General features: G+C 68.1%; 219 protein-coding genes and 6 pseudogenes (2 of these 225 running past the window's edge). 116 read left to right on the top strand and 109 right to left on the bottom strand.

The window, feature by feature from the left end; genetic code table 11:
* Positions 1-202, bottom strand: partial view of a carbon-nitrogen hydrolase family protein gene (locus tag ACZ6DT_RS12175; RefSeq protein ID WP_465592662.1) — the 5' portion only. It extends 599 nt beyond the left edge of the window; the window shows 202 of its 801 coding nt (coding positions 1-202); its start codon is at positions 200-202; its stop codon lies off the left edge, out of view.
* Positions 203-305: 103 nt separating this feature from the next.
* Here ACZ6DT_RS12175 and ACZ6DT_RS12170 point away from each other — a divergent pair, with 103 nt between their 5' ends.
* Complete coding sequence (locus ACZ6DT_RS12170; RefSeq protein WP_465592659.1) at positions 306-965, top strand: GntR family transcriptional regulator; 660 nt, start codon at positions 306-308, stop codon at positions 963-965.
* Positions 966-970: 5 nt separating this feature from the next.
* A complete protein-coding gene (locus ACZ6DT_RS12165; RefSeq protein ID WP_465592656.1) occupies positions 971-1,282 on the top strand; it encodes a sporulation protein in 312 nt (103 codons plus the stop codon).
* Here the strand turns inward: ACZ6DT_RS12165 and ACZ6DT_RS12160 are convergent.
* A pseudogene (locus tag ACZ6DT_RS12160) lies at positions 1,245-1,845 on the bottom strand (TetR/AcrR family transcriptional regulator). The gene ACZ6DT_RS12165 and the pseudogene ACZ6DT_RS12160 overlap by 38 nt on opposite strands.
* Between ACZ6DT_RS12160 and ACZ6DT_RS12155 the strand changes: the two are divergent.
* On the top strand, positions 1,759-1,971 hold the full coding sequence (locus ACZ6DT_RS12155; RefSeq protein WP_465592653.1) for a hypothetical protein: 213 nt from the start codon (positions 1,759-1,761) through the stop codon (positions 1,969-1,971). The pseudogene ACZ6DT_RS12160 and the gene ACZ6DT_RS12155 overlap by 87 nt on opposite strands.
* A 9-nt stretch (positions 1,972-1,980) precedes the next feature.
* Complete coding sequence (gene ligD, locus ACZ6DT_RS12150) at positions 1,981-2,916, top strand: non-homologous end-joining DNA ligase (protein WP_465592650.1); 936 nt, start codon at positions 1,981-1,983, stop codon at positions 2,914-2,916.
* 170 nt (positions 2,917-3,086) lie between these two features.
* On the opposite strand, the gene ACZ6DT_RS12145 is transcribed toward ligD, so the two are convergent.
* On the bottom strand, positions 3,087-5,471 hold the full coding sequence (locus tag ACZ6DT_RS12145; protein WP_465592647.1) for an ATP-binding cassette domain-containing protein: 2,385 nt from the start codon (positions 5,469-5,471) through the stop codon (positions 3,087-3,089).
* A gap of 154 nt (positions 5,472-5,625) precedes the next feature.
* Positions 5,626-6,129: an Lrp/AsnC family transcriptional regulator gene (locus tag ACZ6DT_RS12140; protein WP_125781852.1), complete on the bottom strand. Its 504-nt coding sequence runs from the start codon at positions 6,127-6,129 to the stop codon at positions 5,626-5,628.
* A gap of 93 nt (positions 6,130-6,222) precedes the next feature.
* On the opposite strand from ACZ6DT_RS12140, the gene ACZ6DT_RS12135 reads away from it, so the two are divergent.
* From ACZ6DT_RS12135 to pspAB, 6 genes are all read left to right on the top strand, one after another.
* Positions 6,223-7,407: an MFS transporter gene (locus tag ACZ6DT_RS12135; RefSeq protein WP_465592643.1), complete on the top strand. Its 1,185-nt coding sequence runs from the start codon at positions 6,223-6,225 to the stop codon at positions 7,405-7,407.
* A 139-nt stretch (positions 7,408-7,546) separates the two neighbouring features.
* Positions 7,547-7,735, top strand: coding sequence for a hypothetical protein (locus ACZ6DT_RS12130; RefSeq protein WP_400945524.1), 189 nt, complete (start codon positions 7,547-7,549; stop codon positions 7,733-7,735).
* A 45-nt stretch (positions 7,736-7,780) separates the two neighbouring features.
* The gene (locus tag ACZ6DT_RS12125; protein WP_465592640.1) at positions 7,781-8,923 is read left to right on the top strand and encodes a type III PLP-dependent enzyme; all 1,143 of its coding nucleotides are present in this window, start codon (positions 7,781-7,783) and stop codon (positions 8,921-8,923) included.
* Positions 8,913-9,284: an adenosylmethionine decarboxylase gene (speD, locus tag ACZ6DT_RS12120; protein WP_465592637.1), complete on the top strand. Its 372-nt coding sequence runs from the start codon at positions 8,913-8,915 to the stop codon at positions 9,282-9,284. Before ACZ6DT_RS12125 ends, speD begins: the two co-directional genes overlap by 11 nt.
* Positions 9,284-10,144, top strand: coding sequence for a spermidine synthase (locus tag ACZ6DT_RS12115; protein ID WP_465592634.1), 861 nt, complete (start codon positions 9,284-9,286; stop codon positions 10,142-10,144). The genes speD and ACZ6DT_RS12115 overlap by 1 nt, the downstream gene beginning before the upstream one ends.
* A gap of 273 nt (positions 10,145-10,417) precedes the next feature.
* Complete coding sequence (gene pspAB / locus ACZ6DT_RS12110) at positions 10,418-10,975, top strand: PspA-associated protein PspAB (RefSeq protein ID WP_465592631.1); 558 nt, start codon at positions 10,418-10,420, stop codon at positions 10,973-10,975.
* Positions 10,976-10,987: 12 nt separating this feature from the next.
* On the opposite strand, the gene ACZ6DT_RS12105 is transcribed toward pspAB, so the two are convergent.
* The gene (locus ACZ6DT_RS12105; protein ID WP_465592628.1) at positions 10,988-11,242 is read right to left on the bottom strand and encodes a hypothetical protein; all 255 of its coding nucleotides are present in this window, start codon (positions 11,240-11,242) and stop codon (positions 10,988-10,990) included.
* A 253-nt stretch (positions 11,243-11,495) separates the two neighbouring features.
* On the opposite strand from ACZ6DT_RS12105, the gene ACZ6DT_RS12100 reads away from it, so the two are divergent.
* Both ACZ6DT_RS12100 and ACZ6DT_RS12095 read left to right on the top strand, forming a co-directional pair.
* Positions 11,496-12,176 (top strand): response regulator, encoded by a 681-nt coding sequence (locus ACZ6DT_RS12100; RefSeq protein WP_465592625.1) that lies wholly within the window; start codon positions 11,496-11,498, stop codon positions 12,174-12,176.
* A gap of 32 nt (positions 12,177-12,208) precedes the next feature.
* Entirely contained in the window at positions 12,209-13,273 is a 1,065-nt protein-coding gene (locus ACZ6DT_RS12095) for a PAS domain-containing sensor histidine kinase (protein WP_465593002.1), read from the top strand.
* A 301-nt stretch (positions 13,274-13,574) separates the two neighbouring features.
* On the opposite strand, the gene ACZ6DT_RS12090 is transcribed toward ACZ6DT_RS12095, so the two are convergent.
* Together ACZ6DT_RS12090 and ACZ6DT_RS12085 are read right to left on the bottom strand one after the other, a co-directional pair.
* Positions 13,575-13,949, bottom strand: a complete 375-nt coding sequence (locus tag ACZ6DT_RS12090; RefSeq protein WP_465592999.1) for a response regulator — start codon at positions 13,947-13,949, stop codon at positions 13,575-13,577.
* Between the two features lie 101 nt (positions 13,950-14,050).
* Positions 14,051-14,356, bottom strand: a complete 306-nt coding sequence (locus ACZ6DT_RS12085) for an ANTAR domain-containing protein (RefSeq protein ID WP_465592622.1) — start codon at positions 14,354-14,356, stop codon at positions 14,051-14,053.
* A 189-nt stretch (positions 14,357-14,545) separates the two neighbouring features.
* Here ACZ6DT_RS12085 and ACZ6DT_RS12080 point away from each other — a divergent pair, with 189 nt between their 5' ends.
* Positions 14,546-15,178, top strand: coding sequence for a response regulator (locus ACZ6DT_RS12080; RefSeq protein WP_465592619.1), 633 nt, complete (start codon positions 14,546-14,548; stop codon positions 15,176-15,178).
* A gap of 15 nt (positions 15,179-15,193) precedes the next feature.
* Here ACZ6DT_RS12080 and ACZ6DT_RS12075 read toward each other — a convergent pair whose 3' ends face one another.
* The gene (locus tag ACZ6DT_RS12075) at positions 15,194-16,171 is read right to left on the bottom strand and encodes an Acg family FMN-binding oxidoreductase (RefSeq protein WP_465592616.1); all 978 of its coding nucleotides are present in this window, start codon (positions 16,169-16,171) and stop codon (positions 15,194-15,196) included.
* 130 nt (positions 16,172-16,301) lie between these two features.
* Between ACZ6DT_RS12075 and ACZ6DT_RS12070 the strand changes: the two genes are divergently transcribed.
* Entirely contained in the window at positions 16,302-18,017 is a 1,716-nt protein-coding gene (locus ACZ6DT_RS12070; protein ID WP_465592613.1) for a GAF domain-containing sensor histidine kinase, read from the top strand.
* A 6-nt stretch (positions 18,018-18,023) separates the two neighbouring features.
* On the opposite strand, the gene ACZ6DT_RS12065 is transcribed toward ACZ6DT_RS12070, so the two are convergent.
* A complete protein-coding gene (locus tag ACZ6DT_RS12065) occupies positions 18,024-18,299 on the bottom strand; it encodes a dsRBD fold-containing protein (protein ID WP_465592610.1) in 276 nt (91 codons plus the stop codon).
* Between the two features lie 180 nt (positions 18,300-18,479).
* Here ACZ6DT_RS12065 and ACZ6DT_RS12060 point away from each other — a divergent pair, with 180 nt between their 5' ends.
* The 5 genes from ACZ6DT_RS12060 to ACZ6DT_RS12040 all read left to right on the top strand — a co-directional run bounded on the left by ACZ6DT_RS12060 (position 18,480) and on the right by ACZ6DT_RS12040 (position 22,458).
* Positions 18,480-19,436 (top strand): Acg family FMN-binding oxidoreductase, encoded by a 957-nt coding sequence (locus ACZ6DT_RS12060; protein WP_465592607.1) that lies wholly within the window; start codon positions 18,480-18,482, stop codon positions 19,434-19,436.
* 477 nt (positions 19,437-19,913) lie between these two features.
* Positions 19,914-20,264 (top strand): hypothetical protein, encoded by a 351-nt coding sequence (locus ACZ6DT_RS12055; protein WP_465592604.1) that lies wholly within the window; start codon positions 19,914-19,916, stop codon positions 20,262-20,264.
* A 632-nt stretch (positions 20,265-20,896) separates the two neighbouring features.
* Positions 20,897-21,646 carry a DddA-like double-stranded DNA deaminase toxin gene (locus ACZ6DT_RS12050; RefSeq protein WP_465592601.1) on the top strand — a complete coding sequence of 250 codons (750 nt, stop codon included), beginning with the start codon at positions 20,897-20,899 and terminating at the stop codon, positions 21,644-21,646.
* Positions 21,640-22,062: an Imm1 family immunity protein gene (locus ACZ6DT_RS12045; protein WP_465592598.1), complete on the top strand. Its 423-nt coding sequence runs from the start codon at positions 21,640-21,642 to the stop codon at positions 22,060-22,062. Before ACZ6DT_RS12050 ends, ACZ6DT_RS12045 begins: the two co-directional genes overlap by 7 nt.
* 111 nt (positions 22,063-22,173) lie before the next feature.
* Positions 22,174-22,458 carry a hypothetical protein gene (locus ACZ6DT_RS12040; RefSeq protein ID WP_465592595.1) on the top strand — a complete coding sequence of 95 codons (285 nt, stop codon included), beginning with the start codon at positions 22,174-22,176 and terminating at the stop codon, positions 22,456-22,458.
* Between the two features lie 167 nt (positions 22,459-22,625).
* Here the strand turns inward: ACZ6DT_RS12040 and ACZ6DT_RS12035 are convergent, their stop codons facing one another.
* The 3 genes from ACZ6DT_RS12035 to ACZ6DT_RS12025 form a co-directional block, all read right to left on the bottom strand.
* Positions 22,626-23,615, bottom strand: coding sequence for an alpha/beta fold hydrolase (locus tag ACZ6DT_RS12035; protein ID WP_465592592.1), 990 nt, complete (start codon positions 23,613-23,615; stop codon positions 22,626-22,628).
* Positions 23,616-23,693: 78 nt separating this feature from the next.
* The gene (locus tag ACZ6DT_RS12030) at positions 23,694-24,671 is read right to left on the bottom strand and encodes a GlxA family transcriptional regulator (RefSeq protein WP_465592589.1); all 978 of its coding nucleotides are present in this window, start codon (positions 24,669-24,671) and stop codon (positions 23,694-23,696) included.
* A gap of 230 nt (positions 24,672-24,901) precedes the next feature.
* The gene (locus ACZ6DT_RS12025) at positions 24,902-26,971 is read right to left on the bottom strand and encodes an AMP-binding protein (protein WP_465592586.1); all 2,070 of its coding nucleotides are present in this window, start codon (positions 26,969-26,971) and stop codon (positions 24,902-24,904) included.
* A gap of 255 nt (positions 26,972-27,226) precedes the next feature.
* Here ACZ6DT_RS12025 and ACZ6DT_RS12020 point away from each other — a divergent pair, with 255 nt between their 5' ends.
* On the top strand, positions 27,227-27,967 hold the full coding sequence (locus ACZ6DT_RS12020; RefSeq protein ID WP_465592583.1) for a flavin reductase family protein: 741 nt from the start codon (positions 27,227-27,229) through the stop codon (positions 27,965-27,967).
* Here the strand turns inward: ACZ6DT_RS12020 and ACZ6DT_RS12015 are convergent.
* Positions 27,916-29,016: a P-loop NTPase fold protein gene (locus tag ACZ6DT_RS12015; protein WP_465592580.1), complete on the bottom strand. Its 1,101-nt coding sequence runs from the start codon at positions 29,014-29,016 to the stop codon at positions 27,916-27,918. The genes ACZ6DT_RS12020 and ACZ6DT_RS12015 overlap by 52 nt on opposite strands.
* Positions 29,004-30,152 carry a P-loop NTPase fold protein gene (locus tag ACZ6DT_RS12010; RefSeq protein WP_465592577.1) on the bottom strand — a complete coding sequence of 383 codons (1,149 nt, stop codon included), beginning with the start codon at positions 30,150-30,152 and terminating at the stop codon, positions 29,004-29,006. Before ACZ6DT_RS12010 ends, ACZ6DT_RS12015 begins: the two co-directional genes overlap by 13 nt.
* Positions 30,153-30,259: 107 nt before the next feature.
* Here ACZ6DT_RS12010 and ACZ6DT_RS12005 point away from each other — a divergent pair, with 107 nt between their 5' ends.
* Positions 30,260-31,510 (top strand): MFS transporter, encoded by a 1,251-nt coding sequence (locus ACZ6DT_RS12005; protein ID WP_465592574.1) that lies wholly within the window; start codon positions 30,260-30,262, stop codon positions 31,508-31,510.
* On the opposite strand, the gene folE is transcribed toward ACZ6DT_RS12005, so the two are convergent.
* The gene (gene folE, locus ACZ6DT_RS12000) at positions 31,500-32,096 is read right to left on the bottom strand and encodes a GTP cyclohydrolase I FolE (RefSeq protein WP_465592571.1); all 597 of its coding nucleotides are present in this window, start codon (positions 32,094-32,096) and stop codon (positions 31,500-31,502) included. The two genes, ACZ6DT_RS12005 and folE, sit on opposite strands and share 11 nt — an antisense overlap.
* Before the next feature lie 134 nt (positions 32,097-32,230).
* On the opposite strand from folE, the gene ACZ6DT_RS11995 reads away from it, so the two are divergent.
* The gene (locus ACZ6DT_RS11995; protein WP_465592996.1) at positions 32,231-32,947 is read left to right on the top strand and encodes a helix-turn-helix transcriptional regulator; all 717 of its coding nucleotides are present in this window, start codon (positions 32,231-32,233) and stop codon (positions 32,945-32,947) included.
* Positions 32,948-32,952: 5 nt separating this feature from the next.
* On the opposite strand, the gene ACZ6DT_RS11990 is transcribed toward ACZ6DT_RS11995, so the two are convergent.
* Both ACZ6DT_RS11990 and ACZ6DT_RS11985 read right to left on the bottom strand, forming a co-directional pair.
* Positions 32,953-33,405, bottom strand: a complete 453-nt coding sequence (locus ACZ6DT_RS11990; RefSeq protein WP_465592568.1) for a carboxymuconolactone decarboxylase family protein — start codon at positions 33,403-33,405, stop codon at positions 32,953-32,955.
* 150 nt (positions 33,406-33,555) lie between these two features.
* On the bottom strand, positions 33,556-34,938 hold the full coding sequence (locus tag ACZ6DT_RS11985) for a cytochrome P450 (protein ID WP_465592565.1): 1,383 nt from the start codon (positions 34,936-34,938) through the stop codon (positions 33,556-33,558).
* A gap of 91 nt (positions 34,939-35,029) precedes the next feature.
* Between ACZ6DT_RS11985 and ACZ6DT_RS11980 the strand changes: the two genes are divergently transcribed.
* Complete coding sequence (locus tag ACZ6DT_RS11980; protein ID WP_465592562.1) at positions 35,030-35,626, top strand: TetR/AcrR family transcriptional regulator; 597 nt, start codon at positions 35,030-35,032, stop codon at positions 35,624-35,626.
* On the opposite strand, the gene ACZ6DT_RS11975 is transcribed toward ACZ6DT_RS11980, so the two are convergent.
* Both ACZ6DT_RS11975 and ACZ6DT_RS11970 read right to left on the bottom strand, forming a co-directional pair.
* A complete protein-coding gene (locus tag ACZ6DT_RS11975) occupies positions 35,544-36,338 on the bottom strand; it encodes a glycosyltransferase (protein ID WP_465592559.1) in 795 nt (264 codons plus the stop codon). The genes ACZ6DT_RS11980 and ACZ6DT_RS11975 overlap by 83 nt on opposite strands.
* Positions 36,339-36,340: 2 nt before the next feature.
* Entirely contained in the window at positions 36,341-36,970 is a 630-nt protein-coding gene (locus tag ACZ6DT_RS11970) for a class I SAM-dependent DNA methyltransferase (protein WP_465592556.1), read from the bottom strand.
* A gap of 142 nt (positions 36,971-37,112) precedes the next feature.
* Here ACZ6DT_RS11970 and ACZ6DT_RS11965 point away from each other — a divergent pair, with 142 nt between their 5' ends.
* The gene (locus tag ACZ6DT_RS11965) at positions 37,113-37,457 is read left to right on the top strand and encodes an MmcQ/YjbR family DNA-binding protein (protein WP_465592553.1); all 345 of its coding nucleotides are present in this window, start codon (positions 37,113-37,115) and stop codon (positions 37,455-37,457) included.
* 1,293 nt (positions 37,458-38,750) lie between these two features.
* Positions 38,751-39,118, top strand: a pseudogene (locus ACZ6DT_RS11960) (VOC family protein).
* Between the two features lie 207 nt (positions 39,119-39,325).
* Here ACZ6DT_RS11960 and abc-f read toward each other — a convergent pair.
* Entirely contained in the window at positions 39,326-40,945 is a 1,620-nt protein-coding gene (gene abc-f, locus ACZ6DT_RS11955; RefSeq protein ID WP_465592550.1) for a ribosomal protection-like ABC-F family protein, read from the bottom strand.
* A 207-nt stretch (positions 40,946-41,152) separates the two neighbouring features.
* On the opposite strand from abc-f, the gene ACZ6DT_RS11950 reads away from it, so the two are divergent.
* A complete protein-coding gene (locus ACZ6DT_RS11950) occupies positions 41,153-41,398 on the top strand; it encodes a hypothetical protein (protein ID WP_465592547.1) in 246 nt (81 codons plus the stop codon).
* Positions 41,399-41,573: 175 nt separating this feature from the next.
* Here the strand turns inward: ACZ6DT_RS11950 and ACZ6DT_RS11945 are convergent, their stop codons facing one another.
* The 4 genes from ACZ6DT_RS11945 to ACZ6DT_RS11930 are packed head-to-tail and all read right to left on the bottom strand — an operon-like array spanning position 41,574 to position 46,128.
* Positions 41,574-42,983: a GH1 family beta-glucosidase gene (locus ACZ6DT_RS11945; protein ID WP_465592544.1), complete on the bottom strand. Its 1,410-nt coding sequence runs from the start codon at positions 42,981-42,983 to the stop codon at positions 41,574-41,576.
* Positions 42,980-43,837 carry a carbohydrate ABC transporter permease gene (locus ACZ6DT_RS11940; RefSeq protein ID WP_465592541.1) on the bottom strand — a complete coding sequence of 286 codons (858 nt, stop codon included), beginning with the start codon at positions 43,835-43,837 and terminating at the stop codon, positions 42,980-42,982. The genes ACZ6DT_RS11945 and ACZ6DT_RS11940 overlap by 4 nt, the downstream gene beginning before the upstream one ends.
* Entirely contained in the window at positions 43,834-44,823 is a 990-nt protein-coding gene (locus ACZ6DT_RS11935; RefSeq protein ID WP_465592538.1) for a carbohydrate ABC transporter permease, read from the bottom strand. The genes ACZ6DT_RS11940 and ACZ6DT_RS11935 overlap by 4 nt, the downstream gene beginning before the upstream one ends.
* 3 nt (positions 44,824-44,826) lie before the next feature.
* Positions 44,827-46,128 (bottom strand): ABC transporter substrate-binding protein, encoded by a 1,302-nt coding sequence (locus tag ACZ6DT_RS11930; RefSeq protein ID WP_465592535.1) that lies wholly within the window; start codon positions 46,126-46,128, stop codon positions 44,827-44,829.
* A 181-nt stretch (positions 46,129-46,309) separates the two neighbouring features.
* Here ACZ6DT_RS11930 and ACZ6DT_RS11925 point away from each other — a divergent pair, with 181 nt between their 5' ends.
* From ACZ6DT_RS11925 to ACZ6DT_RS11915, 3 genes are all read left to right on the top strand, one after another.
* Complete coding sequence (locus ACZ6DT_RS11925) at positions 46,310-47,356, top strand: LacI family DNA-binding transcriptional regulator (RefSeq protein WP_465592532.1); 1,047 nt, start codon at positions 46,310-46,312, stop codon at positions 47,354-47,356.
* 193 nt (positions 47,357-47,549) lie between these two features.
* Positions 47,550-51,299, top strand: coding sequence for a glycoside hydrolase family 2 TIM barrel-domain containing protein (locus ACZ6DT_RS11920; protein ID WP_465592529.1), 3,750 nt, complete (start codon positions 47,550-47,552; stop codon positions 51,297-51,299).
* Between the two features lie 515 nt (positions 51,300-51,814).
* Entirely contained in the window at positions 51,815-52,219 is a 405-nt protein-coding gene (locus ACZ6DT_RS11915; RefSeq protein ID WP_465592526.1) for a hypothetical protein, read from the top strand.
* Here the strand turns inward: ACZ6DT_RS11915 and ACZ6DT_RS11910 are convergent.
* Positions 52,197-52,751, bottom strand: a complete 555-nt coding sequence (locus tag ACZ6DT_RS11910) for a hypothetical protein (protein ID WP_465592523.1) — start codon at positions 52,749-52,751, stop codon at positions 52,197-52,199. The genes ACZ6DT_RS11915 and ACZ6DT_RS11910 overlap by 23 nt on opposite strands.
* Before the next feature lie 53 nt (positions 52,752-52,804).
* Between ACZ6DT_RS11910 and ACZ6DT_RS11905 the strand changes: the two genes are divergently transcribed.
* Complete coding sequence (locus ACZ6DT_RS11905) at positions 52,805-54,151, top strand: MFS transporter (protein ID WP_465592520.1); 1,347 nt, start codon at positions 52,805-52,807, stop codon at positions 54,149-54,151.
* Positions 54,152-54,226: 75 nt separating this feature from the next.
* On the opposite strand, the gene ACZ6DT_RS11900 is transcribed toward ACZ6DT_RS11905, so the two are convergent.
* From ACZ6DT_RS11900 to ACZ6DT_RS11875, 6 genes are read right to left on the bottom strand one after another with little or no spacing between them, the layout of a single operon-like run.
* Entirely contained in the window at positions 54,227-54,994 is a 768-nt protein-coding gene (locus tag ACZ6DT_RS11900; protein WP_465592517.1) for an HpcH/HpaI aldolase family protein, read from the bottom strand.
* Entirely contained in the window at positions 54,979-55,764 is a 786-nt protein-coding gene (gene hpaH / locus ACZ6DT_RS11895; RefSeq protein ID WP_465592514.1) for a 2-oxo-hept-4-ene-1,7-dioate hydratase, read from the bottom strand. The genes ACZ6DT_RS11900 and hpaH overlap by 16 nt, the downstream gene beginning before the upstream one ends.
* Before the next feature lie 10 nt (positions 55,765-55,774).
* Positions 55,775-56,869, bottom strand: coding sequence for a 3,4-dihydroxyphenylacetate 2,3-dioxygenase (hpaD, locus tag ACZ6DT_RS11890; protein WP_465592511.1), 1,095 nt, complete (start codon positions 56,867-56,869; stop codon positions 55,775-55,777).
* A gap of 30 nt (positions 56,870-56,899) precedes the next feature.
* Positions 56,900-58,405: a 5-carboxymethyl-2-hydroxymuconate semialdehyde dehydrogenase gene (gene hpaE / locus ACZ6DT_RS11885; protein WP_465592508.1), complete on the bottom strand. Its 1,506-nt coding sequence runs from the start codon at positions 58,403-58,405 to the stop codon at positions 56,900-56,902.
* A 13-nt stretch (positions 58,406-58,418) separates the two neighbouring features.
* Positions 58,419-59,090 (bottom strand): GntR family transcriptional regulator, encoded by a 672-nt coding sequence (locus tag ACZ6DT_RS11880; RefSeq protein WP_465592505.1) that lies wholly within the window; start codon positions 59,088-59,090, stop codon positions 58,419-58,421.
* Positions 59,072-60,556, bottom strand: coding sequence for a fumarylacetoacetate hydrolase family protein (locus tag ACZ6DT_RS11875; protein ID WP_465592502.1), 1,485 nt, complete (start codon positions 60,554-60,556; stop codon positions 59,072-59,074). The genes ACZ6DT_RS11880 and ACZ6DT_RS11875 overlap by 19 nt, the downstream gene beginning before the upstream one ends.
* A gap of 151 nt (positions 60,557-60,707) precedes the next feature.
* On the opposite strand from ACZ6DT_RS11875, the gene ACZ6DT_RS11870 reads away from it, so the two are divergent.
* Positions 60,708-62,081: an MFS transporter gene (locus ACZ6DT_RS11870; RefSeq protein WP_465592499.1), complete on the top strand. Its 1,374-nt coding sequence runs from the start codon at positions 60,708-60,710 to the stop codon at positions 62,079-62,081.
* Positions 62,082-62,098: 17 nt separating this feature from the next.
* Here the strand turns inward: ACZ6DT_RS11870 and ACZ6DT_RS11865 are convergent, their stop codons facing one another.
* The gene (locus ACZ6DT_RS11865) at positions 62,099-62,788 is read right to left on the bottom strand and encodes an IclR family transcriptional regulator (RefSeq protein WP_465592496.1); all 690 of its coding nucleotides are present in this window, start codon (positions 62,786-62,788) and stop codon (positions 62,099-62,101) included.
* Positions 62,789-62,847: 59 nt separating this feature from the next.
* Here ACZ6DT_RS11865 and ACZ6DT_RS11860 point away from each other — a divergent pair, with 59 nt between their 5' ends.
* Positions 62,848-63,396: a flavin reductase family protein gene (locus ACZ6DT_RS11860; protein ID WP_465592493.1), complete on the top strand. Its 549-nt coding sequence runs from the start codon at positions 62,848-62,850 to the stop codon at positions 63,394-63,396.
* Positions 63,397-63,427: 31 nt separating this feature from the next.
* Complete coding sequence (hpaB, locus tag ACZ6DT_RS11855; protein ID WP_465592491.1) at positions 63,428-64,885, top strand: 4-hydroxyphenylacetate 3-monooxygenase, oxygenase component; 1,458 nt, start codon at positions 63,428-63,430, stop codon at positions 64,883-64,885.
* Between the two features lie 114 nt (positions 64,886-64,999).
* Here hpaB and ACZ6DT_RS11850 read toward each other — a convergent pair whose 3' ends face one another.
* Positions 65,000-65,479 carry a DUF4383 domain-containing protein gene (locus ACZ6DT_RS11850; RefSeq protein ID WP_465592488.1) on the bottom strand — a complete coding sequence of 160 codons (480 nt, stop codon included), beginning with the start codon at positions 65,477-65,479 and terminating at the stop codon, positions 65,000-65,002.
* Positions 65,480-65,597: 118 nt separating this feature from the next.
* On the opposite strand from ACZ6DT_RS11850, the gene ACZ6DT_RS11845 reads away from it, so the two are divergent.
* Positions 65,598-66,353 carry a ZIP family metal transporter gene (locus ACZ6DT_RS11845; protein ID WP_465592485.1) on the top strand — a complete coding sequence of 252 codons (756 nt, stop codon included), beginning with the start codon at positions 65,598-65,600 and terminating at the stop codon, positions 66,351-66,353.
* Here the strand turns inward: ACZ6DT_RS11845 and ACZ6DT_RS11840 are convergent, their stop codons facing one another.
* The 4 genes from ACZ6DT_RS11840 to ACZ6DT_RS11825 all read right to left on the bottom strand — a co-directional run bounded on the left by ACZ6DT_RS11840 (position 66,354) and on the right by ACZ6DT_RS11825 (position 68,248).
* The gene (locus ACZ6DT_RS11840; RefSeq protein WP_465592482.1) at positions 66,354-66,527 is read right to left on the bottom strand and encodes a hypothetical protein; all 174 of its coding nucleotides are present in this window, start codon (positions 66,525-66,527) and stop codon (positions 66,354-66,356) included. It lies immediately after the preceding gene.
* On the bottom strand, positions 66,524-66,901 hold the full coding sequence (locus ACZ6DT_RS11835) for a hypothetical protein (RefSeq protein WP_465592479.1): 378 nt from the start codon (positions 66,899-66,901) through the stop codon (positions 66,524-66,526). The genes ACZ6DT_RS11840 and ACZ6DT_RS11835 overlap by 4 nt, the downstream gene beginning before the upstream one ends.
* The gene (locus ACZ6DT_RS11830) at positions 66,898-67,146 is read right to left on the bottom strand and encodes a hypothetical protein (protein WP_465592476.1); all 249 of its coding nucleotides are present in this window, start codon (positions 67,144-67,146) and stop codon (positions 66,898-66,900) included. Before ACZ6DT_RS11830 ends, ACZ6DT_RS11835 begins: the two co-directional genes overlap by 4 nt.
* A gap of 91 nt (positions 67,147-67,237) precedes the next feature.
* Positions 67,238-68,248, bottom strand: coding sequence for an SdiA-regulated/phytase-like domain-containing protein (locus tag ACZ6DT_RS11825; RefSeq protein WP_465592473.1), 1,011 nt, complete (start codon positions 68,246-68,248; stop codon positions 67,238-67,240).
* Positions 68,249-68,440: 192 nt separating this feature from the next.
* On the opposite strand from ACZ6DT_RS11825, the gene ACZ6DT_RS11820 reads away from it, so the two are divergent.
* The 4 genes and pseudogenes from ACZ6DT_RS11820 to ACZ6DT_RS11805 all read left to right on the top strand — a co-directional run bounded on the left by ACZ6DT_RS11820 (position 68,441) and on the right by ACZ6DT_RS11805 (position 71,220).
* Entirely contained in the window at positions 68,441-69,841 is a 1,401-nt protein-coding gene (locus ACZ6DT_RS11820; protein ID WP_465592470.1) for a fatty acid desaturase, read from the top strand.
* A gap of 166 nt (positions 69,842-70,007) precedes the next feature.
* Positions 70,008-70,136: pseudogene (locus ACZ6DT_RS11815) on the top strand (oxidoreductase C-terminal domain-containing protein); the annotation flags it as partial.
* A 39-nt stretch (positions 70,137-70,175) separates the two neighbouring features.
* Positions 70,176-70,793 (top strand): TetR/AcrR family transcriptional regulator, encoded by a 618-nt coding sequence (locus tag ACZ6DT_RS11810; RefSeq protein WP_465592467.1) that lies wholly within the window; start codon positions 70,176-70,178, stop codon positions 70,791-70,793.
* A gap of 124 nt (positions 70,794-70,917) precedes the next feature.
* Positions 70,918-71,220 (top strand): DUF1905 domain-containing protein, encoded by a 303-nt coding sequence (locus ACZ6DT_RS11805; RefSeq protein WP_465592464.1) that lies wholly within the window; start codon positions 70,918-70,920, stop codon positions 71,218-71,220.
* 53 nt (positions 71,221-71,273) lie between these two features.
* Here the strand turns inward: ACZ6DT_RS11805 and ACZ6DT_RS11800 are convergent, their stop codons facing one another.
* Positions 71,274-73,304, bottom strand: a complete 2,031-nt coding sequence (locus tag ACZ6DT_RS11800) for an MMPL family transporter (protein ID WP_465592461.1) — start codon at positions 73,302-73,304, stop codon at positions 71,274-71,276.
* Positions 73,305-73,410: 106 nt separating this feature from the next.
* Between ACZ6DT_RS11800 and ACZ6DT_RS11795 the strand changes: the two genes are divergently transcribed.
* On the top strand, positions 73,411-73,884 hold the full coding sequence (locus ACZ6DT_RS11795; protein ID WP_465592458.1) for a MarR family winged helix-turn-helix transcriptional regulator: 474 nt from the start codon (positions 73,411-73,413) through the stop codon (positions 73,882-73,884).
* Between the two features lie 50 nt (positions 73,885-73,934).
* Positions 73,935-75,401 (top strand): SDR family oxidoreductase, encoded by a 1,467-nt coding sequence (locus ACZ6DT_RS11790; RefSeq protein ID WP_465592455.1) that lies wholly within the window; start codon positions 73,935-73,937, stop codon positions 75,399-75,401.
* 190 nt (positions 75,402-75,591) lie between these two features.
* Here ACZ6DT_RS11790 and ACZ6DT_RS11785 read toward each other — a convergent pair whose 3' ends face one another.
* A complete protein-coding gene (locus ACZ6DT_RS11785; protein ID WP_465592452.1) occupies positions 75,592-76,194 on the bottom strand; it encodes a hypothetical protein in 603 nt (200 codons plus the stop codon).
* Between the two features lie 92 nt (positions 76,195-76,286).
* Here ACZ6DT_RS11785 and ACZ6DT_RS11780 point away from each other — a divergent pair, with 92 nt between their 5' ends.
* From ACZ6DT_RS11780 to ACZ6DT_RS11770, 3 genes are read left to right on the top strand one after another with little or no spacing between them, the layout of a single operon-like run.
* A complete protein-coding gene (locus ACZ6DT_RS11780) occupies positions 76,287-76,964 on the top strand; it encodes a response regulator transcription factor (protein WP_465592449.1) in 678 nt (225 codons plus the stop codon).
* Entirely contained in the window at positions 76,957-78,351 is a 1,395-nt protein-coding gene (locus tag ACZ6DT_RS11775; RefSeq protein WP_465592446.1) for a sensor histidine kinase, read from the top strand. The genes ACZ6DT_RS11780 and ACZ6DT_RS11775 overlap by 8 nt, the downstream gene beginning before the upstream one ends.
* 57 nt (positions 78,352-78,408) lie before the next feature.
* Complete coding sequence (locus tag ACZ6DT_RS11770) at positions 78,409-79,536, top strand: acyltransferase family protein (protein ID WP_465592443.1); 1,128 nt, start codon at positions 78,409-78,411, stop codon at positions 79,534-79,536.
* 12 nt (positions 79,537-79,548) lie between these two features.
* Here ACZ6DT_RS11770 and ACZ6DT_RS11765 read toward each other — a convergent pair whose 3' ends face one another.
* The gene (locus ACZ6DT_RS11765; RefSeq protein WP_465592440.1) at positions 79,549-80,997 is read right to left on the bottom strand and encodes a DHA2 family efflux MFS transporter permease subunit; all 1,449 of its coding nucleotides are present in this window, start codon (positions 80,995-80,997) and stop codon (positions 79,549-79,551) included.
* Positions 80,998-81,284: 287 nt separating this feature from the next.
* On the opposite strand from ACZ6DT_RS11765, the gene ACZ6DT_RS11760 reads away from it, so the two are divergent.
* Entirely contained in the window at positions 81,285-82,058 is a 774-nt protein-coding gene (locus tag ACZ6DT_RS11760; RefSeq protein ID WP_465592993.1) for a maleylpyruvate isomerase N-terminal domain-containing protein, read from the top strand.
* Positions 82,059-82,190: 132 nt separating this feature from the next.
* On the opposite strand, the gene ACZ6DT_RS11755 is transcribed toward ACZ6DT_RS11760, so the two are convergent.
* From ACZ6DT_RS11755 to ACZ6DT_RS11745, 3 genes are read right to left on the bottom strand one after another with little or no spacing between them, the layout of a single operon-like run.
* Positions 82,191-82,670: a hypothetical protein gene (locus tag ACZ6DT_RS11755; RefSeq protein ID WP_465592437.1), complete on the bottom strand. Its 480-nt coding sequence runs from the start codon at positions 82,668-82,670 to the stop codon at positions 82,191-82,193.
* Complete coding sequence (locus ACZ6DT_RS11750) at positions 82,667-82,915, bottom strand: hypothetical protein (RefSeq protein WP_465592434.1); 249 nt, start codon at positions 82,913-82,915, stop codon at positions 82,667-82,669. Before ACZ6DT_RS11750 ends, ACZ6DT_RS11755 begins: the two co-directional genes overlap by 4 nt.
* Positions 82,916-82,973: 58 nt before the next feature.
* On the bottom strand, positions 82,974-83,366 hold the full coding sequence (locus ACZ6DT_RS11745) for a winged helix-turn-helix transcriptional regulator (protein WP_465592431.1): 393 nt from the start codon (positions 83,364-83,366) through the stop codon (positions 82,974-82,976).
* Between the two features lie 94 nt (positions 83,367-83,460).
* Here ACZ6DT_RS11745 and ACZ6DT_RS11740 point away from each other — a divergent pair, with 94 nt between their 5' ends.
* Positions 83,461-83,868, top strand: a complete 408-nt coding sequence (locus tag ACZ6DT_RS11740) for a RidA family protein (protein ID WP_465592428.1) — start codon at positions 83,461-83,463, stop codon at positions 83,866-83,868.
* Positions 83,869-83,871: 3 nt separating this feature from the next.
* Here the strand turns inward: ACZ6DT_RS11740 and ACZ6DT_RS11735 are convergent, their stop codons facing one another.
* Together ACZ6DT_RS11735 and ACZ6DT_RS11730 are read right to left on the bottom strand one after the other, a co-directional pair.
* Positions 83,872-84,351 (bottom strand): cupin domain-containing protein, encoded by a 480-nt coding sequence (locus ACZ6DT_RS11735; protein WP_465592425.1) that lies wholly within the window; start codon positions 84,349-84,351, stop codon positions 83,872-83,874.
* 198 nt (positions 84,352-84,549) lie between these two features.
* Positions 84,550-84,981, bottom strand: a complete 432-nt coding sequence (locus tag ACZ6DT_RS11730; RefSeq protein ID WP_465592422.1) for a VOC family protein — start codon at positions 84,979-84,981, stop codon at positions 84,550-84,552.
* A 100-nt stretch (positions 84,982-85,081) separates the two neighbouring features.
* Here ACZ6DT_RS11730 and ACZ6DT_RS11725 point away from each other — a divergent pair, with 100 nt between their 5' ends.
* From ACZ6DT_RS11725 to ACZ6DT_RS11650, 16 genes are all read left to right on the top strand, one after another.
* Positions 85,082-85,738 (top strand): GntR family transcriptional regulator, encoded by a 657-nt coding sequence (locus tag ACZ6DT_RS11725; protein WP_465592419.1) that lies wholly within the window; start codon positions 85,082-85,084, stop codon positions 85,736-85,738.
* Positions 85,739-86,222: 484 nt separating this feature from the next.
* Positions 86,223-86,609 carry a family 1 glycosylhydrolase gene (locus ACZ6DT_RS11720; protein ID WP_465592416.1) on the top strand — a complete coding sequence of 129 codons (387 nt, stop codon included), beginning with the start codon at positions 86,223-86,225 and terminating at the stop codon, positions 86,607-86,609.
* Between the two features lie 523 nt (positions 86,610-87,132).
* Entirely contained in the window at positions 87,133-88,608 is a 1,476-nt protein-coding gene (locus ACZ6DT_RS11715) for an amidohydrolase family protein (protein ID WP_465592413.1), read from the top strand.
* Positions 88,605-89,747: a M20 family metallopeptidase gene (locus ACZ6DT_RS11710; RefSeq protein WP_465592410.1), complete on the top strand. Its 1,143-nt coding sequence runs from the start codon at positions 88,605-88,607 to the stop codon at positions 89,745-89,747. Before ACZ6DT_RS11715 ends, ACZ6DT_RS11710 begins: the two co-directional genes overlap by 4 nt.
* Positions 89,748-89,778: 31 nt before the next feature.
* On the top strand, positions 89,779-90,663 hold the full coding sequence (locus ACZ6DT_RS11705) for a GNAT family N-acetyltransferase (RefSeq protein ID WP_465592407.1): 885 nt from the start codon (positions 89,779-89,781) through the stop codon (positions 90,661-90,663).
* Complete coding sequence (gene menC, locus ACZ6DT_RS11700; protein WP_465592405.1) at positions 90,660-91,766, top strand: o-succinylbenzoate synthase; 1,107 nt, start codon at positions 90,660-90,662, stop codon at positions 91,764-91,766. Before ACZ6DT_RS11705 ends, menC begins: the two co-directional genes overlap by 4 nt.
* 76 nt (positions 91,767-91,842) lie before the next feature.
* Positions 91,843-93,513, top strand: coding sequence for a PucR family transcriptional regulator (locus ACZ6DT_RS11695; RefSeq protein WP_465592402.1), 1,671 nt, complete (start codon positions 91,843-91,845; stop codon positions 93,511-93,513).
* Between the two features lie 141 nt (positions 93,514-93,654).
* A complete protein-coding gene (locus tag ACZ6DT_RS11690) occupies positions 93,655-94,923 on the top strand; it encodes an MFS transporter (protein ID WP_465592399.1) in 1,269 nt (422 codons plus the stop codon).
* Between the two features lie 395 nt (positions 94,924-95,318).
* A complete protein-coding gene (locus ACZ6DT_RS11685) occupies positions 95,319-96,230 on the top strand; it encodes a serine hydrolase (protein WP_465592396.1) in 912 nt (303 codons plus the stop codon).
* Between the two features lie 121 nt (positions 96,231-96,351).
* Positions 96,352-97,740: a serine hydrolase domain-containing protein gene (locus ACZ6DT_RS11680; RefSeq protein WP_465592393.1), complete on the top strand. Its 1,389-nt coding sequence runs from the start codon at positions 96,352-96,354 to the stop codon at positions 97,738-97,740.
* Positions 97,737-98,624, top strand: a complete 888-nt coding sequence (locus tag ACZ6DT_RS11675; RefSeq protein WP_465592390.1) for a serine hydrolase — start codon at positions 97,737-97,739, stop codon at positions 98,622-98,624. The genes ACZ6DT_RS11680 and ACZ6DT_RS11675 overlap by 4 nt, the downstream gene beginning before the upstream one ends.
* Positions 98,625-98,649: 25 nt before the next feature.
* A complete protein-coding gene (locus ACZ6DT_RS11670; RefSeq protein ID WP_465592387.1) occupies positions 98,650-100,248 on the top strand; it encodes an ABC transporter substrate-binding protein in 1,599 nt (532 codons plus the stop codon).
* A complete protein-coding gene (locus ACZ6DT_RS11665) occupies positions 100,248-101,228 on the top strand; it encodes an ABC transporter permease (RefSeq protein WP_465592385.1) in 981 nt (326 codons plus the stop codon). The genes ACZ6DT_RS11670 and ACZ6DT_RS11665 overlap by 1 nt, the downstream gene beginning before the upstream one ends.
* A 1-nt stretch (position 101,229) precedes the next feature.
* Positions 101,230-103,128 carry a dipeptide/oligopeptide/nickel ABC transporter permease/ATP-binding protein gene (locus tag ACZ6DT_RS11660; RefSeq protein ID WP_465592382.1) on the top strand — a complete coding sequence of 633 codons (1,899 nt, stop codon included), beginning with the start codon at positions 101,230-101,232 and terminating at the stop codon, positions 103,126-103,128.
* Positions 103,125-104,117 (top strand): ABC transporter ATP-binding protein, encoded by a 993-nt coding sequence (locus ACZ6DT_RS11655; protein ID WP_465592379.1) that lies wholly within the window; start codon positions 103,125-103,127, stop codon positions 104,115-104,117. Before ACZ6DT_RS11660 ends, ACZ6DT_RS11655 begins: the two co-directional genes overlap by 4 nt.
* Entirely contained in the window at positions 104,114-107,452 is a 3,339-nt protein-coding gene (locus ACZ6DT_RS11650) for a serine hydrolase (protein ID WP_465592376.1), read from the top strand. The genes ACZ6DT_RS11655 and ACZ6DT_RS11650 overlap by 4 nt, the downstream gene beginning before the upstream one ends.
* Here the strand turns inward: ACZ6DT_RS11650 and ACZ6DT_RS11645 are convergent.
* The 3 genes from ACZ6DT_RS11645 to ACZ6DT_RS11635 all read right to left on the bottom strand — a co-directional run bounded on the left by ACZ6DT_RS11645 (position 107,421) and on the right by ACZ6DT_RS11635 (position 109,832).
* The gene (locus ACZ6DT_RS11645) at positions 107,421-107,615 is read right to left on the bottom strand and encodes a hypothetical protein (protein ID WP_465592373.1); all 195 of its coding nucleotides are present in this window, start codon (positions 107,613-107,615) and stop codon (positions 107,421-107,423) included. The genes ACZ6DT_RS11650 and ACZ6DT_RS11645 overlap by 32 nt on opposite strands.
* Before the next feature lie 382 nt (positions 107,616-107,997).
* Positions 107,998-108,645 (bottom strand): response regulator, encoded by a 648-nt coding sequence (locus ACZ6DT_RS11640; RefSeq protein ID WP_465592371.1) that lies wholly within the window; start codon positions 108,643-108,645, stop codon positions 107,998-108,000.
* Positions 108,633-109,832: a sensor histidine kinase gene (locus tag ACZ6DT_RS11635; RefSeq protein ID WP_465592369.1), complete on the bottom strand. Its 1,200-nt coding sequence runs from the start codon at positions 109,830-109,832 to the stop codon at positions 108,633-108,635. Before ACZ6DT_RS11635 ends, ACZ6DT_RS11640 begins: the two co-directional genes overlap by 13 nt.
* A 404-nt stretch (positions 109,833-110,236) precedes the next feature.
* Here ACZ6DT_RS11635 and ACZ6DT_RS11630 point away from each other — a divergent pair, with 404 nt between their 5' ends.
* Both ACZ6DT_RS11630 and ACZ6DT_RS11625 read left to right on the top strand, forming a co-directional pair.
* A complete protein-coding gene (locus ACZ6DT_RS11630; protein ID WP_465592366.1) occupies positions 110,237-110,977 on the top strand; it encodes an ABC transporter ATP-binding protein in 741 nt (246 codons plus the stop codon).
* Positions 110,978-110,981: 4 nt separating this feature from the next.
* Complete coding sequence (locus ACZ6DT_RS11625; protein WP_465592363.1) at positions 110,982-113,552, top strand: FtsX-like permease family protein; 2,571 nt, start codon at positions 110,982-110,984, stop codon at positions 113,550-113,552.
* Positions 113,553-113,568: 16 nt separating this feature from the next.
* Here ACZ6DT_RS11625 and ACZ6DT_RS11620 read toward each other — a convergent pair whose 3' ends face one another.
* Together ACZ6DT_RS11620 and ACZ6DT_RS11615 are read right to left on the bottom strand one after the other, a co-directional pair.
* Entirely contained in the window at positions 113,569-114,918 is a 1,350-nt protein-coding gene (locus tag ACZ6DT_RS11620) for a DUF2252 domain-containing protein (RefSeq protein ID WP_465592360.1), read from the bottom strand.
* A 51-nt stretch (positions 114,919-114,969) separates the two neighbouring features.
* Complete coding sequence (locus tag ACZ6DT_RS11615) at positions 114,970-115,827, bottom strand: DUF1206 domain-containing protein (RefSeq protein ID WP_465592357.1); 858 nt, start codon at positions 115,825-115,827, stop codon at positions 114,970-114,972.
* Positions 115,828-115,876: 49 nt separating this feature from the next.
* On the opposite strand from ACZ6DT_RS11615, the gene ACZ6DT_RS11610 reads away from it, so the two are divergent.
* Complete coding sequence (locus ACZ6DT_RS11610) at positions 115,877-116,230, top strand: antibiotic biosynthesis monooxygenase (protein ID WP_465592354.1); 354 nt, start codon at positions 115,877-115,879, stop codon at positions 116,228-116,230.
* Here ACZ6DT_RS11610 and ACZ6DT_RS11605 read toward each other — a convergent pair.
* From ACZ6DT_RS11605 to ACZ6DT_RS11585, 5 genes are all read right to left on the bottom strand, one after another.
* Positions 116,188-117,534 (bottom strand): DJ-1/PfpI family protein, encoded by a 1,347-nt coding sequence (locus tag ACZ6DT_RS11605; RefSeq protein WP_465592351.1) that lies wholly within the window; start codon positions 117,532-117,534, stop codon positions 116,188-116,190. The genes ACZ6DT_RS11610 and ACZ6DT_RS11605 overlap by 43 nt on opposite strands.
* 2 nt (positions 117,535-117,536) lie before the next feature.
* On the bottom strand, positions 117,537-117,935 hold the full coding sequence (locus ACZ6DT_RS11600; protein ID WP_465592348.1) for a hypothetical protein: 399 nt from the start codon (positions 117,933-117,935) through the stop codon (positions 117,537-117,539).
* A gap of 96 nt (positions 117,936-118,031) precedes the next feature.
* Complete coding sequence (locus tag ACZ6DT_RS11595) at positions 118,032-118,679, bottom strand: response regulator (protein WP_465592345.1); 648 nt, start codon at positions 118,677-118,679, stop codon at positions 118,032-118,034.
* On the bottom strand, positions 118,676-119,779 hold the full coding sequence (locus ACZ6DT_RS11590; RefSeq protein ID WP_465592342.1) for a sensor histidine kinase: 1,104 nt from the start codon (positions 119,777-119,779) through the stop codon (positions 118,676-118,678). Before ACZ6DT_RS11590 ends, ACZ6DT_RS11595 begins: the two co-directional genes overlap by 4 nt.
* Before the next feature lie 110 nt (positions 119,780-119,889).
* Positions 119,890-120,888, bottom strand: coding sequence for a LacI family DNA-binding transcriptional regulator (locus ACZ6DT_RS11585; RefSeq protein ID WP_465592339.1), 999 nt, complete (start codon positions 120,886-120,888; stop codon positions 119,890-119,892).
* A gap of 159 nt (positions 120,889-121,047) precedes the next feature.
* Here ACZ6DT_RS11585 and ACZ6DT_RS11580 point away from each other — a divergent pair, with 159 nt between their 5' ends.
* The 6 genes from ACZ6DT_RS11580 to ACZ6DT_RS11555 all read left to right on the top strand — a co-directional run bounded on the left by ACZ6DT_RS11580 (position 121,048) and on the right by ACZ6DT_RS11555 (position 129,406).
* A complete protein-coding gene (locus ACZ6DT_RS11580) occupies positions 121,048-122,115 on the top strand; it encodes an ABC transporter substrate-binding protein (protein WP_465592336.1) in 1,068 nt (355 codons plus the stop codon).
* Between the two features lie 2 nt (positions 122,116-122,117).
* Positions 122,118-123,593, top strand: a complete 1,476-nt coding sequence (locus tag ACZ6DT_RS11575) for a sugar ABC transporter ATP-binding protein (RefSeq protein ID WP_465592333.1) — start codon at positions 122,118-122,120, stop codon at positions 123,591-123,593.
* A 34-nt stretch (positions 123,594-123,627) separates the two neighbouring features.
* Entirely contained in the window at positions 123,628-124,584 is a 957-nt protein-coding gene (locus ACZ6DT_RS11570) for an ABC transporter permease (RefSeq protein ID WP_465592330.1), read from the top strand.
* Positions 124,581-125,573: an ABC transporter permease gene (locus tag ACZ6DT_RS11565; protein WP_465592327.1), complete on the top strand. Its 993-nt coding sequence runs from the start codon at positions 124,581-124,583 to the stop codon at positions 125,571-125,573. The genes ACZ6DT_RS11570 and ACZ6DT_RS11565 overlap by 4 nt, the downstream gene beginning before the upstream one ends.
* A 9-nt stretch (positions 125,574-125,582) precedes the next feature.
* Positions 125,583-128,306: an AbfB domain-containing protein gene (locus ACZ6DT_RS11560; RefSeq protein ID WP_465592324.1), complete on the top strand. Its 2,724-nt coding sequence runs from the start codon at positions 125,583-125,585 to the stop codon at positions 128,304-128,306.
* Between the two features lie 347 nt (positions 128,307-128,653).
* On the top strand, positions 128,654-129,406 hold the full coding sequence (locus tag ACZ6DT_RS11555) for a LysR family substrate-binding domain-containing protein (RefSeq protein ID WP_465592321.1): 753 nt from the start codon (positions 128,654-128,656) through the stop codon (positions 129,404-129,406).
* A 99-nt stretch (positions 129,407-129,505) separates the two neighbouring features.
* On the opposite strand, the gene ACZ6DT_RS11550 is transcribed toward ACZ6DT_RS11555, so the two are convergent.
* The 3 genes from ACZ6DT_RS11550 to ACZ6DT_RS11540 all read right to left on the bottom strand — a co-directional run bounded on the left by ACZ6DT_RS11550 (position 129,506) and on the right by ACZ6DT_RS11540 (position 131,641).
* Positions 129,506-129,856 (bottom strand): DUF5997 family protein, encoded by a 351-nt coding sequence (locus ACZ6DT_RS11550; RefSeq protein ID WP_465592990.1) that lies wholly within the window; start codon positions 129,854-129,856, stop codon positions 129,506-129,508.
* Positions 129,857-130,223: 367 nt separating this feature from the next.
* On the bottom strand, positions 130,224-131,249 hold the full coding sequence (locus tag ACZ6DT_RS11545) for a DUF1648 domain-containing protein (protein ID WP_465592318.1): 1,026 nt from the start codon (positions 131,247-131,249) through the stop codon (positions 130,224-130,226).
* A complete protein-coding gene (locus tag ACZ6DT_RS11540) occupies positions 131,246-131,641 on the bottom strand; it encodes a GntR family transcriptional regulator (RefSeq protein ID WP_465592315.1) in 396 nt (131 codons plus the stop codon). The genes ACZ6DT_RS11545 and ACZ6DT_RS11540 overlap by 4 nt, the downstream gene beginning before the upstream one ends.
* A gap of 80 nt (positions 131,642-131,721) precedes the next feature.
* Between ACZ6DT_RS11540 and ACZ6DT_RS11535 the strand changes: the two genes are divergently transcribed.
* Positions 131,722-132,075 carry a hypothetical protein gene (locus ACZ6DT_RS11535; RefSeq protein ID WP_465592313.1) on the top strand — a complete coding sequence of 118 codons (354 nt, stop codon included), beginning with the start codon at positions 131,722-131,724 and terminating at the stop codon, positions 132,073-132,075.
* Here the strand turns inward: ACZ6DT_RS11535 and ACZ6DT_RS11530 are convergent.
* The gene (locus ACZ6DT_RS11530; protein ID WP_465592312.1) at positions 132,072-132,566 is read right to left on the bottom strand and encodes a hypothetical protein; all 495 of its coding nucleotides are present in this window, start codon (positions 132,564-132,566) and stop codon (positions 132,072-132,074) included. The two genes, ACZ6DT_RS11535 and ACZ6DT_RS11530, sit on opposite strands and share 4 nt — an antisense overlap.
* A 224-nt stretch (positions 132,567-132,790) precedes the next feature.
* On the opposite strand from ACZ6DT_RS11530, the gene ACZ6DT_RS11525 reads away from it, so the two are divergent.
* On the top strand, positions 132,791-133,927 hold the full coding sequence (locus tag ACZ6DT_RS11525; protein WP_465592309.1) for a serine hydrolase domain-containing protein: 1,137 nt from the start codon (positions 132,791-132,793) through the stop codon (positions 133,925-133,927).
* A 207-nt stretch (positions 133,928-134,134) separates the two neighbouring features.
* Here ACZ6DT_RS11525 and ACZ6DT_RS11520 read toward each other — a convergent pair whose 3' ends face one another.
* The 6 genes from ACZ6DT_RS11520 to pdhA all read right to left on the bottom strand — a co-directional run bounded on the left by ACZ6DT_RS11520 (position 134,135) and on the right by pdhA (position 139,914).
* The gene (locus ACZ6DT_RS11520) at positions 134,135-134,917 is read right to left on the bottom strand and encodes a PE-PPE domain-containing protein (RefSeq protein WP_465592306.1); all 783 of its coding nucleotides are present in this window, start codon (positions 134,915-134,917) and stop codon (positions 134,135-134,137) included.
* A gap of 71 nt (positions 134,918-134,988) precedes the next feature.
* Positions 134,989-135,267, bottom strand: a complete 279-nt coding sequence (locus ACZ6DT_RS11515; RefSeq protein WP_465592303.1) for a VOC family protein — start codon at positions 135,265-135,267, stop codon at positions 134,989-134,991.
* A 25-nt stretch (positions 135,268-135,292) separates the two neighbouring features.
* Complete coding sequence (locus tag ACZ6DT_RS11510; protein WP_465592300.1) at positions 135,293-136,561, bottom strand: MFS transporter; 1,269 nt, start codon at positions 136,559-136,561, stop codon at positions 135,293-135,295.
* Between the two features lie 80 nt (positions 136,562-136,641).
* Positions 136,642-137,835 (bottom strand): dihydrolipoamide acetyltransferase family protein, encoded by a 1,194-nt coding sequence (locus ACZ6DT_RS11505; protein WP_465592297.1) that lies wholly within the window; start codon positions 137,833-137,835, stop codon positions 136,642-136,644.
* On the bottom strand, positions 137,828-138,826 hold the full coding sequence (locus ACZ6DT_RS11500; protein WP_465592294.1) for an alpha-ketoacid dehydrogenase subunit beta: 999 nt from the start codon (positions 138,824-138,826) through the stop codon (positions 137,828-137,830). Before ACZ6DT_RS11500 ends, ACZ6DT_RS11505 begins: the two co-directional genes overlap by 8 nt.
* Positions 138,826-139,914, bottom strand: a complete 1,089-nt coding sequence (gene pdhA / locus ACZ6DT_RS11495; protein WP_465592291.1) for a pyruvate dehydrogenase (acetyl-transferring) E1 component subunit alpha — start codon at positions 139,912-139,914, stop codon at positions 138,826-138,828. Before pdhA ends, ACZ6DT_RS11500 begins: the two co-directional genes overlap by 1 nt.
* Positions 139,915-140,049: 135 nt before the next feature.
* Here pdhA and ACZ6DT_RS11490 point away from each other — a divergent pair, with 135 nt between their 5' ends.
* Complete coding sequence (locus ACZ6DT_RS11490) at positions 140,050-140,529, top strand: Lrp/AsnC family transcriptional regulator (RefSeq protein WP_465592288.1); 480 nt, start codon at positions 140,050-140,052, stop codon at positions 140,527-140,529.
* 399 nt (positions 140,530-140,928) lie between these two features.
* Complete coding sequence (locus tag ACZ6DT_RS11485; protein ID WP_465592285.1) at positions 140,929-141,390, top strand: hypothetical protein; 462 nt, start codon at positions 140,929-140,931, stop codon at positions 141,388-141,390.
* Here ACZ6DT_RS11485 and ACZ6DT_RS11480 read toward each other — a convergent pair.
* The gene (locus ACZ6DT_RS11480) at positions 141,347-142,522 is read right to left on the bottom strand and encodes an ROK family transcriptional regulator (protein WP_465592282.1); all 1,176 of its coding nucleotides are present in this window, start codon (positions 142,520-142,522) and stop codon (positions 141,347-141,349) included. The genes ACZ6DT_RS11485 and ACZ6DT_RS11480 overlap by 44 nt on opposite strands.
* A 95-nt stretch (positions 142,523-142,617) precedes the next feature.
* On the opposite strand from ACZ6DT_RS11480, the gene xylA reads away from it, so the two are divergent.
* Both xylA and ACZ6DT_RS11470 read left to right on the top strand, forming a co-directional pair.
* Positions 142,618-143,787, top strand: a complete 1,170-nt coding sequence (gene xylA, locus ACZ6DT_RS11475) for a xylose isomerase (protein ID WP_465592279.1) — start codon at positions 142,618-142,620, stop codon at positions 143,785-143,787.
* An 861-nt stretch (positions 143,788-144,648) separates the two neighbouring features.
* Positions 144,649-145,974: a hypothetical protein gene (locus ACZ6DT_RS11470; RefSeq protein ID WP_465592276.1), complete on the top strand. Its 1,326-nt coding sequence runs from the start codon at positions 144,649-144,651 to the stop codon at positions 145,972-145,974.
* 217 nt (positions 145,975-146,191) lie between these two features.
* Here the strand turns inward: ACZ6DT_RS11470 and ACZ6DT_RS11465 are convergent, their stop codons facing one another.
* On the bottom strand, positions 146,192-146,980 hold the full coding sequence (locus ACZ6DT_RS11465; protein WP_465592273.1) for a nuclease-related domain-containing protein: 789 nt from the start codon (positions 146,978-146,980) through the stop codon (positions 146,192-146,194).
* 20 nt (positions 146,981-147,000) lie between these two features.
* Positions 147,001-147,144, bottom strand: coding sequence for a hypothetical protein (locus tag ACZ6DT_RS11460; protein WP_465592270.1), 144 nt, complete (start codon positions 147,142-147,144; stop codon positions 147,001-147,003).
* Here ACZ6DT_RS11460 and ACZ6DT_RS11455 point away from each other — a divergent pair.
* Both ACZ6DT_RS11455 and ACZ6DT_RS11450 read left to right on the top strand, forming a co-directional pair.
* On the top strand, positions 147,134-147,391 hold the full coding sequence (locus tag ACZ6DT_RS11455; RefSeq protein WP_465592267.1) for a hypothetical protein: 258 nt from the start codon (positions 147,134-147,136) through the stop codon (positions 147,389-147,391). The genes ACZ6DT_RS11460 and ACZ6DT_RS11455 overlap by 11 nt on opposite strands.
* 263 nt (positions 147,392-147,654) lie before the next feature.
* The gene (locus tag ACZ6DT_RS11450) at positions 147,655-148,104 is read left to right on the top strand and encodes a histone-like nucleoid-structuring protein Lsr2 (protein ID WP_465592264.1); all 450 of its coding nucleotides are present in this window, start codon (positions 147,655-147,657) and stop codon (positions 148,102-148,104) included.
* A gap of 51 nt (positions 148,105-148,155) precedes the next feature.
* Here ACZ6DT_RS11450 and ACZ6DT_RS11445 read toward each other — a convergent pair whose 3' ends face one another.
* Both ACZ6DT_RS11445 and ACZ6DT_RS11440 read right to left on the bottom strand, forming a co-directional pair.
* Positions 148,156-148,506, bottom strand: coding sequence for a hypothetical protein (locus ACZ6DT_RS11445; RefSeq protein ID WP_465592261.1), 351 nt, complete (start codon positions 148,504-148,506; stop codon positions 148,156-148,158).
* Between the two features lie 17 nt (positions 148,507-148,523).
* Complete coding sequence (locus ACZ6DT_RS11440) at positions 148,524-149,279, bottom strand: thioesterase II family protein (RefSeq protein ID WP_465592258.1); 756 nt, start codon at positions 149,277-149,279, stop codon at positions 148,524-148,526.
* Between the two features lie 160 nt (positions 149,280-149,439).
* On the opposite strand from ACZ6DT_RS11440, the gene ACZ6DT_RS11435 reads away from it, so the two are divergent.
* Positions 149,440-149,817: a hypothetical protein gene (locus ACZ6DT_RS11435; protein WP_465592255.1), complete on the top strand. Its 378-nt coding sequence runs from the start codon at positions 149,440-149,442 to the stop codon at positions 149,815-149,817.
* On the opposite strand, the gene ACZ6DT_RS11430 is transcribed toward ACZ6DT_RS11435, so the two are convergent.
* A complete protein-coding gene (locus ACZ6DT_RS11430; protein ID WP_465592252.1) occupies positions 149,814-150,677 on the bottom strand; it encodes an alpha/beta fold hydrolase in 864 nt (287 codons plus the stop codon). The two genes, ACZ6DT_RS11435 and ACZ6DT_RS11430, sit on opposite strands and share 4 nt — an antisense overlap.
* 58 nt (positions 150,678-150,735) lie before the next feature.
* Between ACZ6DT_RS11430 and ACZ6DT_RS11425 the strand changes: the two genes are divergently transcribed.
* Both ACZ6DT_RS11425 and ACZ6DT_RS11420 read left to right on the top strand, forming a co-directional pair.
* The gene (locus ACZ6DT_RS11425) at positions 150,736-151,572 is read left to right on the top strand and encodes a helix-turn-helix domain-containing protein (RefSeq protein WP_465592249.1); all 837 of its coding nucleotides are present in this window, start codon (positions 150,736-150,738) and stop codon (positions 151,570-151,572) included.
* Positions 151,573-151,581: 9 nt separating this feature from the next.
* Positions 151,582-152,439 (top strand): fructosamine kinase family protein, encoded by an 858-nt coding sequence (locus tag ACZ6DT_RS11420; protein WP_465592246.1) that lies wholly within the window; start codon positions 151,582-151,584, stop codon positions 152,437-152,439.
* A gap of 170 nt (positions 152,440-152,609) precedes the next feature.
* Here the strand turns inward: ACZ6DT_RS11420 and ACZ6DT_RS11415 are convergent, their stop codons facing one another.
* Together ACZ6DT_RS11415 and ACZ6DT_RS11410 are read right to left on the bottom strand one after the other, a co-directional pair.
* Positions 152,610-152,873: an amphi-Trp domain-containing protein gene (locus tag ACZ6DT_RS11415; protein WP_465592243.1), complete on the bottom strand. Its 264-nt coding sequence runs from the start codon at positions 152,871-152,873 to the stop codon at positions 152,610-152,612.
* Positions 152,874-152,954: 81 nt separating this feature from the next.
* Positions 152,955-153,551: a formylglycine-generating enzyme family protein gene (locus ACZ6DT_RS11410; protein ID WP_465592240.1), complete on the bottom strand. Its 597-nt coding sequence runs from the start codon at positions 153,549-153,551 to the stop codon at positions 152,955-152,957.
* Positions 153,552-153,603: 52 nt separating this feature from the next.
* Here ACZ6DT_RS11410 and ACZ6DT_RS11405 point away from each other — a divergent pair, with 52 nt between their 5' ends.
* A complete protein-coding gene (locus tag ACZ6DT_RS11405) occupies positions 153,604-154,239 on the top strand; it encodes a GNAT family N-acetyltransferase (protein WP_465592237.1) in 636 nt (211 codons plus the stop codon).
* Here the strand turns inward: ACZ6DT_RS11405 and ACZ6DT_RS11400 are convergent.
* Positions 154,172-155,317 carry a Cmx/CmrA family chloramphenicol efflux MFS transporter gene (locus tag ACZ6DT_RS11400; RefSeq protein ID WP_465592234.1) on the bottom strand — a complete coding sequence of 382 codons (1,146 nt, stop codon included), beginning with the start codon at positions 155,315-155,317 and terminating at the stop codon, positions 154,172-154,174. The genes ACZ6DT_RS11405 and ACZ6DT_RS11400 overlap by 68 nt on opposite strands.
* Before the next feature lie 380 nt (positions 155,318-155,697).
* Here ACZ6DT_RS11400 and ACZ6DT_RS11395 point away from each other — a divergent pair, with 380 nt between their 5' ends.
* Entirely contained in the window at positions 155,698-156,777 is a 1,080-nt protein-coding gene (locus ACZ6DT_RS11395) for an NAD(P)H-dependent amine dehydrogenase family protein (RefSeq protein ID WP_465592231.1), read from the top strand.
* Positions 156,774-157,253 (top strand): carboxymuconolactone decarboxylase family protein, encoded by a 480-nt coding sequence (locus ACZ6DT_RS11390; protein ID WP_465592228.1) that lies wholly within the window; start codon positions 156,774-156,776, stop codon positions 157,251-157,253. The genes ACZ6DT_RS11395 and ACZ6DT_RS11390 overlap by 4 nt, the downstream gene beginning before the upstream one ends.
* Before the next feature lie 279 nt (positions 157,254-157,532).
* Here the strand turns inward: ACZ6DT_RS11390 and ACZ6DT_RS11385 are convergent, their stop codons facing one another.
* Positions 157,533-159,074 (bottom strand): GMC oxidoreductase, encoded by a 1,542-nt coding sequence (locus tag ACZ6DT_RS11385; RefSeq protein ID WP_465592225.1) that lies wholly within the window; start codon positions 159,072-159,074, stop codon positions 157,533-157,535.
* Positions 159,075-159,293: 219 nt separating this feature from the next.
* Here ACZ6DT_RS11385 and ACZ6DT_RS11380 point away from each other — a divergent pair, with 219 nt between their 5' ends.
* The 3 genes from ACZ6DT_RS11380 to ACZ6DT_RS11370 all read left to right on the top strand — a co-directional run bounded on the left by ACZ6DT_RS11380 (position 159,294) and on the right by ACZ6DT_RS11370 (position 163,540).
* A complete protein-coding gene (locus tag ACZ6DT_RS11380) occupies positions 159,294-159,659 on the top strand; it encodes an RNA-binding S4 domain-containing protein (RefSeq protein WP_465592222.1) in 366 nt (121 codons plus the stop codon).
* Positions 159,660-159,785: 126 nt separating this feature from the next.
* Complete coding sequence (locus tag ACZ6DT_RS11375) at positions 159,786-162,104, top strand: cellulose binding domain-containing protein (protein ID WP_465592219.1); 2,319 nt, start codon at positions 159,786-159,788, stop codon at positions 162,102-162,104.
* On the top strand, positions 162,101-163,540 hold the full coding sequence (locus ACZ6DT_RS11370) for a cellulose binding domain-containing protein (RefSeq protein ID WP_465592216.1): 1,440 nt from the start codon (positions 162,101-162,103) through the stop codon (positions 163,538-163,540). The genes ACZ6DT_RS11375 and ACZ6DT_RS11370 overlap by 4 nt, the downstream gene beginning before the upstream one ends.
* Positions 163,541-163,584: 44 nt before the next feature.
* Here the strand turns inward: ACZ6DT_RS11370 and ACZ6DT_RS11365 are convergent, their stop codons facing one another.
* A complete protein-coding gene (locus tag ACZ6DT_RS11365; protein ID WP_465592987.1) occupies positions 163,585-164,325 on the bottom strand; it encodes a class I SAM-dependent methyltransferase in 741 nt (246 codons plus the stop codon).
* A gap of 113 nt (positions 164,326-164,438) precedes the next feature.
* Between ACZ6DT_RS11365 and ACZ6DT_RS11360 the strand changes: the two genes are divergently transcribed.
* Positions 164,439-165,011, top strand: a complete 573-nt coding sequence (locus ACZ6DT_RS11360; protein WP_465592214.1) for a TetR/AcrR family transcriptional regulator — start codon at positions 164,439-164,441, stop codon at positions 165,009-165,011.
* A gap of 114 nt (positions 165,012-165,125) precedes the next feature.
* On the opposite strand, the gene ACZ6DT_RS11355 is transcribed toward ACZ6DT_RS11360, so the two are convergent.
* The 3 genes from ACZ6DT_RS11355 to ACZ6DT_RS11345 all read right to left on the bottom strand — a co-directional run bounded on the left by ACZ6DT_RS11355 (position 165,126) and on the right by ACZ6DT_RS11345 (position 167,531).
* Entirely contained in the window at positions 165,126-165,959 is an 834-nt protein-coding gene (locus ACZ6DT_RS11355; protein ID WP_465592211.1) for a bifunctional 5,10-methylenetetrahydrofolate dehydrogenase/5,10-methenyltetrahydrofolate cyclohydrolase, read from the bottom strand.
* Positions 165,956-166,579, bottom strand: coding sequence for a cyclodeaminase/cyclohydrolase family protein (locus ACZ6DT_RS11350; RefSeq protein WP_465592208.1), 624 nt, complete (start codon positions 166,577-166,579; stop codon positions 165,956-165,958). Before ACZ6DT_RS11350 ends, ACZ6DT_RS11355 begins: the two co-directional genes overlap by 4 nt.
* A gap of 121 nt (positions 166,580-166,700) precedes the next feature.
* Positions 166,701-167,531, bottom strand: a complete 831-nt coding sequence (locus tag ACZ6DT_RS11345; RefSeq protein ID WP_465592205.1) for a peptidoglycan-binding protein — start codon at positions 167,529-167,531, stop codon at positions 166,701-166,703.
* A 181-nt stretch (positions 167,532-167,712) separates the two neighbouring features.
* Here ACZ6DT_RS11345 and ACZ6DT_RS11340 point away from each other — a divergent pair, with 181 nt between their 5' ends.
* From ACZ6DT_RS11340 to ACZ6DT_RS11330, 3 genes are all read left to right on the top strand, one after another.
* Positions 167,713-168,000, top strand: a complete 288-nt coding sequence (locus ACZ6DT_RS11340) for a hypothetical protein (RefSeq protein ID WP_465593008.1) — start codon at positions 167,713-167,715, stop codon at positions 167,998-168,000.
* A gap of 264 nt (positions 168,001-168,264) precedes the next feature.
* A complete protein-coding gene (locus ACZ6DT_RS11335) occupies positions 168,265-168,636 on the top strand; it encodes a hypothetical protein (RefSeq protein WP_465592203.1) in 372 nt (123 codons plus the stop codon).
* A 158-nt stretch (positions 168,637-168,794) separates the two neighbouring features.
* Positions 168,795-170,153, top strand: a complete 1,359-nt coding sequence (locus ACZ6DT_RS11330) for an aldehyde dehydrogenase family protein (RefSeq protein WP_465592984.1) — start codon at positions 168,795-168,797, stop codon at positions 170,151-170,153.
* Here ACZ6DT_RS11330 and ACZ6DT_RS11325 read toward each other — a convergent pair whose 3' ends face one another.
* Complete coding sequence (locus tag ACZ6DT_RS11325) at positions 170,154-170,834, bottom strand: hypothetical protein (protein WP_465592200.1); 681 nt, start codon at positions 170,832-170,834, stop codon at positions 170,154-170,156.
* A gap of 184 nt (positions 170,835-171,018) precedes the next feature.
* On the opposite strand from ACZ6DT_RS11325, the gene ACZ6DT_RS11320 reads away from it, so the two are divergent.
* Complete coding sequence (locus ACZ6DT_RS11320) at positions 171,019-171,474, top strand: DUF4383 domain-containing protein (RefSeq protein WP_465592197.1); 456 nt, start codon at positions 171,019-171,021, stop codon at positions 171,472-171,474.
* A gap of 36 nt (positions 171,475-171,510) precedes the next feature.
* On the top strand, positions 171,511-172,392 hold the full coding sequence (locus ACZ6DT_RS11315; RefSeq protein ID WP_465592194.1) for a manganese catalase: 882 nt from the start codon (positions 171,511-171,513) through the stop codon (positions 172,390-172,392).
* Between the two features lie 74 nt (positions 172,393-172,466).
* Here the strand turns inward: ACZ6DT_RS11315 and ACZ6DT_RS11310 are convergent, their stop codons facing one another.
* The 7 genes from ACZ6DT_RS11310 to ACZ6DT_RS11280 all read right to left on the bottom strand — a co-directional run bounded on the left by ACZ6DT_RS11310 (position 172,467) and on the right by ACZ6DT_RS11280 (position 180,896).
* Positions 172,467-173,453, bottom strand: coding sequence for a YihY/virulence factor BrkB family protein (locus ACZ6DT_RS11310; protein WP_465592191.1), 987 nt, complete (start codon positions 173,451-173,453; stop codon positions 172,467-172,469).
* Positions 173,454-173,511: 58 nt separating this feature from the next.
* Positions 173,512-173,724 (bottom strand): putative acetyltransferase, encoded by a 213-nt coding sequence (locus ACZ6DT_RS11305; RefSeq protein ID WP_465592189.1) that lies wholly within the window; start codon positions 173,722-173,724, stop codon positions 173,512-173,514.
* The gene (locus ACZ6DT_RS11300) at positions 173,721-173,960 is read right to left on the bottom strand and encodes a glutaredoxin family protein (RefSeq protein ID WP_465592186.1); all 240 of its coding nucleotides are present in this window, start codon (positions 173,958-173,960) and stop codon (positions 173,721-173,723) included. Before ACZ6DT_RS11300 ends, ACZ6DT_RS11305 begins: the two co-directional genes overlap by 4 nt.
* A gap of 3 nt (positions 173,961-173,963) precedes the next feature.
* Positions 173,964-176,855 carry a helix-turn-helix transcriptional regulator gene (locus ACZ6DT_RS11295; protein ID WP_465592183.1) on the bottom strand — a complete coding sequence of 964 codons (2,892 nt, stop codon included), beginning with the start codon at positions 176,853-176,855 and terminating at the stop codon, positions 173,964-173,966.
* Positions 176,856-176,945: 90 nt separating this feature from the next.
* Complete coding sequence (locus ACZ6DT_RS11290) at positions 176,946-177,140, bottom strand: hypothetical protein (RefSeq protein ID WP_465592180.1); 195 nt, start codon at positions 177,138-177,140, stop codon at positions 176,946-176,948.
* A gap of 14 nt (positions 177,141-177,154) precedes the next feature.
* A complete protein-coding gene (locus ACZ6DT_RS11285; protein ID WP_465592177.1) occupies positions 177,155-180,037 on the bottom strand; it encodes a type 2 lanthipeptide synthetase LanM family protein in 2,883 nt (960 codons plus the stop codon).
* Positions 180,038-180,302: 265 nt separating this feature from the next.
* A complete protein-coding gene (locus ACZ6DT_RS11280; RefSeq protein ID WP_465592174.1) occupies positions 180,303-180,896 on the bottom strand; it encodes a hypothetical protein in 594 nt (197 codons plus the stop codon).
* Between the two features lie 188 nt (positions 180,897-181,084).
* Between ACZ6DT_RS11280 and ACZ6DT_RS11275 the strand changes: the two genes are divergently transcribed.
* Entirely contained in the window at positions 181,085-181,432 is a 348-nt protein-coding gene (locus ACZ6DT_RS11275; protein ID WP_465592171.1) for a WGxxGxxG family protein, read from the top strand.
* 99 nt (positions 181,433-181,531) lie between these two features.
* Here the strand turns inward: ACZ6DT_RS11275 and ACZ6DT_RS11270 are convergent, their stop codons facing one another.
* Both ACZ6DT_RS11270 and ACZ6DT_RS11265 read right to left on the bottom strand, forming a co-directional pair.
* Positions 181,532-181,753, bottom strand: coding sequence for a hypothetical protein (locus ACZ6DT_RS11270; protein ID WP_465592168.1), 222 nt, complete (start codon positions 181,751-181,753; stop codon positions 181,532-181,534).
* A gap of 200 nt (positions 181,754-181,953) precedes the next feature.
* Positions 181,954-182,679, bottom strand: a complete 726-nt coding sequence (locus tag ACZ6DT_RS11265; protein WP_465592165.1) for an SDR family NAD(P)-dependent oxidoreductase — start codon at positions 182,677-182,679, stop codon at positions 181,954-181,956.
* Positions 182,680-182,770: 91 nt separating this feature from the next.
* Here ACZ6DT_RS11265 and ACZ6DT_RS11260 point away from each other — a divergent pair, with 91 nt between their 5' ends.
* Positions 182,771-183,334 carry a MarR family winged helix-turn-helix transcriptional regulator gene (locus ACZ6DT_RS11260; protein WP_465592162.1) on the top strand — a complete coding sequence of 188 codons (564 nt, stop codon included), beginning with the start codon at positions 182,771-182,773 and terminating at the stop codon, positions 183,332-183,334.
* A gap of 37 nt (positions 183,335-183,371) precedes the next feature.
* Here ACZ6DT_RS11260 and ACZ6DT_RS11255 read toward each other — a convergent pair whose 3' ends face one another.
* A complete protein-coding gene (locus ACZ6DT_RS11255; RefSeq protein ID WP_465592159.1) occupies positions 183,372-184,214 on the bottom strand; it encodes a DMT family protein in 843 nt (280 codons plus the stop codon).
* 139 nt (positions 184,215-184,353) lie between these two features.
* Between ACZ6DT_RS11255 and ACZ6DT_RS11250 the strand changes: the two genes are divergently transcribed.
* Positions 184,354-184,548, top strand: coding sequence for a hypothetical protein (locus ACZ6DT_RS11250; protein WP_465592156.1), 195 nt, complete (start codon positions 184,354-184,356; stop codon positions 184,546-184,548).
* A gap of 516 nt (positions 184,549-185,064) precedes the next feature.
* Here the strand turns inward: ACZ6DT_RS11250 and ACZ6DT_RS11245 are convergent.
* The 7 genes from ACZ6DT_RS11245 to ACZ6DT_RS11215 form a co-directional block, all read right to left on the bottom strand.
* Positions 185,065-185,283 carry a DUF6191 domain-containing protein gene (locus ACZ6DT_RS11245; RefSeq protein WP_465592153.1) on the bottom strand — a complete coding sequence of 73 codons (219 nt, stop codon included), beginning with the start codon at positions 185,281-185,283 and terminating at the stop codon, positions 185,065-185,067.
* A 76-nt stretch (positions 185,284-185,359) separates the two neighbouring features.
* A complete protein-coding gene (locus ACZ6DT_RS11240) occupies positions 185,360-186,463 on the bottom strand; it encodes a cytochrome P450 family protein (protein ID WP_465592981.1) in 1,104 nt (367 codons plus the stop codon).
* On the bottom strand, positions 186,445-187,833 hold the full coding sequence (locus ACZ6DT_RS11235; protein ID WP_465592150.1) for a cytochrome P450: 1,389 nt from the start codon (positions 187,831-187,833) through the stop codon (positions 186,445-186,447). Before ACZ6DT_RS11235 ends, ACZ6DT_RS11240 begins: the two co-directional genes overlap by 19 nt.
* Complete coding sequence (locus tag ACZ6DT_RS11230) at positions 187,830-188,426, bottom strand: GTP-binding protein (protein ID WP_465592147.1); 597 nt, start codon at positions 188,424-188,426, stop codon at positions 187,830-187,832. Before ACZ6DT_RS11230 ends, ACZ6DT_RS11235 begins: the two co-directional genes overlap by 4 nt.
* Positions 188,404-188,757, bottom strand: a complete 354-nt coding sequence (locus ACZ6DT_RS11225) for a DUF742 domain-containing protein (RefSeq protein WP_276368666.1) — start codon at positions 188,755-188,757, stop codon at positions 188,404-188,406. Before ACZ6DT_RS11225 ends, ACZ6DT_RS11230 begins: the two co-directional genes overlap by 23 nt.
* Positions 188,754-189,182: a roadblock/LC7 domain-containing protein gene (locus tag ACZ6DT_RS11220; protein WP_276368664.1), complete on the bottom strand. Its 429-nt coding sequence runs from the start codon at positions 189,180-189,182 to the stop codon at positions 188,754-188,756. The genes ACZ6DT_RS11225 and ACZ6DT_RS11220 overlap by 4 nt, the downstream gene beginning before the upstream one ends.
* Positions 189,179-190,471 (bottom strand): ATP-binding protein, encoded by a 1,293-nt coding sequence (locus ACZ6DT_RS11215; protein WP_465592142.1) that lies wholly within the window; start codon positions 190,469-190,471, stop codon positions 189,179-189,181. Before ACZ6DT_RS11215 ends, ACZ6DT_RS11220 begins: the two co-directional genes overlap by 4 nt.
* Before the next feature lie 544 nt (positions 190,472-191,015).
* Here ACZ6DT_RS11215 and ACZ6DT_RS11210 point away from each other — a divergent pair.
* The 4 genes and pseudogenes from ACZ6DT_RS11210 to ACZ6DT_RS11195 form a co-directional block, all read left to right on the top strand.
* Positions 191,016-191,288 (top strand): annotated as a pseudogene (locus ACZ6DT_RS11210) (hypothetical protein); the annotation flags it as partial.
* A 433-nt stretch (positions 191,289-191,721) separates the two neighbouring features.
* Positions 191,722-193,299: a carboxylesterase/lipase family protein gene (locus ACZ6DT_RS11205; RefSeq protein WP_465592139.1), complete on the top strand. Its 1,578-nt coding sequence runs from the start codon at positions 191,722-191,724 to the stop codon at positions 193,297-193,299.
* Positions 193,300-193,930: 631 nt separating this feature from the next.
* Positions 193,931-194,473, top strand: coding sequence for a hypothetical protein (locus ACZ6DT_RS11200; protein ID WP_465592136.1), 543 nt, complete (start codon positions 193,931-193,933; stop codon positions 194,471-194,473).
* 333 nt (positions 194,474-194,806) lie between these two features.
* Entirely contained in the window at positions 194,807-194,980 is a 174-nt protein-coding gene (locus ACZ6DT_RS11195; RefSeq protein WP_465592133.1) for a hypothetical protein, read from the top strand.
* Between the two features lie 386 nt (positions 194,981-195,366).
* Here the strand turns inward: ACZ6DT_RS11195 and ACZ6DT_RS11190 are convergent, their stop codons facing one another.
* From ACZ6DT_RS11190 to ACZ6DT_RS11175, 4 genes are all read right to left on the bottom strand, one after another.
* On the bottom strand, positions 195,367-195,825 hold the full coding sequence (locus ACZ6DT_RS11190; protein ID WP_465592130.1) for a hypothetical protein: 459 nt from the start codon (positions 195,823-195,825) through the stop codon (positions 195,367-195,369).
* A gap of 674 nt (positions 195,826-196,499) precedes the next feature.
* Positions 196,500-198,257 (bottom strand): ABC transporter ATP-binding protein, encoded by a 1,758-nt coding sequence (locus ACZ6DT_RS11185; RefSeq protein WP_465592127.1) that lies wholly within the window; start codon positions 198,255-198,257, stop codon positions 196,500-196,502.
* A complete protein-coding gene (locus tag ACZ6DT_RS11180) occupies positions 198,254-200,074 on the bottom strand; it encodes an ABC transporter ATP-binding protein (protein ID WP_465592124.1) in 1,821 nt (606 codons plus the stop codon). The genes ACZ6DT_RS11185 and ACZ6DT_RS11180 overlap by 4 nt, the downstream gene beginning before the upstream one ends.
* 185 nt (positions 200,075-200,259) lie before the next feature.
* Positions 200,260-200,814, bottom strand: a complete 555-nt coding sequence (locus ACZ6DT_RS11175; RefSeq protein WP_465592121.1) for a TetR/AcrR family transcriptional regulator — start codon at positions 200,812-200,814, stop codon at positions 200,260-200,262.
* A 161-nt stretch (positions 200,815-200,975) separates the two neighbouring features.
* Between ACZ6DT_RS11175 and ACZ6DT_RS11170 the strand changes: the two genes are divergently transcribed.
* A complete protein-coding gene (locus ACZ6DT_RS11170; RefSeq protein WP_465592119.1) occupies positions 200,976-202,190 on the top strand; it encodes an MFS transporter in 1,215 nt (404 codons plus the stop codon).
* A gap of 22 nt (positions 202,191-202,212) precedes the next feature.
* On the opposite strand, the pseudogene ACZ6DT_RS11165 reads toward ACZ6DT_RS11170, so the two are convergent.
* A pseudogene (locus tag ACZ6DT_RS11165) lies at positions 202,213-202,756 on the bottom strand (IS5 family transposase); the annotation flags it as partial.
* 251 nt (positions 202,757-203,007) lie between these two features.
* On the opposite strand from ACZ6DT_RS11165, the gene ACZ6DT_RS11160 reads away from it, so the two are divergent.
* The 7 genes and pseudogenes from ACZ6DT_RS11160 to ACZ6DT_RS11130 all read left to right on the top strand — a co-directional run bounded on the left by ACZ6DT_RS11160 (position 203,008) and on the right by ACZ6DT_RS11130 (position 208,807).
* The gene (locus tag ACZ6DT_RS11160; RefSeq protein ID WP_465592116.1) at positions 203,008-203,523 is read left to right on the top strand and encodes a SigE family RNA polymerase sigma factor; all 516 of its coding nucleotides are present in this window, start codon (positions 203,008-203,010) and stop codon (positions 203,521-203,523) included.
* Positions 203,520-204,494 carry a hypothetical protein gene (locus tag ACZ6DT_RS11155; RefSeq protein ID WP_465592114.1) on the top strand — a complete coding sequence of 325 codons (975 nt, stop codon included), beginning with the start codon at positions 203,520-203,522 and terminating at the stop codon, positions 204,492-204,494. The genes ACZ6DT_RS11160 and ACZ6DT_RS11155 overlap by 4 nt, the downstream gene beginning before the upstream one ends.
* Positions 204,495-204,531: 37 nt before the next feature.
* Positions 204,532-204,815 (top strand): annotated as a pseudogene (locus ACZ6DT_RS11150) (IS701 family transposase); the annotation flags it as partial.
* A gap of 499 nt (positions 204,816-205,314) precedes the next feature.
* Entirely contained in the window at positions 205,315-205,869 is a 555-nt protein-coding gene (locus tag ACZ6DT_RS11145) for a TetR/AcrR family transcriptional regulator (RefSeq protein ID WP_465592111.1), read from the top strand.
* Positions 205,866-206,618: an ABC transporter ATP-binding protein gene (locus ACZ6DT_RS11140; RefSeq protein ID WP_465592108.1), complete on the top strand. Its 753-nt coding sequence runs from the start codon at positions 205,866-205,868 to the stop codon at positions 206,616-206,618. The genes ACZ6DT_RS11145 and ACZ6DT_RS11140 overlap by 4 nt, the downstream gene beginning before the upstream one ends.
* Positions 206,603-208,486 carry a hypothetical protein gene (locus tag ACZ6DT_RS11135; protein ID WP_465592105.1) on the top strand — a complete coding sequence of 628 codons (1,884 nt, stop codon included), beginning with the start codon at positions 206,603-206,605 and terminating at the stop codon, positions 208,484-208,486. The genes ACZ6DT_RS11140 and ACZ6DT_RS11135 overlap by 16 nt, the downstream gene beginning before the upstream one ends.
* A 21-nt stretch (positions 208,487-208,507) precedes the next feature.
* Entirely contained in the window at positions 208,508-208,807 is a 300-nt protein-coding gene (locus ACZ6DT_RS11130; RefSeq protein WP_465592102.1) for a hypothetical protein, read from the top strand.
* Between the two features lie 447 nt (positions 208,808-209,254).
* Here ACZ6DT_RS11130 and ACZ6DT_RS11125 read toward each other — a convergent pair whose 3' ends face one another.
* Positions 209,255-210,304 carry a helix-turn-helix transcriptional regulator gene (locus ACZ6DT_RS11125; protein WP_465592099.1) on the bottom strand — a complete coding sequence of 350 codons (1,050 nt, stop codon included), beginning with the start codon at positions 210,302-210,304 and terminating at the stop codon, positions 209,255-209,257.
* Positions 210,305-210,367: 63 nt separating this feature from the next.
* Between ACZ6DT_RS11125 and ACZ6DT_RS11120 the strand changes: the two genes are divergently transcribed.
* Together ACZ6DT_RS11120 and ACZ6DT_RS11115 are read left to right on the top strand one after the other, a co-directional pair.
* Positions 210,368-211,177 carry a nuclear transport factor 2 family protein gene (locus tag ACZ6DT_RS11120; RefSeq protein WP_465592096.1) on the top strand — a complete coding sequence of 270 codons (810 nt, stop codon included), beginning with the start codon at positions 210,368-210,370 and terminating at the stop codon, positions 211,175-211,177.
* A 354-nt stretch (positions 211,178-211,531) separates the two neighbouring features.
* A complete protein-coding gene (locus tag ACZ6DT_RS11115; protein WP_465592093.1) occupies positions 211,532-211,669 on the top strand; it encodes a hypothetical protein in 138 nt (45 codons plus the stop codon).
* A gap of 13 nt (positions 211,670-211,682) precedes the next feature.
* Here ACZ6DT_RS11115 and ACZ6DT_RS11110 read toward each other — a convergent pair whose 3' ends face one another.
* Complete coding sequence (locus ACZ6DT_RS11110) at positions 211,683-211,856, bottom strand: hypothetical protein (RefSeq protein ID WP_465592090.1); 174 nt, start codon at positions 211,854-211,856, stop codon at positions 211,683-211,685.
* 235 nt (positions 211,857-212,091) lie between these two features.
* Between ACZ6DT_RS11110 and ACZ6DT_RS11105 the strand changes: the two genes are divergently transcribed.
* From ACZ6DT_RS11105 to ACZ6DT_RS11095, 3 genes are all read left to right on the top strand, one after another.
* On the top strand, positions 212,092-212,958 hold the full coding sequence (locus ACZ6DT_RS11105) for an SAM-dependent methyltransferase (protein ID WP_465592978.1): 867 nt from the start codon (positions 212,092-212,094) through the stop codon (positions 212,956-212,958).
* Positions 212,959-213,408: 450 nt separating this feature from the next.
* Positions 213,409-214,059 carry a GntR family transcriptional regulator gene (locus tag ACZ6DT_RS11100; protein ID WP_465592087.1) on the top strand — a complete coding sequence of 217 codons (651 nt, stop codon included), beginning with the start codon at positions 213,409-213,411 and terminating at the stop codon, positions 214,057-214,059.
* On the top strand, positions 214,056-214,520 hold the full coding sequence (locus tag ACZ6DT_RS11095; protein ID WP_465592085.1) for an OsmC family protein: 465 nt from the start codon (positions 214,056-214,058) through the stop codon (positions 214,518-214,520). The genes ACZ6DT_RS11100 and ACZ6DT_RS11095 overlap by 4 nt, the downstream gene beginning before the upstream one ends.
* A gap of 424 nt (positions 214,521-214,944) precedes the next feature.
* Here ACZ6DT_RS11095 and ACZ6DT_RS11090 read toward each other — a convergent pair whose 3' ends face one another.
* From ACZ6DT_RS11090 to ACZ6DT_RS11080, 3 genes are all read right to left on the bottom strand, one after another.
* Positions 214,945-215,340, bottom strand: a complete 396-nt coding sequence (locus tag ACZ6DT_RS11090; RefSeq protein WP_465592082.1) for a DUF3224 domain-containing protein — start codon at positions 215,338-215,340, stop codon at positions 214,945-214,947.
* A 754-nt stretch (positions 215,341-216,094) separates the two neighbouring features.
* Positions 216,095-216,826, bottom strand: a complete 732-nt coding sequence (locus ACZ6DT_RS11085) for an SDR family NAD(P)-dependent oxidoreductase (RefSeq protein ID WP_465592079.1) — start codon at positions 216,824-216,826, stop codon at positions 216,095-216,097.
* A 32-nt stretch (positions 216,827-216,858) separates the two neighbouring features.
* Complete coding sequence (locus ACZ6DT_RS11080; RefSeq protein WP_465592076.1) at positions 216,859-218,142, bottom strand: NmrA family NAD(P)-binding protein; 1,284 nt, start codon at positions 218,140-218,142, stop codon at positions 216,859-216,861.
* Positions 218,143-218,210: 68 nt separating this feature from the next.
* On the opposite strand from ACZ6DT_RS11080, the gene ACZ6DT_RS11075 reads away from it, so the two are divergent.
* Positions 218,211-218,660 (top strand): MarR family winged helix-turn-helix transcriptional regulator, encoded by a 450-nt coding sequence (locus ACZ6DT_RS11075; protein WP_414942825.1) that lies wholly within the window; start codon positions 218,211-218,213, stop codon positions 218,658-218,660.
* Positions 218,661-219,112: 452 nt separating this feature from the next.
* Here the strand turns inward: ACZ6DT_RS11075 and ACZ6DT_RS11070 are convergent, their stop codons facing one another.
* Complete coding sequence (locus ACZ6DT_RS11070) at positions 219,113-220,273, bottom strand: DUF418 domain-containing protein (RefSeq protein ID WP_465592073.1); 1,161 nt, start codon at positions 220,271-220,273, stop codon at positions 219,113-219,115.
* 951 nt (positions 220,274-221,224) lie between these two features.
* The gene (locus ACZ6DT_RS11065; RefSeq protein WP_465592071.1) at positions 221,225-221,635 is read right to left on the bottom strand and encodes a hypothetical protein; all 411 of its coding nucleotides are present in this window, start codon (positions 221,633-221,635) and stop codon (positions 221,225-221,227) included.
* 779 nt (positions 221,636-222,414) lie between these two features.
* Here ACZ6DT_RS11065 and ACZ6DT_RS11060 point away from each other — a divergent pair.
* Positions 222,415-222,828 carry a S24/S26 family peptidase gene (locus ACZ6DT_RS11060; protein ID WP_465592068.1) on the top strand — a complete coding sequence of 138 codons (414 nt, stop codon included), beginning with the start codon at positions 222,415-222,417 and terminating at the stop codon, positions 222,826-222,828.
* Between the two features lie 352 nt (positions 222,829-223,180).
* Positions 223,181-224,036 carry the 5' portion of a S8 family peptidase gene (locus ACZ6DT_RS11055; protein ID WP_465592065.1) on the top strand. 560 nt of this gene lie beyond the right edge of the window, so the window shows 856 of its 1,416 coding nt (coding positions 1-856); it begins with the start codon at positions 223,181-223,183; the stop codon falls past the right edge of the window.

Below are 224,036 nucleotides of genomic sequence, written 5' to 3'. Positions count from 1 at the left end.
CGGTGATGAACGGTCCGTCGAGTTCTTCGGCCGAGGTCACGAATTCGCGGCTCATCGTCGGTACGGTGAACAGCGAGTACTCGGGCAGCACGACCACTCGCGCGCCGCGGTCGGCCGCTTCGCCGACGAGGGAGGAGACGCGCGCGAGGTTCGCCTCTTTGTCGTTGCCGGGCGCGAACTGCGCCACCGCGACGTGCACCATGGGACCCCTTCCAATACGTGGATCTCTTGTATACATGGTGGATACTTGGCTGGTCCAGGTGTAGGCTCAGTCGCGGAAAGTAACGGTATAGAGGGGGAGCGAGATGACTGTGACCGCCGAAGGGGGCGGCCCGGCGCGCGAGCGGGTCTACACGTGGCTACGCGACGGAATCATCTCGGGCGAGCTGGAAGGCGGCCGTTTCCTCGATGAGATGTGGGTCTCCGGCATCGTCGGCGTGTCCAGGACGCCGGTGCGCGAGGCGTTCCACCGGCTGGCCGCCGAGCGGTTCATCAGCCTCCTGCCGCGCAAGGGCGCCCAGGTGCGCACGGTCACCGCCAGGGAACTGGAAGAGGTCTACCAGAGCAGGCGGCTGATCGAAGGCCACGCCATCGCGGCGCTTTGCGCGAACCGGGCCGGTGCTCCCGCCGAACTGCCGGAACTCATCGAAGCGATGGCGAGCGCCGGTGCCGAACGCGACTGGTTCGCCGTTTCGGGGTCCGACCGCCGATTCCACCGCGCCATCGTGAACGCGGCGGGCAACACCGTCTTGACCGAGCTCTACGACACCCTTCGTTCGCGGCAGCAGCGGGTCACGGTCCGCGCGCTGGAGGCGCGCCCGGAACGGCTGACGGTGATCAACGAGGAACACCGTGCGCTGGTCGCCGCCCTGGACGACCACGACGTGAAAAAGGCGTCAAGGTTGCTGGTGGAGCATTTGCGACCGGTGTCCGAAGTGATGTCGGTGCTGCCTCAGGAAGGCTGAGCTCGATGGGACTCGAAAAGGTCGTCGGCGTCATGCGTGACAACCTCACCGTCCGGCGCGTCTACGGCGAGCCCGTGGAGAAGGACGGCGTCGTGATCATCCCGGCCGCGAACGTCGTCGGTGGTGGTGGCGGCGGGCACGGGGCCGAACAGGGCAAGGAAGGCGAGGGCGGCGGGTTCGTCCTCGCCGCGCGGCCCGTCGGGGCGTATGTGCTCAAAAACGGTGACGTGCGCTGGATCCCGGCGGTGGACGTGACGTTCCTCGGCGCGGTGTTCGCGGTCATGGTCGCGACGATCCACCGGGCTCGGCGCCGGTGATCCCGGTGAGGAACTGCTCCCGATCGTCGTGCTCACGCACCTCGTCGGCGATCGACCGCAGGAACGGGAATTCGGCGGGACCGAGTTCTTGCCACGCGTTCGCCGCCGCGCGGAGGAATTCCGCGCGGTCCACGCCGGCCCCGAGCACCCGGGAGTTCGCGGTGTTCTGGCCCGCGGCGCCGAAGATGTAGTGCACCAGCGCCGAGGTCGCCGTGAACCAGGTGGTTTCGGGGACGTCCAGCGCGCTGACCCGTCGACCGATGCTCTCGAAGATCCGTGGCGTCACCGAGCCCCAAGGGCTGAGAGAGCTGTGCGGTGAGTTGCGGGGACAGCCAAGGGTGCCGTTCGATCGCATCGAACAGGCCGAGCGCGAGGGCGCGGATCTCTCGCAGGGGTGAACTCGCGGCCTCGACGGCCAGAGCGGCACCGACGACGGACGCGGTCGCGGCGTCGAGCAGCGCGCCCTTGTTCGGCACATGCCAGTAGATCGCTCCCGGGCCGGTGGAGAGGCGTTCGGTCAGCGCCCGGAAGGTCAGCCCGCGCTCGCCCGCCGCGTCGAGCAGTTCGACGGCGGCCTCGACGATGCGCTCGCGGGACAGAGCCTCCGCGCGTGTCCGTGGTGCCTGCCGTCATCCTGGCAGAGCACCGCTGCGGATCGAGCGGACGCGGATCGGTGGCTTTCGGGTTAGTTTGCCTGCATGGCGAAAAGCTCGGCGGTGGAGATCGAGGTCGGTGACCGGACGGTGCGCGTGTCCAACCCGGATCGCGTCTATTTCCCGGCGCGGGGCGAGACGAAGCTCGACCTCGTCCGGTATTACCTCGCGGTCGGCGACGGGATCGTGCGGGCGCTGCGGGAACGGCCGTGCATGCTGCACCGGTTCCCGTCCGGGGTTTCGGGGGAGAAGGTCCACCAGAAACGGGTTCCGAACGGTGCCCCGGACTGGCTCCAGACCGTCCGCGTCGACTTCCCCTCCGGCAGGCACGCCTACGAACTGTGCGTCACGCATCCCGCCGACGTGATCTGGGCGGTGCAGATGTCGACCGTCGAGTTCCACCCGTGGAACTCCCGCCGCGCCGACACCGAACGCCCTGACGAATGGCGGATCGACCTCGATCCGATGCCCGACTGCCCGTTCTCGGCCGTGCGGAAGGTCGCCCACACCGTCCGCGAGATCCTGGACGAACTCGGCGTCACCGGCTGGCCGAAGACCTCCGGCGGGCACGGCCTGCATGTCTACGTCCGGATCGAACCGCGGTGGGGCTTCCAGGACGTCCGCCGGGCGGCGCTCGCCTTCGCCCGCGAGGTCGAACGCCGGATGCCCGACGAGGTCACCACCACCTGGTGGCGCAAGGACCGGGACCCGTCGAAGCTCTTCGTGGACTACAACCAGAACGCCAGGGACCACACCATCGCGAGCGCCTACTCGGTCCGCGGCGTGCCCGAAGCCGTCGTCTCGACCCCGATCAGGTGGGACGAGATCGACGACGTCGAGCCGCGTGATTTCACCATCGCCACCGTGCCCGCGCGCTTCGCCGAACTCGGCGACCTGCACGCGGGCATCGACGACACGGCGTACTCGCTCGACACCCTGCTCGAGTGGGCCGACCGCGACGGTCTCGACGCCGAAGACTAGGAGTCCGTAACTCCGCACTCGCGTGATCGGAGGCGTAACTCACGTGATCAGAGGCGTAACTCGCGTGATTACAGGCGTACACGCGAGTTACGGCTCCGATCACGCGAGTTACGCGTCTGATCACGCGAGTTACGGCCTCGTTCCGACGGCGAGTCCGGTGAACCGGCGGGTCACTTGCCGACGTAGGCCGCCAAGTGCTCGCCGGTGAGCGTCGAAGCGGACGCGACGAGGTCGGACGGCGTGCCCTCGAAGACGATCTTGCCGCCGTCGTGGCCGGCACCCGGGCCGAGGTCGATGATCCAGTCGGCGTGCGCCATGACCGCCTGGTGGTGCTCGATCACGAGCACGGACTTGCCCGCGTCGACGAGCCGGTCCAGCAGGCCGAGCAGGTTCTCGACGTCGGCGAGGTGCAGACCGGTGGTCGGCTCGTCGAGGACGTAGACGCCGCCCTTGTCGCCCATGTGCGTCGCGAGCTTCAGCCGCTGCCGTTCACCGCCGGAGAGCGTGGTGAGCGGCTGGCCGAGGCTGAGGTAGCCGAGCCCGACGTCGTCGAGCCTGCTGAGGATCGCGTGTGCGGCCGGGATACGCCCTTCGCCCTCGCCGAAGAACTTCACGGCCTCGGACACCGGCATCGCGAGTGCTTCGCTGATGTTCTTGCCGCCGAAGGTGTACTCCAGCACCGAGGCCTGGAACCGCTTGCCCTCGCACTCCTCACAGGTGGTCGCGGTTCCGGCCATGATGCCGAGGTCGGTGTAGATGACGCCCGCACCGTTGCAGGTCGGACAGGCGCCCTCGGAGTTGGCGCTGAACAGCGCAGGCTTCACGCCGTTGGCCTTGGCGAAGGCCTTGCGAATCGGTTCGAGCAGGCCGGTGTAGGTGGCCGGATTGCTCCGCCGCGAGCCGCGGATGGGCGTCTGGTCGACCGAAACCACGCCTTCGGCGGCCGGGATCGAGCCGTGGATCAGCGAACTCTTGCCGGAGCCCGCGACACCGGTGACGACACAGAGGACACCGAGCGGAACGTCGACGTCCACGTTCCGGAGGTTGTGCCGGTCGGCGCCGCGGATCTCCAGTTTGCCGGTGGGCCGGCGAACGCTGTCCTTGAGCGCCGCGCGGTCGTCGAGGTGCCTGCCGGTGATGGTGTCGCTGGCGCGCAGGCCGTCGACGGTGCCCTCGAAGCAGATCGTCCCGCCCGCGGTGCCCGCGCCGGGGCCGAGGTCGACGACGTGGTCGGCGATGGCGATCGTCTCCGGCTTGTGCTCGACGACCAGCACCGTGTTGCCCTTGTCGCGCAGTTGCCGGAGCAGGTTGTTCATCCGCTGGATGTCGTGCGGGTGGAGCCCGATGGTGGGTTCGTCGAAGACGTAGGTGACGTCGGTGAGCGACGAGCCGAGGTGCCGGATCATCTTCGTGCGCTGCGCTTCACCACCCGAAAGCGTGCCGGACGGCCGGTCGAGGGAGAGGTAGCCGAGGCCGATGTCGACGAAGGAGTCGAGGGTGTGCTGAAGCTTCTCCAGCAGCGGTGCGACCGACGGTTCCTTCAGTCCGCGGACCCAGTCGGCGAGGTCGCTGATCTGCATCTTGCAGGCGTCGGCGATGTTGATCCGCTTGATCTTCGACGACCGGGCGAGCTCGCTGAGGCGGCTGCCGTCGCATTCGGGACAGACGGCGAAGGTGACCGCCCGGTCCACGAACGTGCGGATATGCGGCTGCATCGCCTCGCGGTCCTTGGCCAGGAACGACTTCTGGATCGTGGGGATCAGGCCCGTGTAGGTCAGGTTGATGCCCTCGATCTTGAGCTTGACCGGCTCCTTGTAGAGCAGATCGTCCAGCTGCCTCTTGGTGTACTTCTTGATCGGCTTGTCGGGGTCGAAGAAGCCGGAGCCACGCAGGATGCGGCCGTACCAGCCGTCCATGGAGAAGCCGGGGATCGTCAGCGCGCCCTCGTTGAGGGATTTGGTGTCGTCGTACAGCGCGGTGAGGTCGATGTCGTTGACCTTGCCCCGGCCTTCGCAGCGGGCGCACATGCCGCCGGTGATGCTGAACTCGCGGCGTTCCTTCGTGGTCCGTCCGGCCTTTTCGACGGTCACGGCGCCCGCGCCCGAGATCGAGGCGACATTGAAGGAGAACGCCTGTGGCGAGCCGATATGCGGTTTGCCGATCCGGCTGAAGAGGATGCGCAGCATCGCGTAGGCGTCGGTGGCGGTGCCGACCGTGGAGCGGGGGTCGGAGCCCATCCGCTGCTGGTCGACGATGATCGCGGTGGTCAGCCCGTCGAGCACGTCCACCTCGGGCCGGGCCAGCGTCGGCATGAAGCCCTGCACGAAGGTGCTGTACGTCTCGTTGATCAGCCGCTGCGACTCGGCCGCGATCGTGTCGAAGACCAGTGAGCTCTTGCCGGAACCGGAGACACCGGTGAACACCGTCAGTCGTCGCTTCGGCAACTCGACGGCGACGTTCTTGAGGTTGTTCTCGTTCGCGCCCAGTACACGGATCAGGTCGTGGCTGTCGGCGGGGTGTTCCTCGGGCGGCTGCGGCTTGGTGGTCTTGCGCATCGTGTCTCCATCCTCGTGTGGGCCGCGTGTACGTTCCGTCAGCCTCACCGGCTCGATCTAACCAGCTTCGAGCCGTTCGTCCTCATTGGTGATCACGCTAGGTGAACATGGCCCGCCGGTGCTTCTCGATTCCTGATCCGTCTGGGGGGCCTGTTCAGACGCTCCAGCCTTCGCTCTTGGTCGCCTTCAGGTAATCCTCGACCGGCGGGCCGACCGGCCTGCCCTCGTACTGCGTCGAGAGCACCACCGACGATCTGATCTCGCCGTGTTTGCCCAGCCGTTCGAAGAGGCCCTCGAGATGTTCGAGCGACACGGCCCGCACCTTCAGCATGGTGCAGCGATCGCCGCTGAGCCGGTGCAGTTCGACCACCTCGGGATAGTCGTCCGATTTGCTGGTGCGCAGCAGGCAGCTGCCGAGCGAGCAGCGCATTTCGACGAACGCCTGGAGGTCGTACCCGGCGCGGCGCGCGTCGACCTGGGCGCGGTACCCGGTGATGACGCCCGCCTCCTCCAGCCGCCGGACCCGTTCGGCGACCGCCGGGGCGGAGAGGTTCACGCGGCGGCCCAGTTCCTTGAACGAGAGCCGTCCGTCGCTCTGGAGCGTTTCGACGAGCCGCCAGTCGAGGTCGTCCAGCGCTCTTTCCGATCGTAAGGTCATCGCGCCCGGATTCCTTTCATGATGCGCCTCGCACCCCCGCGAGGCCTTCGACAGCCTATTCGCCGAGGCGCCCGGAATCCCTAGATTCGAATCATGAAACCGATGTTCGCGCTCTTCATGGGCGTCGCCTGTCTCAGTACCGCGGTCGTCGGCCTGTCCACCACGGCGGCGTTGATCATGGTCGAACGCGCCGGTGCGGCATGGAGCGGGCTGCCGAGCGCGGTGCTGGTGCTCGGTTCCGCCGCGGGTTCGCTGTCGTCGGGAGCCTTGGCCGCCCGTTACGGCAGGCGCTTCGTCCTGGTGCTGATGTACGGGGCCGCGGTGGCGGGGGCGCTGATCTCGTTCGCCGGTGTGCTCGGCGGATCCGTGCTCGCGCTGGTGGCGGGCATGCCCTTGATCGGCTTCGGCAACAGCGGGGCTCAGCTCTCGCGTTACACGGCCGCGGATCTGTCCCCCGAGCACCGCAAGGGGTTCGCACTGTCCACAATGGTCTGGGCGGGGACCGTCGGCGCGGTGGCGGGGCCCGCCTTGATCGCGCCGGCGGCCGCGAGGGCCGAAGCCGCCGAACTGCCCGCGCTCTCCGGTCCGATCGCGGCCGGGGCGATGGTCGTGGCCATCGCCGTGGCCGCCGTCGCCACTCTGCCGCGTGGCCTCGCCGCCCCGGAGGAGGGCGTGCCGAGGCGGGAACGGATGTCCGTGCGCGATCCGGTGATCCTCGGACCGCTCGTGGCGATGGTGGGCGCGCAACTGGCCATGGTGGCGGTGATGACGATGACCCCGATCCAGCTGCACCAGCACGGTCAGGGGCTCGACGTCGTCGGCTGGGTGCTGAGCGCCCATCTGGTCGGGATGTTCGCGCTGGCGCCGGTATCCGGCTGGATCGCCGACCGGTGGGGTGGCCGCGCGGCCATCTTCGGCGGGATCGGCACCCTCACCGTCGCGGCGGTCACCGCGATCGGCGCCCCCGATTCGCATCACGTGGGAATCCCGCTCGCGATGTTCCTGCTGGGCTACGGCTGGAACCTGGTGTTCGTCGGCGGCAGCAGCATGCTCAGCCGCGATCTTCCGCCCGCTCAGCGGACGAGGGCGCAGGGCACGGTCGACGCCTTCGTCTGGGGGACGTCCGCCGCGGCGAGTCTGCTCGCCGGGCACCTGTTCGGCCTGGGCGGATACGTTCTGGTCGCCATCGCGGGCGGACTGTGCGCGCTCGTTCCGCTCGCGGTGATCGGTCGCCGGGCGGCCGCGCCGGAACCCGCTGAAAAAGCCGGGCTTCGCTGATTTGTGAAGCCCGGGCACTGCCGTCATACTGCGTCACTCCGACACGGACGAACCCCGTGATGACGCAGATCACGTGGGTGACCGATTCGGGGGGTCCTAGGGTGAAAGCAGACAAGATGCGGGAGATCGGGGGTGCACGATGAGCGAGTTCGCGGTGAATCTGCGGGACCGGGTACGGCAGGCGAGGGAAGACGTCCAGATCGCCAAACAGGCCTCGGACGAGGACAGGGCTTCGGCCGTCGGCGCCGATCTGGCCAACCTGGAGCGCCTGGCCGCCGAACACGGGGTGGAGCTGCCCGAGCAGACCTCGGGTGACACCCGGGCGTGACCCCGGGTTTCGTGCCGGTGATCGGCCTTTGACACCCTGGGGCGTGTGACCGAGAGCTTGAACCGGATCCGCGCCTTCCTGGCGGATCGCGAACCGCCGACACCGTGCCTGGTGGTGGACACCGACCTGGTCGCGGAGCGTGCCGCCGCCGTATCGGCGGCCTTCCCGGACGCGCTGATCCGGTACGCGGTCAAGGCGAATCCCACGCCAGGTGTCCTGGACGCGGTGCTGTCGGCCGGTGCGGGGTTCGACGTGGCCGGGACGGCGGAAATCGAACTGTGCCTGTCCCGGGGCGCGCGAGCGGCGGAACTGGCCTACGGCAACACGATCAAGAAACCGGCGGACATCGCCTTCGCCCACGAACGTGGAGTCCGTGAATTCACCACGGATTCGGCCGGGGATCTGGCGAACCTGGCCGAGCATGCACCTGGTTCACTGGTCTCTGTCCGCTTGCTGACCGGCGGCCCGGATTCGGTGACACCGTTCGGCCACAAGTTCGGCTGTGAACCGGCGGTGGCCGCGGCGCTGCTCCGCCAGGCCGTGGAAGCCGGGCTGCGGCCGGGAATCGCGTTCCACGTCGGTTCGCAGCAGCCGGATCCGGCCGCCTGGGAGATCGGGATCGCGACCGCGGCCAAGGTCGCCGCCGACGCCGGCGTCAGCCTGGAGCGGCTCAACATCGGTGGCGGGTTCGCCACCGAGCACCGGGAACCCGTGCCGTCACTCACGGACTACGCGGGTGTGATCCACGCCGCCCTCGAAGAGCATCTGCCGGGACCGGAGCTCCTGCTGGAGCCGGGCCGCGTGATCGTCGCCGACGCCGGGCTCATCAGGACCGAAGTCGTACTCGTGACCACCCGGGCCGCCGCCGACGAACGTCGCTGGGTGTACCTCGACGTCGGCAGGTACAACGGAATGGCGGAGTGCGAGAACGAAGCCGTCGCGTATCGACTGGAGCCCGTCGGCGTCAAGGGTCCGGAAGGGCCGGTGGTCCTCGCGGGGCCGACCTGCGATGGTGACGACGTGCTGTACCAGCGGACGCCGTGCGCGCTGCCGAGGTCGTTGAAGGCGGGTGACCGGTTGGACATCCCGGGCACCGGGGCGTACACCGCCAGCTATTCGTCCGTCGCCTTCAACGGAATCGAGCCGTTGCGCACCTATTGTGTGGGGAGGTTCGCCGATGCCGGGTGAAGAACCACTCGTCGGCCGGTTCGCCGGCCGCCACGTACTCGCGGAGTTCGAGGGGATCGAGCCGTCGCTGCTCGACGACGCCTCGCTCCTGAAGAAGACCCTCGCCGACGCGGTGACCGAGGCGGGGGCGACGGTCTGCGAAGTTGTGTCGCATTCTTTCGCCCCGCAAGGAGTCACCGTGCTCGCGCTGCTGGCCGAATCGCACGCGTCCGTGCACACCTATCCGGAGATCGGCTCGGTGTTCGTGGACGTGTTCACCTGCGGGGACCGGGCGGATCCGGAACGCGCGGTCGCGCTGCTGGCGAAGCTGCTGGGTGCCGGCACCGTCCGGATGTCCACTGTGGAACGAGGAGAGAGCTGATGGCGCAACGAGTGATCGTCGAGCCGATGGGCGCGGGGCTCACCCGGAACTGGCACGTCGAGGAGGTCCTGTTCGAGGGCCGTACCGCGTTCCAGAACGTCCTCATCGGACGGACCACGCAGGGGATCTCCCTGTTCTGCGACGACGAACGACAGAGCACGGAGCTGAGTCAGCTCGTCTATCACGAGGCGCTGATGGTCCCGTCGCTGCTGCTCGCCGAACGCGTCGAGCGGGTGCTGGTCATCGGCTCCAGCGAAGGGGTCGCCTCCCAGCTCGCGGTCGCGGCGGGGGCCGAAGTGGTCGACCACGTCGACATCGACGCCGAAGCCGTGCGGGTCTGCGCCGAACACCTTCCCTACGGCTACACCCTCGACGAGCTGACCCGCGCCGAGCGCGGGGAGGGGGAGGTCCGCGTCCACTACCGCGACGGCTGGGAGTTCCTCGCCGAAGCTCAGGAGCGCGGGGACGACTACGACGTCGTCGTGATCGATCTGCCGGACGAGAACGACGATCCGGAGGCGCAGCACAACCGGTTGTACGGCGCCGACTTCCTGGCCCGGTGCACGGCACTGCTCACCGACGGGGGAGTGGTCGGCTGCCAGGCGGGTTGCCCGACGCTGTGGCGCAATCAGACGCTGATCGCGTCGTGGCGCCGGTTCACCGAGTCGTTCGGGACCGTTCTCTATTACGGTTCGGACGAGCACGAGTGGGCCTTCCTGAGCGGAAGGGTCGACGTGCTCGACGATCCCGGTGCCCTCGTCGCGGAGCGGATCGGCAAGGCGGGGATCGGGGAGTCCACTATGGACGAACGCGCGCTGAGGGCGAACACGGTGCCGCCGATCTCCCTGCGGCGTCGCTGAGAGACCTTCTCGCCGGGATGAGTCGAATCTGGCGTGTTCGGTGGTGTCGGTGGTGTCGCCCCCTGTGTCGTCCATTAGCGGTGGATGAGAACCGTGGTCTTTCCGGTGTCACCAGGGGTCACAACGGTGGACGGTGAAGTGACCGGCGATCGCTGGTAGGGCCGTTGGTCACCGGATCCGGGGACTTGTCCCGCACGATGCGCGACCGTGCGGCCCTAGGGCGCGAGGATGTCATCGGAAAGGCTTCACGCAGAGGGAAGGGTGCGTGAGGTCATGGCGTTGTTGGCAAGCCTTCGAGGGAAGAGCAGGTCGGTGCGGCCGAGCCTGCTTCCGTTGCTGGAATTGAGGTCCGCGGCCTTGACGCTGCGGTCCGGTCACGGGCTGGCCCCGACGGGGACGGGGAGTGTCTGCTTCGTCGCGGAAGGCCGTCCGGGGGCGGGGACGGACGCGGAGATCGTCGCCGGTCTCGCCGGGGACTCCGTTCGCCGCAACGTGGTCATCCACGACGCGCACGGACGGACGATCGTTCGCTGCTGGCGGGAGAACGGTGATCTGGGCTGGCTTCTCGACGACCTAGCCGACGTCAACGAGAGACTGGCCCGGGCCGGGTTCGCGTCCTGGTTGCTGCATACGGCGGTCGACTTCGCCGAGTTGCGGGACATGCGGCATCCGAGGCTGATCATGGTCTATCGCCGGGAGCGCGGCACGTTCTACCCGTACGCCCCGCGCGGGACCCGCGGCCGGGACAGGGGGACGGAGCTGAAGATCCGCTCGTCGCTGACCCGGATCGTGCCGATGGAGCCGGACATCGGCCGCTGGCACCCGGTGTGACGGGTGCCCCGGTCAGCCGGTCGCGCCGCTGAGCCAGCCGCGCAGCCGTTGGACGCGCCGGTCCCGCGAATTCCACCGCGACCGCTTGACGAAGGCCGCGCCGTCGAGATGCCGGATGGCGGTCAGAACCTCGTCGAGCAGAGAGGCGTGCGTTTCGGATTTCGCCACGACTCTCGGCGCCTGCTCGGGCCCGGCGCCGATCGATGCCCGGTGGGTGACGCCGTGCGTGCCGGGACGGCGGCGGGTTTCGAAGATCCTCGTGGTCACGTCCCGGTCCCCTTTCCGTGCTCACGGTCCGGTGGGCGTCACCTTCGACGATGCGGCACCGCGGGCCCTTCCGGTCACCGCCGAAGGTCGTGCCTTCGAGAGCACAAAGACCTCTCTCGGTCGCCGGACGGGTACGGCGGGTCACGGGTCGGCTTCGAATTGCCGGGCGGGCCGGAGACGATGGAAGAATGCCCGCCGGCGTCTCGCCGCCATTTCCGGGAATCGGCGAGATCACGATCGACGGAGAAGGTGTATGCCGAACCCGACGTCCCCGCAGCCCAAGTCCCCGGCCGCGGCCCCGATCCGGGTGCTGCTCGTCGAGGACCACAAGATGGTGGCCGAAGCGCTGGGCGCGGCCTTCGAGGAATTTCCGGAGATTCACCTGGTGGCGTCGGTGGGGTCACTGGCTGGCGGGATGATCGCGGCGGAGGAGCATCTGCCCGACATCGTCCTGCTCGATCGGCGGCTGCCGGACGGCGACGGGATCGAGGCGATCACCCGATTCCGTGCGATCTCGCCGTCGAGCAGGGTGCTCGTGCTGACCGGTGACGCGAACAGTGCCATCGTCGCCAGGATCCTCGAGGTCGGCGGGGCCGGGCTGTTGCTGAAATCCGGTCTCCTCGACGAATTGGTCATGGCGATCCGGACCGTCGCGGCGGGCGACGTGGTCATCGACCCGGATCTGCTCGGCGGTGCCTTGGCCATGCTGTCCGGGAGTTCCGGCAGGCTCGGGCCGGTACTGACCCTGCGGGAACGGCAGGTGCTCGGGCTGATCGCCGAAGGGGCGGGAACCGATCGGATCGCCGAGGAGCTGCGGCTCGCCCGGAATACCGTGCGGAATCACGTGCAGCGGATCCTGGTGAAGACCGGCACCCATTCGAAACTCGAAGCCGTGGCCCATGCCCGCAGGAATGGCCTCCTCGAACGGCCGTAGCGGGGAGAGGTATCCGGGTGCCAAGCTGCACTATGGCCATGCTGCCATCGGAACGAACACCTGGTCACCGCGGTGCTGTGCTGTTCGAGTTGTTCATGCGCAGTGTCGTCGACTACGCCATTTACCTGCTGGACGCCGACGGCCGCGTGATCAGCTGGAATCCGGGGGCGGAACGGATCAAGGGGTATTCGGAGGACGAGATCCTCGGTCACCATTTCTCAGTTTTCTACCCCGAGCACGAGGTCGCCGCCGGCAAACCGACCTCGGAGCTGCTGATCGCGGCGGAGCTGGGCAGTCACGAGGACGAGGGTTGGCGCGTCCGTCGCGGCGGTGACCGGTTCTGGGCCAACACCGTGATCACCGCGTTGCGGGATGAGCAGGGCTGTCTCGTCGGTTTCGGCAAAGTCACCCGTGATCTCACCGAACGCCGCAAATCGCAGGAGGAAAGGACCGAACGGCGACAGGCGTTCGCACATCTGGTCCGGGCGCAAGAAACCGAACGTCGTCGTATCGCGTGGGATGTTCACGACGATTCCATTCAGTCGATGATCGCGGTGAGCATGCGGTTGCAGATGCTCGCCGCGCAACGGCGGGATTCCGCTTTGCTGCAACTCGATGAAGCGATCCAAGGGGCGATCCGGCGGTTGCGGATCCTCGTGGCCCAATTGCGCCCGCCCGCGCTCGACGACGACGACCTGGTCGCTTCCGTCCGCGACTATCTCGACGAGGTCGTCGCCGGCTGGGGAATCGACGGCACGCTGCGGCACGATCTGCCGGTCCAGCCGCCGCCCGACCTCGTCGTCACCGCCTTCCGGATCCTCCAGGAGGCGTTGGTGAACGTGCGGAAACACGCGAACGCCACCGCCGTCGTGGTTTCGCTGACGGGTCGGGACGGCGGTCTGCTGGCGGAGGTCACCGACGACGGCGACGGGATGAAGCCGTTTGGCGAGAGCGCCCCCGAACTGTTGTCGGGCGAGCACATCGGAATGGCGTCGATGCGTGAACGTGCGGAAGCGGCGCAAGGATGGTTCCGGATTTCCAGCAGGCCCGGTGAAGGGACGTCGGTGGCCTTCTGGATTCCGCTGGGCCCGGTCTGACGGTCGCCCCCGGATCCGCGGGGAGCCGGGACAGAGGAGGCCTCTCGATGCCGGAACCGGGAACCAAGCGCGGGTCGCCACCAGGCTGCCGCAGGTGGACGACGTCCTGATGAACGAGCCGGCGGTCGTCTTCAACGGGACGTGATGCTGCCGGAGATGGACGGCCACGCCACGACGGCCGCGATCCGCGAGCTGCCGCGGTTCGCCGGCCTGCCGGGGCGAGCGACTACGTCACCAAACCCGTGAACGCGACGGAACTGCTGGCCGGTATGGAACGCTGGCTCGCCGACTGAACTTTGGCCTACTCGGTCCCGTTGGCACTGGTCGCGCAGAGGCGCCGGAGGGCCGCGACGATCTCGGTGTTGGGGCTGCCCTTCACGAGGTACTCGGTGACGCCCGCGGACGCCATCTGGGCGATGGACCGCGTGTCGCTGTGCGCGGAGAACGCCATCAGCCGGGTGCGGGGCACCCGCCGCCGGATCTCCCGTGCCATCCACGCCCCGCCCCCGCCGGGGATCCGGACGTCCAGCACGGCGACCTCCGGGGTCAGCAGTTCCGCGAGCGCGACCGCCTCACCGGCGTTCAACGCGATGGCGACCACCTCGATGTCCGGTTCGGACTCCAGAAGGGCGCGCAGCGCGTCACCGATGACCGGGTTGTCGTCCGCGACGAGCACCCGAAGTCTGGGGGGCGGCGTTCGGTTCATCACGCGGTCCGTGCCCGCGCGGTCTGCGGCGCCGGTGGTGGTCGCGGGCCCCCCGCCGAACATGGCGTGACTCAGCAAGAGACTCGGCGATCGCCTTCCCTCGGCTGTTCGACGAGTGTCCTGGCGACATCGTGGATCTTCATGTTGTTGTTGCGGCAGAACGAGCGAAGCAGTTCGAACGCCGCGTCGATGTCGACCTGGTAACGCTCGGCGAGGATTCCCTTCGCCTGTTCGATGGGAAGCCGGTGGTCCAGCGCGTACTGGAGTTGCTCGGCGCGGGCACGGTAGAAGCGGACGCGGTCGCGCAGGGCCACGATGTCGTCGGCCCGGTCGGGAGAGCCGGCCGGCGCGGCCGACGAAAGCATGGTCTCGGACATGAAGTGATCGTCCCAGCGGCGTGATTGCCCCGGAAGAAGAGAACGTCCTGACTCGAATGATGCAAATGAACCTGGTCCGGTCGGCGGCAGCCACCCGAACGGGCGCCGAACAAGGCCCTTTGGCCTGTCGCAGTGACCGGCCGTGCGCCGTACGCTCTCATTCGAGGAGGGGAAGCCGTGGAGGTCGGAATGCTCCGGGTGTTTCTGGTCGACGATCACGAGGTGGTCCGCCGAGGCGTCGCGGACATGCTCGAGGAGGACTCCGGTCTGTGCGTGGTCGGCCAGGCCGCCACCTTTTCCCAGGCGCTGGCGAGGATTCCGGCGTTACGGCCGGATGTCGCGGTACTCGACGTGCGGCTGCCGGACGGGAACGGCGTCGAACTCGCGCGGGAACTGCGCTCCAAGATGCCCGAACTGAAATGCCTGATGCTCACCTCCTACACCGACGAGCAGGCGATGCTGGACGCGATCATGGCGGGCGCGAGCGGCTACGTCATCAAAGACATCCGGGGGATGGACCTGGTGGCGGCAGTCAAGGAGGTCGGCCTCGGCCGGTCGCTCCTGGATACGCGCGCCGCCGCGACGCTGATGGCGAAGTTCCGCGACGACGCCGCCAAGAAAGGCCCGCTCGCCGGGCTTTCCGATCAGGAACGCACGCTGCTGGAACTGATCGGCGAGGGGCTGACCAACCGGCAGATCGCCGAGCGGATGTTCCTCGCGGAAAAGACCGTGAAGAATTACGTGTCGCGGTTGCTGACGAAACTCGGGATGCAGCGGCGCACCCAGGCGGCCGTGCTGGCCACGGAACTGCGACGGCAGTGACGGATCGGCCGCGCCTCAAGCGGAGATGAGCGTTTCGAGCAGGACGTCCTCCAGCGGGCGGCGCGGCGTCCACGGCAACGGCGAGCCATAGCCGACGCGCAGCAACACCTGAGGCCACACCCCACAGCCGAGAAGGCGCCGGAGTTCGGCACGCGCCTCGCGGACCATGATCGGCGGCGAGATGAACGACGCGTCCAGTCCGGCGCCGGTCGCGGTGAGCAGAACCCGTTGCAGTGCCTGACCGGCCTGGAGCCGGTCTATCCGTTCGTCGGTCAGCGATCCGATCATCACCACGAGCGGCGCGGGCCGTGCGCCACTGCTCGCTTCACCGAATTCGTCGAGGATCCAGCTTTCGTCGGCGGGGGCGTCTTCGGTCGCGTAGGACGGCACCCCGTCGCGAGTGTCCGCGGCCAGTCCGGTCCAGTGGCCGAGTTCGGTGAGGAACGCGGGGTCGGCGAGCTGTGCCCGGCGGGCGCGTTCGGTGAGGTCTCGCAGACGACGGCACTGTTCGGCATCGAGACGCGACATCCAGGCGTGTTCGAGTTCGGTGGCGTGACGGAGTACGGCGAGCGTGGATTCCGGGGTGGCGCGGGACAGGAACGGTCGCCGGTTGGTCCGGCGGCGCGGGATCGCGCGGGCGAGCCGGGCGACCTTCGGATCCGGCGTGCGTTCGGCGAGCGGACGGACGACGGCCAGCAGATCGGGATCGGCGCGGCTCGGCACGAGGGTCGTCGCGGGATGGAAACCCGAGGCGTGAATCGCCGTCCGGAGGGTGAACAGGGCGGTGCCGCAGGAGAGGACGAGTTCACGACCGTCCGGATCCGTGACCGGGAGGATCCGGCGCGGATCGGCGTGGAGTTCGATCCCGGTGCCGGTGCAGCGGAAAAGCCACGGCTGGGTGTTGTGCGTCGACGGCGCCAGCGTGGTCGACCGGAGCACGGAATTCACCTGTTCGGAGTTCAAGCGCCCGACCCCGGTGACTTGTATGGTCATGGTTTCTCCCGCCGCCGCGCCACGGGTAATACGGTTGTCTCGAGAGACGGTCCCCGTCCGCGGTGCGGGGCCGAAAGAGGAGAAAGTCACCACGGCCGCGACTCGTCCCGATCTTCGGAGGCGCAGCAGGATGTCGGCTCATGACCGGCTGGGCGGAAACGACGACCGGGTCACCGGCGCGCTGTCCCAGCTGCGGGTCCGTGAAGTGCTGCGGGACCTTCAAGAGCGCATCGAGCGGCTCATCGGCACGCGCGACAAGATGGACGGCCTGCTCGAAGCGATGCTCGCGGTCGCGTCGGGGCTGGAACTGGACACGACGCTGCGCCGGATCGTGCGGGCGGCGATCGACCTCGCTGAAGCAACCTATGGCGCGCTCGGCGTGATCGCGGACGACGGTTCGCTTTCCGAATTCGTCCACCTCGGCATCGACGGTGAGACCGAACAACAGATCGGGCATCTCCCGAGAGGGCACGGGCTGCTGGGTTTCGTCATCGACGAGGCGAAACCCGTGCGGCTGGCCGACATCTCGCGGCATCCCGCTTCGGCCGGGTTCCCGGCGCGCCATCCGCCGATGCGGTCCTTCCTCGGCGTGCCGATCCGGGTGCGCGACGAGGTGTTCGGGAATCTGTACCTCACCGAGAAACGCGGGGAGGGGTTCACCGACGACGACGAGGTGGTCGTCCAGGCGCTCGCCGCCGCGGCCGGCATCGCGATCGAGAACGCCCACCTCTACGAACAGGCGCGGATCCGCCAGCAGTGGCAGGCCGCCACCAGCGAGGTGACCACGGAACTGCTGGGCGGCACCGATCCCGTCGACGCGTTCAACCTGATCGCCGGGCGGGCGCTGGAACTGACCGGCTCCGACCTGACTCTGCTGGCACTGCCCGGTTCCGGCAGGCTCGACGTCGGCCCGGACGAGGCCGACGAGCTCACCATCGCGGTGTGCGCGGGCGCGCGGGCGGCGGAACTGACCGGGGTGCGGATCAGCGTCGCCGACTCGGTGCCAGGGGCGGTCTACCGCGACCGGACCCCGCGCAGCGTTCCGGAACTGGCACTCGGCCCCGAGGGTGAGTTCGGCCTCGGCCCGACGCTCGTGGTGCCGCTGCGGGCGCGAGAACGCACGTCCGGAGTGCTGATGGCGGTACGGAATCCTGGTGCGGTCCGGTTCGAGCTCGCCCAGCTGCCGGTGGTGGCCTCGTTCGCCGACCAGGCCGCGCTCGCGCTCCAGCTGGCGGCGCGGCAGCGCACGGCGAGGGAACTCGACGTGCTCGCCGACCGGGACCGGATCGCGAGGGAGCTGCACGACCACGTGATTCAGCGACTCTTCGCGGTCGGTCTCGCCATGCAGAGCACACACCGCCGGGCGGACACCCCCGACCTGCGGCGGCGGATCGGCGAGAGCATCGACCAGATGCACGAGATCGTGCACGAGATCCGCACGGCGATCTTCGATCTCCACGGCGGCGAGGCGGGACAGCAAGGGGTGCGGCTGCGGCATCGCCTCTACGACTCGATCGCCGAACTCACCGACGAAACGCCGATCCACCCGACGGTCAGCCTGTCCGGGCCGCTCGACTCGATTCCCGTCCCGTTCGCCGAACACGTCGAGGCGGTGGTGCGGGAGACGGTCGGCAACGTCGTCCGGCACGCGCGGGCGAGCGGGGTCTCGGTGAGCGTCGCCGTGAAAGACGACGTCTTGCGGATCGTGGTCACCGATGACGGCACCGGGACCGCCGGGGGACTGCGGGAGCTGCGTGAGCGCGCGGAAAAAGCGGGCGGGACCTTCCAAGCGGAGACTCGGGACGGGGGCGGCACCAGGGTCGAGTGGACCGCCCCCTTGCGCTGACCCGGGTCAGTTCGCCGACTGCGCGGCGAGGAGCCCGTCGACTTCGATCGAGCGGGCGACGTCGGAGGCGACGGTCTCGAGCAGTTCCGCGGTGAGGTCCGAAAGTGCCCGCGTCACCGCGAGATAGGCGCCGACCTGAGAGGCCGAACTGTTTCTCAGCCCGGCCTCCGCGAGTCCGACACCGACGAACTCGCCACCGTCTTCGAGACGGAGCAACGCCTCCGCGCGCACTCGGTACGGCTCGTGCTGCAGGGATACGTCGATCGTCCATTTGTCCGTCATCGTCGGCTCCGTTCCGGTCGTCGAGACTCTCACCGCCGCCGTTCGTGGCACAGGGTCCAAGTTCCTCGCGCTCCGGGAATCGGGGGCGAAAGTCCTCGGAATTCGTGACCGGCGACCGTTGCGGTCGCCGGGTACCCCGGCAGAAGGTGGATCAATCCCCAGTTTTCCTCGGAGACCACGATGAAGATCCCGTTGCCCACCCCGATCGACCAGGCGGTGGCGGCCGCCGTCCGCGCGCCGTCCCCGCTCAACACCCAGCCGTGGCGGTTCGTCGTCGACCGGGACCGGATCGAGGTGCGGCTCGACCGTGCCAGGGTGCTCCGGATCGCCGACCCGGACGCCCGCGAGGCACGGCTTTCGTGCGGCGCGGCGATGTTCAACCTGATCGTTTCCTTGCGGTCCAACGGCAAGACCCTCTCGGCTCGGATCGTGCCGGAGCCGGGGGAGCCGGATCTGCTCGCCGAACTCGTGCTCGGCGGCGACCGGCTTTCCTCGCTGGAGGAGCGGAAGCTGGCCGAAGCGGTCTTCCGCCGTCACACGAACCGCCGTCCGTTCCTGGACCGGCCGGTCCCCGTCCGGACGCGGACGACGTTGCGCGCCGCCGCGCTGGTGGAGGGCGGGCTGCTGGAACTGTTCGGCCGTGGCGACCGGGCGAACGCGGTCGCCCGAGTGCTGCACCGGGCCGAAGCCGCGCAGGCGCGCAACGGCGCGTTCCAGGCGGAGGTCGCGCTGTGGACCCGGCGGGTGGCCAACGTCCCGGACGGTGTCCCGGCACCGACCGGACCACCGTCGTCGCACGGCATTCCCGCGCAGGAGTCGTTCTTCGCCGCCGAACCCGAGGGCGGTGAGCCGACGCTCGGCGCGGTACTGACCGCGGACGGCGGACCCGCCGCGGACCTGCGGGCGGGAATGGTGTTGCAGCGGGTGCTGCTGACCGCGACGGCCGCCGGCCTCGCGGCGTCGTTCGTCGGCCGACCGTTCGAAACCCCGGAGACACGGGCCGCGATGGACCGGATCTTCGCCGATCTCGGCCGTCCACACGCGGTGCTACGGTTCGGATACGGCCGCCCGGTGCCGATGACGGGACGCCGTCAGGTCGGCGAAGTGCTGCTCCGGCGGTCCGAGGCGACCCTCTGACCCCGGGTCATCTCGTCGACACCCACGTTTCCGATCACCGCCACCCGGCCGTCATCCGGAGCGGGTTCGGTCTCCGTATGAGGTCCGCGTCGGCGGTGGCGGGCGCGATCGCGGCTCGATATCGGGAACGACTTCTTTGAGTGGCAGGGGGTTGTAACTGTTCTATTCGAGGGATTGCCACTCGGGGTGAAGGAATGGCGGAAGCGCCAGCAGGGGCGGCAGGTGTATGTGAGGTTGCACCTTCACCGCAAGGGATCTGGGGATCAAATGGATTGGGTGAAGGGTCATACGCGGAGCTATCCACGATAGAGGATGCCGGTTCCAGCCGCCCGGGTTCGTGAGCGCGGTGTGTCGGTCGTGACACGGGTTGAACTGCGGCTCCAACTTTCCGGACTCACAGTGTTGTGTCCTGGCCTCAGCGTTACTGACGTGTCGGTAAGGTGTGTTGCCTGGCGATGGAGAGGGCGGGCTCTGGCCGTGACCTGGTGGCAGATCGGCGTGACCGCTCTGGTCGGCGTCCTTGCGACGTCAGGTGCGTTCCTGGGTGCCCGCCTGGGCTCTCGGGCGAATGACCGGGCGACTGAGCAGCGGGAGCTGGCCGCACGTCGTGAGGAGTGGTGGCGTCGGTTCACCTGGGCGTCGGAACTCGCGCTGGATGACTCGCCGGTGAAGAGGGTCGCAGGCCTGAAGCTCCTGGCGAAGCTGGCGCAGTCAGATCTTGCCCAGCGAGACGAGCTTCTCTTGCTAGACGTGTTCCAGGGACGTGTACTGGACAGGCTATTGGGCGACCTGCCCGGTGAACGCAAGGAAGGAGGGTTGTCGGCGTGAGTCAGCCACAGAGCTTCACTGAGGAGGAGATCGCGGCAGCCCGGTTGCGTGTCGTACTTGACGGGAGGCTGGGGCGGCAAACTCCTGACCTGGTCCGCCAGATCGCTGAAGCGTCCCCATCTGACGCGGCTACCGAAAGTCATGGAGCACCGCCTGCGGTCCCGCCGAACGCCGTGTTCGTGACAGGTGTTCCAAAGGAGGACCTGGCCCCTCCCAGGATGGGAAAAGTTCAGGGGTGGGTGGCCCCTGCCCCGCGCTCATACGGGTCTTATCCCGTCAATACGTCCATGGCGCAGCGGATAGCGGAGTATCTGCGTATCGACACAGACACGGACTTGGGACCTGAGCACCCGCACACGCTTACTACACGGCTTGACCTAGTGACCTGGCTAGCTGATGCGGCTCCGCCCGACGAGTTGCTAGACACGGTGGAGCGTCTACGCAGAGACATGGCCAGAGTCTTGGGAGAAGACGACCCTGGGACTCACCAGGCTGCCGCTTTGCTGTTGCGTCTGCGAAACCGGTCAGGTCACGGCCAGTAGGAGGTCAGTCCTTCTCACTCCCGATCTGCGCAGCACTCGAGATCGACGGGTGCCGAAGTCGTTCCTGTCGAACGACGCTCTGGGAGGGCCGTGGGATCGGTTGAGGAGGTCGCCGCTGGGGTGCGGACGGCGCTCGCCAAGATGGAGGAGGCGACGGCGGCTCTTAAGCTCGCTGGTCAAGAGCTTGAGGAGGCTGGCGGGGCATGGTCTGGGGCCGCGTCCGGTACGTCGGACCCGGCGGTCGCTGGGCTACCGGGCCTGGTCGCCGAGGTGAACTCCTCGTCTAAGAGGGTCACCGGCCTGGTCGTTGAGTCCTCCGACCTGCTCGAAGGCTACCTCCGCAACTTGGGAGTGCCGGCGGTGTCCACCTCGGCTAGCGCTTCTGGACAGCCTGCTTTTCCCCGTCCGGCCACTCCGTCCAATGATCAGGACGCAGACGAGGACGATGACCTGGTCGAACAGGCGCGGCGGGAGTTGCCGCCGCCGGTGACACGCGGGCGCGGGGTGAAGACGCAGGGACGCTGGTTCGCACCTGGTAGAAACACTGCGGCCGTGACCAGCGGACGGGACGACCGCACGGATCGCGTGAACGAGATCGTGAAGGAGGCCGGGTGCCCGTTCGTGCCGTTGACGGCGGCCGCAGACGTGGAACTCAAGATCGCGGCTGAGATGCGCGACAGTGGGATCACGGAGGCCACAGTGGTCATCAACAACGTGCCCTGCAAGGGTCAGACAAGCTGTGATGATCTGCTGGGCGTGGTGTTGCCGGAGGGGAGCACGCTGACGGTCCACGGGACGGGCGGGTTCACGAAGGTGTATCGGGGAGGTAAGCAGTGGTGACGTTCGATGCGTGGTTCGACCCTGGGCAGCGGGAACCGCTCGCCGTGGGCACGCCCGCCGAGGTGGATGCGCTCCTGGATCGGATGGCGGCCGAGGTCGAGTCCCCGGAGGTCGAGGTGGGTCTGGTGGCCCAGATCGACCGCAGGGACGAGGACGGCTGGTCGATCCTCCAGTTCGGCGTGCGCGCGGCGAGTACGACGTGCGGGTTCGTCGGCTACGCGGGCAAGGATGCGGCGAGCGTCATCAGCACGTCGGGCGCGACGTCGCCGGAGCCGGTGGCCTATGACTACCAGTCGCATGAGCGCGAGGTGCCGAGCAATGCGGAGATCCCGTGGTCCGCAGTCCGTCAGGCAGTGCACGACTACGTGAACTCGGGCGGCGCCCTTCCTGCCGGGGTGCACTGGGAGGAGATCTAGCTACCGGACGGGAACGTCGCGGTGGCGGCCAGCACCGGTGGCTGGGTGCGGATCTACACCGCTTCGCAGGGGCAGTGCTCGACGTGGTCTGGATGCCGGCAGGAACGTGTTGTGGGCTTTGGGCACCGACGCGCTCGTCGCACGGAAGCGGGGGTATACCAGTTCTCGAAGACGAGCGGCGGGTTCACCCAGCGCTACGCGGGCGCGCGCGAGATCGACCGGCCGCACGTGAAGAGTGTGTCGACGAACCCCCGGACCGGGCAGATCCTGACGGCCTCGGTGCAGGACGGTCACCTGTGCACATGGTGCACGGACACCGTCCGGCAGGCCTTTCCACGCGCCGAGCTGGCGCTGCACGGCGCGTGGATCTACAAGGCCCGCTGGTGGATCGGTTGAGCTGAACTTTCATGTCGGTACCGGCCGTTCGGGGGGCTGCCCGGCCGGTACCGACACACCAGAGAAGAGGGACCCTCGTCGCGAGAATGACGGCTGGCCGCGTCTTTCACCTGACCGAGTGAATCGAGCGGTTCAGCGGGCGGCGTTGACCCGTCCGGGGTAGCGGTCTATCCAAGGAAGGTCAGCAGCTCGTCGATGACCGTTCGCGGTTGCTCCTCCGCGACGAAGTGCCCGGAACCGGACACCTTCCGCACCCGGACGTCGAGGGCCTTCGTCGGCAGGACCACGGCGAGGTAGTCGTAGTTGAACTCCGAGCCCAGCCCCAGCATCGGGGCGGCGATCTTCGCGTAGGCCTTCTGATCCTCGATGTCCTGGCCGAACGCCTGGTACCAGCCGTTCCCCGCGCGGATCGCGTCCGGGCGGTCGTACGCGGCGGCGTAGATCGCCCGGTCCCGCGTTCCGATCGAGGCGGGGTCGGCCGCCAGCTGGTCGAACATCCAGTCGACGAGAAAGCGTGACCGGCCGGCCAGCAGTTGCTCGGGCAGCGCCGCGACCTGGTTGAAGGCGAACCACCAGACGTTCACCGGCTGCCCGGGCGGAGCCAGCATCGGGAGCTGATAGAGGCTTTCGTCGGGATGCGAGACGTCCATGAGCGTGACGCTCTTCGTCGCTTCGGGATGGTTGGCGGCGAAGGCGAACGCGACCATGGCGCCGATGTCGTGTCCGGCGATGTGCGCCTGGCGATGGCCCAGCTTGCGCAGGAGTTCGAAGATGTCGCGGGCCATCGTCTTCTTGTCGTACCCGCCTTGGGGTTTGCCCGAGCCGCCCATACCCCGCGGGTCGACGGCGATCACGCGGTACCGCTTCGCCAGCTCCGGCATGATCTTGCGGTACTGCCACCACGTCTCCGGCCAGCCCGGCAACAGGATCAGCGGCTCGCCCCGGCCACCGGCGACATAGTGCAGCCGGACCCCGTTGACCTGGGCGTGTTCGCTGCGGAAACCGCCGGGCAGGGACCGGGCGAGTTCCGCGTCGCCGGGAGCGCCGGGCTGGCCCGCCTCGGCGATGCCACCCGAGGCCACGAGCGCGGCCGCGGCCCCCGCGCCGAGGGTGAGCATGGACCGGCGGTTGAGGAAGGAACGGCTGTCTTCGGTCATGTCTCGATCGTGGCCGGACCGAGGTGCCGACCGTGAGCGGTGTTTTCGCCAATCGGGAGCGGTTTTGAGACAGCCCGGTCAGGACAGGATGGGTTCGGGCACGCCCGGCCTCGGTCCGAACGTTTCCCGGTAGGACACCGGCGTGACCCCGACCTGTCGCCGGAAATGCGGACGAAGCGCGGCGGACGAGGAGAATCCGCAGTATCTGGCGATCTCGTCGACCGGGAGATCGGTGGATTCGAGCAACTGCTGCGCGCGGATGACGCGTTGGTGGGTGAGCCAGGTACCGGGCGCGGCACCGGTGATCTCACGAAACCGGCGATCGTAGTTACGCCTGCTCATATGCGCCCGCCTGGCGAGTTCGTCGACCGGGAGCGTCGTGTCCAGCCGGGTCAGCGCCCAGGCCATCGTCTCCGACACCGGGTCGCCCTCCTCGAGATCCGGCATCGGCGACTCGATGTACTGCGCCTGCCCGCCGGGCCGATGCGGCGGGACGACCATGCCCTTCGCCAGCCGGTTCGCCACCTCCGCGCCGCACCAGGAGCGGATCAGGTGCAGGCCGAGGTCCATGCCCGCCGCGCCGCCGCCCGCGGTCAGGATGTCGCCGTCGTCGATGTAGAGCACCGATTCGTCGAGCAGGACGGCCGGGAACCGGGCCGCGAGCAGCGGGGCCATCGCCCAATGCGTGGTCGCGGGGCGCCCGTCGAGCAGCCCGGCCGCGGCCAGCACGAAGGCACCGCTGCACAATCCGGCGACCCGGGCACCCCGGTCGTGTGCCGCGCGAAGCGCCTCCAGCGCGGCTGCCGGCGGATCCTCCATCGGCGACCGCCAATTCGGGACCAGCACCAGGTCCGCGTCCCGGACCACGTCGAAGTCTTCGGGGACCGGCACGGTCAGCCCGCCGCCTCGCAGCGCGGTCTCCGGTTCGCCGCCGACGACCTTGAGTTCGAGGTCGGGCAATTCCCCGAAGGCCGAAGCCATCTCGAACACGCCGAACGCGAAGGACATCGCGCCGAGCGACGCCCCGTTGAAGACCACCACGGCCAGCCGTCTCATGGGCCGATTCTAGAGACTCCCGACCTGCTGTGGAGCTGGTTTCGGCGCGTGCTTGAGGACCGAACTCGCGTGCTTGAGGACCGAACTCGCGTGCTTGAGGACCGAACTCGCGTGCTTGAGGACCGAACTCGCGTGCTTGAGGACCGAACTCGCCGAGGCCGGGTCTTCCGGCTGGAGACACGCGTGATCCGTCTCCGATCACGCGAGTTCCGGCTTGGCACACGTCGCGGTTACTGGTCGATCGGCCAGGTCTCGTCTCGCAGCAGTCGTTTGAGGACCTTGCCGGTCGCGTTCCGGGGTAACTCCTCCACGAAGTACACGTCCCGCGGCACGGCGAAGCGCGCCAGCCGGTGGTGGATGTACGCGCGGACGTCGTCCGCGCTCATCCGGGCGCCGCGTTTCGGGACGATGTACGCCGCGAACCGTTGCCCGAACTCGCGATCCGGCACGCCGATCACCGCCGCTTCGTGAACGCCGGGCAGCGCGACGATGGCCTCCTCGACCGGACGAGGCGACACGTTCTCCCCGCCGGACACGATCATCTCGTCCGCCCGGCCGGTGACGAAGAGGCGTCCGGAGGCGTCCTGATAGCCGACGTCGCCGGTCGCCATCAGTTCTTCCGCGCGCGGCACGCTGGCGCCGTCGGTGTAGCCCTCGAAGAGCATGTCGTTGCCGACGAAGATCTGTCCCTCCCAACCCGGCGGGACACGGTTGTGGTCGTCGTCGAGGATGGCGACGCGGGTACCGGGCGGGCAGCGCCCGGCGGTTGTCGGCGCGGCGCGGAGATCTTCGGGCGTGGCGATGCTGGCCCACGAAACCTCTGTGGAACCGTAGAAGTTGTAAAGCACGTCGCCGAAGGTGTCCATGAACTCGGTGACGATCGTGCCCGGCAGCGCGGATCCGCTGCTGGCGACTATCCGCAGCGACGAGAGGTCGTAGCGGGCGCGGATCCGTTCGGGCAGGTCGAGGATGCGCTGCAACATGATGGGGACGGCGAACAGCACACCGCAGCGATGTTCGGCGATGGTCCTCAGTATCTCTTCGGCGTCGAACCGGCGGATCAGCGAAAGCGAAGCGCGGACGGCCATCCCGATCTGCATCCCGGCGAGCCCCCAGCTGTGGAACAGCGGAGCGGCCACCACGAAGCGGTCTCCGGAGTGGAGCGGGATCCGGTCCAGCATGGCGGCCGAGGTCGCGAGTCCTTTGGGTGTCGGACGGCGTGCGCCCTTGGGGGTGCCCGTGGTGCCCGACGTGAGGACGACGAGCCTGCCGATCCGGTCCACCGGTTTGAGTTTGGTGGCGGGCACCCCGGCGATCAGCTGGTCGATCGTCGGGTAGCCGTTCTCGGTTTCCGGCCAGGTGGACAGCCGCAGGAAATCGCCGGGGATGTCGGCGATGATCCGCGAAAACTCGTCGTCGGCGAGGACCGCGACCGGTTTGTGCAGGCCGATGACGTCCGCGACCGCGCCGGCGGAAAGGCCGGTGTTGAGCAGGATCGCGTCGGCGCCGAGTTTGCTGCAAGCGATCAGCGACTCGACCATCGCGGCGTGGTTGCGGCACAGCAAGGCGATCCGGTCGCGAGAGCGGACCCCGCGCGCCGCCAGCGCGTTCGCGAGCTGGTTGCTGCGCTCCGAAGTCTGCTTGAACGTCCGGACATTGCGTTCGTCGTGCAGCGCGACTTCTTCGGGTACGCGGGCGGCGTTGGCGGTGTAGCCGCCGGCGACGGTGGCGCCCCACTGCGACAGCGAGGCGAGCTGCCGGGCGATTTTGTCCGGCCGCGCGGCCGCGAGTACGCCGGCCTTGATCAGCGTGCTCGCCGTATGCAGCGTGGTGGCCTTGGTGTGCACCGGTTCCTCTTGGGGTGACTGCGCGCGGCCGGAAAGGTGCAGGTCGATCCGCCGGGCCACCGCGCGGACGGTGCGCTTGAAGGACGCGGCGGACACCAGCCGCGAATGCGGCGCCGGAAGCATCAGCTGCGCGATGAGTTTCGTGCCGCCTTCGGGAGTCTGCTTCAACTCGACCGAGACCCAGTTGCCGTCGTGCTCGACGCCGCACCAGACGACGTGCTCGCCGGGTCGCCAGACCCGGGCCTCGATGTCACCGACGACGAGCGTTCCGGACCGTGGTTCCAGCCGGACGAGGCATTTCGGGCCGCGTCCGCGTTCGGCGGGCCGCTGGATCTCGCACCAGCTGATCTCCGCGACGAACCTCGAATAGGACTCGGGGTCGCCGAGCACTTCCCAAACCTGGCCGGGGGAATGCCCGAGAATCGAGCTCGCCTGGACCACATCGTCTCGCATGCGATTCGCCTCACCACGCGCGTTCGGGTGTTGACCGGGCCGCTGCCGGAGCCTCCTTCGTCTTCGAGTTCGGCGAACCTACCAGCAATCGGCCGAACGCAATACTCCGAACGACCGCGGATTCGCGTCGGGGCAAGGGAGCCATCTCGGGAAAGGGTATGTGCTGCGGCGGTGTGATGCCGTCCGCCGTCGGTGTAGATCGCGACGTCCGATTCACGCCAGCCTCCGGCGTGCGAGGCGGCGAAGCTGACGAGCGTGACAGTTACCACGTCGGCGGCCGAGGCCGCGCACACCCGTATCGAGCCCGGAATCCTCTACTTCGGCACCCCGGTGGTGCTGCTCTCGACGGTCGACCAGGCGGGCGCCCCGAACCTGGCCCCGATGTCGTCGGCGTTCTGGCTCGGGTGGCGAAGCATGCTCGGACTGGGCGCGAAATCCAAGACGGCGCAGAATCTCATGCGCAACCGTGAATGTGTTCTGAATCTCCCTTCCGACGCACTGGCGGCCGCCGTGGACAGGTTGGCCCTGACCACCGGCTCGGATCCCGTCCCGGCCCGCAAGTACGAACGTGGATATCGGCACGAAGCGGACAAGTTCGCACGCGCCGGGCTCACCCCGGTCGCCTCGGAGACGGTCCGGCCGCCGCGCGTCGCGGAATGCCCGGTGACGATGGAGGCCGTCGTCGAGGCCGTTCATCCCCTCGCCGAGGACGACCCGAAGCAACGCGGCGGCATCCTTGTGTTCGAGGTCCGGGTGCAGCGCGTCCACGTCCACGACGACGTGCGGATGCCGGGCACCGACGACCGGATCGACCCCGACCGCTGGCGGCCGCTGATCATGAGCTTCCAGAAGCTCTACGGACTCGGCCCGCAGGTCCACCCGTCGACGCTCGCCGCGATCCCCGAGCGGCTCTACCGGGGACCCGACATCGAGCGTTCGCGGGATCAGTCGTCGCGGGCGAACGAGAACCGGTTCACCAGCGGCAACCAGCGCTGATAGGACGCGGCCAGCTCCGGCCAGGAGCCGCCGGCCAGGCCGCGTTCGAGCTTCGGCCGCAGTTCGTGGTCGTTCATGGACCGCACGATTTCGAGGGCACTGTCCCCGGGGCCCGTTCCGTCGAGGTTCGCGGCCCGCGGGGACCGGACGAGCGGGGCCAGCGTCGGCAGGAAGTCCAGTTCCGCCGTCGAGATCACCAGTCGAGGAGGTCGTAAGTCTATTGTGGACTGTTCGGACGACGGTCGCGGTGCTTCCGGGCGAGGACGAGAACCGGCCGCGACCGGAGAGCGGCCACCGGTGGCCTGATCCGGTTCGGCGGGCGTGGGCGACGGTGAGGCATCCTGGAGCTCGGTGTCGGCGAGCCCGCGCACGAGCCCCGCGAAAGCTGGATCGTCCATGGGGGACAACGTGAACGGCACTTGGAAAATCTTCTCGAGGTAGTTCTCGGCGAAGGTTTCCGGATCGTCCCCGAGCATCTCCTCGTAGTGCTGTTCGACGGCCTTCTTGAGCCAGCGGGAGTCGACGCCCACCACGACGACGAACACCGGCAGCGCCAGCAGGAGATGAATGGCTTCGAGGACCTGGACGACGACCTTGGGCGGGCAGCGGTCGAGGTCGTCGATGTAGAGCACGGTCCGTTCGATCTTCCCCGAACCGTACGGCACCTCGGCGAGCATGGTCGCGAACGTCTCGAGATCCTTGCGCAGCAAGGAGACAACGCCTAGATGTTCGACGTAATCCGAAACCCGCGACTCGGCGAACGACACGAGATCCAACCCGGGCGCGAGTTCGGTGACGGCTTTCTCGAGCCGGTCGGACTCGGCGTCCAGTTCGGCCAGGCGCCGCTCGGTCTTTTCGTCCTCTTCGGACGGACCGCCGAGTTTGTCGAGCGCCTGGTGAATCCGGTCCGCGCTGGCGCGCATCCGCAGGACGACGGTCAGCGCGGAACTCACCACCGCGAGCCCGCCGAGCACGCCGGACACCTGTGACCGGCCGACGAGCAACGTGACCACCAGGACCGTCACCAGCCCGCCGATCAGGACCAGCAACGGAACCGGATCCTGCCGCAGCCGTCGCCAGAATTCGGCGACGTCCGACCGCAGCCCGCCGGCGCTTGCTTCTGCTGGGCCGTCAAGGTTCTGCGTTCAAGACAGACGGCGCTGAGCCTACCGAGAAGCGTCTTCTCGGTCTTGCGGCGTTCCGCGAGCAGGTCGGCCTGGCGTTGCAGATCGTTCTCGGCGCCACTCGCGGCGAGGTTGTCGAAGATATGCGTGGCGAGACTGGCGAGGAGGTTCGCTTCGCTGTAGTGCCAGGCGTTGAAGCTGATCTGGCGGACACTCGAACAGTAGGACGACACGGACCTCCCGTGCTTTCCCGCCTTGGTTTCCGCCGTCCGCGCGGAATCGGCGAGCTCGCGGACGCGCAACTGCATCTGGCGCATGAAAAAGCTCTTGCCCGAACCCCAGCTGCCGAACAGGCCGATCGACAGGGGAGGGGTGATCATCCGGGAGACCACCAGGTCGGCGAGCATGCGGACGTCGACGCCGATGCCGAGGCGGTCGACGCCGTCGTCGGTGTCGGGCCGGTAATCGGCGACGTGGGCGGCGAAAGGATCCGGATCCACACTTTCGGAACTCGCCGGGGTCCGCGCGACGGCGATTTCGTTGATCGTGCGGATGGGCCGCAGATCGGGGAACATCTCCTCGGCCTTCGCACGCTCCTCGAGGGAGAGATCCGTACCGATGTGGATGACCGTCGGGACAAGGTCGTCGATCGCCGCACGCAGTGCGGGGTGTTCGTACTGGCTTTCACCGACGAGCCCGAGAAGCCGGCGCCGGGAATCCTTCTCCAGCCAGGTGGCCACCGCCGCGGGGTCGCGGACGAGGGCTTGCGGCAGCTTCCTGTCGAGCCAGATGATCGCCGGGCCGTCGTATCCGTCCGTCACGATTTCGTCGATCTCCGGTTCGACGATCAGTTCCGTTCCGGAATGGGTCAAGGTCAAGGCTTGCAAGGCCGATCGCCTCGCACCCGCGTTGACCTCGTAGGTGATGAGTGTGAACGGCGCGTCGAGGAGCGCCGCCATGAGCGGCCGGTCGATCTCCCTGGGCACATAAGGCCCCGGTTTCACGCCCGGCGCCCTGTTCATCAGCAGCATCGACGGATTGACGTCGCGCACCAGCACCATTCGTGGTCCCCTCCCAAGGCCGAACGGGAGGGCAGTCCAGAGGGCGGCCGCTCAGCTGTGGGTGAAACCCCGCCTCCGCACGGTCACCGATCGCTACCTTCGATCTCATGACCGGGGAGCGGCTCGACGGCAGGTACGCGAAGATCTGGGCGGCGAGTACGACGTCGGCGTTGGGCAGTGGTCTCGCGACGGTGGCGGCGCCGTTGCTGATCGCCTCCCGCACCGACGAACCGCTCGTCGTCTCGGGCGGGTTCGCCATGGCGTGGCTGCCATGGCTGCTTTTCTCCCTGCCGGGCGGGGTGCTGGTCGACCGGGTGGACCGGCGGAAGCTGATGATCACCCTCGACTGGATCCGTGTGCCCGCGGTCGCTCTGCTCGCGGTCGCGATCACGATGGGGGACGTCAGCGTCGCCTTGCTGTACGCCGTGCTGTTCGTGATCAACTCGGGCGAGGTCGTGTTCCGGACGGCGAGCGGGGCGATGCTGCCCTCGATCGTCCCGAAAGCGTTGCTGGAGCGGGCGAACGGGCGGCTGTACGCCGGGACGACGCTGGCCCACGGCATGCTCTCGGGACCGCTGAGCGGATTCCTGTTCGGTGTCGCCGCGAGCATTCCGTTCTACGTCAACACCGGCACGTACGCGGTCAGCGCACTGCTGTTGGGCCTGATCGCGGGCGCCTACCGGCCGCGGCCCGGCGACGATCCCGGCAGGCCGGTCGCGCGGCGTTCGATGCGGGCGGAGGTGGCCGAGGGATTCCGCTGGCTCGCGGGACAGCGCTTGCTGCGAACCATGGTCGGGCTGATCGGCCTGCTGAACCTGACACTCGTCGCGGCCACTTCGGTACTGGTACTGCTGGCGAAGGAGCGGCTCGACCTGGGTTCCGTCGGGTACGGCCTGCTCTTCACCTGCATGGCCGTGGGCGGGCTGCTCGGCTCGATCGCGGGGGACCGGCTGATCGCCTGGTGCACGCCGACCTGGACGTTGCGGATCGGCCTGCTGATCGAAGCCGGGACCCATCTGGTGCTTGCGGCGAGCACGAGCGCACCGGTCGTCGGGGTGACGTTGTTCCTGTTCGGGGTGCACGGCGCGTTGTGGGGAATCGTCGGCAGTTCCCTGCGTCAGCGGCTTACCCCGCCCGACATGCTCGGCCGGGTCGGCAGCACCAGTCTGTTCATCGTCGCGGGCGGGAACTGTGTCGGCGCGCTGCTCGGCGGCGCGGTGGCGTCGAAGTTCGGGCTGACGACGCCGTACTGGGCCGGTTTCGTGGTGGCGGTGATCGTTTCCGCGCTCACCTGGCGTGTGTTCGATCGCGAGGTCGTCTCCGCGGCTTACGCGCAAGAGCCCACTGTCAGCCGTTGATCCTGGTGAGAGCGAAGAACTCTTGGCGCGAACGGCCGTCTTCGCGCAGCGTGCCGAGCAAAGTGGAGGTGACGGTGCTCGAACCGACGGCCTGCACACCGCGCAGGGTCATGCACGAGTGCTCCGCCTCGATCACCACGCCGACGCCACGCGGCTCGAGTTGCTCGTCGAGCCAGTCGGCGACCTGCTTCGTGAGCCGTTCCTGAACCTGCGGACGGCAGGCGAAATGCTCGACGATCCTGGCCAGTTTCGACAGGCCGAGAATCCGTTCGCCCGGAAGGTAGCCGACGTGCGCGACCCCGACGAACGGCAGCAGATGATGCTCGCAGACGGATCGGACCGGGATCCCTCTGGCGAGGACGAGCTCGTCGTAGTTCTCGTCGTTGGGGAAGGTCGTGAGGTCGAACGGGCGCGGGGTGAACAGCTCGGCGTACGCGCGCGCCATCCGGCCCGGGGTGCCGCGGAGGCTCTCGGAGTCCAGGGAAATGCCCAGCGCGGTAAGGAGATCGGCGGCCGCGGCCTCGGCGGCCACCAGGTCCGGCCCCGGCCCGGTTTCGTGCAAGACACGCAAGGCGGGAGTGGACATTAGGCCTCCTAGGCTGACCGCGATCCCCAGTGTATTCAACTAAGTCTTTTGGGTTTTTTGTCACCCGTCGGTTCATTCTACATGGTAGATCCGCAGTGCAGGGTGTTCCGCCGGTTGAGATAGGCGATATCGTGGTGTACGTGACAGTGCCCGGTCCGGACGGCCTCGACGCCCCAGCCATCGCCGCGGTGGCGGCACTCGACGACGACCTCCGCCGCGGTATGTACGCCTACGCCCGGCGCGCGCGGCGTCCCGTCACGCGGGACGAGGCGGCGGCCGCGGTCGGGATCTCCCGCAAGCTCGCCGCCTTCCATCTCGACAAGCTCGTGGCGGTGGGACTGCTCAGATTCGGCTTCGCGGCGGGCCCGATGGTGAAGGTGGGGCGCAGGCCCAAGGTCTACGAACCCGTCGACGAGACCATCCAGGTGCAGCTTCCCGCCCGGCGTCACGAGTTCCTGGCCGGCATCCTCGCCGAGGCCGTGCTCGCCGAAGGATCCGGCGAGACCGCGCGGGACGCCGTGCGGCGGGTCGCGGGGGAGCGCGGTTTCGCGGCGGGCGAGGAAGAACGCGCCCGGACCCGTCCCGGCAGGCTCGGCGTGGAACGCGCGCTCACCGTGGCCGAAGGGATGCTTCGCCGGTACGGCTTCGAGCCGAGCCGGGACAGCACGACCTGCGTCCGGCTGCGGAACTGCCCGTTCCAGCCACTGGCCGCGGAGGTCCCGGACCTCGTTTGCGGGATCAATCAGGCCTTCCTGGCCGGTTTCCTGAACGGCGTGCGCGCCGGGAACGTGGAAGCGGCTCTCGTTCCCGGCGCCGCCGAGTGTTGCGTGGAGCTACGGCAGGCCCGGTAGACCGATCAGGCGGCGCCGGCGATCTGCCGGGTGGCGACGTTGAGCCGGTTCCAGGTGTTGATGGCGGCGATGGAGAGGACGAGGCTCGCGAGCTGCGTTTCGTCGTAGTGACGAGCCGCTTCGTTCCAGACCTCGTCGTCGACCGGGTCGGCGCGGTCCGCGATGCGGGTGAGGGCCTCTGTCAGCGCGAGCGCCGCGCGTTCGGCGTCGGTGAAGTAGGCCGTGTCGCGCCACGCGGCCACGGTGAAGATCCGCTCGTGGGACTCGCCCGCCTCGCGCAGTTGCTTCGTGTGCATCTCCAGGCAGCCGCTGCACCCGTTGATCTGGCTCGCGCGTACGTGCATGAGGTAGTGCGTGGTCTTCGGGACGCCGGTGTCACCGGTCGACTCCGCCGGCGCGATCAAGGCCTTCAAGGTGGCGGGATTCGCCAGGGCGGGGTTGGGGATCCGGGCCTTCATGATGTTTTCCTCCAGGGTTTCCGTCTTGCTCGTACCCCACTGACGGATGCAGGGAAGGAGACGTGACCGGGTTCTACGGCCGGAATGCTGCCCAACCCCGAAACGGCCGACGTCTACCGGGCGTCGACGGGGCGAGCGTTCCCCGAAGCCTCAGGTGGTCGCGGCCACCGACGCCCGGTCACGGAGTGAGACGTTCAGCTTGAAGCCGTCCGGTTTCAGGGTCAGCAACTCCTGCACCTTCAACCGGTAGGACGGGTCGCCGCGCAGGTCGTACCGGCTCAGCAGCATGCCGAGTACCAGCGTCGCCTCGTGCAAGGCGAACTGCCGTCCGATGCAGGCCCGCTCGCCGGTGCCGAACGGTTTGTAGACGTGCGCCGGACGGGCCCGGTTGCGTTCCGGGGAGAAGCGGTCCGGGTCGAACGACTCGGGATCGTCTCCCCAGACGGGATCACGGTGCAGCGACGGGATGAGGACGAGCGCCCATTGGCCCTTTCGCATCGGGTACTCGCCACCGACGACGGTGTTCACCTGGGCTTGGCGGGCGAACGCGGGTGCCGTCGGCCACAGTCGCAACGCCTCGTCGAGCACTCGCCGGACGTAGCGGAGCTTGGCGACCTCTTCGTAGGAGGGATCGGGATTCTCACCCCAGACCTTGTCCACTTCGGACTGTGCGCGGGCGAGGACGTCCGGGTTCCCGGCGAGGTAGTACAGCGCGAACGACAGCGCGCCCGACGTGGTCTCGTGCCCGGCGACGAGGAAGGTGATGATCTGGTGCCGGATGTTGTCCTCGTCCAGAGCCGCGCCGGTGCTCGGCTGCGTGGTGTTCAGCATGAGCCCGAGCAGGTCGTCGGTGCTCGTATCGCCCCTGCGCGCCTCGATGACCTCGGCGACGACGGAGTGGAGGAACGCGAGGTCGGCTTCGTTGCGCCGGTTCGCCTTGCGGCTGAGGAGCGGGCCGATGACCGGCGGCCGGAGCGCCATCCGCTGCGCGTGCCGCAGCGTGCGGACCATCGCGGCGACGAACGGATGCGGTTCCGCGCGTTCGAACGACGAGAAGCTGTAGCCGAATCCGGTCCGGCCGATGGTCTCCAGCGTCAGCTTGGTCATGTCGTCCGCGACGTCGACCTCGCCGCCCCGGTCCCACGCGTCGAGCAGGTCGCGGGTGATCGCGAGCATCGTCGGGTGGTAGCGCCGCATGGCGTTGCGGCTGAACGCGGGCGCGAGGATCTCGTGCGCGCGCCGCCAGTTCGGCTCTTCGTTGTGCGCGGTGAACAGCCCGTCGCCGCCGAGCGGGCGCAGATTCGAGATCGCGGGCGTGACGTGCTTCGCGAACCGCTTCTCGTCGGAGAGGTCGGCGACCATCCCGGCGCCGTGGACGAACACGATGCCGCGGCCGAACACCTTGCGTTCGAAGACGGGACCCAGCTCGGCGGCGTGCCGCATCGAATCCTGGACCGGCGTCTTCAACGAAACGCCGAGCACGTCACCGATCAGCGGGATCCGGCGCGGGGGATGGGGGAGAGCGGTGGCCATCGAGCCCCTCCAGGGTGAGCACTGTTGAATCGGCATCCAATAGCGAGCCTGGCCGGTTACTGAACCCGTGTCAAGTAGCTACGATGCCCGGATGGCGCCGAGTACTTCCGGGAAGCCCCGCAGCAGGCTGAGCACCGCCGAGCGGCGGGAACAGCTGCTGCGGATCGGTGCTCGCCTGTTCGCGGAGCGGCCGTACGACGACGTGTGGATCGAGCAGGTCGCGGACATCGCCGAAGTGTCCCGAGGCCTGCTCTACCACTACTTCCCGACGAAACGGGACTTCGTCACCGAGGTCATCAAGGCCGAGGGCGAACGGCTGCTGAAGATGACCGAGTCCGATCGCACGCTGCCGGTCGAGGAGCAGTTGACGGCAGGGCTGGACGCCTACCTCCGCTATGTCGAAGCCAACGAGGACGGCTACCGGGCACTGCACTCGGGCACGTCCATCGCCGTCGACGGTGTCCGTGAGGTCCTGGACAACAATTTCGCCGAACAAGGGCGCCGGATCCTCGAGGTCCTGTGCCCGGACAGCGAGCCGCCGGAGACCCTGCGGGTGCTCGTCCGCGGCTGGCTGGCCTTCGTCGTCGCGGTCTGTCTCGACTGGCTCAAGTACCGGCGGCTGACCCGGGACGAGACGCGGGATCTGTGCGCGAAGGCGCTTCTGGACATCGTCGACGTGCCAACATGATCTCGGCGCGTTCCTCGATCAGCTTCATCCGCGCGCGCCGTTCGCCGTCGTCGTGGTGCGCCGCGGATCTGGTGACCTGTCCGGCCCACTTCCGGTAGAACATGCCGCAGGTGGCGATGAAGTAGCCGTCGGAGCACGCGTTGGCGGCGAGGATCAGCCCGGTGTCCTCCGACGCGGGCAGCGCCATCCAGCCGCCAAGGTCTAGCAGCAGGCCGCGACGGATGCACAACGTCCCGGCCACCACCGAAGACACGTAGCCGTTGCGCTGCCAGTACCGGAGGATCGCGCCGCGTTCGATCGGCCCCTCGTCGGGATCGCTGTCGACGCCTGCCGTGGTCCCGTCGGGGAGGAGGTCGAGCGCCCGGCAGGTGGTCCACCCGATCGCCGGATCCTCGAGCGCCGCGATGTCACGCGCGAGCGCGCCCGGTGCCAGAAGGTCGTCCGCGTCAAGCGCCTTGATCAGCTCCCCGGACGCGCGGGACAGCGCCATCATCCGCGCGACCGCGGGACCGCCTCGGCGGCCCGAGCCGGGCAACACCCGCTCGTCGGCGGGGAGGACGCCGTCGAGCACCCCGGTCTCGCCGTCCTCCTGCACCAGCCATTCCCAGGTCCAACCCGGCGGGAGTTCCTGCGCGGCGAGGGATCCGTACGCCTCGGTCAAGTACGGCAGACTCGGTGGATGGACCGGGGTGAGCACGCTGATGACCGGCATGCTCACTCCGGGCGGCGAGCGGTGATCAGGAGGTGTTCCTCCGGCGGTGTCCCCGGCTCGTCCGCCGTGAAGATCTCCGAGTGGGTGGCGGTGACCTTCAGCCCGCCCGCCTCGACCCGCCGGACGAGGTCGTCCGGCGCGAAACTGGTCTCGAGGAAGGTGCGGCCGAAGAACTCCGCCGGCACGTTCTCGGCATCCCGCGGCACGGTGACCAGCGCGAAAAGCCCACCTGGCACCAGCCAGCGCGCGATGTCGGCGAGCACGGCTTCGGTGTCCTCGCGCGGCATCTGCAGGAACGGGAAGAAGGCGCAGACCGCCTCCCAGGACGCGGGCGGCGAGGTCCACTCGCGCACGTCGGCCTGGACGAAGGTGGCGGTGGGAACCTGCTCACGCGCGAGATCGATCATCACCTGCGACACATCGAGCCCGGTCACCCGATGTCCGGCGGAAGAGAGGTCCTCGGCCACCGGCTTGCCGGTTCCGCTGCCGATGTCGAGCACCCTCGACGACGGCGGCAGCGCGTCCAACAGGTGCCGCACCGCCCTGTCGACCGCCGGCGCCCGTCCGAAGACGTCCTCGTAGGCGGAACCGATGGCGTCGAACAGCTCCGCCGCCGTAACCGGTCGGTCCATTTCGCAGCTCCCCGGATCGAGTGGATCTCCCTTGGCGAATCTACCGTCCGGAAAGACCACCGTCCGCGCGTCCTCAAAGGACGATGGGCAGGTCCGCCTGTTTAGACTGGGCCAGCCGGAGTTCCTGGGGTTTGGGGTCAACATGAGTGTGCCGAGTGACGAGTTCCACCGAATGCTGGAGGCGCTCGCCGACGTCGAGCGATCCGACGCGAGGGATTGGGAGTCGTTCAGCGTGCGCGGGAAGCGTTTCGGCTACTACTGGCCGCGGACCCAGACCGTCGGCCTCAAGCAGACGCTCACGGAGCAGGAAGCCCTCGTGGCCGAGCGGCCCGACGTCTTCGAGGTCCAGTTCACGGCCGGGGGATTCGGCTGGGTCGTGGTTCACCTCGACGGCATCGACGCCGATGAGCTGACCGAATTGGTCTACGAGGCTTGGCGGTTGTCCGCTCCGGAAGAACTCGTCGCCCAGGTCCCGCCGCCTTGCTGAGCGTTACTGCTTTTGTGTGTTGACGCGCGTCACTGTTGCGCCGGGAACGTTTCGCGGGGCAATGCGTTGTAGAGAGTGTCGGTACGGATGGTGCCCCCGGGCCTCACCCTTCGCCTTCACGGAATACCGGTTCGGCCGGAGCCGTGTCGTGCCACCCGCCGAGAGGCGGCCCACCGTACCGGCCTTTGCTCCCGCTTCCGCTCGCAGGTGACCCCCAGGCCTTCGCTGAGCGGGAGCGGGTCTTTTGTTGTTTTGTCCTGGGTCACGTTTTCTGTTTCCCGCATTCGGGTGTAGACGCGGGTCACATCGGTCGAGGCGTGGCGGCGGGGAACATTTCGGATGGCGGTGCGTTGTAGAGAGTGTCGGTACGGATGGTGCCCCCGGGCCTCACCCTTCGCCTTCACGGAATACCGGTTCGGCCGGAGCCGTGTCGTGCCACTCGCCGAGAGGCGGCCCACCGTATCGACCACAAACTCCCGCTTCTGCTCGCAGGAACCCCCAGCCTTCGCTGAGCAGAAGCGGGACTTTTTCTTTTGCTGCTATTGAGGAGAAGGCCAGCGTGTCATATTCGTCGGCGAGGCCGGTCGGTGGGGGTGAAGGCGTCCTTCGCCGCGTCGGATGTGACGAAGGACGCCTTCGGTCCTGGTCAGGCGCGGTGGTCGTGAGTGGCGATTCGGGTTAGAGCACGAATCACCACTCACGACCCGCAGCACCGACCCAGCCACGTTTGCCCTACCTCTCAATAGTGGCTCTCTGCGTCAGGTATTTGTCGCGACGGGCGTCGATGCGTGTCTAAAACCCTGTGGTTACCGGGCGCGTTCGGCTTCAAATTCAGCTTTGCGACGCGCCAGTCGGCTTTGTGCTGCGTGCACGTCGGCGATGGACAGTTTGGTGATGGCGCAGCCGCTGAGTGAGCAGGCCCGAGGAGCGCTCGCATCGACGAGGGAGATTCCGCCGATCTCGTCGCCGTCGCCGAGGTAAGTGCAAAGCACAGGGTGAAACGAGCAGCCCTCGTAGATATCGCCTGGTAAATCTCTCATGACTGGTCGTGGATCACGTTGGTGATATCAAGCGGTGAGGTCGGCTGTCTTGTGGAGGTTTTTGTTGCGGGCAGGGCGGTGACGTGTGCTCCGAGCGGCCGCAGCGCCTCCTCCATGGCGGTGCGTAGGGCGCTCGACGTCTCTTTCCGCAGGTAGCCCATTCAGATCGACGGCGACCCCGTCTTGATTCATGTCAATATCCTGACATACAGTGCTATGTCAGGATATTGACATGAACAGAGGGAGCACCACCTTGCCCGCCACCGGCCCAGACTTCATCTCCCTGCAAGCGCGTGATCTCCCCGCTTCGCAGGCGTTCTACGAGGAGTACCTCGGCCTCGTCCGCTCGCCGGCCGGACCTCCGCACGCCGTCGTCTTCGAGACGAAGCCGATCGCGTTCGCGCTCCGTGACATCGTTCCCGGCACCGACCTCGCGTCAATCGCGCAACCCGGTATCGGTGCCGCGATCTGGCTCCACGCCACCGACGTCCAGGCCATTCACAATGCGCTCGTCGCCGACGGTCACACCATCGTCTCCGCGCCGATCGACGGTCCCTTCGGCCGGACATTCACCTTCGCCGACCCGACGGCTACCAGATCACCCTTCACGACCGTGGCTGAGACGATCACCGCGGCCGGACGGAAGCAGATTCGCCTCGCGGAGCTCGATTCTCGATGAAACCATCGGCGCCGAGACTATCGCTCGGGTCGGTGACGACCTTTCCGACTTCTCGGCAGGCCGACGACCGGCCTTGTCGAGGGACTGACGCCGGAATGAGCCAGGGGCCGTGAGCGGCCGGAAACCACTCACGACCAGAACGTAAAGCCTCAAGACTCCACAAGCGTCCCGTCGGTCAACCGCACCCGCCGATCCACCTTGATCTCGCTGAGGAAGCGCTCGTCGTGGCTCACGACCACGAACGCCCCTTGATACGCACCCAAGGCGCTTTCCAACTGTCCGACGCTGACCAGGTCGAGATTGTTCGTCGGCTCGTCCAGCAGGAGCAGTTGAGGCGCGGGTTCGGCGAACAGTACGCAGGCCAGCGTGGCTCGCAGGCGTTCGCCTCCGGAAAGCACGCCGACGGGGAGCTGGCTTCGCGCGCCTCGGAACAGGAAGCGGGCGAGCAGGGTCATCCGTTGCGACTCGGGAAGGCCGGGGGCGAACGTCGCGAAGTTCTCCGCGATGGTCCGGTCCAGGTCCAGGAGGTCCAGCCGCTGGGAGAGATACGCGATCCGGCCCTCGGCTCGTTTCACCACGCCGCCATCGGGCGAAAGATCTCCGTTGAGCACCCGCAGGAGCGTCGACTTGCCGGTGCCGTTTCCGCCGGTCAGCGCGATCCGTTCGGGGCCGCGGATCGTCAGGTCGACACCGTCGCCCGCGAAGACGCTCCGGTCGCCGTAGCGGACCTGAATACGCTCGCCGTGGAACATCGTGCGGCCGGCGGGAACGTTGGTACCCGGCAGGATGAGCGCGATCTTCTGGTCGTCGCGAAGGGAGCGTTCGGCCTCGTCGAGGCGGTTCTTCGCGTCGTTGACGCGGGCGGCGTGCGTCTCGTTCGCCTTTCCGGCGGATTCCTGGGCGTTGCGTTTCATGGTGCCGGCGAAGATCTTCGGCAGACCGGCGTTGCCGAGGTTGCGTGCCGCGTTGCCCGCGCGTCGCGCGGCGCGTTCGCGGGCCTGCTGCATCTCCCGTTTCTCGCGTTTGACCTCTTGCTCGGCACTGCGGACATTGCGCTCGGCGACTTCCTGCTCGGCCTTGACCGCCGCTTCGTACTGGGTGAAGTTCCCGCCGTGGTAGCGGAGATCGCCGCGGTCGAGTTCGGCGATCCGGTCCATTCGGTCGAGCAGTTCCCGGTCGTGGCTCACCAGCAGCAGGCAACCGGACCAGTCTTCGAGCACCCCGTAGAGCTTGCGGCGGGCGTCGAGGTCGAGGTTGTTGGTCGGTTCGTCCAGCAGCAGGATGTCGGGCCGTTTCAGCAGCTGCGCTGCCAGGCCGAGGGAGATGATCCGCCCGCCGCTCAGCGTGCGCAGACTCCGGTCCAGTGCGAGACCGTCGAGGCCGAGCCGGTCGAGTTGGGCGCGGGTGCGTTCTTCGATGTCCCAGTCGTTGCCGATGGTGGTGAAATGCTCTTCGCTCGCGTCGCCGGACTCGATGGCGTTGAGGGCAGCGAGCTGCGGAGCGATCCCGAGCACCTCGGCCACGTTCAGCTCGGCGCTGAGCGGCAGCGACTGCGGCAGATAACCGAGGACCCCCTGCGCGGAGACGGTCCCAGAGGCCGGCCGCAGCTCACCGGCGATCAGCTTGAGGAGCGTGCTCTTGCCTGCCCCGTTGGGCGCGACCAGCCCGGTGCGGCCGCCGGGCAGGGTGAACGACAGGTCGTCGAAGACCGGCGTGTCGTCCGGCCAGGCGAAGGAGAGGGCGGACACGACGACGAAAGCGTCTGACATGGAAATGACCTCGTGAAAGGACAGCGGGCGCCTTGAGGCAGCACCGCGGTGGACGTGGCGTGAGGGGACGACGAATCGGCCACATCGGCGTCAGCGCCGGTGGCCTGGCAACTCCGGGCTCACCCGGAGCTGTCGTCTTCACCTGCCACGTCTGGTCTCCACTGCTCGTTGATCAGGTCCGCTCCTACGATAACAAGACCTGCCGGAGTGTGGCCACCGCAATCCCCGCGGCTCGACGTCGGCCAGGGGCGAATTCCGGTACATATCCGTTCATTCACCACGATTCCTGTCGTCGCCGGCACCACCATCACCGGCAATCTGGCGGGACGCGGCGTGTTCGACGACAGTCTCACGCTCGACGCGGTGAAGGTCAGCGACAACGCCGCGGTTCCTACCCTTTTCCGGCTTCCAGGGGCGGCATCCACACGATCAACGCACACGTCGCACTGGTGAAACGGGGCGTGTTGAGCGGCGACCGGCCCGGCAACTGCACCGTCACCGCGGACGTACCTGGCCGCGTGAACGGATTCCGGGCAGGTCTCGGCCGGGCGCTCCCGCGCGTAGAGGGTCAGGAAAGGGTCGTTCAAGACAAAAGATGTGTTGAACGACCCTTTCCTGACACTTGCCCTCAGCTCAGTCCGTTGAGGCTGATCGCCCGTGCGTACCAGAGTGCGCTTCGCTTCGGCGTCCTTCGCTGCGTCGCGTAGTCGACGTGCACGAGGCCGAACCGCTTGGCGTACCCCTCGGCCCATTCGAAGTTGTCGAGCAGCGACCAGTAGAAGTACCCCCGCAGGTCGACGCCGGCCTCGATCGCCTCGTACGCGGCGCGCAGATGCGAGTCCAGGAAGGCGATCCGGTCGGTGTCCGCGATGTCCCCGCCGATGAGGGCGTCCGGATAGGAGGCGCCGTTCTCGGTGATGTACAACGGGATCGGCCGATACTCGCGATGGACGCGAAGCAGGCATTCGGCGAGCCGCGAAGGTTGGACCTCCCAGCCCGAGTCGGTGCGCGGCGCCGTCTCGTCGGGGACGAAATGGACGTCGGGGACGCCGAGCCAGCCGGCGTCCGCCGGTTCACTGCCGGGCCGGAGCGTTCCCGACACCTGGTAGCCGCGGTAGTAGTTGATGCCCAGCCAATCGATCGGGGCGGCGATGGTCGCGAGATCGCCGTCCCGCACGAGCTCCTCGATGCCGAGCGGCGCCAGGTCGGTCAGCAGGTCCGCCGGGTACGAGCCACGAAGCACCGGGTCCAGGAACAGCCGGTTCTGCAGGCCGTCGATCCGGCGCGCGGCTTCGACGTCCACAGTGGAGGATGGATCGACGGCCGACACCGGATACAGGTTCAGCGTGATCCCCGACGCCGCGGCCGGGGCGTGTCTTCGCAGGACGTCCATCGCGAGACCGTGGCCCAGCAGCAGATGGTGGGTGGCGGCGACGGCGGCACGGGGTTCCCGCCGTCCGGGAGCGTGAATACCGGACGCGTAGCCCAGCATCGCGGCACACCACGGTTCGTTGAGGGTGGACCAGCGCGCCACTCGGTCGCCCAGGCGTACGACGACCGTTTCGGCGTACTCGGCGAACCGGAAGGCGGTCTCGCGTGAGGCCCAGCCGCCCTCGTCCTCCAGTGCCTGGGGGAGATCCCAGTGATACAGCGTCGCCCAGGGCGCGACTCCGGCTTCGAGGAGCTTGTCGATGAGCCGGTCGTAGAACGCGAGCCCACGAGGGTTCGGCGTACCGCCGTCGGGCCGGATCCGCGGCCACGACAGGGAGAACCGGTAGGCGCCGAGCCCGAGCCGTCGCATCAGGTCGACGTCTTCGGCGTAGCGGTGGTAGTGATCGGCACCCGGTTCGCCGGTGTCGCCACCGACGACTGCGCCGGGACGGCGGGCGAAGACGTCCCAGATCGAGTCGGTCCGGCCGTCGGCGGCCGTGGCCCCTTCGACCTGGTAGGCCGCGGTGGCGGCGCCCCACACGAATCCGGGCGGGAACAGCAGCGCGGTCTTCGCCCGGACACTGTCGGGATGTGCGGACATGGTCACCCTTTCACGGCACCTTGCATGATCCCGGCCACGATCTGGCGGCCGAGGAGGAGGAAGACGATGAGGATCGGGATGGTGGCCAGGGTGGTCCCGGCCAGCACCAGCGAGTAGTCGACGTAGTAGCCGCTCTGCAGCTTCTCCAGCGCAAGCTGGACGGTGGGGTTGCCGGCGTCCAGCACGACGAGCGGCCAGAGGAAGTCGTTCCACGAGGTCATGAACGTGAACATCGCCAGGATCGCCGCCGCCGGGCGGACCGCGGGCAGGCAGACGTTCCAGAAGATGCGGATCATGCTGCATCCGTCGACCCGCGCCGCTTCGATCAGCTCGTACGGCACCGCGTCCACTGTGTACTGACGCATCCAGAAGACACCGAAGGCGGTCACCAGGTTGGGCACGATCACCGATTGCAGCCCACCCGCCCAGCCGAATTCCGACATCGCCATGAACAGCGGGATGATGCCGAGCTGGGTCGGTACGGCGAGGGTGATGACGATGAACACGAACAACCCGTTCCGGCCGCGGAACCGCAGTTTGGCGAACGCGAACCCGGCCAGCGCCGAGAACAGCACCGTGGTGAGGGTGACCGTGCCGGACACGATCAGGCTGTTCGCGAGCGCCTTCCAGAACGGCACCGTGTCGAACACCCTGGCCGCGTTGGCGAAGAAGTTCCCGCCGGGCAGGAAGGGCGGGACCCGCTCGGTGAGCATCCCACTGTCCCGGCTCGCCACCAGGAATGACCAGTAGAACGGGAAAAGCGAGCCCAGCACGAAGATCGCGAGTACGACGTAGGTCGCCCGGCGCGGTTTGCCGAGCGCCGAAACACCCCGCTTGAGTCCGCTGTGGATGGTCGTCACTTCTTCTTCACCGCCGGGGTCCGGGCGAGCCTGCCGGTGAGGAAGAAGTTCACCAGCGCGATCAGCACGATGATCACGAACAGTACCCACGCGATCGCCGAGGCATAGCCGAGTTCGTAGTTCTCGAAGGCCGTTTGGTACAGGTACAGCGTCACGGTCTGGAACTGGTTGGACGAGCCGCCGTTGTTCGATCCCGGCATGGCGTCGAACAGCTTGGGCTCGGTGAAGATCTGGAGTCCGCCGATCGTCGAGGTGATGGTGACGAAGATCAGCGTCGGCTTCAGCAGGGGCAGCGTGATGCTGAAGAACCGGCGTGCGGCTCCCGCCCCGTCGATGAGGGCGGCCTCGTGCAATTCCTTCGGGATGGCCTGCATCGCCGCCAGCACGATCAGCGCGTTGTATCCGGTCCAGCGCCAGTTCACCATGATCGCGATCGCGACATGGCTGCTGAACCGGCCCGCCTGCCAGTCGACCGGGTCCAGTCCGATGGTCTGCAACAGGCCGTTGACCAGCCCGTACTTCGGTCCGAACAGGTTAGCGAAGATGATCCCGAGCGCCACCAGGCTGGCGGCGTAGGGAAGCAGGACGCCGACGCGCCAGCCGGTCGCGCCACGGAGCCTGGCGCTCAGCAGCGCCGCCAGGAGCACCGCGATGACCAGCTGCGGAACGCTGGAGAGCAGGAAGATGCTGACGGTGTTCTCGAGCGCGTTCCAGAATTGCGTGTCGGCGAACAGCTCCTTGAAGTTGTCCAGCCCGATGAAAATGGGGTTGTCATCGCCCGCCTCCCAGCTGAACAGCGAGACGTACGCCGTGTAGAGCAGCGGGAACAGTCCGACGATCCCGAACACGATGAAGAACGGGGCGATGTAGAGGTACGGCGAGACCTTGACGTCCCAGCGGCTAAGCCGGTGGCGGAGGGTGGGCCGGGGTGACGTGCGCACCCCGGCCTTCCTCCCCTCCGGCGCGATCTTGTCGGCGACGGTCATCGGTCAGCGCGTGATCTTCTTCGCTGCGTCGAGCAGTTGCGTCCAGCCCTCGTCCGCGGACTTGCCCTGTTCGACGGCCTGCAACGCGGGGCTCGACGCGTTCTCCTGGATCTGGCCGTCACCCGGGCCCTTGTACTGCGGCTTGGCGACCTTCTTGGCCTGTTCGGCGAACAATCGGCCGATCTTGGCGCCGCCGAAGTAGGCGTCGGTCTCGCTCAGCAGTGCCGGGTCCTCCAGCGCCTTGACCTGGCTGGGGAAGGTGCCCTTCGCCTGGAAGGCCTTGATCTGCTGCTCGGGCGCGGTCAGCCAGGCGGCGAGTTCGGCCGCCTCCTTCGGGTGCTTCGACTGCGTGGGCACGCTCAGATACGAACCGCCCCAGTTCCCGCCGCCGCCGGGGAAGGCCGCGGTGACCGCCCACTTGCCGGCGTTCTCCGGGCCGGAGTGCTCCTCGATCACGCCGAGCATCCACGCGGGGCACGCCTTCGTGGCGAAGGCGCCCTGTTTGAACCCGGAGTTCCACTCGTTGCTGAACGCGGTCAGCTTGGCCGACTGTCCTTTCGCGACGGCGCCGGTCACCTTGGTCCAGGCGTCCTTGATGCCCTGGTTGGATTCCACCGCGAGCTTGTCGTCGGTGCCGAGGTAGCCGCTGGGGAGCTGGTTGACCATGGCGTTGAAGTTCTGCGCGGCAGAGTCGAACCACGCCTTCCCGCCGGTCTTGTCGACGTACTGGTCGCCCGCGGCGAAGTAGCTGTCCCAGGTGGCGAACAGGGGTTTGACCGCTTCGGGATCGGACGGGAGCCCCGCCGCCTCGAGCATGTCCTTGCGGTAGCACATCGCCAGCGGGCCGATGTCCGTGCCGTAGCCGATGACCTTGCCGTCCTTGGTCTTCGCCGCGTCGTACTTCCAGCCGAGCCAGCGGTCGGGGGAGGCCTCCGCCGGGCCGATCCTGGGCAGGTCGTTGAACTTCGAGCCTTTGTCGAGGACGTTCGACAGATGCCCTTCCTCGACGGCGGTGACGTCGGCGAGGCCGGAACCCGCCGCCAGTTTCGTGATCAGGTCCTGGTGGTACGGCCCGCCCTGGCCGGTCTTGCGGTGGGTGATCTCGATGTTCGGGTGCAGTCGTTCGTACTCGGGAATGAGTGCCTCGTAGCCGAACTCGGTGAAGGTCGCCAGCGACAGCTCGACCTTCGCGTTCGGGTCCGACGCCGCGGGCGTCGCGCCGTCGTCACCGCCACACGCCGCCAGTCCGAACGCCGTCATGGTGATACCCAGTGCCAGCACCAGGCCGTTCCGGATGCTTTTCACGTCTTTGCCCCTTGCAGGTGGGTGTGACCAGGAAGTGGGAGCGCTCCCAGGATGCGCAGAGTCTGTCGCCGAGGTATGGCCGTGTCAAGGGCTCGTAATGAGAGTGTTTCCATCAGGGGAGCGCTCTCAGTACCGCCCGCCGCCGGACACTAAGCTGTCGGTGTCCGGATGCAATTGAAGGGTGAAGGTGACGCGGGTGGGGCCTCGACCAGGGGAAGACGGCAGGCCGACGCTGGAAGACGTCGCCGCGTCCGCCGGGGTCAGCCGGTCGACGGCGTCCCGGGCGCTGAACGACGACGGCTACGTCAGCGCGCGCTCCCGCGAGCGGGTCCAGGCCGCGGCCCGCGAACTCGGCTACTCCCCGAACCAGGCGGCCAGATCCCTGGTGACCAGGCGGACCGGAGCGGTCGCGGTCGTGCTGTCCGAGCCGGAGGCGCGGCTGCTCGACGACCCGTACCGCACCGCGGTGATGCGCGCGGGCTACCGCGAACTCGCCGACATCGGCTGCCAGATGGTCTTGATCTTCAGTGACACCCGCGAGGACCTCGACCGCACGGTCCGGTTCCTCGACGGCGGGCATGTCGACGGCGTGCTGCTGTTCGCGCCGCACCGCACCGACCCGTTGCCCAAGGCGTTGCGGCAGTTGAGGATCCCGGTGGTGTACGGAGGACAGGCGGCCGGGCTCAAACGCGGTGTCCACGTCGTCGACTTCGACAACGAGGGCGGCGCGAAGCTGGCTGTCGGGCATCTGGTCGAGGCGGGCCACCGCCGGATCGCCACGATCGCCGGTCCGCAGGACCAGAGCGCGGCGATCGACCGGCTCTCCGGCTGGCGCAAGACCCTGCTCGACGCCGGGCTCGACCCGGCGGACCTGGTCGAGGAGGGCGACTTCACCCTCACCGGTGGCGCGAAGGCGATGTCGAACCTGCTCGCGCGGCGCCCCGACCTCGACGCCGTCTTCGTGGCCAGCGACATGATGGCCCTCGGCGCGCTCCGTACGTTGCATGCCGCCGGACGGCGGATCCCCTCCGACATCGCCGTCGTCAGCTTCGACGACAACGCGACCTTGGCGCCGGAGATGGACCCGCCGCTGACCTCGGTGCATCAGGATCCGCGCGAGCAGGTCCACGCGATGGTCGAGACCCTGCTGGCGCTGATGGACGACCGGGAGCTCAAGCCCCGGCAACGGATACTGCCGGTGTCGCTCACTCGTCGCGCTTCGAGCTGACCTCGCGTCCTACCGGGGCGCGCCGCAGGTCCCTGTGATCCGACTGTGACTCGGCGAGACCTTGACCCTGAACCCGCCACCTATTTGGCCCACGACAAGGGAAGGATCTTGGTCTTCCGTCCCGGTACCGCGGTGCGGGATCGTCGACGGGTCAGCTTCCGGCTCAGCCGAACTCACTGGGAGGTTGAACGCAGTGCTGCGAACACGCCCCGTCTTCCTGGTCCTGGCGATGCTCGCCGGGACCCTCGTCGCGGCCGGTCCGTCGGCCGCGGCCGACGGACCACCCGCCGACGTCCAGTCCTACCTCGACGATCCACGGAAAGTCGCCGAAGGTCAGGAGGCACCGCACGCCTACCTGCGTCCTTACGCGGACGTCTCCGCCGCTGCCCGCCGCGATGAACACAGTCCGTACACGCGGTCACTCGACGGCAAGTGGCGGATCGCGATGGCCGACAACCCGTCTCAGGTCCCGGCGGGATTCCACGAGGACGGTTACGACGCGTCGCGCTGGCGCGAGGTGTCCGTACCGCACACGTGGCAGACCGACGGTCTGGACCACCCCATCTTCCGCAACATCGCCACCGAGATCCAGCCCGACGACCCACCGCGCGTCCCGCGTGACGTCAACCCGACCGGCGCCTACGTCCGCGACTTCACCCTGCCCGCGGACTGGACCGAACGCGAGACGTTCCTGCGCTTCGACGGGGTCACGTCCGCGTACTTCATCTGGGTCAACGGGAAGTACATCGGTTACGACCAAGGCGGCTACACGCCGGCGGAGTTCGACATCTCCTCCGCGCTGCGCCCGGGTCAAAACCGGATCGCCGTGCAAGTGCACCGCTGGAGCGCGGGCGCCTATCTGGAGGACGTCGACCAGTGGCGGTACTCGGGCATCTTCCGCTCGGTGACCCTGCATTCGGCGCCGGGGACGTTCATTCAGGACGTCGGGCTGACGACCGACCTCGACGCGACCTACACCGACGCCACCCTCAAGGCCTCGATCGAGGTCGCCACGAAACCCGGCGGGACCACGGGCAAGCATCGTGTCGGACTGAGCCTGCGCGACGCCGAGGGCAAGGAGACCGGGTCCGCGAGCGGCGAGGTCGACGCGGGTGGCAAGACCACGCTGAACCTGCCCGTCCGCAACCCCGCGAAGTGGACCGACGAGACACCGAATCTGTACACGGCCGTCCTCACGTTGGCCGCGCCCGATGGCCGCGTCACGCACATCACCAGTGAGACGGTCGGGTTCCGTGAGCTCGAGATCCGCGACAAACAGTTGCTGGTCAACGGGAAACGGGTGCTGTTCAAGGGCGTCAACCGAGCGGAGACCGACCCGGATCACGGCAGGCACGTGCCCCGGCGCGCGCAGGAACGCGACGTCGCGCTGATGAAGCAGCTCAATGTCAACGCGGTCCGCACCTCGCACTACCCGTCGGACCCCTACTTCTACGAACTGGCCGACCGGCACGGGCTCTGGATCGACGACGAGATCGACATCGAGACCCACAACCACGAGAACTGCGCTCAATACTGCCAGGCGAACGACCCGGCCTGGCGGGACGCGTTCTTCGACCGCATGATCGGCATGGTCGAACGGGACAAGAACCATCCGAGTGTCTTCCTTTGGGACACCGGTAACGAGGCCGGACTCGGTGCGCATCATTTCGCGCTGGCGGAATGGCTGGACGCGAACGAGCCGACCCGGCCGATCTACCATCAGTCGAACAACCCGGACGGCGACGCGCCCTTCGCCGACGTGTGGGGGCCGCGCTACCCGTCTCCGGAGAAGTTCGCCGAACAGGCGAAGAACACCACCAAACCCCTGATCTTCGGTGAGTACGCCCACGCGATGGGCAACAGCCTCGGGAACTTCCGGGAGTTCTGGGACACGATCCGGGCGAACCCGCAAGCCCAGGGTGGCTTCATCTGGGACTGGGCGGAGCAGAACATCCGGCAGCGGATCCGGACCACGCCCGATTCGTCGGGCAACGACATCTCGGCGCATCTCAGCGGCAAGCCGGATCTGGTCGACGGCCGCCGCGGCAAGGCGCTGGCGCTTTCCGGACTGGACGATTTCGTCGAGGTCTACCGCGACCGGAAACTCGACATCACCGGGAAGGCGCTGACCCTGGACGCCTGGGTGAAGCCGGGGAAATGGACCGGCGACTTCCGCATCCTCGGCAAGGGCGATCACCAGTTCGCGCTCAAGATGAAGACGCGGGACACGCTGGAGTTCTTCATCCACAGTGGAACGTGGCAGGCGGTGCAGGCCAAGGTGCCCGCCGACTTCTACGGCAACTGGCATCGGGTGAGCGGCACCTACGACGGCACGGCCCTGCGGCTTTACCTCGACGGCAAGGAGATCGGCAGCAAACCGTTCACCGGCGCGATCGACCCGTCTTCGGCGGAGGTCAACGTCGGCCGCGACTTCGAGACGTCGTGGAACGACCCATCGGACATCGGCTGGATGGGACGCGGCGCCGTCGACGACGTCCGAATCTACGACAAACCGCTTTCCGCCGCGGAGTTGTCCGGCGCCGCCCCGGCGGGCGGTGCGGTGCTGGCGCTGGACTTCGACAGCGTCGCGGACCGGGGGAGTCACCTGTCCTACGGCTCCAGTCTGTCCGGTGTGGACGGTCTGATCGACTCGGATCGTTCGGCGCAGCCGGAAACCGCACAGATGGCGTGGGCACACCAGCCGCTCCGGTTCGCCTACTCGGGTGGCTCGTTGTCGGTGACCAACGAGCGGCAGTTCAAGGGCACCGACGAACTGAACCTGCGGTGGCGGATCCAGGAAGGCTCACGGATCGTCGCCCGCGGCGAGCAGCCGTTGCGGGTCGGCGCGGGGGCGACCGGTCAGGTCGCCGTTCCGGTGCCTTCGAACCCCGCGGATCGTGAACGGTTCGTCACCGTCGAGGCGGTGACGACAAAGGGCGAGCCCATGCTCGCGCGGGGACATGTCCTGGCGCACGACCAGTTCTCCCTGGGCGGCAAGCGGATTCCGGGCCTGGACCGGACGCCGCTAGACGGGAAGACCGTCGAGGTCGTCGAGGACGCGGCTTCGGTGACGGCGTCGGCGGCGGAGGTCACGTACAAGGTGGACAAGGCGACCGGTGCGCTGAGGTCCATCCGGCATCAGGGCAACGAGCTGCTGACCGCCGGCCCGAAACTCGACGCGTGGCGGGCGCCCATCAGCAACGAGACCTTCGCCTGGGGCAGGGCCGAGGGCGAGGACTGGCGTAAGGCGGGCCTGGACCGGTTGAAGACCACGGTCACGGGAGTGCGGGTCGAAAAGGACGGCTCGCGAAGCGTACGGGTGATCGTCGACAGCCGGGTCGCGGCGCCGGACGTCGCAGGGGCGTGGTTCGACCAGACGATGACCTACACCGTCGACCGGACCGGAACCCTGAGCCTCGGCAACCGGGTGGTGCCGCAGGGGAGTGTGCGGACTCTGCCGTATCTGCCCCGGATCGGCGTCTCACTGGCCGTGCCGGACCGATATGACCGGTTTGCCTGGTATGGGCGGAAGGCCGAGAGCTACGTCGACCGCCGGGACGGGACGCCGATCGGCGTGCAGTCGAGCACGGTGGACCGGCAGTACGTCGAGTACCACCGGCCGCAGGACCACGGCAACCACACCGACAGCCGGTGGGCGCTGCTCGCCGATGGCCGGACCGGTGGCCTGCTGGTCGGGGGAGCGAACGACGTCAGTGTGACACCGTTCGACGACCTCGATCGAGCGGCGTACCCGTTCCAGTTGCAGCGCAACAAAGGCTGGTTCACGCTGCACGCGAGCCACGCGGTGACCGGAGTCGGGGATACGCCGAACCCGGTGCGGGAACCCAGTCAGGTCCGGCCGGATAGTACGTACGAGTACACGCTGTCGCTTCGGCCGTTGACCCGGCAGGAAGCGCGGGCGGGGATGCCGGTCGGCGGCTGACGTTCGGACCTGGCGAGTGGCGATTCGGGTTCTGGTGGACCTGTATTTGCCTATCCACGGGAATCCGGCCTGGTCTCGCTGCCGTGTGGGTTCGTGCTGGGTGGTGTGAGCGGGGAGGGTTCCGGGCGAGACCGCAACGCCCTCTCGACGATGGAGGAATCGGGACATTCAACGTCCCGATTCCTCCATCGTCGACATCCCGGCGCGCGCTGAGCGCGCGAGACCGGCCTGGTCAGGCGTTGGTAGCGAATACCGGTCCGTTCTAGCCCTGATCGCCACTCGCGACCCCCTGTACCGACGTCTCACCGTTCGTATCCGTCACGCCCGCACCACTGCGGAACACCTGGGGAAGGCTCGCTCTCTCGGTCGCCACGGCCAGGTCACGTCAGCAACGACGAGAAACAGGGTTTCATGATCAACTTACGCTACGTGGCATTGGGTCGGAACCGTCATCACCACTCACGAGTTGCGGCAGTCGATAGGCTTGATCCTCGACTGCGAAGGAGACTGAATTCATGGCGGAATGGGCCGATCTGGTCGCGTTCGTACGGCAGGAATACCGGGTGATCAAGGACGAACCGGATGAAATTCGCATCCGGCTGTCCTACGGCGACGACGACTACGAAGAGCGAGCCCAGACCGTGGTCGTCGCGCGGGAGGTCTTCGACCGCCGCGAGGACTGGGTGCAGATCGCGACACCGTTCGCGCGCGTGGACCAGGTGGACCTCACGACCGTGCTGACGGAGATCGGCAACACGATCGTCGTCGGGGGACTGGTGGTCATGGGAGAGCACCTGGTGTTGCGCCATTCCTTGCCGTTGGTGAACCTCGACATCAACGAGTTCACCGACCCGCTCGAACTCGTCGCGGGTTCGGCGGAGCTGCTGGAGCAGCAGTTCACCGGACGCGACGACTACTGAGTCCGAGGACCTCCTCGAAGGAGGTCACGCGTTCGCATTCCTCTTTGGTGAGCTTGTCGATAGCTGCCCGGTACGCCTGCGCTCGGGCCGTGCCGGGCAGTTCTCCCTTGAGAAGGTGTGGGAGTCCGAGTTCGAAACCGCAGCGGGCGCGCACTCCGTAGCGGTGCCGGGTGCGGGCGACGGCGGTGGCGACGCGGAGCCCGTGCTCGGTGCCCGGGGGCGTCGCGGGCTTGTCGGTCTCGATGGCCGCGAACCGGAACCCGTTGGCCCGATCGCATTTCCCGCAGCCAACGGGACCGGCGCCGAGCACGTTGCCACAGTCGTCGCAGGACAACCTGTCGAGGGCGGCATCGATCACACGCCATTCGAACGCGGAAGCGTCGGCGACGACCAGTCCGGCGAGGTCGGTCTCCGCTTCCGTCCCGGCGGTGACACCGTATTCAACGAGGAACAACCGCCATCGGTCCTGGATGCTCGCTTCGACGGCGGCCAGGGCCTCGGCGGGGCCGCCGCCGCGCGGAAGAGCGGTCATGGCAAGACCCTAAACCGCGTACCTCCCGGCTGTTTCCGCGGATAAGGTGCGATATGGGTTCTTCGAGATGGGGCGGGCTCGCGGCCCTGCTCGCCGGGTTCTTCGTGCTCCTGCTGGACACGACGATCGTCGCGGTGGCGAGCCCGAGCATTCAAGCGGATCTCGGCGGGGATGTCGCCGCGCTGTTCTGGGTCACGGCGGGCTACCTGCTCGCGTTTTCGGTCCCGTTGCTGGTCGCCGGCAGGCTCGGCGATCTCTTCGACCCCAAGCGTGTCTACCTGTTCGGCATGGGAGGCTTCGGCGTCGCCTCGGCGCTGTGCGGGCTCGCGCCGTCGATCGGCTGGCTCATCGCGTTCCGGATCCTGCAAGGTCTGGCCGCGGCCGCGATGTCACCGCAACCACTCACGTTGATCCGGCGGCTCTTCGCCGAAAACGAGCGGGGTCGCGCGTTCGGCATCTGGGGCTCGGTGGCCGCGGCCGCCACCTTGCTCGGCCCCGTACTGGGTGGGCTGCTGACGGCGAGCCTGGATTGGCGCTGGATCTTCTGGGTCAACGTGCCGCTCTGCGTCATCGCCGTGGTCGTGGGCGTCCGCCTGATTCCGGGAAGCCCGGGAAGCGCCACCCGGTTCGATCTCCTCGGCGCCGTGTTGAGCACGGCCGGTCTCAGCCTTCTTGTGTGGGCATTGCTGTCCTGGGGCCCGCTTTCGCTGCCCGCGACCGTCGTCGCCGTCGGGTTGCTCGGGTGCTTCTATCTCCGGGAACGAGGGCAGGGCGCGGACGCCCTCGCTCCGTTGCGGCTCTATCGCTCGTCCGGGTATTTGTCCGCGAGCCTCGCGATGGCGTCGCTCGGCGCGACGGTTCTCGCGATGGCACTGCCCACCATGCTCTACATCCAACAGATGCGTGGTTTCGGCCCGATGGAAGCCGCGATGGTCCTGGCGCCGGACGCCGTCGTCGCGATCCTGTTGTCGCCACCGGCAGGCCGCTGGGTCGACCGGGTGGGCGGGCGCCGGCCGGCGATACTCGGCATGAGCCTGCTCGCGACGAGCCTGCTGCTCATCGGTCTCGTGGTCGTGCTGAAACTGAACCCCTGGTGGATCACGGTGGGAGCCGCACTTCTGGGTGCCGCCAACGCGATGGCCTGGTCGCCACTGTCCGCTATCGCGATGGCGTCCGTCGATCCGGACGCCGCGGGTGGCGCCTCGGGACTGTTCAACACGGTCAGGCAGGTGGGTGCGGTGACCGGGGTGGCGGTGACGGGTGCGATCCTGGCGGGGCTCGAATCGCGGCCTGTGCTGGCTTTCGGCGTCGTATTCGGTTTTGTCGGTCTCGTGGCTGTTGGTGGTGTTGCCGCCGCGCTTCGACTTCCGGATCGCTCGCGGGTCGTTGAGGTGGCTTGATGGCCGCCTTCGCAATTCAGCCTCGCGTCTAGGTATATGAAGCATTTAGTCCTCTGAATGCGAAGCGCCAAGCCCTTAGGCCTGATGCCGCCGTGCGAGTGCCTCCGAACCTTGAGCGAGCAGGGTGACGTCGGCGCCGACCAGCACGAACGAAGCGCCGGCGTCGAGGTAACGCTGAGCCTGCCCCGGGTCGAACGCGTTGACGCCGACCGGTTTCCCCTGGGCGCGGACGGCCTCGAAGGTCCTCAGCACGGCCGCCGTGACGTCGGGGTGCGTCTGCTTTCCGAGCAACCCCATCGAGGCGGCCAGATCGGACGGTCCGACGAAAACCCCGTCGACGCCGTCGACCGCGGCGATCTCGGCGGCGGCCGCGACTCCCGCCGTCGACTCGATCTGGACGAACAGTGAGGTGAACTCCTCGGCCTTCGCCAGGTAGTCCTCGACCCGGTTCCAGCGCGCCGACCGCGACAGGGCGCTGCCGACACCGCGTACGCCTCGTGGTGGATAGCGGACGGCCCGCACGACGGCTTCCGCCTCCTCCGCGCTGTCGACCATGGGTACCAGCAGGTTCTGTGCGCCCAGGTCGAGCAACTGTTTCAGCGCGACCGCGTCGCCGGACGGGGCACGTACCACCGGCGTGATGGGGTACGCGGCGATCGTCTGCAGCAACGATTGCACCGTTTCGAGCCCGGCGGGGGAGTGCTCGGTGTCCACGAGCAGCCAGTCGAGTCCGGAGTCCGCGCAGATCTCCGCGACGACCGGGCTGCCCGAAGTGACCCACATGCCGATCTGCGGCCGCGCGGCCAGCCGCTCCCGGAACGGCGGGGCTAGACGAAGCGGCATGTGATCGCCCCCAGGTCCCGGTAGTCGGCGGTCACGGTATCGCCGGGGTGCACCCACATCGGCCGGGTGAACGAGCCTGCCAGCACGATGTCACCCGGATCGAGTGTGTCGCCGTGCTGCGCGAGTTTGTTCGCCAGCCAGGCGACGCCGTTCGCGGGATGGTTCAGCACCGCGGCGGCGACGCCGGATTCCTCGATGGTCTCGTTGCGGTACAACAGCGCCGAAACCCATCGCAGGTCGACGGCGTCCACGGCGACCGGGTTGCCGCCGTAGACCATCCCGCCCATGGCGGCGTTGTCGCTGATCGTGTCCACGATGGTCCGGCCGGTCATTTCGATCCGAGAGGACAGAATCTCCAGCGCGGGCACGACGTATTCGGTCGCGCGCAGCACGTCGAACACCGTGCTGTCCGGTCCGGCGAGGGAATCACGGAGTACGAAGGCCAGCTCGACCTCGATGCGCACGTTCGAGAACCTGCTGTGCTCGATCACGGAACCGTTCTCGAACACCATGTCCGCGAAGATGGCGCCGTAGTCGGGTTCGGTGATCCCGGTGGCGGCCTGCATGACCTTCGACGTGAGCCCGATCTTGCGCCCGACCGGGCGGCGTCCCGCCGCGATGCCCCGCCGCCGCCATTCGTTCTGCACGGCGTAGGAGTCCTCGACGGTCATCTCCGGATAGCGCGCCGTCAGCAGCGGGATCGTTTCCCGGGCCTCCTCCGCGGCCGCCAGTTCGTCGGCGATCGCGGTGATCGTTTCCTGTTCGAGCATGTCCCCCGCCTCAGAGCTGGTTGCCGAGTTTGTACTCGCCCTGTTTCCAGGCCGGCAGTTCGTCTTCGTCGTCACCTTTGCGGGTGTAGGAGAAGCCGTCGGCGCCGATGGTGACTTCCAGTTCGCTTTCCTCGGTCCTCGCGGCCACCGGCTGCGGTTTGCCGTCGAGGTCGAGCACGAGGGAGGCGTCGGTGTACCAGGACGGGACCACCGGCGTGCCCCACCAGTCGCGGCGCTGGTTGTCGTGCACGTCCCAGGTGACGACCGGGTTGTCGGGGTCGCCGGTGTAGTAGTCCTGGGTGTAGATCTCGACGCGGTGCCCGTCCGGGTCGCGCAGGTACAGGTAGAACGCGTTCGAGACGCCGTGTCTGCCGGGGCCGCGTTCGATATGGTCCGACATCCGCAGCGAGCCGAGTTTGTCGCAAATGGACAGGATGTTGTGCTTCTCGTGCGTGGCGAAGGCGACGTGGTGCATCCGCGGCCCGTCGCCGCCGGTCATCGCGGTGTCGTGCACGGTGGGCTTGCGGCGCATCCAGGCCGCGTACGTGACGCCTTGGTCGTCCTGGATGTCTTCGGTGACGCGGAAGCCGAGGTCTTCCATGTGCTCGACCGCGAGCGGGACGTCCGGGGTGACCTGGTTGAAGTGGTCGAGCCGGACCAGCGCGCCCGGAACGTGCAGGTCGTAGCGCCAGCTGAGCCTGTCGACGTGCTGGACGTCGTGGAAGAACTCGAGCGGGAAGCCGAGCGGATCCTGCACCCGCACCGAATCGCCGATGCCCTTGGTGAACCCGTTCTCCTTGCGTTCGACCCGGCAGCCCAGCTCCGTGTAGAACGCGACCGCCTTGTCCAGGTCCTCCGGCGACCGCACCCGGTACGAGAACGCCGCGACCGCGGCGACCGGACCTTGGCACAGCACGAGGTTGTGGTGGATGAACTCGTCGATCGTGCGGAGGCTGACCGTGGTCTCGTCCTCTTCGGTCACCGTCAGTCCGAGGACGTCGGCGTAGAAGGCGCGCGAACGCGCCAGATCGGTGACGACGAGTTCCATGTACGCGCAGCGCAGGACGTCCGGCGGCGGCGATTTCGGGGTGGGGATCGGCTTCATTGCGTCATCCTTTGTGGACGGGGAACGGGGTCAGCCCTTGCCGAAGGCGGGGTTGTGCACCTCGCCGAGATTGATGTGCACCGCCTGCTGGTCGGTGTAGAAGTCGATCGAGCGGTAGCCGCCCTCGTGTCCCAGCCCGGACGCCTTGACCCCGCCGAAGGGGGTGCGCAGATCACGGACGTTGTTCGAGTTGAGCCACACCATGCCCGCTTCGACGGACTGCGCGAAGTTGTGCGCCCGCTTGAGGTCGTTGGTCCAAACGTAGGCCGCGAGCCCGTACTTCGTGTTGTTCGCGAGCTCGAGCGCCTCTTCCTCGGTGTCGAACGGCGTGATCGCGACGACGGGGCCGAAGATCTCCTCCTGGAAGATCCGGGCGTCCGGTTTGACGTCGGCGAACACCGTGGGTGCCACGTAGTTCCCGGTCGGGAAGCCGTCGGGGCGGCCGCCACCGGCCACCAGCCTGGCCTCGGTCTTCCCGATCTCGATGTACTTCATGACCTTTTCGTAGTGCTCGGGGTGCACCAGGGCGCCGACCTCGGTCCCGGACTCGCCCGGGTCCCCCACCACGACACGTTCGGCCTGCGCGGCGTACCGTTCGACGAACTCGTCGTAGATCGCGCGCTCGACCAGGATCCGGCTGCCCGCCGTGCAGCGTTCGCCGTTGAGGGAGAACACGCCGAAGATCGTCGCGTCGATCGCGGTCTCCAGATCGGCGTCGGCGAAGACGATGGCGGGTGACTTGCCGCCCAGCTCCATCGACAGTCCTTTGAGGAACGGCGCCGCGTTCGCGAAGATCAGGCTGCCGGTGCGGCTCTCGCCCGTGAAGGAGATGAGCGGGACGTCCGGGTGCTTCACCAGCGCGTCGCCCGCGTCCTCGCCGAAGCCGTTGACGAGGTTGAAGACGCCCTGAGGCAGCCCGGCCTCCTCGAAGATCTCCGCCCACAGCGACGCGGAAAGTGGGGTGAACTCCGCGGGCTTGAGCACGACGGTGTTGCCGGTCGCCAGCGCGGGGGCGAGTTTCCACGACTCCAGCATGAACGGCGTGTTCCAGGGCGTGATCAGCCCGGCGACACCGATCGGCTTGCGGTTGACGTAGTTGATCTGGCGGCCCGGCACCTTGTAGGTGTCGTCGGCCTGCGCGACGATCAGATCCGCGAAGAACCGGAAGTTCTCCGCGGCCCGGCGGGCCTGGCCCAGTGCCTGCGAGATCGGCAGCCCCGAGTCGAAACTCTCCAGCGCCGCGAGCCGCTTGTCCCGTGACTCGACGAGATCCGCGACGCGGTTCAGCACGCGCGAACGCTCGCGCGGCAGTAGCTTCGGCCAGGGGCCCTCGGTGAACGCCTTCCGCGCGGCGACGACGGCGCGGTCGATGTCGGCCTTTTTGCCGGCGGCGGCCTGGACGTAGACCTCGTTGGTCACCGGGTCGAGTACGTCGAAAACGGCACCGTCGGCCGAGTCGGTGAGTTCACCGCCGATGTAGTGCCGGATCCGCTCCGGGACGCCGTCCGGGATCGGCCGGGGAGTCGTGCTGGTCAAGATTCCTCCTCAGTCAGCGTTTCGCGCGTTCTCGCGCGTCCAAAAAGGCCTGCATGGTGGCCCAGCGGTGATTGCGTGCGGCGAATTCGATGTCGAGCGGGTCGGCCTTCTCGGAGATCAGCCGGAGGATCTGTTCGTGCTCTTCGACCGACCGATGCGCGCGGTCGGGGACGAACGCGAAGGTCGAGTCGCGCAGTCCGGACAGCCGAGTCCAGCCCTGGTGCACGAGGTCGAGGATCTGCGGGTTGGGACAGCATTCGAACAGCAGCGAGTGGAACCGCTGGTTCAACGCGGTGAACTCGTGCGCGTTGAAGTGGTCCAGCAGCGCGATCATGCGCTCGTTCACCCGGCGGGCCCGCGCGATGTTCTCTTCGGAGAGTTGCGGGGCGGACAGCGCGGTGGCGACACCTTCGACCACGCCGAGGGTCTGCATCGCGTGGACGTACTCGTTCTGGTCCACCATCGCCACGCGCGCGCCGACGTTGCGCTCGAAGGTCACCAGCCGTTCGGCCTCCAGCCGCCGGATCGCCTCGCGCACCGGGACGACGCTCATGTCGAGCGCGCCGGCGATCTCGGCGAGGACGAGCCGGTAGCCGGGTCCGTACTCGTGCCGGGCGATCCGCTCACGCAGCCACCCGTAGGCGAGTTCGGATTTGCTGGTCGTCTTCACTGCTTCTTCTGCCATGCCGCATACCTTTCCCGCCACAACGGGTTCAGCGGGAAGAGCCCCTCGATCGGACGGCCCTGGCCGACCTGCTCGGCGATCCAAGCGTCCTCGTCCTCCTGGACGAGCGTCGCGTCGACGATCTCTTCGGCCAGCGCCGGCGGGATGACGACCACGCCGTCGTCGTCGCCGACGATGATGTCGCCGGGCAGCACGGTGGCATCGCCGCAGGCGACCGCGACGTCGGTGTCCCACGGCACGTGCTTGCGGCCGAGGACCGCCGGGTGCGGGCCCTGCGAGAACACCGGGAGCCCGGTCGCGGCGACGGCTTCGAAGTCGCGGACCCCGCCGTCGGTGATCACCCCGGCCGCTCCGAGATAGCGCGCCCGCAACGCCAGGATGTCCCCGAGCGTTCCGGACCCCTTGTCGCCGCGGGCTTCGATGACGATCACCTCGCCGGTGCCGACCGAGTCGAACAGGCGTTTCTGCGCGTTGTAACCGCCGCCGTGAGACTTGAACAGGTCTTCGCGGTTCGGGACGAAGCGCAAGGTCCTCGCCGTGCCGACGACCTTCGAGCCCGGGAGGTTGGGGCGTACGCCGTCGATCGCGACGTTGTTCAGGCCCCGCTTGCGCAGCTGGGCGGACAAGCCCGCGACCGGGGCGCGCAGCAGTTTGGCCCGGAGTTCCTCGCTGAGCGCGGGAGTGTCCTTCTCGACAGGCTCCTCCGACGGCGTGCCCCAGGCCTCGGCGCGTTGCTTGTCGTCGACCTCGGGCAGGCTGCCGATGTCCGAAAAGGACCGGATCCCCTGGGTGACGGTGGTGTGCAGCCGTCCGCTGCTGGCGGAGGTGCCGGGAACGTCCACTTCGACCACGACGACGTCGCCGGGGGAGACCACCGTCGAACCGGCGGGGGTGCCGGTGAGGATGACGTCGCCCGGCTCGAGCGTGAAGTGCTGGGAGAGGTCGGAAACGAACTGCCGCAAGGGGAACAGCAGTCCGGCCGTGGTGTCCTCCTGTACCAGGTCGCCGTTCACCCAGGTTCGGATGCGCAGCGACGAAGGGTCGATGTCGCGCGCGTCGATGAGGCCGGGGCCGAGCGGGGTGTAGCCGTCACCGCCCTTGGACCGGACGTTGGAGCCTTTGTCCGCCGCGCGCAGATCGTAGAGACCGAAGTCGTTCGCGGCGGTGACCGCGGCGACGTGGTCCCACGCCTTGTCGGGTTTGACCCACCGCGCCGTGGTGCCGATGACGAGCGCGATCTCGCCTTCGAAGGCCAGCAGTTCGGTCCCCGCGGGGCGTTCGACCGTGCCGCCGGACGTGCCGATCGAGCTCGACGGTTTGAAGAAGTACGACGGATTCGCCGGACGCCGCCCGCGTTGTGCGGCGCGTGACGCGTAGCTGAGATGGACGGCGATGATCTTGCCCGGCCGGACGGCTGGCGGACCGGACGCGCGGCCGGAAGGCGCTGATGCCTCGTAAGTGCCCATGGTTCCCTGTATCCCTCGACCCTTGCTTCGTATCTAATAACGTATATGATTCCGTGCCACAGTGGCAAGGTGGTCACCGAGTGGCCTTCGCCTCGCCCAGGGGATCCCAGCGGGCCGCCACTCGCGTCAGGCCTATGTCAAAGGAGTCAAAGTGTCGAATCCAGCGCAGGATGAACGCACGCCCGGCCGGACCACTCCACCGTCCTCCGATCGGCGCCGGGTCGCGTTCGCGACCGTCGTCGGCACCACGGTCGAGTGGTACGACTTCTTCGTCTACGCGTCCGCCGCCGGTCTCGTCTTCGGCAAGCTGTTCTTCTCCGGCCTCGGTGCCGACAGCACGCTCGTCGCCTTCGCCACGGTGGGCGTGAGCTTCCTGTTCCGCCCGCTCGGGGCCTTCCTCGCCGGGCACTTCGGCGACAAGTACGGCCGTCGCGTGGTCCTGGTGCTCACCCTGATCCTGATGGGTGTCGCGACCACGCTGATCGGCGTGCTCCCGACGTTCGACCAGATCGGGGTCGCCGCGCCGGTGCTGCTGATCCTGCTGCGGATCCTGCAGGGTGTTTCGGCGGGCGGGGAATGGGGCGGCGCCGTCCTGATGGCCGTCGAGCACGCGCCGTCCCGGCGGAGGGGACTTTTCGGTGCCTCACCGCAGATCGGCGTCCCGCTCGGGCTGTTGCTGGCCTCCGGCGTCCTGGCGCTCACCAGTCTGCTCGTTCCCGGACAGGCGTTCCTCGACTGGGGCTGGCGGATCCCGTTCCTGCTCAGCGTCGGGCTGATCCTGGTCGGCCACTACGTGCGGCGCCGCGTCGAGGAGAGCCCGGTCTTCCGCGAGATCGCCGAACGCCGCGAGCAGACCCGGACCCCGATCATCCAGCTGTTCCGCAAGCACGCCGTGCTCGTCCTGGTGGCCGCGCTGGTGTTCGCGGGCAACAACGCCGTCGGCTACATGACCACCGGCGGCTACATCCAGAACTACGCGACCAATCCGAAGGGCCCGATCGGTCTCGACCGCGGACCGGTGCTGTGGGCGGTGACCGCGTCGGCGGCGACCTGGCTGCTCTCGACGTGGGCGGCGGGCGCGGTGTCCGACCGGATCGGCAGGCGGCGCACCTACGTGCTGGGCTGGATCGCGCAGCTCGCCGGCGTCGCGGTGCTCTTTCCCTTGGTGGACACCGGGAACATCGTGTTGCTGGCGCTCGGTTTGATCATTCTCAGCGTCGGGCTCGGGTTCACCTACGGCCAGCAGGCGGCGTTCTACGCGGAGCTGTTCCCCGCCTCGATCCGGTTCTCCGGTGTTTCGATCTCCTACGCGCTCGGTGCGATCCTCGGTGGTGCTTTCGCGCCGACGATCGCGACCGCCCTGGTCAGCGCGACCGGCACGTCGATGTCCGTGGCCGTCTACCTGGCCGGGATGACCGTCATCGGCTTCATCGCCACCTTGCTGCTGCGGGATCGGTCGGGGATCCCGCTCGGACCGGACCACGAAGCCGAGCAGGCCGTGAGCCCGCTTCGGTTCGGAAAGTGATCAGCCGTCCGTGACGCTCATCCGCCGAGAGCGTCACGGACGGCCTTCGCCGCCGCTTTGAGCCGCTCCGCGAGCTCGGCGGGGGCCCGTGTGCTCGACAGATAGACGACGGCGAGTGCCGCCGGGTCGTGGCCGCGCAGGGGGAGCGGCACCGCCACCGAGCTGAGGTTCTCGATCACTTCGCCATGGCTGTCCGCGTAGCCGCGGGCGGCCACTTCCCGTACTTCCTCAGGCCAGTCTTTCGAGGGCAGCTGGGAAAGGATCGCGCGGCCGGGGGCGCCCGCGGTGAACGGATGCCTGGACCCCGGGCGCTGCGCGACGGACGCGACGGCGTGCCGGGGTTCCACGCTGACCAGGGTCACGCATTCCTCGCGGTCCATCACCGCCACGAAACATGTCATGCCGAGTTCGTTCGCGACCGCGGTCAGTTCGGGCAGCGCGGCGGCCTGCAGATCGTGCTTGATCCCCGCCGCGAGCGCGGCCAGACGCGTGCCGAGTTCGAACTTCCCTGAGGGCTCCCGTGTGAGAAGCCCGTGGTCTTCGAGCGTGCGGATCAGCCGGTACGCGATGGACCGATGGACGCCCAGCCGTTCGGCGATCTGGTCGACGCTCAGCGGTTCTTGGGCGTCGGCAAGGACTTCGAGTACGCGGATGCCTCGGCTGAGTGTCTGGGACGTGCTCGCGGTCTTGCGGGAGTCCGAAACCATCGTATACGATCCATTTCGATAGTTGAACTGTCTGTTCGATTATAGAACAGGAACTCACGATGATGGCACGCGAGACCAGGTTCTCCCCGGGTTCGAGCCTCTATCGGCCTCCCGCGCAGTTCTTCCGAGGCTGCCTCGGCCGCTTCGCGACGGGTGTCGCGGTGGTGACCTTCGATGCCACCACGGCCGACGGCACGGTGAAGCGGCACGGCCTGACGGTGAACTCCTTCACCGCGGTCTCGATGGATCCACCGCTCGTGCTCGTCTCGATCCAGCGCACCGTGAAAAGCCACGACCTGCTCGCGGGTCGCCCGTTCGCGGTCAACGTCCTCGGCGCGGAACAGGAGGCGCTCGCGATGAACTTCGCCGGCCGTCCGTCTCCGGAAGGCGCGCCGACGTGGGTCGAAGGCGGGCACGCGCCGCGGCTCGGCGGCGTCCTCAGCTGGTTCGACTGCACGCCGTGGGCAGCCTACGACGGTGGCGACCACACCCTGTTCCTCGGCGAGGTCCGGGAGTTCGACTACCGCTCCGGCGACGCGCTCGGCTTCGTCGACGGGCGGTTTTCGACCATCCACGAGTCCGTGCGAGGCCACGAATCCCTGTTCTGACAACGACGTCCACGCCAAGAAGGAGCACGACATGGGAGCCCGTACCGGACAGCAGTACCTCGACAAGCTCAACGGGATGACGCCGGAGTTGTACATCGACGGCGAGAAGGTGACCTCGAAGGTCGCCGAGCATCCGGCGTTCCGCAACAACGCGCTGACCTATTCGAAGCTGTTCGACCTCCAGCACGACCCGGCGCACCACGACGTCCTGACCTACGAATCGCCGACCACGGGGGAGCGCGTCGGAACGTCGTTCCTGGTGCCACGCACCGAGGAGGACCTCAAGCGGCGCCGTGCGGCCTTTTCCGTGTGGGCGCAGTACTCCAACGGATTCCTCGGCCGCACCGGTGACTACATGAACTCGTCGCTCACCGCGCTGTCGACTGCGAAGAAGTTCTTCTCCCAGGCCGATCCCGTCTTCGGCGAGCGTATCGAGAAGTACTACGAAATGGCGCGCGAGAACGATCTCCTCGCGACGCACACCCTGATCCCGCCGCAGGTCAACCGCTCGGTGTCGGGGAGCCAGCAGGGCGGCGGCAATCTGTCGGCGAAGGTGGTCGAGGAACGGGAGGACGGCATCGTCGTCCGCGGCGCCCGAATGCTCGCCACCATCGCGCCGATCGCGGACGAACTCCTGGTGTTCCCCTCGACCGTCCTTCGTGGCACTCCCGAGGACGCCCCGTACTCCTACGCCTTCGCCGTGCCGAACGACGCGCCCGGGCTGAAGTACTTCTGCCGGGCAGGCCTCGACCACGGCCGCTCGCACTTCGACGAGCCGCTCGCCTCGCGGTTCGAGGAGATGGACGCGGTCGTGGTCTTCGACGACGTCTTCGTCCCGAACGAGCGGGTGTTCCTGCTGGGGCATCCGGAACTGTGCAACGCCTGGTACTCCGAGACCGGGGCCGGTGCGCTCATGACCCATCAGGTCGTCACGCGCACGCTGGCCAAGACCGAGTTCTACCTCGGCCTCGCCAGTGAGATCGCCGCCACGATCGGCATCGACGGCTTCCAGCACATCCAGCAGGACCTGTCCGAGCTGATCTCCTACGTCGAGATCGAGAAGGCCGTGCTGCGCGCGGCGGAAGCCGACGGAAAGGTGAGCGAGGACGGCGTTTTCCTGCCCAAATGGGAAGTCCTCAACGCCGCCCGGAACTGGTACCCCACCAAGGTCTCACCGCGGCTGACCGAGATCATCCGCAAGTTCTCCGCGTCCGGTCTCATGGCACTGCCGGGGGAGGCGGACTTCGAGGCGGAAGGCCGTCCCGACATCGACACCTACCTCCAGTCGGCCACGCTGCCCGCCAAGGACCGCGCGAGGTTGTTCAAGCTGGCGTTCGACGCGTCGGTCTCCAGCTTCGCCGGGCGTGAGTCGCTGTATGAGTACTTCTTCTTCGGCGACCCGGTGCGGATGGCGGGGGCCCAGGTGAACGCGTACCCGCGGGAGGCACTGCGGGAACGGGTCCGGGAACTGCTGGCGCGGGACGAGTGAGGGGGCGTCTCCCTGCTCGCTTGCGGGCTTGAAGCGGATTGGACTCAGTGTCCCCGATGCGCCATTGGGGACATGTCTCACTGAGTCCGTCGTCCGGGGCGGGCCCGGACCTTCTCATTGGTGCTGTATGTCGGGTTCCGGGTAGTCACCCGCCTTGCGTTCGAGCGCGGTGGTGAGGACACCCAGCGCGATCATGGCGAGGCCGAGGCCGAGATGCAGCCAGTTGTCGGCGACGTTGAACGGCAGGAAGTTCCCCGGGCTGCTCTGGGGGATCACCAGTCCGATGATCCACAGGAGCAGGTAGATCCCGCCGCCGACCATCAGGAAGACACGGGAAGCGGCGCGTTTGCGAGCGGCGAGCACGCCCACCACGCCGAACAGCAGATGCACCAGGTTGTGGAGGATCGACACGGCGAAGACGCCGAACAAGCGGGCTTCGGAATGGTGCCCGGCGAATTTCAGCCCTTCGTAGCCGGTGGTGATGCCCGGGATGAAGCCGAGTACCCCGACCACGAGAAAGACCACGCCGAAGATCAGGGCGGCCACCTGCGGCGGATGCCGTCGGGTGTCGCGTGTCACGCCTTTTTGTTCCATACCGGCCGAGTACCCCGCGTTCTTCGGGGCAACCCTCCGTGAGATTCCTGACGCGCGTCCGGCCACCGGGTCGGACAGACTGAGCGCCGGGGTTTCGGAATGACAGGAGGAGGATCGGGTGCCGGAACTACTGGTGGCGGGCGGCTGGGGCCTACTGGCCGGGTCGGCGTTGCTGCTCGGCGCGATGGCGGGTTTCCTGGTCCGGATCCCGGGCAAGGCCGTGGCGGGCGTGATGGCGTTCGGCAGCGGCGTGCTGATCTCCGCCGTCTCCTTCGAGCTGATCGCCGAGGCGCACGAAAAGGGCGGATTCCTGCCGACCGCGCTCGGCGCTGTCGGCGGTGCGCTGGTCTATACCCTCGCCAACGTCGCTCTCGCCCGGCGAGGCGCCCGCCATCGCAAACGCTCCGGTGACCAGCAACCGTCCGAATCCGAACAAGCGGGCTCCGGGACCGCCATCGCGCTCGGCGCCCTGCTCGACGGCGTCCCCGAATCGATGGTGATCGGCACCAGCCTCCTCGGCGGCGGAAGCGTGAGTGTCGTGACCGTGGCCGCCGTGTTCATCAGCAATGTCCCGGAAGGACTGTCCAGCGCCGCGGGGATGAAGCGGGCGGGCCGGAGTCCCCGCTACGTTCTCCTCTTGTGGAGTGGTATCGCCGTGATCAGCGGGGTGGCCGCCCTGCTCGGTTACGGCGTTCTCGGCGGGGCTTCCGGCGCCACCCTTGCCGTGATCACCGCGATCGCCGGCGGCGCGATCCTCGCCATGATCGCCGACACGATGATCCCCGAGGCCTTCGAGGACGCACAGCTGTGGAGCGGATTGATCACGGTCGCGGGCTTCCTCACCGCGTTCGGCCTTTCCCACGTCGGCGCCTGATCAGCGGCCGGACGGCGGCGGGATCGGTGCTCCGGCGCTCGTCTTACCGGTCGAGAAGAATTCGACGGCTTCGCTCGCGCAGGGAAGCGAGGACAGCGACCCGTAGTGGTCGTCGGCGCTGTAGCCGACGCCGCGTGGATCGAATCCGATCAGGTCGTGGTCGGCGTCGATCACGGCGGCCTCGCTGTCGGTGATCCATCGTGGCTCGTGGATACCGGACTGGCCGGGCGGTCACCATGGCGCATTCGGTGCGCCGATCGTCCGCCGGCTCCCAGCTCTCGGCGATGTCCGTGCAGGGTCTCCAAACAGGCTGTGCGGCGACGCCGGCGGGCGTTGTCGTGCCGCAGGTCCGGGAAGGCCGTGCGGGTCATGCGGTAGTACGCCATGACCTCTTCGTCGCCGTCGAAGATCTGCCCGGTCGCCATGATCTCGTAGTGCGGATGGCCGTTGAAGGTGCCGAGCGTGCGCTCGAACTCGTGGGCCACCTCGGTGTCCATATGCTCTTCGATGATCTTGTGGCGGTGTTCGCGCAGGTCTTCGCTGCTCACTTGTCCTCCGGGTCCTTCCTGGTCGCGATCCGGAGCCTGCCGCCCGCTCGAGCCGGACCTGGACAGCCCAGGTTTCGCCGGTGTTCTTGTTGTCCCGCAAAACGAGCGGGTGACGACGCGACGCCGCTGGCGCCCGAGGTCATCCCGGTGCCGATGGATTCCCGGCCGTCGCCCGCGAGCGCCGCGGGCGGCAGGAGCAGGGGAACGACCAATGCCGGAAGAATCGCGAGGGGGGTGAATTTCATGCCGACAAAGTAGTTCACCGAGAGGCGGAAGAAAGGCCGGAATCGATGCACTCCATTCCGGCGCGAATCCGCGACGGAATGGAGTGGTGGTTCAGCCGCAGGACAAGGTGCCGGCGCGGAGCGCGTGGCCGCCTTCGTTCCCGTCGTCGGCCCAGACCGCCTGCTTGCTCCCCGACGCGCAGGCGCCCGCGATGGCGAAGCCTTCGTTGTTGTAATCCGGCATTCCGCCCGGACGGTCGTACGTGGCGGTGACGGCGAACTTGCCCTTCGTGCCGACGGTGAGCGTCGTCGAGGCGCCGCCGCAGTTGTCGTCGCAGACCGCCCAGAGCTTGCCGGTCGAAGCCTCGTACTCCAGTTCCATGATCGAGTCGAGCCCGCTCGCGAAGCTCGCGACACGGGTGTACTTCCCGCCCGCCTGGTCGAGCGCGTAGGCGTAGATCATCCCGTTGCTCTCGAGGCCGACGAGGTAGAGGCCGGTGCCGTGACCGGGGTAGCTGCCCGGGTCGTACGGCGCCTTCGTGCGCTCGTCCACGAATCCCTTCGCGGTGAGAGCGCCGTCCGGGATCCACGAGACGGCTTCGAGACCGTCGTTGGCCGAAACCTTCGGCAGATCCGCGGTCAGCTCCCATTCGACCTTGGCGGCGAGGGTCTTGGCCGAGCCGGAGACGTCATATCGGAGCACCTTGAGCGCGCTCGTCTTGCCGTTGTCGCCGTCGCGTTCGGCGGCCACGACCACGCCGTCCGGGGTGGCCACGACGGCTTCGGCGTCGGGATCGCCCTTGCCGTTGCGGTAACGCAGCGCCTTGCCCGACGACCAGCCGTTGGCGGTGTCCGGCTGCCACTTCGCGCCGTTGCGCACGAGGCGGTACAGCGTGCCGGGCCCGTTCTTCACCGCCCAGAGGACGTCGGGTCCGCCGAAGGACAGCCCGCTCATGTTGCCGCCGAGGGCGTTCGAGCCGTCGGCGTTCGTGACGGCGGAAGTGCCAGGCCAGGGGGTGTTCGCCGCGGTGCTCGCGGTGGCGGTCGTGGCGGGCAGCGTCAACAAGGCCGCGGCGACGGCGGCCACGGCGGCTGGTTGGATCCGACGAGTTGAACGGGGCATTCGCGCTCCTTCGGGGTGGACGAAGTGGGTCGCGGCGTGTCGTCACAAGTTAAGTAAGTTTCCTTACGAATACAAGATATCGCCAGGTTCTCATCAGGCGAAGCAACGTTGGATTTACAAAAGATGACTACTTGTCAAACCGGATGTACATCACCTACAGTTTTGTAAACCCAGCCAACGGAGGAGGGTGCGATGAGCGAGCTGAAGGGCACGATCCCGGCGGGCTCGACCGAACGATGGACCGATCGCAAGCGATACCTGTGGCTGATCGGCCTGGTCGTCCCCTCGCTCGCGTTCCTGGCGATCGGGCTGCACGCGGCCACCGGCTGGGGTGTGTGGTTCTGGATCGGGCCGATCGTGATCCTGGTGATCGTGCCGCTGATCGACCTGATGGCCGGGCTGGACCGCGGCAATCCGCCCGAGGACGTGATCGAACGGCTGGAGCGGGATCGCTACTACCGGTGGATCACCTTCGCGTTCCTGCCGATCCAGTACGCGGGTTTCGTGGTCGCGTTCTGGCTGATCGCCCGCGGTGACCTGTCCGTGGTGGACAAGATCGGTCTGGCGGTCTCGATCGGCTGCATCGGTGGCATCGGCATCAACACCGCGCACGAACTGGGGCACAAGAAGGAAAGCCACGAGCGCTGGCTGTCGAAGATCGCGCTGGCGCAGAGCTTCTACGGCCACTTCTACATCGAGCACAACCGCGGCCACCACGTCCGCGTGGCGACCCCGGAGGATCCGGCCAGCAGTCGGATGGGGGAGAGCTTCTACCGGTTCTGGCCGCGCACGGTGTTCGGCTCGCTGAAATCCGCGTGGGCCCTCGAGCGCAAACGGTACGCCCGGCGCGACCGGCATCCGTTCCGGATCGGCAACGACGTGCTCAACGCCTGGCTGATGTCGGCCGTGCTGTGGGCGGTGATGACCGGGTGGCTGGGCCCGGGGATCCTGCCGTACCTGGTCATCCAGGCCGTGATCGGCTTCTCGCTGCTGGAGGTCGTGAACTACATGGAGCACTACGGAATGCGGCGGCAGAAGGTCGGCCCGCCGAACCGGCGTCGCTACGAACGGGTGGATCCCAGCCACAGCTGGAATTCCAACAACATCGCCACCAACGTCCTGCTCTACCACCTGCAGCGGCACAGCGACCACCACGCCCACCCGACCCGCCGCTACCAGACGCTGCGCGATTTCGCGGAATCGCCGGTCCTGCCGACGGGTTACGCCGGGATGATCGTGCTGGCACTGGTCCCGCCGGTGTGGCGTCGCGTGATGGATCCGCGCGTGCTCGCGCATTTCGACGGCGACATCTCCCGCGCCAACATCCAGCCGTCGAAGCGGGCCAAGATCCTGGCGCGCTACGGAACACACGCCACCGCGCCGTCCCGGGTCGTCACCGACACGCACGGCGACGCGACCGAGGGCGGGATGTGCCCCGGTTGCGGCTACGTCTACGACGAGAAACTCGGCGACCCGCGTGAGGGTTTCCCCGCCGGAACGCCGTGGTCGACGATCCCGGATTCGTGGTGCTGCCCGGACTGCGGGGTGCGGGAGAAGGTCGATTTCGTGGCGCCGGGAAGGGTCGGAGCATGACGAAGATCGAGGCGGACCGCGCGAAATGCGACGGGCTGGGCGTGTGTGAGGCGATGGCGCCCGACTTCTCCGAGGTGGGCGACGACGGCACGGTCGTCGTGCTCGACGAGCGGCCCGGTGAGGAATACCGGCAGGGCCTGTCGGCCGCCGTCGACGCCGGCCCGGTCCTCGCCCTTACTTCTGGTCGGACTGGTACGACCACCGGATCCAATTCGTCGGCACGCCGCGCGCGGACGAGGTGGTGACCGCCGTTTCGGCTTCCGGCGGGTTCACCGCGCTGTACCGGGGCGGGAACAGCGGCTTAGAAGCTGAGGACTGAAGGGCTCAGCTTAGAATGACGATCATGAGTGAGGCACCGGTCACGGGTGGCCCGTACCGTCAACCGATCGTCTCGTCGGCGATCGAGTTGACCGTGCGCTCCGGCTGGTCCTCGGTGACGATGAGCAAACTCGCGGAGATCGTCGGCGTCAGCCGCCAGACCGTCTACAACGAACTCGGCTCGAAGACCCGGCTGGCCGAAGCGATGATCTCGCACGAACTCGGCCGGTTCCTCTCGGTCGTCCGGGATGCCTTCGAACGGCACCCCGACGACCTCGTCGAGGCGATCCACGACGCCGTCCGCGGTGTCCTCGAACTCGCCGACGACAACCTCCTGCTGCGAGCCATCGTCTCGGCCACGCACGGCGCCGACACCGAGTTGCTCCCGCTGCTGACGGTCCGGGCCGAGAGCCTGCTGAGCGAGGCGACGGTCATGCTGCGCGGTCGTGTTCGCGCCTACGGTCCGCCGCTGGACGCTTCGCAGCTGGATGTGGCGATCGACGTCGTGGTCCGGACCGTGCTGAGCCACATCATGCAGCCTTCGGATACTCCGGCGCGTACGGCCGACGCACTGGCTTGGATGGCGTCGCGTGTACTCGGCGCCACGACGACCCGCTCGCTGCGGCATCCTTAGCAGGACTAGGGCCGCGGTCTCGGCAGGTCGCCGACCTGTGGTCACACCGTGATCGAGGACACGCGACTCACACCCACCTCATGGTCGCGCCGGAATTGTCGGTCCCGTATGCGACGCTCCACCGATGATCGTCGTATTCGATGCCGAACTCTGGGTCTGGGACGCCCGCCGCGACGAGACCTGGACCTTCGTGAGCCTCCCCGAGGACATCTCCGAGGAGATCCGCGAGCTCACCGACGGCCCGCGCCGCGGGTTCGGCGCGGTCCGCGTCCAGGTCGGCATCGGCGGCAGCAGATGGAAGACGTCGATCTTCCCGGACGCCAAACGCGGTGCTTACGTGCTGCCGGTCAAGAAGGCGGTCCGCAAGGCCGAAGGGATCGAGGAGGGAGACATAGCGAAGGTGACCGTCGAGCTGATCGACCTTTGACCGACCACTCCTTCGCGAGCTCGGCCAGGTCGCCACGCTCGCCATCGCCACGTTCATTCCCTGCCGGTCTTCGCCAGCTTCGAAGGCCACCAGATCCTCCGCCCGACGTCGACCGACAGGGCCGGTACCAGCAGCGAACGCACCAGAAGCGTATCGAGCAGAACGCCGAACGCGACGATGAAAGCCAGCTGTGCCAGGAAAAGAATCGGCAGGACGGCCAACGCGGCGAAGGTCGCGGCGAGGACGATACCCGCGGACGTGATCACACCGCCGGTGACACGCAGACCGCGCAGGGTCCCGTCCCGGGTGCCGATCCTGCCCGCCTCTTCGCGGACCCTGGTCATCAGGAAGATGTTGTAGTCGATCCCCAGTGCGACAAGGAATACGAAGCCGAACAGCGGGACGACCGGATCGGCGCCGGGGAAGTCGAAGACGTGGTTGAACACCAGCGCCGAGACGCCCATCGTCGCGGCGAACGACAGCACCACCGTGCCGATCAGCAGCAGCGGCGCGAGCAGCGACCGCAGCAGCAGGGCGAGTACGAAGAAGATGACGACCAGGACGATCGGGATGATCAGCAACCGGTCGTGCTCGGAGGTCTCCCTGGTGTCGAGCAAGGTCGCCGTCGGCCCGCCGACCTTGGTGCCGTCGACGGTGTGCACGGCTTCGCGGATCCGTTGGACCGTCGCGACGGCCGCGTCGGAGTCGGGCGGATCGGTCAGGACCGCGTCGATCTTCGCGAGTCCGCCCGCTTCGCCGCTTTGACGGACGTCCGAGACGCCGGGGACCCGCGCCAACGCGGTGACCGCCTCCGCCTTACCGGCGGGGGAGATGATCACCGTGGGGGAGCCGGAGCCGCCGGGGAAGTAGCGGGAAAGGACTTCCTGTCCCGCCACGGAATCGACCGGCGTGAGGAAGACGTCGGATTGCGCGGTGCCGGACGCCTTGAGCTGCGGCAGGAAAGCGCCACCCGTCAGCAGGACGACGGTGGTGACGATCCAGATGGTGCGCGGGGCCCTGGCGACCCGGCCGGACACGCGTGCCCAGAGCCCGCCGGTCTCTTCCTTCGGCGGGGCGGCCGCCGGCCGGAACGGCCAAAAGGCGTTGCGCCCGCACAAGGCCAGGACGGCGGGCAGGAACGTGATGGTCGTCAGGAAGGCCGCGCCGATGCCGATGGCGGCGACGGGACCGAGTCCCTTGTTGGAGTTCAGGTCGCTGAACAACAGACAGAGGACGCCGAGGATCACGGTCCCGGCGGAGGCTGCGATCGGCTCGATGGTCGAGCGCCAGGCCATCCGGAGCGCGGAGCGGGCGTCGTCGGTCGTCCTGAGTTCTTCGCGATAGCGCGAGATCATCAGGAGCGCGTAGTCGGTGGCGGCGCCGAAGACGAGGATGAACAGGATGCCCTGACTCTGCCCGTTCAACGCCAGCACGTCGTGGTCCGCGAGCAGGTACACCGCGAGACTGGCGGTTCCCAGCGCGAACACCGCGGACAACAGGACGAGCAGGGGGAGCAGCGGGCTTCGGTAGACGATGATCAGGATGAGCGCGACCACCGCGCCCGCGACCAGGAGCAGCAGTCCGTCGATCCCGCCGAACGCCTCCTTGAGATCGGCGACCTGCGCGGCCGGACCGGTCACGAGCACCTTCAGGCCATCGGGTGTGTCACGGGCGAGCGCGTCACGTAGTGCCTCGACGCCGTCCCCGGGGTCGCTCGTGGCGTCCAGGAGCACGACGACCTGCGCACCCGCGTTGCTCTCCGGCGCCGGGACGAGCCGTGCGTTCGACGTCCGGTCGGCGAGGAACCGCTTGTCGCCCTCGGTCAGGCCCGACGGTCGTTCGGCGACGACGATCGCCGGGATGACGGCGGCACTGGAGAACTGTTCCTGGAGTTCACCGACTTCGGTCGCTTCGGCCGAGGCGGGCAGGAAGCTGCTGCTGTCGTTCTCGGTGACCTGGCTCAGCTTGCCCGCGTACGGGCCGCTGAATCCGCCGAAGATCAGCCAGGCCACCGCCACGAGCGCGGGGAGCAGCCAGCGCAGACGTGACCGCGTGCGGGCGGGGTGTTCGACTTCGGAGATCATGAGCGGATGGCTCCCGTGACCTTACTACTTCGACAAGTGAATAGTTCGACCATCGAAATAGTAGAGTGGTCACCCGGACGATGCAGCGTGAGGGGAGGTTTCGGACGTGGCTGAGAACACCGAGGAGGTCACGGACGCCCTGCTCGTCCTCCTGCTGCGTCAGCTGACCGTCGAATCGGACCGGTTCGCCGAAATGTTCGGGGAGGCGCACGGCCTGCACCGGACCGACCTCAACGCGCTCGCGGTGATCATGGACGCGGCCAAGCTGGGCACGCCGATGAGCCCGGGCAGGCTGGCGGAGGCCTTGCACCTCAGCGCTTCCGCGACGACGGCGGTGCTCGACCGGCTCGAGCGGGCGGGCCACCTCTACCGGGACCGCAGCGCGACCGACCGGCGCAAGGTCGAGCTGCGGATGCACGACCAGGCACGCCGGATCGGTGCCGAGTTCTTCCTCCCTTTGGGTGAGCGCTTCTCCGCGGCTTGGCGGGATCTGGGGGAGGACGAGCGCCGGACGGTCGCCCGGTTCCTCCGGAGCAGCATCGCCGCGACGGTGGAGGTCCGCGGCCGCCTCGCACCCTGAACGGGCCACTCGGGGTGCGCCACCGGCCTCCTCGGGGAAGACTCGGTGGAATGCGATGCGTGGTGCTCGGTGCGACGGGATATGTCGGCGGACGGCTGGTGCCGCATCTGCTCGAAGCGGGCCACGAGGTCCGCGTGGTGGCTCGCTCGCCGGAAAAGGTCGCCGAAGAGCCGTGGCGTGACCGTGTCGAGGTCGAACGAGGCGACGTCACCGATCCGGCCTCGATCGACACGGCGCTGGCCGGCGGTGAGGTCGTCTACTACCTCGTGCATTCCTTGGCGAACAAGAACTTCGTCGAGATCGACCGGGAGGCGGCGAAGACGGTCGCCGAGGCAGCCAAGACGGCGGGCGTGCGGCGGCTGGTGTATCTGGGCGGCATCGTGCCGGACGACGAGGAGTTGTCGCCGCACCTGGCGTCCCGCGCCGAAGTGGGCAGGGTTCTGCTGGACTCCGGGGTGCCCGCCGTCGTCCTGCAGGCCGCGGTGATCATCGGCTCGGGTTCGGCGAGTTTCGAAATGCTGCGCTACCTGACCGAACGCCTCCCCGCGATGATCACCCCGCGGTGGGTGCACAACCGTATCCAGCCGATCGCGATCCGCGACGTGCTGCACTACCTCGTGCACGCCGCCGACCTGCCGTCCGAAGTGAACGGCGCGTTCGACATCGGCGGCCCCGACGTCCTGACCTATTTGCAGATGATGCGCCGCTACGCCGTCGTCGCGGGTCTGCCCCGGCGTGCCGTCGTGCCCGTTCCGGTGCTGACTCCGTGGCTTTCCGGGCAGTGGGTCAACCTGGTCACGCCCGTGCCGAAGTCGATCGCCGTACCGTTGATCGAATCGCTGGTGCATGAAGTGGTCTGTCATGACCACGCGATCGCCGAGCACATCCCCGACCCGGAAGCGGGGCTGACCCACTACGAACACGCCGTCGAACTGGCGCTGACCCGGATCCGGAACGCCGACGTGCCGACCCGCTGGTCGGACGCGTCGCCCGCGCCGTCGGACCCCCTGCCGAGTGATCCGGAGTGGGCGGGCGGCACGGTCTACGAGGACAAACGCGAGCAGCGGACGGACGCCTCACCGGAAGCGCTGTGGGACGTCATCGAGTCCATCGGCGGGGAACACGGGTGGTACTCGTTCCCGCTGGCCTGGTCGGTCCGCGGCTGGGCGGACCGGCTCGTCGGCGGGGTCGGGTTGCGGCGTGGGAGGCGGGATCCGCGACGGCTGCACCTCGGCGAGGCACTGGACTGGTGGCGCGTCGAATACCTCGACCGGCCGCGCCTGCTGAGGCTGCGGGCGGAGATGAAGCTGCCGGGACGCGCCTGGCTCGAACTCGGCGTCGAGTCCGATGGGGACGGTGGGACGATCTACCGGCAACGCGCGGTGTTCGAGCCGCACGGGTTCGCCGGGCACGCGTACTGGAAGGGGATCGCGCCGTTCCACGGCGTCGTCTTCGGCGGCATGGTCCGCAACATCACCGGCGCCGCGCAGAAATCGGCCGGTGTGCTCGAGAGCTGAAGGGGACACTGGACCGCGGCGGCCGCGGGCCCCAACAACACCTGTCCCGGACTCTCGCCCCGGCGCCGTCGGAGATCTCGGCGAGCAACGCGGCGACAGCCCGGTTCCCGGCTTCGTCGAATGACTGCCGGACGGTGGTGAGCGGCGGCCAGAAGTGGGCGGCCTCGTCCCTTCACCCGGGCAGCGGCGATCAGGTCTTGAGCGCCTTCATGGTCTCTTCGGCGTTCTTTTTGACCTTGTCCTGCAGTTCCTGCTCCACGGTGGGCCAGCCGGCGACCTCTCGCGCGTTGCCGGTTCCGGTGACCGTGAGGAACAGCGAGCCGTGCCGGACGATGTACTTGTAGAGCCACAATTCGCCGGGCGTCCACGGCTTCGAGTCGTCGTACTGCCGGTACAGGTAGGCCGCGGTGCCTAAACCTTGGACGTCGATGACTTCGAGGTCTCGACCGGACGTCGCCCGTTCACCGTCTTTCTTCCGGAAATCGTCGTACATGACCTTGGCGGCGGCCTCTCCCGAAGGGTGGATGGCGATGAACGTCGTCAGCAGGACGTAACCACCGGCACCGTCGAACTCCATCGCGCAGTTCCCGCCATCGAGCCTCTCGACGAGGTTGCTCGGCTTCTTGGACGGGCTGGCGCGGGTGAGTGCTTCGAATTCCGCCGGATTCACCGCCCCGCACGCGTCACCACTGAGCCGGTAGGTCGGAGGCGGCTCGGGCTCGGAGGAACATCCGGCGACGAGGACGGCGGCGAGCGCCATGAGAAGCGCTCCGCGGCCGCGGTGGGTGGGCATGCCAGGACGGTGGCATCGGGTTCATCCGCGCACGAGGGTAATTGTGCCCGGCGCGGTGACCGAGTGCCGCCGGGCCGTGGGATCGTGACCGGATGAGGATCTTGCTCGTGGAAGACGAACGGCGGCTTGCCGAATCGCTGCGCGCCGGGCTGAGCGCGGAAGGCTACGCCGTGGACGTCGCCCACAACGGCCGCGACGCGCTCTGGTACGCCGCCGAGCATCCCTATGCCGCGATGATCCTCGACATCATGTTGCCCGGCCTCAACGGCTACCGCGTCTGCCGGAGGCTCCGCGAACGAGGTGACGACACCCCGATCCTCATGCTGACCGCGAAGGACGGCGAGGACGACGAGATCGAGGCGCTGGACACCGGCGCCGACGACTTCCTCCCGAAGCCGTTCTCGTACGGCGTCCTGCTCTCTCGGCTGCGGGCGCTGATCCGGCGCGGGGGAGCGACCCGGCCGGGCACGCTGCGGCTCGGCGATCTCGAACTCGACCAGGCCAGTCACGTCTGCCGTCGCGGCACGGCCGAGATTCCGTTGACCACAAAGGAGTTCGCCCTGTTGGCCTATTTGATGAAGCGGCAGGGGGAAGTGGTCACCAAAGCGGAACTGCTGGAGAACCTCTGGGATTTCGCGGCGTCTGCGACCGCGAACCTGGTGGAGGTCCACGTGAGCGCGTTGCGGCGCAAGATAGACCTGCCGTTCGGGGTGGAGACGATCCGGACGGTGCGCGGCGCCGGCTACCACGTGGTGGGCTCCGGTGCGTAGGTTCTTGCGGACCACCCGGTTCCGGGTCGCGCTGACCGCCTTCCTGGCGTCGATCATCGCTCTGGCGGTCGTTTCGGCGTGGCTCGTGCTCGATGCCCAGAACCGGCTGGGCAACGGCGCCGCGCAGGTGGCGAGGGAACGCGCGGCCGCGGTCGTCCAGGTGCTGAACACCGGCGCCGCCCCGGCCGACCTGCGGCTCCTCGTGCGGGACTCGGTCTACGAGGTGACCACCCAGTCCGGTGAGCGGGTCGCGTCTTGTCCCGGCCTGCGTTCCGGGACGATCGCACCGGACGGCGGGTTCGAGTACGGCGACAGTGTCCACAACCTCGCGGCTGGCGACGTCGACCTCGCCAGGCAGGAATCCATCGGCTGCGTGCGGGTACTCGGGGAGGATCCCGAGAAGAACGGGGTCCGGCTGCACGTGGCGGCTACCGTGAGCGGGGACAGCAGGTATCGGGTCTTCGGCGCCGCCATCGTCGACGAGTCCGGACAGGCGGCGCTCGATGCGGTACGCGTCACGCTGCTGGCCGGAGTTCCGGTGATCGCGCTGCTGATCGGGGTGATCGCGTGGCTCGCGGTACGCCGGTCGTTGCGGCCGGTCGAGGCGATCCGCTCGGAGGTCGCGGAGATCGGCGCGCACGATCTCTCCCGCCGGGTTCCGGCCCCGAACAGCGCGGACGAGATCGCGAAGCTCGCGGAAACGATGAACACGATGCTCTCCCGGCTGGACACCGCGGTCACCAGGCAGAGCCGGTTCACCTCGGACGCGTCGCACGAACTGCGCACCCCGCTGGCGTCCCTGCGGACCCAGCTGGAAGTGTTGCTCGCGCATCCGGACCGGCTGGACTGGCGCGAGGCCTGCCGGAACGCGCTCCTCGACGTCACCCGGCTACAGGACCTCGTCGGCGATCTCGTGCTGCTCGGCAAGCTGGACAACGCGGCACCGGAACGGTTCACCCCGGTGCGACTGTCCGAAGTGGTCGAATCGTGTCTGTCGGGACGACAGGGTGTGCGGGTGGGGACGCCGGGGGATCCAACGGTCCTCGGCGACCGCGGCAGGCTGGAACGGTTGCTGCGCAACCTGGTCGACAACGCGCAACGCCACACCCGCACCGGCGTCGAGGTGACGGTGTCCACAGTGGACGGCTTCGGGGTGCTGACGGTCACCGACGACGGGCCCGGCATTCCCGCCAACGACCGCGAGCGGGTGTTCGACCGTTTCGTGCGGTTGGACGACGGACGTGCCCGAGACGACGGTGGCGCCGGACTCGGGTTGGCGATCGTCGCCGAGATCGCCCGAGCGCACGGCGGCACCGTGAAGGTCGCCGACCACGACGGCGGAGCCCGCCTCGTCGTCCGCCTGCCGTTGGCGGAAGCGCGAAGCTGAAGACGTCTTCAGCTTCCTTAAGCTTCCGTTCAGCGTTCACGCCCGAACCTTCGGGTCATGTGCACTCCCTCGCGTCACTTCTGGTGGCGGCCGCTCGGTCACGCCGACTACCTGGCCTCGTCGTGGTTCCCCGGTCTCACCGGGGTGCGCGCGCTCGCCGCCGTGGCCGTCGTGTTCTTCCACTACGGCGGTCCCGGCTTGGACCGCTTGCACGGCTGGATCGCCGTGCAGCTGTTCTTCGTGCTGTCCGGCTTCCTCATCACGACGCTGGCACTGAGGGAGGAAGACCGTGACGGCCGGATCTCGCTGCGCGGGTTCTTCGTTCGCCGGGTCTTCCGGATCATGCCGGTGTACTTCCTGCTCCTGGCGCTGACCACGCTCGCGGTGGTGCTCGCCGGCACGTATCAGAGCAGCAGGCTCGCCGACGCCATGCCGTACTACCTCCTCTTCGGCAACGAACTCGTCGACTACAACACGCCCTATCCGACGTCGTGGTCGCTCGGGGTGGAGGAGAAGTTCTACCTGGTCTGGCCCGCGCTTCTGGTGCTCACGTCGTTCGCGCGGAGCGGCAAGACGGCGCTGCGCCTGCTGTTGGGCACGTCGGTCGTCCTCGGGGTGGTGCTGTTCGCGCTGCCGCTGGCGCCGTCACACAGCTGGGCGAGCCTTTCGGTGCACTACTGCTCGCTGGTCATCGGCTGTCTGCTGGCGATGACGCTCCACCATCCGCGCGGGTTCGCCCTGTTCCGGCCCCTGACCAGGCCGGCCGTCGCCACGGCGATCGGGTGCGGGTTCGTCGTCCTGCAGTTCTCCGTCGGCCCGCTGGCGAAGGCACTCGGCGGGCACTGGCAGTTCGTGGTCCCGGCCTACGCGGCGGGCTCGGCACTGCTGCTCGTGGCCGTCGTGTCGCCAGGTCCGGTCCGGAAGCTGCTCTCGAGCAGGCCGTTGACCTTCATCGGCGATCGTTCCTACGCGCTTTACCTCGCCCAGACGGGCGCGGCCGGGGTCACGGGCTGGCTGCTGCCCAGCGGGCTCGCCAAGGCCGCGGCGACCACCGGTGTCGCGTTGCTGTTCGCTTGCGCGCTGCGCCGCTGGGTCGAACAACCCGCCATCGCCTACGGCCGGAAGGTGGCCGAACGACGCGCGCCCGCCGTACCTCCAGTGGAGGCCGCGGCGGGCGCGCGGTGAACGGGTCCGGCGTCAGTGGTGCGCGGCCACCGCGGGGGCCCCGGTGCTCTTCTTGACGAACAGCGAACCGACGAACGCGGCCAGTCCGACACAACCGGCGACCATGAACGTGGTGCGGATGCCCCCGGCGTCGGGGCTCGCCGCCCCGGCCGTGGTCGTGCTCGCCGTGGCCACCGCGATGAACAGGGCGGTGCCGAGCGCGCCGGCGAGCTGCTGAAGGGTGGCGAGGATCGCGCTGCCGTGGGAATAGAGGTGCTCGGGCAGCGAACCGAGGGACTCGGTCATCAGCGGCGTCATCATGAGGCCGAGTCCGCCCATCAGCAGGACGTGGATGGCGATGACCGCGAGCAGCGGTGATCCCGGGCCTAGCAGGGCGAACAACCACAACGAGACCGCCATCGCGGCCGCGCCGGGGATGACCAAGGGCCGGGGGCCGAAGCGATCGTACAGCGCGCCGACCGGGCGGCCGAGCAGCCCGAGGACCAGGCCGCCGGGAAGCACCGCGAGCCCGCTGACGAACGTGCTGGTGTGCAGGACGGTCTGCAGGTACAGCGGAAGCAGGATCGCCGCGGCGCCGAGCAGGCACATGAACAGCAGCGCCGTCAGCACCAGCGCGACCACGAAACTGCGGTGGGTGAACGGGCGCAGGTCCAGCAGCGCGCGATCTTCCTTCTGCAGGCGCAACTGGCGCCAGGTGAACACCACGAGTGCCACGGCGCCGACGACGATCGGCGCCCACGGCGGCACCGGCTGATGCCCGCCCGCGGACTCGCCGGACACCGACAGGCCGTACAGCACGCCACCGAAACCGACGGCGGACAGGATCACCGACAGCACGTCCAGCGGCACCTTGCGGGTGTCGCTGTCCAGCCGCAGCTGCAGCATGCCGACCACCAAGGCGGCGAGCGAGAGCGGCAGCACGATCCAGAACATCCAGCGCCAGCCGAGCGAGGAGAGCACGGCGCCGCCGATGGTCGGGCCGATGGCCGGGGCGACCGCGATGACGATCGTGATCGTGCCCATCGTGGCGCCGCGTTTCTCCACCGGCACCAGGCGCATCACCGTGGTCATCAGCAGCGGCAGCATCACCGCGGTACCGCAGGCCTGGATGACCCGGCCGGTCAGCAGGACCGCGAAGCCCGGGGCGAGCGCGCTGACCAGCGTGCCGGTGCTGAACAGGATCAGCGAGGCGAGGAAGATTTGGCGCGGGGTGAACCGTTCGAGGAGGAACCCGGTGGTCGGGATGACGACCGCCATGGTGAGCAGGAAGCCGCTCGTCAGCCACTGGACGGTGGTGGTCGGGACCTGGAGGTCGACGGTCAGGTCACGTAGCGCGACGCTCAGGATGGTCTCGTTGAGGATCATCACGAACGCGGACAGGACCAGGACCCCGATCAGGAGCCCGGCTTTCGCCGGCGCCCTTTCCTGGTCGTGGGTGGTTTCGGGCAGGGTCTCGGTCATCAGTGAAGGGCTCCTGGGAGGGCGCAAGTCCGCGTTGGCCGCCTTCGGCGACGGCAACGGTGACAGCGAAGGCGTGGCTGATCTGCCGTCCAGTCTGCCTGGGCCGGTCGGTGCGTGTCACGTCGATTTCCGTAGTGAGTACGGTCACTGCGCTCGAGGACGGCACGAGAGCAGAAGGATTTCCGGCTCTGCCACGATAAAATCGGCCCGTGACCACGGCGATCACGGCGGATCGATGGCAGTCGGTGCGGCGCGCCTATCGGGTGACGGGGTCGCGATTCGCGGAAATGGTGGCCCGCGTTCCGGATCCGGACGCGATGGTCACCGCGGACTGGTCGGCGGCCGACACGGTGGCCCACGTCGCGATGATCGCGAAGATGTACACGTCCATGGTGCGCCCGGACAGCACCCCGCTCTTGGACGCCGGCGGGCAGAGCCAGGTCGAAAAGACCACTGTGGACACCGTTTCCGTGTTGAACACTTTGGTGTTACGGGGTTTTCCCGAACGCGACATCGGCGTGCTGATCACGGGGTTGCTCGCTGACATCGAAGAAGTGCTGAGGGTGACCGAGGACGTCGACCCGGCGACCCCGCTGGACTGGCTCGGGGGTTCGAAGGTGCCGCTGGCCGGTGTCCTCGCGCACCTGGTCAACGAACTGCAGATCCACGGCTGGGACATCGCCGAGGCACTGAGATTGCCGTGGACGATCCCACCGGCTGACGCGGCGCTGTTCTTCGACCTCTTCATGGTGGGCGTGCTGACCCACGACACCGGGCACCTCCTGGACACCGGCGAACCGCCGCGGGAAAGACGGATCGCCGTGGCTTTCCGGTCGGCGTACACGTCCCCGGTGGTGCTGGTGCTGCACCGGGGGCGGGTCACGGTGGAGCGGCCCGGTGGGCCGGTCGACGTGCGGATCTCGTTCGATCCGCCGACGCTGAACCTGATGCTGTTCCACCGGGTCGGCAAGGCGCGTTCCGTGCTGACGGGCAAGATCGTCGTCAGTGGTCCGCGACCGTGGCTGTTGCCCGCGTTCCTGCGGGTGGTCCGGCTGCCATAGGGCTTCAGGTGTCGCGAGTGGGTCCGGAACGGCAGCACCAGGCACCACGACAGCACGTGAAGACCCCTTCCCCCAAGTACATGATGGCCCCCTTCCTTGCGCCTAGGTACAGGAAGGGGGCCTTCATGTACTTCAGTAGGTACCGCTCAGCCCCCGAGGGAACACTCGGTCCGTGTGCTCGGTGATGACGGTTTCGCCTTTGGCGAGCGGCCGTTCGAAGAGCAGTTCCACCACGAGAAGGCCGTCTTGGGGTTGGTGCACGCTGCGGCCTGGGTGGCAGCCCCGCAACGAGGTCACGTCGGGCCACGGGCGGTCGTGTTCGTCGATGTGGACGATCCCCACCCACCGGTCCGGGCCGTCGGCCTCGGGGCGGAGCACCTGCCGCGACCGGAACGCGAGTTCCTCCCGGCCGTGGCCGACGGAGACGACGTCATGCTGGCTGATCCTCGTCGGCCGTTCGTCCCAGCGGGTGTCGACCTCGCTGACGGCAGCGTCGATTCGCGTCCGGTCCGGCCGGTACCGGCCGATCTCAGGGGGCCCGTCGGCGCGGGCGGGCCACCGGCCTCGCGCTCGCGGCGGGCCGAGCAGCGCGGTCAAGCCGCCCGGCGTCACTTCCAGTACCTGTCGAGGTGGCGGAGTCCGAGCACCGGATCCCGGCGTTCCGGGCGGCTTCGCCCGGAACGCCGATAGCTGAGCGTCGCCGCCGTGATCGAGACGCCGCGAGCGCGCAGGTGGTCGCGCAGGCGTTCCAGGCTGAGACCGCGTGCCCGGATCGCCTCGCGCAGCGCGTCGGCGAACGGCTCGTCGCGGAACAACCGCTCCAGCTCGGGCCGGGGATCCGCTCCGCCGGACGTCACGCCGGGAGCATAGATCCGTGCCGCGGCGAAGTGAACGGGGCGAGACCTGACCAGTCCGTTAACCGTTAACAGGCGTGTCGAACCGGCGTCGTGAGTCTTCGATATGGCCGAGGAACCGGTGGGTCCAGTCGCACATCCCGTCGACCGTCGCGCGCAGACCGTGTCCGGCCTCGGTGAGGGTGTAGTCGACGCGTGGCGGGACGGTCGGATGCACCGTTCGCTCGAGCAGGCCGTTGCGCTCCAGCATGCGCAGGTTCTGGGTGAGCATCTTGTGGCTGATGCCCTCGATGTCGTTCCGCAGTTCGGTGAACCGCCGGGTGCGGTCACCGACCGTCTCGATGATCAGGAGCGCCCACTTGTTGGCGACGTCGGAGAAGATTTCCCGCGCCAGTGAGTCCGCCCGCATCAGATCCGCGTCGTCCGTCGTACCGCTGAGCTGCTTGGTCACCATCAGGTTCCCCAGTCACGAAAAAGTGCGTTCTTCCAGGTCGTCGCACACTCTCTTACAGTTCCTGGGTAACCACAAGTGACCACGAGGAGTACGGATGAGCATCACCCTGGTAAATCCCGCGGGGCTGCCGGAAATCCCCGCCTACCGGCAGGTGTCGATCGCGACCGGGTCGAAGCTGGTCTTCGTCGCGGGGCAGGTCGCCTGGGACGCCGATGGTGTCCTTGTCGGCGAGGGTGACCTCGCCGCTCAGGTCGAACAGTGCTATCTGAACATCGGAACCGCGCTCGCCGCGGCCGGAGCCACCTTCGACGACGTTGCGAAGCTGACCGTCTATGTCGTCGAGTGGACCCCGGACAAACTCGCGCTGTTCCTCGAAGGCGTGGACAGGGCCGCCGCCGAACTGGGCGGCACCCCGGTCCCGCCGGGCACGCTGATCGGCGTCGCGGCACTCGACGTACCCGGACATCTCGTCGAGGTCGAGGCGACCGCGGTCATCGACTGACGCTCACTGGCCGCGCGCGGCACGCCAGATCGGGCTGTCGACGTAGTGGTTGTCGTACTGCTTCGAGGACGCGGCGATCTCCGACGGGTCGGCCTCGCCACGCGCGACCCGGTCGAGCAGCCGGTAGTAGTCGAAGCGGGCCATACCCGGCGTGAAGGTCACCAGAACATCGGCGTCCGAGCCGACGGCGGGCCCGAACGCGTGCGGCACCTTGGGCGGCACGGCGAGGAAGTCGCCCTTTTCCAGCGTGTGCAAGGTTTCCTCGACAAGGACCTGGAGTTTCCCTTCGAGTACGAAGAAGAACTCGGTCGCGCGAGTGTGGAAGTGGGCCGGCGTGCCGAAGACGCCGTCCTTCAAGGTCGCGCGGTTCGCGGTGAAGCCCCCGTCGGTGGTGTCCGAATCGGCCAGGAGCGTGATCTCGCTGCCCGGCGCGTCGCTGACGATCTCGGCGTCGGCGGCCCGGAGGAGGATGGGGTCGAACATGATGGCGTCTCCTTGGTTTCTCGTGTTCAGCAGGCTCGCTGACAGGAACAGCTTCTCGCTGCGCGAGGCCTTGATCAACGCGGAAAGCCGAACCGATCGATAATATTGAGGTTATCGATCTGCTTGCCGCCAAGTACGTGATGGCCCCCTTCATGTACCTAGGCGCAATGAAGGGGGCCATCACGTACTTCCGGCGGGTCAGGCGGCGAAGACCTGCGAATCGTCGGCGAACGCTTTGAACTCCAAGGCATTGCCTGCCGGGTCCAGCAGGAACATCGTCCACTGTTCGCCGGTCTGGCCCTCGAACCGAACGTAGGGCTCGATGACGAACGAGGTGTTCGCCGCGCGCAGCCGGTCCGCCAGTTTCCGGAAATCCGGCACGCTGAGGATCAGGCCGAAGTGGGGGACGGGAACGTCGTGTCCATCGACGGGGTTGTGGATCCGTCGCGGCCGCTCCGGTGCGAGGTGCGTGACGAACTGGTGGCCGTTGAGGTTCCAGTCGATCCAGGTGTCGGAGCTGCGGCCCTGTTCGAGGCCGAGGACTTCTCCGTAGAAGGTGCGTGCGGCGGCGAGATCGTCGACAGGCATGGCGAGGTGGAAGCGCGGGATGGGGGAGTCGAGGACGGTCATTCCCAGGAGATCCTTTCCGGAGGAGTACTTGTCGTAATGTTAACATTAGGACAAGATGCGGCGGGGCGCTACGATCCGGCGTTCCAGTAGGAGGATGACGATGACCGAAACCGGCAGGGTGACGCCCGCGCGTCGTCGCGGCTTGGCGGACGAGGTCGCTGACAGGGTCCGGGACGCCATCTTCGGCGGCGCCTATCCGCCTGGCGCGCAGTTGCGCGAGGTCGAGCTGTCGGCGGCGCTCGGCGTCAGTCGTGGTCCGGTGCGCGAAGCACTGCTCAAACTCGAGCGTGAGGGACTGGTCCGCAGCGAATGGCACCGCGGCGCGATCGTCACCACGCTGTCCGATGTGGACGTCGCCGAACTCGACAGTCTGCGGTCGGCGCTGGAGCAGCTGGCGGTTCAGCTGGTCGTCGCGAAAGCGTCGGACGCGGACCTGGCCGCGGTCGACGAGGTCGTCGAGCGGATGGACCGGGCGCGTGACGAGCACGAGATGGTCCGCTGCGACATCGACTTCCACGACGCGGTCTACGCGGCGTCCGGACATCGGCGGCTCATCGAGGCGTGGCAGGCGATCCGGTCCCAGGTGCACCTGTTCCTGCTGACCCGGATCGGCGTGAGCTCCGACGGCTACCTCGCGAGCATCCCGGCCGAGCACCGGCGGCTCGCGTCCGCTCTTCGTGCCCGTGACGGCGAGAAGGCGCTCGAGTTGTTCGCCGTCCACCGCGGCGAGGCCTTCGGTGTGCTGACCGGCAAGTGACCGTGTCGACGTCCGTTCGATCGACCTAGCCGCGGAGGCGCTCGCCCCTTGGCTGTCGAGCGGCCGCCTGCCATCCGGCGAGCCGGTGATCCGAAGCGGACCAGGTCCTGATGCTGCGTCAAGGCCTCGGAGTTCGCGCTCGACGCCTATCGGCAGGGGAAGATGATCGCGGCCCCTCGACCCTGGGCGGAACCCCTGGTGAACGATACGGTGCCGAGGCGCATGAAGTGGCGTTCAAGGTCTTGACGACAAGGTGGCCCACCCCTTAACTCAAGCTCTGAAATAAGACGTGTCCCGGGTCACAGGCTCCGGGCGCGGCTTGGCCACTCACCCCGAGGACCATCGATGCGAATCGGAAAGATCGCTCCCGCGCTCGTTCTGGCGCTGGCGGCCGCCAGCCACGACGGCGTGCGCGGCGACACGTCGTCCAATGCTTCCAAGGAACTCGTGTACTGGGCGGCCAACCAGGGCACCAGTCTCGACAATGACAAGGCAGTCCTGCGGCCCGATCCACGGGCAGGGACTCGCGGATCTGATCCACCGGCTCGCCGACGAGTACGGCGCCCGCGCCATCTACGTCACCGAGAGCGGGGCCGCCTTCGACGACAAGGTCGCCGAGGACGGTTCGATCGACGACGCCGACCGCATCGCCTACCTGGAAGAACATCTCGACGCGGTGGCGGGTGCCGCCGAAGCGGGAGCGCCGGTCAAGGGCTACTTCGCCTGGTCGCTGCTCGACAACTTCGAATGGGACAGCGGGCTGAGCAAACGGTTCGGGCTCGTCCAGGTCGACTACGACACCCAGATCCGCACGGTCAAGGCGAGCGGCCACCGGTACGCGGAGATCATCGCCGAACACCGGAACCGCTAGACGCCTCGTAAGTGGTAAGGACGGTTCTAATGAGGGGTAAGTCGAACGTGTTGCGGCGCGGGGTCGTGTCGCTCCTGCGTACGCGTTCTCCTGGTAGTGAGGCCTCCTTGCCTACTCTGACGGTAGTGAAGGAGACTTTCGCTACCGTCAGATGCGATCCCTGGTGACAGTGGGACGGCTGTGACCTCGGCGGCCGGTCGGCAAAGCGTAACTCGCGTGCTTGGGGACGTGACTCGCGTGCTCGGGGACGTAACTCGGGAGTGCGGAGTCTGAACACGCGAGTTACGTCTCTGAACACGCGAGATCCGGGTCTGAGCACGCGAGTGTGGTGTCGCGTCACCCAGCCACCGTCTCGCCCCAGACACGACACGTTTGTCTTACCCCTCAATAACCGTCCCTACCACTCACGAGCGGTTCGTGCGGGCGGATGGACCGAGGGGTCCGGATTCGTCGCACGGTACGAACGGACGTCCGCTGAAACCTCCTAGGGTCGCCATGAAGAGGCGATCCTAGGAGGCGAAGCATGCGGACAGTCTTGCGTGGCGGTCGTGTCATCGACCCGGCGACGGGCTTCGACGGCACGGCGGACGTGCTGGTGACGGACGGGGTGATCACCGCCGTGGGGGAAGGTCTGCCTTCGGAAACGGGCGACACGGAGATCGACGTCACCGGGCTCGTCGTCGGACCGGGTTTCATCGACCTGCACAGTCACGTGCACACCATCGCGGGCCAGCGGCTCCAGGCGATGGACGGCGTGACGACCGCGCTCGACCTCGAAGCCGGGCTGATGCCGATCGAGCGAGCCTACGCCGAGGCCGCCGCGGCGGGACGTCCGCTGCACTACGGGTTTTCCGCGTCCTGGGGTGCGGCGCGGGCGCAGGTGCTGGCCGGGATCGAGCCGGACGCGAATATCGACAGCGGGCTGTCGGTGCTCGGGAACCCGGCCTGGCAACGGACTTCGTCACCGAAGGAACTGGCGGCCTGGTTGTCCCTTGTGGACGGTGAGCTGGCCGCGGGCGCGCTCGGTGTCGGCGTGCTCCTCGGTTACGCGCCCGATACCGACCCCGCCGAGTTCCTCGCGCTGGCCCGCCTCGCCAAGGAGGCGGGCGCACCGACCTACACCCACGTCCGTGAACTGGTCGAGGTGAACCCGGCGACGCCCATCGACGGTTCGGCGGAGATCGCGATCGTCGCGGCCGAGACCGGGGCCGCGATGCACCATTGTCACGTGAACAGCACATCCGGCCATCAGATCGAGCGCGTGCTCGCGGCGCTCGAAGCGGGCCGTGCGGCCGGTTCGCGGGTGACCGTCGAGGCCTATCCGTACGGGGCGGGCAGCACCGGGATCGGCGCGGCGTTCCTCTCGCCCGAACGCTTGAAGATGAAGGGCCTCTCCCCGTCCAGCGTGATCATGCTGGAGTCGGGGGAGCGCATCGCCGACGAGGGCAGGCTGCTCCAGGTGCGCGCCGAAGACCCGGGCGCGCCGTGCATCCTCGAATTCCTCGACGAGAGCAGCGCGCACGACCTCGACCTGCTGCGTCAGGCCCTCGCGTTCCCCGACGCCATCGTCGCGAGCGACGCGCTGCCCGTGTACTGGAAGAACGGAACCAGCGAGAGCACCGAATGGCCGTTGCCGCCCGGCGGCGCGACGCATCCGCGCACGTCCGGGACGTACGCGAAGACGTTGCGCTTGATGGTGCGGGAAAGCAAGGCCTGGACCTGGCTGGAGGCATTCCGGCGCTGCTCCTACCTGCCGGCGCGCGTGCTCGACGAGGTCGCCCCGGGAGCACTGACCAAGGGCAGGCTCAACGTGGGCGCCGACGCGGACATCGTCGTGCTCGACCCGAACACCGTCACCGACGCGGCGACCTATTTCGACTCGACCAGGCCGTCCGTCGGCATCCGGCATCTGTTCGTCTCGGGGGTTCCGGTCGTCAGCGACGGGAATCTGCGCACCGACGCCTTTCCCGGCAAGCCGCTGCGCGGTGAGCCGCGATGAAAGACCTACTAACCGACATCGAAACCCTGGTCCGCTGCGAGTCGCCGTCATCGGATCACGAAGCGGTGGCCCGCAGCGCCGACGTGGTGGCCGGGCTGGGTCGCCGGCTCCTCGGCGCGGAAGCGGAGCGGATCGTCGTCGACGGTGTCACCCATCTGCGCTGGCGTTTCGGCGACGGACCTGCCCGGGTGCTGCTGCTCGGTCACCACGACACGGTGTGGCCGCACGGTTCGCTGGAGACGCATCCGTTCTCGGTACGGGACGGCGTGTTGCGCGGTCCCGGATGCTTCGACATGAAGGCGGGCGTGGTGATGGCGCTGCACGCCGCCGCGAGCGTGCCCGACCGTACCGGACTGTCCATTCTGGTCACCGGTGACGAGGAGATCGGCTCGCCGTCGTCCCGCGCGCTGATCGAGGAGACCGCGGCGGGCTGCGACGCGGCGTTCGTACTGGAGGCTTCGGCCGACGGCGGCGCGTTGAAGTGCCGCCGTAAAGGCGTTTCGCACTATCGGGTCGAGGTGACGGGCCGGGCCGCACATGCCGGGCTCGAACCGGAAAAGGGGGTCAACGCGGGGATCGAGATCTCCCACCAGATCCTCGCGGTGGCCGCCCTCGCCGATCCCGAGTCGGGGACCAGCGTGACACCCACCGTCGTCTCGGCGGGAACGACCGTCAACACCGTGCCCGCCGCCGCGAGTGTGGCCGTCGACGTCCGCGTGTGGAACGAGGCCGAGCAACTCCGCGTCGACAAGGCCATGCGGGAGCTCCGTCCGGTGCTGGAGAACGCCGTGGTCGGGGTGACCGGCGGGATCAACCGGCCGCCGCTCGAAGCGGGATCGTCGGCGGGATTGTTCGCGCTGGCCCGGGAACTCGCGGACGGTCTCGGTCTCGGGGACCTCACTTCCGCGTCGGTCGGCGGCGCTTCGGACGGCAATTACACCGCGGGGATGGGCGTTCCCACGCTGGACGGCCTCGGCGCCGTCGGCGGCGGAGCCCACGCGGATCACGAGCACGTCATCGTCGCGGAACTGCCGCGGCGCACCGCTTTGCTGGCCGCGCTCGTGGAAAACGTGCTCGCGAAGCGGGGTCCGTCCGGTGCGACGAACCCCGCGGGTGAATCTGGTACGGCACGACGGTGACTCCATCGCCGAGCCGGGAAAGGATCGTCCCGTGACGAATCTTGCGACGAACGCGGAAAGCCTGGTCACCCGCGAGGTGTGCGACGAGGCCGTCGCCGCCGCGCGGGCCGCGGCCGCGGCTTCGGGCGTCGAAATCCGCGAACTCACCGAAATCGCCGATCTGGCCGCGGTGGTCGGCCTGTTCGAGTCGATCTGGCGGACCGCGCCCGGCGCCCGGCCGGTGAGCACGGAGCTGCTGCGGGCGATGTCGTCGGCCGGGAACTACGTCGCGGGCGCTTTCGAACACGGTGAACTACTGGGGGCCTGTTTCGGTTTTTTCGGGAATCCCGGAAAAGCGAGTCTGCACAGCCATATCGCCGGAGTCGCCAAGGCGGGCGTGGGCCGGGGAATCGGCCACGCGCTCAAACTGCACCAACGCGGCTGGGCGTTGCTCCAGGACGTCTCGAAGATCACCTGGACCTTCGACCCGCTGGTGCGGCGCAACGCTTATTTCAATCTGGGGAAGCTAGGCGCGCGTCCGATCGGGTACCTGCCCGATTTCTACGGTCCGATGGAGGACAGCATCAACGGTTCGGGCGACACCGACCGATTGATGGTGGGCTGGGAGCTGGCGAGCCCGGCGGTACGTGCCGCCACTTTCGGTGAACTCGTCCTGATCGACGCGGAAGCGCTGGGAGCGGCGAAGGCGCTGTCGGTCGACTCCGATGGAGGTCCGAGCATCGGATCCACCGACGCGCCGACCGTCCTCGTCGCCGTCCCGTCCGATATCGAACGGTTGCGCCGCACCGATCCCGGTCGCGGCAACGCGTGGCGGGTCGCCCTGCGCGAAGTCCTCGGCGGACTGATGGCGGACAACGCCGAGGTCGCCGGTTTCGATCGTGCCGGCTGGTACGTGATCTCGAAGGAGCAGTCGTGAAACTCAGCGGTGTGGAACTGCGCCGGGTGCGGATGCCGCTCGTGGCCCCATTCCGGACGTCGTTCGGAACGCAGGCCGAACGGGAACTGTTGCTCGTCCGCGCGGTGACCCCGGCGGGCGAGGGCTGGGGCGAATGCGTGGCGATGGAGGCGCCGCTCTACTCGTCGGAGTACAACGACGCCGCCGAGCACGTGCTGCGGAACCACCTGATCCCGGCCCTGCTGGCAGCCGAGGACGTGACCGCGTACAAGGTCACGCCGTTGCTGGCGAAGTTCAAGGGCCACCGGATGGCGAAGGGGGCGCTGGAGATGGCGGTCCTCGACGCCGAACTCCGCGCGCACGACCGGTCGTTCGCGGCCGAACTGGGGTCCACTCGCGATTCCGTGGCCTGCGGGGTCTCGGTCGGGATCATGGATTCGATCCCGCGGTTGCTCGACGTCGTCGGCGGCTACCTCGACGAGGGCTACGTCCGGATCAAGCTCAAGATCGAACCCGGCTGGGACGTCGAGCCGGTCCGCCGGGTACGGGAACGCTTCGGCGACGACGTGCTGCTGCAGGTCGACGCGAACACCGCGTACACGCTCGGCGACGCGCCGCTGCTCGCCCGGCTCGACCCGTTCGACCTGCTGCTGATCGAGCAACCGCTCGAAGAAGAGGACGTGCTCGGGCACGCCGAACTGGCGAAACGCATCCGGACCCCGATCTGCCTCGACGAGTCGATCGTCTCCGCCAGGGCCGCGGCGGACGCGATCAAGCTGGGCGCCTGCCAGATCGTCAACATCAAACCGGGCCGTGTCGGCGGCTACCTCGAAGCCCGCCGGGTGCACGACGTCTGCGCGGCGCACGGGATCGCGGTGTGGTGCGGCGGGATGATCGAGACCGGGCTCGGCCGGGCGGCCAACGTCGCGCTGGCCTCACTGCCCGGCTTCACGCTGCCGGGTGACACCTCGGCATCCGGCCGGTTCTACCGCACCGACATCACCGAGCCGTTCGTGCTCGAGGCCGGGCACCTGCCGGTGCCGACCGGTCCGGGCCTCGGTGTGGCTCCGATTCCCGATCTCCTGGACGAGGTCACCACGGAGAAAGCGTGGATCGGTTCGTAGCGTTCTACGAATTCCGGGGTTAGATTTGGTCGGATCGGACCAGTCGGTTCGGTGAGACCGGGTTTAACTTCGGGGAGTGCTGACACCGGTGCCCAGCAAGCCGCATACGAGCTTGGGACGCGTCCTCGAAGACCTCGGGGACGTGCTCCTGGAGCCGGTCGCGGTCGGCCGGACCACCCGGAGACACCTCGGCGGGGTGGTCATCCACGATCCGCACGACGAATCCGAAATCCCTGGCGGGGCCGTCGTGCTCGGCGTCGGGGTGCGGGAACAGGACGAGGTCGTCCGCCTTTTGCACGACGTGGGTGCGAGGGGTGCGGCGGCGCTCGTCGTCCGGTCTCCCGTCACCCCGGCGCCGGAACTCCGGCGTGCCGCGGAGTCGTCCGGCGTGGCCCTGCTCGGGCTGGCGCGCGGGGCGTCCTGGGCGCAGCTCGCCGCCATGCTCAGGACCTTGCTCGCCGAGGAGGACGTCGGCGAGGTCTCGCCGCAGACCCTCGGCGGAATGCCGTCGGGCGATCTCTTCGCGCTGGCCAACGCGATCGCCGCGCTCATCGACGCGCCGGTGACCATCGAGGATCGCAACAACCGGATCCTCGCGTTCTCCGGACGTCAGGACGAAGCGGACCCGTCCCGGGTGGAAACGATCCTCGGCAGGCAGGTGCCGGAGCGGTTCGCCCGCAACCTGGAACGGGATGGCATCTTCGAGAAGCTGTACCGTGATCACACGCCCGTGTACGTCGATCCGCAACGCTATGACGCCCACGAGATCGTGATCCCCCGCGTCGCGCTCGCCGTCCGCGCGGGCGACGAGGTGCTCGGGTCGATCTGGGCTGCGGTGCGGGTACCGCTCAGTGACGAGCGGACCCAAGCACTGATCGACGCCGCGAAGCTCGTCGCGTTGCACATGCTCCGGCTGCGCGCGGGCGCCGACGTCGAACGACGGCTGCGCGCGGATCTGGTCAGCACGGCGCTCGAAGGCGGGGCCGGGGCGCCGGAGGCCATCGCCCGGCTGGGCTTGCTCGGCCAGCCGTCGATCGTGCTCGCCATGGGCCTGCTCGGTTCGCCCGCGCTCGAGGACGATCTCCGTCTGGTCGCCGAACGCCAGCGGGTCGCCGACGCGCTGGCCATGCACCTGAGCGCCGTCCAGCCTCGTTCAGCCGTCGCGCTCGTGGGCGACGTCGCTTACGGCATCGTGCCGATGCCCGGCGGTCATTCCGACTGTCAGGAACGTTCGGTGCGGGTCGCTTCGACGTTCCTGGAACGCACCGGACGCCGTGCGGCGGCCGCGATCGGCATCGGACCGCTCGCGCTCGACGCCTCCGGACTCCACGCCTCCCGTGACGGCGCCGACCGGGCGCTGCGCGTGCTGCTCACCAATGGTGGAGCCAAACGCGTCGCGACGGCGGACGACGTCCACGTCGACGCGCTCATGCTGGATCTGGCCGATCTCGCCGCGGCGAGGGGAGACGTCGCGACCGGACCTGTCGCGCGGTTGCTCGCCTACGACGCCCAGCACCAGTCGCAACTGGTGCACACCTTGCGCTGCTGGTTGGACGCCTTCGGGGACATCGGTGCCGCGTCCGCTTCGGCCTACGTCCATCCGAACACCTTCCGCTACCGGCTACGGCGGCTCGCCGAAGTCGGTGAGATCGACCTCGACGACGCGGGGGAGCGATTCGCCGCGATGCTGCAACTGCGGCTGCTGCCCCACGACGCGCGGACAGGACCGCCGGGCGCCGAAGACTGACGTTGGTCTGACCGCCCCGAAACGACGGCCGATGTTCGTGTGATCGCACGAACTCCGCTCGCCGGACGCGTTTCAGAATGAGTGATCGGCGCCACGCTCGCGCCGTTCTCCTTCTCTCCCACCAGTTTCCGCGGAGGCGCCATGACGGCAGTGGTCAATGAGGACACCTGGACAGCGCGGCGGATCAACCGGACGGCGCTCATCACCATGGTGGTGATGGTGTTCGCCTGGGCGGTCGACTACATCGACCGCTTCTCGATCGGGATGGCGCTGCCGATGATCGGCGCCGAATTCGAGCTCAGCAAGACCGAACAGGGCTGGCTCGTCACCGTTTTCGCGCTCGTCTACATGGTCTGCCAGATCCCGGCGGGATTCCTCGCCGACCGGTACGGCTCGCGGGGGCCGATGCTGGTCACGCTGTTGCTCTGGTCGGCGTTCACCGCGATGACCGGGATGGCGGGCACCTTCGGTATGCTGCTCGTCGTCCGTGGCCTTTTCGGTGTGGCCCAGGGACTTTTCCCGGCGGCCTCGTTCAAGGCGATCGCCGAACGGACCACTCCCGGCAACCGCGCGACGGTGACCGGCGTGATGCTGTCCGCCGGCGGGATCGGCGCCGGGCTGGCACCGCTGATCGTCGGTCCGTTGCTGATGGCGATCGGCTGGCGGCACACGTTCTTCTGGATGGCGGGGATCGGCGCGATCATCGGGGTGATCGTGTGGACGATGCTGCCCAAGGCCCTGCCCGAGGAACTGAGCAGTCTTCCGCGCGACGAGGCGAAAACCCCCGAGGTATCCCGAAAACAGGTGCTGAAGTCCCCGGTGATCTGGAAGTTCACCCTGCTGTTCTGCGTCACCAACATGCTCAACTACGGGATGATCACCTGGGTGCCCAGCTACCTGCTGGAGTCGAGGGGTCTGTCGCTGAGCCAGACCGGGGTACTGGCCGCGATCCCGATGCTGGTCAGCATCGGGACGACCATCCTCGGCGGCTGGCTGTTCGACCGGTACTTCCACGATCACGGCCGCTGGTACCTCGGCTCGATCGCGATGGTGACCGTGGTGCTGCTGACCTTGATGGTGAACGCGGACAGCACGACGGAGTTCACCGTCTACGAGACGCTCGCCCTCGCCGTCTTCGGCATGGCGACGATGGCCGTCTTCGGGCTTCCGCTGCGGGTGCTCCCCACCGCGGTCACCGGGATCGGCATGGGAGTGATGAACTTCGGCGGCCAGGTGGCAGGTGCGGTCGCGCCGGTGGCGATGGGCTGGCTCGCCGACGCCTTCTCCTACACCGCCGCGTTCGGCTTCCTCATCGGTACCACCTTCCTCACCGCCGTGATGGCGTTCTGGGTACCGCAGAACCCCGGCCAGTTCTCGTTCGCCCCGCCGAATCCCAGTGCGGGGTCGTGAGTGGCAGTGAGCGTTCTATTGAGGGGTAAGGCAAAAGTGTCGTGTGGGGTGGCAAGTCCGTGAAGGCCTCCTTGAGGGACCCAGAGTCCCTCAAGGAGGCCTTCACGGACTTCAAGACCCGGCGCTGGCGTCACAGCTGTCCCGCTGTCACCAGGGGAGCACACGCGAGAGGTCGACTTACTCTCAATAACGCGGTGGACATAGCTCAGAACGGCATCGACATCAGGGAAGCGTCCTTTGTGGACGGTTAAGAAGCATCAGGATTCACTTGCGAGTCCACTGCGCCGCTGATCTCTGCATGCCACGTTTGCCTTACCCTCAGTAGCCCGAATCGCCACTCGCGACCACCGTAACGAAAAGAACTGTCCCATCCCTCCACAATGGACAGGAGTTCCATGCCCACCGCGTCCGAAGTCATCGAAACGATCAACGACCGTGCGAAGGAGGCCGGCGTCCGGGTCCGGCTGCACGCGGCCGAAATCGACGGCACCCGGCGGATCGGCGTCGATGAACACACGCCCGTCGTCACGGCGTCGGTCTTCAAGGTCCCGATCGCGCTGGAGCTGGCGAGGCAGGCCGCCGAGGGCGGGCTCGACCTCGGCGAGCGGATCACCGTCCCGCCGGGGCATCCCACGCCGAGCCCGTACGGCCTGGCCACCTTCCGGCACGAGATCACGATGTCGTGGTACGACCTCGCGATCCTGATGATCGGGATCAGCGACAACGTCGCGACCGACCTGATCCTCGACCGGGTCGGGAAGGAAGCGACGGAAAAGTCGTTGCGGCGGCTCGGTTTCGAGCAGACCACCGTGCCGCAGGACTGCGGGGAGGTGCTCGGCAGCATCGGGGAGGACCTCGGGATCTCCTACGAGGACGACGAACGGCTGCTGGCGGAACTCCCGATGGAGCGGATCGCCGCGTTGCGCGCCCTGCAACCGGAGCACACCTGTGCGACGACGGCCGAAGAGATCACCCGGCTGCTCGGGCTGATCTGGCGGGACGAGGCGGCCGCCCCTGCTGCGTGCGCGGACGTCCGGCGCTGGATGGAACTCCAGGTGTGGCCACACCGGCTGCGGTCCGGGTTCCCGGACGACGGGATCCGCGTCAGCGGCAAGACCGGGACCCTGCCTTCGGTGCGCAACGAGGTCGGCGTGGTCGAGTACCCGGATGGCGGCCGTTACGCGGTGGGGGTTTTCACCGACGCCGTCGACGGGCGGTCGAGGGTGCCGGAGCGGGACGCGTTCATCGGGTTCGCCGCGGCGCGGGCCGTCGAATGGCTCAGGCTCCCCGAGGCCGGGAACGAATGATTCGTCCGCACGGATGAATTTTCCCGCCGCTCTCGTCGTTCCGCACGAACCGGTGACGCCTGTCACCGTCCTAGCATTCCGGGAACCGCCGGACCACCCTTTCCACGGACAAGAGGTGCGCATGTCGAAACTTTCCGAAATAGAGACCTGGCTCGCGGAGAACTTTTCCGCCCTGCTGGAGCGGCATCAGGTGCCCGGCGCGGCCGTGGCGGTCTTCGCGAACGGCGAGGTGATCGACCACGCGGCCGGCGTGCTGAACAAGAGCACCGGTGTCGAGTCCACAGTGGACTCCGTCTTCCAGATCGGGTCGATCACCAAGGTGTGGACGACCACCCTGGCGATGCAGCTCGTCGACGAGGGCAGGCTGGACCTCGACATGCCGGTTCGTGACTACCTTCCCGAGTTCACCCTCGCGGACGGCGACGCGGCGTCGCGGATCACCGTGCGGCAGCTGACCTGCCACACCTCCGGCTTCGAGGGTGACATCTTCACCGACACCGGTCAGGGCGACGACTGTGTCGCCAAGCTCGTGGCCACGCTTTCCGACGTGCCCCAGCTGTTCGGCCCTGGGGAGATGTTCTCCTACAACAACGCCGGATACTGCGTGCTCGGCAGGATCGTCGAGGTCCTGCGCGGCAAGTCCTACGACGACTGCCTGCGTGACCACCTCTTCGCCCCCCTCGGCTTGACGCACGCCGCGGCCGGACCGTACGACGCGATCAGGTACCGCGCCGCGATCGGCCACGTCCAGCCGTCGCCGGACGACGAGCCGGTGGCCGCGCCCGTCTGGGCGCTGACACGATCGAACGTGCCGGCTGGTTCGCATCTCGCGATGCGCCCGCGCGACCTGCTCACCTTCGTGCGCATGCACCTCAACGAGGGCCGCGCCGACGACGGCACCCAGGTGCTCAAGCCGGAAACCGCGCGCGCCATGTGGGAACGCCAGGTCGAGCTGCCCTACCTCGGCCTGATGGGCGGGGCATGGGGGCTCGGCTGGATGATCTTCGACTGGGACGGTGGCCCGGTGATCGGGCACGACGGCGGGACCATCGGCCAGTCCGCGTTCCTGCGGGTGGTGCCGGGCAGCAACGTCGCGGTGGCGCTGCTGACCAACGGCGGCAAACCGCTGCACGTCTACCGGGACGTCTTCCGGAAGGTGCTGGGCGAGCTGGCAGGCGTCGAGGTCCCGCCGCTGCCGGAGCCCAACGCCGCCGAGGCCCCGGCGGATCCGTCGCGCTACGTGGGCGAGTACTCGTCGCAGGTCGCGGACATCGTCGTGAGTCAGGACGAGAACGGTGGCCTGTGGCTGGAACGGACACCGAAGGGCGTGTTCGCCGACCTCGGCACGGGGCCGGAAAAGAACAGGCTGCTGGGCTACAAGGGTGACACGCTGGTCGCCGAAAACGGTGAGCTGGGCTTGCACCTGCCGCACGCCTTCGTCGGCGACGACGGCAACGGACGGGCACTGTATGTCCACACAGGACGGGCGGACCGGCGGGTGAGCCGGTGACCGATGTCGGCGCCGAGATCGACGCCGTCTTCGCGAACGCGGGGGCGCGCGGATTCGTGCACGCGCGCGAGGTCGGCGTCGCGGGCGGTCCCGAAGTCGGCGTCGGCGCGGACGATCCAGTCGTGCTCGCGTCCGTGTTCAAGATCCCGGTGGCGGTCGCCTTCGTCCGCGAGGTGGCCGCCGGACGGCTCGACGAAACCGAGCGCACCCGCGTCACCGCGCGGTACCGGATCGGCGGGATCGGGACCGCCGGCTGCGCGGACGACGTCGAGATGAGCTGGCGCGACCTCGCGCATTTCATGCTGACGATGAGCGACAACGCCGCGACCGACGTCGTCTACCACCGGGTCGGGCAGGATGCCGTGGACCGGGTCCTAACCGACCTCGGACTCACCAGGACGCGGCTGGTCGGCTGCTGTGAAGACCTTTTCGCTTCGGTGATCGCCGACCTCGGCGCGAAACCGGACGAAGATCTGGAAGCCGTCTTCGCCGCGGCCACGCCAGAACAGCTCTGGAAGCTTTCGGTGCTCGACCCGGAACGCACCACCTCGTCGACCCCGCGCGAGATCACCACGCTGCTCGACGCGATCTGGACCGACCGCGCGGGCGACCCGGCCGCCTGCGAACGCGTGCGGACGATCATGGCCCAGCAGATCTGGCCGCATCGGATCTCGTCCGGATTCCCGGCCGGGGTGACGATCGCGGCGAAGACCGGGACGCTGCCCGCCGTCCGCAACGAAGCGGGGGTGGTGACCGATGTGGACGGTCGCCGGTACGCCGTCGCGGTGTTCACCCGCGCCGAATCCCTCGCCGACCGCCTGCCCGCGGTCGATTCCGCCATCGGCGAGGCCGCCCGCCTCGCCGTCGCTCACCTCCGCGCGTAGCCCGTAGACCCAGTAGGAGAACCGCATGAAGAAAGCCCGGCTCACCGCCGCGATCACGAGCGTGGTGGCCTTGACCGTGAGCGCGTGCGGGGGGACGTCGCAATCCGGACAGGACCGGACCGCGAACCAGAAACCGGTCGAAGGCAAGACCTTCACCATGGCGATCGGTACCGACCCGGGGGCGCTGGACCCGGCGATGACCGTGCTCGCGGTCGCGCTGGACATCGGCCGCTACCTCTACGACAGCCTGATCAACCTCGACGACACCGGCAAACCGATCGCGGGGCTCGCCGAGAAATGGGAGGCCACCACGACCACCGCCTCCTTCACCCTCCGGAACGGGATCACCTGTGACGACGGTACGCCGCTGACCGCGAGTGACGTGGCGGCGAACATCGGCTTCATCGGCGATCCCGCGAACAAGTCCCCGATGGCCGGGCTCGCGATCGCGCCGGGTACCAAGGCGACCGCGGACGACGGGGCCAGGACGATCACCGTCACCAGCGGAGCGCCGGACGCGTTCCTGCTGCGCAACGCGGGCGGCCTGCCGATCGTCTGCGGCAAGGGCGTCACCGACCGGCAGGCGCTGGCCAAGGGGAAATACGGCACCGGCATGTTCACCATGACCGAAATCGTGCCGAACGACCATTACACCCTCACCCGTCGGAAGGACTACGCGTGGGGCCCGGGGGAGTGGCAGCGTGAGCAGCCGGGACTGCCCGAGAAGGTGATCTTCCGGGTCATCCAGAACACCACGACCGCCGCGAACCTGCTGCTGTCCGGTGAACTCAACGGCGCCAGGATCACCGGTCAGGACCAACAGCGCCTGCGCGCCCAGAAGCTGTATCACGGCGAACAGGTCGTGCCGATGGGCGAGATGTTCTTCAACCAGGCGCCCGGTCGCCCGGGCGCCGATCCGGCCGTTCGCCGCGCGTTGGTCCAGGCACTCGACCTGCCCCAGATCGGCAAGGTGCTCACCGGCGGTTCCGGGGCGCCCAGCCAGGGGATGGTCACCACCGAACCCAGGGCGTGCTCCGGTGACGCGGTGAGCGGGAAGCTTCCCGCCTTCGACGTCGCCGCCGCCAAGGCGGGTTTCGACGCGGCGGGCTGGAAGCCGGGAGCGGACGGCGTGCGGGTCAAGGACGGCAAGCGGCTCGCGCTGACCGCCATCTACGGCACCCAGGTGGGGCCGACGATGGCCCCCTCCGCCGAACTGATGCAGCAGTCCTGGAAGGCCGCCGGCGCGGAGGTCACGCTCAAGGGCCTCGACAGCCCGGGGACCAGCCAGGTGCTCTTCAACACCGGTGAGTGGGACATCTCGCTCGCGCCGGTGACCCTGCTGCTGCCGAGTCAGGCCGTTCCGTTCGTCTCGGGACCGAAACCGCCCGCCGGCACGAACTTCGCGCATATCGAGAACGATCGGTATACGGCACAGGCCGCGCAGGCGGCGCGGATGCCGGGTGATTCGGGCTGCGCGACCTGGCTCGCCGCGGAAACGGCGCTCATCGAGCGGCTGGACGTCGTGCCCTACGTCAACTCGATCATCCCGACCTTCGGCAGCGACGCGCGATTCAAGGTCCGGTTCGGCTCGGTCGAGCCGTCGTCGATCCGGATGTACGGCTGATGGCGGTCGCGGTCGCCCCGTCCGGACTGCGCGGCAGCCCCTGGCTGTCGTTCGCCATGCGTCGCCTCGGCCGGTTCGCGGTCTCGCTGTGGGTCTTGATCACCACGGCGTTCCTGATGATCCAGCTGATTCCCGGCGACCCGGTCCGGGCGGCACTCGGGCTGACCGCGCCGGTCGAGCTGGTGAACGCGCGGCGGGCGGCCCTCGGCCTCGACGATCCGCTGTGGCTGCAGTACGTCCATTACCTCGGCGGAGTGGTCACCGGTGACTTCGGGACGTCGATGACGAGCGGGCAGCCGGTCTCCGAGGTGATCGGTGATCGGCTGCCCGCCACCCTCCAGTTGGCGTTGCCCGCCTTCGCGGTGGTCATCGCGGTGGCGATCCCGCTGGGCCTCCTGTTCGCCGTGCTGACCCGCGGTGGACGGCGGCGGGGCAGTGAGCTGGTGTTCACCTCGACGACCGTGCTGCTCGCGGCCATTCCGGAGTTCCTGCTCGCCGTCGCGCTGGTCGCGTTCTTCGCGGTCCGGCTCGGCTGGTTCCCGGTGGCCGGGAGCGAGGGCGCGGGTTCGCTCGTGCTCCCGGTGATCGCGCTGGCGCTCGGCCCGGCCTCGGTGCTTTCCCGCATCGTCCGGGTGGAGACGCTTTCCGTGCTGGGCCACGACTTCATCCGCACCGCGCGGGCGAAACGGCTCCCCGCGCGGCTGGTGTACCTGCGGCACGCGCTGCCGAACGCGCTGACCGCGACGCTGACCATGGGCGGGCTGATGCTGACCGGGATGGTCGCCGGGACGGTGTTGGTGGAGAACGTGTTCGCCTGGCCAGGTCTCGGTTCCACCATCGCGCAGTCGATCCTGCAGAAGGACTATCCACTGGTGCAGGGCATCGTGCTCGTCTACGGCATCGGAGTCCTGCTGGTGAATCTGACGGTGGACGTGCTGCTGGCCGTCCTCGACCCGCGTTCGACGATCCGGGAGAACTGAGATGGCGAATCGACGCGGAGCGAAATGGGCCGCGGCCCTGCGCACCCCGGTGGGCGGGTTCGCGGCGACCCTCCTGCTGATCGTGATCGCGCTCGCGGTGCTGGCCCCGATCCTGTGGCACGACAACGCCTTCGCGATCGACACGGACGCGATCGGCCAAGGCCCGTCCGCCGCGCATTGGCTGGGCACCGACGATCTCGGGCGCGACATCCTCTTCCGTGTTCTGGTGGCGACCCGGCTTTCGGTGCTGCTGGCGCTGCTCGCGACGGTGATCGGGGTGGTGACCGGGCTCCTCCTCGGCACCTTGCCTTCGCTGTTGCCTCGGCCGGCCGCCCGGCTGGTCACCTCGGCGGTGAACATCGCGGTCGCGTTCCCCGGGCTGCTGCTCGTGCTGTTCTTCTCGGTCATCTTCGGGGTCGGCACCCACGGCGCCGTGCTGGCGGTCGGTTTCGCGCTGGCCCCGGCCTTCGCGCGGCTGGCACAGACGCTGTCGGCCTCCGTGGCGGGCCAGGACTTCGTGTCCGCCGCGCGGATCTCCGGCGTCGGCCGGATCCGGTTGCTGGTGCGGCACATCCTGCCCAATATCGGTGAACCGCTGGTGGTGAACGCGACCATCGGCGCGGGCGCCTCGTTGCTGGCGTTCTCCGGGTTGTCGTTCCTCGGCATCGGTGTGCAGGCACCGGATTACGACTGGGGACGGCTGCTCGGCGAAGGGCTCAACGGGATCTACGTCAACCCGGCGGCCGCGCTCGCGCCCGGTGTCGCGGTGGTGCTGGCCGGGCTCGCCTTCAACCTGGTCGGCGAGACCGTGGCCGGCGTGATCGGTGTTCGGACCGGGCTGCGCGAACTCGCGCCACGGCCGGTCTCCCCGGCACGGGAATCCGTCGAGCGCGACGACGGTGCCGTGCTGGTGGTGGAGAACCTCCAAGTGGCGTTCCCGCGTCCGTCGGGTTGGACCGTTCCCGTGCGCGGGGTGAGCTTCACCGTCCGCGCGGGAGAGGCGATCGGCGTCGTCGGCGAATCGGGTTCGGGGAAGAGCCTGACCGGCCTGGCGGTGTCACGGCTGGTCGAAACGCCGGCCGTGGTCACCGCGGACCGGCTCGAATTCGCCGGGAAACCCCTGCTGACGACGCCGCAACGGGAGTTGCGCGGTCTGCTCGGCACGTCGTTGGCGATGGTGTTCCAGGATCCGATGACCTCCTTCAACCCGACCAAGCGGATCGGCCGCCAGCTGGCCGAGGTCGCCGAACAGCATCAGGGACTCCCACGCGCCAAGGCCTTCGAACGAGCCGTGGACCGGTTGCGCGCGGTGCGGATCCCGGCGGCAGAACGGCGTGCGCGGCAGTACCCGCACGAGTTCTCCGGCGGTATGCGGCAGCGTGCGATGATCGGCATGGGCCTGATGGGCGATCCGAAGCTGATCATCGCCGACGAACCGACCACGGCGCTGGACGTCACCGTGCAGCGGCAGTTGCTGCGGCTGCTGGCGCGCACCAGGACCGAACGGGACACGGCGATCATCCTGATCAGCCATGACATCGCGGTCGTTTCGCAGACGTGTGAGCGGATGCTGGTGATGTACGCGGGCCGGGTGGTGGAGGATCTGCCGTCGGCCGGGAGACCGCGGCATCCGTACACGCGGGCGCTGCTGGCCGCGACACTCGACCTCGAGACCGATCGTGACGCGCCGCTCGCGGTGATCCCCGGCCGTCCGCCGGAACCGGATCGTGTGCCCGACGGCTGCGCCTTCGCCGATCGGTGTCCCGCGGTGACCGACCGGTGCCGTCTCGAAGACCCGGTGCTGGAACGCGTGGAACCCGGACATCGCGTCGCGTGCTGGTACCCGGCGCCGCTTTCTGTGCCCGCCAAGGAAACCGTGACCGCCGGAGGTGCGGAATGAGCGATCTCGTCTTCGACACGGTGAGCGTGCGGTACGGCGGGCGGCGTGGACTCACCGCCGTCGACCGGGTCGGGCTGACCGTCCCTTCCGGACAGGTCGTCGGACTCGTCGGCGAATCGGGTTCGGGGAAGTCGACGCTGGCCCGTGCCGCCGTCGGGCTCTCGCCGATCAGCGAGGGACGCGTTCTCCTGGGTGGTGTCGACGTCCGGAAGCTGCCCCGGCGCCCTCCGCTGCAGATGGTGTTCCAGGATCCGTATTCCTCTTTGGACCCTCGGATGAGCATCGGAGAGTCGATCACCGAGGCGATTCCGCGTGGCGTACTCCCCGGTCGCGCGGCTCGCCGGGAGGAGGTGGCCCGGCTGCTGGAGCTGGTCAACCTCGATCCGGAACGCGCGGGCCACCTGCCAGGGCAGCTTTCCGGCGGTCAGCGCCAGCGGGTGGCGCTCGCCCGTGCACTGGCCGGGCGGCCCGACGTGCTGATCGCCGACGAGATCACCTCCGCGCTCGACGTCTCGGTGCAGGGCGCGGTGCTCAACCTCGTCCGGTCCGTGCAACGGCGGCTGGGCCTGTCGATGCTGTTCATTTCGCACAACCTCGCGGTGATCCGCTATCTCAGCGACATCGTCGCCGTGATGTACCTCGGCCGGATCGTCGAGGTCGGCCCGGCCGAGCAGGTGCTCGGCGATCCTCAGCATCCGTACACCCGTGACCTGCTCGCCGCGGCGCCTTCCGCGCACACGTCGCTGTTGGACACCGGCGCGGACGAGGCGACCGCCGACACCGAGCCCGCCGACCCGCATCACCCGCCGGCCGGATGCCGCTACCACACCCGCTGCCCGGTCGGCCCGCTCGTCCGCGCCGACCGAGAACTCTGCCTCCAGGCGGATCCCACCGAAGACGCGGCACACCGACGTCACTCGGCGGCCTGCCACTTCAGCGAAAACGAGAGCCGCCGGCTCACGATCCCCCGAGGAGCGACCGCATCATGACCCGACGTCTCGGTCTCGAAGACCTGTACGGAATCGTCGTCCCCAGTCAGCCCGCGCTCTCACCGGACGGCGATCGGATCGTCTACGTCCTGCGTACCGCGGACCGCGACGAGGACCGGAACGAGCACACGCTCTGGGAGGTCGGCGCGACCGGTGGCGAAGCACGGCAGCTCACGCGCGGAACCGCCGACCTGGCGCCGGCGTGGGCGCCGGACGGCACGCGGATCGCGTTCCTCCGTGCCGAAGACGGCCCGCCGCAGGTGTGGTTCCTGCCGACGTCGGGTGGAGAGGCCGAACGGATCACCGAACTCCCGCTCGGGGCGGGTGCCCCGGTCTGGAGCCCGGATGGCGGCAAAATCGCGTTCTCGGCCGCGACCGACCTGGCGGGCGGGGAGCCCGCGCCGAACGCCCCGGTGGTGGCGGACCGGCTCGACTTCAAGGCCGACGGCGCCGGGCTGATCAAGACCATCCGCAAGCATCTGCACGTCCTCGACGTCGCCACGCGTGAGGTCCGGCAGGTCACCTCCGGCGATTGGCACGCGGGCGATCCCGCCTGGTCACCCGATGGCACGCACTTGGCCTTCTCGGCCGGACGGGACGCTGACGCGGACCTGACTTTCCGTTCCGGCGCCTACGTTCTCGACGTGACCACGAAGGCTTCCGAGCCGCGGCTGATCGGCTCCGGCGAAGGCATGGTGGGTACGGTCACCTGGACCGCCGACGGGTGCGAGCTCCTGGTGGCGGGCCGGGTCGACACCGAGGTCGGCCACATCGGGCTGCTGCGGGTCCCGCTCGACGGCGACGACCCCATCGATCTGACGTCCACTTTGGACCGGAATGTGATGTCCGGTGGCGCCGGCTATCCTGGCGCGCTGCCGAAGCTGACCGCGGACGGCGGTTCAGTGCTGTTCGGTCTCCGTGACCGCGGCTGCACCCATCTGTACCGAGTGGACACCGACGGCGGGAATCCGCGCGCGGTGTTGGCGGGCGCGGACCGCGTCGTGTCCGGAATGGACGTCGCGAACGGGAGGATCGTGGTGGCCCTTGCCACGGCGGGCTCGTTCGGTGAGATCGCCGTCGTCGATCAGGCCACCGGCGCCGTCGACGTGCGGACGAAGCACGGCGCCTCGGTCGCCGAGGTGGAGCTCTTCCGTCACGAGGAGCGGGAATTCACCATCGCGGACGGCACCGTCGTCCATGGCTGGCTGCTGCGTGACCCCGCCAAGACGGAGGCCGCGCCGCTGCTGCTCGACATCCACGGCGGCCCGCACAACGCCTGGAACGGCGCGGCCGACTCGATCCACCTCTACCATCAGGCGCTCGTCGCGCGAGGCTGGGCGGTCCTGCTGCTCAACCCGCGCGGCAGCGACGGCTACGGCGAGGATTTCTACACGGGCGCCGTCGGCGGCTGGGGTGTCGCCGACGCCGCAGACTTCCTCGAACCGCTCGACCACCTGGTCGCCGAAGGGATCGCCGACGCGGACCGGCTCGCCGTGGCGGGGTACAGCTACGGCGGTTTCATGACCTGCTATCTGACCAGCCGCGACAACCGCTTCGCCGCCGCCGTCTCCGGTGGCGTGGTCAGCGACCTGAACAGTATGGAAGGCACCTCCGACGCCGGGCACTACCTGGCCGTCCGTGAGATCGGCGACCGGTCGGGGGACTACGCGGAGTTCTCACCGTTCGCCAAGGTCGACCAGGTGCGGACGCCGACCCTGGTCATCCAGGGCGCGGAAGACGAGCGGTGCCCGGTCGGCCAGGCCGAGCAGTGGTTCGGCGCCCTGCGTGCGCGTGGCGTCCCGACGCGGCTGGTGCTGTACCCGGGCGCCTCGCATCTGTTCATCCTCGACGGACCGCCCTCGCACCGCCTCGACTTCAACCGGCGCGTCCTCGAATGGGTCGAGCAGTACGCGGCTCCGGCGGACGGGGTGTCGCGCGTGCCGATCGAGGCGGCGCACTGGCAGCGGCGCCTGGCCGAACTCGCGCGCAAATATCGCGTTCCCGGCGCTGCGCTGGGCATCACGCGGATCGGGGACGACGCGGAGACCCACGTGTCCTACGGCGTACTCAACACGGCGACCGGCGTCGAAGTCACCGAAGACTCGGTGTTCCAGATCGGCTCGGTCTCCAAGGTGTGGACCGCGACCGTGGTGATGCGACTGGTCGACGAAGGGCTCCTCGACCTGGACGCACCGATCTCCGACGTCGTCCCCGAACTGCGGCTGGCCGATCCGGACGTCGCCAAACAGGTGACCATGCGGCATCTGCTGACGCACACCAGCGGAATCGACGGAGACGTCTTCACCGACACCGGGCGCGGCGACGACTGTCTGGAGCACTACGTCGAGATCCTCGACCAGGCCGCGCAGAACCATCCGCTCGGCGAGACGTTCTCCTACTGCAACTCGGGTTTCGTGCTCATGGGCCGGGTGATCGAGAAGCTCACCGGGCAGACCTGGGACTCGGCGATGCGGGAGAAACTGTTCACCCCGCTCGGCCTCACCCACACCGTGACGCTGCCCGAGGAAGCGCTGATGTTCCGCGCCGCCGTCGGTCACGTCGCCGGTAAGGACGAGGAACCGCGGCCCGCACCGATCTGGGGCCTGCCGAGGAACATGGGCCCGGCGGGCTTGATCACCGCCACCACCAAGGACGTGCTCGAATTCGCCCGCCTGCACCTGACCGGCGGCCTGACGCCGTCCGGCGAGCGGATCCTGACCACGGCGTCCGTCGCCGCGATGGCCGAGAAGCAGACCGACATCCCCGACAAGCACTCGCTCGGGGATTCCTGGGGTCTCGGCTGGATCCGCGACGACTGGAGCGGACGGCGGGTCATCGGCCACGACGGCAACACGATCGGGCAGTCCGCGTTCCTGCGACTGCTGCCCGATCAAGGGCTCGCCGTCACCCTGCTCACCAACGGCGGCAACACCCGCGACCTGTTCCAGGAGCTGTACCGCGAGATCTTCGCCGAACTCGCCGACGTGGCGACGCCGCGGCCGCTGGAGCCGCCCGCGACACCGGTGACCGTCGACGGTTCGAGGCATGTCGGTGTCTACGAACGGGCCGGTGTGACGATGGAGGTACTGTCCGAAGGGGACGGACTTCGGCTCCGGCAGACCGCCACGGGACCGCTGGCCGAACTCATGCCGGAGAAGACGCAGGAGTTCGACCTGGTCCCGGTGACCGACTCGCTCTACGTCTGCCGTGAGCCGGGTGCGCGGACCTGGATGCCGGTCACCTTCTACACGTTGCCGACAGGGGAGCCGTACCTGCACCACGGAGTGCGTGCGACACCGAAGGTCAGCTTCGGCGTCGTGCCACGTAACGGATGACCAGAAGCACGATGCAGACGACCGAGACGGCTCCCGCGATCATGCGGAGGGTCCAGTCCATCCCCGCGAACTGTCCGATCGAGTTGGCGGCGGCGCTGACGAGGAGGACGAGCCAGAGGGAGGCGGTGACCATCGTGCCGCCGGCGTTTTTGGTGTCGTTCATGGGAAAGACGTTAGGGAACGGCGGGACGGGCGAACAGGGGAGTGACCCCCGTCGCGGGGTGGTGCTGGCGCTACCCCGCGACACGTTCGCCGGACAGTCGTAAGTGGCGATTAGGGTTATTGAGGGGTAAGGCAAACATGGCGTCGGGTTGGCCGGTCCCGCAATCAAGTCCTCGAATGGCCTTCCGGGCGTCGGCCATTGCTGTCACAGCCGCACCACCAGTCTCCCCAGGTGCGCGTGAAGCACTCCTTCCCAAGTACATGAAGGACCCCTTCACCGCGCCTAGCGCAAGCAAGGGGACCTTCATGTACTCCAACCAGCGGAGAAGGATTTCGGGGAGGTCTTCACGGAACGACGACCTGGCACGACACCGGACGCGCGCTCAGCGCTTCCCGCTCAAGTAGGCGAGCACCGCCAGTACCCGGCGATGCCCGCTGTCCTCCGGCAACCCGAGTTTCGCGAAGATGTTCCGGATGTGCTTGTGCACCGCGCCATCGCTCACCACCAGCAGTTCGGCGATGGTCGTGTTGTTGTAGCCCTCCGCCATCAGCCCGAGCACTTCACGCTCACGCGCGGTCAGCCCTTCGAGAGGATCGGTCACCCGGCGGTGCGCCATCAGCTGGGTGATCACCTCGGGATCCATGGCCGTCCCGCCCTTGACGACCCGGTCCAGCGCGTCGAGGAACTTCTCGACCTTCCCGACGCGCTCCTTGAGCAGGTATCCCACCGCGCCTTTGCCGTCGGCCAGGAGTTCCGCCGCGTAGCCGGTTTCGACGTGTGCGGACAGCACCAGCACGGGCAGTCCGGGATACATCTTCCGCGCCTTGACGGCGGCACGGAGACCTTCGTCGGTGTGGGTCGGCGGCAGCCGGACGTCGGTGATCACGGCGTCGGGCCGGTCCTTGGTGACCAGTTCGAGGAACTCGTCCACATCGTCCACCGCCGCGGCGACGTCGATGCCGGACGTGTTCAGCAGCATCACCAGGCCTTCGCGCAGCAGCGCGTCGTCCTCGACGATCACGACCCGCATGGCAACTCCACTTTCAGTACGGTCGGCCCACCGGCGGGGCTGGACAACTGCAAGGTCCCGTCGAACGCCTCGGCGCGCTTGCGGATCCCGGACAGGCCGGAGCCGCCGGATTCGTCGGCGCCGCCGTGACCGTCGTCGCGGATTTCGATGAGCAGGGTGTCGGCGGAGCCGTTGAGCGTGATCCAGGCGTGTTCGGCGCCGGAGTGCTTGGTGATGTTGGTCAGCATCTCGGCGACGACGAAGTAGGCGGCCGCCTCCACCGCGGCGGGACGGCGGCTGTCGCTCAGAACGTCCACTGTGCACGGAACGGGGCAGCGATCGGCCAGTGCCGTGACAGCGCCGTCGAGGCCGCGGTCGGTCAGCAGCGGCGGGTAGATGCTCCGCACGACGCTGCGCAGTTCGGCCAGCGCGCCGGTCGCGGTGTCCTGTGCCTTGCCCAGCAATTCCCTGGCCCGCTGAGGATCCTTGTCGAACAGCGAATCGGCGATCCCCAGTTGCAGTACCACCGCGGCGATCCTCGCCTGCGTCCCGTCGTGCAGATCCCGTTCCAACCGCCGGAGTTCGGCGCCGTGCGCCTCCAGCGCGGCGGCACGCGACGCGGCCAGTTCGACGACGCGGTCGGTCAGCACGACACCGGGCGCGGGCGCGAGCAGCTTGCGCGCGATGGACGCCTGCCACCGGGCCAACCGGGGGTAGAGGAACATCAGCGCGATCATGCCCACACCGGTGAGCAGGCTGAGGGCGGCCAGCGGCCACGACGTCACCATGAAGCCGAGCGAGCTTTCCACTCCGCCGGGCACCGTCGGCCAGATGAACGCGGTGACCACCTGGCGGAGCCCGCCGAGTGGGAAGGCGATGGCGAAGATGCCGATGACGAAACCGGTGGCGGCGTGGAAGGCGAGCCATCCCAGGTCCCGTCGCGAGGCCGGGTCGGTCACCGGGTTCCCGGACCGGTACGGCTCGGGGATCGGCTCGTCGAGCAGGCGCGCGGCGCGACGGCGTTCGAAGTTGACCGGGTACCTGATCAGCTTGAGCGCGTGCGGCACCGCCGGGATACCGACGCCGAACGGGCACATCAGCAGCACGAACAGCATGCCGACGAGGACGAACCAGGCGAACATCGAAGAAGCCGCGCCGACCGCCAGGTACCGGATCGCGGACCAACAGGACCGGAGCCGGGTGATCACCCGGACAGTCTCCCATCCGGGCCCGGGGTTCAGAACGCGGCGTGCCCCAGTGTCCGCACGCCATCGGCCGCCGAAAGGACGAGGACCGACCAGCGGACGGATGCGAAGGTCATGCGCTCGATCATCCTGCGGGTGGTGCTGTCCGGCCTGAACTCGGCGCTGTACGTCGGCGCGGATGCTGTTCGCGCTCACCGGCAACGGTGACGCCCCGAAGGCGTTCACCCGTTCGCAGTTCTGGCTCAGCGCGGTGAACCGGTCGCCCAGCGTCCGGTTCCCGTCGGGCCAGCGACACCGCCGCATGGTGGTGCCAGCGCTACCAAGAGTCTTCCCTCACGCGGGATCGTTTCCATCCCTTGACGGCCGTAGGTTCAGCCGGGAGAGATCACCACCGTTAAGGGGAAGCAATGAATGCAGGGGGCACGTGCGCCTTGAAGCTGGAATCCGTGAGCAAGGTCTACGGATCCGGTGACGGCGCGGTCACGGCGTTGAACGGGGTGACCGTCGAGGTGCGCAGAGGCACGTTCACCGCGGTGATGGGACCGTCGGGTTCGGGCAAGAGCACCTTTCTGCACTGCGCGGCAGGACTGGACAAACCGAGCTCGGGCCGGGTGCTGCTGGGGGACACGGAGCTGAGCCGGATGCGTGAGAAAGCGCTCACCGAGCTGCGGCGGACCCGCGTCGGGTTCATCTTCCAGGCCTACAACCTGTTGCCATCGCTGAACGTGCTGCAGAACATCACCTTGCCGATGCGGCTGGCCGGGCAGAAACCGGACCCGCAATGGCTGCGTCAGATCGTCGAGAGTGTCGGCATCGCGAAGAAGCTCGAACACCGCCCGTCGGAACTGTCCGGCGGCCAGCAGCAGCGGGTGGCGATCGCCCGCGCGCTGATCACCCGGCCCGAGGTCGTCCTCGCCGATGAACCGACCGGAGCGCTGGACACGCGCACCGCGCGCCAGGTGCTCGACCTGCTCCGCTCCCTTGTGGACGAAATGGGGCAGACCGTGCTGATGGTCACCCATGATCCGGTGGCGGCGTCGGCCGCGCACGGTGTGCTGTTCCTCGCCGACGGCAAGCTGGCGGGTCACCTCTCGCAGCCGACGCCGGAACGCGTCGCCGAGCGCATGACCCACCTCGGGGAGTGGTGAGGTCATGTGGGATTTGGCATGGCAGACGATGAGGACCCGCTTGAGCGGGTTCATCGGCGCGTTCGTCGCGATCCTCTGCGGGACGGCGCTGGTCGCCGGGTGCGGCATCCTGATGGAATCCGGTCTGCGGGCCGGTGTCCCGACCCAGCGGTACGCCGACGCGGCGGTCGTCGTGGGCGGTCGGCAGACGGTCGACCCGCCCGAGGCCGGCCCGCTCGAAAGCAAGCAGGTCGCCGAGCAGGCTTCGGTGCCGGTGACGCTCACCGGGGCGATCACGACGGTGCCCGGGGTCCGCGGTGTGGTGGCGGAGCAGAGCTTCCCGGCCAACGTGGTGACGGCCGACGGCCGGGCGCTGAACGGGCCCGAAGGCGGCCAGTCCTTGGGCCACAACTGGGACTCCGCCGTGCTGGCGCCGTTCTCCCTGCGTGACGGCCACGCGCCGGCCGGAGCCGACGAGGTGGTCCTGGACGCCGAACTGGCGTCACGGAGTGGCGTGGCGGCCGGTCAACGGGTGAAGATCGCCATCCGCTCGACTCCGGTGGAGTTCCGGGTCTCCGGTATCGCCGCCCCGAAGTCGGGTGACGGACTCACCCGGCAGTCCGCGGTGTTCTTCTCGCAGGAGAAGGCGGCCGAACTGGCCGGGACACCCGGTCGGGCGCACGCGATCGGGGTGCTGGCGGACCCGGGCGTCACGCCGGGCGACCTCGCCGACCGGATCCGTGACGCGGTCGGCACCGACCAGGTGACGGTGACGACCGGGGTCGAGCGCAGCACGGTCGAGTTCCTGGACGTCAGCCAGACCCGGATGCTGCTGATGGCGCTCGCGGGCTCGTTCGGCGGCTTCGCGCTCCTCATCGCGGTGTTCGTCGTGGCCAGCACCCTGGCTCTGGTCATCAACCAGCGACGCCGGGAGTTCGCGTTGCTGCGGGCGATCGCGGCCACCCCCCAGCAGATCCGCAAGCTCATCGGCGCCGAGACGATGCTGGTCGCGGTGGTCGCCGGCGTGCTGGGCAGCGGCCTCGGCGTGGCGGTGGGGTTCGGGCTGAGGAACGCGTTCGGGGCCGTCGGGGTGATCCCACCGGACTTCGAACTGGCGATCAGCCCGATCCCGCTCGTCGCCGCGCTGGCACTCGGTCTCGGCACGGCACGCCTGGCCGCCTGGTCGGCTTCGCGGCGTCCGTCGTCGATCCGCCCGGTGGAGGCGCTCGGCGAGGCCGCGGTGGAGCGGCGTGAACTCGGGCGCGTGCGCGTCGTCATCGGCTGCGCGCTGGTGGTGGCCGGTCTCGGCGGATCGATGGTCCCGATCTTCCTCCGCGGTGACGCGGGGCTCGCGGCTTCGGGCGGTTCGTCCCTGATCATCGTGATCGGGCTGGCCGTGGTCAGCCCGAAGGTGGTCGCCGTCATGACGCGGCTGATCGCACCGGTGCTCAACCGGACGTCGCGGATCAGCGGCTACCTGGCCGCCGCGAACAGCCAGGCCAACTCGCGTCGCCTCGCCGCCGCGGTGACGCCGGTGATGCTGGCGGTCTCGTTCGCGCTGACGATGTTCTACAGCCAGACCTCCGCGGCCGCCGCGCGACAGGAGGAGACCGTCGAGTCGACCACCGCGAACCACGTGCTCGCCGGCAGCACGGGTGGGCTCTCGCCTGAGGTCGCCGAAGCGGCGCGGCGGATCCCCGGTGTCGCCGCCGCGACCCCGGTCGTGCGCACCGAGGTGATCAACACGATGCGGGACCAGGAAAGCCTGCGCGTCGAGCGGTATGCGGCACAAGGACTGGACGGCGCGCAGGTCCGGGGGAACCTCGAACTGGGCGTCGTGTCGGGCAAGATCACCGACCTGACCGGGAACACCGTGGCGATGAGCGAAGCGGAAGCCGGGTGGTACGAGAAGAAGGTCGGCGACGAGGTCGAGTTCTACTTCGGTGACGGCGCTCCGGCGAAACTGCGGCTGGTCGCCACCTACACCCGCGACCAGGCTTTCGGCCGCTACGTGCTCCCCGCCGAGCTGGCCAGGGCGCACACCGGTGACCGGATGGACGACTCGGTGCTGGTCCGGGAGCAGCCCGACGCGGATTCCGCGGTCGTGACCGCCGCGCTGAACGACCTCGCGAACCGCTATCCGGGTATGGTCGTGACACCGGGATCGGCCGTGGCCGCGCCCGCCGGCGGGCAGCAGCAGGCCCAGTTCTACGTGAACCTGGTCGCGGTCGGCGTGATCCTCGGCTACGTCGTGATCTCGGTGGCCAACACGCTGGTGATGAGCACGGCGCAGCGCTCGCGCGAGTTCGCGCTCCTGCGCCTGATCGGCACCACGAAGCGGCAGGTCATCCGGATGATGCGGTTCGAAGCACTGGCGACGGTGGGGGTCGCGGCACTGCTGGGGACCGTGGTGGCGGGGATTCCCTTGATGCTGTTGAACCTCGGGCTGCGCGGGACGCCGCTGCCGTCCGGAACGGTGACCGTCTTCGGCGGGGTCATCGCCGGGGCGATCCTGCTCGGCCTGGTCTCGCTCGGGCTCGCCACCCGCGTGACGCTGCGGTCGAAGCCGATCGAAGCGATCGGCCTCCGCGAATAACGGCCCCGTCGTCCGGTCAGCCCTGCGCGGCGGGCCGGACGGCGGGGATCTTCCCGCCGCGGAAGGCGTCCACGAACAGTCGATGGTCCTCCCGCGACTGCTCGGCGTAGGCCATCCCGAATTCGGTCAGCGTGCGGACGAACTCGTCCTCGCGGTCGCCGATGACCCCGGCGATGGCCTCTTCGCTCTGGAAATCGACGAGCGACTGCTCGGAGTCCGAATCGGACACACAGTGCATCTTCGCGGTGGCCCGGCCGAGATAGTCGAGCACCGGCCCCATCTCCGACGGCTCGGTCAGATCCGACCAGTCCAGATCGTTGACATAGGGCGACAACTCCGAGACGACGAACCCGGTGCCGTCGATGTCCGTGTACCCGAGCCACGGATCGGCGTGCGCCTGCAACGCGCGCTGGGACACGGCGGTGCGGTGCCCCTCGTTGGTGAAGTAGCCGCGGATGCTCTCTTCGGCCACGATCCGGCTCGGGGCCGCCACGTTCCCTTGTTTCATCGACAGGACGACGTCGTTCTCGAGTGCCTGTGTCCGGCCTTCGACGAGGATGTTGTACGCGGGCAGCCCGGCCGACCCGATGCCGAAACCGGTGCGGCCGACGATGTCCTTGACCCGGTAGGTGATACTGCCGAACCGCTTGTTCTCCGGAATCGTGTCCAAGTAGGACTCGAAGGCCTTGGTCGCGATCTCGTGTTCGGCCTTTTCCAGCACCCGGACTCCCGGACCGTGCCGGAATCTGCGGTCGTAGTCCTCCACCGTGGTCAGCTCGTCGAGCAGGTCGATCCGCGTCTTGAGCCGCGCCCGGAGCAGGATGTCGTGAAGGACGCCTTCGGTGCTGGCCAGCTCGAGCCGGACGAGTTCGTCGCCGGGGCGCTCGGCGTATTCCCGGACCTGCTTGGCGTAGGCGCGCAGATAAGTGCCGATCAAAGTCTCGATGTCGTCGTCGGAGATCGCCTTGCTCCACGCCAGCAGCGCGACACTGGCGGCCAGCCGTTTGAGGTCCCAGGTGAAACACCCCAGGTACGCCTCGTCGAAATCGTTGACGTCGAACACCAGCGTTCCGGACGAATCCATGTAGCTGCCGAAGTTCTCGGCGTGCAGGTCGCCCTGGATCCACACCCGGCTGGTCTTCTCGTTCGCCCACGGATCGTTCTCGTGCGCCATGTCCGCGTAGAACAGGCACGCCGAACCCCGGTAGAACGCGAACGGAGCGGCCGCCATCTTCCGGAACTTGCGGCGGAACGCGTCGGCGTCCGCGCGCATGAGGTCTTCGAAGGCCTCCACCAGCACTTCGACGATCCGCGCCTGCCGATCGTCCTCGCCGCGCTCGCGGATCCGCCCGACCACACCTGTCATCACGACCTCCAGACGTCTGTCACGGTGCCACAGGTCGGTTCGCCGGGCAGATCAGATCTTGCGGAAACGCGCGTCCAGCATCGCGAAGGCGCCGAAAGCGGCGATCCCGGCCGCGAGGGTGAGGAGCATCGGACCGCCGTACGGCTGAGCGACGAGCGTTTTCAAGGCGGCGTCGAGTCCGCTCGCCTTGGCGGGGTCGAAGGTGACCGCGGCGATGACCGTCAGCACGCCGATGGTGCCGTACGCGGCGGAGAGCGCGATCCAGCCGATCTGCCCGAGCCGGATCGTCGTGGTCCGGGTCGTGCCCGACGCGCCGCCGAAGTCGAGTTCACGCACGAAGGTCTTCCGGAATCCGCGCTGGGCGAGGAACACCGCCACCGCGACCACGGCGACCCCGGCGGCGGCGACCAGAACCTGTCCGTACGACTTCGCGAGGATTTCGGCGACGAGGGAGCCTTGCCCGTCGTCGGCGCCCGCGATGGCGATCTTCACCGCGCTGTAGGACACGAGACCGTAGAGCACGACTTCGATCCCGCTGACGATCCGGCGCACCGTCCGCCGCCGCGCCTTCACGTGCCGGTGGCCCGTGATCGCCTCGCCGAGCTGCCACAACGCCAGCACGGCCAGCCCGGCCGCGATCAGCCAGAGCAGCCACGCGCCACCTTCGGCGACCACCATCTGCAGAGCGCCCGCCTTGTCCGCCTTCGCCTTGTCGCCGAGCGCGACCTGTGCCGCGAGCCATGCGACGAGCAGGTGCACGACCGCGTAGCAGACGAGCCCGCCTCGGGCGATCAGGTCGAACGTCTTGCTGTCGCGCATCGGGCGATCCTTGCCGAGCGGGTCGCTTTCCGCCAGGTCCGGCCGGAGCAATATGTCCGTTGTGTCGGGCAGGTCACTCTTGATCTCCACCGAGGTCGAGGGTGAATCCTGGGTTCACCGACGGTTTCGAGGAGAGAACATGAGCGAGGACAAGGGTTTCTACTCGATCATCGAGTACGCCGTGGACGGACCGGAGACCCAGGCGGCCCTGGTGGAGGCCTTCGCCGAGATCCAGGACCGCTGGGTCCGGTTCTACCCGGGTTACGTGTCGGCGCGGTTCCACGCGAGCGTGGACGGGACGCGGGTCGTCAACGTCGTCGGCTGGGCGAGCGAGGCGGACTACCGGCATTTCGAGGAGACGTCGGACACCGCTGGACGGCTCGCGGCCATCCAAGCGGCACTCGACGGCCTGCCCGGCGAGGTCGAGTCACTGGTGAGCGCGAACCCGCGCTACCGCGTCGTCCGGGAGACCGGGCCCGGCCCGCGCCGGTAGAGGGTGCGGATCCCGAAGGCGGCGAGCAGCCCGAGCACGGCCAGCCCGATCGGCCGGAGCGTGACCGTCCACGGCCATGCCGCGCCGCCGAGCGCGAGGTGTTCGGTCCGGTACTCCAACGTCCTGGCAGTCCACCGGGTGGTCGCGGCGTCCGTGGTGCGCACCAGGTCTTCGAGGACGGCGTCGAACGGGAACCCGGGCTCGGCGTGCAGGTACACCGGTGAGAGCCCGGCGTACCGATCGGCCGCCTGCCTCGCCGCCGCGTCAGCGCCTGGCACGATCAACCGGTCGTGGTCACCCGCCACCGGCGTGCCGCGCGGGGCGAAGGTCAGTCCGTGCCGGGACCGGATCGGTGTGCCGTCGAGACCGACCGCCGTCGTCTCGACCGCCAGGGACTGGCCGTAGGTGTCGAACACCGCGGCGAGTTCCAGTTCCCGGATGCCGCTGGTCAGCAGCACACCCAGCGTCGGCTTGTCCCAGCGGAAGGCGGTGTTGAACCCGACGACGGTGTCCGCCGCTTCGAAGGTGTTCTGGGCCATCGGCGGGCTGGAACCGGGGGAGTAGTGGGGCCAGCCGACGGCTTCGGCTGTCTTCCGCGCGGCTTCGACGCCGGCGAACCGCTCGGCGATCCGGAGTGCCCCGTCGATCCCTGAAAGGATCCCGGCCGTGGTCACGATGTTCCCGTCGTCGACGTAGCGGGTGCCGCGAATCCAGTCCACGGCGGGGAATTCGTCATCGAAGCCGCCGATGCGGAGCCAATGCGCGGTGGCCTTCCGTCCGTCGAGGAGCCCGGCCGAGGCGAGGACGCCCGAACCGTTGCAGACACTCATGAGCAGCGCGCCCCGTGACGCCTGCCGCTTCAGCCAGTCGGTCACCGGTCGCGTGGTCGGCTCGCCGAGGTCCGGCAACGCGGGCACCACCACGACGTCCGGAGCGGTAGGGATCAGCTTGCCGAGATCGGCGAAACCCAGGTCGGGGATCAGGTCGAGTCCGCCGGTCAGGGTGACCGGCCTGGCCACCGGCGCGACGGTGTAGACGTTGAACGCACCGGTCGCGGCCAGGATCTCGTAGGGGACGAGCGTGTCGGAGACGACGGCGCCTTCGTTCCCCACGACGACCACCGCGGTCGGCTTGGCGGGATCGTGCGCCCGGCGTACTGGTTGCGGCGAGACCCCGTCGGTTCTTTGTGCGTAGCGGTTTTCAAAGCCGGCGCTGAGGGTGACCGCGCCCAGTGTGACCGGCAGGGCCAGCGCTGCGACGGTGAACGCCAGCACGGTCAGCGTCACCCGGAGGACAGTGCGCATGGTCAGGCCCCGTACTCGGCGCGACGGCGGAACATAGCGGCGAGCATCGCGGGCACCATCAGCACGTGCCCGGCCGTCATCAACGTCGACCCGGAGATCAGACCGGTCCAGTAGAACGGCAAGAACAGCAGGTAGGGCACGTACATCGCGGCCGACATTTCCGCGATCGACGCCCACCCGTGGCGCCGGATCCGCATCCACAGCGCCATGCCGAGCGACATGTTCGTCGCCATCACCAGCGCGCTCGCGGTCACGTTCCCGGCGAGGCCCGGCCACAGGAACGACCAGACCGGTTCGAGGACGATCATCCCGGCCACCATCGCGAGAAGCATCTCCACGGCGTGGCGGGTGAAGTGCAGGATGGCTTGCTTGCGGGTCTTGGGTTCTGTCGTGTGGTGCATTTCCGGCTCCCTCGATCGGTGCGACGGGAGCAATGTTCGGCCACGGCGGGGCACGAAGGCAGGTGCCGGAAGTCATGCGGGAGGTCATGTGACCGTTCAGAACAGGCCGAGTTCCCTCGCGCGCAGAGCGGCCTGGGTCCGGTCCCGCACCTGGAGCTTGGACAGGACACTCGTCACGAGGTTCTTCACCGTTCCCTCGGCGAGGAACAGCGTCCTGGCGATCTCCCGGTTACTGCGGCCGTCCGCGAGAAGCCGGACCACCTCCAGCTCCCGTTCGGAAAGCGGGGTCACCAATGGCCGTGCCCGCGGTGTCTCGGCGGGCAGCCGCGCCACCCTGGCGACGAGCTTCGCCGCGACCGACGGCTGCAGCACCGACTCGCCCCGCTTGGCCGCGACCAGCGCTTCGACCAGCCGCGTCGACGAAACGTCCTTGAGCAGATAGCCGACGGCGCCCGCCCGGAGCGCGGCGAACACGTCCTCGTCGTCGTCGAAGGTGGTCAGCGCCAGCACACGTACACCGGGCTGCTCGGACTGGAGCCGGGCGGTGGCCGCGATCCCGTCCAGCACCGGCATCCGCAGATCCATCAGCGCGACGTCGGGGCGGAGTTCGGCGCAGAGCCGGACAGCCTGCTCGCCGTCGGCCGCCTCGCCGACGACTTCGATTCCCGGCTGGACCTCCAGCAGGGTCGCCAACGCTTCGCGGAACAACCCCTGGTCGTCGACGATCAGCACGCGGACGCTCATCCCGGCACCTCCACGGTGAGCGTCAGGCCGTGCCCGTCCGCGGAGTCGACCGAGACCCTGCCACCAAGCCCGGCGACCCGCTCGCGGAGCCCCACGAGGCCGAAACCCTTGTCCGGCGGGGAATCCCCGGTGAACCCGAGACCGTCGTCGCGGACCTCGAGCCGGACTCGATCGGCTTCGGCGTAGTCGAGCACCACGGTCGCGGCCTTGGCGCGCGCGTGCTTGTGCACGTTGGTCAAACCCTCCTGAGCCGCCCGGAACAGCGACTCCTCCACCTCGGCACGGGTTTCCCGCGCCGCGCCCTTGATTTCGAATCCGGTCCGGACGCCGGCCGCGGAAGCCTCGTCCGTCAGTGCCCGCAACGCTTCCGTGAGCGGTTCGGAGCGGGGCTCCCGGAGCGCGGAGACCGAACGGCGAACCTCTGCCAGCGCCTCCCGCGACTGGTCCTGTGCCTTGGCGAGCATCCCGTCGGCCCGTTCCGTGTCCCCGGTGCCGATCACCGCGCGGGCGGCCTGCAGCATCATCTGGACGACCGTGAGGTGATGCCCGAGCCCGTCGTGGATGTCGCGCGCGAGCCGGTTGCGCTCCTGGATCGTCGCGAGCTGTTCGGCCTGTGCGGCTTGGCCGCGAAGACGTTCGTGGGCCTCGGCCAACTCCTCCCGCGCCCGCTTCTCCCGGACGACGAGTTCGGTGACCACGGCCGCGAAGATCATGACCGCCAGGGTCCCGAGCCCCTCACGGAGACCGTCCATCGGCGCCATCGGCAGGTGGATCAGCGGGATCAGCACCGCCACCCCGAAAGCCACGGGCAGCGGAAGCAGCAACACGGTATGGCTGACAAGGACCACGAGAAGCAGGACGGACCCGACGGCGGCGCCCGAAAGCGAGAACAGCGTGAAGCCGAGTGGTAACTGAACGCAGACATACACGATCGCCCACGCCCGCCCGCGTTTCTGCACCCACGGGAAGCCGATGACCGCGATCGCCGCGTAGACCAGCCCGGCGACGAGTGTCGGAAGCACGAGCGTCTCGTACTTAACCGAGCCGAGGGGCAACGTCACATACGCGACGAGGGTCAGCACGGCCAGGGCCCGGTTCACGGACACACAATGCTCGACCTCACGTGGCCATCGCAAGCGACCCCCGCGTTTAGTCCTCTGGATGCGGTCCTTGCGCACGCAAACACCGCATCCAGAGGACTAAACGCGGGTCAGGTGATGGTGCTGTGCCGGATCTCCAGCGAGAACGGCGTCTGGACGTCCTCCGGTTCGAGGTCGCTCCCGCCCGCGATACGCCGACGTAGCAGATCGACCGCGGCCCGCGCGATCGCCGCCTTGTCCGGCGCGATCGTCGTCAGCGAGGGCAGGCTGTACGCGCTCTCCTCGTTGTTGTCGAAACCGACGATCGCCATGTCCGACGGCACCTGCACGCCGCGTTCGGCCGCGGCTCGAAGGGCACCGATGGCGAGGAGGTCGTTGAAGCAGAAAACAGCGTCGGGCGGCTCCGGCAGTGCGAGGAGATGTGCCATCGCCTCGGCGCCGTTGGCACGGTGGTAGCGCAGAGCGGGCAGGACCAGTTCCGGAATGGGCGCGAGCCCGGCCTCCTGGAGCGCGGAGTGGTAGCCCTCCAGCCGTTGCGCGGCCGTGTGGCGCTGCGGATGCGCGCCGATCGCGGCGATCCGGCGGCGGCCGAGTGAGCTCAGGTGCCGCACGGCGATGCGGGCGGCCTGGACGTTGTCGATGCCGACGTGGTCTATCGGGACGTCGACGACGTGCTCGCCGAGCATCACCAGCGGTACACCCGGCGCCAGGTCCTCGAAATCGTTGGTGTGCAACGCTTCCGGACTGATGATCGCGCCGTCGATCAGATGCGGCCCCAGCGCGGACAGGGCGTTGCGCTCGCGCTCCCTGGTGCCGAGCGTCTGCTCGATGAGGACGTTCCACTCGTGTTCCTGCGCCGCCTGCAGCACCAGGCCCGCCAGTTCGCCGAAGTACGGGATGCTCAATTCGGGCAGCATCAGCCCGAGGAACCCGGTGCGGCCGCGACGGAGGTTGCGGGCACCGAGATTGGGCCGGTAGCCGGTCGAGGCCAGTGCCTCCTCGACGCGCTTGCGGTTCTCCGGCTTGACGAAGTCGTAGCCGTTGACCACGTTCGACACGGTCTTGACCGAGACGCCCGCAAGCTTCGCGACGTCCTTGAGCGTGGCCACCCTCGCTCCTCTCTGCAGTGCCCCGGCACAGATCTGGCACAGCCTAACCGCGCGAACGACGGATTTACAACGTTGTACCAACGATGTAAATCTGGCACCGTCCTAATGAGTGACATGGGTCACCGCGACCCTGTGCTCGACTTCCCCGAGGAGCGATCGATGTCCCTGCCCATCCGCCGCACCCTGCTCCTGGTGACCGGCCTCGCGCTCGCGCTGCCGGCCTGCACCAGCCGCGAGAACCAGCAATCCGCCCCGTCGGGGGCGGGACCGGCCGCTTCGGCGGCGCCGAACCAGGCCGCGGGGCCGGGATGCGCCCGCGAAAAGATCGGCTATCCGCAGGTGGACGTGAAGAACGCGGTCATCGGCTTCTCCCAGTCGGAGAAGGAGGCGAACCCGTTCCGGATCGCCGAAACGCAGTCCATCAAGGACGAAGCGACGAAACTCGGTGTCCCGGCGGACAAACTCCTGGTCACCAACGCGCAGAGCGATCTCAACAAGCAGGTCAGCGACATCAAATCGTTGCTGGACAGGGGCGCGCAACTGCTCATCGTCGCCCCGCTGAACTCCGACGGTCTTCAGCCCGCACTTGACGCGGCGAAGGCCAAGAAGGTCCCGGTCATCACGATCGACCGCAAGGTGACCTCGCAGCGGTGCTCCGACTACCTGACCTTCATCGGCTCCAACTTCGTCGAGCAGGGTAAGCGGGCGGCGCAGGAGATGGTGAAGGCCACCGGCGGCACCGGCAAGGTCGCGATCCTGCTCGGCGCGTCCGGTAACAACGTGACCACCGACCGCACCAAGGGTTTCAAGGACGAGATCGCCTCGACCGCGGGTATCCGGATCGTCGCCGAGCAGACCGGTGAGTTCGACCGGTCCAAGGGCCAGGCGGTCATGGAGCAGCTCATCCAGAGCAACCCCGAGATCACCGCCGTCTACGCCGAGAACGACGAGATGGGCATCGGCGCGGTCACCGCGCTCAAGGCCGCGGGCAAGACGCCGGGCAAGGACGTCAAGATCGTCTCGATCGACGGCACCCGCAACGCGGTCCGGCTCATCGCCGACGGCAGCTACAACGCGGTGATCGAGTCCAACCCGCGCTTCGGCCCGCTCGCCTTCTCCACGTTGCAGGATTTCGCCGCGGGCAAGGAGATCCCGCCGACCGTGGTGATCTCCGACGACCAGTACGACTCGGCCAACGCGGCGCAGAAGCTCGGGAACGCGTACTGACGATGGAACCGGTTCTCGAGGTCGAAGGCGTGACGAAGACGTTCGCCGGGGTGCACGCGCTCGACGACGTGTCGTTCGCGCTGCGGCCGGGCGAGGTGCACGCGCTGGTGGGTGAGAACGGCGCCGGCAAATCGACGCTGATCAAAGTGCTCACCGGCGTGCACCGGCCGGACTCCGGCGTGATCCACGCACGGGGCGTGATCTCCACGATCTACCAGGAGGTCAACCTCATCCCGCTGATGAGCGTGGCGAGCAACGTGTACCTCGGCCGCGAGCCGAGGAAGCGGTTCGGGCTGGTGGACTGGGCGCGGATGAACGCCGGCGCGGCGGCGCTGCTGAAGGACTACGGCATCGACGCCGACGTCCGCCGTCCACTCGGGACACTCGGTGTCGGCGCACAGCAGATGGTCGCACTGGCCCGCGCGGTGTCGGTCGACGCCGACGTCGTGATCATGGACGAGCCGACCTCTTCGCTGGAACCGCGCGAGGTCGAGACGCTGTTCGAGGTCATCGGCAGGTTGCACGAACGCGGGATCGCGATCGTGTACGTCAGTCACCGGATGGACGAGCTCTACCGGATCTGCGACCGCGTGACGGTGCTGCGGGACGGCAAGCGGATCCACACCGGACCGCTCGCGGACCTGCCGCGGCTGGAACTGGTGTCGATGATGCTCGGCCGCAGTGTCGGCGACATCCGCTCGCACGGGGCGACGGCGTTCGAGGGCGACCACGAGGCGGGACGGGAACCGGTGCTGCGCGCGGAGAAGCTCACCAGCGGCAACCGGCTGGGCGGGGTCTCGGTGGAGATCAAACCCGGCGAGATCGTCGGCCTCGCCGGGCTGCTCGGCTCCGGAAGGACCGAGACCGCGCGGGCGATCGTCGGCGATCTGCCGTTGTCCGGTGGCACCGTTCTCGTCGGGGGAAGGCAAGTGCCGCAAGGGAACGTGGCGGCCGCGATGCGCGCGGGCATCAGCATGCTCGCCGAGGACCGCAAGACCGAAGGGATCATCCCGCATCTTTCGGTGCGGGAGAACATCGTGCTCGCCGCGCTGCCGAAGTTGTCCCGCTTCGGCCTGGTGAGCCGTGCCCGGCAGGACAGGATCGTCGACACGTTCGTGAAACGCCTCCGGATCAAGGTGTCCAGCCTCGATCAGAAGGTCGCCGAACTCTCCGGCGGCAACCAGCAGAAGGTGCTGCTGGCCCGCTGGCTGTGCACCGAACCGAAAGTGCTGCTGCTCGACGAGCCGACCCGGGGCATCGACGTCGGCGCGAAGGCGGAGGTGCAGGCACTGATCGACGAACTCGCCAAAGACGGGCTCGCCGTCCTGCTGATCTCGTCGGAGATGGAGGAACTCCTCGACGGCGCCGACCGGCTGATCGTGCTCAAGGACGGCGCGGTGGTCGGGGAACTGGTGGGGGAGCAGCTCACCCAGGACCACGTACTGGCCGCGATCGCTTCGGGAGGCGCGGATGGCTAGCACCCGGCAGAGAACAGAGGATCCGGGAAGCTCCATGACGGACACGGCGAAAACGGTCGACCGGACCCGGGTGGCGCGGTGGCTGCAGGAGTACGGCGTGTACGTCGCCGTCGTCGCGCTGGTGCTGTTCAACATCGCGTTCACGGCGAACTTCCTGACCGTCGGGAACTTCCGCACCCAGCTCATCCAGGCCGCGCCGGTGTTGGTGGTCGCGCTCGGGATGGCGCTGGTGATCGGCACCGAGGGCGTCGACCTGTCGGTGGGCGCGGTGATGGCGCTGTCGGCCGCGCTCGTCCCGCTGTATCTCGGTTACGGGACACTGCCCGCGGTCGCCGTCGCCCTCGCCGCGGGGTTGGCGGCGGGGGCGTTCAACGGTGTTCTCGTCGCCAGAGTCGGGATCCAGCCGATCGTGGCGACACTCGCCTTACTGGTCGGGGGCCGCGGCCTCGCGCTGGTGCTCGCCGACGGCCAGCTCATCCAGCTGCACGACGAGACGTTCCTCGCGCTCGGCAACGGCGAGGTGCTCGGGATCCCGGTGAGCGTGCTCATCGCGGCCGTCCTGGCGGTGCTGGTGGCGGCGGTGGTCGGGAAGACGGCGTTCGGCAGGCGGCTGGTCGCGATCGGCGGCAACCGGCGGGCCAGTGTGCTCGCCGGGCTGCCGGTCAACCGCGTTCTCATCGGCGTGTACGCGATCTGCGGGCTGCTCGCGGCGCTGGCCGGGGTGCTTTCGACGGCACGGCTCGGCGCCGGCGACCCCGCGGACGCCGGATTGCTGATGGAACTGTCCGCGATCACCGCGGTCGTGGTCGGCGGCACCCCGCTGACCGGCGGCCGCGTCCGCATCCTCGGCACGGTGATGGGGGTGCTGCTCATGCAGCTCGTCCGCGCCACGCTCATCAAGCACAATCTGCCGAATTCGACCGCGCAGATGGTCCAGGCCGCGATCATCGTCGGCGCGGTGTACGTCGCACGGGAACGGAGCAGCCGATGACCGCGGCGCCCCCGATGGCCGCTCAGGACTCCACCCGGCGCGAGCTGATGACCGGAGTGCTGCAGAAACAGGGCGCGGCGATCGCGCTGGTGCTCATGGTGGCCGTCGCGTGGCTGCTGTTCCCGCGTTTCGGCAGCTTGGACAACCTGCGCGACATCGCGTTGCAGAGCTCGTTCCTCGCGATCATCGCGCTCGGGATGACGTTCGTGATCATCACCGGCGGGATCGATCTGTCGGTGGGTTCGGTCTACGCGCTCGGCGGGGTCCTCGCCGCCTACGGGTCGCAATGGGGTTTCCTCATGGCGCTGCTGCTGCCGCTGGCGGTGTGCGGGCTCATCGGGTTGATCAACGGGCTTCTCGTCGCGAAGACCGGGATGGCGCCGTTCATCGTCACGCTGGCGTCCCTGCTGTTCGCACGAGGGTTGCTGCTCGCGATCACCAGCGAGGGCGCGACGACGTACAAGATCCCGGAAGGCGAGGCGTTCGTCGAACTCGGCCGCGGCACGATGTTCGGCTTCGGCTACCCGGTGTTCATCGCGGCCGCGCTGTGCCTGGTCGGCGGGCTCGTGCTGCGGCGGACCCGGTTCGGGCAGTCGGTGTTCGCCACCGGCGGCTCGGAGCAGTCCGCGAAGCTGATGGGACTGCCGGTGGCGCGTACCAAGGTCACCGTCTATGTGACGAGCGGCGTTCTCTCCGGGCTCGCGGGAGCGCTCACCGCGGCCTATCTGCAATCCGGCGTCACGGTGATCGGGGTCGGCCTCGAACTGGACGCCATCTCCGTCGTCGTCATCGGGGGCACCCTCCTGACCGGCGGAATGGGCACGATTCTCGGAACTGTCATCGGCGTAGGCATCCGAACGGTGATCCAGAACGTAATCAACCAGATAGGAACACTCGACAGCAACTACCAATCGGTGGTCAGCGGCGCGTTCCTGCTGGTGGTCGTTGTTCTGCAGCGGTCGCTGGCCCGCACGACCGCCCGGAGATAGGGAGATCGCATGCACCGAAGAACCGCGCGCGTTCTGAGCGTCGTAACCGGTCTGCTGGCCGCCGCGACGACACTCGTGCCCGTCGCCCGAGCCGCCCCCGTCCCGCTGCCCACCCCGTGGACCGACCAGGTCTCGCCGTCGAACGCGCTGCCCGAGTACCCGCGCCCACAGCTGGTGCGCTCGGAATGGCTCAACCTCAACGGGACCTGGGGTTTCACCGGTGCGCCGAACCTGAACTCGCCACCGATCGGCAGGCCGCTGAGCGAGAACGTCCTGGTGCCGTACCCGATCGAGTCGATGCTTTCGGGGATCAAACGGCATGAGGACAACATGTTCTACCGCCGGACGTTCACCGTTCCGTCCACTTGGGACGGTCGCCGGGTGAAGCTCAACTTCGGCGCCGTCACCTGGGAGACCAGGGTGTGGGTCAACGGGACATCGATCGGGAGCCACACCGGCGGTTTCGACGCGTTCTCGTTCGACATCACCCCGGCGCTCAAGGCTGGGGAGAACGAGATCGTCGTCGGCGTCGCTTCGCCGGTCGACGGCAGCCGGTACCCGGTCGGGAAGCAGCGGAAGACCCCCGGCGGCATCTTCTACACGGCGGCTTCGGGCATTTGGCAGACCGTCTGGCTGGAACCGGTCCGGGCCGAGCACATCACCCGGCTCGACACCACCCCCGACGTCCCCGGTGGCGCGCTCGACCTTGTCGTCCAGGGCACTCCAGGGCAGCAGGCGACCGCCGAAGTCCTTTCGGGCGGTCAACTGGTCGGCACCGCGAGCGGGACGGTGGGTTCGCGCCTCCGGATCCCCGTGCCGAACGCGCGACTGTGGTCACCGGACGACCCGTTCCTCTACGACCTGCGCGTGCGGTTGCCGGGAGGCGACGTCGTCACCGGCTACTTCGGGATGCGCTCGCTGGGCAAGGCGATGGTCGGCGGCGTGCTGCGGCCGCTGCTCAACGGCAAGTTCGTCTTCCAACTCGGCACGCTGGACCAGGGATACTGGCCGGACGGGGGCTACACCGCGCCGACCGACGAGGCACTGCGGTTCGATCTCGAACGTCAGAAGGCGCTGGGCTTCAACATGGTCCGCAAGCACATCAAGGTCGAACCCGCGCGGTGGTTCTACCACGCCGACCGGCTCGGGCTGATGGTCTGGCAGGACATGCCGTCGCTCGACTCGATCGACGAAGTCCCCAACGGTCACGCGAACTTCGAATCCGAACTGCGGCGGATGATCGAGCAGCACAAGGGCATCACCTCGATCGTGCAGTGGGTCCCGTTCAACGAAGGCTGGGGAGAATACGACGCCGAGCGCATCGTGGATCTGATCCGCTCGATCGATGACACACGGTTGATCAACCACAACTCCGGGTCCAACTGCTGCGTGTCCGATCCGGATCCGGGCAACGGTGACGTGATCGACGACCACGCGTACCAGGTCTCGACCGGGACGCGACGGCCGGACGCGCGGCGGATCGCGGTGCTGGGGGAGTACGGCGGCCTCGGCAGGCAGGTGACCGGTCACGAATGGGAGCCGGGCAAGGGTTTCGCGTACGGCGCGCTGTACCCGGACGAGACGTCGCTGACGAACCGGTACGTCGAGATCACCAAACAGGTCGGGCGGTTCGTGCACGGCCGCGGACTTTCGGCCTCGGTCTACACCGAGCCGTACGACGTCGAGAACGAGGTGAACGGCTTCTACACCTACGACCGACGCGTGCTGAAGATGACCGAGGCGCGGGTGCGCGAGATCAACCAGAAGGTGCTCGCCATCGCCAAGGGCACCGAGGTGGGCAGGGGCGAACTCGTGTCGTTGCGGGTCACCACGGCCGGGTACACGGATCGCTATCTGCGGCACCAGGACGACTTCGTCCGGACCGATGTCCTGGGCGAAGGCAGCGCGGACCTCGCCAAGAAGGACGCGACCTTCTGGGCCCGGCAGGGGCTGGCCGACGCGTCGTGCCTGTCGTTCGAATCGCGGAACTACCCCGGGCACTTCCTGCGGCATTCGTCTTCGCGGATCCGCAAGGACCCGAACGACGGATCGGCCCTGTTCGCCGGGGACGCGACCTTCTGCGCGAGGGAAGGCGCCGGCGGCACGGCGCTGGAGTCGTTCAATCAGCGTGGCGCCTACCTCCGTCACTACGCCGAGACCGTCTATCTCGCGCGCAGCGGTGGGGCGAATCCGTGGGACACCCCGTCGAGCTTCGCGGCGGACACGACGTGGGCGGCTTCGGTCCCGCTCTGGCGCAGCGGCGTCGATCTGCCGCTGGACCAGGCGCGATCGTTCAAGGTGACCACACCCGGCTTCACCGACCGCTTCCTGCGGCACCGTGACGGTCTCGCGCGGACGGACGTGGTGAACGCGTCGAGTGCGGCACTGCTGAAGGCGGACGCGACTTTCGTCGTGCGGCGCGGACTCGCGGATCCGTCGTGTTACTCGCTGGAGGCGCGCAACTATCCGGGCCAGTTCCTGCGGCACGCGGACTTCCGGGTACGGCTGGGCGGAAACGACAACACCGATCTGTTCCGGAAGGACGCGACGTTCTGCGCCCAGCCCGGGACCGGCGGCGTCCGGTTGGCTTCGGTCAACGAACTTGGCACGAATATGCGGCACTACGCCGAGTACGTCTACGTCGCCGCCAGCGGTGGGGGCCACCCGTTCGACAACCCGGTCTCGTACGACCAGGACGTCAGCTGGGCGGTCTCCGCGGCCTGGATTCCGTAGCGGATCTCGAGAGGAAGGACCGCTAGTACCTAGTACGCACTACCTGTGCGCGGGTGGCGGTCTCGCGTGACTGGATGGACGACACACGTGATCAGAGGGACGACACACGTGTCCAGCCGGACGACTCGCGGGCGGAACCCGGCCGCGCGCGTGTCGTCCATCCAGATACGCGTGTCGTCCGACCAGTCACGCGAAACCGCCGGTTGGCTCCGGAAGACGGTGAGCACCACTCAGTCTCGGACGAGCGGCCGGCCGACTGAGCGAATGATCCAAAGCCACTTCTTCCGCGAAGATCGTCACCACCGGCCCTGGATCCCTTCTTCGATACTCCCGGTAACCTTGCGCCCATGACCGGCCCGGACACACCCGCCTCCTTCAAGCTCGCGTACGTCCCCGGCGTGACGCCCTCGAAGTGGGTCCGGATCTGGAACGAGCGGTCGCTTGACGTCCCGCTCGAACTCGTCCAGACGACCGCGGCCGAGGCCGCCGCGCTGGTCCGGGAGCGCGAGGTGGACGCCGTCCTGCTGAGGCTCCCCATCGATCGCGAGGGTCTGCACGCGATTCCGCTCTACACCGAGACGACCGTCGTGGTCGTCCCCAAGGACCACTTGGTCGCCGCCGCGGACGAGGTCTCCGTCGACGACATCGCCGACGACGTCGTGTTGCACCCGCTCGACGACACACTGGACTGGGCGCGGCCACCGGGGAAACCCGCGCTGGAGCGCCCCGTCACCACGGCGGACGCCATCGAGCTGGTCGCCGCCGGTATCGGGCTCCTGGTCGTCCCGCAGTCGCTCGCGCGGCTGCACCACCGGCGTGACCTGACCTACCGTCCGATCTCCGGCACGCCCGAATCCGGCGTCGCGTTGTCCTGGCCGGACGAAGAAACCTCCGACCTGATGGAACAGTTCATCGGGATCGTCCGCGGCCGGACCGTCAACAGCACTCGGGGGCGGCAGCAAGCCCCGGAGAAACAGACGCCCGAGAAAAAGGCGCCGGCGAAGAGCAAGCGCCCCCAGACCGCCGGCCGGAAACCGCAGCCTGGGCAGCGCGGGGCACCCAAGGGTGGGAAGCGTGGCAAGCCCCGTCGTCGCGGTTAGCGCCTGCGGTCGCCCCTCACAGGCCGGACTTGCGAAGTCACTTTCGACGTTGTGGAAGTGGCTTTCGCAACACCTGCGGCGCGGCGAGTTCCGGCGCGGTCAGCTCTCGCGGCGGGCGGCCTTGACTCGCGCCTCTTCCTTGCGGACTTCGGCGTGGGTCTCGCGTTCCCGCTCCAGCCAATCCGGGGCGGCGGTCTTGATCTCTTCGATCTGCTCGGTGGTGAGGGCGTCGGTGATCCCGCCGCGCGCCAGGCCGCTGATGGAGATGCCCAGCTTCGCCGCGATGACCGGCCGCGGGTGCGGCCCGTTGCGGCGAAGCTCCCGCAGCCACTCGGGCGGTTCGGCCTGCAGCGCGTTCAGCTCGTCGCGGGAGACGACACCCTCCTGGAACTCCGCCGGGGTGGCCTCCAGGTACACACCCAGCTTCTTCGCCGCTGTCGCGGGCTTCATCGTTTGAGGGGTCTTGTGCGACGTCATTGCCTCAGGGTAACGAGCGGCCCGGGCACCGCCGATCACACCCGGTGATCAGCCCTCGGCCTGGTCTTCGAGAAGGTTCGGCAGCGGACGACGCGGCTCGCGGACGTCGGCCGGCCGCCGCCGGTGATCCAGACGGTCACCACGCTCCACCGCGGCAGACACGTCCCTGCCCCCGGTACTTGCGCGACGACCTGACCGTTCAGGAGGGGAGGGGACTGTCCGGATCGGGGCCTTGCAGCGTCAAGTCCGCGTCATGCCCGGACAGCCAGGCGTCGAGCGCCTGCTTTCCCGCGAAGTCCGGCACCACGGCCACGGTTCCGCACCCACGACCAGGGAACCGTCAGCCGCCCTTCGCCGGGAGGGACACGACACCGAATGCGGTGAGCATCCCGGCCGCGGCGACCGCGGCGAGGACGACCCAGGCGATCGGATGCCCGAGATTGAGCGTCCAATAGGTCCCGACCCGTCGGTGCACCAGGAGCGCGGGGTCGTTCCGATTCAGGTAAACCATCCCGGCGGCGTGCCAGTGGCGATCGTCGTCGCGTTGTTCGTACCGGGTCTCCGGTTCGTCGCCGGTGGGTGACAACCGGTGCCCGGCGTCGCCTGCCCGGATGGAGAAGACCGTCCACGCGATGAAGGCGGCGAGGAGGGGCAGATAGCCCACGATCGTCGTCGGCACCGTCGTCTCGACGACCCCCCAGAGCTGGAGCGAGACAACGAGCATTGTCGCGTTGACACAGCCCGCGGAGATCAACAGCAGGCTGAGGACCCCGTGCAGGTACTCCCTGTACCGCGAAACCGACGCCGACGGCTGTGCGGCGTCGACCTCGGGCCGGGCCCGTGAGATCGCGATGGTCAGGGGCGGGATCAGCACGACGACCAGGGTCTGCGCCAGGACCATCGAGAAGTTCGTCGTGCCCTTCAACAAGCCGAGGACCGCCGTGACTACGGCCAGCAGCACCGCCGGTGCCAAGAGAATCCACTGTGGACGGACTGGGTCGGAGCGCAGTGAGGTGTCGGCGGTGACCGCCTGCCGGGTCCCGGCGTACCAGCCCTCCTCGCGTTTCGCCGCGGTGATCGAACGACTGGCCAGACCGCCGAGCAGCGAATAGGCCACGAAGAGACCGACCAGGACGATTTCGGGTGCGAGCCGGTCGATGAGGACGACGACGCCGGCGACAACCGCACCTGCCGCGATCCCCCGGTTGTAGCGGCGGCGCGCGAGCAGGATGACGGCCGCCCCGGTGCGCCGGGCCGGAACCCGGACGCCGAAGGGAAGGGTCGGCCGCGCCAGCGTGGGTGCCGAGGCGAAGGCGGCCGCGGTGAACGCGATCAGGGCCAGATTCAGCCAGAGCGGTCCGGTCATCGCCGGACGCTCACGGCGAAGGAGCCCAGCACGGACTCGCACCGGCTGGTCACTTCGCGCGGGCCCACGCCGAGAGCGACGGCTTCGGCGAGCAAGGTGTGAAGCCGTTCCTGCCATTCGTCCGCGTAGCCGTCCTCCGCCGGACCGGAGGACGCGTCACGCCGGACGACCGCGCCGGTCTTGCGGTTGATGCGGATGAAGCCCTGCGTCCGCAGCAGGTCATAGGCCTTGTTGACGGTGTGGAAGTTGATCCCGAGATCGGCGCCGAGCTGCCGGGTGGAGGGCAGGGCGCTGCCCTCGGCCAGCACGCCGTCGGCGACGGCTTCGACGATCCGGTCGCGGATCTGCTGGTAGATCGGCACCTCGCTGTCGAGGTCGAGAGTCAGCAACACCAGGCAAGGATATCTGCTATACACTTGCTATAACAACTACATCAGATGGCTATGGAGGAAAGGCGGTCACGATGGCGACGATGGACATCACCGAAGGCGGAGTACGGGTGAGGTTCTCGGCCTGGGAGCGGCTGGCCGTGTGGCGCGACGAAGTGGTCGTTCCGCGGGCGGCGATCAAGGTCGTCGAGCGCGTCGAAGCACCCGTGCGACGGACGCGCGGGGGCCGGGCCGGGGTGCTGATCAGCGGAGTGCTGAAGGTGGGCTACTGGGGGCTCGGCACGGGAATTCGCCAGCTGGTGTCGGCCCGCAGGGGTGTGCCGGGGCTGCGGATCGAGATCGATCGCGGGGTCGCCGGACTCCCGTTCGACGAGGTGCTCGTCAGCGTGCCGAACGCGGCGGAACTCGCCGACGCGCTCGCGCCGAGCAACGCCTAGAGGTAGTCGAAGAACCGGTCCCACCACGACGGCGGCCGGTCCGGAGGATAGAGGGCGTCGAAGCCGCTTATCCCGGTGTACTTGGTCCATAACGGGTGTTCGGAGACGGGCAGGTAGCCGAGCGCTTCCAGCTCGTCTTCGACCTGTCTTCGGACCCGTGCCGGGAAGTACTCCCGTTCCTCGTCTTCGTCGTAGCTGCCCGGATTCCCCAGCGTCACCGCGACGAGGCCGCCGAAATTGCTGACCGTGACGGTCACCTGGTCCTGCGCGGAGGCCGCTTTCGCCGGGATCACGATCCTGCCGAGGTGGCTGGCGTCCTGGACATGACGGTCGACTTCGCAGACGCAGCCGAATCGACGGCCGAGTCGTTCGGCCAGTCGCTCGAATCGAACCCGTTCGGCCGGTCCGTCGAAGTCGTGCGGCACCTCCCAGTGGCCGGGTTCGTCCAGCTCTCGCAGCATTGCCCAGGTCTGCTGTTCGTCGAGGGGCATCGTCGCCTCCCGGCCTCGGGTGGTCTAGTCCACATACCGAAATGACCTTAGCCAGCCGCATCCCGCGCGGACAATGGTGGGACGAATTCTGGTCCGAAAAAATATTCGCGGGGGTTGATGGGTAGCGCCAGCGCTACCCGGGATTCGGCAGCCCGCACTCCTGCTCCTCACGTCCGATTCGAGCAGAGTCTCAGGGTGTCGATCCGTTCGAGCAAGGAGTGCGCATGACAGTACGCAAGGGTGTCGTGGTCCTGACGGTGGCCGGGCTGATGGGCGCCGCGTGGACCACGGCGGCGGACGCGGCCCCGGCCAAGGGGTCTGAACTGCAGAAGGGCCTCGACTCGTTGGTACGTCAGGAGAAGTTCCCGGCGGCACTCGCCTACGTAACAGACGGTAGGCGTACGGCGTCGCTGGTCGCGGGGTCCTCCCGGATCGATCGCCGGGTGCCGGTTCCCCGGGACGGCACGGTCCGGGCGGGCAGCAACACCAAGACGTTCACGGCGGTCGCGGTCCTGCAACTGGTGGCCGAGGGCAAGGTGGAACTGGACGCGCCGATCGAGAAGTACCTTCCCGGGATAGTGCGCGGCGAGGGCATCGACGCCACCAAGATCACCGTCCGGCATCTGCTGCAGCACACCGGTGGTCTGCCGAACTACACCGAGTACCTCGGGCTGGAGAACTTCGAGCAGGTGCAGCACCGGTACATCCCGAACCACGAACTGCTCGCCGCGGCGTTGAGCCATCCGGCGAAGTTCGCTCCCGGCACCAAATGGGAGTACAGCAACACCGGCTATCTGCTGGCGGGCATGCTGATCGAGAAGGTGACCGGACGCCCGATCCAGGAGCAGATCACCGAACGCGTGATCAAGAAGGCGGGCCTGAAGCACACCTACTGGCCGCAGGTCGGCGATCAGACCATTCAGGGGCGGCATCCGCAGGGGTACGCCATCGGCAACGCCGCCACCGGCGAAGTGATCGACGCGACCGAGCTGGACCCTTCCTGGGGCGGCGCCGCCGGGCAGCTGATCTCGACGCCCAGCGACCTCGGCGAGTTCTTCCGGGTACTGCTCGAAGGCAGGCTGCTGCCCGCCGCGCAACTGACCGAAATGCGGAAGACGGTCGACGCGCCCCTGTTCCCGGGAACGAAATACGGTCTCGGCCTGATGAGCAATCCGCTCAGCTGCGGCGGCGTGTACTGGGGACACGGCGGGGACATCCACGGATTCGAAACCCGCGGTGGGGCCACGGAAGACGGCCGGACCGTCGGGCTCGCGGTGACCGCGATGCCGGGAACCTTCGGCGACGCGGAGAAGGGTTCCAAGGCGGTCATGGCCACTGTGGACACCGCGTTCTGCAAGTGACGCAGTGACCTCTGTCGAGGGTTGAGGCGAACACCGCCGGAACATGGTCGATCTCCGCTCGGTTCCCGGCGAACCCGCGGAAAACCGGTTCCCGGCCAGCGGGCCCGGTAGATCGACGATGGCCCGCCCACGACACTGTGGGCGGGCCATCGCCCGAACCGCTGTCACCCGGCGATCGGGCGCCGGGCGGCAGCCGTCTTCAACCGGTCACGCCACCGGCCACGGCGGACGGCAGTTCTGCCGCGGCAACGCGTGCGAACCATTGGTGTACACGCCGTCCGCGATCGTGTCCTCCATGATCGAGCGGCGATCGGTCGGCCGGGCCCACTGGTAACACTGGTGCTGGGCGAAGTATCCGCCCGGCGCTTCGATGGTGTCGAAGTGGCAGACGCCGTCGGTCTCGATGCAGTAGCGGATGAACGGGATACCGCCGAAGTCGGTGCGACCGGGCCCGAACGACACGTAGCCGCCGAACGGCGACGGCGCACCGGTGCCCGGCGGGAGCACCGCGCTGATCCCGCGTCCCGGCGGACCGACGGGCTGCATCGGGTCGGCGAAGATCTTCGCCCTGAACCGCGACCTGTCCACGGCCAGTTTCCCGTCGGCGATGTCGTTCAGCACCAGGTTCGCGACCAGCGCGCCCTGCGAGTAGCCGACGACGGTGAACTCCGCGCCGGGGTTCTCGTCGAAGGAGCTCTGAACGACACGGCGGGCTTCTTCGTGCCCGCGCGCGACGCTCTGGTCCATCGGTGTCTGGTCGCAGTTCGGTGCTCCGGCGGCCCCTGCCGGGTAGTGGACCACCTTCCGGATCCCGCCCCGCAACCAGGCGTCGTTGTAGACGGTCGCGGCCCCGTCGCAGGTGCCGCCGATGAGGATGTAGTAGCGCGCCTGGTCGGCCGTCGCCGCCTGGGCCGTCGGCACGACCGCGCCGATCAGGCCGGTGGCCAACGCGGCCGCCGCCAGGACCCCCCTGAGTTTCTTCACATTCATCGTTCCCTTCGTTCGACTACGGTGCGTGTTCGAACGTTAGGGACGCGTCATGAAATTCTGATGAAATGACTTCAGCGATGCGCCAGGACGTTGACCACGTGACCGTTGGGATCGCGCACGAAGAACCGCCGCACGCCCCACGGCTCGTCGGTCAGTTCGTGCACGATCTCGGCACCGGACGCCTTCGCTTCCTCGTACGCCGCGTCGACGTCGTCCACCTGGATCGAGACGGCCGGGACGACGGGCGCCGTCTCGTCATGGGTCATGAGACTCAGCTGCACCTCCGGCCGATCCGGATCGGCCAGGGTCACGATCCAGCCGTGGTCCATCACCACTTCGAAGCCGAGCACCCGCGTATAGAATGCTTTCGCCTGCTCAAGTGACCTGGTCTCGAGGTCGGGTACCACTCTCTTGATCGACATGTGCCGATACTGGCACAGCCCTCCGACGGTTTCGGGGGAGAAGGAGCGGCGTCGCGAGCATGAGCGCCCCGGCGACGCCGACCGCGGCACGCGGGCCGGTGAACGCGGCGAGCAGTCCCCACAGCGCGGTCAGGGCCGCGGTGGTGAGTTTGCCACCGATTGACCACGCCGACAGCGTGCGCGCCGCGCGGTCGAGGGGCACCATTTCGAGCCTCCTGGTGGCGAGCACCGGGTTGAACACGCCGATGCAGGTGATCAGGCAGAGCTCGACGACGATGACCAGGATCAGCCCGGGAACACCCGGCTGGACGAAGACGAGCCCGACGGGCCAGCAGATCCGCAGCGAACCGGCGACGAAGAGGACCCTGTCGCGGCCGTACCGGGCGACCACGCCCGGCGAGAGTCTCGATCCGATCAACCCGCCGAGGCAGGGCACGGCGAAGGCCATCGCGTACTCCCAAGGCGCGAAACCGAGCTGCCCGAGCATCAGGACGGCCATCAGCGGCGCGGTCGCCATGATCAGGCCGTTGACCACGATCGTGTTGACGAAAAGGGGACGCAGCAACGGATGGGTGAGGATGAACCGCCACCCTTCCCGCAGGTCGCGGCCGGTCAGCCGAGGCCCTTCCGGTCTCGCGGGTGGCGGTTCCGAACCGCCGACCGCACGGATCCCGAGTGCCGAGAGCAGATAACTGATCGCGTCGGCGGCGATCGTGATCACCGGCCCGAACAGGCCGACGGCGAAACCGCCGAGCGGTGGGCCCAGCACGGTCGCCGTCCAGGTCGTCGATTCGAACCGGGCGTTCGCGATCAGCAGATCTTCCGGCGGCAGCAGTGTTTTCAGGAAGGCCCCGCCGGCGGCCAGGAAGGTGATGTCCGCCGCGGCGACGACGACCGACACGGCGAGAAGCTGCCCGAAGCCGAGCAGCCCGAACGCGTACGCCACCGGGACGGTCAGCAGCGCCGCGCAGCGGACGAGGTCCATCGCGATCATCACCGGGCGTTTCCGGCGGAACTCGACCCAAGGGCCGAGCGGCAGCGCGACCGCGGCGCCGACGACGAGCCCGGCAGCCGCCAGTAGCGAGACCTCGGTGGTGCCCGCGCCCAGCGTCACGATGGCGATCAGGCTGAACGCGTCGAACGCGAACCGGGTGCCGAAAGCGCTCGCCGCGTACGCCGCCCAAAGCCAGCCGAACCGTCGCCCCAGCGATCTCTCACCCACCGCGAGATCAAAGCAAGCCAAGCCCCCGAAGTCGAACAACGGGTCGTTGGCGGGTCACAACCGGCGGTTGTGCGACCCGCTCAGAGATCTCCGAGCGCGGTGACCGGCGATTCGACGCAGTCGGCGACGAACCGGAGGAATCCGCCGGCGGTTCCGCCGTCGCACACCCGGTGGTCGAACGCGAGGGTCAGCTCGCAGATCTTGCGCGCCACCAGTGCGCCGTCGACGACCCAGGCGCGGTCGATGATCCGGCCGATGCCGAGGATCGCCGCCTCCGGATGGTTAATGATCGCGGCGGAGCCGTCGACGCCGAACACGCCGTAGTTGTTGACCGTGAAGGTCCCGCCGGTGAGGCCGGCGGGGCCGAGTTTCCCTTCCCTGGCTTGTGCGGTCCGGTCACCGATCGCCGCTGAAAGCTCCCTTGTGGACAGTGCACCCGCGGCGCGGACGACCGGGACGACGAGCCCGCGGTCGGTCTGCGCGGCGAACCCGAGGTTGATGTCCCGCAGCTGGACGATCTCGTCGCCTTCGACGCGTGAGTTCAATTCGGGATACTTCCGCAGGCCCGCGACGGCGAACCGGGCGACGAGGCCGAGGAGGCTCACCGGGCGGTCCGGTGCCGAAGCGTTGAGCGATTTCCGCGCGGCGACGAGTTCGGTCGCGTCGACGTCGACCCAGACCGTCGCCTCGGGAATCTGACGTCGCGAGGCCGTCAGCTTGTCGGCGACCGCCTTGCGGACCCCGGTCAGTGGTATCCGCTTCTCGCCGTCCCTCGATTCGGGGACGGTCAGCGCCGCTTCGACGTCTGCGCGCCGGATGATGCCACCCGGGCCACTGCCGGTCAGTTTCGTCAGGTCGATCTTGTGGTCGGCGGCCATCTTGCGGACGAACGGGGAGATCACAACCGGCGCTTTCGACGGCTTCCCGGGAGTGGTGACGAAGGTGCGCGTCCGGCGGCGCCTCGTCGTGGTGGTCGTGCCGTAGCCGATGAGGACGTTGCCGCTGCCTTCGCTCGCCGTCGTCACGCCGGGTTCGGTGAAGCCGGAGCCGATGGTGAGCAGGGGAGCGCCGACCGGCAGCGACTGACCGGGTTCGCCGTGGAGGCGGGTGACGACGCCGGCGAACGGCACGGGCACCTCGACCGCGGCCTTGGCGGTCTCGACTTCGACGACGGGCTGGTCTACGCCGACCGTGTCACCCTCCGCGACGAGCCAGGTGACGATGGTGCCTTCGGTCAGCCCTTCGCCGAGGTCCGGGAGCAGGAAGTCAGGCACCGGCCACCACCGGTTCGTCGTGCCACTGCAGCCGGGCGACGGTGTCCAGGATCCGGTCGACGTCGGGAAGCTGATGGCGCTCCAGTTTCGGCGGCGGATAGGGGATGTCGAGTCCGGTCACGCGCAGGACGGGCGCGTGCAGCTGATGGAAGCACCGTTCGGTGACCCGGGCGACCACCTCGGCGCCGTAGCCGCCGAAGCCGGCCGCCTCGTGGACGACGACCGCGCGCCCGGTGCGGCGCACCGAAGCGGTGACGGTCTCGTCGTCGAACGGGCTCAGCGACCGGAGGTCGACCACCTCGACGTCCCAGCCCTCGGCGGTCGCCGCCGCCGCGGTCTCCAGCGCGGTGGCGACCATCGGGCCGTACGCGATCAGCGTGACGTCCTTGCCCTCGCGGCGGACGACCGCGCGGTCCATGGCCGCGCCGTCCCGGGTGAAGGACACGGATTCCTTCGACCAGTAGCGGCATTTGGGTTCGAGGAAGATCACCGGATCCGGTGAGTCGATCGAGTCGCGCAGGAGGTCGTAGGCGTCCTGGGGAGTGCCGGGCGTGACGACCCGCAGGCCGGGCGTGTGCGTGTAGTAGGCCTCGCTCGAGTCGCAGTGGTGCTCGACGCCGCCGATGCCGCCCGCGTAGGGGATCCGGATGACCATCGGCAGCGACAGCGCACCGCGGGTCCGGTTCCGGAGTTTCGCGACATGCGAGGTGATCTGCTCGAACGCGGGGTACGCGAAGGCGTCGAACTGCATTTCGACCACCGGACGGAATCCGCCCATCGCCATCCCGACCGCGAAGCCGACGATGCCGGATTCGGCAAGCGGCGTGTCGAAACAGCGCTCCTCGCCGAAGTCGGCGGTGATGCCGTCGGTCACCCGGAACACCCCGCCGAGCGGGCCGACGTCCTCGCCGAAGATCAGCACGCGGTCGTCGTCCTTGATCGCGTCACGCAAGGCGGCGTTGAGGGCTTGTGCCATCGAGATCTCGGTCATCAGGCCTCCAATTCGGCCGCGACCAGCGCCCGCTGGGCGGCCAGCTGGCGGGTCGGAACGGCGTACACGTGTTCGAACAGCGACAGGGGATCCGGCTCGACGTCGGCGTTGAGGGTGTCTCGCACTCCTGCGGCGAACGTCTCCGCCTCGGCCCGGAATCGCTCGATGTCGTCGGCGGACAACAGATTCTCGTTGGTCAGGTAGGTCTCGAGACGGCGTACCGGGTCGGCCGCGCGCCACTTCTCGACCTCGGCCTGATCGCGATAGCGGGTCGCGTCGTCGGCGTTGGTATGCGCGTCGATCCGGTAGGTGTGCGCCTCGACCAGCACCGGCCCGCGGCCGGACCGCGCGGATGCGACGGCGTCGTCCAGTACCGAGAGGACCGCGAGGGCGTCGTTGCCGTCGACCTGCTCGGAGCGCACGCCGTAACCGACACCCTTGTAGGCCAAGGCGGGGGCGGCGCTCTGCTTCTCGAACGGCACCGAGATCGCGAAGCCGTTGTTCTGCACGAAGAACACCACGGGAGCCTTGAACACGGCCGCGAAGTTGAGCGCTTCGTGGAAGTCGCCTTCGCTGGTGGCGCCGTCCCCGATGAGCGCGAACGCGACGCTGTCCTCGCCGCGGCGCCGCATCGCGTGGGCGAGCCCGGCCGCGTGGAGGGTCTGGGTGGCCAGCGGGGTGCACTGGGGAGCGACACGGGTCTTGGCGGGGTCGTAGCCACAGTGCGCGTCGCCGCGAAGCAGGGTCAGGATCTCTCCCGGCTCAAGCCCGCGGGCGACCAGCGCGACGGAGTCGCGGTAGGTGGGGAAGAGCCAGTCGGAGTCGGTGAGGGCGAGCGCGCTCGCGACCTGACAGGCCTCCTGGCCGGCACTAGACGGGTAGACCGCGAGGCGCCCCTGTTTGGTCAGCGCGGTCGCCTGCGCGTCGAAGCGACGACCGAGCACCATCAGCCGGTAGGCCTCGACGAGCCGCTCGAACGGCGGCTCGGAGTAGCGACCGTGCTCGTCGACGCGTGTGCCGTCCTCGGCGAGGAACCGCACCGGCACTTCGGACGGCAGCAACGCGGCGGCAGGGGTCTCTCGCGACATGGCGCAGCACCACCTTTCACAGACATATGATGCTGAGATGGTGGATTCCGGAGTCCCAGTGTTCAAGGCCCAGGCGAAATGAGCGACAAACTGTCCTCAGAATCGGTTCAGTCAGGCCAACCGTCCAGTAGTGGCGTGGCTCACGGTCGGGATCCGGGACGAACGGTCCTTGCCCTCGACGACATCGACCGCGCGATCCTCACCGAACTGTCCGCCGACGGCAGGCTCGCGGTCCGCGCGCTGGCGGAAAGACTGCACATTTCGCGCACCAACGCCTACGCGAGACTGGAGCGCCTGATGTCCGAAGGCGTCATCACCGGCTTCGGCGCCCGGATCGACCCCCGGCGAGCCGGACTCGGGACGAGCGCGTACATCCTGATCACCGTCGAGCAGACGTCGTGGCGCACGATGTCCGCCGAGTTGCGGCAGATCCCGTTCGTCGAGCACGTTTCGCTCGTCGGCGGCGACTTCGACATCCTGCTGCTGGTGCGGACGCCGGACAACGCGTCGCTGCGAGACGTCGTCCTGGAGCGGCTGCAAGCGTTGGACGGCGTGCGGTCCACCCGGACCTGGCTGATCTTCGAAGAACAGCCGGGTGTCGCCCCTCGCGTTTAGTCCTCTGGTTGCGGTTGACCAAGCACCGAGTTCACCAGGTCGGTGACCTCGCCGGGGCCCGAGCCCACGAAGGCGACTCGCCCGGTGGTCTTACGGGGGGCATCTGTGCGTTCTCCTCGATCGGCCGCGGTCGAGCGCGGCCCTACCTTCGACGTTCTGACTCACTGGGCGGGGCCGGACAGACAGGAACGCCCCTTGACGATGGAGGGATCGGGACATTCAACGTCCCGATCCCTCCATCGTGGACACCGGCACACGCTGAGCAGTAGTCGCACCCCGGTTGACCGCGAGGCACCGCCGGACAGGCCATTCGGGTGATAACGGTTCGGCATTCGACGTATCTGGCGTGCACCTCATTGACACTTTCGTGCGATCGCGGCGACCGAGTGGAGGAATGCGGTGACGGTGGACTACACGGGTCAGGATTACCTGACGCGGCAGATCGGGGCTCTGCTCGAGGCGATTCGCGAGGAGGGGCCGGTCGGCGAGGGCAGGCGCAGTTTCCGGCTCGCCGGGCATCTCGCCGCGGAGGGCGGGTTTCACCTCGGCGACATCCTCGCGGCGACGGCGCAGTTGCTGGCGGTCCACGCTTGGAACAACGGTTACCTCGGCGCGGCGGAACTGCTGACGCGCCGCATGCGGGACTTCGGTGCCGAGTCGGTGGAGCTGGTGCGGTACCTCGTGAGGCTGGAGACCGGGAGCGAGCAGGGTTGGCTTCCGCGGGACGACCGCGAAGCGCTCATCGACTACGCACGGCGCGCCCAGCGGCCCGACATCGAGCGGCGGGCGCAGGCGATCGAGCCGTTGCTGCCCGGGGTCAGCGGCCCCGAGCGTCCTGATCGGATGGCCAGTGAGTCGTGAGATAGTGCTCCGGATCCGCGAGAACGCCTCGGATCACCGAGCCGGCGGCGCCGCGTACGGCGGCTCCCGTGCCGAGCGGCGACCGGATGACCCGCACCGGCGACCAGGCCGTGCTGGGCACGCGGCGTTCCAGTTCGGCGAGGAGTGGCTCACGAAGCCACGGCTCGAGCCGCGCGTAGGTTCCGCCTAGCACCACCGCCGGGACGTCCATCAGATTGACCACAGTGGACAGTCCGACGCCGAGATGGCCGGCGGCGGTGGTGACCGCGGAAAGAGCGGCCTTGTCGCCGGACTCCAGCGCGGAGACCAGATCGTCGATCGTTTCCGCGCCCGCGAGCCGCAGGATCTCCTCCTGGCCTGCCATCCGTTCCAGGCAGCCGTTCGCGCCGCAGGAACACAGCGGACCGTCGGGCGCCACGGGCAGATGACCGATCTCGCCACCCGCGCCGCGGACGCCTTCGAACAGGGCACGGTCCAGCACGATTCCCGCACCGATCCCGATCTCGCCGGACACGTGCACGAAATCGGGCAACGCCGAGCCGTGCCACAGTTCGGCGAGCGCCGCGAAGTTGGCTTCGTTGGCGACGGTGAACGTCTCCCCGAGCCGGTCCGCGAGGTCGACGTCGCGCCAGCCCAGATTGGGTGCCAGTCGCACGAGGCCGGATTCGACCAGGCCCGGAACCGCGATACCGACGCCGCCGACGGGGACGCCCAGCGCGTCCGCCTGCTTTCGCGCCTTGCGCAGGAACGCCGACACGCGCTGGAAAACGCGGGGGGTCCGGTTGTCCGCGTACCGGATTTCCTCCGCCCGGACGGTGCCGTTCAAATCGACGAGGCAGGAGGCCAGGTAGTCGACGCCGATCTCGATACCGAGTCCGTGCGGGCCGGTGGGGGAGAGCGACACGACGGCCCCGCGCCGACCGGGGCCTGCCCGGCGTTCCGGCTCGCCTTCGGCCACGAGGTCCGCCGCGATCAAGCGGTCGACCACGATCGACACGGTGGCCTTCGTGAGTCCGGTGGCGGTGGCGAGGCCCGCCCGTGAGGTGCCGGGGCCGTCCGCGATCGCGCCGAGGACGAGGGCGGCGTTGTGCTGCCGCACGGTGTGCTGTCCCGCCGGACGCGTGCCGATCATCGCGCGATTGTATTCGTTCGATGCCTGAACGAAATCCTTGACCCGCCGGATCACCGTCGATAAGTTCAGGCATCAAACTAATCGGTGGAGGCGAAATGGTTCAGGCACCGACGCGTGAGGACAAGTTCAGCTTCGGGTTGTGGACCGTGGGCTGGCAGGCGAACGACATGTTCGGCCCGGCGAGCCGGGCCCCGCTCGACCCGGTCGAAGCCGTGCATCGTCTCTCGGACCTCGGCGCATGGGGAATCACCTTCCACGACGACGACCTCGTCCCGTTCGGCTCGGCCGACGCGGATCGCGCGCGGCGGCTGAAGCGCTTCCAAGGCGCGCTCGACGAGACCGGTCTCGTCGTCCCGATGGTGACCACGAACCTGTTCAGCCACCCGGTCTTCAAGGACGGCGGCCTGACCAGCAACGACCGCGACGTCCGCCGCTACGCCCTGCGCAAGGTGCTACGGAACCTCGACCTCGCCGCCGAACTGGGTGCGTCGACGTTCGTGCTCTGGGGCGGCCGCGAAGGCAGCGAGACCGATGCGTCGAAGGACGTGCGCGCGGCGATGGACCGCTACCGCGAGGGCATCGACTTCCTCGCCCAGTACGTCATCGACCAGGGTTACGGCCTCCGACTCGCACTCGAGCCCAAGCCGAACGAACCTCGCGGCGACATCCTGCTGCCGACCATCGGGCACGCGCTCGCGTTCATCTCCACGCTGGACCATCACGAGATCGTCGGTGTGAACCCCGAGGTCGGGCACGAGCAGATGGCCGGGCTCAATATCGTCCACGGCATCGGGCAGGCCCTGTGGCAGGGCAAACTGTTCCACATCGACCTCAACGGCCAGCGCGGCCCGCGGTTCGACCAGGACCTCGTGTTCGGCCACGGTGACGTGTTGTCGTCGTTCTTCCTGGTCGACCTGCTGGAGCACGGCGGCTACGACGGACCGCGACACTTCGACTACAAGCCGCTGCGCACGGAGAACATGGACGGCGTCTGGGCCAGCGCCGAGGCCAATATGGCCAGTTACCTGTTGTTCGCCGAACGTGCCCGGGCATTCCGTGCCGACCCCGAGGTGCGGGCCGCGCTCGACGCCGCGCTCGTCCCGGAGCTGGCGACGCCGACCCTCAACGAGGGCGAGATGGCGGCGGATCTGCTGGCGGACCGATCGGCGTTCGAGGATTTCGACCCGGACAAGGCGGCGGAACGCGGCTACGGCTTCATCCGCCTGTCCCAGCTGGCCCTCGAACACCTCACCGGGGCGCGCTAGCGTAGGACCGGATAGATCACGCCGGAGCGGACGCCTGACTGCTTCGTGAGGTTTGTAGCCCCAGTGCTTGCCTTTGGGGATCGGCCATCAAGGCGACCGCCACTCGGATCAATGACTCGGTCCTGCGCCTGATCGAACGCCTCGCACCGGGTGGACGCCGCCACGGTCACCGCCGAGCAAACTCCGCCGGGTCGCCGGCGGGCTGATGACCCCGACACCCTGCTCGTGGCCGACGCGCCGGCTACGACGGGCCCGGGCCGGCTTTTCAACCGGCCGACCTGCCCGTGTCAGTGCTGGTCCGGATGCGCTCGGACCGGGTCCTGCGCCGCTCGGCCCCACCACGCGAACCACGGCCGGTCAACGCTGATCCGTGTTCCTTAGCCTCGGTCGCATCGCCGTCGCGGCAGTCTGCTTCGGCGGACAGCTCCCGCGCGGGCCTGGACCCACTCTTAGGTGGACTCACAAGGTCACGGCGTGTCGGGCCGGAACATCGATCTCGGAACAGTCCCGGTCACCTGATTCCGTCCAGTGACCACCGGTGTCGCCAGTTCTCTCGTAGCGGCAAGGAAAGGTGAGAGGCGGCATGTGGGTGGTCGTGCCGCAGTGGCCATGGCTGGGGGTAGCGCCAGGTCGCGCCTGCGCTGGCATCGGTGGGGATTGGTCGCATGCGGGTGACCGGCGACGGTTGCTCTTGCCAGCCCCCGGTGAGAGGGCGAAGGGTTGGCCGGGTCGAGGGTGTTGGTGGATCCGGTGCCCTTAGGTATTCGGCATCGGGCAGTGGCCCCAGACCCTCGGTCATCACACCACCTCGCAGGTCCGTGGCATCAGTCCCGGACCCCCGTTACAGGTGGAAGGTTGATCATGAGATCCACAGCACGGATCAGCACGGCGGGCCGGGTCGGCCGGGCTCTGATCGGTTTGGGCACCGGGGCGGGATTCGCCCTGCTGGTTCCCGCGCAGGCGTGGGCGCTTCCGCCGGGATGTACCCAGAGCGGCGCCAATTTCACCTGTACCGCCGGGATTCCCGCCGGTCAGGTGCTGGATGGCACCACGGGGAACAACATCATCACCATCACCGGCGGCGCCGTGAACGGCACGGTGAACGGGCTAGCCGGCAATGACACGATCAGGGTCACCGGCGTCGCCGGTACCGCGGGCACCAACGGTCCTCCGGGGGCCGACGGTAACGCGGGCACTCCCGCGGGCAACGCCGGCGGCAACGGTGGAGCCGGAAGCGTCGGTGGCGCCGGCGTGGGGAGCACCGGGGTCATCGACGGCGGTGCCGGCACGGACAGCATCACCGTCCTCGGTGGTGCTGGAGGTAACGGCGGGAACGGTGGCCAGGGCGGTGCCGGATTCGCCAGTGGCGCCGGTGGCGCCGGTGGTAACGGTGGCGTCGGCGGGATCGGTGGTGCCGGTAACGCCGGGAACGTCACCGGTGGCGTCGGCAGTGACACCGTCATCTTCACCGCGGGCAGGGGCGGCAACGGCGGTCTCGGTGGTCGCGGCGGTAACAGCGGCCTCGTGGCCGGTGGCGCGGGCGCCGGGGGTATCGGTGGCGCGGGTGCGGCCGGCGGGGTCGGGAACTCCGGGACCTTCACCGGCAATCTCGCCGATCCCGGTCTCGACAACGTCACCGCCAACGGTGGTGCCGGTGGTACCGGCGCGGCCGGTGGCGTCGGCGGGTGCGGTCACGGCGGCGGAGCCGGCGGTGTCGGTGGCGCGGGGGGAGCCGGTGGCGTCGGGAACGCCGGGACCATCAGCGGTGGTGCCGGTGCCGACATGCTCAGGGCCAACGGCGGGCTCGGCGGTAACGGTGGCGCAGGTGGCAAAGGCGGCAACGGCTCCGCCGCCGTCCAGCCCGGCGGTGCCGGTGGTGTCGGCGGTGCCGGTGGAGCAGGCGGGATCGGGAACTCCGGCACGCTCACCGGCGGAACCGGTATCGACAACATCACCGCGGCGGGCGGCAAGGGCGGTAACGGTGCCGGTGGCGGTAACGGCGGCACCGGCTGCAGTGGCCCCGGTGGTCCTGGCGGCATCGGCGGCGCCGCGGGCGCGGGTGGCCTCGGGAACTCCGGAACCATCAACGACGGCGCGGACACCATCGCCACCCCGTCCGGCGCCAGCGGCCTCGCCGGCGGCAACGGCATCGCCGGTGTCAACAACGGCGGCGTCTGCACCTGCTGACCGGTAGACCAGCGGTAACGAATGGCGGCGGGATCACTGGTGTCACCAGTGATCCCGTTACCGCTCGTCGATACCGGTCAGGTCGGGCCTCACCACACGACTATCCGCTCTGGCCTCACCCGGCGAACACGCCGAGCCTCACCGGCAGCTTAGGAGGCCACGCCGAGGTGCCGCGTCGTCTCTGACGCTTGGTCGCTCGTCTCGTGGCGGACACCCGTCAATGGCGGCGACGCCGGGCATGGAAGGCGTGGTCCTGTCGGATCAGGCTCTCGACCCGCATCTGCTGGTCGGCCGAAAGGTCGGCGGGTGTGCGGAGTACCTGCTCGATGAGGTACTGGGTGCCGATGCTGAGGGCGTTGACGCCCATGTTCTGGCAGGTGCCCAGGTCGGCGCGGTCGTGCATCACCACCACCGCCGTCGCTACCGGCACTGCGATCTGCCGGCGGGCCAGGAACTTCTCTAAATCGCTCGCCACCTCGCTGACCTGCCTGCCCCAGCTGCGGCCACTGCGGTCATGCAGGGCGCCGTGGTCGACCAGGTTGCCGTAGCGGTCGAACTTCTCGAAGCTCCACGCGTCACCGGTCACGTGCACCCGCACCCCACGGCCCTTGACCTCGATCGCCCACACCCCGCCGGGCCCGACCAGAACCAGATCGACCTCGCCCCGGCGATTGGCGTAACCGTGAAAGAGCATCCAATCGTCATCGAAGCGGTCGATCAGCTCCCCGGCGGCCCGGCTCTCGGCCGTCACCCCGGCCCGCTGCCGCGCCAGATCGGACTGCGTGCCCGGATCGATTCCCGGGGTGGCCATCCGCATCGCCTGTTCCTGCTGGCGGTGGCGCCACCAGCGGCCCCACTGCCACCATCGCCGTGACGCGGCGTTCTGCCTTCGCAAGACCGCAAGCGACTCGAGGAAATCAGCTCGACGGCGCTGCTGCTCGACGATCTCGGCTTCCAGCGCACGCACCTGGACCAACGGATGATTCGACAGCTCCTCCACGCGCACCCGATCGATCCTAGCGTGTCTTAAGTGGTGATCAGCCGCTTTTGAGCGATGCGCTCGACCGTGATTGATCGGTTGTCGTCGCGGCTGGTTCCGGATGAGCTGTGGGCGGTGGCGGAGCCGTTGGTCCCGGCGTTCGAGTAGACGTTGCCGCCGGTGCTGGACATCGAGTACACCGCCTATTCGACCGCGGACTGGACAGGTTGGTGTTACCACCGGTTTTCGGTACAGATCGCGGCTTGGCTAACGGATTTCGTCGCCACGGTGCACGAACGTATCGGTCGCCGGCCGGTGATCTACCCGACCCGTGGCTGCTACGAGTGGGCCATCGGGTCACATTTCGAGGTGATCAGGAATATCTTCGCTGGCACGGTTGCTCAACTCGCCGCGTTCGCCACAGGACCTGCGACCTGATGGAACTGTGCCGAAGTTATCCTGAACGTGCGTCTGTTCCATATATGCTCCCTTCTCACCGGTTTTGTCGGACCGCTTCATAACCTGCTGAAACCAAGAAGGTTCGATACTCGCAGGTGTGACTCTGCTCAGCACACGTTCGCTAGCAGTGCGGTCCGTCACCTCGTTGGGTCATACCGCCAAGCTAATGAACGGCGGCTAGGCTTCAGAGAGTTCGTTGGCGCGTGTATGGGCGCCGCTCGATTTGGTGAAAGGCTGTGCGGATGGCTCAGAAGGTCAGTGTCGAGCTTATCGACGATCTCGACGGCGGCGAAGCGACGCAAACGGTGCCTTTCGCGATCGACGGTGTGCAGTACGAGATCGACTTGTCCACCAAGAACGCCGAGGCACTCCGCGAGGTGCTTGAACGCTACGTCGCAGCGGGTATACGCACCGGCGGACGCAAGCCGCGGGTCGCGGCCGGTCAGTCGACGACCGGAAGCAGCAGCAGCCGTACCGCGACGGATCGTGAGCGCAACCAACAGGTGCGCGCTTGGGCGTCGGAGAACGGCTACGCGATCGCCGAACGTGGACGTATCCCGAACGGGATCTATGAGGGGTTCGACAACGCCGAGTCAGCCAATTCTCAACCCCTCGAGTCGGAACCGGTCCAGGATGCTGCGGCGAAACCGGCGCGCAAGCGGGGGCCGCGGAAGCAGAAAGCGGACAGCTGAGGTGGACCAGCGCTCGAGCGATGTCAGATAGATGGGCCACCGGTCACACGCTTATTCACGGCCGTTGAGGAACGTGGTCATCGCTACGTGACTGTGGCTGAGCACGTGCCCTGCTTCATCGACGATCCTGACTGTGCTACATGGCAGAATCGTCATTTCCGCGAACACGTGGTTGGCCCGGCCAAGAAGGAACTTCCCCACTGGCCCGGGCCAGTTCGCCGCCGATGCTCGTCCCACCGAACGCTCGTGATGGAGGAACTCGCGCAGGATGTCGTGCATGAGGTGGATATTCGGATCGAGTGGCATGACGTGAGTCATCCCGAAGAAGGCCCTGGCCGGCGCCTGGTACAGCCCGAAACCAGCGGTGTGGAGCCGGGCGTGGCGACCGTCGGGCGACGTCACCGGTGCACGTCACCCGGCTAAGCGACTTCGGGTTCGTCGCCGAGGAAGGCCGCTCGCAGTCTGCGGATCCGGGCCCAGAACTCGGCCTCCCGGCCGGACTCGAGGACGCCGAGGTACCCGCCTGGGACGACGCGTCCGACGAACGGACCGGACGTCCAGATCCGCCAGCCGCCCGTCGCGTCGTCACCCGAGGCGGACGCGGGATCGTCGGTTCCTCGTATCGCCGCGATCGGGCACGAGAGCCGTGTCGTGGCCGGCCCGCGGTAGGCGGTCAGCAACTGGAGATCGCCGAGGAGCAGATCCAGGGCGTACTCCCAGCTTTCGGGCGAATCGCGATAGCCTGCGACAGGCGTGAGCCCGGTGCGGCCGAACACCCGCCCGATGGCGGACGCGCCCGCCTTCGCGGTCTTTTCCGGCGAGCGCCGCTGCGGGGCACACGCGTCCACGACGATCAGTGCGCCCGGGGCGACGCCCAGCCGTTGTGCCGTTTCCAAGGCGACGAAGGCGCCCATCCCGAAACCGATGGTCACGGAGCGGGAAAACCAGGCCTTCGGCGTCGCGTCGGCCACGCGGGTGGCGAGTTCTTCGACGGAGGACGCAGGCGTCTCCGCGAGCCGATCACCGTGTCCGGGATATTCGACGCCCCAGACGTCCGCGCCTGCCGTCCCGGCGAGCGGACCGAAGGTCTGGAGCGTGCCGCCGGCGGGCGGAAACAGCAGGTGGCCAGGGCCGCGACTGTCTGATGTGGACAGCGGAATGAGTGCGGCCTTCATGATCCGGAAGATACGCGCCGTCAACCCGAATGGAGTGACGGTTTGGAGTCGACCAAGATCAATTCACCCGCCAGGGGGAGCTTCCCGGAAAAGCTGCCCGGCTGTGTCGTATCTGGCGGTCCCCGTTCGACGTCTTGTTAAGAGCCGGAAGGAGAAAGCGATGAACACCACGACACTGGCCTCGACCACACGGCTGAACCCCGTGGGCCGCACCCTGCCGGTTCTGCTGGCGATGGAGGACGACGCGGAGGACGTCGGCCGCCTGACCCCGGACGACCGCCTGACCTGCCATGTGCACGGCCGCTGGATCCACCAGTGCGTCGCTTCGCCGCTGCACGTCAACCCCATCACCCGGCACCGCTGGTGTCGTTCGTGCGCGACCGCGTTGACCGTTTCCGTCGACGAACTGTCCGGCGACGTCACGATGACCTGTCCTCACTGCGGCCACGGCGAGAGCGCCGCCTCGGCCAGGCTCATCGTCGCGTGCCGGGCCAGCCTGGCCGCCGCCCGCCGCCACTCCGGCTCGTGGGCCGCTTAACCTGCCCACTCGAAGAGACGTTCGATGATCAGCTCGCGGTCTTCCGAGCGGAGGTAGAGGTAGTGACCGGCTTCCGGCAGGATTTCGACGTCGGCATGGGGGAGCAGACTTTCGAGTTTCGCGGCGGCCGCGGCCGGATCGTGTACGACGCTGCGGCCGCCGAACAGGGCGAGCGTGGGAACTTCGATGGACCTCAGCGCCTCCTCGCCGGGGAGGACTTGGAGCGGCACCCGCGCGCGGTAGCAGCGGATTCCAGCCAGTACCAATTGGGCGGCGGGCTGGTCGAGGATGTCCTGTCCGGCCGACCAAGTCACGAAACGTCGCCACAGGCGGTCGTTGTCGAGTAACGCCGCCGGCAAGCTGTAGCGGATCACTTTCCGGGCGAACGGTGCCGAAACGGTCGTCGCGTCCAGTAATCCGATGGACGCCAGCCTGCCGGGCGCGTGGATCGCCTGATTGACCGCGTGCCAGCCGCCGGTCGAACCGCCCACGAGATGCACGGAGGACAACTCCAAGCTCTCGAAAACGTCGTCGAGAGCGCTCGCGCGGTCACGGATATCCGCGAACGGCAACCTTTGCACGCTTCTGCCGGCCTCGCCGAGAGTGTCGATCGCGTGGACCGCGTGCCGGTCCGCCAAAGCGGGGAGCAGTGCCGCGTAACAGGCGGAAGTAGCCATCAGGCCCGGCAGGAGGGCGATCGGCGGGCCGTCACCGCCGTAGCGGTAGACCCGCGTGCTGCCATGCCTCGTCTCGACGTCGAAGATATGGCCCGGCTCCGGGCACTCGGCCATGGCGCGGTCGTAGGCGGCGAAATAACGACTCTCGGCCGCTGGATTTCTGAAACCCCCGATTTTCGTCATGCTCCGGACGTTAGGGCGCAGCGGCGTTCCCGGTCTTGAACGAAAGTAAGCTGGCGGCATGGGCGGATGGGGTCTCGTGATGCCGCGGCAGGACCTCTTCCGCGCGCCCGGCGAGCGGATTCTCCGGTGGCCGCATCCCGGCCTCGCCGCCCACGTGTCGAGCTACGTCGCGCACGACCTTCCCGGCGCCGGCGCGAACTCCTGGCAGGTCACCCCGCTGTCCGTGCTCACGTGGACGATCGACTTCGAAGCTCCGGACCGTGGTCCGGAGATCCCGGATTCGCCCGTGCTGGGGTTGCGGGACCGGCCCCTGCGCCTCGAGCAGGCCGGCGCTTCGCGCGGGATCGTCGTCACCCTGACCCCGCTCGGCTCGTACGCGTTGTTCGGAATCCCGTTGCGGGAGCTGACGAACACGGCGATAGCGGCGTCCGACCTGCTGCCCACCGGGCCGTTGACCGAACGGCTGGCCGAGGCCGCCGACTGGCAGGAGCGATTCCGGCTGCTGGACGAGTACCTGGCGGTGAGGCTCGCCCACGGTCCAGGACTGGCGGCACCCGTCCGGTACGCGTGGGACCGCCTGTCCGCCGGGCCGGTCCGCGTCGACGCCCTCGCCGACGAGATCGGCTGGAGCAGGCAGCACCTCAACGCTCGATTCCGTGAACAGATCGGACTGAATCCCCGCACGGTCGGACGGATCACCCGGCTCAATCGCGTGCTGGCGCTGGTGAACCGGGCGTCATCCCTTTCGTGGGCGGAGGTGGCGTATTCGGGCGGCTACAGCGACCAGGCGCATCTCGTCCGTGAGTTCCGGGCGTTGACCGGATGCAGCCCGACGGAGGCCGGGAAACCGGCGCTGTTCGTTCCGGCCGCGCGACGGATCGATCGACGGAGGTAGGTTGCGGGCATGACCCTGGTTTCGACGCCTGCCGAGGCTGCCACGAGGACCACCGGACGAGCCGTTGTCGAGCAGAGGAGTCTCTCCAGCGGAGTGACCGAATTGGTGCTGGACAGCGGCGACACGGTGGTGGTCAAACGGGGTCACGCCCGGAACGCGACGTCCGCGGAGGCGGCGGGGTTGCGATGGCTGGGTGTGCCCGGCGCCGTGCGGGTGCCCGAGATCCGCGGTCACGACGACGAATGGCTGGTCACGGAACTGGTCGGCGGTGGACGGCCGACACATCACGCTGCGGAGCGGCTGGGGAGGGGACTCGCGGCGCTGCACGCGGCCGGAGCGCCCGCGTTCGGCGCCGCGCCGCCGGACGGACCTGTCGACGCGTGGATCGGCTTGGCTCCCATGGTGAACACGCCGGGGGAGGACTGGCCGCGGTGGTACGCGGAGCACCGGGTCCTGCCCTATGTCCGCCGTGCGGTCGAAGAGGGCATTTTGGACGCTGACGAAATCGCTGTCATCGAGCGGGCCTGCGCGCGGCTCCCCGAGTTCGCCGGTCCGGCCGAACCTCCGGCTCGCCTCCACGGCGACTTGTGGAACGGCAACGTGCTGTGGGGCGCGGTCGAGGCCTCGCTCATCGACCCGGCCGCGCACGGCGGTCATCGCGAGACCGATCTGGCCATGCTGCAGTTGTTCGGCTGCCCGCTGCTCGACCGGGTGCTGGCCGCCTACCAGGAAGTCGCCCCGCTCGCGGACGGCTGGACCGACCGGATCGCCGCGCACCAACTGTTCCCGCTTCTCGTCCACACAGTCCTTTTCGGACGGTCATACGCCGGGCAGGCGGTCGCGGCCGCGAGGGCTGTCGGCCGGTAGGGACGGCAGGGCGCCCCGAAAGCCACTTTCGGGGCACCCTGAGCCGCGGAGGTACGTGAGGATGAAGACGCGCCGGTCGTAGCGTTTGGTCACGGAGGAACCGTAGTGACGAGGCGGGTGGGCCCGCGAACGGAATACGGGCCCACCCAAGTCCTTTTGTGGACAGAAGATCAGACGACGGCGCCTTCGGGGTCGTCGTCGGAGTCGGTTTCTTCGATCTTCCACTTGAGCTGGAACTCGACCTCTTCCTCGCCGTCACCGCGCTCGTGCTCGATCGAGAACTGCGCGCGGGCGGGGACGCGGAACCGTTCCCCGGCGATCTGGATGCGGAACGAGGTCTCGGACTCGAGAGCGTCGGCGAGGCGGCGCAGTTTCGCGACGACGTCGGAGGTGGAGTAGACGCGTTCGACGTCTCGGGGAGCGTTTCCGGTCACGGTTTCCTCCAGGGTCCGACACCCTGGCCGGGTGTCCGTGGCGTCATTCAATCGTGTGATCATCACGTCCGGTCGGCGGGGTCACAGTGACCGGGCGACGCGAAAGCCGACGTCGTCTACTCGGAAGGTCGGGTGACTACGACGCCGCACCGAAGCCCGGCAGCTCCAGTGCTCGTCGAACCAGCCGCCGCCCCGCAGGACCCGGTACTCGCCGTACACCTCGGCGTCGTACACGTCCCAGCACCATTCCCAGACGTTGCCCAGCATGTCGTGCAGACCCCACGCGTTGGGCACCTTCCCGCCGACTTCATGCACGGACTCCGCCGAGTTCTCGCGGTACCAGGCGATCTCGTCGAGCGGTCCGTAGCGAGGGCCGGTCGTGCCGGCGCGGCAGGCGTGTTCCCATTCCGCTTCGGTGGGCAGGCGGTAGCCGTTCGCGGACCGGTCCCAGGTCGACGAATCCAGCTGGTAGGCGGGGGTCAGGCCTTCGCGTTCGGACAGGGCGTTGCAGAACCGGAGGGCGTCCGCCCACGAGACGTCGACGAGGGGGAGCCTGCCGGGCTCGCGGGTGACCGGAACCGGAGCGAGCAGGAAGGGCACGACATCGACAGCCCAGCTCCGCTGCGTGCGCCGGTCCGAAAGCGTGACCTCGCCCGCCGGTACGGTGATCATCTCCATGGTCCGGCCGATGTTACCCAGGCCCGGGCCGCCGGTACGCCATGATGGGCGCGTGCCTCTGCTCATCAAGTCCGCCCTGCCCGCCGGTACGTTCCGGTCGATGCGGCAGCCGTGCCTGGTCGTCGACGACAGGCTGGTGCTGCGACCTTGGTGCGTTGATGACACGGAGGAGGTCGAAGCCGCCTTCGCCTGTCCCGCCATCCAGCACTGGCACGTCCGCCGTATCGACGGAGCGGACGAAGCCCGCGAGTGGATCGCGGGCTGGGAACAGCGCTGGACGGACGAGACGGACGCGAGCTGGGCGGTGGTCGACGCGCGCGAAGACCGGCCGGTCGGGCAGGTCGGCCTTCGCACCCTGTCGCTTTTCGAGGCTTCCGCACAGTTGTCCTACTGGGTTCTCCCTGCCGCCCGCGGCGCGGGGATCGCGGGCGACGCGGTGGCGGCGTTGACGCGGTGGGCGTTCGAAACCGTCCGGCTGCACCGGTTGTTCCTCCTGCATTCCACCGCGAACGCCGCCTCTTGCCATGTCGCGGACAAGGCCGGATACCGCCTCGAAGGCACCTTGCGTTCTTCGATGCTGCACGCGGACGGGTGGCACGACGTCCACCTGCACGCTCGGCTCAGGAGCGAATCAGCACCTTCCTCCGCAGGACGAGCGGAAGAGGAACAAGGGCGATCGCGGCGCTGATCCAGATGGCGTGCCGATAGTCCCCGGTCGACTCCGTGACGAAACCGGCGAGTACCGGCCCCAGGAACGCTCCGGCGTTGAGCGCGACCGTCGCGAACGAACCTCCGAGCGTCGGAGCTCCGGGAGCCACATGCATCACTCGCGCCACAAGCGCGGAACCGCAACCGAACGACAGTCCACCTTGGACGGTCGTCACGACGAACAGGGCGACGGGCTGCGCGCCGGTCACCGCCAGCGCCGCCCAGCCCACCGGCAGGACGCACAACGCGAGTACCAGGCCGCGCCGGAGTTCACCGTCGCCCGTCCGGCCCGCCACCGTGACGCCGAGGAACGCGCCGACGCCGAAGGCCGCCAACAGCCCGGAAACCGCCCCGTCCGGAAGGTGGGCGACATCCGTCGCGATGACGGCGAGAAACGCGAACGTCGCGAAGGTCGCACCGTTGACCAGGGCGGCAAGGAGCATCGCTTGCCGCACCTGAGGTGTCTCCAACTCACGTGCTTCATGTTTGATCGAGACTTCATGAGGGACTGCCGCGTCGGTGGGTGCGGCACGGAACACCAGCACCAGCGCGGGGAGGCACAACGCGGCGACCGCCCAGAACGCGGAACGCCAGCCCGCGAGATCACCCAGTACGGCTCCGGCGGGTACACCGGCGACACACGACAGCGTGATTCCCGCCAACAGGACCGCGGTCGCCCGCGCCTGCTTTCCCTTCGGCGCCAAAGCGATCGCGACAGGCATGGCCACGGCGAGGAAGCCGGCGTTGACGACCGCCGCGACGACCCGGGTGCCGAACAGCAGCGGGAAACTCGTCGTCACGGCACCGATGACGTGCACCACGACGAAGGCGGTCAGAAACCCGGCCAAGGCCCGGCGGCGAGGCCAGCGCGCGCTGAGCACGGCCATGGCAGGGGCGCCGATGATCATTCCGATCGCGTAGGCCGCCGTCAGCGCGGCGGCCGCGCCCACCGGAACGGACAGTTCACCGGCGATTCCCGGCACGAGACCGGAAGCCATGAATTCGGAGGTGCCTTGCGCGAAGACGGCAAGGCCGAGGACATAGACGAACAGGGGCAACGGACGACTCCCGAGAGAAAAGTGAGCAGGAGGAGGCCGTGCGCCGGACAGGAGTACACCCGGCCGGACGCACGGAACAGCGCTCCGGTCACCGGAAAGCGAGAAGGCCGACGCTTAACGGCCGGACACGACGACTCGCCGCCGGATGACCGGCGGCGGGGTTCTGTCCGACTCGGGGCTCGTCACGAGAGCGCACATTACACACGGCCGTCGGCGGACCTCAACCCGGTTTGCCGGTCACCGGAGAAACGGGGCGCGTTCCGCGTACCGGAACGCTTTCGTTGCCCACTCGAATGGATCCGAGTAATGCGTTCTGACCTGCGGTTTCGTGATTGTTTCGGTACTGGGAAGCGCACTTGGATTCGGTTAACCTCGACTTCATGATTCCCACAGTTGTCTGGGGTACAGGCAACATCGGTCGCGCCTCCCTCCGGGCCGTCGACGCGCATCCGGCGCTGGAACTCACCGGTGTGCTCGTGCACGATCCCGCGAAGGTCGGTCGCGACGCGGCCGCGCTCGCGGGAGTCGACGGCGAATGGGGTGTGGCGGCGACCGATGACGTCGAAGCGGTTCTGGCGGCCGGTCCGCGCGCGGTGGTGTACGCGGCGTCCGGCGACATCCGGCCCGCTGAAGCGCTGGCCGACATCGTCCGCGCGATCCGGGCGGGAGCGGTGGTGGTGACTCCCGCGCTCTACGCGCTGTACGACCAGCGCAACGCGCCGGAGGAACTGCGGGAGCCGATCCTCGCGGCGATCGTGGAAGGCGGTGGTTCGCTGTTCGTCTCCGGCGTGGATCCGGGGTGGGGCAACGACATCCTGCCGTTGCTGATCAGCGGTCTCGGCACCACCGTGGACGTGGTCCGCTGCCAGGAGATCTTCGACTACTCCACCTACGACCAGCCGGATTCCGTCCGCTATCTGGTCGGCATGGGGCAGCCGATGGACTATCAGCCGCCGATGCTGGCCCCTTCGGTTCCCACGATGGTGTGGGGCGGGCAGGTGCGCCTGATCGCCCGCGGCCTCGGGGTCGGCCTGGACGAGATCCGCGAGACGCTCGATCGCCGTCCGCTCGAGGAAACCGTGACCACGCGGGCGATGGGTGAGTTCGAAGCGGGTACGCAGGGCGCGGTCCGATTCGAGGTACAGGGCATCGTGGACGGCGAACCCCGGATCGTCATCGAGCACGTCACCCGCGTCCACGCGTCGTGCGCGCCGGACTGGCCGATGCCGCCCAGCGGCGACGGGGCACACCGGGTGATCATCGAAGGACGCCCCAGGATCGAAGTCTCCGTCGAGGCCACTGACGAGGGCGAGAACCGGTCCGCCGGCGGCAACGCGACCGCGGTCGGCAGGCTCGTCGGCGCCATCGACTGGCTCGTGGACGCCAAGCCGGGCCTCTACGACGCCTTGGACGTCCCCCTGCGACCGGCCACCGGCAAGCTCGGAAGGAGCGCGCGATGATCATCGACATTCCCGAGGGCAAGGACCCGATCGGCTACGTGTGGGGCGAGATGGTGCCCGGTATCGGTGTCGCGGCCTCGAATCTCTCCTTGGCGGTCTACTCGCACACCACGCTGGGGCTCCGGGAGTTCGAGGCGGCCCGGCTGCGGATCGCGCAGATCAACGGCTGCGTCTTCTGCCTTGACTGGCGGACCGAACGAGACGGGGTGAAGGTCGAGGAGGAGTTCGCCGATGCCGTGACCGAATGGCGCACCACCGACGCGTTCGACGAGCGGACCAGGCTGGCCGCCGAGTACGCCGAACGTTACGTGCTCGACCACCACGGCATCGATGACGAATTCTGGAAACGGATGTCCGAGCACTACAGCCAGAAGGAAATCGTGGAACTGAGCATGAGCATCGGCTCCTGGCTCGCTTTCGGACGGCTGAATCACGTTTTGGGAATCGACACCGTTTGCGTTCTGCCGAAGTTCTAGGTCGTGAGTGATTGTAGCCGGGTTGTGAAGTACATGAAGGCCCCCTTCCTGTACCTAGGCGCAAGGAAGGGGGCCTTCATGTACTGGGGAAGGGGGCCTTCGCGCGCTGTCGCTGAGGCTCAAGTGGCGTTCCACAGTCCGGCGTGCGTGAAGGGCCCCTTGGCTACTCTCAGGGTAGGTAAGGAGTCCTTCACGGACCAGCGATCCCGAATCGCTCGCCATAGGTACCTAGAACGGTCGGCCCTGACGATCCGAATCGGCACTCACGACCGGCAGGCGTCACAGATCGGTGGCGACGATCTTTTCGATGTTCCGTTCCGCCAGCGCGGTGATGGTGACGAACGGGTTCACCGAGGTGTTACCCGGGATCAGCGCCCCGTCGATCACATAAAGGCCCGGATATCCGTGGAGCCTGCCGTAATTGTCGGTCGCCTTGCCGAGCACCGCACCGCCGAGCGGGTGATAGGTGAGATGGTCGCCCCAGATCTTGTACGCGCCGAAGAGATCGGTCCGGTAGATCGTGCCTTCCTTGGAATTGATCTTGTCGAAGATCGTCTTCGCCATGTCGATCGACGGTTGTTTCCAGGCGGTCTGCCAGTCGAGGTCGACCTTGTTCGCGCCCGCGTTCCACGAGAACGCCGCCCGGTGGGGGTTCTTCGTGATCGACAGATAGAACGAGGCGTAGGTCTCGATGCCGGTCGGCAGGGGTGCGACCTCGGCGAAGGCGCCGCCCGCGGCCCAGTTGTCGATACCGGCGGTGGGAATGGACGATTGCAGCGCCCCGGTGGCGTCCCACATGTGGTTGGCCCGGCCGCACATGACGTTCCCGTTGTCGCCCCAGCCCTTTCCGACCTCGTTGCCGAGGTTGGGCAGCGCGCCGGTGGCCTTGAGCTTGACCAGGAGTTTGCTCGTCCCGACACTGCCGGCGGCGAAGAACACCTTGTCCGCTGTCACGGACTTCGTCGTGGTCACCGTGCCGCCGGTGTCGAGTTGCTCCATCACCACGGTGTATCCGCCGCCGGACGCGGGAGCGACCGAGGTGACGCGGTGCAGCGCCGAGATCGTCACCCGGCCGGTGGCCTTGATGCGCGGGAGATAGGTCTGCTGCAACGATTTCTTGCCCGCGTTGTTGCCGTAGAGGATCTCCCCGGCCAATGCGGACCGCGGAACCGTGCCCGCCTGCTCCTTCTTCATGTAGTCCCAGTCGTACACGTCCGGGACGAACAGGAAGGGGAAACCCGACCGCTGCGCGTGTTTCCTGCCGACCCGGGCGTACTGGTAGCACTCGGCCGTCTCGAACCAGTCCGGGTCGATGGTGGCGACGCCGAGGCCGGCGTTGGCGCGCGGGTAGTAGACGCCGTACATCTCGTCGGCGTTGACCGTGGGCAGGACCGCACCGAAGTTCTCGCGCTTCGGCGTGACGGCCATGCCGCCGTTGACCAGCGAACCGCCGCCGACGCCGCGGCCCTGGTAGACGGTGATGCCGCTGAATTCCTCGGCGTCGAGGATCCCGGTGTGGCGCGGGACGTCCTTGTCCAGTGGGAAGCCGAGGAAGTTGCTCAACGGCTGCTTCGTCCTCGTACGCAGCCAGAAGGACCGGTAGTCCGGAGTGGTGGTGTTGGCGAAGATCTTGCCGTCCTTCCCCGGGGTGTCCCATGCCATGCCGAGTTCGACGAGGTGGACGTCGACGCCGGCTTCGGCCAACCTGAGCGCGGCGACGCAGCCGCCGTACCCGGAACCGATGACGAGCGCCGGGATTCGGGCGGCGTCGGCGATCGAATTTTTCGCGGAAGCGGTCCCGCCGAGAGCCGCGGCTCCCAAGATAGAACCCGTTCCAGCTAGAAACAGGCGGCGGGACAGCTGTCCAGAAGCGGTTCTCAGCACGGATTCGTCGCTCACGTGATCTTCCTCACCGTTAAGAGATTTAGAACAAGTTATACCTGCGGCTATGCCGGGTGGCAATGAAGGCGGGGCTTCTTTTCGCGTGCTTGGGTCAGGTAGGCGGGCACCGTGACGGCGGATGGGTCACTATGTACTGCTGTGGAGTCCACTCGAGTTGATCGCTGGCTGTGGGCCGTCCGGCTGACCAAGACGCGTCCGGCCGCCGCCGCCGCGTGCCGTGGCGGCCATGTCCGCGTGAACGGCAAGCCGGCCAAGCCCGCGACCACGGTCGTGGCCGGCGACGAGGTTCGTGCGCGGGTCAACGACACAACGCGGATCTTGGAAGTGACCCGGGTGATCCAGAAACGGGTCGGTGCCGCCGACGCCGCGACCTGTTTCCTCGACCGGACACCCCCGCCACCGCCCGAGGCCGCCGTGCCGGTCGCGCGGCGGGAACGGGGTGCGGGACGCCCGACCAAACGGGAACGCCGGGTGCTCGATCGCTTCCGTTCAGGAGAACCTTGATCGACTGGTTCACATATGTGGACGTTATTCACATCCGTTGACGTGTGACAGGGACGTGAACTATAAAGACGGAGTCCGGGTGTACACGCCGCAACACCTTCCGTCAGTCCGTCACGGAGGTTTCGGGTGTCCCGAAAAAGTCCTCTTCGTCGTGCCGTCCTACCGGCGGTCGCCGCCGTGGTCGCCACCGCCGCCCTACTGCAGGTACCGCCCGAGATGGCGGACGCGGCGCCGGGACCCCGCGCGCTGACCGGCCTCGACCTCGGCGCCGCCAATCGCCGCGCGCCGGTCGCGGGGCTCTACGACTGGTCCAAGGCCGGGTACCGGGGTGGCACCACGCTGCCCGGCTCCGATGAAGTGAATCCGAACGCCACCTGCCAGGTCACCTCGGCGGAACTGGCGAGCCGATACAACGTCAAGCCCGACGACGGCGCCGACGACACGAACGGGATCCAGGCGGCGATCGACGGGATCAAGAGCGCGTGCTCGCCGTCGGGGAGCTACACCAAGCTGAGCACGATCACCTTCCCGGCCGGCCGGTTCGACGTCACACACGAGGTCCACGTCGACGCCGACTACCTGATCCTGCGTGGCGCGGGCAAGGACGCCACCGAGTTCGTCTACGAACCCGACGCGAACACCCTCTACGACTCGCTCACCCCGGACGGTTCCGACTGGGACGAAGACGGAATGACCTCGGGTGCGGGCAAGGGCGGCTGGCTGTGGCCGGGGCGCGGGCTGTTCCGCGTCCAGTCAAGGGGAGTGCACACGTCCTACGCGAGTGACCACGCCTCGGCGCCCGCCAACCGCAAGGACATCTTCGAGGGCACGATCAACGTCCATTGGAAGGCCGGGGTGAAGCTGCGGGGCAAGCCGGGCGACACCGCGTTCGCCGCGCGGATGGGGGAGAAGGTCGTCCACCTGGCGAACAGCGGCGCGTTGACCTCGCTCGCCGCCGGGAACCTGGTCAACATCCGGGCGGCCAACTCGCGGAAGTTCTACGAGCGGCAGCAGGCCACACCGACCACGTTCCCGTTGCTGAACATGCACATGCGCCAGCAGATCTTCACGATCACGGCGCTCGACACCACGGCACGCACCATCACCCTGGACAAACCGCTCGAGTACGACGTCCCGGTGAACTCCACTTCGGACGGGTCGGCCCCGATCGACGGCGCCACGTACGACTCGAAGGCGGCGCCGCTGGTCGACCCGGTGGTCGGTGTCGGCTTCGAGAACCTCGGGTTCACGCAGGACATGCCGGGCCTGAACCCCGCCGAGGCGAACAACAACTACGGGAACATGGCGCCTGCCGCCCAGATGCACGGGATCGTGTTCAAGTGGGCGGCGAACTCCTGGGTCCGCGGCATCCGCGCGGACATGACCGGCTCGCATCCGATCGTCACCGAGGAGGCCAAGAACCTCCAGATCGCCGACAACGAACTCAACGGCTCGTGGAACAAGGGCAAGGGCGGCAACGGCTACTTCCGCGGCTCCCGGGTCTGGGATTCGCTGTATGCCGGGAACACGTCGACCCTGTTGCGGCACTTCACCTTCCAGTGGTCCGCCTCGGGCAACGTGGTGATCGGCAACTCGTTCGACTCCGACCTGAACCTGCACGGAGGCTGGGAGCGCAACAACCTCTTCGAGCTGAACACGGTCAAGATCCCGTACGCGCACCGTTCGGGGAACTGCCGGGCCAACTGCGGTGAAGAAGGCGGAGGCGGTCCCGACGATTCGAACTGGTTCCCGATCTGGTGGGGCGCGGGCAAGAAGGCCGTCAAATGGTCGGGTGCCACCGGCTACCGCAACGTGTTCTTCAACAACGCCATGACCAAGCAGCTCGCGGACAACGGGCCGTATAACGACTTCTACGCCGACCGGCATCGTATCCACGTCTTCGGCTGGGACGGCGCCGCGTACAAGCACCTCGACGTCGGCGGCACCCCGATCGCCGACTGGGCGAAGAACGAGCAGCGTGACTACACCGGAGGGCACGGGGTCGACGCGACCAGGACCGACGCCGCGTCGTCGCTGTTCCTGAAGGTTGTCGACGGAACCCCGCCGTCCTCGTCGACGGGTCAGTCCTCCGCCACGACAACACCCACCACGACGACCCGGAACCCGAGTGCGTGCCTGAACGCGACGTTCATCCGCAAATCGGTGTGGGACAGCGGATACGGTGGCGGTTTCACCGTCACCAACAGCTGCTCGGCCACGGTGGGCTCGTGGGCGGTCGAGTTCGACCTGCCCGCCGGGTCGACGATCACCGGCTCCTGGAGTTCGGTGCTGGCCAGGAGCGGGCAGCACTACCGGTTCGGGAACGCGACCCACAACGGAAGCGTCAAACCCGGCGGCGCGGTGACGTTCGGCTTCAACGTCGCAGGTCAGGGACTTCCGGCGGCGTGCACGGTCGCCGGAACGAAGTGCGGAGGCACGGAATGACGAGGAAACGACTGCTCGCCGCCATCGCGGCCACGGCGTCCGGGGCGGGCCTGTTCGGCGCCGTCGTCACCGCCGAGGCCGCCGCGCCCAGCCTGTCCGCCACGTTCACCCAGAATTCGGTCTGGGACAGCGGGTACGGCGGCAAGTACACGCTGACCAACACGGGGGACGCGAACAGTACACAGTGGACGATCGAATTCGACCTCCCCGCCGGCACCGCGGTCACCACATCGTGGAGTTCGGTGCTCACCCGCACCGGACAGCACTACAAGGTCACCAACGCCGGCTTCAACGGCACGATCAAACCCGGCGGCACCGCGTCCTTCGGCTTCAACACCACGGGGCTCGGACTGCCGACCGGCTGCACGCTCAACGGCATCCCGTGCGGGGGAGGAGCGCCGACCACCACGGCGCCGACCACCACGAGCACACCGCCGACGACCACCACCACGGTCCCGCCGGGTGACGTCGTCGACGTGGGCACCGCCGCCGAGCTACGGGCCGCGCTGGCCGCCGCGATTCCCGGCCAGACCATCCGGCTGGCGGCCGGAACCTACCGAGGTTCGTTCGCCGCCACGAAACCGGGGACGGCGGGCGCGCCGATCACGGTGACCGGACCGTCGACCGCGGTCCTGATCAACGACGGCCCGTCGGGGGAAGCGCCTTCCTGCCCGGCGCCGACCGCGGGCTGGGACTCCGGGTACGGGTTCTGGCTCTACGGCGCGCCGTATTGGCGGCTCAAGGGCTTCACCGTGCAGGAGTCGAAGAAGGGCATCGTCATCGACAACTCGCACCACACGGTGATCGAGGGAGTTCGGGTGCACCGGATCGACGAGGAGGCCGTGCACTTCCGTCGTTCCTCGGCCGACAGCGTCATCCGCGACTCGACGATCAGCCATACCGGTCTCGTGCAGGCCGGCTACGGCGAGGGCGTCTACCTCGGCTCGGCGAACTCGAATTGGATGTGCCACGGGAATTCCGGCGGAGTCGACCGTAGCGATCGGATCCAGGTACTCGGCAACCACATCGGACCGTACGTCGCCGCGGAGGCCATCGATGTCAAGGAGGGCACCGTGGACGGTGTCATCCGGGACAACACTTTCGACGGTCAAGGGATTTCCGGGCAGAACTCGGCCGATTCCTGGGTCGACGTCAAGGGATCCGGGTACCTGATCGAGGGCAACACCGGCACCTTCGCCGCACCGGGGACGTTCGCGAACGGCTACGAGACGCACAACCCCGGCACCACGCCGTCGTTCCTCAACGGCTGCGGGAACGTGTGGCGGAACAACAAGTCCGACCTCGGCGGCGTCGGTCAGTACGCCATCAAGATCACCTCGACGTCGAAGTGCTCGGAACGGCCCAACATCGTCTACGCGTCCAACACCGTGTCGAGGGCGGTGAACGGGCTGACCAACATCCCCGTCACACCCTGACGGACGCCGGTGGCGGGAGCGGCGCGGCTCCCGCCACCGGCCGGTCAGTTCCGGACCGCGGTGATCGCGACGGTGGCGTAGCGCACGGTGAACCGGCCGTCCATCCTGTCGACGGCCGCCCCGACTTCGGCGAGGATCTCCTGTCGTACAGCGGGCTCGACCCAGGTGAGCGAGCCGAACGTCGGGAGCTGGTCAAGCCATTCGTCGCGGGTGTAGACCCGTTCCCAATCGTGGCGACTTCGCGTCGGCTCGCCGAATCCGGCTGCTTCGCGCAGGCCGTCGGTGACCTTCGCGATGAGCGGCCCGTACGGGTCCGAAGGCTGCTTCGGCACGGTTTTGAGGTCGATCGGTGAATCCGGCACGAGCCGCCGGTACGCGTCCGCCAAGGCGTCGGCCACCTCGTCCGGTGGTTCTGGCACGTGCCAGAACGCGGCCAAGAGCCCTCCGGGTCGCAGCACTTCGGCGGCCTTGGCGGCGCCCGCGACCGGGTCGACCCAGTGCCAGGCCTGTCCGGAGACGAGCAGATCGAATCGGCGTCCGGCTGGTTCCCAGGTCTCGAACGTCGCGACCTCGACGTCGATCCCGCTCCGGCGGGCGAATTCGGCCATCCGGGGATCCGGTTCGATGCCCAGCACGTGACAACCCGCGGCCTGGAACTGGCGCGCTTCGATCCCGGTGCCGGCGCCGACGTCGAGGGTCTCACGGCCGGGAGCGGCGGCGATGAGGTGCTCGATGAGTTCCGGGGGATAGGCGGGCCGGGTCCGGTCGTAGCGGTCGACGTCCACGCCGAAGGATTCCGCGGCCCGGCGATAGTGGTGAGGCTCTTGCGCCGACGGTAGAGTGGGCATGCGCCCACCTTAAGTGGGCACTTGCCCACTCGTCAATGCAAGGGAGCCGTATGCCGACCGGGGTAGCCCTGCGCGCCGTCCGCGCGCAGTTGTTCGACGCCGCCGAGCGCGTCCTGCTGCGGGATGGGCCGAGCGGGCTCACCAGCCGAGCCGTCACCACGGAGGCGGACTGCGCGAAAGGCGTATTGCACCGGCATTTCGACGACTTCGACGGGTTCCTTGCCGAATTCGTGCTGGACCGGATCGAGAAGCTCGACGAGAAGGGTCTCCGAGAGGCCGTCGGTACCGGAACGGTCGTGGACAACCTCACGTCGGCGCTCACGGCGGTGTTCGAGTCGGTCGCGGTCGCGATCGTCCCGCTCGTGATCTTCCGCGACGAGCTTCGCGCCCGATTGCGCCGCGAGTGGCCGGCCGGGGTTCCGGTGCTGACTCAGGCCGCCGAGATGATCGCGGCCTACCTCGAGGCGGAACGCGCGCAGGGCAGGGTCGCCGAGGACGCCGACGTGGACACGCTCGCGGCCACGCTCATCGGTGCCACCCATCTGCTCTTCGCCGACCGCACGGGTGCCGCGCCGGAGGCGGCGCAGGTGCGGAAGACCGTGGAAGCCGTGATCGGAACCTGACGGAGGCTAAGCCGGTGCCGACGTTGCGAAAGCCACTTTCGCGAGGCGCCGCATTTGCCTTATCGCGTGAAAAGGCGGCGAGTCCTCAGTGGACTCGCCGCCTGTCTCAACGGATCAGGACTGCGCGGCGGTGACGGTGTGCCGCAGCAGCAGCGACGTCGTGACGGGGCCGACGCCGCCGGGGACCGGCGTGATCGAACCCGCGATCTCTTCGACCGCGGCCTGGTCGACGTCGCCGACGAGCCCGCCTTCGGAAGTCGGGTTCGTGCCGACGTCGATCACCACGGCACCGGGCTTGACGTGGTCCGCGCCGACGAAGTGCGCGCGGCCGACGGCCACGACCAGGACGTCCGCGGTCTTGGTGACCGCCGCGAGGTCCTTGGTGCGCGAGTGGCAGACGGTGACCGTCGCGTTCTCGGCGAGCAGCAGCAGCGCGGCGGGCTTGCCGACCACGGTGGAGCGGCCCACTACGGCGACCTGGGCACCGGACAGGGCGACCTGCTCGCGCTTCAGGATCTCCAGCACCGCCGCGGCGGTGGCGGGGGCGTAGGTCGGGAGGCCCGCGGTGAGCCTGCCGAGGCTGACCGGGTTGGCGCCGTCGACGTCCTTGCGCGGATCGATGTGCGCGCCGACGTCGTCGAGCGTCACGCCTTCGGGCAGTGGGGTCTGGCAGATGATGCCGTGGACCGACGGGTCCGCGGACAGTTTGTCGAGTTCGCGGGTGACGTCCTCGCCCGTCGGCTTTTCGAGCTGGACCACCCGGCAGTCGACGCCGACCTTCTTCGCGGCACGCTCGATCGAGCGCACGTACCAGGCGGTGGCGTCGTCGTCGGTCGGCACGAGCACGGCCAGCGTCGGGGCGGTGCCCGATGCGCGCAGTTTGGCGGCGGTCTCGGTGACTTCGGCGGTGATGGCGGCGGCGATCGCGCGCCCGTCGATCAGCGTCATCGGGCGATCCTCTCGCGAACCTCGGCGACGAGCGCGTCGGCGCGCCCGGCGGCGGAGACGTGCTCGGCGAGCCGGGCTTCGGTCTCCTTGCGCAGCTGCTCGTCCGACATGGACGCGAGGTTCACCTCGACGTTGACCACGGCCGATTCGAGCGCGGATTTGGCGGACGAGGCGGCGACCGCGATGTCGGAGATGACGTTGGTGTTGGCGCCTTCGAGGGTCGAGGCGGCGACGTCGACCACCTCGGCGGCGAGGGCGGCGGTGCGCAGCGGGACGTCGGCGGCGCCGACCAGCGCGGCCTGGATCGCGGCCGACCGGGCCTGCTTCTCCTCGTCGGTGGCCTTCGGGAGCTTGTAGGCCGAGACGACCGCGTCGAAGGCGGCGGCGTCGTCGGCGGCGAGGCCGAGCGCGCGACGGCGGAGATCCTCGGCCTTGCCCAGCGCCTCGGTCATGGCGGCCTCGTGCTCGGCGTACTTCGGCTTGCCGATGGTCAGGTTGCACACCATGGAGACCAGGGCGGCACCGACCGCGGCGTTCATCGCGGCACCCGCGCCACCACCGGGCGTCGAGGCCTTCGAGGCCAGCTCGTCGAGCCACTGACCGACCGGTCGATCCTCCACGCGATGTTCCCTTCCCGCTGGTTTTGCCGTCGCGGGGAAGCCTACCCGGGGGTTCCCGGACAGCCCGAAGGCCACCTTCGCGGCGATCGACATCGGCGAAGGTGGCCTTCGGCGGGCGGGATCAGGACCGCTGGTACTCCTCCCAAGTGAGCTTCGGCGTGACGGCGGGGCCGTCGTCGGCACCGCGGCCGGCAAGGCCGTTGTAGCCGAGGTAGTAGTCACCGGCCTGGTGCTGCGCACCGGAAGACAGGTCCGGATCGGACAGTGCGATGGCGTGGATGTGGTAGGCGAAGCCCTGGGCCGGGGTCCGCACCCAGGCTGCGAAGCCCACCTGGCGCAGTTTCCGCGCGACGTCGGTCCGCGTGGCCGAGGACATGCCCTCCACGCCGATGTCGAGCGCGCCGCCACCGTCGTGCGTCCCGGCCGAAGCACCGACGCCGCCGGGGTTGTACGAGCCCTGCGTGATGGTGAGCTGCCTCCCGAGCAGAGCCTCGGCCTTCACCAGCATCGCCTTGGTCCGGGTGTTCATCGTCTTGCCGTGGTAGGTCAGGCGGCTACCCGCCGAGACCACCGCGGTGACGGTGTACCGGCCCTCGCCCAGCTTCTCGAGCGAGGTCTTGCCCGGCAGGCCGGAGGCGTCGATCCCCGTGTATCCCAGCGACTTCTGGTAGCCGGAATACGCCGTGATCGTCGAGGTGCCGAAGTGGCCGTCGACGTACTGCTGGTCGAGCAATCCCTTGGCGGCCAGCGCCTGCTCCACCAGCACCACGCTGTCCTTGGCACCCGGGGTCAACGCGCTGTCGGCCCGGCGCGGGTCGATCTGCGCGGCCTTGAGCACCGCTTCCATGCCGGCCGTGGGCAACGCGGTCACGGTCTCTTCGGCGCCGGCCGGTGCGGCCACGCCGAAGGAGAGCGCGGTCGCTGTCGCGAGCACGGCTACCTTGGTCAACAATTCCTGCCTCCTGAACGGACTCGGTTGTCCGTCAGCATGGGCAGCGCGAATACAAGGGCCGTACAAACGACGTCCGGCTTGTCGCCCGGTCGGGTGTCACTCCGGGGAAAACGGGGAACGTCCTGATAAGACTTCCGGTGGACGCCGAAAGGTCGAGACCCACACGGCGCCGTTCCGTCGCATGGACATCCGCGGCGGGCTCCAGCTCTACCCGGCCAGTTACGGGTTCGCCAGCGGTGGTTACACCGCCGACACCAAGGTCTCCGGGCAGACCGCTTCGATCTCGCAGCAGCAGTGGTACACCCGTGACAGCAGCTACGGCAGCTGGGACGGCGGGGTCTGGAACATGGTCTTCTCCGGAACGAACGGCGCTCCCGCCAACACCTTCCCCAGGGCCCCGGCAAAGTCGCATAGCCGCTGGTCGAGTGGGTGTTGCGGTGACAGAGGCGGGCTCGTCACAGTCGCCTGACATCTTTCTCGACTGTCCGCATAGGACGCTTCCAGGGCTACGGTGCCCGGTTTGGGCGTTTTTCGACCAGGTCGTGAGTGAAAAAAAGGGTTCTAGCCCTAAATTTCACTCACGACCCAGTCGAAAAACGTACATAAAAGCATCAAATGGACAACCAGCGGCCGGATACTGTCCTTTGTGGACACTTGACGCTCAAGGCACCCTGTCATCCGCTCTCGTAGGAAGTCCAATTCGGGTCACCGAAAGCGCCACCGACCAGCGGCTATGCGACTTTGCCGGGACCCTGACACCTTCCCGAATCCGCCGGAGACGACGCTCGCCACCACACCGGTGTCCCGCGATGTCCCGTATCTCTACCTCGACGGCTCCGGCAAATACCGGGTCTTCCTGCCTTCGTTGCGCACCAACGCTTCCGGGCCGAGCTGGGCCAACGGTGGCACGCAGGGCGGTTCGCTGCCGATGAGCCAGTTCTACGTCGTGAAGGCGGGGGACACGGCGTCTTCGATCAACACGGCGCTCTCCCAAGGCTGCAACCTGTTCTTCACACCGGGCGTCTACCACCTCGACCGGACGCTCGACGTGAGCAAGGCGAACACCGTCGTCCTCGGTGTGTCATCAATGACGTCGGGGCGGTGACACCGCCCGGGACGACGCCGAGCAATCTGGTGAGCTACCCGTAACGCGAGCACGGGGCCCCCAATGTCGCATTGGAGACGCTCAGCGTCCCCGATGCGACATTGGGAACACCGGACCGCGGCGACGCGAGCCGGCTCACAAGGAGTGTATAACGTCCTATACCGCTCGGCGATGGGTGTTTACTTCATCCCGCCGCTAGGCTCGGCTCCATGACCAGCAGCGATGCCTCCACCGTCGTCGAAGAACTGCGTGACCTCTTCCGATCCGGCGTCACGAAACCGGTGGATTGGCGCCGAACGCAGCTCACGGGCCTGCGGAAGCTCCTGACCGAGCAGGCGGACGTGTTCCTCGATGCGCTCTATGCCGATCTGCGCAAGAACACCGCCGAAGCCAAGCGCGCGGAGATCGCGCTCGTGCGCAACGAGATCGACCATACGCTGGAGAATCTCGACTCCTGGCTGGCGCCGGAGCCTGCCGAGCTCCCGTACCCGCTGCGCCCCGGGAACGGCCGCGTCGTGCGTGAACCCCTCGGGGTCGCGTTGATCATCGGGCCGTGGAACTACCCGCTGCAGCTGGTGCTCGCGCCGCTGGTCGGAGCGCTGGCGGCGGGCAACTGTGCGGTCGTGAAGCCGAGCGAGCTGTCCCCGAACACGTCGGCCGCGATCGCCGAACATCTGCCGGACTACGTCGAGGGTGTCCGTGTCGTCGAGGGCGCGATCCCGGAGACGACGGCGCTGCTGGAGCAGAAGTTCGACACGATCTTCTACACCGGGAACGGGACGGTCGGCCGGATCGTCATGGCGGCGGCGGCGAAGCATCTCACGCCGGTCACGCTGGAGCTGGGCGGGAAGAGTCCGGCGATCGTCGAGCCGGGTGCTGATCTCGCCGTGACCGCGCAGCGGGTCGCGTACGGCAAGTTCGCCAACGCGGGCCAGACCTGCGTCGCTCCCGACTACGTCCTCGCGATCGGCGACACCGGCCCGAAGCTGGCGGAGCAGCTGGCCGAGACCGTCGAAGCGATGTTCGGCGAGGACCCTGCCACCAGCGACTCCTACGGCCGCATCATCTCGACCCGGCACTACGACCGGCTCGCCGCCTTGCTGGACAACGGCACCGCGGTCGTCGGCGGCCAGGCCGACCGCGACGAGAAGTACATCGCGCCCACCGTGCTCACCGGTGTTTCCCCGGACGCCCCGGTGATGCGGGACGAGATCTTCGGCCCGATCCTGCCGATCATCGAGGTGCCCGACGTCGACGCGGCGCTGGCGTTCGTCAACGAACGCGACAAGCCGCTGGCGTTGTACGCCTTCACCGAATCGGATGACACGAAGCGCAGGATCGAGACGGAGACGTCGTCGGGTGGCCTGGTGTTCGGCGCGGCGATCATCCACCTCGCGGCGCCGGAGCTGCCGTTCGGCGGGGTGGGGGAGAGCGGGATGGGCCGCTATCACGGCCGCTATTCGATCGACACCTTCAGCCACGTGAAGGCCGTGCTGGACAAGCCTCTCGCCGGCTGATCAGCGGCCCTGGCGGCTGCCTTCGTAGGCCCGCTCGCGCAGCGCGGCCAGCCAGCCGGGCCGCGGCTCCCATCCTCGCGGAGGGTGCAGCATCGGATCGAAGGCGGGGCGGGCGGCGTCTTCGTCCACCTCGTGCAGGGTCAGCGTCGCGCAGGGCTTCCGATGTCCGTTCGCGCGGACGGTCTCGACAAGGTAGGTCACCGGTCCTTCCGTCACCAGGCGCCTCAGAGCGTCCAGTGATGCTTCGGCGTGCCGCGGTTTCTCCGCGCGGGCCGAAAGCCAGATCAGTTCGCCTTTCGTGCGATAGGGAAGCAATGTGCTGTAGTGGCCGCTGGTCCAGGTCCGTGCCGGCCGCGGCAGTACCCGGCCGACCAGGCCGGTACCCGAGCTGGTCAGCGTGAGATCCCAAGGATCACCGTCGGCGGAAGGGATCCGGACCGCCAGCCCCAGCGCGTCGGGCACCCGCCCCGGGAGACCTACCCCCTTGGACATTCGCGCGGTGACGGCCACCGGCTCGTCCGGCAGCACGAGGTCTTCACACTTCAGGCCGTGAAGTTCACCTTTGAGCAGTAAGCCATCCGGGTGGAAGGCTCTCGCACCGCGCAGGGCAGCGAGGGCGCGAAATCCGGCACGGAAGAGCTTGCCGCCGGGCCCGGCCTGCGTTGCGGCGTCTTCAGCCACGATTCCGACCTCCTTGTGACGTGCGTGCTATGCGCTGGCTACCCCCGTTGGGCCGGGTTACACGGGAATTCCCACGAATTCGTGAGCACGGAATCGGCTCCGGTTCCCCGGTGTGAACGGCTTTCGACCGGGTACTCGACGCGATGTTCGCACAGTTCCCCTTTCACCTGGATCGGAGGAAATCATGACTGCATCGCCGGCCACGGCTCGGCGGACGCCGCGCCAGCTCATCGCCCTCGGCGTGGGCGCGGTCTTCCTGCTCGTCGGCATCCTCGGTTTCATCCCCGGCATCACGACGAACTACGAACAGCTGAGCGGCGCCGGCCATGAGTCCGGTGCCTTGCTGCTGGGCGTGTTCCAGGTGTCGATCCTGCACAACATCGTCCACCTGGCGTTCGGCGTCGCGGGCATCCTGCTGGCCAGGACGGTGAGCGGCGCGAAGGCGTTCCTCGTCGGCGGCGGGGTGATCTACCTCGTGCTCTGGCTGTACGGGCTGTTGATCGACCACGGTTCCGCGGCCAATTTCGTGCCGGTCAACAACGCCGACAACTGGCTGCACCTCGGGCTCGCCGTCGGGATGCTCGCCCTCGGGCTCATTCCGCTCTCCGGTTCGACGGCGCCGGTCGCCGACTCGCGCTAGTCACCTGTTCTTTCCTGATTTCTTCGGAGGTTGTCAGTGTTCCGTCATACCAAATCGCTCCAATTCGAGGCCAAGCCGGAAAAGCCAGACGCGTTGTACGCCCGCAAGCTGCAGGAACTCATCGGTGGCGCCTACGGTGAAATAACCGTCACCATGCAGTACCTGTTCCAGGGCTGGAATTGCCGCATCGAGGGCAAGTACAAGGATTTGATCATGGATACCGCGACCGAGGAGATCGGTCACGTCGAGATGCTCGCGACGATGGTCGCCCGGCTGCTCGAAGGGGCGCCCGCCACCATGGTGGCCGAGGCCGCGAAGGATCCCGCCACCGCGGCGATCCTTGGTGGGATGGATCCCCAGCAGGCGATCATCTCCGGTGGCGGCGCCACGCCGAGCGACAGCCAGGGCTATCCCTGGAACGGCCGCTATGTCGTGGCGTCGGGCAACCTGCTGGCCGATTTCCGCGCGAACGTCGCGGCTGAGGCGCAGGGCCGGTTGCAGACGGCCAGGTTGTACAACATGACCGACGACCCGGGTGTGAAGGCGATGCTGCAGTTCAACCTCGCGCGGGACACGGTGCACCAGAAACAGTGGCTCGCCGCGATCGAGGAACTCAAGGCCGACGGCCTGGAAGACGACATCGCGCCGACGGCGTTGTTCGACGAGGAGAACCAGGAGCACAACAACACCATCTGGCACCTGTCCGACGGCCCGGACGGTGCGAAGGGTGGCTGGAGCGCCGGCGACGACGGGATCGAGTATCTGATGGATCCCGAGGCCCTGGGCGGACCTGGCACCGCTCCGAAGCCCGACCCGGCGCTCTACGGCACCTATGCGCCGATCCAGGACGCTATCGGGACGGTCAAGGGCAAGGCCAAGGACGCGAAGAAGAAGGCCACCAAGTCGCGCAAGAGCTAGGCGAGAAGTGAAGGAGCCCTTCCCCGGTACTGCCGGGGAAGGGCTCCTTTCACGTGTGATGCCGGCCGACCGAGTCAGTCGGTGGTCTTCGTTCGGGCTTCGGCGACCGCGGCCGCTTCGTCGTCGTCCATCGCCTTGGTGTCACGCGGCGGGAGGAACGGCTCGTCGTCGGCGGGGCGACCGGAGGCACGCTCCTTGCCACGCGTGAGTTCCGCGTCCAGCTCGGCGCCGAGGAGGACGGCGATGTTCGAGATCCACAGCCAGATCAGGAACACGATGACCCCGGCGAGCGAACCGTAGACCTTGTTGTACGAACTGAAATTGCTGACGTAAAAGGCGAACCCCGCGGTGGCGGCGGCCCAGAGCAGCACGGCCACGAGCCCGCCCGGTGTCAGCCAGCGGAATTTCGGCTGCCGCACGTTGGGGCTCACCCAGTAGAGCATCGCGAACGCCAGCCCCGCCAGCAGCGCGATCACCGGCCATTTCGCGATGTCCCACACGAGGACACCGGTCGAACCGAGGCCGATCAGGTCACCGAGGTAGCGCGCGACACCGCCGGTCGCCACCACGCCGGCGGCGCACAGGGCGAGGACGATCAGCACGGCGATGGTGAGTCCGACCCGCAAAGGCACGGTCTTCCAGATCGGGCGGCCTTCGGGCATCGAATAGATGACGTTGGACGCACGCATGAACGCGCCGATGTAGCCGGACGCGGACCACAAGGCGCCCACGAGGCCGAGGATTGCCGCCGGTCCGGCCAGTCCGCTGGTCTTGGACAGCTCCTCGATCGCGCCGACCAGGATGTCCCGGCCCTGGCCGGGTGCGATCCGGCTGACGTTGTCGATCAGGGTCTGGGTCGTGGACGGCCCGAGGAGACCGAGCATCGCGGTCAGGACCAGCAATCCGGGGAAGAGCGAAAGGACGCCGTAGTAGGTGAGGGCGGCCGCCCAGTCCAGCATGTTGTCGCGGTTGAACTGGGTGAACGTCCGTTTGAGCACCGCCCACCACGATCGGCGGGACAACTCCGTGGGACCGTCCGGGTTTTCCGTTGTGGCAGTCAAGGGGACCTCCTGAAGGGGATGCCCTTGCTTACCCGGGAGCGCCGGGGCGAAACGGTGGTCAGGCCAGGCGAGGACGCCGCTGTGGTGGAGGCGGGACGGTCTTCGCCAGGACGATGTCCGCCAGCCGGATCGTCACGAGCCCGCGTCTGGTCTCCACCGCGCATTCCACGTCATCACGGGAGCGCAGGTAGCCGAGGGCGTCGGTGAACCCGCCTTCGATCCGGTACCGCACGACGACCCTCGTGCCGACCGGGACGTCCGGAAGGGTCACCGGTCCAGGTGCGCGGTGAGCTCGTCGTCACTCGGCTCGACCAGGTGGGTGCCGTCCGGCCAGACGATGGTGGGGATCCGGCGCTCACCGTTCTGCAGCGCCCGCACGGTCTCCTCGGCGACGGTGTCCGCTTCGACGTCGATGTAGTCGTACGCGACGCCCTTCGCGTCCAGCAGGGCACGGCTGCGTTTGACGTCGGGGCACCAGTCGGCGCCGTACACGGTGAGGTCGCTCATGGATCACAGCATGCCAGGCCGGGGTCCGGCGGCGTGGTCGGCGAGGGCCGAACGGTCGGCGAGCCCGGTCTTGGCGAGCAGGCTCGCGACGTGCTTCTCGACCGTCCGGGGCGAGATGTGCAACCGGGTGCCGATGTCCTTGTTGCCCATGCGCTCGGCGAGCAGCACCAGCACCTCGTACTCGCGCACGGTCACGCCGGACGCGCGCAGATCACCGGGGACCCGGTCGACACCGGACCGGCGCTGCCGCACGGGTGCGCCGAGCTTGCGGAGCAGACTCCGGCAGGCGGCCGCGACCGCCTGGATGTTCCTGCCGTGGAAGTACTCCTCGGCCTCGTTGAGCCAGCCGGCCGGATCTCCCCAGCCGTCGGCGGCGGCCGGTTCGGCGATCAGCCGGAGCCCGAGGTGCCGGGCGAGGGGATAGGGCGCCGAGGTCTCCAGGGCGGCGGCCACCGACCGTTCGGCTTCCGCCGTGTCACCGCGCCTGCCGTGCTCGACGGCGTGCGCGAATTCGACGAACTGCCGGTTCCACCGCATCCCGCTCACGGCGGAGCCCGCCTCCGGGCAGGGAGCGCCGCCGAGGGTGTCGACGAGCGTCCTGAGGCCGTGTTGTCCGGCGAGGTGGAACCGGCTCGGCCGCCGGTCCTCCAACTCGACGACCTGGCCGAGTTCGCGGCGCGCCCGCTCGAAGTCCTCCTCGAGCAGTGAACAGAAGACCCGCGCCAGCCCGATGCTCAGCACCATCTCCTGCGCGTTCTCGCCTCCGCTTTCCCGGAAGTCGTCGAGTGCCCGCTCCATCGCCGGGCGGTCGGCCCGGTGCCCGGCCGACATCGCCCTGGTCATCTGCGCGTACTGCAGCAACGCGGTCAACCGGAGTCTGCCGAGCACGGCGAGGTTCTCTTCCAGCAGCGCGTGCGCGGTGCCGAACTCGCAGCGCAGGATCGCGTGCATGGTGCGTACGGAATCGACCGCGCAGTGCAGGGTGATCGACCCGGTCCGCTGGGCGTCCGCGCGGGCGAGCAGCAGGGTCTGTTCGTCGCCGTTCATCAGCACGCGATGCCCGCCGAGCCGCACCAGTGCCTGGGTGCGGAGGTGGTGCAGGTGGTTGTCCTCGGCGGTCCGCCGCGCGAGCTGCATGTACTGCTCGGATTCGGTGAGGTCCCGCGACAGCGCGAGCATGCCGAGCACCTGCAGTGCCTGGCAGACGACGAACGGCTGCTCGGTCTCCTCGGCCACCTTCCACGCCTGACGCGCGAGCCGTTCCGCCGTGCCGGTCCGGCCGGGGACGTCGAGCCAGAGGTTCGCTTCGACGGCGTCGAGCGCGGCCTGTTGAGCGGGCGAGATCGCCGAACCGAGGGGAGCGCGAGCCCGTTCGATCTGGCCGAGGCATTCGTCGTGCCGTCCGGCGATGTAGGCGGCCCAGGCGAGCTGGGTGTGCAGTTTGGCGGCCCGTTCGAGCGTGCCGATCTCGCCGAAGGCGGCCGAAAGCTCGACGGCGCGGTCGAATTGGCCGGTCTGCCCGAGCGCGTACAACAGCGTTTCCAGCACCTCGGCGCGATCACCCGCGTCGGCTTCGGCGAGCAGGTCGACAGCTTTGGTGAGCATGGTGACCGCGGAGTCCGCGGCACCGGCGTCGAGGGCGCGGCGGCCGGTTTGCGCGAACAGGTGGCCGGCTGCCCGTTCGTCCATGGCGGTCAGCCGGAGCGACGCGGCGAGCGCGCACAGATCGCCCGGTAGACCCGGGTACAGCTTCTCGACGGCGTCGGCGGCTTGACGGGCGAGCGCCGCTTTGCGGGCCGGTGACTGGCGTGCCAGCAACGCTTCCGCGGTCAGCGGATGACGGAAGGCGTACCAGCCCGGCGTCGTCTCGTCGGTGGTCACCAGGTTCGCCGAGACCGCGGCGCTCAGGTGGTTGTGCAGGGTGCGGTCGTTCGTGCCGGTGACCGTCTGCACCACCGTCAGCGGGAAGCGGCGGCCGATGATCGCGGCGACCGACAGCAGTTCGCCCGCCTGCTCGCCGAGTTGCTCCATTCGGACGCCGATACTGGTGACCAGGGCGGCGGGTACGCGGGCGCGGAGTTCGCCGATGACCCGCCAGCCGTCCCGGCCCTCCACGAGGAGACCGTCGTTCACCATGCCGTGGAGCAGTTCCTCGACGATGAACGGCAGACCGGCGCTGTTGCGCCACAACAGTTCCGCCGCGGGCGAGGGCAGGTTCCCCGGTTCGGTTTCCAGGCAGGCCGCGGCGAGCGCGCGCGTGTCGGCGAGACCGAGCCTGCCGAGTTCGACGACGGCGCAGCTCATCCGCTGGGCACCGGAGGTCGCGAGGCGGAGCGCGTCGGAGGGCTCGTTGCGGAGCGTGCCGACGAACAGGGTCTGCGCCGCGGGCAGGTTGTCGACGAGGTATTCGAGGATGAACAGCGTTTCGGCGTCGGCGTCCTGGAGGTCGTCGAGGACCAGGAGCGCGCCGCGGTCGCGGCTGGTGACGGCCAGCAGCCGGAACACCGCTTCGGCGAGCACCAGCAGGGAGCCCGATTCCCGGGGCCGGTCGCCCTGGCTCCAGTCGGGGACGAGCTGGGCGAGCACGGGGATGAACGGGTCGAGTTCGGCCGCCTCCGGCGGTCCACCGCCGCGAAAATGCGACAACAGCGCCTGGGTCAGCGGCCGGAACGGAACGAGCGGACCGATCGAACCGGCCCTGCCCTGCAGGACCGGGATGTCGGCGGCGACCGCTCGGGACGCGGCTTCGATGGCGAGGCGGGACTTGCCGATGCCGCCTTCGCCGACGAGGAAGATCGCGCCGCCGCGGCCCGCGATGGCGCGATCGAGAGCTTCGGAGAGCTCGGACAGTTCGGCGTCGCGGCCGATCACCCGCGACGAACGGATCCCCACCATCGCGACTATAGCGAGCGGATTCCGCGGTCATGAGGAAAGCGATCACGAAGGCGGGCGGCGCGAGCCCGCCTTCGTGAGCTTTGCCGAACCTCAGATCCAGCCGCCGGAGAGGAGGCTGACGACGGACGGCGAACCGGGGGCCGTGGACAGGGTGGCGAGCGGGTTGGCGCTCAGCCGCGGTTTGCTGCCCGCCAGCGCGTGGTTGCGCGAGCCGACCTCGAGGGCGCGCGGCAGGTTCACGGCGCCGAGGGCGTCTTCGGTGGCGGGCAGATCTCTTTCGTACATTCGGGTTCTTCTCCTCATACTCGGTTTACCGGCGGAACAACGGTGGCCGCGGGATGCGGTCGGTCGGGGCGGAGCAGGAGCGCGGACGGGACCCGGTCGCCGAATCCCAGCCGCAGCAGGCCGTAGCCGATCCCCGCCAGACCGCTCAGCAGCCCTGGCGCGGGGACCGCGCCGGGAGTCCCGCAGCGGGCACCGCGCTGATCGATGGCGGCGAGGAGATGACCGGTCCGGCGGCGCACCGCGGCGGCGGCGCCAGTGTGCCCGTTCTCCGCCAGCACGCACAACACGTCCAGCACGCCGGACTCGCCGTGGCAGAGGCTGAGATCCTTCAGCGGTGCCCCGCCGGCCAGCCGTTTGACCGTCCGGTCCAGGTCACGGGCGTACCCGGGATCCGTCAGGCGGGCGGCCTGGCCGAGTGCCGCGCCCGCGAGACCTTCGCACCAGCCGCCGGTGCTTTCCGCCCGATCGTCCGCCTTTCGGGGTGGTTCTTCGCCGGACCGGTCGTGTGCCCGCAGGACCCAGTCGATCCCGGCCGGACCGCGGGCGAAACCCGTCTCAAGTGGACGGTCGCGCTCCAGCAGTTGTCCGGTGTAGCGGTCCGCCCGCTTCAACGCCGCCTCCAGTCCTGTTTGGACATACACCGAGCGCATCGACGCGAGCCCGCCCGCCAGCCCCGTCGTGAATCCGGCCGGAGTTTCGGCCGTGGCCTCGGGCATCAGGTCGACGGCCTGCTCGATGAGGTCGCCGACGGGAAGGCCGACCAAGGTGCTGAGCCGGGCGATCGTGTACGCCACACCGCCGAGCCCGAGAAGCCCGCCGCAGCCGGCGGTGGCGGCCAGTTCGGGGTCGGCGCGGAGAGTCGCGAAAAGGCCGGGGAGCGGGCGGACCGCATACGCGGCCAGATCGCGATACCGCGCGATCCCGGTCAGCTCGGCGAGCTGGGCGAGGAACAACGCGACACCGCAATAGCCCTCACCGAGTCCCGCGCCCATCGGCAGCACGGTCCAATAGCGGTCGTCGACGAGCTCGATCCCGAGCCAGTTCGAGCGGTGCTCGTCGGAGAACGCGCTGGCGACGATGTGGTCGGCGATCCCGCACGCGGTGAGCAGCAGGCGTTCCGGGTCGGGCGCCTGGTTCGGCACCGCCGTCTCCGCGGTCTCGCCGCCGCCGTGGTGGTCGTCGGTCGCCGTGCTGATGGCGAGGGTGGCCGAGATCAGCCATTCCTGGTCGCGCTGGTCGAGCGGATCCATGTCGGCGACCTTGGCCAGCACGGTGTCCAGCGACGCCCGGTCGACCACTCCCTCGACGCTCTCACCACGCGAATCCAGCAGTGACGTCGAGCCGGGGTTCGAGGTGAACATCGGTACGTCGCCCGCCCACAGGTCGGCCCGCTCGTGCGGGACGAGCCGGAGCAGTTTCTCCTCGTCCGCCGAGTCCTCTTCGAGCAGGTCGAACGCGTGGTCGCGGTCGGCGGCGTCGCGCAGGAGGTCCGGGTGGGTGGTCTCGTCGAGCAGACGGAAGTAGAAGTTCGTCGGCCGGATGAGCACCCGGATGGGATCTTCGGCGCAGCTCCGGAGAAGCTCGGCGAATTCCTCCCGTGCGGTCGAGATCGCGTCGTAGCCGAGCCGGAACCCGGCCAGTAGCGCCGCGCTGTGCTCGGCGGGGGTGACATCGCGGCCGTCGAGGCGCGGGAGGTTGTTCCCGCCCGCGAGTTCGCCGGGTACCCGGATCAGCCGCATGTGGTCGGTGCCCGGATCGGCCCAATCGACCCGGTCGGTGGGCAGTTTGCCGCCGCGGCCCGCCAGTCCGGAGATGTCGACGGCGCCATGCTCGCCGGCGAAGAGCTGGGGGAGCAGCAGCGTGCGCTGCACCGACCGTGCCAGCATCGCCGCGGCGGGGTCGCCCCCCGGCGGATCGGGTGGCGACGGCTGGAACAACGTCTCGATGTCGATCAGCACCGGCTGGTCGCCGCAGGCGATGATGTTCTCGTAGTGGACGTCGGTGGCGTCGAGTGCGTGCAGGAGCGCCAGGAGGATGCCCTGACGGCGGTAGAAGCGGTCGACGTCGGCGATGTCGGCGCACGGCCGGTGCTCGACGAACCGGAGCCAGCCGTATCCGTCGCGTTGGAGCGCGTCGGCGGTTTGCAGGTGGAGGCCGGGAAGTCGTTTGTCGAGCTGTTCGACGACGTCGGTGAACCGCTTGTGCAGGATCAGCGGGCGGGGTTTGTAGATCACCTTGGCGCCACTGGAGAAGCGGAACAGTCTGACCGAACGCCCGCGTGCGTGCGAGTCACCGATCCCGCCGGCGACCTCGACGAGCGTGCCGAGTTCGCCGTCCACGACCGAACAGGGGAGCGTGGCGGCGTCGGCCGAGAAGCGGGCCAGCGTTTCGGCGTGGGCTTCGGCGGCGTACAGGCACGCCTGGGCGAGGAGCCGGGCCAGTACCGGGTATTCGCTGAACAGCCGGACGAGTCCGGTTGGGGTGGATTGCTGTCGCACGAAGTCCGAGAAGCGCTCTTCGGGGGTCTCGCCTTGAAGAGTCCCGGCCTTGCGGGCGCGGTGGAGTTCCAGCACCAGCGTGCGGACCGAGAGTTTGAACAGGTGCTGGTCGAGTTGGGCCGCGAAACCCCGGCGGAGTGCTTCGACGTCGGCATCGACGAGATCGGCCGGGACCGCTTCACGAGTGGCGGCGTCGACGAACGACCTGAAGACCCCGGCGAACGCGGCACGCCAGTCACCGACCGGGGGACGCTCCGGCAGAAGCGCGGTGACGGCATGTTCGGCGAAGTCCGCCCATGCGGGCTTGGTCGCAGCTGCGCGTTCGCGCGGGGTCTGGCCGTGCACCCACCACTTCAGCGGCAGGGACGTCGCCGGGAGCTGGGGCGTCACGGCAGTCATGCTTTCAGTTCGATACGCCCCGCACATGGGGGCGGCGCACCCACATTCAGCGCACGCACGAAGATGCCCGGAGAGTGATGACCGGGTTGTCCGCGATCCGCCACCACCGCGCCGGAATATGGGGGCCCGGCACCCATGCGCGGGGACCGGTCCCCGCCGCACGATGGTCGGGTGGTACAGGTCTCGCGGTGGTCGAGAGAACGCCGCGAGTATCGGGCGCGGGCCGGTTTCTGGGGGTCCGGCCCGCGTCGCCCGAGGCCTGTGATCAGTTCCGGCGGAGGATCCCTTTGGCTTTCCCGGCCGTGCGGATGACCGTGTCGAGCACGCGGGGCGGCCGGGACCGGTTCGTGGTTTCCTCGGGCTCCGCCGGTTTCGGTACCTCGACCACTTCGGCTTCCAATTTTTCCGAGGCATCCTCCGGATCGGATTTGGCTGGAGTGAGCTCTCCGGCAATCGCGCCTTCCTCCGTCGGGCGGGGCTCCGGCAGCGCCGCGACCGGCCGGGTCTCCGGCTCCGGCGGGCTCGCTTGGGCCGGAACAGTGCCGGCATCGGTGAGCGGTTCCGCGACGGCCTGCGTTCCGGGGAGACCCTGCTGGGACGTCGGCGGCCGGGTTCGCCCGCGCCCGCGAACCCAGTTCGGCCGGGAAGCTCGCCTACGGCCCGGGCCGCCGATCATCTCCGGGGTGATCGCCGGGGTCATGAGCGGGGTGTGCGCGGTATCGGCGTTCGGCACCGCCGGTCCGCGGGCGACGGGGTACCGGGCGAAGACGTCCGCGGCCGGATCACCGGCCTGGGCGTCGGCTCGGTGCCGGATCCGGACGAGTCCGTAAGCCCCCAGCAGGCCGAGTAGTCCGGTCAAACCCCACCACGCCGTCATTGTCGTCCTCACTTTCCTCATCACCGGTCACCAGTGGGTGACCCGTGGGCGGTCATCTAATCCGGAAGACAACCGTGTGGGTGACATTCGAGGTGACCTGAGTGTGGAAACCCTCGGCGCGGGTACGCAGGCTCTGTTGATCGTTTGTCACCGAAGGGAAGGATGATCAAATGCGACACAGGGGAGCGAAAGTCGTCTCCGCGTTCGTGATCTCCGGCGCCATCGCCCTGACCGGCATGGTTCCGGCGTCCGCGATGCCCGAGCCCGCCGTCGCGACGCAGGCATGGCACCAACAGACCGAGAACGACCCGAACGACGGAAATGACAGGAACGACTCCGACGGGGACAACGGTCTGTGGGGTCTTCTGGGCCTTCTCGGCCTCTTGGGCCTGGCAGGTCTGGTTCGTCGTGAGCCGAAGGCGGGCGCGATGAACGGCTACCCGGCCGCGGGTCCGGGGGCGCCGCCGGCGAACACCTACCCGCCCGCCGAACCGCGACGGAACCCGCCGGGCGCCTGAGCACCCGCGCTACCGGAGATCCGCTCCTCGGTCCCCCCGGGCTGATCTTCGGGAAGGCGCTTCACCCCTGGCGAACCGGGCGGCGCGATCCGCGGCCTTCTACTCGTTGGTCCGCCTTTCGATGACCTCCGAGGCGCCCCGCTTGGAGAACGCCGCCCAGAGGTTGAAGCCGACGATGCCGGCGCACACCGCTGCCCACAACCACAGGAAACCGCTGTTCCGCCCGACCCCGTTGACGAATACGTACACCAGCATCGCCACTCCGACCAGCGCGCCGAAGACGGCGAAGGGTTTGGACGGTTTCACGTTGAAGCTAGCCACTGCCCGACTCCTTGATCAGATCGTTGAGGTGAAGCCGTGATGCCCCGGCCCCCGGACGACGAAACCGTGACGGCTGTCCCGTGCGGAGATATTGCTCTGAATGCGCATTCTCACTGGGCCGAATGGATCTGAGCATCCGCGCTGAGGCCGGCGCGTCCGGCACGGTCGAGGTGCCCGCGACGGCGACCCTTCTCGTCCCATTACCTGGTCGGGTTGGCGCCGCCGTTGACCCCGAAAGTCTGCCCGGTGATGTGCCGCGCGCCGGGGGAAGCAAGGAAGTGCACCGTTTCGGCGATGTCGTCGGGAATTCCGGCGCGCCCGGTACTGGTCGCCTCGATCAGCTGCGCGGCCCGTTCGGCGGGGAGCTTGTCCCGGAAGAACTCGGTCTCGCGGATGTAGCCCGGCGCCACCACGTTCGCGGTGATCCCGCGGGCGCCGAGCCGCCGGGCGAGGTCGACGTTCCACGACGCCAGCCCGGCCTTGGCCGCGCCGTACGATCCGGCGCCCTGGTCGGCGGCGATGGACCCGATGTGGATCACCGATCCGCCTTCGGCCAGTCGGCTCTCCACCGCGGTGGTGGTCAGCACCGCGGTGATCAGGTTGGCGTCCAGGTTGGCCCGCCAGCGCGCGAGGACCCCGGCGAGCCCGTCCTGCTCGGGGAGGTCGAAGTCGGTGTTGCCGCCGGCGTTGTTGACCAGCACGTCGATCGGCCCGTCCAGCTCGGCCAGCGCGGAGGTCACCTGCTCGGGATCGGTACTGTCGCAGACGAGCGGCCGGACCGGCGCGCCCAGCTCGGCCGCGGCCGAGACCAGCACTTCCTCACGCCGTCCGGTGATGTGCACGACGGCGCCCGACGTCGCGAACCTCGCCGCCACGGCCCTGCCGATGCCGGTGCCCCCACCGGTGACCAGGATTGTCCGAGCCATTCAGTCTCCTCCGGGTTCGACGTTCCCACCCACGTTTAGGTCTAAATGATAAGCTGCGCGTCGTGCGGCCGACAACCGGTGGAGGTCTGGGATGAGTACAGCGTCCGAAAACGGCTCCACGCCGGACGCCGCGGACGAGATCGAGGCGGCATGGCGGCGTGAGCGGCCCGGTACGTCGACCGAGCCCATCGGCATCGTGACCCGGGTATGGCAGCTGGCCAAGTTGTTCGGCGAGGACCGCCGCCGTGTCCTCTCCGACTCCGACGTCGATTCGGCCACCTTGGACCTGCTCAGCGTGCTCCGGCGCAGTTCCCCGCCGTACTCGCTGACGACCAGGGAACTTGCGAGGTCGACCCTGGTCACGGCCGGAGCGATCTCCCAGCGGGTAGCCCGCGCGGAACGGGAGGGGCTGGTCGAGCGGCACACCGAACCGCCCGGCCGCAGCGTGTACGTGACGCTGACCCCGGCGGGGCACGCATTGGTGGAGCGGACCGTCGATCGGGTACTCGAGCGGGAACTCGAACTGGTTTCCGGTCTGAGCGACGAGCAGCGGGCTCAGCTCGCCCCGCTGCTGCGGGTGCTCCTCGGCGAGGTCCAGAGCCGCTGCGGCGATCACGGCGTTTCCCACGTGGGCGATCGCGGTACGGCGCTCTGAACCCGCTGGTGCGGTAGCCGCTCAGAACCTCACGAACTCAGTTGGGTCGCACGATGGGTTCCTTGGCCTGAGTGGCGTAGTGGGCGGTGACGATCGCGCCTGACATGGCCAGGACCAGGCCTGCGACCGTGAACGTGGTGAAGCCATCGCGGATGCGGTCGTCGAGGAAGACCAGACCGATGATCGACGACAACGCCGTGTTCGTGGTGAACATGATCGCGTTGACCGCCGTCGCCCCGCCCTTCTGCAGGGCGAAGGCGAACGCGACCGCCGCGGCCAGGCCGTTGAGGATCATCGCCCACACGGCCGGTTCCACCAGTATCGCCCAGCCGGACGACGGTAGTTCCAGGGTGCGCGCCGAGACACCGACCACGCTGAAGCCGATCCCCGTCGCGAAGCCGAGCACCTGCGCCGCCCAGGGGCGATCGAAGCGCCTGAAGTACCAGGCGATCGACCCCACGACCAGCGCCATCGCGGGCAGAACCCAGCGCCATGCCGACGGGAGCACCTTGGCGGGCCCCGGCTGCGCCGACAAGCCCAGCAAGATCAGCCCGACCGCTCCGACACCCAGCGCGGCCCAGCCCGGCGCCGCCAGGCGGGTGCCCATGAACGCGGAAATCGCGGCCGTCACGCCGACGCTGAACGCCAGCACCGACTGGACGAGGAACAGTGGCAGCCGTTGCAACGCGGCGGCCGCGCAGGCGAACCCGACCAGGTCGACGCCGATGCCGACGAAGTAAATCCATTGGCGTCGCAAGCGCACCAGGTCCAGCGCGCTGCCGCCGAAAGCGCCCGCGCGGCGGACCCCGATCGACTCCAGCACCGAACCGCTACCCGAGGCCACCGCCGCCAGCAGCGCGAGGACGTATCCGATGATCACCACCGCAGTCTGTCAGCCACGCTCCGGCACGCTCACCGGTCACCTGCTGTAGGTGTCTTCGATTCGTTCGCCGCCGAGCGGCCGCCCACCCCCGCGGTGGCATCGGGTCGGCGGGCTCCGCCAAGGACAGGATTGCCTGGTGACCGAACCGAATTTGATCGAAGCAGCCGCCGAAGAGGTAGTCAGAGAACCGATCCTCTCCGCGCCCGAGCTGATCGAATCGGTTCTCGGTGGAACCGGGCTGGACGGCTACCTCCTGGACCTCGACGCGGATCGGCCAGAAACTGTAGCCGACCACCAGGGCTCAGGGGTAGACCAGTCCCGGACGCGTTGATCCCCGTCCGCGCGGCGATCCGCTGACCTGCACGAATCGACAGAATTCTGAGACTGGCAACACTTTCGCGGAGGTGAGCCCCAATCGGCTGCTGAAAGTGACGTGTTTCGCTGCTTTGTCACACCGTGGTCGTCATGGAAGGGCAGGACGCCGACGCTTCACCGCCAATCGAACCCGATGAGATGATCGCCATCGTAGTTTTGGCACACGCCGCCCGCGCGGATCGCGAAGGCCCCAGGCGGCGAGTACCGCGGTGTTGCGGTCGTCCTGGCGTGACCAGCGGGCAGGTAGCGGGAGCGCCACGTCGGCAACAACTCGTCAGGGCGAGTGGTCAGGACGTCGAGCCGCTTGACGAGATCGGGCACCCCGCCGAGTAACCCGGAGGGGCGAGCCGGGACCCGAGCTGACCCGCCATCGCCTGGCAGTGGAACGCGAGCAACGTGCTCCGCATGGTGCTCACTGCGGTGACCGGTTGGTCGGTTGTTCAGCGTGTTCCGGAAGCTCGATCGCCGCGCGTCAGCCTGACCGTGCCGCGCGCCATTCGATGCCGTGGGCGGGCGGGGCGCCGTCGCCTTCCTCCTCGCGGAGCATTCCGACGGCGGTTCGGTGCTCGAGTTCACGGCGTTTGGTGCCGTAGGACATCGCGGTGACCTCGTTGACGTAGGTCGCGGTGAGCGGGGTGCCCGCCCGTTTGCGCCGTTTGGCGCGCACGAGTTCGACCACCCCTACCGCCACCATCAGGAGGGTGCCTGCCGGAATGCTTCAGGCCAGCAGCGTTTCCACCGGGTCCACACCGCGAAGCTACTCGAATTCAGCCCAGGGTGGCTGGGAGGACCCGATGCCCGTTGGAGATGAAGGACGCCGTGGGCTCCAGCTCCGCTGGTTCGACCGCCAGCGCCAGCTTCGGGAAGCGCGCGAACAACGCTGGCAGCGCGATCTCCGCCTCCACCCTGGCCAGCGGGGCGCCGAGGCAGAAGTGCACCCCGTGCCCGAACGAGAGGTGGCTCTTGTTCGTCCGCGAAAGGTCGAACTCCTCCGGGTTGTCGCCGACCTCCGGCGCGCGGCCCGCGGCCGCGTACGAAGCCAGGATCGCCTCGCCCCGCTTGATCGTCACCTCGTCGTCGACAACGATGTCTTCGACCGCGTACCGCAGCGGGAGGTGCGCGACGGGCGCCTGCCAGCGCAACGTTTCGTCGATGACGTCGCCCCAGCCGTACTCGCCGTCGAGCACTTGGCGCAACTGCTCGGGATGGGTCAGCAATGCGGTGATCGCGTGGTCGAGCAGGTTGACCGTGGTCTCGTGCCCTGCCGAGATCATCAGGATCAACGTGTCGACGAGTTCGGCTTCCTGCAACGAGGAACCGTCCTCGTCGCGTGCCGCGATCAGGCCGCTGGTCAGGTCGTCGCCCGGCTCGGCGCGCCGCAGCGCCACTAGTTCGCCGAGGATCCGGTACATCTGCTCGCCGTTGGCTGCCGCCTCTTCCGGGGTGGCGGTGGTGTTGAACACCCCGTCGACCGCCTTGCGCAGATCGGCGCGGTGCTCGTCGGGCACGCCGAACAGCTGGCAGATCACCTCGATCGGCAGCGGGTAGGCGAAGTGCTCGCGCAGATCTACGACCCCGTCGGCGCCCTCGATCCGATCGAGCAGGCCGCCGGTGATCTCCTCGACCCACGGCCGCAGCGCCTCGGTGCGACGGAAGGTGAACGCCTTGGACACCAGTGACCGCAGCCGCCGGTGCTCGCCACCGTAGGCGGTGAACATGTTCTGCACGGCCACCCAGATCATCAGCGGCCAGTCCGCGGGTACCGTGCCCTCCCGCCACGCGGTCCAGTGCTGCCGCGGGTCCTTCGACACCCGCTGGTCACCGAGCAGGCGCTTGAGCAGCTCCGGATCGGTTACTGACCACGCCACCACCTGGCCAGGGAGCTCCACCAGCGTCGTGGTGCCGCGGGCGCGGAGTTCGGCGTTCTCGGCGTGGATGTCGGCGCCGGTGGGGTCGAGGACGAGGGGGCGGGGTGCGGCGGATTCCAACGGTGCTCTCCAGTCGGTTCGGTGGACGGAACTGGTGTGGGAACGACGGGGGTGAACAGCACGGGCAGCGCGGCGAGCGCGCGGTGGAACGGGCCTGGCCGCCACTGCAGCTGGTCCTCCGGCACGGCGAGGCGCAGATCGGGCAGCGCGTCGAGCAGGGTTTCGATGGCGGTGGTGGCGATCAGCCTCGCCGGGCCCTGCGCGGGGCAGGAATGCACGCCGGCGCCCCAGGCGATGTGCGCCCGGTTACCCACCCGCTGCTCGGCACGCAGCGCGGGATCGGTGTTGGCGGCGGCGAAGCTGATCACCACCGGTTCGGCGGCGGGCAGGTGGGTGCCCATGAAGTCGACCCCTGGCCACGGGTAACCGGCGGAGTAGTTGGCCATCGGCGGGTCGCCCCAGAGGATCTCCTCGAGCGCGTCCTCCACGTGCAGGCTGCCGCCAGCCAGGTCACCGGCGAAGCGGTCGTCGACCAGCAGCAGCCGCACCCCGTTGGCGATCAGGTTCTGCTGCGGCTCGGTGCCCGCGCCCATCAGCAGCACCAGCTGGTGCAGCATCTCCTCGTCGGTCAGCCGCGCCGGATGCGCCATCATCCACGACGGCACGTCCTGGCCCGGCTGCGCCCGCTTGAGCGCGAGCAGTTCGAGCATGCTCGAGGTCAGCTCGGCGTTGGCGCGCTCGGGATCGACCATGTCGAAGATGCCGCGCATCCCGGCCACCAGCCGGTCCCCGAGCGCAGGCGGGCAGCCGAAGAGGTGGTTGAACACCTGCAGCGACAACGTGGTCGCGTAGTCGGTGAGCAGATCTCCCTTGCCCTCGGCGGAAAACCGGGCGATCAGCTCGCGCGCGGTCTGCTCGACGTAACCGCGCAGCGCGTGCGGGTTGAGCCGCGCCAGGCTGCCGGTGACCGCGCTGCGCAGGCGCGCGTGCACCGCGCCGTCGGTGAACAGGCAGTTGGGGCGGTAACCCATCATCGGCATGACCGGGTTGTCCTCGGGCTGGTTCTGCTGCCAGCGCCGGGGGTCGCGGGGAAAGGTCGACGGCGCGCGCAGCACTTCCAGCGCGGCTTCGTAACCGAGGACCAGGGAGGCGTTCACGCCAGGCGCGAGTTCGACCGGCGCGACGGGTCCGTGCGCGGCCCGCATCTTCGCGTAGACACCGGCGGGATCGCGGGCGAATTCTTCGTCGTAGAGGCGGGCGCGCTCGGCGTGCGCGGGGCAGCCGGGTGGTGGTCCGGCGGCGGGAGTGCTCACGAATGCTCCTGGCGGGTGGGGTCGAAGAGGTAGTCGACAAGGCTGATCAGCGCCTGCGCGGACGAGCCGCGATCGCGGGCGTCGCAGCTGACCAGGCGGGTTTCGGGAAGCAGGTCCAGTGCTTCGCGAAGCTCGGCTTCGGGAAATCTCGGGGCGCCGTCGAACTGGTTGATGGCCACCGCGTACGGCAGGCCCAGTTCCTCCAGCAGTCCCATCACGTCGAAGGACTCTTCGAGTCGGGTGGGGTCCACCAGCACCAGCGCGCCCAGTGCCCCGTAGGCGAGGTCCTTCCACATTTGCGTGAACCGCTGCTGGCCAGGCGCGCCGAACAGGTAGAGCACCACGTCGTCGCCGATGGTCAGCCTGCCGAAGTCCATCGCGACCGTGGTGGTGTTCTTGCCGCGCACCCCGGACAGGTCGTCCACCAGCGCACCGGCCTGCGTCATCGTTTCCTCGGTGCGCAGCGGGCGGATTTCGGACAGCGTGCCGACGTAAGTGGTCTTGCCGACCGCGAACGGCCCCACCACCAGGATCTTCACCGAGGTCCGGACGGTGGCAGGGACGTAGCTCTCAGGTGAGAGCACGGAGGCCATCGAGTACCTTCTGCAGGAGTTGGTGGTCGGGGATATCGGCCTTGCGCACGGCGGCGCGGGCTTCGATGTGACCGGAATCGAGCAGGTCGGACAACAGCACTTTGGTCACGCTGGTCGGCAGGTTCAAGTGTGCGGCCACCTCGGCCACGGCCAGCGCACCGCCCCGGCAGAGCTCCATCACCCGCCGCTTCTCCGGGCTCAGCCCGGCCATCGGCGCCCAAGTGGCGGAGACGACGGTGGCCACGTCCAGCGTGTTGCGGGTCGGGTGGGCGCGGCCCTCGGTGACCACGTGCGGCCGCACCAAAGCCTGCTCGCGCCGGTTCGGGGTCATGCCCGGGAGCCTCCGGCGGCCGGGAAGCGCGGCGGCGCGGTCAGTTCCTGGCCGAGCCTCTGCACCAGTTCCTGCATGCGGGAGGAGACGCCTTCGACGTCGACCCTGCCGGTGGTGGACACCGCGACGTAGGCGCCTTGGCCGGCGGCGGTGAGGAAGACGAACCCGCCGTCGAACTCGATCAACGTCTGCCGCCACTGCTCGGCGGGCCGGCGGCAGAACTCGCCGGTGGCGCGGGCGAGCGATTGCAGGCCGGACACCGCGGCGGCGGTGCGCTCGGCGTCGTCACGGCTGATGCCCTCGGAATGGGCCATCAGCAGGCCGTCGGCGGAGAGCAGCACGGCGTAGAGCATCTCCGGCATCTGCAGGGCCTGGTCGAGCATCCAGCCGAGCCGGTTGGTGGTCGCGTCGGTGTTCGTGCTCACTGGGCATCCCTTTCGAGGTCGGTGGAAGTGGCGCGGCCGCGACGGGTTCCGCGTTGCCAGGCCGCGGCGGTGGCGACCGGGTTCGAGTCGGGCGCCGGAGCGGCCGGTGCGGCAGGCTCCGGGGCCTGGTTGGCGACCAGCGTGCGGCGGCGGCGCCGGGGCAGGCCGTGGGCGGTGGTGCCCAGATCCGTGGTCTTCACCGGGGAAGCGGCCACGATGGGCTCGGCAGGCCGGGCTGGTTCGGGCGTAGCGGGCATTTCGGGGGTTTCGGTTCGTGGGGCCGGGGACGGGCTCGGCGTGGTGATCCTGGTGAGCAGTTCCGTCGGCAGGAACAGCACCGCGCGCGCCCCGCCGTAGGGCGACCGGGTGTCCACCGAGACGCGGAACCCGTACCGGTTGGCGAGCGCACCGATTACCGCGAACCCGATGCGCGGCGGCACCCCGAGAGCGGCGATGTCCTGGCCGCCGTGGCCGCCGAGCAGCCAGGACGCGCGCTGCACCGCCTCCACCGTCATGCCGACACCGGCGTCGTCGATGATGATCGCGAGGCCGTTGTGCGCCTGCTGGAAGGTGACCTGCACCGGGGAGCCGGGCTGGGAGTGGCGGGCGCCGTTGTCCAGCAGTTCGGCCACCGCAAGCACCACCGGCTCCACCGCCTGGCTGACCACGGCGGTGTCCGACGGCGCGGGAATCTGGACGCGCGCGTAGTCGCGGATACGGCCGGTGGCGCCACGGACCACGTCGGTCAGCGTGGCGGCCGAGCGCTGCAGACCGGGCCACGAACCGCAGAGCACCGCAGTCGCCTGCGCGCGGCGGCCCAGTTGCGAGTTCGCGTGGTCGAGGCCGAGCAGCCCCTGGAGTACGGATGGATCGTCGTGCCGGTCCTCCATCGCCGAGATCAGCACCTGCTGCTCACCGGCGAGGTTCTGCACCGTGCGCATCATCGCGCGCAGGGTCGCGGCGGCGGAATCGGCGGAATCGCGGCGGGTCTGCCCGAGCAGTTCGGTGATCGTTTCGAGCACCGCGCGGTGCGGATCGCCGTGGCCGTTGCCGCGCAGCGGGCCCGGCACGGTCACCGACGGATTCGCCAGCGACTCCACGATCGCCGGGAGCCGCACCTCGCGCAGGTGGCGCTCCTCGGCTTCGCGCGCGTTCAACTCGGCGACGGCGGCATCTCGGTACCGGCCGACGGTGGTGGTGACGTTGCGTTGCCGGAGCAGCAGCACGGCGAGCGCGATGGCGAGCAACAACAGACAGATCAAGCCTGCCAGCAGCAGGGTGTATTCCATGAAATCCTCACGGTCAGCTGGGCGGGGACCGACCAGCCGGCTAGGCGATCGCAGGGAGCCGCACCAGGTCCGCGTCGGGGCCGCGACCGCGCTGCCGGGCGATGAGCATTCGGGCGGGCCCGGGACAGGACGGCATGTGCGCAGCTCCACAACGGCGGGGACGGACGTCACATCGCGCCTGGCGCAATGTCAGCAGCGAGTACCGTAGCGCAAACTGGGCGTGTTCTCCCAGACTTCGTGAAGAAAGGGCGCACCGCCAGTGAGGAAGGTCGTCACCGCCGCCGACCTCGTCGACGAACACGGAGCGGCTCCTGGTGTGTGACACGCAGTTCCGCGAATTCGCCGGGCGCGTCGGCGCTGAACTGGCGTGGGTGACGACAGTAGGCGTCGTGGCCTATGACCCTCATCCTGACTGGAAATTCGCCGCGGCGGCCGTTTCGTAGCAGACCGGTCCCACGCCTGTTCTTTCCCACCCGCGAACGCTTCATCGAACGCCGGCGCCGCCACGGCCCTGATCTCGGTCGGTCCGGCTACAGGGCCTTAGGACATCATCGCTTCGCTGCCCGAGAACGAGCGGTACAGCTACGTCTTCGAGGGTCAGTCGCAGGTGCTGGACCACATCCTGGCGTCGAAGGCGCCACGCGGACTCGACTACGACGTCGTCCACCTGAACGCGGAGTTCGCGAAGCAGGCGAGCGACCACGACCCGCAGGTGCTGCGGTTCCGGCCGAGCGCCGGCAACCCCGTCCTGGACGCGTTCCACGACCTGGCGGACTACCTGGAGAAGGTGCTCGGCCCTTACCTGCCGAAGCCCTGATCCGCCGGCAAGCACGCGAGTTCCGGCTCCAGTCACGCGTGATCCGCCGGCAAGCACGCGTGTTCCGGCTCCAGTCACGCGTGAACCGCCAGCAAGCACGCGTGTTCCGGCTCCAGTCACGCGGGATCCGGCCCTAGTCACGCGGGATCCGGCCCTGATCACGCGGGATCCGGCCCTGATCACGCGTGTCGTCCCTCTGCTCACGTGTGCCGTCCCGACGCGCAGGCGTGAGCAGAGGGCGCACACGCGTGATTGGAGACGTAACTCGCGTGATTGGAGACGTAACTCGCGTGATTGGAGACGTAACTCGCGTGACTGGGGGCGTGCCACGCGTGATCAGGAAATACCGCGCCGACCTCGCCGCCATGGAAACTGTGCTCCACCAAGACTCCGGCACGGCGAGAAAAGTGGCCCGAGATCAACTGATTGGTTGATGTCAAGTTCCTTCTGGACGGCCACCGTGGACTGCATGAGGCGATATCTGGGGGCCCTGTTAGTTGTGGCGGGACTCGTTGTTGGAACAGCACCTGCGGTGGCGGCGTCGGGCGGTGTGGTGCGAATCGAGTCCGGGTTGGTGCGGGGTGAGGTGACTGGCGGTCTTCGGATTCATCGAGGTGTGCCCTACGCGGCCCCGCCGGTCGGTGAGTTGCGCTGGCACGCGCCGGTCGCGCCGGGGCGGTGGGATGGTGTGCGTGACGCGACGCGACCGGCCGAGCGCTGTCCGCAAGCCGCGTTGCCCAACAGGCCGGCCAGTAACACCGAGGACTGCCTGTACCTGAATGTGGTGGCGAAGAAGCGCGTGTGGAGGGCGCCGGTGCTGGTGTGGGTGCACGGCGGTGGACTGGTGTCCGGTGCCGGTGGCGATTACGATCCGGCCCGGCTCGCGGAACGTGGCGATCTGGTCGTCGTGACGGTGAACTACCGGCTGGGGAACCTCGGGTTCCTGGGCTTTCCCGGTCTCGCCGATGGTGGTGCGTTCGGCCTCGAAGATCAGCAGGCCGCGTTGCGGTGGGTCAAGCGCAATATCGCCGCTTTCGGTGGCGACCCGGGGAACGTGACGGTCGCGGGTGAGTCGGGCGGCGCCCATTCGGTCTGTGGCCTGCTCGCGTCCCCAGGGTCGGCCGGGCTGTTTCAGCGAGCCATCGGACAGAGCACACCGTGCGTATCGAACGCCTTCGCCGGCGCGGGTGTCCGGCCGCTGCTCGACGTGCCGTACTTCGTGCCACCGGAGTGGCAGCAGGGACACGGGCAGAACCTGGCGACCCGGTTCGGCTGCACGACACTGGACTGCCTGAGGCAGGTGCCGGTGGCGGATCTGCTGGCCGCGCCGGTCCTGCCTCTGCCGGCCTATGGCAACGCCGTGCTTCCGGAGGATCCCGCAGTCGCCGTGCCCGCCGGACGTTTTCAGCGCGTGCCGTTCTTGACCGGCGTCACCAGGGACGAAGGAACCCTGTTCTCGCCGTCGATGTTCCCCGGACTCACCGAGGCGGGTTACCGGAAGGCGTTGGACACCCATTTCGGTGACAAGGCCGCGGCGGTGGCCGCCGAGTACCCCGTCGCCGCGCACGGCACGGCGGCGCAGGCCATCGGCGCGGTCATGAGTGATCTGGACTGGGCCTGGGCCCAGCGGGCGAGTGAACGACGGTTCTCGGCAACGGTGCCGGTCTACGCCTATGAATTCCTGGACCGCACGGCACCGCCGATTCTCGAGTTCCCGGTGGGTGTCCAGCCGCTGGCCGGACACGCGTCCGAGCTGAAGTACCTGTTTGACTTTCCGTATGACGATCGCCCGTTGACGGCGGCTCAACGACGACTGGGGGACCGGATGATCGACTACTGGTCACGGTTCGCTTCGGCCGGCGACCCGAATAGGCACGGGCTCCCGCCGTGGCATCCCGTGACCGCGGCCACTCACTACGTCCAGGGTCTGGACTTGTACAGGATCGGCAAGGTCGACCGGGCGAAACTGCATAACTTCGAATTGTGGGACCGGCTCGTGGCACGGAAATAGACCTGGGGACGTTTGCCGAGGCCAGGAGCGGACATCCTCGATCTGGATCCGCATGGGTGCGCGATCCGTGCCCCGCCGGTCCAGCAGCGGGCCGGCGGGGCTGTATCACTCGGCGGTCCGCGCCGCCTACGTTTCCCTAGCATCGTGAACACACGCCACGGCAGAGTGAGACGTCGAGTTCGAACTTTTGTGGACCCTCGTTCGAAGGGTCCCAAAGAAGCTCTGCGCGAGCTATCGATGTCCGGACGCACCTTTACTGCGCACGATCAGGTGATGCACGCCGAACCACGTTCAGCCTGGTAGCGACTGAGCGGGGCCGATCGGGTGAGAGGTGCAGGCGTTCGCGTGGTCGCCGCAAAGGCGACTTGCGGAACACGCTCACCAGAACGCATCGTTTCAACTGAAGCATCCGCCCCGGCGATAAATGATTACGAGATCATTGGCGCCACTGAGCCGACGAAATTCTGAACCGAGTTAAATTGACGTATGACCCTCCGGGTATGGAGGGTGCGATTTATTTCCATGCCACCCGGAGCGGCAGCCGCCGATACACCGTATGCCGACGTGCCGTATTTCTACGGAGACGACCGGATGACGAAAGGATCATGGCATCTCCATGTTAACTGCCAGATTGCTCGCTGCGGCCTGCATCGCCGTCGGCGCGATCACCGGAATCACGCCCGCGGCGGCCGGCGCCGCGCCGCTCCCCGCCGTCGACCCGCAACCGCTGACCTTCGCGTGCCCGGTGGGTACTCAGGCCACCCGCTTTGACCCAGGATTCAATATCGAACTGCGCGATGTATCCTTCGACGGCACCGGCACCTTCGGTGGCTGTGTCGGCGTGCTGCCAGACCCCCGCCTGCCAGTTGCCGGCGACTCCACAGTCAGCGGCCGGGGCCTGTTCTCCTGCCTGGTGCCGGGGGCCGGGTCAGGCACCTTCCGGATCAACTGGAACACCGGCCGGTTCAGCACCATTCAAATCACCTCCGTTACCGCCCGGCCCAACGGCAGCAACGTCGTCATCCAGCAGGGCACGGTGACCGATGGATTGTTCAAGGACTACGCCTTCCGTCAAGTGATCGTCCTGGCGAACACTGACGTCCTGGCCTGCTATACCGAACAAGGAGTCAAAGCCACCGCCGGCCCGAGCGATCTGCTGTTCACCAAGATCTGATCGAACCGGAACATGGCGGGTGAAACGCCCACATCCCGCCCGAGCTGCTACAGGGCGAACTCGCCCCGTAGCAGCTCGGACCGACGGCAGACAACGGAGTTGTCCCGATGTCTCCGACCCGTGCCCAGAAGGCGACTGTGATCGGGTGCTGTCCGGTCGGGAGCATCGTCCAGTCATAGCGTGGCGCCTGGGCGGCCGCGGCCAGTACTCGCCCGGCGTTGCGGCGCCGGTGGGCTTCTCCTCAACCTCGACGTAGACGAGGGCAGCGCAGCGATCGATGTCGCACAAGGAAAAGCGGATCTCACCGAAGACGGTGCGTCCAGGCGTAGCTGGATGGCCCCAATCCCGGCGGCCGTGGCCGGTCGCAGCAGCACGAAGCGCAACCTGTACAACGCCACGGCACCTGTTGGCTGGGCGGCCCCAATCTCGGTCTCCAACTGGTCGACCACCGAGTCCGACGTCGAGCGCTCGGCCGCGGCGATCCTTCGGGCGGCCGCGGCGAACTAATCGGCTCCAACCGATGCCACACTTCAGCATGACGAACCCCGCTATAGCGGCGCTGGTATCACTCCGTGAACGCGCAGACGGCAGCGCGGTAGGGCCGCTACCCCTGTCGCCGTCCCTCCGAGCGCGGGCTCGGTCATCGGGGGAGGGGACAACACAACCGAGACCGCGCTAGTAAACCTACCCAAGATCGCCCCGCGCAACGTCTGAATCCGGCACGTTCGTCCACGCCACCGCCAAGCCTGCCTTGGTGGTAGCACTCACGTCGCACTCGCGGAATCGCTTGAGCGTGCCGCAAACGTCGAAAAGCGTTGCACGCAACAGGAGACGGGCCCGGCCGTCGGTGGGAAATGACGGACCCCCACAGCGTCCACGCTACTCTTTTCCGGTTACGAATCACGTGCTCGCAACCTCACGACGGGACTCAACCGGCAGTTCATGGTGGCCACGTGGGTGCGCCAGCCTTCGGCGTCGCCACCCAGCCAGCAGGCGCGAGCTTTGCGACCGGCGGCGAAGTATGCCTGTCCGTAGAGGTCGTACTGCGCGCGCACATATCGACGCCACTCACGCCGGTAGCGCATCAATTCTGTGGGTCGGGCTCTCTCTTCGGCCAGCCGGTGGACCTCGTAGCTGCAGCTCCAGAGATCTTCGTGGAATTCAGCTGGCACGGGCAGGCCGTGCGTGTACTCGATCGGTGAGCAGGGTTCCCCTCTGCGACGAATCCGCTCCCGCACGGTCAAGGCGATGACCAACCACCACAGGACGGCGGCGACCTCGAAGACCTGGGAGTACGCGCCTCCAGACCACGTGAGCGAATCCCAGTCGACAACGAGGGTCAACACAGCCACGCCAAGCAGGGACACCACCAGCAGACCGATGAGTGTCAGTCGGCTATGCGCCGCCCATCGCATAGCCCGCCGCTGCGCGGCATCATCTCCTGGAAGCACCTCGGTTCCGCCAGCACCGTGCACCGCGCGACGCGGCAACCACGGCCAGGCTAGCGGCGGCGATGGCCGAAAGCGTATGGCCGAGATGGTTTCCGACATCGCCCGTCCCCTTCTCGATCACGTGTCACCCCTTGGCGATCTTAGCGAGACCTGCGAGCACGAAATCTTCGAAGTTGTTCCATCAACGTGTTGCCGTCCCAGCGCATCAACGTGGCTCGATCCCCTCGATGACCGTGTGGTCGAACCCACTGCTCGCAGGTGGCGACGCTCCAGAAGACGTCCGCCATCGATGTCTGACTGCGCCCCTCCGACGAGGGTGTCCAAATGCCGATATGCCTGGAGTGAGCGAATCTCGTCATCAGCGCCGAGTCCGCGAACGCCGTGAACCGAGGAGGCCGCCGGCTCCGGCCCCTACAGCACTTCAGCGGTGCGGGAAACCCTACGAGGACATGGACGCCACCGGCGGGTGGTGGCCGGCAAGGATATCGACGCTCTGGGGCGGGAACTCGCGCACGATCCGGTTCGGGGTATTCGTTGCTGTCGCGTTCCCTGAGGGGGCGGCACGGGACCGGGAGTCAGTCAGCGCCCGTCGTCGTGCTGGAGATGTGCCAGCCGCGGGCGGTCTCGTACTGGGCGTACACACGGGCGAACATTCCCCCGGTCTCGCGGAGCTGGGCAGGGGTTCCCTGCTCGACCACTCGGCCCGCGTCGAGCGCGACCACCGCGTCGGCCGTGGCCAGGGTGGCCGGACGGTGGGCGATGACGATGACCGTGCGGTCGGGGTCGGTGGTCAGGTTGGCGATGGCTTCGCTGACCATGGCCTCGTTCTCCGGGTCGAGGGCCGAGCCCGCCTCGTCCAGCAGCACGATCCTGGCCTGCTTGAGGAAGGCGCGGGCAATGGAGACCCGCTGCCGCTCGCCGCCGGAGAGCCGCGCGCCGCCCTCGCCGACCGGGGTGGACCAGCTCTGCGGCAGGCGGTCGACGACCTCGTCCAGGCGGGCGGCGCGGGCCGCGGCGTGCAGCTCGTCGTCGGTGGCGTCGGGGCGGGCCAGGCGGAGGTTGTCCTCGATGGTCGTGTCGAACAGGTAGACGTCCTGAAAGACGATGGCGATGTCGTCCAGCAGCGCGGCCGGGTCGAGGTCGCGGACATCGACGCCGCCGACGCGAACCGAGCCCTGGTCCGGGTCGAAGAAACGGGCGACGAGCCGGGTGACCGTCGTCTTGCCCGAGCCAGAAGGGCCGACCAGCGCGGTCGTCGTGCCCGGCGCGCAGCGGAAGGACACGTCCGACAGCGCGGGCCTGCCCTCGGGGCCGTAGGAGTAGGTGACCCCGGCGAACTCGATGCCCGCGTCACGCTTGTCCGATATCGGGTTCGCCGAGTCGGGCAGCGGCTCCTCGGCGAGGATGTCCTGCACGCGCGTAGTCGCGTTGTCCATCGCGTGCAACACGCCCATCAGCTCGGTCAGCGTGCCCAGCGGCTCCAGGAACCGAACGGCGAGCACGAGCAGGGCGACCGCGTCGGCGACCGGGAGCTGGCCGCTGAGCAGGAAATGCGTCCCCATGATCAGGGCCGCGGTGAACCCGAGCATGATGACGCCGGTGTAGGAGAGGTCCGGGAACACGGTGCGGCGCAGCCCGCGGCGGTAGCTGGCGCGGTGCTCGTCCAGGGCGGCGCGCATCCGTCCGCTGCCCACTCGGCCCAGCCCGGCGGCGCGCAGCATCGGTTGCGCTTGACCCAGCTCGATCGCCCGGCCCGCGATCTCGACCGCGGCCTTCTCCAGGTCGCGGTCGACCTCGGCGACGATGCGACCGGAGCGGCGCAGCGCCAGGAAGGCCGCAGGCAGCACCAGGAGCAGCAGCAGAGCGAGCCGCCAGTCCACGAAGAACACCACTGCGACGACGGTGAGCGGGACCAGCGCGCCGCTGATGGCGGGTGGGCCGAAGGTGACGCCGAGGTGCGCCACCGCCCCGGCCGAGGTGGTGATGGTGCGCGAGAGCTTGGCCTTGGCGCTGGAGGTGAACCAGCCCAGCGGCAGCTTGGTCACGTGCGCCATCAGCCGGTTGCGCACCTGGGCGGCGATCCGCATGCTGACGGCGAAGTCGATCGGGGTGGAGACCGCCTTGAGCACCCAGTAAACGGTCACCCCAGCCGCACCCAGCAGCAGCCACGGCAGGGCTGCGTCGATGTCGGGCTCTGGCTGGAGCAGCGCGCGCAGGACGGGAATGAGCAACGCGAGGATGAGCCCTTGCAGGATCGCCATCGCGCCGTGCACGCCGATGACCTTGGCCAGGTCGGACGGGTGCGGGTGGAGCCGGTGCAGGCGGCCGATCACGAGTCGTCTCCGTTCTGCTGGGCGGCCCACATGCGGCGGTAGAGGCCGTCATGGGCGAGCAGGGTGGGGTGGTCGCCGGTCTCCACGACGCGGCCGCCGTCGAGCACGACGATCCGGTCGGCGGTGGCGACGGTGTGCAGGCGGTGGGCGATGACGACGACCGTGCGGCCCACGATCAGAGTGGCCAGCGCGTCCTGCACAGCGGCCTCGCTGTCCGGGTCGAGCGCGGCGGTGGCTTCGTCCAGCACCACGATCGGCGCGTCGGCGAGGATGGCGCGGGCGATGGTCAGCCGCTGCCGCTCGCCGCCGGAGAGGCCGCCGCCGACAGCGTCGAGGACGGTGTCGTAGCCGTGCGGCAGCCGCTCGACCACCTCGTCCACACGCGCGGCCCGAGCGGCGGCGCGCACCTGCTCGTCGGTGGCCCCGGGGCGGCCGAGCCGGATGTTCTCGGTGATGGTGTCGCGCAGCAGGATGACGTCCTGGAACACCAGCGCCATCGACGCCAGCAGCTGCTCCGAGGCCATGTCGCGTACGTCCACGCCGCCGATGCGCACGGCCCCACCGGTCACGTCGGCGAACCGGGGCAGCAGCGAGGCGAGCGTGCTCTTGCCCGCTCCGGACGGGCCGACGAGCGCGGTGACGGTGCCAGGCTCGAAGGCGGCGGTGATGTCGTGCACGGCGTCGGTCTTGCCGTCGTAGCTAAAGGTCACCTGGTCCAGCTCGACCCGGTGCCCGTCGGGCATCTGCGGGGCCTCGGGCTCGGGCAGTGGCGGGCGGCCGAGCAGCGCGTCGATGTTGCCCGCGGCCATGCGCGCCTTGCGCAAGCCCTGCGCGCCGCGGGTGATCGGGGTCAGCGGGGTGGGCAGGCCAACGCCGACGACGAGGAACGGCAGCAGGTCGGCGGCGGTCAGCGCACCGCCCGCGACGAACCACACTCCGACGGCGAGGACGACGGCGAGCACGGTGACCTCGGAGCCGAACAGGTGTGCCAGACCGGTGCTGTACCGAGTCTCCAGCACCCACGTGCGCAGCGCCTTGGTGTGCTCGGCGACAGCGGTGGCGAACCGGGTGAGGATGCGGCCACCTCCGCCGAAGGTCTTCACCACGGTGATGCCGTCGGCGTACTCGACGCTCGCGGCGCTGATCCGCGTCTCCGCGGTGATGAGGTTGCCGACGTGCTCGGTCATCGACCGCATCGCGACCCGGTAGGACAGCACCATCAGGACCGGCACGACGGCGGTGACCAGCGCCATCCGCCAGTCGGTGGCGAGGAGGTAGGCGAAGCTCACCGTGAGCGCGGTGACGCCGCCGACCAGTTCGCCGAGCGCGTGTGCGATGAGGTGGTGCATCTCCTCCAGGTCGTCGGTCATCGTCTTCTTGACCGAGCCGGAGCCCTTGGCCCGGATCCAGCCCAGCGGCAGCGCCCCGAGCTTGTCCACGACCCGGGTGCGGATCTCATGCAGGAGCTTGGCATCGGCGTAGTGGCCGACGTAGGACGAGGCGCCGAGCAGCACCAGTCGCAGCAGCGCGCCGACCGCACCGATGACCACCCAGGTCCAGGCGGTGAGCGCGGCCGAGGTGGCAGTCGGGGCGCTGAGCATGACGCGGGCGATCTCGGCGATCGCGACGTAGGGGGCGGCGCCCGCCGCGGCACCCAGGGCCGAGAGCACGCCGCAGGCGACGAGATGCGCGCGGACCGGGCGTAGCAGGGCGGCAGCGGGGCGCGCGCGCAGGAGTCGGACGGACGGCTCCCCGGACGATGTTGTGGTGGGCGGAGTGGGCCGCGCCTGCTCGGGCTTGGTGTCCGTGGTCGTCATAGGCCCTTCTTCGCTGGGTCGACACGGTTGACTGACCGACAGTCAGTTTCGAGGCAAGGCTAACCTAAATTCTCAGCGAAGGCCAAGGGGTCCGTGAGCGGCTGTGAACAACCGGTGTGCGCAACGGGCACGAAAAGACCACCGCGCGTGGGGGCGGCGGTGGTCGGTGGGAGTGCGTGGCGGGCTCAGCCCGCCACGGCTGCCCCGAGCAGGAGCTTGCAGATCCGCGTGATCTCGGCCAGTAGTCGCTCGCGGTCGGCCGGGATGTGCGCGATGCGATCGGCCACGCCGTGCATCACGTGGTAAAGCGCGACCGCGGTGGCCTCGGGGTCGGGGAGGCCGAAGCCGGAGGCGACCAGCGCGTCGCGCAGCGCGTCGACGGCGACATTGGGTACCGGGTCCACCCGGGCCGGGTAGTGAAAGAGGACGTCGTGCAGCCGTACGTCGTCCAGGTATTCGTTGATCCCGGCACGGATCCAGCGCTCGACGCGCTCGACGCCGTGAGCGTCACGCACCGCGCGATCCTGACGCTCCACCAATCGGGTGACGTACCGTTCACGCAGGGCGCCGAGGAGTTCTTCCTTGTTGGCGAAGTGGAGGTAGAACGTCCCCTTGGCGACACCAGCACCAAGGGCGACCTCGTCCACGGTGAGCGCGTCGATGCCACTACGCAGCACGACCGCTTCGGCCGAGTCGAGCAGTTCGGCCCTGCGCTGCTCGCCCGGTTTCGTGCGGGTCACGTCGCCTCCTTCGCCGCAGGCGGGCGGAGCCGCGCGCCGGCCGGGCCGTCCTGGGATCCAGAAACCCTAGCATTGCCTTTCCGTGTACTGCGATACAGTGACTGACCATCAGTCAGTCAATAGTCGAGGTTGGTACCGGTATGCAGTCAGGGGCTGGGCGGTTGACGACCATCGGCGCGCTGTCGTTGGGCTCGGACATCGGCTACTCGTTCTTCTTCGCCGGGTTGGGCACCTTGCTGCTCGACCGCGGCACCAGCGTGCAGGACCTGGCGCTGATCAATCTGCTCGGCATTCTGTACTTCTGCCGGTTCATAGTCGGGCCGGTGATCGACCAGTACGGATTCGCCCGGCTGGGTCACTACCGCGGCTGGTTGATCTGCACTCAGGTGATCATCGTCGCGGCCCTGCTCGCGCTCGCGACGGTCGACCCGATCGAAAACATGGCGCTCATGCTGACACTGATGTCGGTCGTGTTGCTCGTGTCCTCGGTCAACGACACGGCGATCAACGGGCTCGCGGTGCGGCTGATACCGCCGGAGGAGCACGGGATCGCCAACGGGGTGCAGGTGGCCACCGGCAGCCTGTCGGTCATCATCGGCTCCGGCGGAGCGCTGCTGTTGTATTCGTGGGTCGGCTGGGCACCCACGCTGAGCACGTTGGCGGCGCTGTTCCTGGCGCCGCTTTCGGTGCTGCTGACGCTGCGCGAGCCCGCCGGTCCGCCCACCGTGCGCGGACTGGAGGGGTGGTCCTCCCTGTGGCGGTTCTTCCGACAGGCGAAGACCGGGTTGTTCACGCTGCTGGTCGTACCGATGTTCGTGCTGGGCGACTGGGTGGCCTACGCCCCGCAAACGGCAATCCTGCTCAATCGCGGGTGGTCGGTGGAGAAAATCGGGCTCGTCCAGTACACAGTGGCCACTTCGGCGCAGGTCGTCGCCGCACTAGCGGCAGGGTGGCTGGTCACGCGACTGGGAAGGCACCGCTTCCCGTTGTGGGCGGGCGCCGCAGGCGTCGTCGGCACCGTGTTGCTGTTCCCGGTCGCATCCGAACTGGGCGGGGCCTGCACGGGCGGTACGGTGTTCGCCGCGGGAGTGCTCGTCCTCTTAGCGGCCGTGTACGGGGCGAAGCTGACGTGGGTGTCGACGGTGTCGATGGACCTGGCGCGACCGGAGGCGCCCGCGACGGAGTACACCGTCCCGATGTCGATGCTGGGGCTGATGCGCGTGCTGGCGAACTCGCTGGGACTGGCCAGTGTGGCCTTGGCGGGTCTGCCGTGGGTGCTCGGCTCGGCGATCGCGCTGGGGATCGTCGGCACCGCGGCGGTCATGGCGTGGGCACAGCGAAGCGTTCCCCAAACTTCGGAGCCGGCTACCGTGTAGTTGCTTGAGACCTAGGTATTGCGGCCTTGTCGGCGTGCACACTTGGCCGGTTTGCGACGCCGCGGGCCACGACGGGACCTGATCGCCGGGATCGCCATCACCAGTGGTTCAAGCGCGCAGGAATCGTTCGTGTTCGCGACGGCGAGCGGCAGCCCGGCGCGGTCGGACAGGGCATGGATCTTCGAGCCTGACTGCCGCCATCGGGCTGGGACCGGTCAAAGAGCCCTTTTTTGGCCCGCACGCAGGCACTCGTCCACGATCGCGCGGCTCCAGTCGAATGAAGGCCCTGGCTGCCGAGTTCGTCCACGAGCGCGTGGTGCAAGCGCCGCCACAGACCGGTTTCGGCCCACTGACCGAAGCGGCGGTGCGCGGTCTGGAACGGCACCCCGAACGACGGCGGCAGATCCCGCCATGAACACCCACTGGTCAGGACATACACGATCGCGGTAAACATCGCACGGGCGTCCACCGGGGCAGTGCCGCCACCCCGCGAACGCCAGGATCAGCGGCTCCGTCAACTCCCACAGCTCGTCCGGCACCAACCGCAACGACAACCGATCAACCACAGCCGAGATCATCGCTCACCAGCGACCGATCACCACGTAAGACACGATCCAAGGCGCCACAGTGACAACGTGGCCAGATAATTCGGACAAGCCGTGAACCCTGCTTCGATTGCGCGGCTGCACGCCATCGAGGACGCCGTTTTGACCCCGCCGTTCGGCCCACTGGTCGGCGCGTTTTCGGCCGGGGCCGTCGGCTGGAAATTCCTCGGAACCACCGCAACAGCAGCTGTGGCAGGCGGAGTCTGAAAGGTGTGGAGTCCACACAACACACCTTCGACGAGCTTTCCCGCGAGCAGCTTCCGGGCCTGGTTCGGTTCGCCGCGGTCCTGACGGGCGATCGCGATCTCGCACAGGATCTCGTCCAGGACGCGCTGGTGCGCGCGCATCGGCACTGGCCACGGGTCGTCTCTGCCGACCGGCCTGATCTCTATCTGCGACGGATGGTCGTCAACGGTCATCTGTCCTGGCGGAAGCGCTGGTACCAGCGCTCCGTCCGGCTGACAGCCGACTACGCGGGCACCGAACCGGCGTCCGGGGACCCGGCCGCCGCCGTGGCCGACCGCGACCAGCTCGACGGGCTGCTCAGGAAACTGACCCCCGCGCAGCAGGCCGCGATCGTCCTGCGTTTCTACGAAGACCGCGACGACACCGAGATCGCCGAAGCGATGGGGTGCGCGGCCGGCACGGTGCGCAGTCATATTTCGCGCGGCCTCGCGGCCCTGCGGCTTCGCCTCGAATCCGACCTTACGGAGGTATCTGAACCATGACCGACCTCGACCTGCTCCGAAAGACCCTGCGAGAGCGCGAGAACCTGGCCCCCGACCCCACAACGGTGCTGATCAGGACACACTCCACCCTACGACGGCGCGTGTCAGTGCGGCGCGCGACCGCGTTCACCGCCGCCGCGACCGCCACCACCGGTGTCCTGGTCGCCGGCGGGCTGCTGACGATGGATGGGGACCGACCACCCGTCGCCGTGGCGCCGGCGGCATCGGCCGTTGCCCCGGTGAAGGCGGTCGATCCGGCACAGTCCTTGCCCTTCACTGTCGGCCATCTGCCCGGTGGGTTCGTGCTGGACTCTTGGTCGATCGATCCCGATGAGGTCTCGGCGCAGTATGTGGGCAGAGGAAACTTCGAGACGATCACAGTCCGGGTCCGGACCGAAGACCCCGCCACGGAGGCCGGCGGCGAATCCCGCAACGTCAACGGGGTTCCCGCGGTGCTGCGGACAGTTGACGAGCGATCCGGCTTCAAGGAACTGAGCTGGCAGCTTTCCCCCGGCAAGTGGGCCGCCATCGGCGGGGCGTCGAGTAGCATCACAGTGCGGACACTGCAGGAGGTCGCCGAGTCCGTCACCACACGACCGACCCCGGTGACCGCGACGCTGAAGAACATCACGGTACCTCCGCTGCTGAAGGTGTACTCCGCCCAAGGAGGAAGGACCGGCAGCGCGGAATCGTTCCGCTTCTGCCCCGACGGCTCCGCCACCGACAACCCCGCCTGTGTCCTCGTCGGCGTCCAAACCGGGACCGCACCTGCCACCTGGCAAGTGATCGGGCCTGGAACGGTGAACGATGTCAAGAAAATGCCATTGAAGCCATCCGGTGGGCTTCTGCTCACCGACGACGGCCGCGTCGTGATTCGGCAGATCGACGCCATGCACTGGATCTCGGTGACCTCGGATAGCACAGCCACCGGCACTCTGAAAGAGATCGCGCGAAGCGGCGTAGCCAGGTGAACCGGGTTCCTCGAATCCTCAGCGGATCCGGCGAGCGCGGACGCCGATCCGCATCGCCTGGCTGGCCGGCACGGGCACTGGATGCCCGCCCGCCGCTCGATCTGTGATCCGACCGAGATCGCCTACTACGTCTAAAGCCGGTGGCGGATCGAGGAATGCTTCCAACAAACCAAAAACGAAGTCTGGCCCGGCCACTGCCAAGCCCGTACCAGGCGAGCCTGGTACGCCCATGTCGCCCTGTCCATGCTTGCCCACGCCTGGCTCGCCTTATCACGATCCCTTGCCGTAAAGAGGGAACCGATGTCAACGAACCAGGCATGATCGGATTCACGCTACCGGAGACCCGGTGCTTTGCTCGCCAAACTCGTTCTGCGCGTCGCCGACACCGCCAACACATTTGGTTGCTGCATTACGCCGAGTTCGGTGCGATCTGTATCCATGTCCCACTTTCAGGCCGAGCACTGCACGGCCACACGGTCTTCGGTGAAGTGCGCCTAATACTGCAACGTCCCGGGCGAATGCATTGAGGGGCTCGCCGAGACAAGGCGGTCGGCGAATTTCTGATTTGTCATGTCGACGTATCGGATCTTCCGCGCCGAGATCGCCACCACCGACAATCTGGGGCGATCTCGGCGTGGGACAGGGGCCTCCGGACCCGTGAGCACTGGTCGTACACCTGCCGGGGGTCCTCGGCTGCTCCAAGCGCCGTCGATCTCGACGTAGGCCTCGAGTACGCCGGTGTTACAGTCTGACTGTGCAGTCAGATAATCAACCGGTCGGTCAGCGGACTTTCGTTGACCGGGCTCGCCGGAATCAGCTCGTGGATTGCGCGATCGAGGCGATCGCGCAGGTTGGGCTTGCCAATGCCTCGCTGACCGAGATCGGCAAGCGCGCCGGGCTGTCCAAGGCGGCGGTCTTCTATCACTTCTCCGGGCGCGACGAGCTGATCGGGGAGGTGGTGGTCACCGTGCTGCAGCGGGGTGCCGAGTACATGGCCGCCCGGATGCCCGAGCGGCCGACGCCACCGGAGGAACTGCGGGCCTACATCGAGGCCAACGTCGGTTACGTCGCGGAGCACCGTGACGACGTGAAGGTGCTGGTCGCGATCGCGGTCGGGTTCACCGACGAGAACGGTGAGTCCAAGCTCCGCGGCGACGCTTCGGTCTACGAGGCGAGTTTGGCGCCGCTGCGGGACATCTTGAGCCGGGGGCAGGCGGACGGCCACTTCGGCGAGTTCGACACGCGGACCACGGCGATGACCATCCGCGCGGCGATCGACGCGATCGGTCCGCAGCTCACCGCCGTGCCCGACCTGGACTTGGCGGCCTATGCCCGCGATCTGGTGGCCCTGTTCGAGCGGGCGACGGCGCGATGACCGCGGCGTTGGAGCTGTCTGGCTTGGTCAAGGTGTTCGGTGTGCACCGGGCGGTGGACGGGGTGGACTTGACGGTGCCTGCCGGCTCGTTCTACGGCCTGGTCGGGCCGAACGGGGCGGGCAAGACGACCTCGCTGCTGATGGCGGTCGGCCTGCTGCGGCCCGATGAGGGCACCGCTCGCGTGTTCGGCCACGATGTATGGCGTGATCCGCTGGGTGCCAAGGAACTCGTCGGTGTGCTGCCCGACGGGCTGGCACTGCCGGAGCGCCTCACCGGCCGGGAGTTCCTGACCTACCTGGGGCTGTTGCGCGGGCTCGGTGAGGAGATGGTGGGGCGGCGGGCGGACGAGCTGCTCGCGGTGCTCGAACTCGACTCGACCAGGGCGTCGGTTCTCGACTACTCCACCGGCATGCGCAAGAAGATCAGCTTGGCCGCCGCGTTGCTGCACGCGCCGAAGCTCCTGGTGCTCGACGAGCCGTTCGAGGCCGTCGACCCGGTGTCCGCCGCGACGATCCGCACGATCCTGGAGCGGTTCGTCGCCGGTGGAGGTTCGGTGATCCTGTCCAGCCACGTGATGGTACTGGTGGAGCAGCTCTGCTCGCACGTGGGCATCATTGCCCGGGGACGCGTCGCGGCCGCGGGCACGCTGGCCGAGGTGCGCGAGGGTCGGAGCCTGGAGGCCAGGTTCATCGAACTGGCCGGTGTGCGCACCGGCGGGCAGGACGGGCTGGCATGGCTGTCGACCTGACCTCGACCGTCCCCGTCCTGCTGCGGATGAAAGTGGCACTGCTGACCGGCTCGCTGACCGGGATGCGTGCGGTGACCACCGCGCTCGGCGCGGCGGCAGGACTGGCCGCCGCGGTGGGCACGGTATGGCTGGCGCTGAGCGCGCCGCCGGAGACCCGCCTGGATCTGCTCTGCCTGGCACTGGCGGGCTGGGCACTGGGCTGGCTGTTCGGGCCGGTGTTCCTCGGCGGTGGCGAAGGCGAGCTGCGCCCGGAGTACTTCGCCGTCTTGCCGATCGGGTCGCGGCGCCTCGCTTTCGGCCTGTTTTCCGCTTCGCTGATTGGTGTGGGGCCGCTGGTCACCCTCGCCGCGCACAGCGTGGGCGTTGTGCACGCGAGCACAACGTTCTCCGTTGTCGTCGCGGTGTTCGCCATGCCGTTGCAGGTGATCGCCGTGGTGCTGGCGTCCAAGCTGCTCACCGAACTGACGAGCGCGCAGCTCACCTCCACGGCACGAGCCGTGGTGGCCGCTTTGCCATGGGCCGTGGTCGGTGCCTTCGTCGCCCAGTTCTGGTTGTTGCTTCCCGCGTTCTCCGGGCTCGGCGGGTTCGCGCCGTCGCTGTCCACGGTGCTCCGCGTGCTGCCGTCGAGCTGGGGACTCGTCGCGGTCGACGCGGCGGGCCGGGATGATCCGGTGCTCGCGATCCTGCCGCTCGCCGGTCTGGTTGCGCTGATCGCGGCGCTCGGTGCGCTCTGGTCCCGGCTGATCGCCCGTCGTACCACCGAGCTGAGCACGGCCGGCGGGCACGACGTCGGGGGTCGCTGGGACCTGGCGCGCCTGCTGCCCGCGACCCGCCTCGGTGCGGTCGCGGCCAAGGAGCTGCGTACCTGGGTCCGCGACCTCGATCGCACGCTCTACCTGGCTTTCGCGGTGTTCTTCGCGCTGGCGGTGACCCTGGTGCCGCTGCTCGCCGGTGAACGCGGCTACCTGGCCGCGACGGGGGTGATCGTCGCCTTGCTCGCCACCGCCGGTTCCGCGCAGCTCTACGGCAACGATGGGACCGCGTTGTGGTTCACGCTGATGGTGGGAGGTGCCGAACGCGCCGATGTGCGCGGTCGGCAGCTGGCCTGGTTGCTGCTCACCGCGCCCGTGGCGATCGTGGCCACCGCGCTCGGTGTCCCACTCAGCGGCTTGGGCTGGGCTTGGCCGTGGGCGCTTTCGCTGCTGCCCGCCGCGCTCGGGGCAGGGGCCGGGCTGGCGGTACTGGTATCGGTGTTCGCGCTCGTGCCGCGGCCCGATCCGAAGAAACGGGCGCGCGGAACCGTCGGCGGAGACGGCACCGGCGGCCTGATCACGTGGGTGATGCTGCCGCTCACCGTGCTCGTGGCCGCCCCGGCCGCCCTGCTCCCGCTGCTCGGTTGGCTCACCGGAAGTGTCTTCTTGAGCTGGGCGGGCGTTCCGATGGGCGTGGCGCTGGGTACGGGGGCAGCCTGGTGGCTCGGCGAGCTCGCCGAGCGGCGGTTGCGGAACACCGGCACCGAACTACTGCTGACGATGCGCAGCGGTACACGATCCAAATCCAGTGTGTCCGCTGCGTCCACTGTGGACATAGTATCCAAAGTGTCGATGTCCGCAGGGAAGGCATTCGCCGCGTGGGCGCTGTACCTGCTTGGCGCGGTGCTGCTGTTCGTCCAGGCCGTAGTCGCATTTGTGCTGTCACGCCTGGGAATCCGCGAGCCGACGTGGTTCGCCGCGCTGTACCTGCCCGACGGATGGCAGGTGGCGGGCATGGTAGCGCTGGCCATCACCGGCGCCACCGCCCTCATCGGCGCAGTGCTGCTCACGCGAAGCCACGACAAGGCATCGCGCAAGCGATACCACCTGCCCTGAAGCTCTACGGCGCCGTCCTCGATGATCAGCACGCTGGTGATCACCGGTGCCGGCCTCGGCCTGGTATTCGGCAACGCCACCGCACTGGCGATCGAGGCGGTCCCCGAATCCGCCGGGACCGCGTCGGCAATGCTAGGAACACTCCAAAGTGGACTCGGCGCACTCGCCGCGCCCCTGGTCGGACTCGGCGGCCAGCACACCGCGATTCCCCTCTATCCGGCCATGACGGCATGCTCGGTCGCGGCCCTGCTGTGCGGGTCGTACCTGGTGGGAGCGAAGCCGAAGCGACCACAACCCGCGCGTTTCAAGCCCGCCTCGTGACGTGGCACTCGCTCGGACACCGCAGAGCGGCGGTTGGGCCCAGTCAATCCGCCACCACGAACGCCTTCTCGCGCCGATGTGCGTGCACAGCTCGGTGCAGCGGTTCGCGCTGATCGGTACGGCTTGGTCGATGTTCTGCGGATGTTCGGACAATCGCTGGACAAAGTTGCGTCGCCGGTCGGCGGATCCCGCCCTGACTACCGGCGCGCCTCCCTGACCGGCGAGCAGGCGGGTGACGCCTTGTCGAATCGGGCGTCGAGGAGTCGCGGACCGGTAGCCGAGCTCCGACTTCGGCCACCCACCGGACAGGCACCGTCCTCGGGTGGTGCCGGTCGTGTAGAACTCCGCATCCGGCGGGCCGGCCTGGTCTTCTTGAGTGGGACCGAGGGTGAAGTACGTCAGCGCTTAGCACAGCCGATCGCATACTTCGTTTCGGGACGGTGATCGTCACTGGCGGACGGAAGTTGCTCCTGGGTTTCGACATTCCTCGGTTTTGGAGGAAGGTCCGGGAGCTGGAGAACCTTCTCCTCCTTCGTAATGGCGGGCCATCGCAGCCAGGGTGTGGGCGATGCGGGCGCGCAAAGACGCTGGGGCCAGCACCTCGACGTCGGGTCCCAGGCGGAGGATGTCACGCACGGCTTGGTCTCCGGTTTCGACCGGGACCGTGACGCGTGTCCAGCCGTCCGAATCGGTCGTGGCGCTCTCGTGGGCGGCGTGGATGACCGCGGGCTCGGCCAGGTACGGCAGTCGGTGCATTCCCGTGGGCGACAGGCGCAGCACGGCTTGGGTCTGGTGGCGGCGAGCGTCGAAGTCACTGAGGTACGTCTGCCAGTATGCGGCAAGATCGAAACCGGTGGCGCGGTCGAAGTTCTCGTCCAGGACGTGTACGTCACGAAGGCGAGAGATGCGGTAGGTGCGGAACCGCTCGTCCCGGCGGGCCACGAGATACCATTGACCGCCCTTGAACACCAGACCGTGCGGTTCGATTGTCCGCGACACCTCATGAGGGCTCTCCCAACGCAGATACCGCATGTGGACCCGTCGCTGGTGCCATACCGCGGCGGTTACGTCGGTCAGGTGAGGGATGTGGTCGGCTGCCTGGTACCAGGCCAGGGCATCGAGGTGAAACCGGTCCCGTAGGCGGGCGGCGCGTTCGCTCAGCTCATGAGGAAGCGCCGCTGTCAGCTTGAGCCGTGCGTCCTCGGCGGCCTGGCCGAGACCGAGATCGGCGGCGACGATTGGCAAACCGGTGAGGAACAGCGAATCGGCTTCGGCGGGGGTCAGTCCGGTCAACCGGGTCCGGTAGCCGTCGACCAGCCGGTATCCGCCCTCATGGCCTGCCTCGCCGTACACCGGTACACCCGCCGCGCTCAACGCCTGGATGTCGCGATAGACGGTGCGCTCGGAGACGTCGAGGTAGGCGGCCAGGTCGCGAGCGGTCGTCCGTTCCCGACTCTGCAGCAGCAGGAGAATCGACATCAGACGGCTCGCGCGCACATCGGGATTCTTCCAAACTCCACTGACACTCGATGTCAGTGGACCGGTTTTAAGGTCCCGGTCATGAGATTCGATGTCGATGAATTCGTCGGACGCTACGTCGCCGTGTGGAACGAGGCCGACTCCGAGCGGCGCCGCTCGGCCATTGCCGAACTGTGGGCGGAGGACGGCGTGCAGTTCACCGACTTCGACGAGTACCGAGGGCACTCGGCCCTTCAGGCGCGGGTCACCGAGGCCCACCGGCAACTGGTCGAGCGGGGCGGGTTCGTCTTCCGGGCCGCGGGAGACGCCGTCGGCCACCACGAGGCGATCCGCTTCACCACGTATATGGTGCCCGCCCACGGCGGTGAGATCGCCTGGACCGGCTTCATCTTCGTCCGACTGGACGGAGACGGGCGGATCCGGCAGGAATATCAGTTCGGCGACGCACCGACCGCCGGAGTAACCACAGGGAAGCTGCCGGGAACCAGGGCGGTCGTGGAAGAACTCCTGCGCCGAAGCGGACAGGGAAATCCCGGGCACATCGCGGAACTGTACGCACAGAACGTCGACTGGCGAGTCAACTGGCCGGTCGAGAACCATCCTGCCGTGCCCTGGATCCGGCCCCGATCCACCCGAGCCGACGTCGCCGACCACTTCCACACGTTCAGCGAGCACTGTCCACCCGCCGAGAGTCACGTGTCGATCGACCACATCATGGTCGACGGGATCGACGCCGTACTGATGGGCACAAGCTCGCAGATGGTCGCCTCGACCGGCGAACGTTTCGTCATGACGTTCGCGCTGCACCTCACCGTCGAGGACGGTCTGATCACCCGGCACCACATGTACGAAGACAGTCTCACGGTCGCCGAAGCATTCGACCGCTCCTGACCGGACACCCGCTCCGGACCGGCACGCCCGGTTCGGAGCGGGTGCCTCTCCCGCCGTGGCCGATGCAGCAGGAGTCGGCAATGACGATGGCGGTTCAGCAGAGCATGCGATTAGGGTTCCTGCGCTCCACGGCAATCCGGCTTCGGCGCGCTTGCGACGAGCGTCGAGGGCCGCCACCGCTTGACATTCGACCTGTCTGGGTACGTGAGCAGGTTTAGAGAGCGGTCACCGTGAGATGGTGAGCGGTCGTGGTTTCGTGCCTGTCAGGGTCTCGACGAATTGGCGGTCGCTTCCGGGTCGGTGTGAACCCACTGGAAGTACTCGATCTGGGCTGGGTTCCGGAGATCCGGCACCTTGCTCGCCAAACTCGTCCTGCGTGCCGCCGACACCGCCGAACACATTGAGGTGCTGCATTACGCCGAGTTCCGCGCGATCTGTGTCCATGTCCCACGTTTCCGCCGAGCGCTCTACGCCGGACCGGTGAGGTTCTAATCGCCACTTCGGTCTAGGCCTGCATGTCGCGCAGCGTGGAAGCCGGGACGAAGGCAGGGCGGGGGGTGCAGTCGAAGGGCGGGAAGTAGGTGGTCTCGTGGGAAAGGGCGTGCCGGCGACCGCCGCCCAGTGGAACTTTGTCGGCGGCCTCGTACACGGTCGCGCCGGTCAGGTCGGGTTCGTCCACTGCGCCCTCAGGCCACTCGTAGGGCCTAGCGTGTTACCGAGTCGAGTCGACCATGCCAGTCCCTGGTCGGGGTGGTGGGGACCCGCTACCTGGTGTTATGTCTGCCCTCGGCCGCACCGGTGCAGTTGCCATCACGTGCGCTATTTGCTGGTGGTTGGCCGCGTCGCCGGATTCGGTCAGCGCGATGCCGTGAGACGGCCGGGGCCCGGTGACGCGCGGTGCCGGAACGGCTACCATGCCGGGTGTTCCTGACGATCGGCGAGGAGAGCCACTTCCGATGTCCTCCGACAGTGCAGCACAGCCCGGGTCCGACCTCCTCATTCTCGACGATGGAGTCCCCACTGCGGCGCGCGTCTATGACGTGATGCTGAATGGTAAGGACAACTACGCGATCGACCGGCAGGTCGCCAAGGCGAGTCTCGAGGTGATACCGGAGCTCAAAGAGATCGCGCTGCACAACAGGGCAATGTTGCATCGGGTGGTGCGGCGGCTCGCCGCGGACGAGGGCATCACACAGTTCCTGGACCTGGGCTCCGGGCTGCCGACCGTGCGCAACACCCATGAGGTGGCGCAGGAGGTGAATCCGGATGCCAAGGTCGTCTACGTCGACATCGACCCGATCGTGCTCGCGCACGGCAGGGCGTTGCTGCAGGACAACGCGAACACGAAGGTCGTCACCGCCGACGTTCGCAAGCCGGAAGAGGTCATCGCACACCCCGGGGTGCAGGAGATGATCGACTTCAGCAAGCCGGTGTGCGTGATGCTGTGCGGCATCCTGCACCACATCCTCGACGAGGAGGATCCGAACGGTATCGTCGCGACGCTTCGCGACGCCGTTCCGTCCGGTTCGTACTTCTTCATCACGAACTTCACACGGTTGAGCGATTCTTCGGAGAGTGAGGAGCTGGAGCGCGTGCTGCTGTCCCAGCTCGGCACCGGCCGGGTCCGGACGCCGGCGGAGCTGGAGGCCTTCTTCGACGGGCTGGAAATCCTGTTGCCCGGCATTGTGCCGCTGGCACTCTGGCAGCCCGACGAGGTCGTCACCGACGCGACCACCATCGGGGTGCGCTTCATGACCGGAGGCGTCGCGATCAAGCGCTAAAGGATGTCTCGTAACTGGTGTTGTGGTGAGTGGGTCTGGTGTTGCGATCAGGCATCGAAGAGGATGGTGTGCAGATTCGCGATGCCGGAACCGTGTCGGCGAGCGTGCTCGCCGACCGGCGGTAAGCGCGGATCTTGCGGTGGGTGGCGTTGAGATCTTCCTACCAGTCCGGTAAATCGCTTGACCAAAACGCCGGGGCCCCTTAATCGCGCGGGCACCGCACCGTCGCCGAGGGTGCGGCCGTTCCGGTCCTGCTCGCGACGCTTCCCGCGGACGGTCCGTCTGGTGTCTTCCGGGGCCCGGATTCCCTCGAGGACGTCATTCCCTGGTGAGCCAAGTCTTGATCACCAGCCGTGTCGTGCTCACCTCGGCGACCGACCAGCCAGGAGAGGGCGCGGTTGCCAGAGCGAACAGCCATGTCGTATCCTTTGTATACATTGCATACAAGGAGTGCGGTTGAACAGGGTTTACGACGACATCCACGGCCTGATCGTGCTCGGGACGTATGCGGCCGGGCAGCCGATCAGCGAGCAGGAGCTGTGCTCTCGGCTCGGTGTCAGCCGCACACCGGTGCGGGAAGCGTTGCGGCGGCTGCAAAGCGACGGCCTGGTTCGCGCCGCCCGCCGGGGCGTGACCGTCGTCGAACTCGACACCAAGGCGTTGCGTGATGCCTACCTCGTGCGCGCCTCGCTCGAGGCGCTGACCGCGGAACAGGCCGCGCGCCGCCAGCAGGCGGGCGAACTGTCCCCGGCATCACTACGCCGCCTCACCGAGCACGCCGACCTGGCCGACGAGGCCACCCGCCTGGGTGATCTGCTCAACGGCGTGGCCCGCAACCGGGCATTTCACCGGCACGCCGCCGAGCTCGCCGACCTCCCGATGGCGCTGGACGTCCTGGACCGGATTTGGGACCAGATCATCGTTTCGACGCGCGCTTCGCTGACCGCGTCCGCGCGGCCGGCCCGCGTGGACGACGAGCATCGCCGCCTCATCTCGGCCATTGCCGAGGGCAAACCGGACGAAGCCGCCGCCCGTGCCCGCGAACACGTCATGGCCACCATGTCCACAGTGGACGAAACAACGGAAGGAAGGTCTACATGAGCAGGGAACACGACTACCGGGTCATGGTGCGCTGGACCGGAAACAGCGGCTCCGGCACCTCCGGTTACCGCGATTACGCGCGCGACCACGACGTCGTCGCCGAGGGCAAGGAACCGCTCAAGGGCACTGCGGATCCGGCGTTCCGCGGTACGGCGGACCGCTGGAACCCCGAAGAACTGCTGGTCGCCGCACTGTCGCAATGCCACATGCTCAGCTACTTCGCGCTGTGTGCCCGCGCCGGGGTGGTCGTGACCGAGTATGTCGACTCCGCGAGCGGCGTCATGCGGGAGGAGCCTGGCGCGGGTGGCCGGTTCACCGAGGTCGTGCTGCACCCCGAGGTGACCGTCGCCGAACCTGACATGCGCGCCAAGGCGTTGGCCCTGCACGAGGAGGCGCACGGGATCTGCTTCATTGCCAACTCGGTCAACTTCCCGGTACGGCACGAACCCGTGGTGCGGTAACGGACATACGGTGCGGGTGACGATCGACCCGCGCAGTCCGCTCCATGCGGCCACCGCGTCCTCGTCGCGGGACTGGCAGCCTGTCGTTTCATGCCGCTGACCGGATCGGGTCCGCTACCGGATGCTCAGGCTCCTACGGGAATTCGGAAGTGAGCGGCCGTCTACGCGGGCGTAGCCGAACGTCGTGGATGCTGGTTCTGCCCGATGTGGATCGACAGCTTCCGCCGATCCGACCGAGGCCGCCGATGGAAGGATCAACATCCCCTGCCCCAGTCAGGTCGCCAGGAGCCCCTGCCCTTGACCTCCGGTCCTGTCGACCGTCTCGCCTGTACTCGGTGCAGAGGCGACCACGGTATCGCGATCAAATCGCGTCCTGACACCCGAAGGCTGTCGAGGGTTCAGCTCGGTAGAAGTTTCCCCAACCCTATGAGTGCAGTTCGTATTTGAAGACGTAGCTGTGCTCACCGTTCGGTGCTCGAGTGATCTCCATCGTGGCCCGGAGTCCTTTCAGGCCGCCGCTGGCCGAGTCCGTGACGACTTCGATGCTGGCGGATCCGCCCTCGGCGTTTCCTTGGGCAGAATGACGCAACACGAAATCGCCTTCTCGGCCATCGATCTGCGCGTGTACCCGCTCCATGCCGACATACGATGCCGAGTCATTGTGTGCCAACACCTGGAGCAGGTTCGCTTCGCTAGTGCCCTGGATTCCTCCTTCGAAGGTCTTGGTATTGCGAACGCGGAGAAGGCGAACGCCTCCTCGCTCGTCGTACACGTCTTCATTCCAGCTGTCCAGGGTGAACCGGCCGGTCACTTCGTTCATGAACTCTCATCGATTCCGTGAGTGTGGACACCACTGAGGTGGTGCGTTGTCCACCAGTGGGGAGATGGCACTACTTTGCAGTCAAGACTTCTCAGTGGACAAGGTACAGGTCATGCAATTCCAGTCGTGATCCATATCCCCACGGTTATCTGCGGCGTATCGCGCTACCCGCCGCTATGGATCAGACACGCAAATGTTCGAGCTGTGACCCTGAGTCGCGACCCGAGAGCGGGCGGGCACCGTCACCTGGCGTGGCTCCAACAGTCCACAGCGGACATCGCGATCCCAGTGCCCGCTATGCCGCCGCCGTAGTTCTCTCTCACCTGGGGTACATGAAGGCCCCCTTCCTTGCGCTAGGCGCAAGGAAGGGGGCCTTCATGTACCCCAGGTGCACCGCCGCAGCCGACGAAACCCGCCCCTCACCCTGTCGAAGTGCTCACAGACCTGCGATCAGCCGAAGCCGGAATGCCGTAATAGTCCAAGACACTCTTGGCCCTGACCGTCCTCACCACTCACGACCCTGCACAAAGCGCTCAAATCGGGCGCTGAGGCCCGTTCCGAAGTTCCCTATGGTCGCCGGATCCCTGTGGCGATCGCGCCAGTCAAGGCTTCCACGTCCGAGCACACTTGCCTTACCCCTCACTAGGCGGGGCACCTTGCGGCGGTGGAGAGCGCTAGCGGTGAGTTGCGCCGGGCCAGAGAGGAAGTGTCCAGTCCGCCTGGATCAACTCACCGCCGGCCCGTTCCGCACTACTCACCACGGCACGGTCTGTTCGACCGAGCCAGTGGGCCCACCGCGAAACTCTCCTGTGGGTCCGGTGTCATCGAGGAGTGCGAGTTCGACGGGAACGGCGGCTGCCTCTGCGACAGTCTGGTGTCCACGACTGAAGGGGGATTCGACATTGAGGTCGGTGGCAACGAGGCCCGGGTTGGCGGCGTTGACGTGGATTCCTTTCGCACGCAGGGCGTTGGCGTAGAGCACGGTGATCGAATTCAGCGCGGCTTTGGATGAGCTGTAGGCGAGCAGGCCGCGGGTGGAGATGGGGTGGTGAGGGTCGCTCAGCAGGGCCATCGATCCCAGCGGGCTGGACAGGTTCACCACTCGGGCCCGGGAAGAGCGCTGCAGCAGCGGAAGACAGGCGTGAATCATGGCTATCGGGCCGAACACGTTGACTTCGTACGCTTGCCGGACTTGTGCTGCGGTGATCTGCTCGACAGGCGTTCCCCACTCGGTCACGATGCCCGCGTTGTTGACCAGGACATCGAGTTTCCCGCATTCGTTCTCGATCCGGGCGATCGCGGCGTCGACCTGTTCCGCTGCGGTGACGTCCAAGTGAAGGAAGCGTACATCGGTGTCGGCACCGCCGAGCTCGAACTCGGCGCTCTTGCCTCGTTCCGGGTCGCGAGCGCCCAGGTACACAGTCATCCCCTCGGCTGCGAGTCGCCGGGTGATCTCCAGCCCGATGCCCTTGTTCGCGCCGGTCACCAGCGCTACCTCGCCCTGGTGTCGGCTCCTCGTCATCGCGGATCCGCCTCTCGGCCGGGCTGCGTGTCGACGAGCGCTATCCAGTTGCCGTCGGGGTCGGCGACATATGCGCGTCGGTGTCCGCCGAGGTGGCGATAGGGCTCGATGAGTATCCGGGTGCCACCGGCCCGGAGTCGCGCGGTCTCGCGGTCGACGTCCTCGCAGGAGACGACCAGTTCGAAGGTGGAACCACTGGCGGGTATCAGCCCGGTCGATTTCACCGCGGCCGGGTGGGAGACAGCGAGCAAGGAGGTGCCGAGCTGAAGCACGACGTGCTCGGGAGTGTCCTGGTTCGGCCAGCAGGACGACACCGCGAACCCGAGTCGGTCACGGTAGAACTCGAGTGCGGCGAGGGGGTTCTCGGTGAAGATGTTGAGCATGCTGGACGTGGTCGTAGCGTTCGGCCGCTGTCCGTCGGAGAAGGTAGCACCGCCACCGGCGAATTCGTCGGTCGCGAAGAGGGCGACAGAGCGGGCGGGGCGGCCGGTGACGACCTCGACGTCGCCACTGATCTCGTCGTAGTCGCCGGCGGCGATGACCTCATACTGTGTGGTCAGATCTCGGGCGAGCCACCGGGGGAGCCCGGCGCCGACCATCGCCTCGACGAGTGCCGCAGGGGGCACTCGGACATGGGTGATCGTCCGTCCGGCAGCTGCGCTCAGGATCGCGGCGGCCTCGTCGTAGGTGTGGGCCTGCGGACCTGTCAGGGTGTAAGTCCTGCCCTCGTGCCCGTCCTCGGTCAGCGCCACGGCCGCGACGGTGGCAATGTCGTTCGCGTCCACGAGCGCGGTCCGGCCGTCTTCGGCACAGGTATAGATCGCGTCATCGGTACCGATGCGGTGGAAGTTCTGCAAGTAACCCCCTGGCCGCAGGATTGTGTAGGCGAGTCCGGAAGTCTTCAGTTCACGCTCGGACTCCCAATGCTCCCGCACGAACCCGATCGGCGACTGCTCGTGGGCACCGTGGGCGGATAGCTTGACCACTCGGCGCACCCCGGCCGTACGTGCCGCTGTGATGACGTTGTGTTCCTGTACGCGCTGACTGTCGGGTACCGCGGCGGCGGTGGTCAGCAGGAAGAGGCGGTCTGCCCCAGACAACGCGGGGGCGAGCGAGCCCGGATCGGCCAGGTCGACTGGGAAGGTTTCAACCCGGTCCCCGAAGAGGGTCTGCGCCCGGCGCCTGTCCCGGCATAGCACCCGAACCTGCTCACCGCGCTCCACGAGGAGATGCACCAGCCGACTGCCGACCGTTCCGGTCCCGCCGGTCACGACGATCATGAGTACTCATTTCTTCACATAGATTATGGTGGTAAACCACCATAATCTATCTTCGTTAGCATCGTCCAGTGACCCCGTCGATGCCTGTCGAACCGCCCACTCCGTTGTCCTATGAGGTCATCCAGCTGCTGGTCGAAATGAGTGCACGACTGAGCCGGAATTTCGCCGCGCGAGCGGCGGAGCTGAACCTCACGGCCGCTGAGGGGAAGGTCCTGCTCGCCCTGGAGCTGAATGCCACCTTGTCCATGCGTGGACTGGCTCGAAAACTCGGCTACGACGCGTCGAATCTCACTGGCATCATCGACAAGCTCGAGGACCACGGCCTGGTCGGGAGGCATACGGACCGTGCCGACCGGCGGATCAAGAACATCATGGCCACCGACGAGGGGGCGCGCGTCCGAGACGGTCTCGCGCAGCGGCTCCGGGAGGACGCGGGCCCGGTCAGTGCGCTCACTGAACCCGAACTACACGAGCTCCGCGCCTTGCTTGTGCGCGCGATGGACAGCAACGCGCCCTGAGGCGGCCGGGGGCATCGTGCGCGGGCTCGTGCTTCGCATACGGGTATCGAAGGGCGCCGCGGTCGAAGCAGAGGGGCAGTACCGGCGGCATGAGCGCATCCAACGACCGCGCGGACGCTTCCGACCGAACTCCCCACTCGCCGCAGGAACCTCGCCGACAGCCACGGTGTCAGCCTTTCGCGCCACTGTCGAAGAGAGTGCGGCACCCGCGCCGGCACGGCTGATCCGCCGTCTTCCGGACTGGACCTCAGCACACTTGCCCGGTGGTGAACCCTCTCAGGCTGGCGGCGACCGCTCCTGTGCGGCATGACCGGCCTCACGGCCGTGCATACCGGATAGAGCTTCTCGGACTCATAAGCGCTGGCTTGGTTGGCCTCGCCCCCAAGACCCTGTCGGCGGTACTGCCAGGTGCCAACTGTCTCGCCAATCGTTCATGGCGGGCTGCGGCTAGCTCAATACCGATTGCTGTCTCGTTCCACCCGGCTCACGGTGGCTCGTTGGGGCCTCAAGTAAGCCCATTGCCACAGAAGTTCGACCGGCCCTCGAGAGAACCACTTCAGCCAAAGCGTGCTCAAGGCCATGATCAGGGCACTCACACCCAGGTAGAGGACAATGACCCACCACGGTCGCGCGCTGGCGAAAGTGCTCGACAAGCCGAATCCCCATTCGTAACAGAGTATTCCAGCAATCAGGTTCTGCAGGATGTAACTGGACAGAGCTACGCGCCCGACCGATATGAGCCCCCGTCGTAGCGGGCCTGGCTCGCCCCGCAGCCGGTGCACCAGTGTCGTTACGAGGCCAAGCAGGCCGATCGACACGAATCCTGCAGTCACATATCGGTCGGCGAAGAACCACGACGCGCCCGAGAATGTCGTGATCAGGTTGAGCGGAATACCCATGCCGAGTCCGACCTGCATCAGCTTGTTACGCAGCCGCTGACCCTGCCGAGAGTCCGCCAGCACTCCCCGGCGCATCAAGCGTGAACCGAGCAAGAACAGGAACATGCCCAGGGGGATGACGAGCACGGCCTCCGCGCGATAGGTACCCGCCATGACGATCCGATCCGCGACCGCGGCCGGCCAGCTGGTGGTATTCGGCCCGTTGCCGTCGATCGTCAGCGGAACGTGCCGGTAGTGCTGCGCGAGGGTGAGCAAGCCGATCACAGTGACGAAAACCAAACCTTGGAACCAAAGCCAAATGCTGATCACGCGTTCAGAGCGGCCGATTACGAACGCCACCAACGCAGACACGATGGCGTAGTACATCAGCACGTCGAATTCGAAAATCAGCGTGTAATGAACAACTCCTTCAAAGAACAGGAGGGCGGCACGCCACAGGTACCAACCCGGCCAGCGGGCACCACGTTTTCGCGCCGAGCGGTACTGCAGCTCCATGCCGATGCCGAACATCAGTGAAAGCAGCGCAAGGAACTTGCCATTGCTGAGAAACCGTAACAGCAGCTCAGTCACTCCGGCCACCGAATCCGGCGCCGGCAGATCGAGAAAACCGGCCGCACCACGCTGATCGGCGAAAACCCAAATGTTCGTGCCCAATGTGCCGAGAATCGCGACGCCGCGTAAGACATCCAACGCTTCTATCCGGTCGGTTCCCACCTTGCTCCCTTCGTGCTTCCATCAGGTTACGAATGGAATGCGGGGGTGTCTTCGTATGCCAGTAGCAGATGTGAGTGGAGGCCCGGGTGCGGACAGGGTGGAAGTCATGCACAAAATCTGGGAGGGGTAGTCGAAATGTTCCGCATGACGCAACCGGGCGTGGCATCCATCATGGCACACGAGCACGGGCATCGTCGGATCGACGCGCTGGCGCCGGACGTCGAAACGGCTGAAGCGCCGCTCGACGTAGTTGAGCTTCAGCTACTCGATCCGGGTTGGGCTCGACGCATCTACCACGCGCTGATTCACGAAGCGACCCAGCAGTCCGAGCCGACGGACACGGACGCGCTCGCCACTCGTGGTCGACACGCTGCTTCGAGGAATCGGTACCGACGGAGGACTCCGAGGCTTGGGGGAGGACTAACCCCGGTCGACTCGTGGTCGGGCGGGCCGTGAGGACAATTCCCGTTGCCTGGTCGGGTGGTCACGAGCGTGAGCCGTCGACCATCTGACCAGGTGAACTGGACGAAACGGAGGGTCGCCGTGATCGCGGATGATGGCGATCCTGGCGGGAAGGGCGCCACGTCGGCACAGCGTGGGACGTCTGCCGCGATCGCGGCACTGCCACGCGTGGGAAGTCCAGAATCCGTGAACACCGATGGCGTCACCTTCCACCGGCATCGCTGGGCCGGCCCCTGGCCCGATCGGTGAACCCGGCATCCGCGGCTATATCAAGGAAACCTGGCAGCTCCAGGCGGGGGCAACAGCGGACCCGCACCCTGTGTTCCGGTCCCTTCGCAGCTCGCCGCCGCGGCAGAGCAGCAACTCGAGCGGGCCGGCGGACTGCTCGCCGCCGTTCGCGGGACCGCGCCGGCCATTGATGAGGTGCGCTGAACTGCTCCGGGGTTGTCGCCATCTCCTCGAGGTGATCCAGCCTGCTGACGGTCCCGCTCAGCTCTGACCACGGTAGCGTTCGTACTCATCAGCTGCCTCCGCGATATCACCGTCCAGGATCATGGTCAGCGCGTAAGAGATGGTCTGTACCCAATCGTCCAGCCGAGTCACCTCCGCGTCCGCGATCAAGCTGTTCCGGCGGAGCATCCCGTCCGGCATTACACCCCAGGCTCGGCCGAAATGGCAGATTCCGACCACAGCGGAAACCACCTCACGTGACACCAGGTCAGCCTGCAGTGGTTCGGCAAGAGTCAGCAACGCCGACATGACGTCGTGGAAGTTCTCCTCGCGCAATCCGGTGAACGGTCGCAGAGACCCGAGGAAACCCCGTTGCCAACGCGGATTCTCGACATCTGGATGCGTGCACGAGTGGAACAGCAGGGCTTCACGGGCATCAGCCGGGGTCACGCGAACACAGTAGCGCCAACCCTTCCGCGGCCGAAGACGGCAGTCCGCACCTGCCACGATGGTGCGTTGCCCTCGCGCGACGGCTGTCATCGGAGTTGCGCCTGACAGTGCTGCTCAGCGTGGCCGGTCACCTCGTCGGTGATCGTCGAGGGTGGTGGCGAGACGGCGATGGACGACCTGGCTGTTTCGACACGGCGACGGCTCGGCACGCCCGACTCCAGCACACTGCGCCAGCCGAATAGTCGGCGTACCCGAGCATGACCATGACCGCAGCGAGCATCCGGTTGACCAGAGGTGGGCCATGCCTGAACGTGCGGGTGAGCAGCATGCCGTAGGGGTGATGCAATCTCGTCACCGACCAATGTTGTTTGATGTATTGCTCCAGCCGCTTGGCTACTTGAGTGCGCGCTCAAAAGAGACAGGATTTGCCAGGATCTACACCTTGCCAGGCCAACATATGCCCTGGTCAGGCACTGTCTTGGGCCCTTCGGTCTGATCCAGGCCCTCTTCCATGCAAGGCGTATGGATCTCACTCGGTCGTGCGGCAGGCCGCTATCGCGCCGTTCAAGAGGATCGACGTGCCATGAGATGACTGGTCAAGTTCCGTCCTGGCAGTCGGATTTCCTTTATCTTGTTGCTGTGCGGTTTCTGGTGGTCGGCCCGTTGGCTGTCTCCCGTGCTGGATCGATCACAGCGAAGCTTCACGTCATGCCGTCACATCGCTGCACTGCTTTCTCGCGAGCTCCAGGAGTGATACATGTCCACGATGCTTGTAACGCATGCCGACCGCATGGTGCCGCTTGTCGTCCCGAAGGTTCGCGCGGGAGAGGGTTCTCATTCTCGTCTTGACCCTGCTTCTGTTCCCGCGCAGGAACTTCGTCATAGTGACTGTCGGGGGCGACAGCATGCGGTCGACGTACACTCCAGGTCGGTTCCTCCTGGTGCGGTGGTGCCGAACCGCGGCCGAGGGCCGGGTCGCGGTGATCGCGATGCCCAGCCCGCGGGTGCCTGGTGACCCGGCAACGCTGGTGAAGCGTGTCGCTGCGGTAGGCGGGGACCCGGTGCCCCGGAAGGTGTACCGACCGCCGACGCCAAAGTGTCTCCGCATCAGCTGCTCTTACTCGGGGCCGACACCGCGCACAGTTTCGACTCACGCCGTACTGGCTACTTTCCGGCGACGATCTCCTGGGTGACGGCGTCTGTCCAGTCGCTACGACGGCGAAGTGAGCTGTAGCTCCTCTAAACGACAACTGGGGCCGACCAAGGGGTGCCCGCGATACCTACCTGGTATCGACAGTCAGATTCATATGCAAAAGGTTATGAGTGCCGCGATAAGTACATGGGCGCACTCTTGCTTCGAAGGTTTACCGAGGCCAGTCTGGGGTGACTGGGTATCGTGATCGCACTGCCAGGTGTGATCACGACAACTGGGGAATTAATATGGAGGGTTCTTCTCGAATGTTCACATTCCGATCTATCAGGCGAGCCAGAGGGTTTGCCGCAGTCGGAACGCTAGTAGCCGGAATAGGCCTAGTGACAGTCCCGATGGCGGATGCGGCTGCACCTGCCTCAATCGACACCACCGGTGGCGCGTACTTCGCTGTACTCGTTCCGAAAGCAGCGCCGCTCGACCTGGCGGAGATGGCGGTGATCGCCAATGAGGGTTCCATCGTCCAGAAATGGCCGCAGATCGGTGTGGTGATCGCCCGCTCCAAGCAAGCCGATTTCGCCACGCGGGTGCGTCGGCAGGGCGGTATCGCCGGTGTGGGTGCCACGAGGAACCTGGCCGAACTGGGGACGAGGAGCCGGGAGGCGGCACCCGTACTTCGGACAGCGACCGCCGAAGACCATGGTGACATCGGATCGCGGGCATCGGCATCCGGTGAGCCGCTGGCTGCCAATCAGTGGAACATGAAACTGATCGGTGCTGATCAAGCCAACGACATCAATCCGGGCAGCAGGAACGTGCTCGTCGGAGTCATGGACAGCGGTATCGACTCGACGCATCCTGACCTCCGTGCCAACATCGACCACGTCGCTTCGGTCAATTGCGGGGCCGACGGGGTTCCAGACAGGACAGAAGCCTCCTGGCAGGACCAGAACGGACATGGCACGCACGTCGCCGGCATCGTGGCGGCGGCCCGGAACGGAATCGGTGTCGCAGGCGTCGCGCCTGACGTGCGTATCGCCTCGATCAAGGTCGGCACCGCCGACGATTACATTTACCCCGAATCGGCCGTCTGTGGATACATTTGGGCCGCCGAACACGGCGTTGACATCGTCAACAGCTCATTTGCCATCGACCCGTGGTATCTGTGGTGCAAATCCGATCCGGACCAGGCCGCGGTCGCCGAGGCCGTACGCCGGTCCATCGCCTACGCCACATCGAGGATGGTCACGA

The sequence above is a fragment of the Amycolatopsis sp. NPDC041971 genome (assembly GCF_055588925.1).
Note: the sequence above shows the minus strand (reverse complement) of the source record. Positions and strands in the feature narration are given on the sequence as shown.

What these genes read in the sequence shown, in the direction of transcription:
- ACZ6DT_RS12170 (WP_465592659.1), top strand. Translation starts at nt 306, where the DNA reads ATGACTGTGACCGCCGAAGGGGGCGGCCCGGCGCGCGAGCGGGTCTAC.
- ACZ6DT_RS12165 (WP_465592656.1), top strand. Translation starts at nt 971, where the DNA reads ATGGGACTCGAAAAGGTCGTCGGCGTCATGCGTGACAACCTCACCGTC.
- ACZ6DT_RS12155 (WP_465592653.1), top strand. Translation starts at nt 1,759, where the DNA reads ATGCCAGTAGATCGCTCCCGGGCCGGTGGAGAGGCGTTCGGTCAGCGC.
- ligD (WP_465592650.1), top strand. Translation starts at nt 1,981, where the DNA reads ATGGCGAAAAGCTCGGCGGTGGAGATCGAGGTCGGTGACCGGACGGTG.
- ACZ6DT_RS12145 (WP_465592647.1), bottom strand. Translation starts at nt 5,471, where the DNA reads ATGCGCAAGACCACCAAGCCGCAGCCGCCCGAGGAACACCCCGCCGAC.
- ACZ6DT_RS12140 (WP_125781852.1), bottom strand. Translation starts at nt 6,129, where the DNA reads ATGACCTTACGATCGGAAAGAGCGCTGGACGACCTCGACTGGCGGCTC.
- ACZ6DT_RS12135 (WP_465592643.1), top strand. Translation starts at nt 6,223, where the DNA reads ATGAAACCGATGTTCGCGCTCTTCATGGGCGTCGCCTGTCTCAGTACC.
- ACZ6DT_RS12130 (WP_400945524.1), top strand. Translation starts at nt 7,547, where the DNA reads ATGAGCGAGTTCGCGGTGAATCTGCGGGACCGGGTACGGCAGGCGAGG.
- speD (WP_465592637.1), top strand. Translation starts at nt 8,913, where the DNA reads ATGCCGGGTGAAGAACCACTCGTCGGCCGGTTCGCCGGCCGCCACGTA.
- ACZ6DT_RS12115 (WP_465592634.1), top strand. Translation starts at nt 9,284, where the DNA reads ATGGCGCAACGAGTGATCGTCGAGCCGATGGGCGCGGGGCTCACCCGG.
- pspAB (WP_465592631.1), top strand. Translation starts at nt 10,418, where the DNA reads ATGGCGTTGTTGGCAAGCCTTCGAGGGAAGAGCAGGTCGGTGCGGCCG.
- ACZ6DT_RS12100 (WP_465592625.1), top strand. Translation starts at nt 11,496, where the DNA reads ATGCCGAACCCGACGTCCCCGCAGCCCAAGTCCCCGGCCGCGGCCCCG.
- ACZ6DT_RS12095 (WP_465593002.1), top strand. Translation starts at nt 12,209, where the DNA reads ATGGCCATGCTGCCATCGGAACGAACACCTGGTCACCGCGGTGCTGTG.
- ACZ6DT_RS12085 (WP_465592622.1), bottom strand. Translation starts at nt 14,356, where the DNA reads ATGTCCGAGACCATGCTTTCGTCGGCCGCGCCGGCCGGCTCTCCCGAC.
- ACZ6DT_RS12080 (WP_465592619.1), top strand. Translation starts at nt 14,546, where the DNA reads ATGCTCCGGGTGTTTCTGGTCGACGATCACGAGGTGGTCCGCCGAGGC.
- ACZ6DT_RS12075 (WP_465592616.1), bottom strand. Translation starts at nt 16,171, where the DNA reads ATGACCATACAAGTCACCGGGGTCGGGCGCTTGAACTCCGAACAGGTG.
- ACZ6DT_RS12070 (WP_465592613.1), top strand. Translation starts at nt 16,302, where the DNA reads ATGTCGGCTCATGACCGGCTGGGCGGAAACGACGACCGGGTCACCGGC.
- ACZ6DT_RS12065 (WP_465592610.1), bottom strand. Translation starts at nt 18,299, where the DNA reads ATGACGGACAAATGGACGATCGACGTATCCCTGCAGCACGAGCCGTAC.
- ACZ6DT_RS12060 (WP_465592607.1), top strand. Translation starts at nt 18,480, where the DNA reads ATGAAGATCCCGTTGCCCACCCCGATCGACCAGGCGGTGGCGGCCGCC.
- ACZ6DT_RS12035 (WP_465592592.1), bottom strand. Translation starts at nt 23,615, where the DNA reads ATGACCGAAGACAGCCGTTCCTTCCTCAACCGCCGGTCCATGCTCACC.
- ACZ6DT_RS12030 (WP_465592589.1), bottom strand. Translation starts at nt 24,671, where the DNA reads ATGAGACGGCTGGCCGTGGTGGTCTTCAACGGGGCGTCGCTCGGCGCG.
- ACZ6DT_RS12025 (WP_465592586.1), bottom strand. Translation starts at nt 26,971, where the DNA reads ATGCGAGACGATGTGGTCCAGGCGAGCTCGATTCTCGGGCATTCCCCC.
- ACZ6DT_RS12010 (WP_465592577.1), bottom strand. Translation starts at nt 30,152, where the DNA reads ATGGTGCTGGTGCGCGACGTCAATCCGTCGATGCTGCTGATGAACAGG.
- ACZ6DT_RS12005 (WP_465592574.1), top strand. Translation starts at nt 30,260, where the DNA reads ATGACCGGGGAGCGGCTCGACGGCAGGTACGCGAAGATCTGGGCGGCG.
- folE (WP_465592571.1), bottom strand. Translation starts at nt 32,096, where the DNA reads ATGTCCACTCCCGCCTTGCGTGTCTTGCACGAAACCGGGCCGGGGCCG.
- ACZ6DT_RS11990 (WP_465592568.1), bottom strand. Translation starts at nt 33,405, where the DNA reads ATGAAGGCCCGGATCCCCAACCCCGCCCTGGCGAATCCCGCCACCTTG.
- ACZ6DT_RS11985 (WP_465592565.1), bottom strand. Translation starts at nt 34,938, where the DNA reads ATGGCCACCGCTCTCCCCCATCCCCCGCGCCGGATCCCGCTGATCGGT.
- ACZ6DT_RS11980 (WP_465592562.1), top strand. Translation starts at nt 35,030, where the DNA reads ATGGCGCCGAGTACTTCCGGGAAGCCCCGCAGCAGGCTGAGCACCGCC.
- ACZ6DT_RS11975 (WP_465592559.1), bottom strand. Translation starts at nt 36,338, where the DNA reads ATGCCGGTCATCAGCGTGCTCACCCCGGTCCATCCACCGAGTCTGCCG.
- ACZ6DT_RS11970 (WP_465592556.1), bottom strand. Translation starts at nt 36,970, where the DNA reads ATGGACCGACCGGTTACGGCGGCGGAGCTGTTCGACGCCATCGGTTCC.
- ACZ6DT_RS11965 (WP_465592553.1), top strand. Translation starts at nt 37,113, where the DNA reads ATGAGTGTGCCGAGTGACGAGTTCCACCGAATGCTGGAGGCGCTCGCC.
- abc-f (WP_465592550.1), bottom strand. Translation starts at nt 40,945, where the DNA reads ATGTCAGACGCTTTCGTCGTCGTGTCCGCCCTCTCCTTCGCCTGGCCG.
- ACZ6DT_RS11935 (WP_465592538.1), bottom strand. Translation starts at nt 44,823, where the DNA reads ATGACCGTCGCCGACAAGATCGCGCCGGAGGGGAGGAAGGCCGGGGTG.
- ACZ6DT_RS11915 (WP_465592526.1), top strand. Translation starts at nt 51,815, where the DNA reads ATGGCGGAATGGGCCGATCTGGTCGCGTTCGTACGGCAGGAATACCGG.
- ACZ6DT_RS11910 (WP_465592523.1), bottom strand. Translation starts at nt 52,751, where the DNA reads ATGACCGCTCTTCCGCGCGGCGGCGGCCCCGCCGAGGCCCTGGCCGCC.
- ACZ6DT_RS11905 (WP_465592520.1), top strand. Translation starts at nt 52,805, where the DNA reads ATGGGTTCTTCGAGATGGGGCGGGCTCGCGGCCCTGCTCGCCGGGTTC.
- ACZ6DT_RS11900 (WP_465592517.1), bottom strand. Translation starts at nt 54,994, where the DNA reads ATGCCGCTTCGTCTAGCCCCGCCGTTCCGGGAGCGGCTGGCCGCGCGG.
- hpaH (WP_465592514.1), bottom strand. Translation starts at nt 55,764, where the DNA reads ATGCTCGAACAGGAAACGATCACCGCGATCGCCGACGAACTGGCGGCC.
- hpaD (WP_465592511.1), bottom strand. Translation starts at nt 56,869, where the DNA reads ATGAAGCCGATCCCCACCCCGAAATCGCCGCCGCCGGACGTCCTGCGC.
- ACZ6DT_RS11880 (WP_465592505.1), bottom strand. Translation starts at nt 59,090, where the DNA reads ATGGCAGAAGAAGCAGTGAAGACGACCAGCAAATCCGAACTCGCCTAC.
- ACZ6DT_RS11875 (WP_465592502.1), bottom strand. Translation starts at nt 60,556, where the DNA reads ATGGGCACTTACGAGGCATCAGCGCCTTCCGGCCGCGCGTCCGGTCCG.
- ACZ6DT_RS11865 (WP_465592496.1), bottom strand. Translation starts at nt 62,788, where the DNA reads ATGGTTTCGGACTCCCGCAAGACCGCGAGCACGTCCCAGACACTCAGC.
- ACZ6DT_RS11860 (WP_465592493.1), top strand. Translation starts at nt 62,848, where the DNA reads ATGATGGCACGCGAGACCAGGTTCTCCCCGGGTTCGAGCCTCTATCGG.
- hpaB (WP_465592491.1), top strand. Translation starts at nt 63,428, where the DNA reads ATGGGAGCCCGTACCGGACAGCAGTACCTCGACAAGCTCAACGGGATG.
- ACZ6DT_RS11850 (WP_465592488.1), bottom strand. Translation starts at nt 65,479, where the DNA reads ATGGAACAAAAAGGCGTGACACGCGACACCCGACGGCATCCGCCGCAG.
- ACZ6DT_RS11830 (WP_465592476.1), bottom strand. Translation starts at nt 67,146, where the DNA reads ATGAAATTCACCCCCCTCGCGATTCTTCCGGCATTGGTCGTTCCCCTG.
- ACZ6DT_RS11825 (WP_465592473.1), bottom strand. Translation starts at nt 68,248, where the DNA reads ATGCCCCGTTCAACTCGTCGGATCCAACCAGCCGCCGTGGCCGCCGTC.
- ACZ6DT_RS11820 (WP_465592470.1), top strand. Translation starts at nt 68,441, where the DNA reads ATGAGCGAGCTGAAGGGCACGATCCCGGCGGGCTCGACCGAACGATGG.
- ACZ6DT_RS11810 (WP_465592467.1), top strand. Translation starts at nt 70,176, where the DNA reads ATGACGATCATGAGTGAGGCACCGGTCACGGGTGGCCCGTACCGTCAA.
- ACZ6DT_RS11805 (WP_465592464.1), top strand. Translation starts at nt 70,918, where the DNA reads ATGATCGTCGTATTCGATGCCGAACTCTGGGTCTGGGACGCCCGCCGC.
- ACZ6DT_RS11800 (WP_465592461.1), bottom strand. Translation starts at nt 73,304, where the DNA reads ATGATCTCCGAAGTCGAACACCCCGCCCGCACGCGGTCACGTCTGCGC.
- ACZ6DT_RS11790 (WP_465592455.1), top strand. Translation starts at nt 73,935, where the DNA reads ATGCGATGCGTGGTGCTCGGTGCGACGGGATATGTCGGCGGACGGCTG.
- ACZ6DT_RS11785 (WP_465592452.1), bottom strand. Translation starts at nt 76,194, where the DNA reads ATGCCCACCCACCGCGGCCGCGGAGCGCTTCTCATGGCGCTCGCCGCC.
- ACZ6DT_RS11780 (WP_465592449.1), top strand. Translation starts at nt 76,287, where the DNA reads ATGAGGATCTTGCTCGTGGAAGACGAACGGCGGCTTGCCGAATCGCTG.
- ACZ6DT_RS11770 (WP_465592443.1), top strand. Translation starts at nt 78,409, where the DNA reads ATGTGCACTCCCTCGCGTCACTTCTGGTGGCGGCCGCTCGGTCACGCC.
- ACZ6DT_RS11765 (WP_465592440.1), bottom strand. Translation starts at nt 80,997, where the DNA reads ATGACCGAGACCCTGCCCGAAACCACCCACGACCAGGAAAGGGCGCCG.
- ACZ6DT_RS11760 (WP_465592993.1), top strand. Translation starts at nt 81,285, where the DNA reads ATGGTGGCCCGCGTTCCGGATCCGGACGCGATGGTCACCGCGGACTGG.
- ACZ6DT_RS11745 (WP_465592431.1), bottom strand. Translation starts at nt 83,366, where the DNA reads ATGGTGACCAAGCAGCTCAGCGGTACGACGGACGACGCGGATCTGATG.
- ACZ6DT_RS11740 (WP_465592428.1), top strand. Translation starts at nt 83,461, where the DNA reads ATGAGCATCACCCTGGTAAATCCCGCGGGGCTGCCGGAAATCCCCGCC.
- ACZ6DT_RS11735 (WP_465592425.1), bottom strand. Translation starts at nt 84,351, where the DNA reads ATGTTCGACCCCATCCTCCTCCGGGCCGCCGACGCCGAGATCGTCAGC.
- ACZ6DT_RS11730 (WP_465592422.1), bottom strand. Translation starts at nt 84,981, where the DNA reads ATGACCGTCCTCGACTCCCCCATCCCGCGCTTCCACCTCGCCATGCCT.
- ACZ6DT_RS11725 (WP_465592419.1), top strand. Translation starts at nt 85,082, where the DNA reads ATGACCGAAACCGGCAGGGTGACGCCCGCGCGTCGTCGCGGCTTGGCG.
- ACZ6DT_RS11720 (WP_465592416.1), top strand. Translation starts at nt 86,223, where the DNA reads ATGACAAGGCAGTCCTGCGGCCCGATCCACGGGCAGGGACTCGCGGAT.
- ACZ6DT_RS11715 (WP_465592413.1), top strand. Translation starts at nt 87,133, where the DNA reads ATGCGGACAGTCTTGCGTGGCGGTCGTGTCATCGACCCGGCGACGGGC.
- ACZ6DT_RS11710 (WP_465592410.1), top strand. Translation starts at nt 88,605, where the DNA reads ATGAAAGACCTACTAACCGACATCGAAACCCTGGTCCGCTGCGAGTCG.
- ACZ6DT_RS11690 (WP_465592399.1), top strand. Translation starts at nt 93,655, where the DNA reads ATGACGGCAGTGGTCAATGAGGACACCTGGACAGCGCGGCGGATCAAC.
- ACZ6DT_RS11685 (WP_465592396.1), top strand. Translation starts at nt 95,319, where the DNA reads ATGCCCACCGCGTCCGAAGTCATCGAAACGATCAACGACCGTGCGAAG.
- ACZ6DT_RS11680 (WP_465592393.1), top strand. Translation starts at nt 96,352, where the DNA reads ATGTCGAAACTTTCCGAAATAGAGACCTGGCTCGCGGAGAACTTTTCC.
- ACZ6DT_RS11670 (WP_465592387.1), top strand. Translation starts at nt 98,650, where the DNA reads ATGAAGAAAGCCCGGCTCACCGCCGCGATCACGAGCGTGGTGGCCTTG.
- ACZ6DT_RS11665 (WP_465592385.1), top strand. Translation starts at nt 100,248, where the DNA reads ATGGCGGTCGCGGTCGCCCCGTCCGGACTGCGCGGCAGCCCCTGGCTG.
- ACZ6DT_RS11660 (WP_465592382.1), top strand. Translation starts at nt 101,230, where the DNA reads ATGGCGAATCGACGCGGAGCGAAATGGGCCGCGGCCCTGCGCACCCCG.
- ACZ6DT_RS11655 (WP_465592379.1), top strand. Translation starts at nt 103,125, where the DNA reads ATGAGCGATCTCGTCTTCGACACGGTGAGCGTGCGGTACGGCGGGCGG.
- ACZ6DT_RS11650 (WP_465592376.1), top strand. Translation starts at nt 104,114, where the DNA reads ATGACCCGACGTCTCGGTCTCGAAGACCTGTACGGAATCGTCGTCCCC.
- ACZ6DT_RS11645 (WP_465592373.1), bottom strand. Translation starts at nt 107,615, where the DNA reads ATGAACGACACCAAAAACGCCGGCGGCACGATGGTCACCGCCTCCCTC.
- ACZ6DT_RS11640 (WP_465592371.1), bottom strand. Translation starts at nt 108,645, where the DNA reads ATGCGGGTCGTGATCGTCGAGGACGACGCGCTGCTGCGCGAAGGCCTG.
- ACZ6DT_RS11630 (WP_465592366.1), top strand. Translation starts at nt 110,237, where the DNA reads ATGAATGCAGGGGGCACGTGCGCCTTGAAGCTGGAATCCGTGAGCAAG.
- ACZ6DT_RS11625 (WP_465592363.1), top strand. Translation starts at nt 110,982, where the DNA reads ATGTGGGATTTGGCATGGCAGACGATGAGGACCCGCTTGAGCGGGTTC.
- ACZ6DT_RS11620 (WP_465592360.1), bottom strand. Translation starts at nt 114,918, where the DNA reads ATGACAGGTGTGGTCGGGCGGATCCGCGAGCGCGGCGAGGACGATCGG.
- ACZ6DT_RS11610 (WP_465592354.1), top strand. Translation starts at nt 115,877, where the DNA reads ATGAGCGAGGACAAGGGTTTCTACTCGATCATCGAGTACGCCGTGGAC.
- ACZ6DT_RS11605 (WP_465592351.1), bottom strand. Translation starts at nt 117,534, where the DNA reads ATGCGCACTGTCCTCCGGGTGACGCTGACCGTGCTGGCGTTCACCGTC.
- ACZ6DT_RS11600 (WP_465592348.1), bottom strand. Translation starts at nt 117,935, where the DNA reads ATGCACCACACGACAGAACCCAAGACCCGCAAGCAAGCCATCCTGCAC.
- ACZ6DT_RS11595 (WP_465592345.1), bottom strand. Translation starts at nt 118,679, where the DNA reads ATGAGCGTCCGCGTGCTGATCGTCGACGACCAGGGGTTGTTCCGCGAA.
- ACZ6DT_RS11580 (WP_465592336.1), top strand. Translation starts at nt 121,048, where the DNA reads ATGTCCCTGCCCATCCGCCGCACCCTGCTCCTGGTGACCGGCCTCGCG.
- ACZ6DT_RS11575 (WP_465592333.1), top strand. Translation starts at nt 122,118, where the DNA reads ATGGAACCGGTTCTCGAGGTCGAAGGCGTGACGAAGACGTTCGCCGGG.
- ACZ6DT_RS11570 (WP_465592330.1), top strand. Translation starts at nt 123,628, where the DNA reads ATGACGGACACGGCGAAAACGGTCGACCGGACCCGGGTGGCGCGGTGG.
- ACZ6DT_RS11565 (WP_465592327.1), top strand. Translation starts at nt 124,581, where the DNA reads ATGACCGCGGCGCCCCCGATGGCCGCTCAGGACTCCACCCGGCGCGAG.
- ACZ6DT_RS11560 (WP_465592324.1), top strand. Translation starts at nt 125,583, where the DNA reads ATGCACCGAAGAACCGCGCGCGTTCTGAGCGTCGTAACCGGTCTGCTG.
- ACZ6DT_RS11555 (WP_465592321.1), top strand. Translation starts at nt 128,654, where the DNA reads ATGACCGGCCCGGACACACCCGCCTCCTTCAAGCTCGCGTACGTCCCC.
- ACZ6DT_RS11550 (WP_465592990.1), bottom strand. Translation starts at nt 129,856, where the DNA reads ATGAAGCCCGCGACAGCGGCGAAGAAGCTGGGTGTGTACCTGGAGGCC.
- ACZ6DT_RS11545 (WP_465592318.1), bottom strand. Translation starts at nt 131,249, where the DNA reads ATGACCGGACCGCTCTGGCTGAATCTGGCCCTGATCGCGTTCACCGCG.
- ACZ6DT_RS11535 (WP_465592313.1), top strand. Translation starts at nt 131,722, where the DNA reads ATGGACATCACCGAAGGCGGAGTACGGGTGAGGTTCTCGGCCTGGGAG.
- ACZ6DT_RS11530 (WP_465592312.1), bottom strand. Translation starts at nt 132,566, where the DNA reads ATGCCCCTCGACGAACAGCAGACCTGGGCAATGCTGCGAGAGCTGGAC.
- ACZ6DT_RS11525 (WP_465592309.1), top strand. Translation starts at nt 132,791, where the DNA reads ATGACAGTACGCAAGGGTGTCGTGGTCCTGACGGTGGCCGGGCTGATG.
- ACZ6DT_RS11520 (WP_465592306.1), bottom strand. Translation starts at nt 134,917, where the DNA reads ATGAATGTGAAGAAACTCAGGGGGGTCCTGGCGGCGGCCGCGTTGGCC.
- ACZ6DT_RS11500 (WP_465592294.1), bottom strand. Translation starts at nt 138,826, where the DNA reads ATGACCGAGATCTCGATGGCACAAGCCCTCAACGCCGCCTTGCGTGAC.
- pdhA (WP_465592291.1), bottom strand. Translation starts at nt 139,914, where the DNA reads ATGTCGCGAGAGACCCCTGCCGCCGCGTTGCTGCCGTCCGAAGTGCCG.
- ACZ6DT_RS11480 (WP_465592282.1), bottom strand. Translation starts at nt 142,522, where the DNA reads ATGATCGGCACGCGTCCGGCGGGACAGCACACCGTGCGGCAGCACAAC.
- xylA (WP_465592279.1), top strand. Translation starts at nt 142,618, where the DNA reads ATGGTTCAGGCACCGACGCGTGAGGACAAGTTCAGCTTCGGGTTGTGG.
- ACZ6DT_RS11470 (WP_465592276.1), top strand. Translation starts at nt 144,649, where the DNA reads ATGAGATCCACAGCACGGATCAGCACGGCGGGCCGGGTCGGCCGGGCT.
- ACZ6DT_RS11460 (WP_465592270.1), bottom strand. Translation starts at nt 147,144, where the DNA reads ATGTCCAGCACCGGCGGCAACGTCTACTCGAACGCCGGGACCAACGGC.
- ACZ6DT_RS11450 (WP_465592264.1), top strand. Translation starts at nt 147,655, where the DNA reads ATGGCTCAGAAGGTCAGTGTCGAGCTTATCGACGATCTCGACGGCGGC.
- ACZ6DT_RS11440 (WP_465592258.1), bottom strand. Translation starts at nt 149,279, where the DNA reads ATGAAGGCCGCACTCATTCCGCTGTCCACATCAGACAGTCGCGGCCCT.
- ACZ6DT_RS11435 (WP_465592255.1), top strand. Translation starts at nt 149,440, where the DNA reads ATGAACACCACGACACTGGCCTCGACCACACGGCTGAACCCCGTGGGC.
- ACZ6DT_RS11430 (WP_465592252.1), bottom strand. Translation starts at nt 150,677, where the DNA reads ATGACGAAAATCGGGGGTTTCAGAAATCCAGCGGCCGAGAGTCGTTAT.
- ACZ6DT_RS11425 (WP_465592249.1), top strand. Translation starts at nt 150,736, where the DNA reads ATGGGCGGATGGGGTCTCGTGATGCCGCGGCAGGACCTCTTCCGCGCG.
- ACZ6DT_RS11420 (WP_465592246.1), top strand. Translation starts at nt 151,582, where the DNA reads ATGACCCTGGTTTCGACGCCTGCCGAGGCTGCCACGAGGACCACCGGA.
- ACZ6DT_RS11410 (WP_465592240.1), bottom strand. Translation starts at nt 153,551, where the DNA reads ATGGAGATGATCACCGTACCGGCGGGCGAGGTCACGCTTTCGGACCGG.
- ACZ6DT_RS11395 (WP_465592231.1), top strand. Translation starts at nt 155,698, where the DNA reads ATGATTCCCACAGTTGTCTGGGGTACAGGCAACATCGGTCGCGCCTCC.
- ACZ6DT_RS11390 (WP_465592228.1), top strand. Translation starts at nt 156,774, where the DNA reads ATGATCATCGACATTCCCGAGGGCAAGGACCCGATCGGCTACGTGTGG.
- ACZ6DT_RS11370 (WP_465592216.1), top strand. Translation starts at nt 162,101, where the DNA reads ATGACGAGGAAACGACTGCTCGCCGCCATCGCGGCCACGGCGTCCGGG.
- ACZ6DT_RS11360 (WP_465592214.1), top strand. Translation starts at nt 164,439, where the DNA reads ATGCCGACCGGGGTAGCCCTGCGCGCCGTCCGCGCGCAGTTGTTCGAC.
- ACZ6DT_RS11355 (WP_465592211.1), bottom strand. Translation starts at nt 165,959, where the DNA reads ATGACGCTGATCGACGGGCGCGCGATCGCCGCCGCCATCACCGCCGAA.
- ACZ6DT_RS11340 (WP_465593008.1), top strand. Translation starts at nt 167,713, where the DNA reads ATGGACATCCGCGGCGGGCTCCAGCTCTACCCGGCCAGTTACGGGTTC.
- ACZ6DT_RS11335 (WP_465592203.1), top strand. Translation starts at nt 168,265, where the DNA reads ATGCGACTTTGCCGGGACCCTGACACCTTCCCGAATCCGCCGGAGACG.
- ACZ6DT_RS11320 (WP_465592197.1), top strand. Translation starts at nt 171,019, where the DNA reads ATGACTGCATCGCCGGCCACGGCTCGGCGGACGCCGCGCCAGCTCATC.
- ACZ6DT_RS11300 (WP_465592186.1), bottom strand. Translation starts at nt 173,960, where the DNA reads ATGAGCGACCTCACCGTGTACGGCGCCGACTGGTGCCCCGACGTCAAA.
- ACZ6DT_RS11295 (WP_465592183.1), bottom strand. Translation starts at nt 176,855, where the DNA reads ATGGTGGGGATCCGTTCGTCGCGGGTGATCGGCCGCGACGCCGAACTG.
- ACZ6DT_RS11290 (WP_465592180.1), bottom strand. Translation starts at nt 177,140, where the DNA reads ATGTACGAAAGAGATCTGCCCGCCACCGAAGACGCCCTCGGCGCCGTG.
- ACZ6DT_RS11285 (WP_465592177.1), bottom strand. Translation starts at nt 180,037, where the DNA reads ATGACTGCCGTGACGCCCCAGCTCCCGGCGACGTCCCTGCCGCTGAAG.
- ACZ6DT_RS11275 (WP_465592171.1), top strand. Translation starts at nt 181,085, where the DNA reads ATGCGACACAGGGGAGCGAAAGTCGTCTCCGCGTTCGTGATCTCCGGC.
- ACZ6DT_RS11265 (WP_465592165.1), bottom strand. Translation starts at nt 182,679, where the DNA reads ATGGCTCGGACAATCCTGGTCACCGGTGGGGGCACCGGCATCGGCAGG.
- ACZ6DT_RS11260 (WP_465592162.1), top strand. Translation starts at nt 182,771, where the DNA reads ATGAGTACAGCGTCCGAAAACGGCTCCACGCCGGACGCCGCGGACGAG.
- ACZ6DT_RS11230 (WP_465592147.1), bottom strand. Translation starts at nt 188,426, where the DNA reads ATGGCCTCCGTGCTCTCACCTGAGAGCTACGTCCCTGCCACCGTCCGG.
- ACZ6DT_RS11225 (WP_276368666.1), bottom strand. Translation starts at nt 188,757, where the DNA reads ATGACCCCGAACCGGCGCGAGCAGGCTTTGGTGCGGCCGCACGTGGTC.
- ACZ6DT_RS11215 (WP_465592142.1), bottom strand. Translation starts at nt 190,471, where the DNA reads ATGGAATACACCCTGCTGCTGGCAGGCTTGATCTGTCTGTTGTTGCTC.
- ACZ6DT_RS11205 (WP_465592139.1), top strand. Translation starts at nt 191,722, where the DNA reads ATGTCAAGTTCCTTCTGGACGGCCACCGTGGACTGCATGAGGCGATAT.
- ACZ6DT_RS11195 (WP_465592133.1), top strand. Translation starts at nt 194,807, where the DNA reads ATGGCCCCAATCCCGGCGGCCGTGGCCGGTCGCAGCAGCACGAAGCGC.
- ACZ6DT_RS11180 (WP_465592124.1), bottom strand. Translation starts at nt 200,074, where the DNA reads ATGACGACCACGGACACCAAGCCCGAGCAGGCGCGGCCCACTCCGCCC.
- ACZ6DT_RS11155 (WP_465592114.1), top strand. Translation starts at nt 203,520, where the DNA reads ATGACCGACCTCGACCTGCTCCGAAAGACCCTGCGAGAGCGCGAGAAC.
- ACZ6DT_RS11140 (WP_465592108.1), top strand. Translation starts at nt 205,866, where the DNA reads ATGACCGCGGCGTTGGAGCTGTCTGGCTTGGTCAAGGTGTTCGGTGTG.
- ACZ6DT_RS11135 (WP_465592105.1), top strand. Translation starts at nt 206,603, where the DNA reads ATGGCTGTCGACCTGACCTCGACCGTCCCCGTCCTGCTGCGGATGAAA.
- ACZ6DT_RS11130 (WP_465592102.1), top strand. Translation starts at nt 208,508, where the DNA reads ATGATCAGCACGCTGGTGATCACCGGTGCCGGCCTCGGCCTGGTATTC.
- ACZ6DT_RS11120 (WP_465592096.1), top strand. Translation starts at nt 210,368, where the DNA reads ATGAGATTCGATGTCGATGAATTCGTCGGACGCTACGTCGCCGTGTGG.
- ACZ6DT_RS11105 (WP_465592978.1), top strand. Translation starts at nt 212,092, where the DNA reads ATGCCGGGTGTTCCTGACGATCGGCGAGGAGAGCCACTTCCGATGTCC.
- ACZ6DT_RS11095 (WP_465592085.1), top strand. Translation starts at nt 214,056, where the DNA reads ATGAGCAGGGAACACGACTACCGGGTCATGGTGCGCTGGACCGGAAAC.
- ACZ6DT_RS11090 (WP_465592082.1), bottom strand. Translation starts at nt 215,340, where the DNA reads ATGAACGAAGTGACCGGCCGGTTCACCCTGGACAGCTGGAATGAAGAC.
- ACZ6DT_RS11080 (WP_465592076.1), bottom strand. Translation starts at nt 218,142, where the DNA reads ATGATCGTCGTGACCGGCGGGACCGGAACGGTCGGCAGTCGGCTGGTG.
- ACZ6DT_RS11060 (WP_465592068.1), top strand. Translation starts at nt 222,415, where the DNA reads ATGCCGACCGCATGGTGCCGCTTGTCGTCCCGAAGGTTCGCGCGGGAG.